Consider the following 177,103-nt stretch of genomic DNA (forward strand, 5'->3'; position numbering starts at 1 on the left):
ACTATACCAGAGCTGAGGCTCTTTTTCTGCACTTAAAAGGTGAAAACGTAAAATTCCCATCAAGCACTTGAATCATGTGTTTGATGGGGATTTTGGAGTTTCTGGTGAATAATTCAGGAGCAATTGAAAGTTCGTGAACGTCCAGGACAGATGGCTGTCACGCACGATGAGCTGCAGTGCAAATACGGAGACCACCGCACACGTGGTCCCAATGGCGACCTGAACGTGTTTTAAATTGTAAGGACGCCGGCTCGATTCAACCTTGGCCGTGACCCAAGTGAAAATCGACCAGTACAGGGTGATGATTCCCAGGGTAAAGAAAATACTGGTTATAATGGGCGGTACAAGCCACATAGTCCATGACATGGAATCAATCTCCTTGTTAAATGATTTAAGGTGCTAAGCCACCGGTTGGTCACCCAACTCACGTCTTAGTATACCGCATTAATTTACTCACAACACCTACTATAGAACATTTCATATAATAAAACCATAACAATTTATATAAATTAGTATATCATGGGCTGAACGATTCGCCACTTGGCTAGTTCTCCCCGCTGGCGTTTTTTTCGCGTTACCCCTACCGTAATTCGTCAAAATAAAGTATGATGGGAGCAGACACTTGGAAGGAGGAACGACTGATTATGTACCGTTATTTTCTACAGCCCCAACTCGACGTCTCCAACAATTCGCTAATTGGTTACGAAATGTTGATACGCCAACAGGTCGATGGCAAATGGGTCCTGCCCAAAGACTTTGAGTCGATTCCCATCGATATTCAAGCGGACCTGATCAAACGCACGGCCCAAAAATTGCGGCTGAAGATTGGGTCGGTCTCCTACAACGTGAACCAACGCCAGTTCGTTGACTGCACGATTGCGCAGGCCATCGTCACCGCCCAGACACAAATCTATCCCGTAAAGTTGATCTTGGAAGTCACCGAGGAACGCACCGACACTGACGTTTCCAATCAGCAAATTATCGATCAGGTTCACTTTTTTAACGACCACGGGATTCAACTTAGTTTAGACGATATTGGGACCGGTATCAATACTTTTGACCACATCAAACCGATTCTGTCCCACGCTAGCGAAATCAAATTTGCGATGCAAAATTTCCGGGCGGAAGGCCGTGCCCAAGAGATTCCCGACAACCTGGTCTTCTGGAAAAAGGTCGCCCAAGACTACAAGCTCCGTCTCATCTTGGAAGGGGTGGAAAACGCTGAGGAAGATGCCATGGCTAACGACCTGGAAATCGACCTCCGTCAAGGCTGGTACTACGGCAAGCCACACCTGTTCAAATTATAAATTATACAATAGATTTTATTAATAATATTATTTAATTTAAAGGCTACTCATTGGTTGTGCTAAGCCACAATCTCTGGTAGTCTTTTAATTATTCCAAGAATTCTAAAAATCAGCTAGACTTGCTAAAGATGAGTCTAACTAGGAGGTGTTTCCGCTGCATCTGCCCATCTTTCACTCGTATTGCCTAGTCTGTGGGACGCACCACCCAGCGCCGGCGTTATGTCCAACCTGTGGTACGCCACTGGGGGTTCGCGGCATTCTCACGGCGCTGTTGACGACGCAAGCTCAACTCAACCGATCCGGTTACTGGCGACTCTTCGGCACCGGTCTCATGCTCACCCTGGTGCTCCTCGGTGTCTTGATGAGTACCGTTCTGCAATACCCCGCCTTCCGTTGGCACCCGGCCTACCTGGACCTAGGCAAAACGCTGGTGCTCCTGGTGGCTGCCGGCGGCCTCTTTGGCACGACACTGGCGACCACCACGGCCACACTCCGGCGGCTCCACGACCGGCAATTGACCGGCCGGTTGCTGTGGTGGCTGGTGTGTCCCGTGATTGGTTGGGGCATCGTCGGGAGCCAACTCGTCTTACCCAGTCGTGGCCCCCGCCAGCCCGTCACGTTACGGTCCTCCTGGCGCCATCCGCGTCCCTGGACAGCCTTGTTCGGGGGCACGCTCCTCTACGCCATCGCCTGCAATTTCGTCGGCATCGCCGCGCTAAATGGCGCCACCCCAGCGACCAGTCCGGCGACTACGACCGCACCGGTGACATCCATGGCCACCAATCAACTCGTCTTGGGGCGCCACCACATTTCACTGACGACACAGCGGACGTATCGCGTGGCCTACCGGGATAGCCGCTGGGCCCACACGACGTTTGCCATTGACCGCATCACGGTCTACCACACCTATGGTCCCTACCGCATCCCCAGTAACGACGGACCGCTCACCATCAACGGCATCATCCAGGTGCACATGCGGATCCACGCCGGCGCCAACATCCAAACTTATCCCGCTGCCAAAACACTGACGACCAACGACGGTCAGCACCTGATTGCCGACCGGTCGAACAGCGACGTCTTCGCTGGTGACCTGAATCAAGGTACCCGGACGGCAGGAAATATTTACTACTTGATGCCTCGCCTGAATGAAGTCGCCGACGTGACCCGTATCAATCTGACCTGGGGCGCCGCCACCCGGGCGCAACCGCGGGTGGTCAAGGCGTTTCAGGCGGACATTGCCTTGGACCATAAAAAATAATGCTCTCCCGGTAAGTTCCGGAAGAACATTATTTTTAACAGACATTTTATGGTGTATTGGATAAGTACCAATGAATTACACCGGTGTAATCGCCCTGCATGGCACTGCCGTTGACCCGCAACAAGATGCCTTGATCCGGCTTCCAGTCGGCAGCAATGTTGGTCTGCTTATCCTCCCCATTATTAGCCGAACCAGAATCAATCAGCGTCGCGTTATCATCATTCAACACCTGCGTCTGGTTATTGCTATCAACGTAGATGAGATCCCCATCCAGTCGGGTATCCGCGGCCGTTTTCAACGTCATCCCCGTGGTCTTAGCGGATAGATACCAATCACCGCTTTTCCGTGAATCATCGATATAAAACGACCAGTCATTCGACCGTTCAATGGTCGTCGTGGCCCCGCTGAGCACGGTAGGCGTGAATACCAAATCCTCACTGATGTCGCCAAAGCCAAATGACCCCGCCGTAACGGTTGTTGAATCAATATTGGATCTCTCACCAGATTTGCTAGTGCTGTAAAGACTGACTTTATTTGGACCTTCCTTTAGCAAACTATTATCAACAGGGTAAATGAAGACCCACGGATCTTGACTAGGATTGAATAAAATAGTCGTTAAGGGCTTGCTCTCTCGAGTACCATTGACTTCCAAATGAATGGTGATGTCATCACTCGTCATCGCCGCAGCTCCCGCAGCAGTACCATAAGGAAATTTCGCCTGACCCACAATTTGTGCCGACTGACCGGATACATTGTAGTCAACGCCTAAGGTACTTTCTTCGGGCGCAATCGTCATCGTCAGACTAGAGGCCTTTACGTTAAAGGCAGGTAACTCCGCTTGGGCTGAAGCATTTGACCCGTTAAAGTAACTAACTGCCGCATCTTCACTAACATCGCTAGTGGCATCACCCAGGTAATCAATGGTTCCATAAAGCGTGATGTGGCCGGTGCTTTGATCTGCGATAGTGTACCCTTTGTCATCACTGCCTAAGGCAACCGGCAACGTTGTCCCATCGCGTTTAGAAATATCAACTTTACTTGTTTTATCATCTGGCGTTGTCAGAGTCCCAGAGGTTAACGTGATACTCTTAGGAATAGTCAACGACGCATTGATGTCTTTCCAAGGCTGTATTCCCCCCGAACGCGAGAAAGTATAATCCAGTTTAACCACAGTCCCACCAGGAATCGTTGGCGTAGAACTGGTATCAACCGCTGTAAAATCATCAGAATCCACATTCTGCGTGCTAAGCGTTGCTGTAGCATTATTTTCAACGTCACCAGGTACCTGATCAAAGACTACCAGGTTATTTTCCGTACTTTTCCCTGTAGAACCAGTAAATCCCCAACGAACTTTGTGGTCCCAGTTATCCTGTCCATCCTGCTTAAATTCATCTAATTTAAGTGGGACGGTTGCTTCGTTGGCTGGCTCCTTGGGCTGGCCAGTATCAGAATTCTTGTCATCGTAAACATACTTCATTTTTCCGATACTGCCACCGTTAGTCGGTGGTGTATAGGTTAAAGTGACGTGATGCCAGCGGTGATCAGTCATCTTGTCTGTGTTAGTAGCATTTTTCCCTTCATCCAGATACCCCAAATGAGTCATTTTGTAATAATAATATTGGGCTAAATAATTAGGTATAATCCGTTGAGGATAATACCATATAGAACCACCCAGCGCAGTCTTCCCCCAAATATTGGTTTTAATACCTGACCAGTTATCACTAGTATAAGTGGATGGCGAACCCGGATAATTCGACGCAATATGATTTTCACCACTAGGAATCGTTCCTCCAATATCTGTATTAGGATTTCCTGAGGAATCATCAAAGCTGTTATAATACTTTCCTAGGTCAAATGAAGAGGGTGCTCTGTCATTTAAGTCCCATTGACTACTGAAAGAGGCTGGATTGAAGTCATTCCCAAAGGTATCAAATTCTAACGCCCAGCTGTGATCAATTGCATTATCTGATAATTGTGTTTTATTCCAATCCTCAGGATCCATCCCCCAAACTCCCATGCTTTCCCCAACACCAGGTGTAACAACATCGTTTTTACTTTCATCCAAAGTTGTCGCTTTAGAAAAGGCATTAACACCATCTTTGGAGTTCTGCAAAACAAATGCCATGCCATCGCCTATACCCCAGTCTTTGAGATATTGCTGCTCGGTACTAGCATAAATCCACATGGAAGCGGTCTCCGGTTTAGTCAAATCAAAAACTGTTTTCTTCGACCAAATTGCGCCCCAACTATTTTGACGACTAGCTTTAGAAATTTGAATAGCAGAGTTCTTATCCCCAGATGGACTGCCAGCCTCAACCACTTTTGCCATATTACCACCTACTGTAGCCACCCCATTATCCCCATTCCAAAAATAGTCCTTGTAATCGTCAGAGCTTAAATCAACCCCCTGAGGTGCCCCCTTCAAGGCATCATCATAGTTATAATACACTGATTCAGCAGCATACCCTGGCACACTCGACCACAGCCCTAGTCCGGCCACAGCCAGCGTTGTTACCGCCGCCAATATCCCTTTTTTCATTCAAGTAACCCCCTGTCCAAAGGTAATGGACGTTGTCATCCTCAACTTTGTTATTGGTTTTGTGAGCTAGTAGTCAACTAGCTGCTTGATTGTAGTCCACTAAAGTCTCTCAATACCGGTCCGTATTCTCAGTGAACTTACTAGGAGGACCACAATCAATGTTTATGGAAATATTTAACTGTCCTAATAAATATAGTATACCATCAACCGTGCGGGATTGTAAGATTAAATATTACTAGATTTGTATACGGCCTGTTATTTTTTAGAAACGCCTTGCTGGCGGCGATTAGAAAAGATTTTCAAATTGTTAGTCTTCTCTAATGGCAAGCCCTAGCCAACGGCATTTACCACAGATTTGTTCACAAGAATCAGTTTCTGTAACACCTAAAATTTGTTTCACCGTTTGAGCTGTCCCCCACTGACGCACCCCCACTGCTATCCGCGGCAGCGCTATTCAGATACATATGCCACTACATACCCGTTAGCCCTTTGAATTGGTCTAGTCCATGAAATTTTGCCTGCAAACGCCTCACAGCATTTGCGCGTAACAAAAAAGTCCACAAACGTTGTTTTACCAACGTTTGTGGACCACCTATCACCCGCACGGGGCTCGAACCCGTAACTCCGCCTTGAGAGGGCGACGTCTTAAACCAGTTTGACCAGCGGGCAATACTATCAACTAGCAGTATCTAATTTACGCTATTCTCCCAAAATTGTCAATCCTTGAATGAATAAAATTACACAGAAATGGGAATTCATACAGGAAATCAGGTTTTTTCGCCAAAATCGGTTGACACTCCCAGCGGAACAAGTTACTATTAAATAGTTGTTTCGGCAACGTATCAATTTATTGGGTATTCGCCAAATTGGTAAGGCAGCGGACTCTGAATCCGTAATTTACTGGTTCGAGCCCAGTATACCCAATCACAGAATTGTAAAAAGCCATCATAGGAGCTGTTGAAGCCCGCTATGGTGGCTTTTTGTTTTGCCCATATTGTCGCTTCTCTGACTACCATTTCACCAAAACTGTCGTCAAACTGGTAGTCACTTTTGCCCACCCTTTTCAGAAGTCTAAATAGCGCGCCAATTTAGCCGTGGCCTCGTTTTTCTCCTTTGCCGTTACGGCGGTATAGAGGTCCAGCGTTGTTTGGTAACTGGCGTGGCCGAGCTGGTCTTGGACCGACTTGATGGACGCCCCCGCCTCAAACGCCAGCGTGGCATAGGTGTGGCGAAAGGCGTGCACGGTAATGTGTTTCAATCCGTATTTCTGCAACGTGTGCTCCAACCATTTGCGCGGCTTGGTCGGCTGGCACATCTCGTTATGCGTATTCGTGAAGACCAGTTGGCTCCGCGGATCGGTATTTCCGGCTAACCGGAGTCGTTGGTCCATCTGCCATTGCCGCAAAATTTGGCCCGTCTTGGCGTCCAGGTAGACGGTTCGATTGCTGTGAAACGTCTTCGGCGACTGAACCAGCAAGCGGGCGTGAGCGCCTCGAGATTGCGTCTTGGAGACGGTCACGGTGTTCCTTTCAAAATCAATGTCCGACCACAACAGACACAGCATTTCCGACTTGCGCATGCCGCTGAATGCCGCCAACCGGAAGAAGACGGTAGCCTGCGGGTCGTTGTCATCGGCGTTCAGGCAGGCAAAGAAGTGCTTGAGCTCGGCTCGGTCGAAATAGTTAGCCAAATTCTTCTGGGCGCGATTCTCCTGGTTTACGGGCACGATGACCCGTCTGGCCGGGTTGTCGGTGATCAGCCGGAGGTTAATGGCAAAGTCCAAAACGTTGGCGGCGTAATCAAGTAGCGTGTGGTATTTTGTCAGCCCCGCGGCAAACCAGGTGTTAATGGCCGTTTGGCAATCGCTGATGTCAATCTGCTTGATACGCGCATCCCCCAGCATCGGCAGGATATGCAGCCGAAATAGCCGCTGGGTAGTCGCCCACGTGCTCTCCTTGACCGTGTTTTGATAGAGCGGAAACCAGCGCAGGTAGACGTCTCGAAACGTCTTTGGCTTTCGCCTAGCCGCCTGTTGCTTGATCGTCGCTTTCTTCAAACGGTCGCCAACCAAGCGGGCCTCTTTAGCCGTTTTCATCCCCCGCCGAGTGGTACGTTGCGGCTTGCCAGTCCGCGGATCGATGCCCAAATAGACTTGAACCTTGTAGCGCGTGTGGCCGTACTTGTCGTGATATTTTTGGATGCTCGCCATGATTTACCTCCTAGACGTCTTTGTGTCCACCAAGAGCTACTCGCCTGAGCGTTTCGGTAGCTCACCAGGCTATTGTAAGCTCTAACGGCGTTTTCCTGAAGTCTAGCCACTCCCCGTCGAAATTTATTTTAAAGGCCTTAGACGCTCATTTACCGGCTCTGACGCCAAGTACTCATCGCCGCCGACCCGCCGCAGAAAATTTCCGCTTGCTTTATCGAACATTTGTTCGTATAATACTACTGAGGTGATAACCATGAAACAACTTGCCATCAATGGCACCATCGCTAGTTCCCCCAAGGTCCTCAAGTTAAAGCCCCTGCTCATCTTCGCCAAGGTCATCGACGACGCGGGTCAGACGCACAACTGCCTGATTCACCAGCACGGTCTCAATTTTCTCTACCAGGCCACAGCTGGGGCGCGCGTGGCTTTGTTTGGTCACGCCAATCAGCGCCACCAGATGGTGATCACCCAGTTCACAGTCATCGCCAGCTCGGCCGCTACGGCGTCTTAAAATTTAGCTAACAAAAACCACGAGCCACACCCGCCAATTCAGACCAGTGTTTGCTCGTGGTTTTCTGTTCAATGTGACTGACCGCGGCCAGGGAACTTTTGTGTGGAAAGACCGGCCGCCGTCAGCACGCAGTGAACCCAGCTAGTTAGCTGTTTTCAGCATTGCCACACCCGTGGGGATGCGGCAATGGGGATTACTTGATGCCGTAGTTGTCACCGTAATTGTGCCCCTGGGGGTTGGTTAGTTTGGCCAGCTTCTTACTAGTGTAGTAGTACGCAGTATTTTGGGGAAGGGATGCCAAATTAGTGTGATGCAAGACCTTGACCTTCTTACCATTGACCTTATCCGTCACAACCTTGTATTGTTCCCGGGCTCGCTTATAAGTCATGTCTTTCGGGAACTCCGGACTCCAGCCACCAAACCGCGTTTTAGCACCGGACTTGTAAGCAAAGATCCAGCTATCCTTGCCCTTTTGTAATTTCTTAGCCGGATTGTATTGGTGCAAATTAGACTTTGTCGTATGAACTTTACTAGTATCCCAGCCATTCCAGCTGTCGACAATCTTCTTGGCTGAAATCTTCAGCTTACTGTAGACCAATTTCCCTTTATCATTCTTCTCATAGTGGTACCAGGTCCGCCGCAAAGACTTGGGAAGGGTCTTCAACGACTTTTTGGCCTTGGCATCCGCCGTCATGCTCGGCGTTGCGACGGTCACCGCTGCACCCATGGTAGTTGCGACCATGACGGCACTAAAGATTTTCATTAGTTTCATGTTAGTTGTCTCCTCTAATTTTGTAAAAATTAACTAGCTCAAGTCGCCCACAGCGGTACTCAACGTTTGCGCAAACGTCTTCATGTTGGAATCGACTTGATCTAAATTATCCGCCGTAACTTGCATATTATCTAATTCTTTCGCCATTGCATCCATGTCAGAACGCTGAGAACCTGAGAAACGATTCTTAAATACGCCGTAGATTTTTACCAGTGCATTTTTATCTTTCATAGCGTCCTTCTGAGCATCACTACCGTACCATGCCTCTCCGTAATTACTTGAAATTGAATCGGCCATGCCCTCATACCCATCATCTCTATTAGGCTTATAGTATTGTTGATCAGCACTAGCCTGCATCAAAGCCTTCATATACGCAGAATAAGTACTGTACAACCGTTTTTGCTTATTAAACGGTGCCTTCCCAGCCGTCAAATACTTCTTGTAGATCCAACCGGCCTTCTTCCCGGACTTGATGTAAGCCAAGGTCGCCTTCTTACCATGATTCTTGATAACGGCCTTCTTCGTCGCCGTCCAAGTCGTGTAGCGGTACTTGCTCATCTTATATTTACGGTGTGTCAGCTTGGCACTGCTGTAGATGTTCCCGTGCTTGCCGTGATACGTCTTGTGAGCCACCTTACTGGTCGAAATGACCTTGACCTTGCTCTTGGCGCTGGCTGGGGTAGTCAGGCTGGGAGCGACTAACACAAAGCTCAATGCAGTAATGATACTTGCTTTGAAAAATTTCTTCATGATTTTTCAGTCCTATCTAGAACGTTTCGTTCTGTTGTATTTCCAACACTATTTTGCTAACTTAAACAATTTCGTTTGATACTTAACGTTCTCATGATTGGTCAAATGACTAATCTTCACCGTGTAAGTATGGTTAACCTTGATTTTGCTTGCGGCTGGCACATACGAAATGCTGGTCTTAAACCAACCATAGCCCGTTTCACTGTTGTAATTGGTGATATGAGAAACCTTTACTGCCTTATGTGTCGTCTCATCCTTGACCTTGACTGTTGGCTTCCGCGTGTTCTTGGTCTCACCAATTGAGTAGGTTAATGACCAAGTGGTATCTTGAACGGCACTGATTGGGAAAACCCCCGCTTTTGGAAAGGCCACTTCCTTAGCCGGTTCACCATAGGCCCGGCACTTAGCTCCACCTTCGAAGACTTTCAGATCGTTATAAATGCCAACTTGGCCGACCCCCACCTCAACGGTATTGCCCAAAATCCATTCGCGGTGTCCCGGAATATAATCTGGTTGGCCATAATCGTTTATATAAGCTGACACAATATCAAACGGTTTGACATCATTCTCACCCAGATTACTATAGTTTGTCGCCTCAACCCCACGTTTCCAAGCAGCTTTCGGCACTGCTTTAGGGCGCTTTAGTCCCACCAATCCATGAGCTAGCCCACCATCTGCAGCAGCCAACGTTGCGGCCCCGTACTGAGCATCTACGCTCCATTGTGGATTGGCAACCACCTTATTCAGGCCATAGATTCCGCGATAAAAATTAACCGACTTGACTACAGCATTCGTGTATTTTTTGCTCAGCTTGCCGGGGTTAAAGTTCTTCTTTAAGGATGGCTTAGTTGCGTACATCCCTTTAGTCGAATTCGGCAGGTGCTTAACCTGCTGTCGATAGTGCTTGATTGTTGCCCGTTCCTTAGCCGTAAAGGCTTGCTTTTCTGTCAGCGTTTTGGCTTTGGTCTTGGCCTCAGCTGGAGACAAGGTCAAGGTTCCACCAACCGTCAACGCTAAAAGACTGATGATCACATAGCGTATCTTTTTCATGACTATTCTGCCCCCTAACTACTTCGTCACCTTAAAACTCTTATTCGCCGACAACACGGTAAAGGCCTTCAACCCAGTCTTACCAGTGTACCCAGCCCGCAGCGTAACCTTCTTGACCTTCTTTTTGATCTTGAACGTCTTCTTGAACGTCAGCTTCTTGGTCAGCTTGGCGTACTTGATGCCGTTCTTGGTGGTGATTTTCACCTTTTTAGCTGGTGTGAACACACTTAGCGGAATGTTGGTAACGACCAGTTTGCCGGAGACCTTCAGCGTCTTGCCAGACTTACTGCGCTTAGCCTTCACGTTGGTCAGCTTGTAGGTCCAGCGATTTTCCTTAACGCCACTTTGCGGATATAGACCCAATTTTGAAGCTTGATTAGCCGGGTACGACTTACCGTTGTATACCACAATTATCTTGTCATGATCGTTAATCACTTGCGTCTTCATGAGCCTTTTCTTCTGCGCCTGTGCCACGGTCCCAGGACTCGCCACGACTATCCCGCCGAGTGTCACTGTTACCAGTAAACCGCTTACGATTTGCCTCAACTTCATATGTAAATTCCTCCTTTTACTGGACAACGGGCTCACCCACTGCCACCTGATTGCGGCTTTACCGGGCGGCGGCCACCGCCACTGACGGCTCGCTTCCCGATTTTCCCTCAACAATCTAAATCATACACTATGAGGGTGACACACTATGTCACTCGAAAAATATTTTTGGGCCCAAATCAGCCTTTTTCGCAAAAAAAATCGCCCGCCTAGCCAAATTACTTGGCTAAACAGACGATGTTGCGTTTAATTTTCAGATTGACGTCGCCAAAACCACGTCCACCCACCGGTCCCCGCCAAGATGACGAGTCCCAGGACAGTGAGCCAGCCACCGAGTCGCAAGCCCGGGGTGCGGTAGGTCAGCTTGATGCGATGCCGCCCTGGTGCTAAGCGGGCGCCGACAAAGCCGACGTTGACCTTCTTCAGTGGCGTGGCCTGACCATCGACGGTCAACTGCCAGCCCCGTGAATACGGAATCGACGTGGTCAAGATGCTGGCGCCAGATGATGCCGCGATGCCGCTCACGTGATTGTCGGTCACACGCAGCTGTTGCAAGCCCTGGCGTTTCAGCTGGGTCATGCGGCGAGTGTATGACTGGCCAAATGGCACGGCAATCAGCTTGGCCGATTTGAACGACAACTGCTTGACGCCCTTAAAGGTCAGGCGAATCGTGCGCCGTGGCTTGGTCGTGTACCCCAAGTTCAACAAGACTCGGTGCTTGGACTGGTAATCCGACAAGTTGCTTTGCCCCAGTTGACTGAAGCTGGTCACGTTTTGCTTACTACCAACGGTCATGGTGTAGGCACCGTCGCTGATGTTCCACAAGGCGTTACGCAACCGATTCAGCCGGGCAATCCCGGTGAAAGCCTGGTTCTTAAAGGTCTGCGTGGTCTGTGAACCGTGGTACTTATCGGCCACACTGAACCCCTGCGCCTGAATGCCGGTGAGTTCGAGATACAGCTCCGTCTTACGCGTTTGCTTGGGCGTCTTGACGTGCAGGTCAACGGCGATCGGGTGATTCTGATTGTCGCTGGTCAACCGCCGCAAGCCGTTCTGGTTTTGCGTCTGGTTGCGCCGTAGCGTTTGCCGGTTGGCCCGGGTCAATCGCCGCAACCGCGCATGATCGGTCCGAATGTTGACGGAGCGGTCCGGGTTGTGTTTCCGCAGGGACGGCCGTTGCGGCAAGGCCTCATCAGTCAGCAGTTGGTTACCCTGTTGCCGGAACGTGACCACCTTTTTCAGGCTGTCCAATACGGACCGGTCATCGGTCTTGGCTGTGTAGCCAATCTGCCGCGCACGACTCCGGTAGGTGGCTTGCGGCACGCCCGCCACGCGGCCGTCGATCAGTGCACCGGTCGTCAGGGCCTGTTCGCGGTCAACACCATTGAGGCGATTGAACTGGTTGGATGTCAACCGGTGAGTCTGCAGGTACGCCAACGGCAAGGCGTTCTTAGATTCAAGCACCGTCGTGGCGTAGTTATTGCCCAGCCCATGGACCGGTCGATCCCGGAACTTGACCACTTTGCCGTGACGCTTAGCCGGTCGGTAGCCCGCCGGTAAGGCCTGCAGTCCCTGCTGATTGCTCCGGGCAAAGATGGTCTTCACGCCCAGCAGGTTGTTCAGCGTCGTGCGGCTATCCGCTTGGTTGATGGGCTTGTTCATTTTAAACTGGGCGTTGTCCAGCGCCTGACTAAAGTCCCCGACCGCCGCATTTTGTACGGAGAAGTAGCTCATGATGTCGTGGACGCCCAGGTTCATCCCCAGATTGGTCTTGGCCTCATTGGTGTAATTGTAGTACTTACTGGTGGCCGAGCGACTAAATCCGCTGGAACGCGTGACGGCCACCTCGGCGCCATCCAAGACGTCGCGTTGATACCTGCTGGCCACGCCGCGCGGCAACAGTTGTTGACTGGCCCCGCCAGCGTTGGGATTGAAATACCCGTAGCCGTTGACCACCAGGTTGATGCTCAACAAGGGCAGCAGCACGCGCCCCCACTGCTGCAACGTCCAGTGACCCCAGGTACCCCACAAAACGGCGCCTAACGTCAGTAACAGCAGCCCGTAAATCGTAAAATCATGCGGGTGATTGCTGTAGACGAAGCCGTTGGCCGCCCAAACGACCACCAGCAGTCCGATCACGCTCACGACCAGCGTGCGCAGGTCACCCCGCGTCAGCGTCGTCAGGTGGTCAACAAAGTGCAAGCCGGCCAGGCCCACCGGCAACGCCGCCAACAGTAACCAGCGTTGCGATGGCGTGGTCCCGCCATTCATCAGCGCTGGAATCGCCGGCAACAACGTGCCCACGCCCAGCAGAATGAAGCTGACATTTAGCCACCAGTACCGCCGGAAATGCCGCAGCACGTAGACCACGCCTAGAAAGGACAGGCCAGCCATGCCGACGTTGACCCAAAACCGCATGGGGTTCCCAGTCGTCAGTAGCGCGTTGGGCAACCGCAAGTAGTAGCTCACGGGAAACAGCCCGTACCCGTTGGCAAATTGCCCACCGGCCCGTGTCGAGGACAGCACGCCCAGCAGCGACGGGATGAAGAGCACCCCGGCTAGCAAAAAGCCCACGAGTCCGGCACTAATCAACCGCCGCACCAGCCGGCCCAGCGGCACGGTCAGCCGTTGACGCAGACTGCCGTAACGCAGCAGCGCGTAAACCAGGCTGCCGATCGCGAGTATGTAAGCAAAGTAGAAGTTGCTGATCAACGCTAGCCCGGTCACCACCGCCAGTGGCAGCCAGGAGCGCCCCCGGTAGACGTGGTCAATGCCGTACGCCAGCAACGGGAATAAAATCATCGGCAACAGGAAAAACGGGTGACGAATGCTAACGTAGAGGCTGTAGCCAGTAAACGTGTACGCCAGCGTCGCTAACAGCTCGCTTAACGGCCGAAACGACCGCTGGTGGGCAAAGAACAAGAACGCCAACCCACTGGCGTAGAGCCGCAGTAAAATCAGCAGGTTGTACCCCATTTCCAACTGGTGTCGAGGAAACAGGCCAATCAAATAACTGAAAGGGTCGCCCAGCACGTAGTAGGAAAACGTGGTGAGTTTATCCGCCCCCAGGCCCAGATCCCACGACCACCCCGTCAGGCCGCCGTGGTGTAACCAGGTGTAAAATTTCACTAAGACCGGATAGTGTTGTGCCAAGCCGTCACCTTCCCAGATGAACGACTTACCCGTTAATAGAAAAATCCCATAAACGACTAATCCGAGCAAGAGAAAACAGCCCGTATAAGCCAGATAAATACCCCTCGTCCGTTTCAAAAAATCTCCCCTTACCTAATTAATGGCGGCGCGGCCCCTTACCCCGAGGGACCGGCCGCTTACTCCTTCACTATAACGAGACAGGTCGCCACCGACAAGGGGTGACGGCATTTTGTAACCTGACTTTACAGACTGTAACGTGACTGTAGCAAAACATTAACACTTGCAATCTATCACTGTTGCATAAGTGTGGCTAGACCAACCATTGTCGCCAATTATCGTTGCATGGTTGCAACATAAAACGCCCAACCAGGAGGTCCCAGTCAGGCGTTCAATCGGTTCAATTTAAGTTTAGAGCCGGGCGTTTAATTCCTTACCCAACTTTTCAAAACCAGGCTTGCCTAACAGGGCAAACATGTTGGTCTTGTAAGCTTCGACCCCTGGTTGGTTGAATGGGTTGATCCCGTTCAGGTAACCAGAAATGGCAACCGCTACTTCAAAGAAGTAGATCAGGTAGCCCAACGTGTACGGCGTTTGGTCAGGGATGTGGACACTCATGTTCGGCACGCCCCCATCGGTGTGGGCTAAGACGACCCCTTGGTAAGCCTTGGTGTTGACAAAGCTCATTTGCTTGCCTTCCAAGTACTTCAAGCCGTCCAAGTCATCGTCTTCGCTAGGCACGTCGACGTCGTTTTGTGGCTTATCGACCGTGATGACCGTTTCCATCAGGTTCCGGCGGCCTTCTTGGATGTATTGGCCCAAGGAGTGCAGGTCGGTACTGAAGTTAGCGGAAGATGGGTAGATGCCCTTTTGGTCCTTACCTTCGGATTCACCCATCAATTGCTTCCACCATTCTGCGAAGTATTGCAGGCGTGGTTCGTAGTTTTCCAGCAATTCGGTGGTGTAACCCTTGCGGTATAAGATGTTCCGCAAAGCAGCGTATTGGTAAGCTTCGTTTTGCGTTAAATCAGGGTTGGTGTAGGCGTCTTGGGCGTCAGCAGCCCCCTTCATTAATTCATCAATGTCCGCACCAGAAGCGGCAATTGGCAACAGGCCCACCGCCGTTAAGACGGAGTAGCGGCCACCCACGCCGTCGGGAATGACGAACGTTTCGTAACCAGCAGCGTCGGCTTCGGTCTTCAAAGCGCCCCGTTGCTTATCGGTCGTGGCGTAAATGCGACTCTTGGCGCCATCGACACCGTACTTCTTGATCAACTTATCCTTGAAGATCCGGAAGGCAATGGACGGTTCCGTCGTGGTCCCAGACTTCGAGATGACGTTGACGGAGAAGTCGCGGTCCCCAATCAGGTTGATTAAATCGTGAACGTAATCTGGACTGATGGAGTTCCCGGCAAAGAAGACTTGAGGCCCTTGCCGCTTTTCAGCTGGCAGGTAGTTAAAGAAGGTGTCGTGTAAGAAGTCCACGGCCATCTTGGCGCCCAAGTAAGACCCACCGATACCGATGACAACTAAGACCTCGGAGTCGGAACGAATCTGCTTAGCAGCGGCCTTAATCCGCGCAAATTCAGCCTTATCATAGTCATGTGGTAACGCTAACCAGTCGCGGAAGTCACTACCAGCCCCCGTACCCTGACGTAATTCAGCGTCAGCGGCCGTAACGAGCGCTTGCATTTCTCCCAGTTCATTGTCATGAATAAACGGATCAAGTTTGGAACGATCAAAGGCGATATGTGCCATATTCAGATAACCTCACTTTTATTGTTATTGACTAGTCCATTATAACGCATTCCCCCCAAATGTAAATGGTCTAGTCCACAATTTTAGAGAAAATAAAAAGGACGACCAACCCACGTTAGCCGTCCGTTATAACTATTTCATTAAACCAAGCGTAACCCCACCAACGATGACTAAAAGTGACCCGATGGTGATGTAGACCATTTCGCGACTGGTCTTCCGTTCACCCAGTAACCAGATGCTCCCGAAGGTGGAAATAACGATCCCACATTGCGCCAGGGAGTAGCTGATCGCCAGGCCGACCGTTGGAATAGACATGAACATGAAGAAGTTCCCAATGCCCCAGACCAAACCAGTCATGATGTTCTTGGCCGTAGCCTTGTGCCAGACCTTTTGCCGCGAGAACATCACGAAGATCAAGGCGCCTAACACCATTCCCAAGGATTGCGGGAATAAGATGGTCTTGGAATCCAACCCGGAGGCCGTAACGATAACCGTGTAGAGCACGTAACCAATCGTGGAAATCACGATGGCCACGGCCCCTTTACCGGCTTCAACCGGTTGGCTCGTGCCAGCAGCGGCCCGTTTGTCACGCAAGGAAGTCATGACGGCCCCGATGATCAAGACGATGACGGCGATAGTCCCCATCGTGACCATCTTGGTGGTCTTCCATTCGTGGAACAACAGGACTCCGGCCAACGCCGTCCCTACCAGTTGTAAACCGGTCGAAATTGGCACCGTCCGTGAGATTCCAATGAACTTCATGGATTGGAACTGTTCAAATTGCCCCACGGCCCAGCAAAGCCCAGATGCGACCCCGACCAACATTGACATGCCAGTCAAAGCACTGTGGAAGTAGACCAATGAGAAAATCCCGAACAAAACGGCCCCAGCGGTCATCCCCAACGTTTGTTGGTAAGACGTCCCACCTAAGCGGCCACTGATCAATCCAATACTACCCCAACACAACGCCGGGATTAAAGCTAATAATATACCCATAATGCAAACCTCAACTCTCGTTTCATTTCTGACAATCTCTCTGTAAGCGCTTTTTAAATGCAATTGTAAGTTTAATTGTTTCTTTGAGAAAAGTAAACCATTATTGCGCAAAAAAAGACCATTTGGTCAATGGTCTATCCTACCAAGTGGTCTTCCTTGCATCTGTTTTCAATCGTTTTCATTAATCAACCGACAAGAGTAAACCCTTTAACGCTTCACTCTGACGGTCTGCAACATTGGTCAGAAAATCATCCGGTGATAAGAAGTTATTGAAAGCTGTTACATGACCGGTATAATTTTCGACAGCAGCGTTAACTGTTTGCTGCAAGTGCTTTAGCGAATAACTTGGTGCCGTGGTCGTCACCAGAATTTTGGTCCCGGTTTTGGCCACCGCAAAGGCCTGTTCTAATAAGGCGGGCAAGTCTTGTTCCAGGGTGAAGGCGTGCTTCTTGCCCCGAATAAAGGCCGGCGGGTTGATGGCAATCGTGTCGAAGGTCAAGCCGTGCTTTTGGGCGTAGTCCAGGTAGTTGGGCACGTCCATGGTCCGCATTTCAACGGGGGCTTGTTCCAAGTTGTTGGCAGCCAGTTGGGCTTGCAGCGCCGTCGTGGCCCGATTGGTCGGGTCAACAGTGACGGCTTCGGTAGCGCCACCGACCATCGCGGCCGTGACGATCCCGGTTTCCGCACTGAACAGGTTCAAGACCTTCTTTTGCTTGCTGGTTTGCTTGACCCAGTCGCGAATCTGGCGGAACTCCAAGGCCAATTGGGGCCGGCCCACGGTCAGATCAACCGGGTAGGTCACGCCATTTTCTAAGACTGCCAGCGGATGATCGGGCAACGTGCCCGTGATTAGCTGCGTCTTTTCTTGGCCAGGCGTCACGGCAACCACCGTTTGGCCCTTACCCACGGCCCGTTCAAAGCCCGCGTAGATCAAACGCGCCTGTTGCTTCAACGCCGTGTTTTCCCAACGGAAGACGTAGATGCCGTTGAAGACGTCGATGGATAGACCACCCAGACCGTCAGCGGTCCCGTTGAACAGCCGGTAAGCTGCTTGGTTGGCAAAGGCCATCCGCCGGCCAACTGCGGCGCGGAACTTGGCCGCAAAGAAGCGTTCGTCGATGGCTTCGTTTTCCCGCAGGCTCAAGATGTAGCCGATGCCGCGGTGTTGCTTGGCGAAGTAAGCCGTGGCCGCAAAATGGCCGTGGTTTTCCAATTGGACCCAAGCGCCGTTTTCAAAATCATTGCGATTCTCTAAGTCAGTTAAAGACACGATGGGATAGCCGTCCTCGAATTTACGAACGGACTTCCCGATAATTTGTACTCGTTTCAAAAGTTTCCTCCTTAAGTGGTCCTCCCATTGTACCATGTTTGGGGACCAACTTCGCTGTAAACCTCATTCATTCACAATTTTATGATGGGGAGCTTGCTGCCCGCCTACCGTTCGCCAAATAGGCGTTTACCTGGCGCACGAGAATGACAGCCGTTAAATTTACTTAACACTCACCCAGTACCACCGCTGCCATAATCAATTGCCAATGGTCTACCGCCTATTGCTAATTGTGCCCACTACCGTAGCCGTGAGTTCGGCAAATATGGGCTCAGCCGTGGGAGTTCCCTTAGTGGTACGGTTCTTACCGCTTAGGGAACTGGCGTCTTTGAGACGCGGGCTCCGGCTCAAAGCGAGTTTCGAGACCGCTTTTCAGGCTCGAAACGGTCCGCCCACCGCGTTCCAGTCCCATATTTGCCGAACAGTAAGGCGGCAGGACCATCAGTCAGTCCCTATTCCGCCGGCTTAGCCCGTTGGGAATTGGTTTGGTGCTGGTCGGGGAAGATGACGGTGAACGTCGTGCCGACCCCTTCCTTACTGGTGACGCTGATTTTACCGTGATGGAGCTGAACCAGCTGGTGGACGATGGACAATCCCAACCCGGACTCACCGTACTTGGTATTCTTCCGCGACGGGTCAGCCTTGTAATAACGTTCCCAAATATTTTGCAGCTGCTCGTCGCTCATCCCCATCCCAGTATCGGCGACCTTGACGATGGTCTCCTCGTATCCTCGTTGTGCGGACAAGGTGATCTGCCCGTGCTGGGTAAATTGAATGGCATTTTGCGTAATGTTGAACATGATCTGAACAAAACGGTCGTAATCAGCGTACACGTCGATTCCCTTGGGTGCCTGCAATTCCAGCGTATCCCCGGAATCGTCCGCCTTTTGCTTCAGCTGTTCGACAATATTGTGTAGCGCGTCAACCGCGTTGAACTCGTGCAGATTCAAGGTGATTTGATTGGAGCGAATCTTCTCGTAGTCCAGGTTTTCGTTGACCAGACGAATCAGTCGACTGGTCTCACTGCGCATCAAGTCGATGCTTTCTTCCTTACTTTCTTCGGGAATGGCATCGTAGGCCAAGCCCTCCAGCAAGCCATTGATGGTCGTCAGTGGCGTGCGCATTTCGTGAGAAGCGTTGGCCATGAATTCGCGCCGCCGTTCTTCTTGACGTTGAATCTCTTCTTGTGATTCCTTTAGCGAATGGGCCATGCCGTTGAAATCATTGATCAGGTCATCGATCTCATCCCGGTCACGACTGGCCATTTGGACATCATAGTTGCCCTTGGCCACTTGATTGGTCGCCTTCCGCAGCCGATTGATCCGCGACGTGTAGTACCGCGCCAAAATGTAGCTGGCCACGACGGCCACCAGGAAGGACACCAATAGCGCCTTCATCAGGTTGTGATTGATCTGATTGACGTTGGTGTTGATGTCGGAGACGAAGGCCCCCATCACCACGACCGCCACCAATTTGTGATTGTAAAAGTAGGGCTTCATCACCTCAGTCATCGCGGGACTAACCCGGCCATTTTTGTTACGCACCCGCCGATCCACGACCTTGTGAATGATTTGGTTCTTAGCCAATTTCTTCCAGTCGGACTGGTTGATGGCTTGTTGATAGACGTTGGCCGGAAAAACGATTTTATTGGTGGCGCTGTAAATGGTGGTACTGATGGCTTGATTTTGCAGCAGTTGCTCGCTGCTCTCCAGCGAATTGGTATCAAACTGAACCGTATTAGGCTTCTGTGAACTAATGCGCAGCGACTGCTCAATCAGGCTATTTGAATACTTTTCCAGAGAATTCCAGGTGTTACTGTACACCATGTGGCGGGTCATCTGTGAATAGGATACCCCCATAATCACCAGAATAATCATAATCGCCGCAAAGAATCCTAACATCTGTTGATACATTAGTTTCATTGCTGATCTGCTCCACTATCATCAAATTTATAACCCACCCCCCAAACAGTCTGAATAATTTGCGGGCCAACCTTTTCAATCTTCTGCCGTAACTTCTTGATGTGCGCGTCCACGGTCCGTTCATCGCCGTAGTATTCGTAGTCCCACACCAGTTGGAGGAGTTGCTCGCGGGAGAAGACCTGCCGCGGCTTTTGGGCCAACGTCTTGAGTAAATCAAATTCCTTGGGCGTCAGGTCCTGAATCTGCCGGTCGTTCAGGTAGGCCTCGCGGGTCTTGGTGTTCAACTTGAAGTTCTCCGTGACCACGTCAAACGCCTCGGTGTCGTTCAGGGCATCCTGCTCGTTTGATTTGGAAATCGGTCCCAGTTCGGCGCGCCGGTGCAAGGCCTTGATCCGGGCAATCAGTGTAATGGGACTAAACGGCTTGGTGACATAATCGTCAGCCCCCATTTCCAATCCCAAGACCTGGTCGCTTTCGGAATCGCGCGCCGTCAGCATGATGATGGGCACGGTCGGCGACAGCTTGCGGATCTCCGCGCTGACCTGCATCCCATCCATCCCGGGGAGGTTCAAGTCCAGCGTGATCATGTCCCAATCATTGGGCGTCGCTGAGAACATCTCCATGGCTTCATTGCCATCGTAGGCGAAGTGTGCGTCCCACTTTTCCTTCTTAAAAAACATCGACATCATTTGCGATACAGAATGGTTGTCTTCAATCATTAATAACTTCATTGCTACCTCCACAGATTCACGTTTCGTTATTTTCGGAGCCGGCAAAAAGTTTGTGGGTCATAGTTGTCTTAAACCTACCAAGGGAAACGGAACTGGTGGTGACAGAACTATGAAGTTTCTGTAACTTTTCGTGCGGACTCCATTTTCTTGACAATCAGGTATTTTCAGGCAATCCCGTTGCGGTTACCTAGTACCGAACAACGGTCAGCAGACGGAACGTCAACCTTAATTTACCACTAACCTAACAAACTTGCCACGGGGGCGCCCCTCCCCCACGCCTGTCGAAGCCGTCTCACTGGTTATTATACTATACGACCGACCTGCATTTACCCTTAAATTCTCGGCGACTAGGCAAATATTTTGCAGAAAGCCTGAGATATGTTACACTATATCAGTAACAAATATGGGGCTGTTCTGGATTCGACTGGTATAGGTTGAAGCTTGACTGCGCGTCGTAGCGGCATCTACGTTAAAAGGTCCAGTTCATTATAACTGCAAAAAATAATAACAATTCTTACGCTTTAGCTGCTTAATAGGCGCTTAACGTAGATCCTCCTAGGCTTGCCCGCGGTCTAGATCTGGGTCCTAACTTTAACGGGCTTACGCTAACGGCTCCCACCTGAAGTACGTTAGAAGAGATGAATCAGGTTAGCTGAGTATGTGGGCCCTGACAGGCGGCAAGTTACTCAGTGAAGCTTTAAATAGTCTGCCTATGCGTGTAGACGTTGAGTTGGCAATATGCTAGGACGCGGGTTCGATCCCCGCCAGCTCCATTGCGCAACTGCGATGAGTTTAATAACCCCATGGAATGTCGGCTTGCCGGCATTTTTATTTTGCCTAAAATTCGGGGAAAATTCGAACGGCAACAACTTGGGTGACCCTGAATAGTGATCAAATAATTGCGTGTTTGTTTTTTCAAACAGAGGTAATCTGCTATACTGATGTTGCAAAAAGCTTTGGAACATGACGTCCACCAAAGCACCCGACCAGTGCGATAGTCGGGTGCTTTTTTATACGCCTATGTATTACTCTAAACGGCAGGCATACCAAGAGCGTTTGTTAACTATTGAACTATCTTCACCGGTTTAGTATTGCACCGCAATAATATTTCACCGGAAACACGTCCCATCAACACCACTCCGGGCCGTTTTAGTTCTTTACAATCACAGTTTAAATCGTTAATTAGTAGAACAAACCCAGCGCTCTGGCTACCACTCACCCTTGTTTTTGGGATAGGCTTAACGCGTAGATATTGTTAGCGTTGTCTTCAAAAGGGGGAGAGAGAGGCCTGGGGGGGCCGGGCCTTTCGTGTAAAATGAAAACTGAATTTCAGAACACCAAATATCTCGCACACGCAATGAAACGGATTGCTGAAAAGTATGGGTTTAAGCTGTTTTCCGTCGACCTGATTGCCGCATTTAACGAATCACCCTATCGGCAATGTCGGCCAAAGACGATAATCTTTTTCACGCCGAACACCGATCACCAACTGATTGCTTTTCTGAGCTTCTGGCAGGGTCACTGGCACCCACTCAGTAATCCACGCAAGTACAAGGTTTGTTTCAACGTCACGCAACCAGAATTCACCAAATCTATTGCCACTAAATTTGCCAACGAGTTGAACCATTTGACCGACAGAAACGTCGCGCCACTCAAGCCCCAGGACTTCATTTCTAACGAGGACTGGCTGGCTATGGCAAACGAGTAATCAAATCACTGGCAACGTTAACTGGACTACAATTGAAAATGACACCTCACCTGAGAGCCGGCGCTACTTGCTGGCTCTATTTTTTTGGTAAGCTTATCGTCCGCCCAAATAGCATAAAGACGCCCCTACCCAATCAGTTGTCTGATGGGCATGAGCGTCTTTTTAATCTTGCTTAAAGCTTGTGCTTAGAATTCAGCGTTACCTGGAGTCCGTGGGTAAGGGATCACGTCGCGGATGTTTTCCATCCCCGTGACGTACATCAGTAACCGTTCGAACCCGATACCGTAACCGGAGTGTGGCGTTTCGCCGTACTTCCGCAGGTCGAGGTACCATTGATATTCTTCTTGTGGCAGGTTGTAATCTTTGATCTTTTGGGCCAGTTCGGCTTGCCGTTCTTCCCGTTGACTCCCACCGATCAATTCACCGATCCGCGGAACTAACAGGTCCGCCGCAGCGACCGTCTTGCCATCCGCGTTGTCGCGCATGTAGAAGGCCTTGATTTCCTTAGGATAATCCGTCAGGAAGGTTGGGCGCTTGTAAATCTGTTCACACAAGTACCGTTCGTGTTCGGCTTGCAGATCCAAGCCCCAGTAAACGGGCACGTCGAAGTCGACCGGGGCCTTCTTCAATTCTTCAATGGCTTGCGTGTAGGTGATCTGGGCGAATTTCTCGTCGCAGGTCTGGTGCAGGCGGTTCAACAGATTGTTGTCCACGGCACCGTTCAAGAAGTCCAGTTCGTCTTTGGCGTGTTCCAACAGGTAAGCCACGACGTACTTCAAGAGGGCTTCTGATTCGTTAATGGTATCTTGCAGGTCGGCAAAGGCCATTTCTGGTTCAATCATCCAGAATTCTGAGGCGTGCCGCGCCGTGTGGGAGTTTTCAGCCCGGAAAGCGGGGCCAAACGTATAAACGTCCCGCAATGCCAATGCGAAGGCTTCAACTGGCAATTGACCACTAACAGTCAGGTTCGTTTCCTTCTTGAAGAAGTCCTCGTGGTCATCGACCTTACCATCATCAGTCTTTGGCAAGTGGTTCATGTCTAAGGTCGTGACCCGGAACATTTCCCCGGCCCCTTCACTATCACTACTGGTGATGATGGGCGTGTTGACGTAGGTGAAGCCGTGTTCTTGCAGGTATTGGTGAATGGCAAAGGCTGCCAATGACCGAATCCGGAAGACCGCGTAGAACGTGTTGGTCCGTGGCCGCAAGTGGGCCATCGTCCGTAGGTATTCGTAGGAATGCTTCTTCTTTTGCAACGGATAATCATTGTCGGAAGCCCCTTCTAAGACGATTTCCTTAGCGTGCACTTCCAGCGGCTGCTTGGCTTCTGGCGTGTAAACGACCGTCCCCACGACCTTGATGGTGGAGCTCAGTGGCAACTTCGTCAATTCAGCGTAGTTGTCAATGTCGCTCTTCATGACGATCTGGGCGTTCTTGATCGTCGAGCCGTCGCCTAATTCGATGAACCCGACACGCTTGGACCCCCGCACAGTCTTGACCCAGCCGTGCAAGACCACTTCTTCACTTTCGGCAAAATGCGTTTTACCGAATAAATCTTTCACTAAAACTTCTGTCATGTGTATTCTCCTTCTCTGAGTACTAAAAAAAGACCCAACATCCCTATCCAAGGGACGAAAGGTCTTTCCGCGGTACCACCCAAATTGTTTTTAATCATGCAAAACCAACTTTAATTAACGTACTAACATACGTTCCGCTGGATAACGTGGCGGGTCACGGCGCGACCTACTCTCGAGATTTCAGTCGGCAACGAAAACGGGGTTATCCTCAACTGGCGTGACACTAAGCTTTCACTATCCTTAGCTCGCTAAACCACGGTGCAGTCCAGGCGTTATCCGTTCTTATTGTTTTTAAAGTTATGCAACTGTTGACAGATTAGCACAAGTTGCCGCGAGTTACAACCGCTATTTGGTTCTGAGTCGGATGAAACTTGGCCGGCGACTGCTACGTGTCGTGCGAAATCAGCTTGGCAAAGAAGCCTGAAACGCAGTCACCAAGCACGAACTCCCGCCGATTACGCCGCCGCTCACTCGGCCAACCGGGCAATTTGTGCCGCCACAGCGCGATTGTCTGGCGCACAGGTGACGACGGTGGCCGTTGGCGCCAAGTGAGCCAGCTGCGGCTTGCTGGTGACCCAGACACTGTGTCGCGCCCCGGCCAACAGCGCCGGATCGGTTTGGTCGTTGCCAAAGGCAATATAGTCGGTGACACCCAGATGACGTAGTGCCGTGGCCTGATGACTGTGCTGAGCGGTGATGACCAGGTTGCCTTCGGCGGCGGAACTGACCGCCAACGTCTGGTGGGCCCGCAATCCGGCCGCTAGATCCGTGGTTTGGGTCGCTGTCAGCCCCAATAATGTGACCTTCACGGCGGTGGTAATTTCTGCCAGCGGGACACGGTGAGCCAACCGCTTGGGATCGAGCTGGTCAAGTAGCGGGTGGGCCGGCGCCATTTGGGCAGCGTAATTCCACTGTCCGTCCACCACGTAGTCCAGGTTGGCTTGGGCAATGATGCCCCGCAACCGGCGCAAGTCTGCCGGTACAATGGGCGCGAGCACCTCAATTTTGCCGGCCTTGACCACCAGCGCTCCGTTGGCGCCAATCAGTGGTGCATCGTGAAAGGTTGGCATGAGCGCTAACAGGTGACGCAGCGGGCGGGTCGACGTGAAAATGATCTGATGCCCCAATGCCAGCAACCGTTGCAGTGCCGCGACAATTTCTGCCGCCATGACTTGCCCATTAAAACTGAGCGTTCCCTCGACGTCGAAGACAATTCTTTTCATCCCCACTACCCCCAGAATCCGAAATTGTCCTTTAATTTTAGCATGACCATCCCCGTCTGCCCACCACATTCGTATCGACCCTCTCAGTAGCTTGAAGTGCCATTAGTCGTTGCATCGCACTGTTTAACGCACGACCGATTGGATCACTTGATTAGCGGCGTTTAAAATCATCATGTGCGCACATTTTTCACCAAAAGTCCACTCATTTGTGAATCAGTCATTGACCCCCGTCATCACTCGGCTGGCAAACCCCGGTAAATCAAGCAAAACACAATGTTCAACCAGTTAACGAACGAACCGTCTGACTAACTGTCTAGCCTATAAACATGTTAGTTTATAGGTGCTGAGAGAGAGAGAAATCTCGATAGGAGGTATGTATCATGAAGAAATTTTGGCGTTTAAGTTTACTGGCCGCCGCTAGTTTGGTTGGCTTCTTCTTATTCGCGCACCCGATCGTCGGTCAAGCCAAAGTCATCGACGTACACGGTGCGAACGCCAGCGACGCAACCATCGTGGACAAAAGCGGAAAAGTCTATTCACACGACGCCGTTTTGCCCCGCAATTTAAATTATTTCGTTAAGTACAAGTTGTCGATTGATAACTGGATCAAGATCGACAGTGGTGACATCATGTACTTCTATGTCCCACAAAACGTTCGTGTTCCAGCGGATGACTCATTCCCAATGTCGGCCATCTTAGGCGTTTCCTTCGGGCAAGCCACTATTAAGAAGGATTCTCACGTCGGTATCGTCACCTTTAACAGCACCTTCTCCAACACGACTATCATGCGGAAAGGCTTTATCCGTCTGTTCGTTGCCGGTGCTGGTGAAGACTTCGGTGAACCCGAAGCACCTGGTGTCGATGAACCTGACCCAGAGAACCCCGCTGATGGCGGCGATAGCGAAGAGCCTGGCACTGAAGAACCTGGCACCGAGGAACCTGGGACTGAAGAACCCGGGACTGAAGAACCTGGCGTTGAAGAACCTGGGACTGAAGAGCCTGGGACTGAAGAGCCTGGCACCGAAGAACCCGGCACGGAACAACCTGGGACTGAAGAACCTGGCACCGAAACGCCTGGCGTTGACGAACCCGGAACTGAACATCCTGGCACCGAAGCACCTGGGGTTGAAGAACCTGGGACTGAACAACCTGGGACTGAACAACCCGGCACGGAACATCCTGGTACCAACCCTGGCACAGAATATCCGCAAGCACCCGGTGTTGAACATCCAGAACATCCTAACGAGGACAACGAGGAAGAAGAAGTGCCTGGTGTCACCTATCCTGGCCATCCGGGCCAAGTTACCCCTGGCGTCACTGAACCCAACATTCCTGATGGGTCCAACAACCACGTAACGACACAAGAACCATCGACCAATGGTAATCACACCACAACTGGCAACAACACCACAACTGGCAACAGCACGACAACTGGCAGCAGTTACCCTGAACAAAATGGGACCGCTAATGACAATGGTTATCAACCAACTCAATCTGGTCAAGCCGCAACTGCCACGCAGCCTAGTGCAACGACGACCATGCATCACACGGCCGCTTCCACCACGGCACCTCGCCAAGCGCAAATGTACGCGGGTGCTAACCAAGCAACAGCTGGGCAAGCTAATGCGACCCCTGCTACTGGCACGACAAAGTCAGCCAAGACCTTGCCACAAACTAATGAACACTCTCAAAACGGGTTAGCCATTCTGGGACTGTGCCTGTTAGGCGCTAGTCTTAGCATTGGTTACCTGGATCTCCGTCAGCGGAAGGAACACTAACATTTGTTAGTCGCAAGGACCACCAGCCCGCAACTAGCGGCCCTTTCCTTTAGCCAATACATATCCCCCTTAGCGACTGAGGGTATCATCTTTTCGCTAATTTAAAAATTTGTCGCCGCTGACATCTGGCGTTACCGAACTGTCTTAATCTGTTAACGCAGTGATACAGCCCCGCAACCTTTTCCCGCTATACTCGAAGATGTTGTGACGGCCAACTGCTGTCCGCAATAAATACTTAGATGATGGAGTGACACTTATCAAAACGCAAACTCGCTTTTTAATCAGTACCTTAGCTGCCGGCGCCCTGTTCTTAGCCGGAACCAGCACGACCGCTTCTGCCCACATGGCGACGAGCCAACAACCGGCGCAAACGCAAACCACGCAGACGGCCGCAACGACCACCCCAACCACGACCAATACGAGTTACCAGACTAGCAGCAACACCAGCTACCAACACACCGCTACCACGACCACGACTGCGACGACCAGCACCGGTAGTCAAGTCGCTGGTGGTAACGGGGTCGCTACCGCGCTGGCCATTGCCAACAGCGGCACCCCTTACGTTTACGGTGGCAACACCACCGCAGGCTTTGACTGCTCCGGCTTAGTGCAATACGCTCTCGGCCTCAGCGCCCGGACCACCACGCAACAAGCCGCATTAGGCACACACCACTATGACGTCGCCAACGCACCCGCCGGCGCCATCTTATTCTGGGGCTCCGAAAGCAACCCTTATCACGATGGCCTGTCGCTCGGAGATGGCACTTACGTCGCCGCACAGAACCCCACTGATGGCATCGGTGTCTTCAGCCAAACCTACTTCACACCTAGCTTCTACGTGATTCCTTAAGCCTCACCAAACAGTGACTGAAGGTGTCATCACTTTCGGTAAAAAAGCCGCGACCGACTGGTTAATCCCGGTTGGCCGCGGCTTTTTGCGTATGGTGAGTAAAGAATGAAAATGAAAATCAGCTGGCGCTACTGTTAGCATGCGACTCATGGCATCAAAAATAGTTGGTTACAGCCACACGATGCGGACGGGTCGCCTACCGTTGGGTTGGAACGCTGGGGCGGACGGGACGAGCCAAGACCGCTCTTTGGCTTGGACCGGCGCCCTCAGCGTTCCAACCCATCTCTAGCGAACGGCAAGGCGGCCAGTGCGACCCATGTGTCGTTTGGCCACGCTATTTCCAGTAAGCATACCGGTATTGGGCGGCGGTGCTGAACGTGGTGTACTTGATCCCCCCAACCTTGTCGCTGACCAGGTTGACTTGCGCCTGCTGGTACAGTGGGTTGAAGACGCCCAGCTTGGACAGACGTTGACTGGCGGCTTTCAACAGGGCAAAGCGCTTCTTGGCGTTGGTCTCCGTTTGCGCGGCCAACATCAGCCGGTTATATTTCTGATCGACGTAATTTGAGAAGTTGATGGAATTGCCCTTCATGAACAGGTCGAGGTCGGTCGTCGGATCCGGTTCATCCCCGGTCCAGCCAAAGGTCGACACGTCGAAGTTGCCCTTGAACATCTTGTTGATCTGCTGGGTCAGCGGCATCGACGAGATGGTAACGGTCAGCCCCGGCATGGTCTTTTCCCACTGACTTTGGATGTACTCGGCGACGTTCTTGGACCCATCCGAATCGTTCGTCAGTAGCGTGATCTTGAAATTGCCGCCGCCCAACTCTGCGCGGGCCTTGCGCCACAACCGGCGGGCCTTCGCGGCGTCATAGCGGGTATAATTTCCGGTGCTGACGGCAAAGTCCTTGCCATTGTTGGGATCCTTAGCCACACCTTGGGCAACCATGTTCTTCAACGGCACCGAACCATCTTGGTTGACCTTGGTCGTTAACTCTTTACGGTTGATGGCCAGACTGGCAGCGGTCCGGAAATTCTGGTTGCCGCCCAATTTGGTCTTGGTGTTGAAGTACTGGATGGAAACGGCAGTGGTCAACGTCTTGCGCATCTGCTTTTTCAGTTGGGTGTTGTTGGCCGTCCCGGTAACGGTCGTGCCGCCGATCTTGGTCTCTTGGACCTTGCCCGCGGCGAATAATTTTTCAGCCGTCGAATCCGTCTTGACGACCTGGACGTTGACCCGCTTGATTTTCACTTGCTTAGCGTCGTAATAACGATTGTTCTTGACGTACTCCCAGGTATCCTTGGTCCCATTCCAGCGTTTCAACACGTACGGGCCGTTGGCAGCGACGCGACTGGAGTTGGTCCCGTATTTAGAACCGTATTTTTTCACCAAATGGCGGTTGACTGGCAAATATTCCGTGGCGGCTTCGTAATTAAACGACGGGTTCTGTCGACTCAGGGTCACCCGCAGCTTGTATTTGCCCAGTGCCTTGACCCCCAGTGCCGAGGGCTGTTTGGTCCCCTTTTGTACGGCCGCGTAGTTGGTGAAGGTGGCGAAGCGATTGGCGTACTGCGCCTTGGTCGTCGGATCGACCTGACGACGGAAGGACGTGACGAAATCTTGGGCGGTCACCTGGTCGCCATTGCTCCACTTGGCATCGTGGCGCAGCGTAAAGGTGTAGGTCTTCCCGTGATTGGTCGGGGTCACGACCTTGGTCGCAATGGCGGGGACCACCTTCCCGTTGTTGTTTTGCCGATAGAGGCCCTCGGTGGTCTGCTTCATCATGTAAAACGAATACGCATCTGTCGCCTTGTTCGGGTCCGCCGTCTGCAGCTCTGCCGGCATGGTCACGTTCAACGCCTTATTTTGATTGGTTGCCTGTTTGCCAGACTGGCACCCGGCCAACGTGCCCAGCACCAACAATCCCAATACACCAAATCCCAATTTCTTACCCATTCAAATCCCTCCAAACCTAAAAATTGTCAGCCAGTCCTTAAGTTTGGTGAAAAAAAGCGCCCTCAACAGAATTTACCTTCTGTTAAGGGCGCTAACTGCGCGGTACCACCTTATTTACGACCGAAAATCAGTCGTCGCTTCGCGGACTGCCGCAGCAATCCGTTTGCACGATAATGGGTGCCACCAACGCGGTTACGAGTTTCTTCACCGTTTTGCTCCGAAGTGATTTTCGATCAGGGGGCCTGTCTCCCCTCACACCAAACGGGAGTCGCTTGTCAGGCCGGTCCAAATCTACTCGTCTTCATCAACGCACTTTATGAACTTGTCCATAAGATTAGACTTTGATTAGAGAAATGTCAATAGTTTTTAATAAAAATTTCAGACTGGGAGATCCGTCCACTTTAGTGCATTACCCTTAGGTTGCCGAAACGTGCGCCAACAGGCAGCTGGTTCCGCTTAAGGCTGATAACCGCCTGTCGTCCCACTCTTGCTATTCCGGTCGGTCGACATTGGTCATGGCCAACGGGTCGACCCAGGCGTCAAATTGCGCTGCCGTGACCTGGCCGGAATTCAACGCCGCCTCCCGCAACGTCCAGCCGTGTTGGTCGGCGGCTTGGGCGATCAGCGCGCTGGCGTGGTAGCCAATGTGGGGAGACAGCGCGGTCACCGTCATCAGTGACTGGTCGACCAACGTCGCCATCCGGTCAGCATTGACGGTCAGACCGTGAATCATTTTGGTCGTGAATCCAGTCACCGTGCCGGTCAACAGGTCGGCTGATTCCAGGAAGGTCGCAATCAACACGGGCTTGTACACGTTCATTTCAAAATTGCCCTGCGATGCCGCCACACTGATGGTCACGTCATTGCCCAGCACCCGCGTCGCCGCCATGGTCAGCGCCTCGGCCTGGGTCGGATTGACCTTGCCCGGCATGATGGACGACCCCGGCTCGTTGGCGGGAATGTTGAGTTCACCGTAGCCGGCTCGCGGCCCACTTGCCAGGAAACGCACGTCGTTGGCAATCTTCAGTAGGTCACTGGCCAGCGTCTTCAGCGCACCGTGGACCACATTTAACCCGGAATGCGCCGCCAGACCGAAGAACTTATTGGTCTTGGCGGTAAATGGCTGGTCGTAAACGTCGGCCAACTGCGCCGCTACCTCGGCCGCAAATCCCGGTGCGGCGTTGAGGCCGGTCCCGACCGCCGTGCCGCCAATCGGCAGCTCCAGTAGCGTGGGAGCCAGTTCTTTCAGGTAGGCCAGGTCGTGCGTCAACGTGCTGACCCAGCCACTGATTTCCTGGCCAAACGTCAGGGGTGTGGCGTCTTGGAGATGCGTTCGACCAATCTTGACTACGTGCCAAAATTCCCGTTGCTTGGCCGTCAGCTCGTCGATCAGCTGTTGGACTGCCGTCATGAGCGGCTGCAGGGCCAACGTGGCGGTAATGGCCATGGCCGTGGGGAACGTGTCGTTAGAGCTTTGCCCATGATTGACGTCATCATTGGGCAAGACGCCACTGGTTGGATTTAATTTTTGCGTCTGATGGGCGATCACCTCGTTGACGTTCATGTTGGTCTGCGTTCCCGACCCGGTCTGATAAACGTGGAGCGGAAAATCCGCCTGCAATTGGTCATCCGGCAACGCCAACAAGGCCTCCGCCGCCCGGACGATCAACGTCGCCTTGGCTTCGGCCACCTCGCCCAGGTCCCGGTTAGCGATGGCGGCTGCTCGTTTCAACTGGAGCAACGCCCGAATCACGGGCAAGGGCATCAGTGGCCCCGTGGTAAAGTTGTGACGACTCCGTTCCGTTTGGGCACCCCACAACGCATCGGCAGGCACCTTGACCGTTCCTAACGAATCTGCTTCTTCTCGATAATTCATGGCACGCTTCCCCTCCAAATGCTTTCTCTAGTTAATTCTGAAACTGATTACTTTACGTTGAGTGGGCTGGCCGCCCATCGTTCCGCGAATAGGCGCTGGAACGCGGGGGGACGGACCGAGCCCAAGGGCGGCCTCGACCGCGTTTTGAGCCTAAGAACACGCCTATATCCGCCACATGGCCGAAACGTGCGCCAACAGGCAACTGGTTCCGCTTAACACTGCTAGGCAAATAATCCAGGCCCGGGATTATCCGCCTAGCACCAACCGCCTGTTGGCCCACTCTTTTTAGCGGCTGACCCCCTATTTGGCGAACACTCGGCTAAGATGTGCTTGCGCCTGTAACAGTCACCTTAACCCCAAATAGTAGTTGCATTGACGACTAGTCTTTAAACACAGTGTTGCTGATAGACGCTACCTTGCCGGAGGCAGCCAGGGTGGAGCCAGCTGTGTCGGCGGTGTTACCTGGCGTCGTTTGCCAGGTTACAGCGCGGGACGACTTGAGAGACTGGCCGCTTTTGCCAGGCTTTCAAGCGAGCCGGAAGACCGCTCCTCAGGCTGGAGGCGTTCCCCATAGCAGGCCCCACCCTAGCCTGACGCAGGCTTCCGTCTTCACTAGTTGCCGGTAGCACAACCCGTTCTCTGCCAGCATACCGATTGATGCGGGGAAGCGTCAACACCTTTTTCAATATTTCTACACCAACCAAAAAAGTCGTTCCCACAATGCGGGGAACGACCGGTTTGGCTTCTATTTCTGTGCTGGTGCAATTTGCTGATTAGCCTTCAGCGGAGGCGTCGAGTTGTTGTAAGTTGTTTTTCTTGGCCAGTTGCAGTTCCGCTTGCTTGCGCGCCGCAACAGCATCGTAAAAGTCGGTAAAGGTCTGGTTTAAAATGTAGCGACCGTGGTAAAATAGACGTGCTGCCCACTTACCAGAACGTTTGTCGAAGCTGACACCGATAACACCGGAAATGTTCCGTGAACTAATCTTTGTCAGCGCAGCAACGTTACTCCCATTCACTAATGGTAAGTTCATCGCGTTACCAATTTGTTTCTTCGTCCGGGGATCTTGGGTAAGCCGGGCCTTGCTGACATCTCGCCGATAGCAGCCGCAGCTGACCGTGATGCCATGCCGTAACCGGTAACTATCAACCGTTACCAGGTTGCCACAGTTACACTTGCACAGCCAAGTCGCATTCCCGTTCTTCGCAGTGCCGTCACGACGAATAACCGTCAGTCTGCCGAATTGTTGTCCACTTAAGTCTAGGAGTCTCATGGGTAATTCCTCCATTTCATTTTTCGCAAAAGCTATTGTGACGCCATTCTCCCCGTGAATGACTCAAGTTTCTTTGCTAAATTTAATCCTCACTAATTATTCTACACGCCAAACTAAAAATTAGCTTAAAGTTTGAAAGATTATTGGTCATAATCGATATATCAACATATCATTATCCATTCCCACTATACTAACCAATCATAAAGAAGGCAATTATAATGATTATAATTTTAACATTCTTAATTTATTTTGTCGCCATTGAGCACTTGGGCATCATGGCAATGGAGATATTTGGTAAGCCCGAGCAACAAGCCAAGACGTTTGGCATGCCGCTGAGTTTTGTCCACCAAGCCCCGGCCAAAGCCGCCCTGGGAAACATGGGGATTTATAACGGGATGCTGGCCGTGGTGATTCTCGCCAGCCAGTGGGTGTTAACCGGTCGGGCCCGTTTGATCACGACGGCCCTACTACTGGTTTACATTGTGATTGTTGCCATTTATGGTAGCCTGACCGTAAAAAAGTCAATTTTTTGGCTGCAAGGAATGCCGGCACTAGTGACATTTATCGTTTTACTAACACAATTAGTTTAAGTGAATCTTTAAATTTGTGGTTTACAGCAGCCCGCGGCAACGTTATAATGTAGTTACATATTCAGGTGAGAACCTGCCACGGGACTTCAATCGTTGGAGGAGTTAATTGACATTTAGCCATTATTAACACCGTTGAAGCCGTACACATACTTCTATTCTGCTGGTTGCGTCCAAACGTAACTAGCTTTTTTGTGTCTAAAAGGCGTTTTTGAAACGACTAGTCCCTAACCAATTAATTTTAGGGTTCGACCCGTCCATCCTAGCGTTCCAACCCCTATTTGGCGAACGGTAGACGGCTAGTTTTCGCTATGACGCGGTCAACGACTAATTCTAACGTCATGAGTTGACTGATCTCCTTCTTTCAACCTTCAGTCACTAACCAAAACGTGCGCCAGCAGGTGGCCGACGCTTAAGCCGGCTAACCACCTACTGACGCACGTTTTTACATACTGCTTGCGGTGATCCACAGTTGGATCATGTGGACGATGACCACCGCCATCAAACCAATAAACAACCAGCCTGCTAAGTAATAGATGTAATAAATCTTCGGATGCTTCATAATTTAGCCCCCTAACCCGCCATAGCGTATCACGGGCGGGCAGATAGTTGTCCAAAACCGCTTCGGTAGCCCCAGTTGACTAACTAACCGCTGGTGTTTGTGGGCGCCGAGCCGCCGCTAAAATCTCTTGTTGTTCCGCAATCGTTGCCGTAAACTGTTGCATCATCTGCTTCTCAACCACCTGGGCCCCGTGCTGTTTGGCGCGCCAAGTGATCATCTGAAACCGTTTGCGTTCATCTAAAACCTCTTCGTTTAACATTTGGCTCCCCCCAAACTTGTTCGCCAGTGTCAGTTATCACTTACTAATTGACTACATTATAAACATAATTAGTTATGTGGTCTACCCCTAACCGCCATTTATTACAAAACTTTTACATAAAACCGTTTACGCTGATTGGTTGAACTAGCAGTCTTTTCACAATCTCACAAGGTTCGAATATTCCGAATGGCAGACTATTTAATCTATAATTGGTATAGCCGATTTGTGCAAACGTTTGTCACTACGGCTGGCTTGTGATGGACGCAACTGTTTAATCAGTTGACCGTTATTGGTTTGGTTTTACCGGAAGCCCTTACATTTTAATTGTGTTTTTCCCGTAAACGGCGTAGTCTAAAAGTAAGTTTAACGAAAGAAGTTGATGTCTTTTGGCCATTGATCGCAGTAAGTTCCCACCCCGCTACCGGACCGTTGCCATTAATGATGACGGTTTGGAGAGCCATTCCTACGTTCCGGGCGGCCTAGATGCCCTAACCAGTAGTCCGGAAAATGACCGGCCCGGCGCCAATCCCGAACAATTTGTTGGGTTGGCTCTGAGCACCTGTTTGAACGCTACCCTGGAAGCCATTGAACAGCGGCGCGATTTGCCCCACACCTCGCAGGTCCACACCATTGTTGAGATGGCGCGTGACACCCGCGGTCTGCAATTTTACGTGACCGCGCAGGTGCGCATCCCTGGCGTCGACCAAGCAACCGCCGAATCCATGGTCGACCTGGCCGAACGCCGGTGCCCCGTGGCCAAGCTCTTGAGTGGCAGCGACAACGTCAAGGTCGAACTGGTCAAGGAATTCACGCCGGTGGAACCCATTCAAAATGATTAAAAAAATGACTCACATCCAGCCGATTAGTCGTCGGTTCGTGTGAGTCATTTTTATTTAGCGCCGGCCGAAATGCCGCGTCAACCGTTCCCACCAGGATCGTTTCGCCGGTTCCCCGTACACGTACGATCGTGATTGGCGTGGTGACCGCTTCTCATCGTGGCCATCATCCATGAAGACAATCTTGCGCCAGCGCTTTGCCTCTTCGTCACTCATGCGCTTTTTGCTCATTCTTCATTCTCCCTCTCCCCCCGCAAGTCTTTTTGGGGGTGACACTTCAGATTACTTTTTCATGCGCGTAATCTGGCTGAATTCTTGAATAAAATGCAAAATCTCGTGCGCCCGTTTATCACCATAAACGTCGACCCAGCCCTGAAAGCGACGGTTGATTCGTGCGCGAATCGCCTTTTCCGCCTTCGTGCCCGCCGGTGTCGCTAACAGATACAACCGACGGCGATCATTTTCATCGGGCTGCTGCTGGAGGTATCCTTGCTTCAACAGCACCTTGATCTGCCGAGAGATGGCGCTGCGCGTGACCTGCCGTTTACTGGCAATATCCATCAAGGTCACGTGATCGTTGCGTGTAATCTCCCGCAAAATCAAGTACTGCTCAAAAGACAAGTGATACGCTTTGGCTGGTTCGGAAACAAACTCATCCAAATACTTTAATGAACTCATATAGACATCAATAAACGCGTCCAACAGCGGCTCTTCTGCTTCAGCCATGATTATCCACCTACATTTCTCAAAATACGATTTTTATATTAGCATTTACGCTTGGCAAATACCAGTCTTTTTCCTGGGTGATTAAGCGCTGGTTGCCCTCGTCCTATGCTAGAATAGAGGCAAAGGCAGACTGGTATTCACCGCACGTCCATCGTCACCGCAGTGCCGCAAATTTTGGTGGCGAGTCACTGCGCACAAGGACCTGTTTCTATTGTACCGTCTGTTGTCGCCGGTGCGGTCAAATTTGACCGTTCGTCCCCCAATTTTTAGGGATTCTTTACTTCTGGGACCGACGACTTTCATCAAATGCTTAGGGGGAGTTTTTCATGTCACGCGTTAAATTACTTGCGGTGCTCGGCAGTCTCTTGTTGTTGGGCGGTTGTGGGGCAGCGCAAAAACAGCCGAGCAGCCAACAGGAGCCGGCACGGCACCACTCATCATCGGTGGCGGTTAGTCATGCGTCACAATCGCAGCACGCCAGCAGCCAGTCGGCGCCCACCGCGACTTTTCGCAATCAGACGTTCACGATTGATCAGACCACGTTTAAACTGACCGGCTCGGAAGTGACCGCCAGTGCCACGGCTAACCGCCAACTGTTCGTGTTGTACTACACCTTCACCAATCACCAAAACAAGGCCGTCGTCCCTGTGGACCTCTGGCAATCCGCGGTCAGTGCCACGCAAAGCGGCAAGAAGCTCACGACCGGCAACCTGTCCTTCACTACCAGCCAGACCAGCGACAACAACAAGTTAAACCGGACCGTGATGCCAGTCAAAGCGGGGCAAACGATTCATGGCTTGGCAACCTTCGAGCCCAAGTCCACGAAACCGGTGACCGTGATTTTCCAAGACACGCATAGCCACACGATTCACCAGAGCCATTATTCCTTGAGTTAAGGTACTTGCTACATCACGCGCACTGGCCGCCTACCGTTGCGCGAAATCTAGGTTGGAACGCTGGGGGAGGACGGCCTGAGCCAAAGGCCGGTCTCAGGCCTTGCTTTGAGCCGAAAAAGCGCGTCTCAAAGTCACCAATTTGCCAGTAAAAACCACTGGCAAATTCCCCGGCTGAACCTAGATTTCGCTCCACTCTCGGCTACGGGACACGTATTGGTGACAACTCGTTTAGTTCGGTGGTCAGCCATTGATTCAACGGTGGTGGCAATCAAGCGGGTGGCTTGGTATTATCCAGTCAGTCCAATCGTCGCTGACAGTGTCTACCGTAGCGGGTGGTGGATGAAGCCGTCGCATGTCAGGTCATGGCTAACAGTACCGTCAAAACCACCATCCGGGCGAAACCCACGGTTCTGGCAACCACTACCGTAGCCGAGAGTCCGCTAGAGATGAGTTCAACTGTGGGAGTTTCCTTAGCGGCGCGGGTTACGGCGCTTAGGAAACTGGCGTCTTTGAGACGGGTTCTTCGGCTCAAAGCGAGGTGTCGAGACCGCACTTTGGCTCGGCCCGTCCGCCCTCAGTGGGCCAACTCATCTCTAGCAGACGGTAAGGCGGCCAGCTCAGCCGCTGTCACCAAACCAACTTGCTACGTGTAAAGCCACGGCTAACAGTACCGTCAAAACCACCGTCCGGGCGAAACCCACGGTTCTGGCAACCGCCACCATAGCCGAGAGTCCGTCAAATATGGGCTCAGCCGTGGGAGTTCCCTTAGTGCCACGAACCACGGCGCTTAGGGAACTGGCGTCTTTGAGACGGGGTTCTCGGCTCAAAGCGAGTTTCGAGACCGTTTTTCAGGCTCGAAACGGTCCGCCCACCGCGTTCCAGTCCCATATTTGACGGACGGTAAGGCGACCAGCCCCATACTGTCGCCAAGAACTAGTGCTTTCCCCGCACCACCCAAATTTTACCGAAGAAAGGACCTGCTTATGCCGCGCTTAATTGACCGAATCCATCAAGTTGAGCTGGGCAACCTGACCCAGTTCACTCAGCTCTGCCAGGAGCTAGACCTCCCCTACTTTTTGATGGGAGGCTCCCTGCTCGGCGCCATTCGTCACCAGGGCTTCATCCCCTGGGATGACGACGTGGACGTGGGCTTGCTGCGCGCCGACTACGACCGGTTTATCGCCCAAGCCCCCGCAGCGCTGGCAAACACGCACTACTTCTTACAAACGCCGGCCAGCGACCAAAACTACGCGTTGAGCTACGCCAAGCTGCTCGACCGCAACACTTACATTGAGGAGAAAAATAACGTTAACAATGCGCGCAAAGGTATTTTCATTGACATCTTCCCGTTGGACCGCATCCCGCTCGAGACCGGCGCCCAGCGTGAGCAACTCGGCAAGTTTCAGCTGCTCAACACCCGCCTGCTGCTCCAGTTGCGTTACCACCTGGTCGACAACCCCTTGCGCAAGCTTCAAAGTCCCCTCACCGGTCAGCAAATCGCCGCGGCGACCGACCTGAAGAACCAACGCGAGGCCGTCATGACCCAGTATCAAGACGACGTCCAGTTGCCGCAGGTCAAAAACCTAGCTTCCCAATACGCTTACGATAAGGAAATTTATGACGTTAAGGAGTTAACTGACCTTATCCCCGTACCATTCGAGCAGTTAACTGTTCAAGTCCCCCGTAACTATGATAAAATTTTACAACGGCTTTATGGGGACTACCTCACCTTACCGCCGGAAAGTCAGCGCACGGAAAAGCACCTGGAACGCGTCATCATGGACAATCAGGTCTTCACTGACTGAGGGCGTTCATGACGGCGAAATCAAATTTCAACGGCTCGGCAACGAATTTTGACTTTCACCCCCTGGTCCAGACCAGTTCTGGTATCATGATTAATTAGCTGAACAAAATGAATTAACCGTGGCTAATCCGGAAAACAAGTTGACTAATCAGGTTGCTCGCAACACCCACCATTAACACACTTTTGACAACATGACTGACAACGCCTACAAACTAAATGATCGGTTATTGCCAAGCACAACCGTAGCCGAGAGCTCGCTAGATAGGCGTTCAGCTGTGGGAGTTCCCTTAGCGACGCGGGTTACGACGCTTAGGGAACTGGCGTCTTTGAGACGTGGGTTACGGCTCAAAGCGAGGCGGCGAGACCGCCCTTTGGCTCGCCCCGTCCGCCCTCAGCGTTCCAACGCCTATCTAGCGAGCGGTAAGGCGGCCAGCACCATCCAAGTAACCGCGAACAATCCAACCAGTTACATTAACTAATTTTAGTAGAAAGTAGATGAAGTTTATGGCTGATGACTATTTTGGCGCAATGCTCGTCAATGTTTCCAGCATCGAATTGTCGATCGTGAATCTGCGGACCGGCACCCAAGCTGAACGGGTAAAATCGACCGTCGCCATCGGGGAAAATATTTACAACCATGAAGAAATCAGTTTCGAAACTGTCGGCGATGCCGTCGAAGCTCTGCGCGGATTTCTGCAAATCTTAAAGGACTACGGCGTGACCCACTATAAACTTTGGGGCTCGCAAGCCCTTTCCACCGCGCCGAACGCGGAATTCATCCGTGACCAACTGTACGTGCGGACGGGCCTACACATCGAATGGCTCTCGCTAGGCGAAGAATCCTTTGTCCGCAACGAGGCCATCACGTTGAAGCTGGACCGCTATCGCCACTTGGTCAAGGACCACGCGGCCATCATCGGCTTGAATTCCGGGAGCACCACCCTGTCGTTCTTTGAACATGGCGAACTGGTGGCGTCGCACAACATGAAGCTGGGGCCGGTCCGCATCAAAGAGGTGCTCCAAAACCTCCGGGCAACGGCGCCCAACCCCGTCGACGTGCTCGACGACTACATCAACAGCAAGGTCGACGACTTTTACCGCTTCTTGCCTGATGAAATGCAAACGGTCCCTAACCAGGTCATGCTGGTTGGCGCAGCCCCGTTGAACGCCTATTTCATCCCCAAGGGTGACACCAGCTACAACCTGTCGATCAAGGAATTCAACCGTTTCTGTGACGACGTCAGTGGCGCCTCCAACCAATATTTGATGGAACGCCTGCACCTGACCGAAGAAAACGTGGAAATTGTCCTGCCCATCGTCTTGCTGATCAAGAAGCTGTTGACCGTCGTTCACGCCGAAAAGCTTCACTTGGTCAACCTAAACGTATTGGACGGATTGACGACCAACCAAGGTATCGTGGCCGGCTATCACAAACACCATTTTGAAAAGCAGATTTTAGCCGCCGCCGATGATCTGGCCCGGCGTTACCGGGTCGAACCCAACCATATGAATCTGGTTCGGCGTTTTGCCCTACACCTGTTCGATCAGCTCAAGCCGCTGCACCATTTGACGCCACGTGACCGGCTCTTGTTACAAGTCGCCGCCATCGTCCACGACATCGGGGGCTTCATCGACACGCACGAACACTACTTACACTCCGACTACGTCATCAAGCAATCGGAAATGTTGGGGTTATCCACCGAAGAAACGCAGATCATTGCCGCCGTGTCGCGGTACCATAGCACCCGGACGCCAGCCGAGGACCTGGCCCATTTCCGCCAACTCGACAGTGAAAAACGCCTGGTCGTTGCCAAGTTATCCGCCATTTTACGGATTGCGGACGCCCTAGACGATGCCCACCAGCAGACGATTCAACGGATTTCCGTTTCTGTGCGGACCAATAAAGTGATTATTACCGTCTTCAGCGATGACGAATTGTCCCTCATTCGCTGGGCCTTTAACTACAAGGCTGATTTCTTCGCGGACGTTTTCGGCTTACAACCGGTATTGAAACAGAGGAGGTTGCATAAATAATGACAGTAGATTTTACCAAGCCTAAGTACTACACCAACCGGGAGCTGAGCTGGCTAGACTTTAACGACCGGGTCTTAGAAGAAGCCCGTGACAAGGCCAACCCCTTACTGGAACGGGTGCGGTTTTTGGGTATTACCCAAAGTAACGTTGATGAATTCTTCATGGTGCGGGTCGCCTCGCTGTCCAAATTAGCGGCGGTCAACTACCCGAAACCGGATGCTTCCGGCATGACGGCCGAAGATCAACTTCTAGCGGTCAACGCCAAGGCCCACGACCAGGTCATCAAGCAGTATTCCACCCTAAATCGGATGTTGATTCCCGCGCTCAACAACCTGGATATCCACGTCCTCACGCCGGCGGAATTGACGCCGCAACAGACGCGGTTTATCGAAAAGTATTTTAATGACGAAATCTCACCGGCCCTAACGCCCATGGCGGTCGACAGCTCGCGGCCATTTCCGTTCATTGGTAACAACACCTTGAACATCGCCCTGCGGCTGTACAAGAACGGCGACAAGAAGGACAAGCGCTTCGCCACCGTGCAAGTGCCCGATATCTTCCCGCGGACAGTCCGCCTGCCCGGCGCCGACAACAGCTTCATCATGCTCGAAGACATCATCAAGACCTTTATCGGCAACCTCTTCATCGGCTACCAGGTCAAGGAGGCCGCGAACTATCGGGTCATCCGGGACATGGACTTGGATGTCGCCGAGGAAGATACGTCCGACCTCTTGAAGGAAGTCGAACAACAACTTAAGAAGCGGGAACACGGACGCGCTGTCCGGATGGAAGTTGAAGCCGGCATCAGTCAATCCTTACGACACCGGCTGACGACCTCCGTGGAAATCGCTGACTACGCGGTCTACGAAATCGGCGGTCCCATCGATTTGACCTACCTCAGCAAGTTCGTCAAGCAGATCAGCGGCCACGATGACGAAAGCTATCCGGCCTTCACCTCCGCGCGGACGCCAGGCCTGCAACACGATGACGACATTTTCCAAACGATTCGGCAACACGACGTCTTGGTCCACCACCCCTTCGACAGCTTTGCGGGGGTCACCGAACTGATTCGGCAGGCCGCCTGTGACGACGGGGTCTTGGCCATCAAGATGACGCTCTACCGGGTCTCCTCGAATTCACCGATCATCAAGTACCTGGGCAACGCCGCCCAAAACGGCAAGCAAGTCACGGTACTGGTCGAAGTCAAGGCGCGGTTTGACGAGGAAAACAACGTCCACTGGGCCCAACAATTGGAAAAGATGGGCTGCCACGTGATCTACGGCCTGATTGGTCTCAAGACCCACTGCAAGTTGACGCTGATCGTCCGGCGGGAACCCGACGGCATTCGGCGCTACATGCACATGGGAACTGGGAACTACAACGACGTCACCGCCCACTTCTACACCGACTTGGGGTTGATGACGACCAACACGGACATGGGCATCGACGCCTCCAACATTTTCAACATGTTGTCTGGCTACTCCGAACCGCCATATTTCCACCAGTTGCACATGTCACCCGATGGCATCCGCAACTTCATCGTGTCTAAAATCGACCAAGAAATTACCCACGCCCAAAACGGCCAGGATGCTTGGATCGAAATGAAGATGAACTCACTGTCCGACTCCGCCATGATTGCCAAGCTCTACGAAGCCTCCGCGGCGGGCGTCAAAATCAAGCTGATTGTCCGGGGCATCTGCTGCTTAAACGTTGGCATCCCGGGTGTCAGTGAAAATATCGAAGTCCACTCCATCGTGGGCCGTTTCCTGGAGCACAGCCGGATCTACGCATTTGCCAACGCCGGTGACCCGCAACTGTATCTGTCCAGCGCCGACCTGATGACGCGGAACTTAAACCGGCGGGTCGAACTGCTCTTCCCTATCCTGCAAGATGACCTGCGGCAACGGGTCTTTGACATTTTTGCCACGCTCTGGCATGATAACGTCAAGACACGGGTTCTGCTGGCCGACCGTACCTATGGGCGCGTCGACCGGCGGGGGCTGGAACCGCTGGACGCCCAAGAGACCTTCATGGCGCAAGCAACGGCCAAGATCAAGGCCAACGCCACGCACCAGCCTCACGACAGCAATGCCCCGCGGCAGTTCAAACCCATGCTGAGTCCGAAAAACCAGCCTGAATCCCCAATCGATCGGAGTTAAGAATAAATGGAAAATTTAGTTGTCATCGACTTGGGCTCCAACTCAGTCCGCATGACCGTCAGTGAAATCGACGAGGCCGGTAACCACAAGACCGTCGCCGAAGAGAAACGTTACGTCCGGCTGTCCGAAAATATGGGCACCGAACAGATTCTCCAACCGGCAGCCATCGAGCGCACCTTAGCGGCCCTGGCCGACTTCAAGGAAACCTATGACCAACTGACCGACCCCCACATCGTGGCCGTGGCCACAGCGGCGGTACGCCAAGCCACAAACCAAAAAGCCTTCTTAAAGCAGGTCAAAGAAAAGTTCGATCTGGACTTTGACGTCATCTCGGGCGCGACCGAAGCCCGTTACGATTACGTGGGCGTGGTCCACACCCTGCCCATCATCAACGGCTTGCTGGTCGATACCGGCGGTGGCTCGTCCGAATTGATTTTGGTCCAAAACCGGCAAATGAAACACGTGGTCTCCATTCCGTTGGGGTCTGTGACGCTCTCACAAGCCTATTTGGAAAGCGACAAGGTTCAAGCCGACTCCCTCTTTGCGGCCATGACGTTCGTCAACAATGTCTTCAACGACGTTTGGTGGCTACGAGAAGCGGCAAATCTGCCCGTGATTGGGCTAGGCGGTGCCAACCGGACGCTGGCCAAGATCAACCGGCGCAACAAGAACTTCTTGAATTCAGAAGACGTGCACGGCTACAAGCTGACCGCCACCGACGTGTACAACACGTTGACCCAATTGTTGGGCCTTAACCTGGCCGAACGCAAGAAGGTGCCGGGGTTGTCCAAAGATCGGGCCGACATCATCATCGGTGGACTGATTCCAGTCGCCCTACTGATGCGGCTGTTGGATTCGCAGCAGATCACCTTCTCCAACGCTGGCCTGCGCGACGGTGTCTTGTACGACCGCATCGAGCAAATCAAAGCGGCAATCGACTAAGTGGTCGCCTTACAATTGGTTACGGCCGCTTGGCTGGCCGCCTTACCGTTCGCTAGATAGGCGTTGGAACGCTGAGGGCGGACGGGGCGAGCCAAATTGCGGTCTCGCCGCCTCGCTTTGAGCCGGGACCCACGTCTCAAAGACGCCAGTTCCCTAAGCGGCGTGAATCATGCCGCTAAGGGAACTCCCACAGCTGAACGCCTATCTAGCGAACTCCCGGCTACGGTGGTGGTTGGTGGCGACGTTAGTTCGTTAGCCGTTGTGGATATTGTGCCTCCTGGTCGTTAGATTTGACGAGGGGCCGAGTCGAAAAGCGGTCTCGGATAGCTACTGGATTGAATCCGGTAGCCTGTGCCTTCAAGTCATAAGTTCCCTAAGCGGCGTGAATCGTGCCGCCAAGGGAACTCCCACAGCTGAACGCCTATCTAGCGAACTCCCGGCTACGGTGGTGGGTGAAGGCAACGTTAGTTCGTTTGTCGTTGCTAGTAGTGAGTCGCTTGCTTCCGGTCTTGATCAGCGTCGCCATGACTGCTGAATCACGTGATAATGCGTTCAACTCCACTGGCTACCAGCTTGCATCGCCATCATTGGCCATAAATTACCAACCACAAAACGCCTGACAACTCGCACCGAATCGGTGTGAATCGTCAGGCGTTTTTAATTTACCTATTCCAGATTGACTACTACCTGCAAGCCCAGTCGCCACCATGAACCTCACTCTCAGTGAATGCGGCCTAAACCAACCTGATGGCTATCCGCAATCTTCCGGAGACAGTTAGGGGTGGCGCCAGCGAGGTGCAAGCCCGCTTCTCAGGCGGAAACCGTTCCCCAGAGCAGGCGGAACCCCTAACTGACGCAGGCACCTGGTTTCGTCAATTTACGACAATCTACTTAATATCGTAGTCCACTGGATTGATTTTCTTAGAGGCTGGCTTCAGGTGGAACATGGCGCGCAAGAAGATGACGCCGATGACGACCACGCCGGCCGTGAAGATGAGATCTGGGACCGACCGGGCAATCGTTAAGCCCTGAATGATCGGTTCCTTGTAGAAGCTCATTTGCCGGGCATGCCAGTACCCGAAGTCCAGGGCGTCCTTTAATTGCAGGAAGCCCATTGGCATCAAGGTAATGAAGACCATGCCGGCCAGACCGATGTTAAATAACCAGCAAGCCCATTTGACCCATTTTTCGACCTTGGCCGTCCAGAATTCCGGCTTGGTCAGGTGCCGCATCGCAAAGAGCATGATGGCAATCGAGAAGAAGCCGTACACCCCAGCCATTGAGGCGTGGGCGTGAGCCGAGGTCCATTGCGTCCCGTGTTCGAAGAAGTTGATGGCTGGCGCGTTGATCAGGAACCCTAAGGCCCCGGCACCCAACGCGTTCCACAACCCGGTCGAGACCAGGAACATGAAGGTCCCCTTGTATGGGAATTCCAATTGACTGTCGCGGTAGACCTTGTAGTGCGTGTAAGCTTCCCAGACCAACAGACACAGCGGGATAACTTCCAGCGCGGAGAAGCACGATCCGAGAGCCAACCAAATGGAGTGGTCACCTTCCCAGAAGTAGTGGTGCCCCATGCCGACAACCCCGGTCCCCAGCAACAGGATCAACTGGAAGTACAGGGCGCGGATGGTTGATTTGATGGTCGTTAATTTCATATCGACCAGTAAGTACCCAATCAAGATCACGGCGAAGGATTCAAAGATCCCTTCGACCCAGAGATGGACGATCCACCACCGCCAGTAATCGGCGAAGGTCACGTGTGAATTTGGCAGGATAAACAGTGAGGCCAGGTAGAAGGCCGGAATCGCGATCGACCCGCTCAGCAACAGCTGTAACAGGCGCGAACGGTCCAGGTTCTTCTTGATCTTGATGGCCGGTAAGAACCCCCGACACAGGATGATGACCCACAGAACCATGCCCAAGATAAATAGAATCTGCCAAAACTTACCCATTTCCGCATATTCCCAGCCGTAGTGACCAAACAGCCACCACTTGCTGTTGATGATGCCTAACGTGGAGCCCCATTCACCCAGCATTGAGCCGGCTACCACGATGAGCAGTGCGTAAAATAACGTATCCACCAAGAAGCCTTGCCGTTTGGGTTCGCGGCCCAAGACCCGCGGCGTGATGTAGATCCCCGTCGCCAGCCAAGCCGTGGCCACCCAGAAGATGACCAGCTGCAAGTGCCAGGTCTTCGCCAGGTTAAACGGCCAAATATTTTGCAGTGGAATGCCGAAGAATCCGTTCTCCACGTAGTAGTGCGCCAGCAGCTCGCCCAAGAGGACCTGAATGAAGAACATCCCCATGACGATCAGGAAGTACTTGGCGGCCTTACGTTGTGACGGCGTGATCGGTTCATCCGTCTTGATGGCGCCAATTTTGTCGTAATCTAGCGTGTATTCCATGTCAAAGTGGTACTTCTTGTAAAAGTAGATGACCACACCGACGCCGGCGACCAGTAAGGCCACGGACAACGCCGTCCAGACCATCGCGTCACTGGTCATGATGTTGCCAGCCTCGAGGTCATACGGCCAATTATTGGTGTAGGAATACGTTTGCCCCGGTCGATTGGTCGACGATAACCAGGCGCCCCAGAAGAAGAAGAACGTCAGCTGGTCGATCTTGTCGCCCCGTTGCATGAAATCATCCGTGTTGTTGCGAATCATATTTTCTGGCATCCCAGCCTGCCGCGGGTTATTACGTAATTGATGCCGATAATAGCGAGTTAAATGGTTTAACCCCGCGGTCTGTGCGGTCGTCAGCGTTAATTCATCCGTCTTTGGATTGTAGCGATTGTGACGAATTTCCTCTTTGACCTTGCCCTTGATTCCGGATTGTTGCTCGGCATTCAAGGCTTTAAAGGACTTGCCATACTGCTTGTTGCCGTAGTATTGGTACATCCCCTGAATATAAACGTGTAAGGCCTGGGCCGTGTAGTCCGGGCCAAAATAAGTCCCATTTCCCAAATAGCTCCCGTAATCGGTAAGCCCATATTTTTCGTAGACTGCTTGTCCCGAAATTAACTGTTGCTTGGTCACTAACGTCGTCCCATTTTGGCTAACGATTTTCGTTGGCCGCGGCGCTTCATTCTTAAAAATCAGCAGGCCGCCCGCAATCAAAATCGAAAACGCAATCACCAAGACCCACAACAGGGTTTTGTTAAGCCGTCGATAGGTGCTCATTGACCTTCCCTCCATCACTAAAATTTGCGCGTAGCTCGCACGCCGGCATCCCCCAATTAGCTGGCCTAAACTGCGTACAGTGATAGGATAAAGCGCTTTCAATATTTTGTAAATATAATTTTATGCGCAAACGTATATAAAATAGTATATATTGAACGACTGATAAGCGGCTAAACGTTGGTCTTATCAACTTTTCCACCGACTGATTGACCCACTAAAAAATCGCAATTATTCACCAATCAGGTGATTAATTGCGACTTTTTATGTAATTTACTTGGCATTGGTGATTGGGCAACTGTGGTGCGTGCTGACCGCCTTACCGTCCGTGGTGGTGGTCGTCAGCAGCCGTCCAACCACACCGAAAATTACCAGATGCTGACCCATGAGCGACAATCCCGGTCGGTAGTTGTTTGTCGAATACCGATAGTCGGGGCCTCAACCTGTTGACGAGGTGAACGACCACAGTAGCCGAGAGTGGAGCGAAACTAGGCTCAGCCGGGGAATTTGCCAGTGGGGTTTGCTGGCAAATTGGTGTCTTTGAGACAGCGATTTTCTGGCTCAAAGCAAGCACCGAGACCGCCTCTCAGGCTCGGGGCGGTCCTCCCCCAGCGTTCCAGCCTAGCTTTCGCGCAACGGCAGGCGGACAGCACCTTCACCACCAGCGCACGGACGGTAAGGCGACCAGCACCACAGGTCACTGCGGAATCTGGACGATGTAGGGGCCGAGCTGGGGCACGTCGACGATCTCAATTGGCGTGGCGAAGACCTGTGCCAGCAACTGGGCGTCGCGCAACTGCGCTGGCGTGCCGCTGGCGACCAATTTTCCGTCCTGTAGCAGCCACAGCCAGTCACTCGCACGAAAGGCCTGATTGATGTCGTGGAGCACCTGAATCACCGTCATGCCCTGCGCCGCCAACTGCCGAAGCTGAGTCATCAACACCTGTTGAAAATGCACGTCCAGGTAGGTCGTCGGCTCGTCTAGCAACAGCACGCTGGGTGCTTGGGCCAGGGCCGCCGCCAACCAGACGCGTTGCTGTTGACCGCCGGACAGGTCTTGCATCAACGTCGTGGCCAACTCCGTCAAACCGTTGGCCGCTAAGTACGGGGTGACCTCTGCGTCCGGTACCGCCTGCAGCAGGCCGTGGTACGGCAAGCGCCCGGTCGCCACGACCTCACGCACCGTCAGCTCATCGTACAGCTGATGGCGTTGCGTGACCATGGCAACTTGTTGGGCCAAGGCCTTGGGTTTCAACTGCGCGATGGGCTGTTGGTCGAGTAAAATTTGCCCGGCTTGGACCGGTAGGCGTTGGGCCAACAGGTTCAGCAGTGTGGATTTGCCCGCGCCGTTGGGACCAATGATCGTAGTGACCTGCCCCGTCGGAAAGGTTCCCGTTAAATCGTGCAGGCCGTGCGTTTGGTGGGAATACTGATAACTAACGTGTTGACATTCCATGGAATCCTCGCCCCCGTTGTAGCAAAATAATGACAAATGGTCCGCCGATGACGGCCATCATGGTCGCCGCGGAAATTTCGCTGGGCACGATCACGGTCCGCCCCAGGGTGTCCGCGGCCAGCATCAACCACGCGCCGGCCAGCATGGTAAACGGCACCAGCGTTTGGTAGTCGTGACCGACCAATCTTCGAGCGACGTTGGGCACCACGATGCCAACAAACGGGATGGCCCCGACCACGGCGGTAACGCTCACGGCCAGGTACATCCCCAGCAATAACAGGCTCCAACGAATCACGTTCACGGGCATTCCGACGCTCTTTAAGGCGTCATCGGTCAGCTTTAAGTAATTGGCCCAAGGTGCCAACAACAGGGCCCCTATGAGCCCCAGAGCGCCCAGAATCAGGACTGTCGTCGCATCGGTCCAGGTCGTACCGTTAAAAGTACTGCGGCTGACCTGTGCGGCGCCACTGCTCACCAGCTGTTGCAGGCCCACGAAGGTCGCATCCAGCGCGACCCCGACGATGATCAACCGGTACGGGTCGGCGAGCGCGCGGCCACTGGTCAAGATGATCAGCGCTACCAACCCACCGACCACGGCCATCACCCAGTTACGCCCCGGTAACCAGGGCAACAAGAGCGCCCCACCGAGCTTGAAGAAGTCCGCGGCCGAACTGATCCCTAAGATGCTGGGATCGGCGATGGGGTTGCGAAAGACGGCCTGAAATAAGGCCCCAGCCACGGCGAGACTGCCCCCGCAGATCAGACTGCTTAAGACCCGTGGTAAACGCAAGGAGAAGACGGTCACAAAGGTCGTGCTCCCTGGATGACTAGCCGCGTAAATTACCTGTGGTAAGCCAATCCAGGTTGTGCCGGCCATCAAGGCGAGCACGCCCGTTGCCAGTAAGAGCACCAAGACACCGCCGTACCACCAGCCACTGGATTTACTCATGCGGTCGCCCCCTTCGGATACAGCCAACGACTCACTTGGTCCAAGGCCGTCACGACGCGCATATTGGCGGTCGCGTCAAAGATTGGTTCCTGCAGATCGTAGACACGGTGGTGCTTGACCGCCGACGTCTTGGCCCACATCGCATTACGCTTGAATTCTTGGTTAAATTGTTGCGTCACCATCTTGGGCATCGCGTGCTCCAAGCGCAAGATGACCTGCGGATTGGCCTTTTGAATGGCCTCATCGTTGGGTTGTTGATACTCCTGTGTGCGACTGGTAAACACGTTGTGGCCCCCAGCTAACCGCACCAGATCGCCCACGTAGGCGTGATTGGTGGCGACCATGTAACTGGCCCCGGGTAGGCCCATGAGGACCAAGACTCGCGGCTGAGTCCGTCCCTGGGCCCGCTTTTTGGCGTGGCGTTTGGCCCGGTCGATGTGGGCATTTTGTTTCGCCGCGGCCGCCCGGCGGTCATAGCGTTGCCCCAACTGTGTCAGGGTCGTTTGTAAATGGGCCACGCTGGTCAGGTCCAAAAAATGGGGCGTGACGTGTTGGGCCTTAAAGGCCTTACCAAATTGGTCGTTTAACGTCGTCACGGAATACACCGCCGTGGGTTTGAGCGCGGTGATCTTCTCCACGCTGGGATTCATGGGGCTGCCGACCTTGGTTAGGTGTTGATAGCGCTGTGGCAAGGTGTTGGCCGTCGTGGGGACCCCCACTAAGGGCAAATTAAGCTTGTCGGCGATTTGAACGATGGCGTAGGTCGTGGCCACGATGCGCGGCTGAGCAGCCCGCTGTTGATGCTGGTGCCAAGCGATACCGCCGCCTGCGAGGCCCACGACCAAAATGACGGCTAAGGTCACCAACCCAATGGTTCTTGGATTTTTCATGTGCGATTCCTCCTAATGCCGGCCAAAGTACCACCAGGAGCCGCCACCAACCAGAACGATGATGGCCACGGCTCCACCAATCAGGCCACCCCAGTGGGTCTTTTGTTGCGGCACCTGATCCGCTACCATCGTAGTTGATTGACTGCGACTGCTGCTGGTTGGCGTCGACTGACTGGTACGACTGGTCGAGCTGGCCGCACGACTGGCTTGGTGCCGATGATGTGTGGATGCTTTGCTGGGTGACGATGTGGCCGGTGTCTGACTGCTCGAAGCGGCCTTGGGCGTTGCAGAGGACTGACTGTGGCGCGCGGCCGGCTCGCTGGTTGTCGTTTTGGCCGCAGTCGTCGCCGTCTTGGCGGTCGTCAAGGCTGGCAAATGCGCCGTCTTGAACTTGAACGTAATCAAGTGCTTGGCCTTGTAGACGTCGGGCACGTCGATGGCCAATTTGGCATTGACCTTGCGTTTGAGATTCGTCGTGGTAAATGAATAGTACAGGTGGGAATTACCCGCGCCGTCCTTGGTCTTGCGGACATTTTCGGGCGCGTGCCCATCCACGGCTAAGACCGTGACCGGCCAACTCGTCAGCTTCTTGGCGGTCTTGATGTCCATGGTCACCACGTAGGCGTGATTTTTCACGGTCACCTGGGCCGGATGGACGAAATACCCGCTAGCCATCGAGGTCTGACTGGTCCCGTACTTCAGCGCCGTATAATCCAGCGACTGCGCCTGGGCCACCACGGGCAACAAGATCCCCAGCACACCCAGGGCCAGGCCTAAAATCAGGCGGTTAATGCTTTTTGACATAGAATCGACCTCCAATTGCTAAACTAGCGAGGCCCACCACGCCGAGCAGTGGGACCAGGCTGCGTTGCTCACCGGTCGCCGGCAATTCGGCCTTGCGCGTCGGTTGGGCGTGACTGCTGGTGGCCGCACTGCTACCACTCGTTGGCGTGGCCGCGGCCGTCGTGGTCTTCGGCAACGCACTCACATTCGCCGCATCCGCCTGATCCGCGGCACCACTGGAAGCAAAACGGAAACGCACGGGGAAGGTCTGACTGATGTTCATAGCCGGCACCGTCACGTGGATGCGGCCGGGAATCAATTTCTGCGTCAGTTGACCGGTCCTTTTGACCGTAAAGGCGTACTGCATGGTGTAATTCTTGCCCTGCTGGCCGTACGTCACGTCTTGGGGCTGTTGCCCGTCGATGGATTCGGGTACGACGGCCTTACTGCCCAACTTTAACGACTTGGCGTAAGCCACCTTTAACAGGACGCGATACCCCGTGCTTTGGGGCGTGACCGTGGCGACCTTGGTGTAGTACTGGTCGGCCTCGGACTTGGCCATCTTACTGCCCTGCAAGACCTGGTAGCGCCAGTATTCGGGCTTGGTCGTGGTCTTAGCGGCCTTGGACGTCTGCGTGCTGGTCGTGGTCCCAGTCGTCTTAGGCACCTTGATGCTGGCGCTACTGCTGGTGGCCGGGATCAATTTCACCGCCTGGGCAATCAGGTCGCTGGTCGCCAAACTACTGCTCAACGACTTGGCCTGAGCCCACCCCAGCGTCAAACGCGCCGTTTCCTTCATGGCGCCCAGCGGCGTGGTCAGGCTAAACGTGGTCGTCAACGGACTCTTCTGCTCGGTCAGATTAAACTGATAAATGGCCGCAGACTTGGTCGTCTTGACCTTGGTCACCGTTTGCCCGGCCACGGTCATGGACTTGATGTACTGCGCGCCGGTCGAAGTGATCAGCACCGTGTACTGGTCGTCGTTCACCCGCACGACCGCCGACTTGCCAAAGAATTGACTGGCAGTAGAGGTTGCCTGACTATCGGCTTTTAAAATTTTCAGCGGCACTTGGTAGCTACCGTTCGCTAAGGTGGCCGCGTGGCCGCTCAGCGGTTGGCCCCAGGCAAAGAGTGCCAGACCCACCACGAACCAGCCAACCAGCCGGAATAATTGCTGTATGTGTTTCATGAGTGCTCCCCCATTTCTTTTTTAGATTGGTTATGTTGTGCAAAATTGTCGCCTATACCAGTGGCCCAGTCGCGCAGTCTGCTGTGAGAACCACCTTCAACCCAAGATACTGGCGACTGGCCTGACAAAACCGGCTCCACACCGATGCCACTGGCTCCAACAAGACTGGCATCGACAATCGTCGCTGACATGCATCACCGCAGCCGAGAGTTCGCCAAATATGGGCTCAGCCGTGGGAGTTCCCTTAGCGACGTGGTTCATGTCGCTTAGGGAACTGGCGTCTTTGAGACGCGACTTTCGGCTCAAAACGAGGTGCCGAGACCGCCCTTTGGCTCGGTCCGTCCGCCCCAGCGTTCCAGCTCATATTTGGCGAACGGTAAGGCGGACAGCCCGCACCATTGTCGAAACGTGCACCAGCAGGCAACGGGTTCCGCTTAACAGCGCTAGGCCCCTAATCCAGAATCGGGATTAGCCGCCTATCATCGTTAATGCTCGCCCGTTAACCGCCTGCTGGCCCACTCTTGCTCGCATAACCAAAAAATCACCACCGCAACCGGTAGTGACTTTACGTGTTCACTTACTTAACAGTAACAGTCTTCGTCACGGTCTTGTAGCCCGCCTTAGTGGCAGTGACTTTCAGCTTCCAGCTCTTCTTAACGGCCTTCTTCAGCTTGACCGTGTAAGCCTTCTTCTTGGTCGTGACCTTGCCTAAGGTCTTCTTATTGTGCTTGACCGTGACCTTAGCACCCTTGGTCGTGGTCCCGCTTAATTTCTTAGCCTTGGCCTTGATCTTCTTGGTGCTCAGCGCCACCTTCTTAGCCTTGGCCTTGCTGGTGGCCTTCAGGCTGCTGGTGTTAAATTTCAACGTCGCTGATTCTTGCATCTTAACGGTTTGCCCGTTCATTGGGACGGCCAAACTAAAGCCGATGACTTGGTCCTTCTTCAAGTTAACGTTGCTGAAGGTGTATGTATTGCCGCTTGCGACCTTCTTGACTTTGGCGTCCTTGCCGCCCAACGTCAATGCTTGAATGAACTTGTTGCCTGCAGCGGTCCCGGTAATAGTGACCGTAGCCTTCTTATTCTTGACACTCACGCTGGCCTTGTTGCTCAGGTATTGGGCCGCTTCGGAAGCCGTCGTGGTCCCCGTCTTGTAGACGTTGAACTTGATGCTGTACTTACCATTAGCCAGTTTAGCCGCGTTCAAGGCCGCCGCTTGCGCCGTGGGTGTTGGTGAGGTGACCTGGTTCAAGGAAATGCCAGCCCCCGCACTAGTCAGCATTAACAACGCACTCATCACAGTTAAAGATTTTTTCATCAAATGTCCCTCCAAAACTAGAAATATGTGGTTTAATGAATCCGTTTTCATAGTAGCACGATTATTAGTTGAGTACCACAATTTTGTAGCCAACCAAACTAACAATTGGCTTATATACAGATAGATGACTGATCATAAAAAACGCGACAACCTAAGACCTCGTCCCGGTTGACGCGTTTGTAAGCCCCCTTGGTTGGGACCAGCAATGTCCCGTTACCCAATATGGTTTTCATGTAAAATGGCGGCAACTTCTTTTTCCATCTCCGGCGTGCGTTTCCACTCCTGAAACGTCGTGAAGTCTTCGTCGGGCATCGTGTAATTTTCATTAACGTAGTCCTCATACGCCTGAACGTGGGGCGTGTGGGCAATGTTTAATTGGAGGATGCGGACTTGCTTGATCAGCTTCCGTTCGACCGCGAGTTCCGCCCGACCGTTTTGGACCATGTCACTGATCTCCATGTACTTGGTCCCGTCGAGGCGCGTGATTTCTTCAATCAGCGTAAATGTTTCATGACTTTTCATCTCAATTTCACCTCCACACAGTAGGTCTATTATACCGTGATTTTGGGCAAAACAAAACCACTACCAGGGAATGGCAGTGGTCGGCATAAGAGAGAAAGAGAATTGATTAGAAGGTAATTATTAATACCTTACGAGATATAATATACCGGTTTTTGTAAGCGCTGTCAATGCTTTTCAGAAAATAGTTGGTAATTTTCACTATTTTTTTGTGATATGGCCATGGGGCTTGATGATTTGGGGTCCGTGATTGCCGGGACGGTGGCATTCATAAATGACCTTACCAACCAATCACGTAAAGAGGGCGCCAGCACCAGGCCAACTCCCTCTCATTTCATCTTGTTCATTTAACCACGATAACGGGCCACCACAATCAGCATCATTGGTCGCCGCAGTTCATCGCGCATCCCCGGTTGGTCCAACATGGCTTCGGGCGGCTGGGGTTCGACCACGTGCTCAAGCTGAAAGCCGCGTTGTAACAGTGTTTCCAGGTAGGTCGTCAACGTCCGATGGTATTTGCGAATCGGTGTGTCCAAGAAGGTCGTGGTCCGCGCACCCTCTTCAAAGTAGCGGTCGACCGGAAAATCTTGAATCTGCCCCTGAGCATCGCGGTGCCACTGTTCACTGCCCGCCGCCGTGAAGACCGGGTGCTCCACCGAAAAGATGAACTGGCCATGCGGCTTCAAATACCGCGCCACCTGGTCCACCACCGGAGCAAACCGGGGAACGTAGTGCAGGGCCAGCGAGCTAAACACCGTGTCAAAGTGTTGGGCCGGCAACTGTAATTGCGTCAAATCGCCCTGCTGATAGGTAATGACCGGATTAGTCGTTTTCTGCCGGGCCACGGCCAACATTTTCGCCGAAATATCTACGCCTAAGACCGACCGTGCGCCGTGTGCCGCCGCATAACGCGCGTGCCACCCGTAGCCGCAGCCGAGGTCCAAGACGACCTGATCCGTGAAGTCGGGCAACAAGGGCGCTAAGGTCGCCCACTCCCCGGCACCAGCCAGGCCTGCTTGACTCCGTGGCATCTGTTGGTAACGTTTAAAAAATTTTTCATTGTCATAAATGGCTGTCATGTTCTTTTCCTCCATGTGAATTGGCTAAACGCAACAAATCACATGGCCCAATACCCGCTTATGCGCAATCATGGGACCACCCCTAACTTATGGATTGGCCCCAGTATAGCAACTCCCAGCCATCCTGGCAATCAAAAAAAGAGGCTGGATTGCTCCAGCCCCGCCATTTAGTCTTCACCAAATGAGAGATAAACCTTTATTCAATTCATTGGGAAATTAAATAAAGGGGTAAATAAATGGTAACTTAAAGATACCACGATAAATGATAAAAATCTATCTATTTTCTTATCATGTTCTAATTTATTTAACGTTAGTCGTCTTATTTTGGTCGTGCAGCACCGTTTCTGGGTGCACGATATTACTTGGGTGCTCGAGGACCTCACCCAACGAGTGACCAGAAATATTGACCAGGCACGCTACAACAAAGACCACGGCCACGACGCTGGTCAACAGCCGGTTGCCCCAGCTCATCTTTTCACTGATGACGGAGCCGTAGAAGTCCTTTTTGACCTCGGCGGCCACGTTGCGATCCGTCGGGGCCGCCGCTTGACGTTCCTCGGTGACCTGCTTTTGGTAGGCGTCGATGTCAAATGACTTCTGGTTGGCCTTCATTTGCCGTTGGAAGTGCTTCTTTTCCTTCTTGGTCTGACCCTTGAACCACTTGGTGAATTCGCGGTAGTGCTTAACCACGTCCTTGGTGGCGCCAATTTCCTTTAGCGTTCCGTAATGGATCCAAGCGACCCGGTCACACAGAATTTCTACTTGCTTCAAGGAGTGACTGACGAAGACGATGGTCTTGCCCTCATCCTTGAATTCGGAAATCTTGTCCACACACTTTTGGTAGAAGGTGTCATCCCCAACGGACAGGGCTTCATCAATGATGAGGATGTCCGGGTTGACGTGCACGGCAATGGAGAATCCCAGCCGTGACTTCATCCCTGAGGAGTAGCTCTTAACGGGTTGGTATAAGAAATCACCAATGTCGGCGAACGACACGATGTCATCCATCAGCGCGTCGATTTCGGGATTGGTCAGCCCCTGCATCAAGGCCTTCAAGCGGATGTTTTCCAATCCGGTCAAGTTGCCCCGTAGCCCGGCCCCAATCGCAATGATCGAGGTATCGCCGCGAACGTCGACCGTCCCCGTCGTTTGGGGAATGATCCCGGAAATGATGTTGGACAACGTGGACTTACCCGACCCGTTGACCCCAATCAAGCCCAGCGTTTCACCGGGCTTCACTTCCAAAGAAATTCCCATCAATGACCAGAAATGAGGCACGGTCGAATTGCGTAGCGAAAAGAATGACCGGAGTTTTTCGGCTTGACTCTTGTATAGATCATATTCCTTCGTGACGTGTTGTACCTTAATTTTATAAGAATTATCCATGAATTAAACTTCCTAACTCAGTTTTTGCGTTACCTACGCGCCCGTCAACGTACCAGGCTCAGTCTGTAGTATTATACCAAATATTTCTCCCTTGTGGGTACTTTCTAGTGAGCTTTAGAGATTTGTTAAGGACCCTGCCCTGAAGGTTGAACATAAAATTGGCGAAACCAGGCGCCTGCGTCAGCCAGGGTTCCAATCCATATTTGGCGAATGGTAGGCGGCCAGTTTTCCTTGTGAGGCTGCAAAGGCGAATTTTCGTCCTGCAACCTTCAGACCCGTCGCTAAAAAACAAAAGCCCCAGCCATAACGGCTAGAACTTTCGGTGAACTTACTTAAGCTAATGCGCGTGAATCGACCCAGTAATTGGTCTTGTCCCCGCTGAACTTGAACCGGTACCAGGTCGTGCCGTAGGTCGTCTTCACGCCCTTGTAATTCACGGTGACCTTGGTGCCCTTCTTGACGCCACTCGGCCAGTCAAAAGTTTGCTGGTTGAAATGGGTCTTCTTCACATGATTGTAGAGGTGGTATTTCTTGTATTTGGTACTCAGCTTCTTGGTGCCGCTGGCGTTGGCGTAAGTCACGTAGTCATACTGCGGACTGGCCGCGGCCTCATTGGCAGCGATCCAGTACTTCTTATCGCCCACCTTGATGCGGTACCACGTGGTCTTGACGCCGTCTTGCGTCCGGATGGCCTGGTTATCGGCCGTGTAGGACTTAGCGGTCAGCGCCTTTAACTTGCCCATCGACTTGGCCAGGTACGGTGAATTGTAGACGTGGTTATAGTAGTAGCCACTCAAGGCGCTGTTGACCTTGACCTTCGCCGTGCCCTTGCTGTACTTCACCGTTGGCAGAGTCAATGCCTTGCCGTAGAGCCAGTACTTCTTGGCCGAGGCGCTGTTGCTGAAGCGAATGCGGTACCACGTGGTTTTGTTACCGGCGGTCGTGGTCTTCACGCCCCGCATGTCCAGGTAGACCTGCACGCCTTGGCCCGCCGGCACCTTCTTCCAAGCCGTCTTGGTGATGTTGGCCCGAGTCCCCTTCACGTGATTGTACAGCCGGTAACTGGTGTACTTGCTGTTCAACCGCGCCGTTTGCCCACTGGCACCACCGTAATACTTCGCCGTGGCGTAGGTTGGTTCGGGCTTGGCCGCAGGTTTGGACTCAGATGACGCACTGCTACTGGACGAGGCGCTACTTGTACTTCCATCCAACAGGGTGTTCAACCCGTACGTCTTAATGATCGAAATCAAGCTGGATCCGTAAGTTGGCGCCGTCGCATAGGTATTGGTCAGGGCGTTAGCCGCATCGCTATACGTAGCCGCATTTTCCCGCCAAGTGCCGCTGTACAGCGTAGGGTTGTAGCTAGTGCCGCCCCGCAGCAACGTCGCATTGTCGGTCATGGACGCCTTGGCACTGGGGTATTTACGGAAATTAGCATCCGTGTAATACAGCTGACCGTTACTGTCGTATTCGGCCGTCTGCATCGTCACGGATTGGCCGTTATAGCTGCCCTTGATGCCAAAATAATTATTGGCCGTCGTGGTCAGCGTACTGGTCCCCCAGGCACTTTCCAAAGCCGCCTGCGCCATCATGACGGACGGATACAGTTTATACTTGTTCGCCACTGAGGTGACGGGACTCTTCAAAGTTGAAATGAAAGATTGGGGATCGGTAGTCGCCGCATGACCCGTTCCCTTGCCAATGGTGAGGCCACCGAGACCCACGCCCACAATCAGCGTGGCCAGGAGCCATCTTTTTGTTCGTTTCATTTTACCGGTTTCCCCCTTAAAATCGTTTCCAGGTCAAGAATACCATATCTTGGCGGGGTGCAGAAAGGGAAATTTAAGAGAAAACGCGGTTGACACAAAGACTTAATCTAACTGACTCGCAGCAGCGTCATCCAAAATCACGGTCACGTTCGGATGAGTCTGCAAATAGCTGGCCGGAACGTCTGGCGTCACGGGCCCTTGAATCATGGCTGCGACGGCGGCCGCCTTGGCTTCCCCGTAAGCCACGATCAAGATCTGCTTAGCCTTCAAGATGGACCCGATGCCCATGGAATAGGCGTAACGGGGAACCTCGTCGGCGTTATCGAAGAACCGCGCGTTGGCTTCGATCGTGGATTCGGTCAAGGTCACCTTGTGGGTCGTGGATTCGGGATCTGTGCCAGGTTCGTTAAAGCCGATGTGGCCGTTCTTGCCCAGGCCTAGTAATTGCAGATCAATGGGATTAGCCGCGATGATTTGGTCGTATGCGCTGGTTGCGGCCGCGGCGTCCAAGTTGGCCCCATCCGGCACGTAGGAGTGTGCGAATGGCTTGGCATTGAATAAATGTTGTTGCATGAAGTAGTGGTAACTTTGGGGATGATCCGCACTCAGCCCCACGTATTCGTCCAGGTTGACCGACGTTAACTGACTGAAGTCCAAATCACTGGCCACGAGTTGTTCATAAATCGTGACCGGCGTGCTCCCAGTGGCCAAGCCCAGTACCTTTGCCCCATTTTGTAAGGCATCTTCAAAGACTTGGAACCCCGCTTTGCCGCCTGCCTGCTTGTCACTGACAATTTGTACATTCATGTTCGTTAATTGTTTCATATCATTCAGTCTCCCTCTCTTAATGGTATAGCCCAATTATAAATGCTCTAGACCAGTTTTTCAAGCTTTTTGCTCAGGAGTTTGGTAAATTTTCTGTAAACAAAAAGGGCGTTCGCCACTGGCTCCCGTCCTACTTCCGCCGAATACCGCGGCGATTGGCACTTAATTCGTTTTGCTGTTTACGGAATTTTTCAAAGGTCGCATCCCGTTGTTTTTGGTTCTTGTGACTGTCGACTCGTTTCGTGTATTTCATGGTCTGCACCTCCGTTCCTCGTTGAATGATTTGGAACTACTATACAACTAAACTTAAGTTTAGGCAAGAAAAACACTTGATCTGCACCGAACAAAGTCGTGCTTTGATTGTGCTGGCCGCCTTGCCGTTCGTCCCATCTGAGTTGGAACGCGGTGGGCGGACCGGTCCTGTTCACCACGTTTCAGCGCACTTTCGTGTAACAACTGGCAGCCACCCCACCACCAAGCATCAAGCCAAAAAAGGTGGTCACGCCGCAGACTAGGCTGCGAGGTGACCACCAAATTTTATTTTTAAATTAATGCTTATTCAACCGTGACACTCTTGGCCAGGTTCCGTGGCTTGTCGACGTCTAAGCCCTTGTTCAAGCTGGTGTAGTAAGCCAGCAATTGGGCTGGTACCACGCTCAGTAATGGCATCAACATTTCGTCAACGTCTGGCAAGATCAAATCGTCGCCGTCCACAGCTAAGCCTTCGCGCACGATGGTCAAGGTCTTGGCGCCCCGGGCCATCGTTTCTTGCAAGTTGCTGCGCGTCAAACCGGCCGTCTTTTTCTGAGTGATGAAGCCGATGACTGGCGTGCCCTTTTCGATCAAGGCAATCGTCCCGTGCTTCAATTCGCCGGAAGCAAAGCCTTCACATTGGATGTAAGAGATTTCCTTCAGCTTCAAAGCGGCTTCCAAGGAAACGGCGTGGTCGATGCCACGACCGATGTAAAAGGCCCGGTTGGTCTTCATCAAGTAGTCGTTGGAAATCTTTTCCAGCTTGTCCTTTTCGTCGACGATGGCTTGCATCCCCGTTGCCACCAAACCTAATTGTTGACGAACGTTAAAGTTTTGGGCAATGATTTGTCCCGTCACTTCACCCAACGCCTTGGCTAAAATGGCTTCCAGCGCGATTTGCGCGGTGTAGGCCTTGGTTGAGGCCACGGCGATTTCTGGACCGGCGTGCAGTAACAGCGTGTAAGTGGCTTCCCGTGATAACGTGGAGTTTTGCACGTTGGTGATGGTCAGACTTGGGTAACCCGCGTCGTTGACGTTGACCAGCACTTCACGACTGTCGGCCGTTTCCCCGGATTGCGTCAGGAAAATGAAGAATGGCTTTTCTGACAACATTGGTTGTTCGTAGGCAAATTCGGAGGACACGTGGACTTCCGTTGGGATGTGGGCCAGGTTTTCAAACAGGCGCTTGCCAATCAAACCGGCGTGGTAACTGGTCCCAGCACCCACGATGTAGAGCCGGTCAGCTGCTTGCATGGCCTTCAATAACTTGTCATCAATTTCGGGTTCGCCGTGTTCTGACAGGTAAGTTTGGGCCAATTTCCGCATCACGTTCGGTTGTTCGTCGACTTCCTTCAGCATGTAGAATGGGTAAGTCCCCTTGTCTGCTTCGTCAGGGTTCATGTCAACGTGGAAGGTCTTGCGTTCAACGGGTTGCCCGTTGGCGTCTTGAATGGCGACCTTGTCTGGCGTGATGGTCACCACTTCGCCGTCCATCAATTCCAAGAAGTCGTGCGTTTGCCGTAACATGGCCAAAGCATCGGAGCAGACCACGTTGAAGCCGTCGCCGACCCCAATCAACAGTGGGCTCTTGTTCTTGGCAACGAATAACGTATCAGGTTGTTCGCGGTCCATCATCAAGAAGGCGTAAGATGACCCCTTCAACAAGCTCAGCGTCTTCAAGAAGGCTTGCTTTGCATCCAAATTGTCTTCCACGGCAAACTTGTCAATCAATTGCACAACGACTTCCGTATCCGTTTGGCTTCTGAATGGCACATCACTCAGGTATTGCGCCTTTAATTCTTGGAAGTTGTCGATCACACCGTTGTGGACCAGGTAGAACCGGTTGTCGTTTGAAAAATGTGGGTGCGCATTGTCCACGCTCACAACCCCGTGAGTGGCCCAACGCGTGTGCCCAATCCCCGTGGAACCGTGCACGTCAGGCGTAATCTTCGCCCGCAATTGGGAGATCCGGCCCTTGGTCTTCACCAAGTAGTCCTGTCCCTTTTGGTCGTTAACGTAGATACCGGCTGAATCGTAACCCCGGTATTCCAATTTTTGTAAACCGTCAACTAAGATCTTAACGGCGTTGTCGTTCCCCGTAACACCAACAATTCCACACATAGTAATATCTTCCTTTGCTCGACACCAATTCCGGTAAACCGGCCGGGTCGGATAGTTTGATTAGCGAAATGAATCCCTTTTCTCAGAAATTGGTATAGACTGAAATCTTATGAAAACAATCTCTGAATGACTATACTTTACAGCCTTTATCCAAGGTTGTCAATCAGAAAATCTTAAACCGGTCTATCAAGTTATTCAATACAAAAATTGGGGTGAATTTCCCCCGCTTTTGCGCCTGAAAACCGGGCATCTCACCGCTTTTGAAATTAGTCGTTTGCCATCACATGGCATTAGCTGGCCGCCTACAGTCGCGCCCAAGATGAGTTGGCACGCTGGGACGGACGGGCCGCGCCAAAGGGCGGTCTCGACACCTCGCTTTGAGCCGAAAGTCGCGTCTCAAAGTGGCCTCATAGCCGAAACGTGCGCCAACAGGCAACTGGTTCCGCTTAACACTACTTGTCCAATAATCCAAAATCAGGATTATCTGCCCAGTACCGTTAATGCTCGCCAGTTAACCGCCTATTGGCTCACTCTGACAGCAAAACAGGATTGGCGGCTCACATTGCTGAGTCATCAATCCTGCTGGTTCTGCTTTATTCCACGCCAACTTCGGCCCGGACCACATCCGCGATGCGATCCACGTAACCGGCCACCGTTTCTTCGGTTGGGGCTTCCGCCATCACCCGTAACAGCGGTTCAGTCCCGGAAGGCCGTACCAAGACCCGGCCGTCGCCGTTCATTTCTTTTTCAACCGTCGCAATCATGGCTTGGACTTGGGGGTTCTCCAAGGCCGCTTGCTTGTCGGCCACTTTCACGTTGACCAACTTTTGCGGGTAGGTCTTGACGTCGGCTGCCAATTCAGACAGCTTCTTGCCCGTGACCTTCAAGATGTGCAGTAATTGTAAACTGGTCAACAGGCCGTCCCCGGTCGTGTTGAAGTCCAAGAACACAATGTGCCCGGATTGTTCGCCGCCCAGGTTGTAGCCGGACTTGCGCATTTCTTCAACCACGTACCGGTCACCGACCTTGGTCTTGACGGACTTCAAGTCGTGCGCCGCCATGGCCTTGTACATCCCCAGGTTACTCATGACGGTCGTCACGATGGTGTCCTTCTTCAGACGCCCATGTTCCGCCATGTACTTGCCGCAAATGTACATGATCTTGTCACCGTCGACGATGTTGCCATCCTCATCGACCGCAATGCACCGGTCGCCGTCGCCGTCAAAGGCCAGCCCGATCTGGGCACCCTTTTCGACCACAAACTTTTGTAATTGTTCCGGATGCGTCGAGCCCACTTGATCATTGATGTTCAGGCCGTTGGGCGTCGTGGCAATCGTGTCGAAGTCCAAGTTCAAATCCGCGTACAGCCGCGAAACCAGCCCACTGGTGGCCCCGTTAGCGGAATCGACCGCGATATGTAAGCCGTCCAGGTCGTCCGCAATCGTTTGTTCCAGGAATTGGATGTACTTTTGGCTACCTTCAGAGTAATCCTCCACGGTGCCTAAGCCATCCGTGGTTGGCCGTGGTAAATCATCACTCGGCGCATCCAACAGGGCTTCGATTTCTTCTTCCATTTCGTCGGATAACTTGTAGCCATCGTTCCCAAAGTACTTGATGCCGTTGTATTCAACGGGGTTGTGGGAGGCCGTGATCATGACCCCCGCGGCAGCACCCTGCGTCCGGACCAAATAGGCCACGGCAGGCGTGGTGATGACACCCAAGCGCAGGACTTCGATACCGACGGACAGTAATCCAGCCACCAAGGCGTTTTCCAGCAATTGCCCGGAGATTCGGGTATCGCGGGCCACTAAGACTTGGGGGTGAGCGTTATCGCTATCGGCGTGTTGGGTCAAGACGTAGCCGCCAAACCGGCCGACTTTAAACGCTAATTCGGGTGACAAATCTTGGTTCGCAACGCCCCGCACACCATCAGTTCCAAAATACTTCATGTCAAAATTCCTCATTTCTCAATCTGTTTGTTGGTTTATTTACTTGTTGCGTTGACCGTCACCTTAATGGTGGTGGGATCAATGGCTGTCACATTGTTTTCATCGGCGTCCAGGGTGATTGTCTTGGTCGTCTTTTTAGTGATGTCGCTCAAATCGACCGATGCCGTCACACTGCTGCCGAGCTTACTTAATTGACTCGAACTTCCGTAGGCCATCACCTGCTTGGGACTGGCCGTCATCGTGTACGACATGTCGCTACTGCCATTCTTGCCGGACAGGTTGACGTTGACCTTCTTGCCTTCCCCATCCGACGTGACGGGCAGGTTCACGGTCGTGGTCGACGGCGTCAAAATGACGTTGACCGTCTTGCCACTGCTGTCCAACGCTTCGATCACGGCTTGACTCTTGACCGTCTTCTTGGTGTTGGCCGGCACCGTCAGCTGGGCCACGACCTGCTTGACGCGCGCAATCTCGTTGGCAGCCCCGGTCGCCTTGACCGTGGTCGTATCCGAGGTGGCCTTGCCCGCACTATACCCGGACGCGATGTTTTGACTATTATACCGAACCTTGACCGGGAATGAAACCGTTCGCCGCGGTTCAATGTCCACCGAAATTTTCGCCGGCGAAATCGTCGAATCAATCTCGTGATTCAGGCCTTCCTGATGCAGGGTCACGGTGTGTTTGCCCACGCCCAGGTCACTCAGCGCGGCGTACACCTTAAAATTTTGCGTATTCGCCGTGGTGGTCACCAACGCCAAGGGGCCCTTGAGCTTCACCTTGACCTTGGAGGGATACCCCGTCACGAAATACTTGTTACTGTTCACATTTAATTGGAGCGGTACCGACACCGTCATCGTCTTGGTTGCCGTCAGCGACGTGTTGTTGCTGGTGCTGCTGGTCGACGACCCACTATTGGACGATTTGGTGCTGTTGACGTAAAAGAACAACAGAATCGCTAAAATGAGGGCGAGAATCCGATATAGCCACGTGGTGTAACGTTCATTTTTCATTAACGCCGCCCCCCTCTGAACCGTTGATCGAACCAGTCCAACGCCTTCAAGAAGACATTGTTCGTGTCCGTTGCCTCATCGTTGACCAGCTCGTTACGTAAGAACTTCAGGTAATCGGTCTGCGTTAAGCCGCGCAACAGCTCGTTGTTCTTGGTGATGGAGACCTCACCCGTTTCTTCAGAAATGACGATGGTCAAGGCATCCGTGACTTCAGAAATCCCCACGGCGGCCCGGTGACGCGTCCCCAATTCCTTGGGAATCAAATTGCTTTCCGATAGCGGCAGGTACGCTGCAGCCACGGCAATGCGGTTGTCGCGAATGATCACGGCCCCATCGTGTAACGGCGTGTTGGGAATAAAGATATTGATCAGTAATTCACCGGTCAATTCCGCGTCCAAATCGATCCCCGTTTCGATGTAGTCCTCTAGTCCGGTGTCGCGCTGAATCGTCATCAGCGCCCCAATCCGGCGTTTGGACATGTACTGAATCGCCTTATCGAGCCCCTCAATCATCTTGTTGGCCGCCTCATTTTCATGACGCACCCGCACAAACAAGGACCCGCGGCCGAGGTGCTCCAACCCCCGCCGGATTTCCGGTTGAAACACAATAATAATGGCAATAACGCCCCAGTTGATCACTTGGTCGACCAACCACGACACCGTGTTCAGCCCCATGTAGGCACTGACAAAGCGGACAATCAGAATTAAGATGACACCCCGGAAAAGCTGAATGGCTTTCGTTCCCCGCAGCATCACGATCAACTCGTAGATGACGAACCACACCACAAGAATGTCGAGAAGGTTAACCAGATTACCGATAGTTAGGAGATTTCCCCAATCTAGGTTCATGATTTGCTCCTTCCAAATTGAATTCAAATTTCATTATAGCACGGCACCGCTGACATTTCGCCCTGTTTACGCCCGATTCCGCGAAAGTCGTTACGTCAGTTGCAAAACTTACGGATTCCTTAAAGTGCGCGGTGGCGTTTATTTTTCTCTTAATAATCTGCTAAGATAGAAGTCATATTCTGTTCGTTTACCAGGCGAACGCTGTAAAATAAAGGTAGTAGTTTGTGAAAGGATTGGTGATGGTAATGAAACGGCGAGCCCGGTGGGAAATCCGCATCTTTTTTGTGGCGTGGTTAGTCTTCCTCTTTTTCCGCGCCAAGGATCCGTTTTCCTTCTTAGTCCTAAATACCTTTCTGGGGGCCATCCCCATCGAGTTGAGCTTTCACCTGGGCAATAAACGTCCGCGTGGCTGGCTATTTTGGCCACTAGTCGTCTTGTGGCTACTCTTTTACCCCAACGCGCCGTACTTGCTGACTGACCTCTTTCACCTGTCGCTGTTGCAGCCTTACGCCGTGAGCGGCCTGCTGCGGGTCACGCCGCATTTGTGGATCTACTTCACCTACATGATCATTAGTGCCATCAGCTGTTCGTTTCTGGGCTTCTGGAGCCTCAATCACGTCAGCCAGGCCATCACCCACCGGTTGGCCAAAGATAATGGCATTGCCCGGGTCTGCGTCGTCTTGGTCCTGACCTTCCTGACATCGGTCGGATTGTACATTGGCCGCTTCTTACGAATCCACACGGTGTACCTGTTTCTCAATCCCGAACAATTCATTCGTCCGCTGATGAACATGTGGACGCCCAACATGTGGGTCTTCGTGGGCTTGATGACGCTGATTCAGCTGTTCTGTTACTGGATCTTGTACCTCATCATGAGCAATCGCGAGGTCGCCGACGCCGCCTAAATAAAACCAATCCCAGTTGTGGTCCCATCTCCGATGGCCCACAACTTTTTTGATACCTGACAAGCCAAAATTCTGCCAAGCATTTACTCTGCAACCCATAGCGTTGGGATTAGTCGCTTACAGCTTCATAGTGACAACTGGCCGCCTACCGTCACCGTGTTACTGATTATCAACTCGTCGGATAAAAATCGTGATATAACCAGGCTACCTGGTGAACCGGCAACCTGTTTCCCGGGCTGGCGGTTTCCCTCCCAGTAACCGGAACATCTGACTGACGTAAGCTTCCGGTTTCACTAGTTTTATTGGCAAAAATGCTGCTATTCCGGGAATCAACGCATTAATTTCATGTCAACCTGAAGATAGTCAGTAAAAAAAGTGATCACTGCCCAATCTGAGTGGTGATCACTTTTTACTTCATGTTTAACTGATGGTTGAAAGCCACAAATTGGCTAAGATCATGGTTACCGTGCGACTTATGGCGTTAGGATTGACCACGTCATAGCGGCAATTGGCCGCCTACCACTCGCCGAATAAGAATTGAACGCTGGGGTGTCTCAAAGTGGCCTCATGGCTGAAACGTGCGCCAACTTGCCGGAGGCAGCCAAGGTGGAGCCAGCTGTGTCGACGGTGTTGGCTGAGGTTTTTTCTCAGCCTACACCGTGGGACGACTTGGAAGACTGGCGATTTGTGTCAGGCTTGCAAGCGAGCCGGAAGACCGTCCCTCAGGCTGCAGGCGTTCCCCAGAGCAGGCGGAATCTTGGCTGACGCAGGCTCCTGGTTTCACCAATTTTAGGTGTCAGAAAACCGTCAATCGGCCAGCTCACCCAACCGTCAGGGGCGCCAACTAGCCTTCTTCGCCGTTCAGCGACATGACCAGAACGTTTTCGGAATAGTTGACGTACTGGCGCAAATGCGAGGCCATGTTCCAGGTGATGTTGCCGGCCTCCAGTAGGTTTTGAATCCCCGTTCGTTCGGCCCCCAGTGCGCGGACCCGCAGCTTTTCGACCTGGTGTTGATACTGTTCCTCGTGGTCCGGCGCCGTTTCCGCCTTGGCCCGCTCGATACGGTTCCGATATTGGACCAGCAGGTGGTAAACAGCCTGGTTGTCAAATTGCGTTTCGTCCACGTCGGAACTGGCCAGATAATGCGACAGCGCCTTGATGGCCGCCTTGGACGTTTCACGCTCAATCAGATTGTTTTCCGCGTGCAGGCGGTCGGTGTCCTCGGAATGCAGCCAGTAGGCCGCGTTGCGGAACATGTGCTTGAAAAAGACGCGCCAGTAACGCAGGACGCTGGGCATGGTGTGACCCGTGACTTGGGTCAAGCGGCTTTCCATGTTTTCGATTCGCCGAATGGCCCCAACGTAACTGGTCTGGGTGATCTTCTCACCCTTCCGCAGTTCCTTTAACGACGCGCGTTCGCCATCTAGCGTGACCTCACGCAACTTGATTTCATCTTCCAAGACCTTCTGCATGGCCGTATCCGCCCGGTAATTCATTTCCAAGCGGCGAATGACGAACTGGTAGTCTAAAATTAGGTCGTAGGCGGCCCGCTGATTATTGGGCCGGCGCAACTCCTCGATTTTAGAGATGGCCAGGCGCATGATGTAGGCCCGTGCCTCGTCTTCGCTGATCTGCCGGACCTCTTCGTTGGGAATCTCTTCGCCGTCGACGTCCAAATCAACCTGGTTGGCATTTTCATCACTGGCACTGGCCCGCGTCTGCAAGGGTTGGCCTGACGTGGAAATCAGTGGCAAGGTCACCGTCGCGGCCACCAAACTGATGATGATGACCCCCGACGCCACGAACAACATCAATGACCGCGTCGGAAAGCTCGCGCCGGAGGCAATCGTCATGGGCACGGAAAGCACCCCGGCCATGGTGACGGCCCCCCGCACACCGGATAACCCGGACAAAATCGACATCCGCAGTCCCGGTTTATCCGCCTGTTCCTTGTGGTTGAGACGTTCAAACAGCACGTAGCCGTACGTCCACACGGTCCGAATGACCACGATGATCAGCCAGACCATAAAGGCGAAGAACAGCGCTTGCCAGGTGTTAAACTGCCCGCCCTTGATGACCTTAGACGTGGCGACCGGCAATTCGATGCCCAAAATGACGAAAACAATCCCGTTCAAGGAATAAATAATAATGTCCCAAACTTTTTCCGTCACCAATTTTAATTCGGGCGAGTCTTCCACGATACGGTTCTCCCGGGCGTGGTACAGCACACCGGCCGTCACCACGGCAATTACGCCGGAAGCGTGGGTGATCTCTTCGGTGACCAGATAAACCACAAACGGCGTGGCAATCTGCAGGACCGTGTTAAAGATCACGTCATCGATGCCTTGACGGCGTAAGATATCCATCAACAGCTGAATCGCCGTCATGAAGATCAACCCGGACAAAAAGCCAACAATACTGATGTAAAAGAAGTCGCCGACCGCGGTCCCCAGGGAGAAGGCCCCGGTTACCGTCGCTGCGATCGCGTATTTAAAGGCAATCAGGCCACTGGCATCGTTGATGAGGCTTTCCCCACTGACCAGGTGCAAGAGGCTATCCGGCAGCTTGGCTTGTTTGGAAATCGACTGCACCGCCACCGGGTCGGTCGGCGACAAAATGGCCGCCAGCGCCAGCGCCACGGTGAAGGGCATTTTTGGAATCAATTCATAAATCAGAAAGCCACCTAAAATCGTGGTCAAAAAGACCAGCCAGATGGCATTGGCAAAAATCGGCCCCCGCAATCGCCAGAGCTCGCGTCTGGGAAAGCGCCGCCCATCGTTGTACAGCAACGGGGCGATGAATAGGAGCAAGAACCAGTCCGTTTCAAGTGGCACTTCAAATTGCCAGACTAGGGCCACGATCAGCCCGAGTGCAATTTGAATCAAACTGACTGGAATAAACGTGAGGTAGTGACTGATAATATTAGAGAGCAACACTAACACGATCAACAGGATCACTGCTTCAACTATAGGCACATAAGGTTCCCCCTTTTAATTAAGACTTACTTTGAGTGTTCTGTAACGGGTGCTTCACCGATGATCCGCACTTCCGTTTCCAACTTGACTTGGTCCTTTTCCCAAATCACCGCTTGAATGTGGTGAATCAGTTCCAGGTAATCGGTGGCCGTCGCGTGGTCGATGTTGACGATGAACCCAGCGTGCTTGGTGGAAACTTGCGCGCCACCCCACTTGAGGCCTTGCAGACCAGCTTCTTGAATCAGTTGGCCGGTGTAGTGGCCGGTTGGGCGCTTGAAGACACTCCCACAAGAAGGCAGATCCAATGGCTGCTTGGCCGCCCGCCGTGCATTCAGGTCGTCCATTTGGGCTTGAATCGCTTGGCCATTCCCCGGCTTCAACGCAAAGGTCGCACTCAACACGATGTCGTTGTAGTCTTGAATCGAGCTGTGCCGGTAGCCGAAGTCAAATTCATCTTGGTTCAGCGTGCGAATCTCGCCGTCCGTGGTCAACACTTCCGCGGAGAAGGCCACTTCGCTGATCTCACCGCCGTAAGCGCCAGCGTTCATGAAGACCGCCCCACCAACACTGCCGGGAATTCCGGCCGCAAATTCCAACCCGGTCAGAGCGTGGGCCTGGGCGACCTGAGTCGTCTTGATCAGTGACGCCCCCGCTTCGGCCGTCACCGTTTGCCCGTCCGTAGTGATTTGGTTCATTTTCGTTAAAATCATGACCAGCCCCCGGATACCGCCATCGCGGACGATCAGGTTGCTGGCATTGCCCACCACCGTCACGGGCAAGTGGGATTCATTGGCATACGCCAACAGGGACTTGGTTTCTTGAATGTTTGTGGGAAAGGCCAAGTAGTCCGCTGGTCCCCCCGTTTTTGTATGGGTAAAGTGCGCTAACGGCTCGTGCCGTAAAATTTCAATTGCTGGAAAAGCCGTTGTGATATCTGCCATCATCATGTATCCTCTCGTTTCACCAAAAAATTTTCTCCGTGGCGGTCATGGATGCCGTGCACGGTTTGGGCTGGCGGGCCGTCTAACTACCGGTCTTCACCAACGAAATTGCGTATTTCTGACCTGGTTATTTTGCCAAAATGGGCGGCGCAGGCCCGTGCTGAACGCGCGTAGCCAGCCGGCTTTAGGTCAATAGTCCTATTTTACCATGAATCCGCCAACAACCGGGAATGAACGCATCAATCAAAGCAAAATCTAACATTTCTGGTATACTAAAACCAGTTAGTGGAGGTGCGAAAATTGAAATTTATTTCTTGGAACGTAAACGGGCTACGCGCAATTGTGAAAAAGAACTTTGGCGAGACCTTTCAGGACCTCGACGCCGACTTCTTCGGGGTCCAGGAAACCAAGCTGCAGGAAGGTCAAATTGATTTAGATCTACCAGGCTACTACCAATACTGGAACTACGCCGAGCGCAAGGGTTACTCCGGCACGGCGTTGTTTACCAAGCACAAGCCGCTGAACGTCATCTACGGCATTGATGCGCCCGACTTCGACCACGAAGGCCGGGCCATCACACTGGAATATCCCGACTTCTATGTGTTAACCTGTTACACACCGAATTCCGGGAGTGGCTTGAAGCGCTTGGACTTCCGGATGGGCTGGGAGAAAGCCTTTCTGGCCTTTATCCAAAAGTTAGACGCGCAGAAACCCATCATTTTCTGTGGTGACCTGAACGTGGCCCACACCGAAATTGATCTGCGTAATCCCAAGACCAATCACAAGAACGCTGGCTTTACCGATGACGAACGGGAAAAAATGACGCACCTCTTGGCGGCCGGCTTTACGGATACCTTCCGTTACTTCAATCCCGACGCCACCGACCGGTATTCCTGGTGGAGCTACCGGTTCCACGCCCGCGATAACAACGCCGGCTGGCGCATCGACTACTTCATCACCAGCAATCGGCTCCAACCACAACTGCAAAAGGCTGATATTTTAGACCAAATCATGGGGTCGGACCACTGTCCCGTTGAACTTGACGTAGACGGACTGACCGTCTAACCCCGCCATTAAGAGAGGAAGATGCTTCAGTGAACTTTGTTGCCATGGATTTTGAAACTGCGAGCGGCAAACGCTACAGTGCCTGCTCATTAGCTCTGACCATCGTCCGCGACAGCCAAGTCGTCGATGAGTTTTATTCGTTGATCAAACCGGACACGGACTTCTTATGGCGTAACGTCCAGATTCACGGCATCCACGAACGCGACGTGGCCAACGCGCCGACCTTTCCGGAAGTCTGGGAGCACGTCGCCCCCTTCTTCCAACGCGACCGGCTCGTGATTGCCCACAACGCCCCGTTTGACAACGGCGTCTTGCGCAGCAGTCTGGAGCACTACAACCTGCCGCCAGCCCGCTACCTGACGTTAGACACGGTCAAGACCAGCCAGAAGTTCTTCCCGGAATTTCCGAACCACAAGCTGGACACGGTCTGTAATGAATTAAACATCGACTTACACCACCATCACAACGCGTTGGACGACAGCCTGGCTTGCGCCAACATTCTGTTGTACGAAGCCAACCACTTCGGCACCCAACCGTTGAAGTCGTTCGTGAAGGTCACGGCTTAGCTTTAGACACATAAAACCCGTAGCTCAGCAGTAAGCAATCCTGCTGGGTTACGGGTTTTTCTGATGGTCTAAAATTGGTGGTTCTCTTAACACTGGTGCCGACTGGTCGCCTTACCGTTCACTAGAGATGAGTTGGAACGCTGAGGGCGGACGGGTCGAGCCAAAGGACGGTCTCGACACCTCGCTTTGAGCCGCAGACCACATCTCAAAGACGCCAGTTGCCTAAGCGGCATGAACCACGCCGCTAAGGCAACTCCCACGGCTGAACCCATATTTGGCGAACTCTCGGCTACGGTAGTGCTTACCAGAACCAGTCGGCTTAACCTCAGATAGTAGCTGCATTGACGACTATTCATTAATTAACACAGTGTTACTGATAGCCGTCAACTTGCTGGAGGCAACCAGGGATGGCCGCAGCTGGGGCGACGGTGTTAGCTGAGGTTTTGTCTCAGCCTACAGCGCGGGACGACTTGTGAAACTGGCGGGCTTTTCCAGGCTTTCAAGCGAACTGGAAGCCCGCTTCTCAGGCTGGAGGTGTTCCCCACCCTAGCCTGACGCAGACGCCTAGTTTCATCAATTTTAGGTGTCAGGACACCGTCATTCCTGACAACGTAGATAGAACCGGCCACTTACCGACCAACACGTATTGGTACTGAACGGACTCACGAATCGTCTTTTGCTGGCACTACCAACGACACAGCTAAACAACGTCAGGCGGAAAGTCGGGCTCACACAACGTCCCCGACAACCCACAACCTTGCCGGAGAATGCCAGGGGTGGAGCCAGCTGTGTCGACGGTGTTAGCTGGCGTTTTGGGCCAGGTTACACCGTGGGGCGACTTTGAAGACTGGCGGTTCTTGACAGGCTTCAAAGCGAGCCGGAAGACCGCTTCTCAGGCTGGAGGCGGCCCCCATAGCAGGCGGAACCCCTGGCAGGCGTAGGCGACTGGTTTAGCCAACTTGGTGGTCAGCGTGCCCACTCATCTCTAGCGAACGGTAAGGCGGACAGTAAGGCGGACAGCAAAAGCGTTAGTCCTTAGCCGACCAGTCGATGGGGGCTTGGGCGGCTAAAATGTCGTCGATGGTCTGCAGCTCGGCCGCGCTGAAGTCTAGATGCGCCAACGCCGCCACGTTGGCCACGACCTGTTCCGGCCGGCTGGCACCAATCAAGACGCTGGCGATGGCTGGCTGACGGAGGTTCCACGCCAACGCCATTTGCGCCAGGCTTTGGTTCCGGTTGGCCGCCACATCGTTGAGCCGCTTGATGGTCCCCAGCGTCTGTTCGACTTGCGCGGGATGCAGGAACGGAATGGTCGCCTTCATGGCCCGTGAATCGGCAGGAATCCCATGCAGGTATTTGTTGGTCAATAAGCCTTGGCACAGCGAACTGAAACTAACGGCCGCCTTCTTTTCCGCCGTCAGTTCGGGCAAAACGTCCGTTTCGATCTGTCGATTCAAGAGGTTGTAGCGCGGCTGGTCGATGATAAATGGTGTATGTAAGTCCCGGAAAATGCCCGCCATCACCTTGATCTGTGCACCACTGTAGTTGGACAATCCCACGTACAACGCCTTGCCGGAGCGCACCAGCTGGTCGAGCGCCAGGGCCGTCTCCTCAGGGTTGGTCTGCGGGTCGGCCCGATGACTGTAGAAAATGTCAAAATAGTCCAGCCCGGTTCGCCGTAAGCTCTGGTCAGCGCTGGCAATGATGCTCTTGCGCGACCCCCAATTGCCGTATGGCCCCGGCCACATCACGTAACCAGCCTTGCTGGCGATGACCAATTCATCCCGGTAAGGCTTCAGGTCCGTCGCCAACATTTTGCCAAAATTGGTTTCGGCACTGCCCGGTTCCGGTCCATAATTGTTCGCCAGGTCAAAATAAGTGATTCCTAAATCAAACGCCTGGTGGACGATGGCCTTTTGGGTGGCGTAGGCGTCGACGCTGCCAAAGTTGTTCCACAGTCCCAGACCAATAGCCGACAGCTTTAACCCACTGTCCCCCACGCGATTATAAAACATTTTTTGATAACGCTGTTCATTTGCTTGATACATACGGATCCTCCTCAAAAGCAAAAGTGCTTTAGGTCCAGGATACCGCTTTCATGGCCGTAAAAAAAGCCCGGTCATCACCGAGCTAGTGTTGTGCTGCAATGTGGTAGACCATTTCCACCGCCGTGACCTGTTCACCGTCATCATCGGTGACCAGCTTCGGCGGCGTGGCGGTCCGGGTAAAGCCGAGCTTTTGGTACAGTTTCATCGCCGCCACGTTGCGGGTCTGCACGATGAGACCGACCGCCTGAAGCGCACTGGCGGTTTTGGCCCAGTACAGCGCCTCGTCGACCAAGGCCGTGCCGATGCCCATGTGCCAATAGGCCTTCTCCACGGCAATGCCCAGTTCACCGACATTGCCCTGCGGCGTGGGCGTAATGGAGCACACGCCCAGTAGCTGTTTTCCCAAACTGGCCACCAGCAATAAATGCCGCGGACTTTGGGTGATTTGACTCAATTGGTCGGCCTCTTGTGCCGGCGTGATGGGGTCATCGGCGTCGGCCAGGGTAAACGTATCGCTTTCTTGTTGCAGCCGATCGAGCAGCGCTAGTAGCGGCTTGGCGTCGGCCGAATTTGGTAGGCGAATCGCGACTTCCTCACTCATTTTTGGCTATCCTCCAACTGCTGTACGATTTTTTCAAAACGGGCGCCGACTGGTTCAAACGTCAATTTGCGTTGATTCTCCCCGGCGGCGTCGTCACGTTTAAAGATGATTCGCAGGTACTGGGCGGGCAATTCATCGGCAATAAACTGTGACCATTCGATCACGTTCACGCCATCCCCGTTGAAGTACTCATCCAGCCCCAACTCATCGCCGCTCCCGTCTTCCAGGCGGTACACGTCCATGTGATACAGGGGGATGCGGCCACTCTGGTACTCCCGAATAATCGTAAAGGTCGGGCTCTTCACGTTGCGCTTAATGCCTAGGCCCAGGGCCAGCCCCTTGGTAAAGGTCGTCTTGCCGGCCCCCAGGTCCCCATCGAGTAAGATGACATCTCGTGGTTGCAGAGCGGGGGCCAATGCTTGGCCCAACGCCTTGGTTTGTTCCGGACTCGTTACGGTCGTTTCAAACATACTTGCTTTCCCCTTTAATTAGACTTTCAAACTTTTCTCAACAGACTAAATAATACCCGGACTGCTGATAAATAGCAATCCGGGTATCTTTTAATTTAACAAATCATTTGTGTCCAAGAAATGATCGTTAGAGTGATTGGGCTGCGGTAATGATAGCAACCTTGTAAACGTCCTCTTCGTTGCAGCCACGAGACAAGTCAGAAACGGGCTTGTTCAGGCCTTGCAGGATTGGGCCGATGGCTTCAAAGCCACCAAAGCGTTGGGCAATCTTGTAGCCAATGTTCCCGGATTGTAATTCTGGGAAGACAAAGACGTTGGCGTGACCGGCAACCTTGGAATCCGGTGCCTTTTGGGCCCCAACACTTGGGACGAAGGCAGCATCGAATTGTAATTCACCATCTAATGGCAAGTCAGGCGCCGTTTCGTGCGCAATCTTCGTGGCTTCTTGGACCTTGGTGACCATGTCACCCTTGGCAGAGCCCTTCGTTGAGAAGCTCAACAAAGCAACCTTCGGGTCAATGTCAAAGACTTTGGCCGTGTGGGCACTTTCAACGGCAACTTCGGCCATGCCAGCCGCGTCCAATTCGATGTTGATGGCGCAGTCGGCGAAGACGAAGCGTTGGTCACCCTTTTGCATGATGAAGGCCCCACTGATCCGGTGAACGCCTTCCTTGGTCTTAATAATTTGCAGGGCTGGCCGAACCGTGTCACCGGTGGCGTGAACGGCACCAGAAACCATGCCGTCTGCTTGGTCCATGTAGACCATCATGGTCCCGATGTAGTTCGGGTCCTTTAACATTTCAGCAGCTTGTTCTGGGGTATTCTTCCCCTTCCGCCGTGCAACCAGGGCATCTAACATCGCCTTGTGTTGGTCAGCTGGAATGGCTTCAGGGTCCAGTAAGGTCACTGGGCTCAGGTCAATGTTGTTATCCTTGGCAGTGGCTTCGATGTCGCTTTGCTTACCGAGCACCACGGATTTGATCAAGCCGTCAGCGGCTAACCGACTAGCGGCGCCTAAGACCCGAGCATCTTCTCCTTCAGGGAAAACGATGGTTTTGTGTTGTCCATTGATTTTTTGCTTAAGACTATCAAAAAGTTCCATAGATAATGACCTCCATAAAATATCCCACGAATCAATTCTCTTGCAACTTATGCTTGGTTAGATGCTGAGTGCGGCCCTTCGTCGACGGTGACGTGCTCTGGGAGCTGCCAGTCGATGGGCGTTTCACCTAATGATGTCAGTGCGATGTTGGTTTTGGAAAATGGTTTGGACCCAAAGAAGCCGCGGTAGGCGGATAACGGACTTGGATGGGGCGCCTGTAACACGATATTGGTTTGCGTATCGATCAGACTGATCTTGGACCGCGCGGCGCTACCCCACAGGATAAACACCACCGGTTCTGGCCGCGCCGATAATTTGGCAATGGCCACATCAGTCAGGCGTTCCCAGCCCTTTCCACGGTGGGAAAAGGCCTTGCCGTCCCGCACGGTCAACACGGAGTTCAACAGTAAGACGCCCTGCTTGGCCCAGCTTTCTAAATAACCGTGGTGGACGGGCTTGATGCCCAGGTCACTCTCTAGTTCCTTATAAATGTTCTGTAATGACGGCGGAATCGGCGTTCCCGGTAGAACCGAAAAGCTACAGCCGTGCGCCTGACCAGGATTGTGGTACGGGTCTTGCCCCAAGATAACCACCTTGACCTGACTAAATGGCGTCCACTCGAACGCGGTAAAAATGTGATACATGTCCGGGTAGATACGGTAGTGCTGATACTCTTCGACCAGAAATTTACGCAGCTCTTGATAGTAATCTTGCGCAAACTCGGGCTCGAGCACCGGCCACCAGTCATTATGAATAAACGGTTTCATTCCCAACACCTCGCCTTTTATTCTATCATAATGCTTGGCTAAATGATATTATCGAACGACTTCTTGTGAAACATGTTAGAATGGAACTAACGAAATGCTGGTTAGCCACGAAAAGGAGGGTCCCCATGCGTACACTGTATCTCAATCAGGCCGCGCTATCGGCCAAGGCCACGACCGTGATCCGCGATACGGACAATCAATCTCGCTATCTGTTAGTCGGCAAATGGGGACTGCGCGCCGACGTTTTATCCGTCTACACGATTGCCGGGGCCCTCGAGGCCGAGGTCAAGCAGGAATCCTTGGGGTTACTCCCCCGCTTTCGGCTGATTTACCACCGGCAAACGGTCGGCCGCGTCGCCAAGACCTTCGGCGTGATTCGCGAGGTCTTATTCGTCCGTGGGTTAAATTGGATCATCATGGGCAACTTAAACAGCGGTCATTTTAAAATTTATCATGGACGTGACTTAATTGCGACCATCGACCAGGTCAGCCAGTCCGGTGGCGGCACCATCGCTTTGGCCATCGACCAGCAGGACCACGAGGCGTTGGTGATTTGCCTAGCCGCAATTCTCGACCGTTGGGCCAAACATCAGTCCAAGGCCTTCAACCCGTTGCGCAACCACGCCTGGGCCCCCGCGGCCGGTAACATCGCCCAGTTCCACACCAACGACGACCGGCGGCGGTAACGCAACACGACTGGCGCTGGCCGCCTTACCGTTCGCTAGCTATGAGTCGGTACGCTGTGGGCGGACGGGCCGAGCCAAAGAGCGGTCTCGGCGCCTCGCTTTGAGCCGAAGAACGCGTCTCAAAGACGCCAGTTTCCTAACCGGCGTTGCCGCTAAGGAAACTCCCACGGCTGAACTCATAGCTAGCGAACTCTCGGCTACGGTAGTGAATATCCGCGACAACCAGTATAACGTCATCGGTCATCTGCCGAAAATGCTGACCGACGGCACGATTCGATCTCCTGATTGTCGGTGTCTTCAACCACTATCGCATCTATCATTCAAAAATCTCGCAAACAAATAACCATCCAACCAGACCTAACGTCTAGCTGGATGGTTATTTTTAAATGACATTTTTTACGGCACAATCACCAATTTCTTATTGGCGGAAACGTACTGGCCGTTGGTCAACTGGAAGCGGGTGGTCTTGTTGTGAGACACGATCTTCTTGACCTTGAGCACTTGGCCCTTACGGTAATGCTTGACCTTAGTCTTCAGTGACTTTTGCCGGTAGCCGTTGAGCCCGGATGCCAGTACCTTGATCTTGGCTTGCTTCTTCACGTAGTAAACCGGTGCGACATAGCTGGTCTTGGCCGTGATGTACCCGGTCTTCCCAGCCGTCTTTGAGTGGTGGTTCACATCACGGACCTTGTAGCGCAGATTGCCCTGCTTGGATTCGGCGATACCGGTCACCACAAACATTGGCCGCTTAGTCCGCTTTTGTTTGCTGTACCAATGCTTAACGGTCTTCTTACTAAAGTTCTTCCCGGAATACAGCCCAATCTTCTTGGTGGCATAGACCACGCTGGCCACTGGCGCAACGCCCGCCGCGCTACCACCGGACGATAAGTCGCGTTGGTAATGGAAGGTGATTGTTTGCGCCCAATCGGTAAACGTCCCGGTGGCCGCGCCTTCCGTCCGGCTCAGCCGGTAACCCGCAAAGGTCAACTGGTTGGCTTGATAGGTCTCACCCACGTTACCGGTTAAGACCTGGTCATCGGCTAGTTGTTGCCCCTGACCGTCCAGATAACGGACCGTCACCGGCTGGGCTTGACTGACGGTTGGCGGTGTAATTGGTGGCGTCGTGGGTTCGACGACCCGATTGACGGGTTGCCAGACATAGGTCTCAACCTCGGTAGGATTGTCTTTGCCATTGTACAAATCAGTAATGGCTTTACCCGTCTCAAACACTTGGCCTAACGGATTCTGGAGAGTTCCCGACCCGACCGCTTGCCATAAGCCGGTAAATTCACCTGGTGTTTCCGGAGCGTTGTTTAAATGCGGATTAGACACCCAGCGGCCATCCGGGCCTAGCGTAAGTTGTTGAATGTGATTCGTATCTGCAAAATTAAACATCGCGTATCCGGCAAAGCCAGCTGGTGGTGCAAATTTTTCTAAATTAAGTTTCACAACACCTGAATTTGCGAACATGAACCCCACATTGTTCACATTATTGAACGTCCCATTTTTAAAGTCAATTTCAGTTAAATTTGTTGTTCCCGAAAACATTGTGGAAGCACTATCAACATTATCTGTATTAAAATTAGACACGTCCAGATCTACCAATGATGACGCTCCACCAAACATCCCAAACATTTGCGTCACCTGACTCGTATCAAAGTTAGAGACATCCAGGCTGGTCACTGCACTATCCTGATAAAACATACTGTGCATATCCGTCGCCGCAGAAGTATCCAACTGATTCAAGTTTACAAATTCTTGGACATTCGGCATTTCACTGAAAAGGGCCCCAGCATTAGCCGCAGTTTTAACCGTTCCATCAAGAATAACCCGCTTGACTAACTTTCCAACTGCCATGGTCTCCGTCTCAGTAGGGTCGCTTATTCCTTGCTTCAACGCAATTTGGGTGTTGAACTGCCCAATATTATCCATATTCATTGCTGTATCCGGCAAAGTCCCTGCCCCTAAATGCAAGTCCCCCGCCGTCGTCAAATACCAGTGAACAGTGCCATAGTCGCCTTGATACTGAATCTCATCGGTCGCTGCGGCCTTAGCAGTGATGACGGCCGGTTGGTGCGGCGTGATCACTTGACTGACCGGTTGACCCATGCCAATCGTTAATCCTAAAAGTAGTGTTGCTGCTTGCCATTTCATGGTTAGCCCCCCTCAACGTGTAGCGATTTACCTTGCAGCGTCTCACCGTGACAGTAAGCGCTTTAAAAAAAGTGGATGTGCGCAGCGGTTGCCGCCTAGTCAATGTCTAACAACCGTCTTCTATTCTGCTGGTGCTAGTGTCAATTTCCTTATCGTCCTTAACAAATGTCAGTTGTCTCGGTTGATGAAAGTTAATCTGTATACTAGTTACCATATTCACCTGTCATATAATAGCACGATTCATTAACATTTCCAACTACTTTTACTCGCAATTTTTATCAAGTGATAATATTGAGGCTAACCAGCGGCCAAGACTCCCGTCACCAGTGGATTCACGGTTTTTTCGGTTAACTAAAAAAACACATCCGAGACGATTGTCTCAGACGTGTTCCTACCACAGATTCACTTAACTGCAGCAGTCACTCATACCACCGCTGTCGGCCTTTTTACACGTTCAACACCTTATTCAAGAATTCCCGTGTCCGCGGATTCTGCGGGTGGTCGAACACCTCACTGGGGGTCCCCGCCTCTTGGATGATGCCATCATCCATGAAGGCGACCCGGTCAGCCACGTTCTTGGCGAAGCCCATTTCGTGGGTCACGACCACCATCGTCATCCCGCCTTCGGCCAAATCCTGCATGACCTGCAAGACATCCCCGACCATTTCGGGGTCCAGTGCCGACGTGGGTTCGTCAAACAACATGATCTCGGGCTCCATGGCCAGCGCTCGGGCAATGGCGACCCGTTGCTGTTGCCCACCGGATAAGGAATGCGGCATTGCGTCGGCTTTGTCCGCCAACCCCACCTGCGCCAGCAACTTCTCGGCCCGCACTTTCGCGTCCGCCTTGCTCAAGCCCTTCAGTTGCACGGGACCCAGCGTGACGTTTTGCAAGACCGATAAGTGGGGAAACAGATTGAAATGTTGAAAGACCATGCCAATGTTCTCCCGAATCTGGTTCAAATCGACCTTGGGGTCACCAACCCGTTGGCCTTCCACCAGGACCGTGCCACTCGTGACCTTTTCCAGCCCGTTCAAGCAGCGTAAAAAGGTACTCTTCCCGGAACCCGATGGTCCAATCAAACACAGCACTTCTTGGGATTGCACGCTGAGATCAATGCCCTTCAAAACCTCGTTGTCACCAAACGCCTTGTGCAGGTCCGTTACTTGAATCTTTGGTGTTGTTGTCATCCTAATTAACCTCCCAAAATACCAATTCCTATTTTTATGTAAAAAGAGGGTAGCCGAACTAACCAAGTTCAACTATCCCCTCCGTTTTTGACTAGTAACGCTTCATGACCCGCGCAATTTGACGGTCTTGTTCCCGTCGTTTAATGGTCTCACGCTTGTCGTATTCTCGTTTCCCGTGGGCGACGCCAATCAACACTTTGGCAAACCCGTGCTTCAGGTACATCCGCAACGGAATCAGGGTGACCCCTTTGTCCATCGTAGCTTGTCCCAAACGCCGGATTTCCTTCTTGTGCAACAATAGCTTCCGGTTACGCAACGGATCGTGATTGAACCGATTGCCCTGCACATACTCACTGATGTGCACGTTCATCAACCAGGCCTCGTTGTTGCGCACTTGGGCGAAGCCGTCTTGCAGATTAACGCGCCGGGCGCGCAGTGACTTGATCTCGGTCCCGGTCAAGACGATCCCCGCCTCGATCGTATCCGTGACCGCATAGTCGTGTCGCGCCTTGCGGTTTTGAGCTAAAACGTTATCTGGTGTTTTCTTGGTCTTTTTCTTCGCCAAGTTCAGTCACCTCGCTTAGTGCCGATCACCTTGTGAATTGTTGCGGTGTTGGCCGCCACCGTGGTTGTTGCCGCGGTGCTGGTTGTTGCCGCGTGAATTCGTTGATCGTTGATTCCCGTTGCGGTGGTTGCCACCGTTCCGGTTACCCCCACCATGGTTGTTGTTCCCATGGTTATTGTTGTTCCGCCCGTGGAAATTACCGCCACGTGACCGGTGTTCGCGGTGTGGCAATAAGTCACTGGTTGGGGCACTTTCTGGATTCAATAAATCAAAGTCGATTTCACTTTGTTCCTTGTCGACGTGAACGACCTTGACCCGAATCTCTTGACCGATCCGGTACGTCCGCCGCGTATTGCGCCCGACTAAGGCCAGGTACTTTTCGACGTATTCGTAGTAATCGTCCTTCATTCGGCTGATGTGAATCAACCCTTCGATGGTGTTTGGCAATTCGACAAACATCCCGAACTTCATGACGGAACTAACGACGGCGTCAAATTCTTCGCCGACGTGGTCAGCCATGTATTCAGCCATCTTCATGTCGTTGGTATCCCGTTCAGCGTCGATCGAGCGCCGTTCCATTTCAGACGTGTGGACCCCGATTTCTTCCAGGATCGGCGCAAATTTTTCTTTGCTAGCCTGGCCGGTACCGTGGTCTTCGTAGTAATGGATCATCCGGTGCACCATGGTATCTGGGTACCGCCGAATTGGTGACGTAAAGTGGGTGTAGAATTCCGCACCCAACCCAAAGTGACCTAAGGATTGATCAGCGTAACGCGCCTGCTTGAGGCTCCGCAACATCATCACGGAAACCATGGCTTCTTCCGGCTTACCAGCAACTTGCTTTAAGATGCCTTGTAACATCTTTGGCCGCAAATGATTCGGATCGCCCTTAACGTTGATCCCGAAGGCCGTTAAGAATTCGAAGAAGCTGCGAACCCGGTCGCCATCTGGCGTTTCGTGGACCCGGTATAAGAATGGGACCTTGGCGCGGAAGTAGTGTTCCGCTACGGTTTCGTTGGCCGCCAACATGAAGGATTCAATCATCCGTTCTGCCACACCACGCGTCCGCAATTTCACGTCAATGGCGTGACCCTTGTCGTCGACGATGATTTCGGCTTCGCGGTCGTCAAAATCAATGGCCCCACGCCGCTTCCGGTGCTTGACCAAGATCTTGTGCAACTCGCCCATGGCTTCAAACATTGGTACGAGGGACTTGTAACGGTCCATCGTAACGGGGTCGTGGGCTTCCAAGATTTGGTTAACGGCAGTATAGGTCATCCGCGCCTTGGAACGCATGACAGATGGGTGGATCCGGTGCTTGACCACGTTCCCGGATTCATCGATTTCCATGTCACAGCTCATGCACAACCGCAATTCGCCCTCGTTTAAGGAACAAATGCCGTTGGACAGACGCCGTGGCAACATGGGAATCACCCGGTCGGTCAAGTAGACACTGGTCCCCCGTTTGTAGGCCTCCTTGTCCAGGATGGAATCTTCCTTGACGTAGTGGGAAACGTCGGCAATGTGGACCCCTAAGTGGTAGTTGCCATTCGGTAATTTCCACACCGTAACGGCGTCATCCAAGTCTTTAGATGACTCGCCATCAATGGTGACCAGGTCTTGGTCAGTGATGTCTTCACGACCGGCCATTTCTTCTGGCAAGACGTGATCCGGAATCTCATCGGCGGCCTGCATGACCTCTTCAGGGAATTCGGATGGGATGTTGTGTTGGTACACGATTTGTAAAATATCGATTCCGGGGTCATCCACACTCCCGATGACCTGCTTGGCGATCCCCACCATGGCGTCGGGATGTTCAGCGCTCGGGTATTCGGTGATTTCTGCGGTCACCACTTCACCCGGTGTGGGGTTCAACCCAACGGCAGTCACGTAGAACTTGTACTTCATGACCTTCTTGTCAGTCAAGCGTACTTGGCCTAGGTAGCCGTTGTCATCATCAGTCTTGAAAAATTCACCGACGACTTGTTCGTAGTGGTGTTCCACAATTTCGGTGACCTTACCTTCAGGCCCCTTGCCACTGCGCGGATCACCCGCCCGAATGATTTCAATCTTAACGGTATCGCCATTCAATGCCCGCAACGTGTTGTCGGGTGCAATATAAGCGTCCGGTTCGATCTTGTTTTCGTCATATGCCACGAAACCAAAGCCCTTGTCATTGCCGTGGAAAATCCCGGTCAAGACCCGTTGGCTAGGGTCCAATTGGAAATGCCCGTGGTCGGTCACTTGGACCAGCCCGTCACGTTCCAACTGCGCTAACTCCTGCACGATCAGCTTGAAAGCCGCTGAACCGTGGTAATGGAGTGCGTCAGAAATGTCTTCTACTGTGTAGCTTTGTTCCGAATGCGCCCGGAAGAAAGCTGTTAAGTCTGTTTTCAATGTATTATCTTGCACTATCGATTCCTCGTTATTTAAAAGATTGTTTGGAGATAAGCTAAAATGTCCGTTTCTAAGTCGTGGTGCGCCGAATTGACCGTCAAGACGTGCCCGGCACCGGCGTACTCATGAAAATCTGTTTGATTGGCCGGATAGGCGTCCGCTAACCACTGACCCGAACGGGGGTCGATCATGCGATCTTGGTCCCCTTGGGCAATGAAGACGCGTTGCTTGATCCGGTCTAAATGGGTCGCTGTCGTGTCCGTAAACGCTTGGATCGCCGTCAGTTGGGCATCCAAGTGGTCCTTTAACCAGGCCACCCGTTGCGCTTGGTCAGCGCCAGTAATGTTTTGCTCCCGGTAAGTTGCCTGCGCCATTTGAATGAACGACGCCGGTACGTTGGTCTGTCCCCGGAAGATGACGGGGGAGGCAATCGTCCCACCACCCAACAACTCTGGGTATTCCTGCAGGGCCCGGGTCGCAAAGAGCCCGCCGAGCGACAAACCAAAGATGGCGATCCGCTGATAGCCACTTTGCCGCAACTTGGCAATGGCGGCTTGCGTATCCTGCCACCACTGCTTGGGCGACCCTAACCGCAAAATGTCGGCGGGGTCCCCGGTCGCGTGGCCGGTAAAGATGGGCGCCAGCACGGTGTAATTTTCGCTCTGTAAGCGCCGCGCCAGGATGCGCATGTCATTGGAACTTCCGGAATAAGCGTGCAGTAAGATCACTGCGTTAGGCCCCTCTTCAAAGAAGAGCGGGGCTGGTTTTCGAATCATGTAAAACCACCACTTTCCGCAATATTAACATTATTCTGTAAAAAAGCCCCCTGTACCGAAAAACAGGAGGGCCTACATTTTACTCTAGTGTGAAGATAGATAAACTAAAGCCATTGCCAGCCCAAAGAACAGGGCGCCTAAAACAACTGTGACCTTTTGCATGAAAGCTTCAAACCCACGGGGCTTGGCCTTAGCAAATAAATCATCCGCACCACCAGATAAAGCGGATAATGCGTCGTTCGTTTTGGCTGGTTGCATCATGACTGCGATGATGATCAACACAGCGACAATTAAGATACAGGTCATTAAAAAGTTATACACGAATTTGCCTCCTACCTATCGAATAGGTCTAATAGGTCTAACTATACCTTACCAATTTATCATAGTCGGCCACTTTTTACCAGCCCCCCGCTCACCTAATCGGGCAATTGCCCCGAAGAATCGTTTAAGTGGGTAAGCTGTTGGCGGACGTAAGCACGATTATTTTGGTAGGTAAAAATCACCAACATGTCGCCGGCACGCAAGATGGTGTCGCCATGAGGAATCACGGCGCGCTCACCGCGGCGAACGCTCACCAGTAATGACCCGGTTGGCCACACAATGTCGCGCACCTGCTTGCCGACCAGGTCGGTGCCCTCGTTGACCGCAAATTCGATTCGGTCGGTCGGCCCCACGTCCTTGGCTTGGGCGGGCTTGACCATCTGTTCCAGCATGGCTTCATAGATTGGCGCACCGCCCAGCACGTCGACCGTGATGTAGGCTACGATGGCAACGACAGCCAGCGGCATCAGGTGATGCAAGGTCCCGACCATTTCCGTAATCAACAGGATCGCGGTAAATGGCGCCTTGGAAATCCCCGCAAAGTAGCCGGCCATGGCGTAGATGATCAGGTTCGCCACGTAAATTTGTGGCAACCAGCCCACGGCCACGAAGAGTCGTGCCCCAATGGCGCCCAGTAAGGCTCCCAACGCCAGGATCGGCAAGAAGATGCCCCCGGGAAGCCCGGAGCTATAGCTGATGGTCGAAAAGCAGAACCGTAAGATAAAGTAGCCAATCAACGGCAACAGCAGCGGTGTATGCTTGGCAAACAGCACGATCATGCCGTTCCCACCGCCCAAGGCGACGGGCCACAACAGGCCAATCGGGATGACCAACAGAAATGGGATGATGCCGTCCAGGTGTTTTGGCAACCAAGTAATTTTAGCGTACCAGCTGGCCCCGTTCAAGGTCGCCCATTGATAGACGTACCCCAGTAAACCTAGTCCGATACCTAGCAGCAATAACAACCCATAGTAGTGCAATGGCAGCGCGCTTTGATAAGTAATGTGCAGCACTGGGGTCAGGCCAAAGACTTCGTTAGAGACGAAATTAGCCACCACAGCGCTGGTCAATGACGTCAGCCAAACCAACGTCGAGAAATTATGATAAACCTCTTCTAGGATGAAAAGGGTCGAAGCGATGGGCGCGTTGAAGGCCGCTGACAGCCCGGCAGCCGCCCCACCGGCAATCAGTAAGCGGCGTTGGCTTCCCTTGAACCGGAAGCCTTCAGCGACCCCTTGAGCGACAGTCCCGCCCAATTGAATCGACGGTCCTTCCCGGCCTAAGAACAGCCCGGCGCCAATGCCCAGGATACCACTGACAAACTTCTTCCACAGGACTGGCCACCAGGCGTAATCCAGTTCACCAGCCAGCTGGCCTTCGACTTGGGGAATCCCCGAGCCCTTGATCATCGGTGTTTGCTTGGTCCAATGCCCAATTAAGACCGCGATGGCCACCAGCAACAAGGCCCAGGGAATCAGCCACAGTGGATTTTGGCCAAACCAGCCGTATAGGCTTTGCATCAATTTGAGTAAATGTTCGATAGCTAACCGAAACGTGCTCACGACGGCCCCGGCCAATAACCCCACGATACTTCCAAAGAAGATGGCGCTGAGTCGGGTAAAATCATGTTGGGTCCGTTGCTTTCGTTTCATTAGGCGATTCCTCCACAGTTTTTAAAGTCTAAATACCAGTGTAGCACAGTTTGGCACAGACCTACTGATGAATTCGCCGGTTACGCCAAATTCCGGTAAAACTGAGGAGCAGACTGCCGATAACAACGGCCGGCCAGTTGGAACGATCGTTGGTTTGGGGCAGACGCTTAGCAGCTGACGACGCCTTTGCTGGCGACTTGGTCGGAGCCGATGCCGCTGAGGGCTGATTAGCCGCATGGGCCGCCTGGTGATGATAGTCAGTCGCTGGGCTGGTATGCGGGTGAGCGGTCGCCTGAGACGGTGTAGTGGCCGTGTCGGCTGCGGTATCCGGCGCCGCCTCCCACAAGTCTACCGCCGAATGATGTGCCCATGGCCGTGGTTTGGTAACGGCTGGCAGGTTGGTGGTCAGCGACTGGTGCGTTGGGTTGCTTGGACTCGCTGACGGTGCCGGGTGTGAAATGACCGGTTGAGTGGGTAGCGTTGGCGTTGCCGGTTGAGGTGTTGGTGCAGTTGGCAATGGCGGCTTGCTTGGTTGTGGCTGATGTGTTGGTGCAGTTGGTAGCGCCGGCTTGCTTGGTTGTGGCTTTGGTGGATTCGGCGCTGGTTGTGGATTAGGAACTGCTGGTGTTGGATCTGTCGGCTGTGGTCGGTCGCCGCCAGGCGCTGGTTGTGGCTTGGTACTTGGTGCAGGAGTTGGCTTACCCGGTTGTGGTTGAGGCAAGTCTGGCTTCGATGGTAGTGCAGGATGACTCGGCTTCTGCACACTTGAATTTACCTCAGGCACAGGTTTGACTACGATTTGGCGACGTTCCTTAGGCATTAACACAATCTGATTCTGTTGTTTGGAGTCAACTAATTCGTATCCTTTTGGAGGTGTTAGGTCAGCAACACCACCCAAAGTCAATTTTCCACCTGCTTGTCTTGTACTAACTAAAACGCCCTCTAAATTTACAAAATGTAAATCAATAGTTGCCAATACACTTCTTCCGTCATAACTTACTTTCACTCCCACTGGTTTCTTAGCCGGATAATTTTGTCCATTGAATTTAAACGCAGAAAGTTCAGTTAATGCCAAAATCGGATCCCCTGGTCTAACTGATTGTTGTCTTCTAAACCAGTTAGTCTCTCTATATGATCCATCTTCATCAATTCCACGAATGACGTGTTGTACGCTAACATTAGTGGATGGTTGCGGGATATCATCTCCAGAGGCCAAAGCCGAAACCGACCCCATCCCCAAAGAAACGCCCGTCATCACCAATACAACTATGCGCATGTGCTTCAAAATTTTCATGGTCCATTCCCCCTCGTTTTCAATCAACTCCGTAGAAAATGGCCGAAAATTTTATTTTTCCGAAAAAAAGAAGCAAGCCCATCACTGGACCTGCTTCTCAGTATTCACATTTAATTACTTGTTAACGATGGCCAAACGTGCGTCTTCGTTCAAGTTGTAGAAGGAGTGAATCCCCTTGTATTCGGAAGTCTTACCTAATTGGTCTTCGATCCGCATTAATTGGTTGTACTTAGCGATCCGTTCGCCACGGCTCATTGAACCAGTCTTGATTTGGCCAGCGTTTAAGGCCACAACCAAGTCAGCGATCGTCGTGTCTTCAGTTTCACCAGAACGGTGAGAGATAACGGCCGTGTAACCAGCTTGCTTAGCCATTTCAACGGCTTCAACAGTTTCAGTCAAAGTCCCGATTTGGTTCAACTTGATTAAGATAGAGTTGGCAACGCCCATCTTGATCCCCTTAGCCAAGTAGTCCGTGTTCGTAACGAACAAGTCGTCACCAACGATTTGAACCTTCTTGCCCAAGCGTTCAGTAGCCATTTGCCAGTCTTCCCATTCGTTTTCATCCAGAGGATCTTCGATGGAAACAACTGGGTACTTGTCAACGATGCTTTCCAGCAAGCTAACAAATTCTTCAGCAGTGTATTCCTTGCCGTCACCCTTAAGTTCGTATTTCTTGGTGTCAGCGTTGTAGAATTCTGATGAGGCACAGTCAAAGGCGATAGCAACGTCCTTACCAGGTACGTAGCCGGCGTTCTTGATGGCTTCAACTAAGATTTCGAATGGTTCTTCGTTGTTCTTCAGGTCAGGTGCAAACCCACCTTCATCACCAACGGCAGTGGAGTAGCCCTTTTCGTTCAACAAGTTCTTCAAGTTGTGGAACGTTTCTGAACCCATCCGGATAGCTTCCTTGACGGTCTTGGCACCAACAGGCATGATCATGAATTCTTGGAAATCAACCTTGTTGTTGGCGTGCTTCCCACCGTTGATGACGTTCATCATTGGCGTAGGAAGGACGTGACCATTGAACCCGCCTAAGTAGTTGTACAAAGGTTGGCCCAATTCGTCAGCAGCGGCCCGGGCAGCAGCTAAGGAAACACCCAAGATGGCGTTAGCACCTAACTTACCCTTGTTTGGCGTACCGTCCAAGTCGATCATGGCTTGGTCAATGGCACGTTGGTCGGTAACATCGTAGCCAACGATTTCCTTGGCGATGATGTTGTTTACGTTGTCAACAGCCTTAGTAACACCCTTACCCATGAAACGACTCTTGTCGCCATCACGAAGTTCAACGGCTTCGTGTTCACCGGTTGAGGCACCAGAAGGAACGATTCCCCGGCCCATTGCCCCGGCTTCAGTGTAAAGTTCAACTTCGACAGTTGGGTTACCACGAGAATCTAAGACTTCGCGTGCGTAAATATCAGAAATAATAGACATTTTTTGTATTCTCTCCTTATGAGTGTTTGGCTTCACGGGAACAAACAACAATCCCATGTTTCATTCTATAAGTTTACCATTGAACTTTCAATTATATTTTGCCCGAATTACAAATTTTGATAGTTCGCCAGCTTAATGAAAGAGTTTTCATCTAAACTGGACCCGCCAGCGAGGACGCCGTCAACATTATCCTTGGCCATCAGGCCGACAATGTTGTCAGGTTTCACGCTGCCACCATACAAAATTCGCACGCCGTTAGCTAATTCATCCGAATAGATGTCAGCCAACGTCTGGCGGATCAGGTAACACCCTTCTTCGGCTTGGTCCGTCGAAGCAGAGGTCCCACTGCCAATCGCCCAGCTTGGTTCATAAGCAATGACGACCTTGGCAGCGTCAGCAGAACTGACACCCTTGAGGGCCGCTGTAACTTGGTTGACGACCCAGTGAATCTTCTCACCAGACTCGCGCCGCCCCATGGTTTCGTCACAACAAACGATGGGCGTCATGCCATTGCGAAAAGCCGCTTGGACTTTCCGGTTAATGACATCGTCGGTCTCGTTGAAGTAACGGCGCCGTTCGGAGTGGCCCACGATGGTGTAAGGGATCCCCATCGCGTGTAGGGCCTTGGGGCTGGTTTCTCCCGTATAGGCACCCTCGTCTTCGTAGTAACAAGCCTCAGCACCAATCCGCAGAATATTTTCCCGGTTGGCATCTAACATGGTCTGTAAAAATAACGCTGGTGCGGCAATCGCCGTTTCCACGACGTCCGCAGCCGGTAATTTCCCCTGCACAGCTTCCACGAAACTGCGCGCTTCCGTTACCGTTTTGTTCATTTTCCAGTTCCCAGCAATGAGTGGTATCCGCAACCTAATCCACCCTTTCTAAAAATAAATTGACTACGTTCATCATCTTACCGAATTCCCGCTAGATAAGCCAGCGAAAACCCTTACCGATCGATAAACTTGACCATAAAAAGCTGTGATGACAACCACCACAGCCCTTTACAAATTTACTTATCAGAAATTGCGGCAATTCCTGGTAAGGTCTTCCCTTCGAGGTATTCCAGAGAAGCGCCACCACCAGTAGAAATGTGGGACAACTTGTCAGCCACACCTAATTGTTGCACAGCGGCAGTTGAGTCACCACCACCGACAATCGTCTTGGCTTCGGTCAAAGTCCCTAAGAACTTACCGATTTCCAAGGTTCCTTCGGCGTAGTTGCTCATTTCAAAGACACCCATTGGGCCGTTCCAAACAACCGTCTTAGCAGACTTCAAAACGTCTTCAAATTCGGCAATGGACTTTGGTCCGATATCTAAGGCCATGTAGCCATCCGGCACGTCGCCTTCGACCGTCTTGTGAGGTGCATCGTTGTCAAACTTTTCAGCAACAACGGAGTCCACTGGCAAGACTAACTTGTCGCCGGCCTTGTCCAAGATTTCCTTAGCTAAGTCAATCTTATCTTTTTCAACCAGGGAGTTCCCAATCTTGATGCCCTTAGCAGCGTAGAACGTGTAAGTCATCCCACCACCGATAAGGATCTTGTCAGCCTTGGCTAACAGGTTGTCGATCACACCGATCTTGTCGGAAACCTTGGCACCACCCAAGATAGCAACGAATGGGTGTTCAGGGTTGTCAACGGCACCACCGATAAACTTGATTTCTTTTTCCATCAAGAAGCCAGCAGCCGTTTGGGCCATGTTAGCAGCGATCCCGGCGTTAGATGCGTGAGAACGGTGAGCCGTCCCAAAGGCATCGTTAACGAAGACGTCACCCAATGAAGCCCAGTACTTGCCCAATTCAGGGTCGTTACCGGATTCACGCTTAACGTATTCGCCGTCTTTGACATCTTCGTAACGGGTGTTTTCCATAACCAAAACATCGCCGTCATTCAAACCGTCAATGGCGTCTTCAAGCTGCTTGCCTTCCGTCGTTGGGACGAACGTAACTGGCTTGTTTAACAAGTTGGACAGACGTTCTGCGACTGGACGCATGGACAGGCCCGGCTTGTCGTCTTCCTTCTTGATCCGACCTAAGTGAGATAAGAGGATGGCCTTGCCACCATGTTCGATTACGTACTTGATCGTTGGTAATGCCGCAACGATACGGTTATCGTTACCAATCACACCGTCTTTGATTGGGACGTTAAAGTCGACCCGCATCAGGACTTTTTTGCCCTTTAAGTCTAAATCAGAAACTGTTAATTTAGCCAATTCTGAAATCCTCCTTGAGTAATATCTATTAAAAGATTACTTTCACAATATACAGCACTTACCTCTGAATTTCAAAGGACTTATGCAAATTTTTACAAAAAACGCAGCGAAGAAATTCCTCCCTCCGCCGCGTTCGTGAGTCTATTTAAAAGCTGTTACAACTGTCGGATTAGAGAGTTGCGAAGTGCAATAACGTCCGAACCATGTTGCAAGTGAAGCCCCATTCGTTGTCGTACCAAGCAACAGTCTTGACAAGTTGGGTGTCACCGTTAGTCGTAACTTCAGTTTGGGTTGGGTCAAAGACAGAACCGTGATCGTCATCGACGATGTCTGAAGAAACGATTTCATCGGCGTTGTAACCGAAGGCTTCGTTACCTTCAGTGTGCTTCTTCATAGCGTCGTTGATTTCGTCAGCAGTAACCTTCTTGTCCAGAACAGTGACTAATTCAGTCAAAGAACCGTCAGTCAAAGGTACACGTTGTGCATGGCCTTGTAACTTACCCTTTAAGTCAGGGATAACCAAACCGATAGCCTTAGCGGCACCAGTTGAGTGAGGAATCGTGTTAACACTGGCAGTACGGTTGTTCCGCATCTTCTTGCCGCGAGGGCCATCCAAGATTTGTTGGGTAGCAGTGAAGGCATGAATCGTGGTCATCGTACCAGCCTTGATACCGAATTCCTTGTTCATGAAGTAAGCCATTGGTGCCAAGCAGTTCGTGGTGCAAGAACCAGCAGAAACGATGACATCGTCCTTGCTTAAGACATCCAAGTTAACGCCAGGAACAACCGTCGTAACGGCACCGGCTGGAGCAGATACTAATACCCGCTTAACACCAGCATCGATGTGGGCGTGAGCCTTTTCTTCGGAAGTGTAGAAACCGGTACATTCGAGGACGAAGTCAACACCGTCGTTCTTAACCCAAGGAATGTCTTGAGCCTTTGGTTCAGCGTAAACAGGGTATTCCTTACCGTCAACCACGATGCCCTTGTCCGTAGCGGAAACTTCGCCAGGGAAACGGCCATGAGTTGAGTCATACTTCAACAGGTAAGCTAACATTGAAGGTGTCGTCAAATCGTTGATGGCAACAACTTCGATGTCACTTGAGTGGAGTTCGTGAATCCGCTTGAAAGCCAAACGGCCGATACGTCCGAAACCATTAATACCAATCTTTACAGTCATACTGTGATTTCCTCCTTCAGGAAGCAAACAAAGATAATTTTTTTAAAAAGCAATACATGTTCATTGTATCACTTTTTTAAAACAAAGTCAGCAGCACCTTCATCGGTAATTAACCAAGTCTGTGCTGGCGCTAAACGCATGTAAGCCGCAATCGCAGCCCCCTTCTCGGCACCGCCAGCAACGGCGATGACTAATTGTTTAGCGGCTAAGTCGCCAATTTCCAACCCAATACGGGGGAACTTGCTGACGACGTGGCCCTGGTCATCGTAGAAATAACCAAAGGCCTCACCCACGGCGTGTGCTGCCGATAAATCGGCAATCACGTGCGGATCCATGTGGCGCCGCTCGGCCATGACAAAGGCCTGACCGATACCGTGAATGACCACGTTGCTTTGCGCAATCAGTTGTAACACTTCGTGGATCGCTGGTTCCGCAAATAACGATTTGTAGGTGGCACTGTTCAGCTGCTCCGGCACGTACAACTGCCGAAACGCGCTGTTGGTGTGTTCGGCCATGGTGGCCGCCACCGTGTTGGCCTGAATGGCCGGCGACTCGCCGACCCCGCCACGCGCCGGAACGAATAACAGGTCCCGGTTTGCAGCCAAGGCAGGCGTCAAGGCGTCCGCCACCGTGGCCAGCGTGTGGCCGCCCATGACGGCGACCGTGCTGTGACCACCAGGCATCTGGTCCATCAAGACCTGTCCGGCCGCCTGGGCCAAGCCATCGAGCGAGCCGTTTGCTGCGGTACTGTCCCCCGGCACAATCGTACAGTGGGCAATGCCCAAGCGTTGTGCCAGTTCACGTTCCTGCTGCTGCCGGCCGGCCAAGTCATTCATGACTGGCGTTAGGCCGCGCAGGACCCGTTGACCAGCGGCCGTGATCTGCATCCCCCGGATAGACATTTGGATAAAGCCCAAGTCTGCCAAGGCATCCGTGGTCGTCCGCACCGTGCGCTCGGAACACGCCAGCTTTGTTGCTAGCGTCCGCCGACCCACGGGCTGGAGGCGGGCAACGCCCTGCAGAACACGGAAGCGGCTGGTCAGTTTTCCGACCATCTGGGGCATAATCGCATCTACCCACTGCCAATCTTCATGCATCCTGCTTACCTCCTAGTGGGACGATAATCGACCTATGGTGGCTGATAAACGCCCACCCTGGTCAAAAAATTTAAGGCCAACCAGAGCCAACCTTTTACGATTAATAGTATAAGCCCATGCTCGCCCTTTAGCAAGTAATTCAGACCGTTAATTTATGTAAGCCCTTACAATAGAAGAAACGCAAAAATTTTGACCGCTGGCCACACCGGATTGCGTGGCCACTGGGGAGCAATCCGGTGTGGCGCACGTTTCAGCTAGGGAAGTGACGCGAACAATCCGGGGGTTGTCCCAGGCGCAAAAAAATCGCCGTCACACGGTAACCCGTGGACGACGACTTTTTTGCTTTTATTTGATGCGCCCGGAGGGAATCGAACCCCCATTTCAAGAACCGGAATCTTACGTGCGATCCATTACACTACGGGCGCATAAAAATTGTTATGAACAACACCTTGACTACTATAACTGATTTTGAATAAAAATACAAGGTAGTTTGGCATTTTTCTCCCGGAATTCATGCTATAATGACGGCATTAACTTTTCCTGGAGGTTTTCGCAATGACGCGACACAAGACTTTTCGCCTGGTCGTTGACGCATTATTAATGGCGATTATTTTATTGCAAAATATCATTCCGTTTCTCGGCTACATCCCCCTCGGGCCTTTCAGCATGACCCTAATTGGTCTAACGGTCATCGTGGCTGGGACCGCCTTGGGCCCCAAGGATGGCATGGTGATTGGTGGCTTTTGGGGGCTGATCACCTTCGTTCGGGCCTTCACCTGGCCGTCTAGTCCGGTCGCCCCGCTGATCTTTACCAACCCGTTGATTTCCATCCTGCCACGCTTACTCATGGGGCTGGTAGCTGGTGGGCTATACACCTGGGGTCGTCACCGCCAGTGGTCCCAGCGCCGGGCCATGCAGGTCGCCGCGGGTTGTGCCGCGTTGGTCAACACCTTGTTAGTCCTCGGCTTGGTCTTTTTCTTCTACCAGACGCCAGCCGTGGCTACCGCGTTTGGCGCCAAGGGCAATCAAACGCTGGGCTACGTCTTGATGATTTCGCTGCTGACCAACGGGATTCCCGAACTGATCTTGGATGTGCTGGTGGCACCGCTGATTGCCCGTCCCCTGCGTAACCGCTGGGATCGGCTCAAGGCTTAGTTTTGCTTAACAACGGGTCGCCATACTATCTCAATAACAACCAGTTCAGCCTAGATGACGATCACTGTCTGGCCGGACCCGCTCACAATCTAATCACTAAACGCATGCGTTCCCGAACCTGGTGAACGCATTTTTTGGACGAAAAAAGCCGCAACCACGAACGGTTACGACCATCTGATGCGCCCGGAGGGAATCGAACCCCCATTTCAAGAACCGGAATCTTACGTGCGATCCATTACACTACGGGCGCCTATCAGCATCAGTATTTTTGAGCACCTAATTACTATACCTGATGCTGAATATAAATTCAAGGGGTCGTTGCAAATTTCTTCCGGATTAAACGTAAATCAGCGTGACCCCACCGAAGGACACGTTACCGTGAATCGAGACCCGGGGCGCCGTTGGGTCGGGCTTAGCGGTCCCCTTTTCTTCGATGGCACCAAAGCCAGTGTTAATGTTGTGATGCACGTTCCAATGCTTGGGAATAAACAGCTCCGTTCCACCGAAGGAATCATCGATCACGATGTCGGCCCCGTCCGGATTGACCGTAACGTTGTCAAAGTAGACCTTGGCATTGCCCATGTTGACTTTGATCACAGCGCGTTTGAAATCCAGCGACTGCAGGTAGCGAATGCTGCTACTCATGTTGACGTCGACCAAAATTTCGGACTCGTCTAAGTCTTGCACGTCCTCTTCTTCCCAGTCGTGGTCGTGCCACTTATGCTGATGCCAGTCCTGGCCGTTGACAATGACCCGTGGGCCGTGATGGTGCCAGCGCCACCGCGGCTTAATGATCAGCGACAGCCCCGCCGTCAGCAGGACCGCGGCCCCCAGAATCGTCCACGGTGCCAAAGCAGCGATTCCCAGCGGCTTAGCGAAGATAATCGCCAGAAAGGCCAGTGAGAAGACCATCCCGCCTGTGGCCAGGTGAATCAGACTTTCCACGAAGGCCGCCACCAAGAACATCGCCAACAACAACGTCCAAAAACCAATGTGGTAGGTGAAGATGCCCAGTTGGCTGGTAATTAAAATACCGGCCGCCAAAACCAGGAAGACACCCCAAAACCAATTTCGATACATAAGACTTACCCCTCTCGTTCTAGTGCCTCTTTCAGCGCCTTATAGTAGCGCCGCGACACGTAAAGTTGTTTGTGTGATTTCTGAAATTTGACCAAATTCCCCGTGACGGACTTGGTCAGCGATAGGATCTGGTCACGATTGAGGATGGCGGATTTGGAAGCCCGTTGGAAGGTAGTGGGCAACGCGTCGGCCAGCTCATACAAGGGTTGCCGCGTCACGTAAACGTCGTCGGCCGTGTGGACCATGACCTGATGATCCGCCGCCTCTAGAAATAAAATGTCACCGACCACCACCTGAAAGCTTTGCCCACGCTGGCGCAACGTTAAGCGTTTTGCCGCCGTGGTCGCCGCCTCTAGTGCCGCCACCAACTGGCTCACGTCCGTATTGGCTGCCGCACGAATGGTCACGTCCGGCTCGACCGCCGTTTCATCAATTACCACGTGGATTTTCAAATCACCACCCCCTTTCGTTGTTTTAAGTAAACCATACCCACCGCCAAAAATAAATATCGATGACGTGACTGGTCAGCTAACTGGCGTAAGCGGTCGATTAAGTTGGGTGAGCGTCCCTTCTGACCGGATGAAACGTATCCAATCACCGGATTGGCGTTGGCCGCCTGCCGTTCGCCCACTCGGGTCGTGACACGTGGTGAGCGGGCCACGCCCCTATTTTAAAAAACGCTTCCCCCTGCTCACAGCGTTCACTGACTTAGCACTCCCCCCAGTCGACTGACAGAATACGTGACGTTTGGCCAAACTCTGTTATGATGGTTTTAGTTAATCGGTTCTGGTCTAAATGGTAAGTCATATTGTTTGACCTACTTTGACCATAGCGGTACACTAACAACATGTTAGCGAAACGCTAGCCATTCAATAGTTAATAAGGGAGGCTATCTAGTCATGAATTTAGTACCAACAGTTATTGAACAATCATCCCGTGGCGAACGGGCCTATGATATCTATTCACGACTCTTAAAAGACCGGATCATTATGTTATCTGGCCCAATTGAAGATGACATGGCAAACGCCATCATTGCGCAACTGCTCTTCTTGGACGCTCAAGACTCCACTAAGGACATTTCGCTGTACATCAACTCACCAGGTGGTGTGGTTTCTTCCGGCTTGGCCATTTACGATACCATGAACTTCATCCAATCCGACGTACAAACGATTACGTTAGGGATGGCAGCTTCCATGGCCAGTGTCTTGGCTTCATCCGGGACTAAGGGCAAGCGTTTTGCATTGCCACACGCCCAAGTCATGATTCACCAACCATCCGGTGGTGCACAAGGGCAACAAACTGAAATTGAAATTGCCGCGCGTGAAATTTTGAAGACGCGTGAATTGATCAACAAGATTTTGGCTGAAAACTCAGGTCAACCCGTTGAACGTCTGAACCAAGACACTGAACGGGACAACTACTTGAGTGCGCAAGAAGCCGTTGATTATGGTTTGATCGACCACATCATGACCAACAGTAGCGAACAAAAGAAGTAAGCCTCGTATTAAAAATAGCACCAGCCCAGCTTGGGTTGGTGTTATTTTTTTGTTTAAAGCTGGGGGTAGCCATACTGCTGGTTCACCCGCACGCGCAATGAATCCCTATCTGGTCATCTCGCCTTAAAAAAACGGCGCCCAGCACCAATAGCTGAGCGTCGTTTTTGCTTTACGCCGTGGCTTCTTCACGAAGCTGTTTAGCGTAGTCATTGATTTTCCGTAAACGGTGATTGATACCGGACTTGGAAATGGGACCACCGGGAACCAGATCGCCCAATTCCTTTAGGCTCACTTCTTGGTGCGCCATCCGGGCTTCGGCGACCTCGCGCAACTTGGTTGGCAGTTGGCCTAAGCCGACCGTGGCCGCGATAAACTGAATGTTATCGATCTGCCGCGTTGAAGCGTTGGCAACCTTATCCAGGTTGGCGTTTTCACAGTTCACCAGCCGGTTGACTGAGTTACGCATGTCGCGCATGATGCGGACGTCTTCGAACCGCAACATGGCCGTGGTAGCGCCAATCAAGGACAAGAAGTCGGCAATCTTTTCTGCCCCCTTCAAGTACGTGATGTAGCCACTCCGGCGCACGATGGTCCGGGCGTTCAGGTCGTAGCGATTCATCATTTCCGCAATCATCTGGTTATGCTCCTCGTATAGGGAGTAAATTTCCAAGTGGTAGCGGCTGGTTTCGGGATTGTTGACGGACCCACCGGCCAAAAAGGCCCCCCGCAAATAGGAACGAACCCGCATGTCATCGTTTAAGATCTCAGCCGGGACAGATTCCAACAGCTGCATCCCGTCAAAGATACCTAGGTCGGATAAGACTTCCGTCACACCGGTCTTGACCCGCACGATGTACAGGTTGTTTTTCTTGAGTTTCATCTTGCGCCGCACCAACAATTCACTTTCCAAATCGTAGAATTGCTTGAGCAACTGGTACATCCGCCGGGCAATTGCCGGGTTTTCCGTCTGTACGTTCAAGACGAAGTGATGATTGGCCAACCCTAAGGCGCCGTTCATCCGAATCAAGGCAACCAATTCCGCCTTGGCATTATCCCGATGAACTTCCAGGGTGGTTAATTCTTTTTTGACTTCACTGGCATATGACACCGTTAAGGCCTCCGTTTCATCCGATAACGTGGCTGCCCAATCAGGTTCAAGAGTTCATGCACGACCTCTTGCCCGTTGTGGAACGCCCCGTTATCACGTAATTGTAAAAAGTCGGTCGAAATGACCCGGCACCCCTGATTTCGGAGTCCCTGAAAGTCATGTCGCACCGGTTGAGACATTTCGTCCCAGCGTTGGTAATCAATGTATTGGTCGGGCACTTTGCGTGTGTTGACCAAGACCGTATCAATAAAGTTCGTGTTTAAGTGCTGATTCAACACGCGCACGTGATCGGCGTCGGTGAAGTTCTCCGTTTCACCCTTTTGCGTCATGATGTTGCAGATGTACACGACCTCCGCCGTCGTTTCCTTGACTGCTTTGCCGACGCTTTCAATCATCAGATTGGGCAGAATGCTGGTAAATAAGCTCCCCGGTCCCAAGACGATTTGGTCGGCGTTCATAATGGCGTCGATCACCGGTTGAACGGCTTGTGGCTGCTGGTGATGGTCACTGGTTTCGACCCACACCCGTTTGATCAGTTTGTGGGCGGCCGTGATTTCCGACTCGCCACTCAGGGTACTGCCATCCGCAAATTGCGCGTGCAACTCCAACGGTTCATCGGCCGCCGGATAAATGTGGCCGTTGACCCGCATCAGTTGCGACAACTCCTGCACCGCATCAAAAATACCGCCCTTCATTTCCGACAAGGCGGCAATGATCAGATTGCCAATCGCGTGACCCGCAAAGAAATCATCCGTCGTTTCAAACCGGTATTGGAACAAGTCTTTATAAATGTCTGGGACTTCCGCCAGCGCCACCATGACGTTGCGAATATCACCAGGCGGCACCACGTTAACGTAGTGCCGAATGATGCCGGAAGACCCCCCGTCATCAGCAACCGTGACCACCGCCGTAATATCGACGTCTTGGTCGCGCAAGTTGCGTAAGATGACCGGGAGTCCGGTGCCACCGCCAATGACCACGATTTTCGGGCGGCGGCTATTATTTAGCTCTCTCATGATCGATTGGCAGACTCCTTTCGCTTGTTGATGTCACGATGGGTCACGTGGACCGGATAACTGTCCCCCAGGGCCTTGCCGAGGCGTTGCGTGAGCGCGACCGAACGGTGTTGACCGCCGGTACAGCCGATGGCAATCGTCAGACTCGACTTGCCCTCTTTTTTGTAGCCGGGCACGATGGTCTGTAGCAGGCCTAAAAATTGTTGGTAGAACTCTTCGGTCTGCGGTTGCTTCATCACGTAATCGTAGACGGGTTGGTCCAAACCGGTTTGTTCCCGCAACTCTGGCAAGTAGTACGGGTTCGGTAAGAACCGCACGTCCATCACGATGTCGGCATCGATGGGCAGACCGTACTTAAACCCAAAGGACATGACCTCGATATGAAAGGAATTTGTCGTTTCCGTTTCGTAGTTGTGGAAAATCTCTTCTCGCAACTTCCGCGGACTGAGATTGGTGGTATCGATCACCAATTGCGCCGCTTGACGAATCGGTGACAGCAATTTCCGTTCCCGTTGAATCCCTTCCATCACCCGACCGTTACGGGCCAGCGGATGGGAACGCCGCGTCTCTTTGTACCGTGACACCAATTCTTCGTCAGAGGCATCCAAGAACAGTACCTGGGCATTCATGGTACCGTGGACCGCCACGTCATTCAGCATCCGCACGATTTCATCGTAAAAGGCCCGCGAACGCAGGTCAATCACGAGGGCAATCTTGGTCAGCTTACCGGACTCGCGGACCAGGTCCCAAAATTTTGGTAGCAGCGAAGGCGGCATATTATCAATACAAAAGTAGCCTAAATCTTCAAAACTTTGCATGGCGACCGTCTTACCGGCACCACTCATCCCGGTAATGATCACCAGCCGAATATCTTCAGTCATGGCTCTCCTCTGCTCCTTTCGAAAACAATCTTTAAGCAGTATAACACACCGGGTGTTTCTTTTCCTAACAATTCTCTTAAATTTAGTCAATTTTGGTCGGTTTGACCGTTAAATTTGCTCACTGAGGCTTCTAGACCTTCGGCGTTACCGGATGGCAGTGGGGTTGACGGTGAACGGACACCGGCAATTTGTTAAGAAATCCTAAAGATTGCCGTCAAACGCTCACCAATGATCAGCGAATTTCGTTGGTACCTATGACAGGGCATTTCTCAACACCCCAGATTGCTGCTGGCCCCGGCGCACCCAATTTTTATGAGCGCCGATCCAAGTCAAAGAACAGCCTTGATCCGCAACTTCTGTTACTCTACCGCGCCATTAGATTGCCCTAGTCGTCCAACACCTCATCCGGACGGACCGTTTGGTACAGGGCAAAGCCGCCATCCAGGTTGACCACATCGAAGCCGTGTTGCTTCAAGATGCGTTCGGCCACGTAGCTCCGGTGCCCACTTTGACAGCTGACGATGTACGGTTGCTGGGGATCGAGTTCACTGAGCCGGTCGCGTAATTGGTCCAGCGGGATGTTGATGGCCATGGGAAACCGGCCAGCTGCTAATTCCGTGGGATTGCGCACGTCTAAGAGTTGCCGTCCCGCCACTTCAGCGGCTTTCAATTCGTGCCACTGGCGGTTGTCAGAGAGCCCATCCATGATGTTTTGCGCCATCTCCCCCACCAAATTCACGGGATCCTTGGCTGAACCAAATGGCGGCGCATAACTCAATTCCAATTCTGGCAAATCTGCGACGGTCAGGTGACCCTTGATGGCGGTCGCCAACACGTCGATGCGTTTGTCGACGCCGTGCCCCACCGCCTGGGCACCGTAAAGCTCCCCGGATTGCGGGTTAAACAGCAATTTTAGCAGCAAGGATTGCGCCCCTGGGAAGTAATCGGCGTGGTCACTGCCGCGGTAATGGACCGCCTTATAGGGCAGCTGTTGGGCCTGTAAGGCGGCCTCATTTAACCCCGTCATGGCAGCCGCCGTGTCAAAGACGCGCACAATGGCGGTCCCCACACTGCCACGGTTGTGATGCGGCAAGCCAATGAGATTATCGGCGACTTGTCGCCCTTGCCGATTGGCAGGTGAGGCTAGGGAAATCAGCGCTGGATGTCCACTGACCTGATTACGAACCACGATCGCATCCCCCACGGCATAGACGTCCGGCGCGCTGGTTTGATATGTCTCATCCACTTCAATGCCACCGCGCAAGCCCAAGTGAATACCGCTGGTTGCCAAAAAGTCTGTCGCTGGCCGGACACCCACGGCTAAGACGATTTGGTCCGTTTGAACTTGCGTCTCGTCGGCTAAGACTAACGTTCGACCATTATCGCGGACGCTAGCCACGGCCTGCCCTGTGATGACCCGCACTCCCTGTTGCGTCAAGGTGTGTTGGATGTCCGCCGCCATTTCTTCATCCAGTGGTGGTAAGACGTGGGTTGCCTGTTCCACGACCGTAACGGCCAACCCCCGCCGGCGCAAGGCCTCCGCCATTTCTAGGCTGATGAAGCCACCGCCGACCAGTGTCACGGTCCGGGCCCCCGTCGTACTTAATTTCGCCATCAAGCGGTCCAGATCCGGGATGTTGCGCAAGACGCTCACGTTGGGCGCCGTTGCCAGTCCAGGAAGATCCGGGACCACCGGCACGGCTCCGGGTGCTAAGATGAGCTTGTCGTAGCTCTCCGTAACCGTTTGCCCGGCGACCTGGACACTGAGTTGATGCTGGTCGGGCACCACCGCAGTGACCCGTTGATTGACCCGCACGTCGATATTGAACCGTTGCTTGAGTTTGGCCGGTGTCTGAACAATCAAATCAGCGCGGTCCTGAATTTCACCGCTCAAATAGTATGGTAACCCGCAGTTGGCAAACGACACATAGGGCCCTTGCTCCAACACGATGATCTCAGCCGTTTCGTCTAGCCGGCGTAACCGCGTGGCCGCAGACATGCCGCCCGCGACGCCCCCTACAATCACAACTTTCATGACTAAGCTCCTTCCATGATCCGCTTCTAGAACGTTATGCCATTCAGTATATACCGGTCCCAGTATGACGCAACTAATTTACCCGGCAAATTAACTTTCCGGGCAACACTTTCTGTGGTCAATGAAGCAGGCCTCGATCATCGCCTTGCTGTAGCTCACTTTTCTAATTACTCCCGTTCAAAAACTTCCCAAAAATGCGGATGGCCCATCTCAATATGTTCCTTACTAGGGCTAATATTAGCTGGCCAATCCTTGATAGATGAGCCTTTAGGTAAAAAGTCTATCGACCAGCAATTTACCCCTACATTCCCACTCAGTTCGAGCACATCACCCTGGATAAGATCATCACCCTCTTGAAATATAATCTTACCCGGTTTCTCAACAGTCTTTCCGGAAGTCTCGTCTTCGGTAAGTGTCGTCCGACCATTTCTGGCCGTACGAAGGGCAATTGACCCATCACGCAATGATGTCTTTGAAACAGTTAACTTTCTTCCCGATGGCTTAGACCACCGCGGCCCCTTGCCATCCGACGCATTAAACCCTTCCCCCACTTCTTTCCAGGAACCCATCAGCGAGGTGTAATCCCCCGCCTTGATTTGGTGAAGGTTCATCGTCTGCACGCCAGTGGCTGTTTTCGCAGATTTACCTACTACCGGCTTTCGTTGCCCCTCACCATGGGCCTTGGCCTGAGCTTGATTCTTTAGAAGCTGCTTATCGATCCGAACAATGAGCCGTTTTAAGGCCGGTGCGGTATAAACTACCCCCTGTTGGGAGACCAGTTCAGCCTTAAGGTCTTTGAGTGCGATATTTTTTCTGGCTAAATCAGTTGAGGTTTCTTGATTCAATTTGGCAGAGCTTTGGCGTTTTAGCCGCTGCAAATTCTCCGCTTGAATTAGCTGCTTGATGTCTTTCACCGTGTTTTGATAGACCAGCGTCACTTGCTGGGACTTTTGCTTACGCCGGTAGTAGTCGGCGGCCGCATGCTCAAGTTTCTTTAAGGCCGCGACTTGCTTGGGAACGGAATGCGCCTGTTTAATGGCCTTAGCCTGCCGGTTGATGGCAGCGACCTTGGCCTCATAAGACCTAGCTGGTCCAGCTACTTTCTGGTTTTCCGCCGTCGCCCCGCACCCCACCATCACAATCGTCAGGACCAGCAAAGATACGATCATCAGATACCTTCTCTTCATCATCTTTCTCCTCAGACACACGTTCATCGTGCTTATTTAACGAACTGACTAGTCGGCAAGCTTCCCCTTGATGTAACTGAAAAACGTTACATGCGTATTACCAGCATACTAAACCAAGGGATGATGGTCAATTGGTAAAACGTTAATATTATTTAATAAATTTTCAGCATAAGGAAATGACTATTTACTAAGATTTTTATCGCTAATAACCCTAGTTTACGCCCGACAGTTACAATTATTTATTTTCCAATTTCACGAAATAGAAAAGTATCAATATTCACCAGTCCTTCTAAAAGATGGTTCCAGAGAGGCGCCTACTATTTTCCCAACAAAAAACAGCCATGACGTGAGCCACAGCTGCTACAAATTTCTTAATTATGACCGACTGCGCGCAATCGCAATCCAAATGGCGTTGACGCCAAAAACGATAAAGAAGAACGCAATCAAGACGTTCAGGGATAGCGCGGCTGCCACCGGATGGATGAAGAGCATAATTCCGATGACCAAGCTGACGACGTCCAAGATGACGGACAGCCAGAACCACAGCCCACCAAAGTCGCGTAAATGACTGGCAACTAGCAGTCGCTCTATGGAATCAAAGATGAACCACAGCGCGAACAAATAGCCTAAAGTGACAATGGCACTGTTCATGTCAAAGAAGAACACGACGGCAATCAGGATATCTAAAATCCCAAAGACCAGTGCAAAGTTCGCTCGGATCCCCGTCGCATCATGCAATTTCTTATACCCGGCAATCGTGGTCAACCCACTCAAGAGGGCCATGAACGCAAAAATAATGGCTAACCCTGTCAGGCCGATTTTCGGGGAGCGCAGCAGTCCAACCGCGGCAACGATAAACAGGATGCCGAGAATGAACTCGCCCCAGTCAAATCCCCAACGGGCACGATTCATATTAAACATTGGCAAAATCTCCTCACAACACCAGCCATGTGCTGACTGGTTTTCAACCATTGTACTGGTTTTTCAGCCCCGCGACAAGTTCGGGGCCCAATTACAGGACCATTAAACCGTGTCCGGCCAACGCTACCACCGGTCTGGGTCATTTTTATGACTAGACTCTACCCAAATGCGTCGGTTCGCTGTGGGCTCCCTTGCTGACACCGGTAATTGGCTTAGCCACTTTTAATTACCAATTCGATTCGCCCACAAAAAAGCGGCGAACCTCACCCGCAGGTAGGCATTCGCCGCTAAATTTACAATTAGTTTACTTGGTTTGGGCTGGTTTGGCCTCAGTCGTAGCCTGGTCTTCCTTGGTCCGCGCGGTATCGCGGGCCAAGATTGGCTTCAGGTATTGGCCGGTGTAACTCTCGGCGACCTCCGCCAGTTCCTCTGGCGTACCCGTGGCGACCACGTTTCCGCCGGCTTCCCCACCTTCAGGACCTAAGTCGATCAGGTGGTCCGCCGTCTTGATGACGTCCAAGTTGTGTTCGATGACCAACACCGTGTTGCCCTTATCGACCAACCGGTGCAGCACCGTCAGCAGGCGCTTGATATCATCCGTATGCAACCCGGTCGTTGGTTCGTCCAGGATGTAGAAGTTCTTCCCGTTTTGTTGTTTGTGCAATTCGGAAGCCAACTTCATCCGTTGCGCTTCCCCACCGGACAAGGTCGTGGCGGGTTGCCCCAACTTGACGTAGCCCAAGCCGACGTCTTGAATCGTCTGGAGCTTGCGAGTGATCTTGGGAATGGCCTCGAAGAACTTCAGGGCCTCACTCACGGTCATGTTCAACACGTCCGAGATGTTCTTGCCCTTGTATTCCACTTCCAGCGTTTCGGAATTGTACCGCGTCCCGTGGCAAACTTCACATGGCACGTAGACGTCTGGCAAGAAGTTCATTTCGATCTTCAAGATCCCGTCACCGTGGCAGGCTTCACACCGGCCACCCTTGGTGTTGAAGCTGAACCGGCCCTTTTGGTAACCGCGCAGCTTCGCGTCGTTGGTCTGCGCAAACAAGGTCCGCACATCATCAAAGACACCGGTATAAGTCGCTGGGTTACTTCGTGGTGTCCGGCCAATCGGACTTTGATCGATGTCGACCAGTCGTTCGATGTTCTTGACGCCGGCGATGGACTTGTATTTCCCGGGTTTTTCCGAGTTGTGATTCAACTTCTGCGCCAACGCCCGTTTCAAAATCGTGTTGACCAGCGTGGACTTCCCGGAACCGGAGACCCCGGTGACCACGACGAATTCGCCTAGTGGGAAATCGACCGTGATGTCCTTTAAGTTGTTCTCGGCCGCACCGGTGATGCGAATGGCCTTTCCGTTGCCGGTCCGCCGTTCAAGCGGCACGGGAATGTACTTCTTTCCGGACAGGTACTGCCCGGTCAACGACTTACGGGATCGCATGACCTGCTTAGGTGTCCCGGCGGCCATCACATGACCCCCGTTTTCCCCGGCACCCGGGCCGATATCGACAATGTAGTCGGCGGCCCGCATGGTGTCCTCATCATGTTCCACGACAATCAGGGTGTTGCCCAAATCGCGCATTTGCTTCAAGGAGGCGATCAACCGGTCGTTGTCCCGCTGATGCAGCCCGATCGAGGGTTCATCCAAAATGTACAGCACACCGGACAGGTTGGAGCCAATTTGCGTGGCCAACCGAATCCGTTGTGCTTCCCCACCGGACAGGGTCCGCGCCGAACGACTCAGCGTCAGGTAATCCAACCCCACGTTGCGTAAGAACGTCAACCGGTCGCGAATTTCCTTTAAAATCGGTTGGGCAATGACGGCATCTTGTTCGCCAAAGCTCAGGTTTTGGAAGAAGGCCAATTCCTTTTCCACCGGCAAATCGGAGACTTCCCCAATGTGCTGGTGGTTGATCTTGACACTCAAGGCTTGGCGGTTCAACCGGAAACCGTGGCAGGTCTGACAAGTCAACTCGGTCATGTACTTACGCATGACGTCGCGCGTGAAGTCACTGTTGGTTTCGTGGTAACGGCGGTTGACGTTGGGGATGACGCCTTCAAATTCAACGTCCACGTCGCGTACGCCGCCAAAGTCATTTTCATAGTGGAAATGGAATTCCTTGCCCTGAGAGCCATAAAGGACCAGTGCTTGGTCGGACTTGGACAGCTGCTCAAACGGCGTGTCCATATCGACGTTAAAGGCGGCACAGGCCTGTTCCAGCAAGGCTGGGTAGTATTGCGAGCTGATTGGGTTCCAGGGCGCTAAGGCCCCCTCACGCAGCGTCTTAGTCTTATCAGGCACGACCAGATCCAAGTCGACTTCCAACTTCACCCCTAACCCGTCACAATCCGGGCAGGCACCAAAGGGCGCGTTAAAGGAGAACAGCCGTGGTTCCAATTCCCCCACCGTGAACCCACAGACAGGGCAAGCATAGTGTTCGGAGAAAATCATCGGTTCGCCGTCGATCAAGTCAGCAATGGCGTACCCGCCACTCAACCGCAAAGCGGCTTCAAAGGAGTCAAAGAGCCGAGAGCGAATCCCCTTCTTGACCACGACCCGATCGATCACAATAGCGATGTCGTGGTTTTGGTTCTTATTAAGTTCGGGAACTTCGCTGATGTCCATGATTTTGCCATCGACGCGGACCCGGACGAAGCCTTCGCGTTGGATCTTTTCAAAAATCTTCTTGTGTTGGCCCTTCTTGGCCCGCACGATGGGCGACAAGATCTGCATCTTGGTCCGTTCGGGCAGTGCCAACACCTGGTCGACCATCTGTTCCACGCTTTGACTGGTGATCTTCGTGCCATCATTGGGACAGATGGGGGTCCCCACCCGCGCCCACAAGAGTCGCAGGTAGTCGTTGATCTCCGTGACCGTCCCCACGGTCGACCGCGGGTTCTTGGAAGTGGTCTTCTGGTCAATGGAAATGGCCGGACTCAACCCATCGATGGAATCGACATCCGGTTTGTCCATTTGCCCCAGAAACTGGCGGGCGTATGACGACAGGCTTTCCACGTAACGGCGCTGGCCTTCCGCATACAGCGTGTCAAAGGCTAGCGAGCTCTTCCCTGAACCCGACAGGCCACTGATAACGACCAGTTTGTTCTTGGGAATCGTCACGTCAATATCTTTTAAGTTATGGGCGCGGGCCCCGTGAATCACGATTTTATCATTTGCCAAATTGAAATCTCCTTACTTCCCTAATCACCGATCTCGGTCTTCATATCCATAATCGTATCACGCAACGAAGCGGCCTGTTCAAAGTCTAGCTTCTTGGCTGCGGCACGCATTTCGTCTTCCAACCGCGCAATCAGCTTTTCTTGGTCTGGCTTGTCCATGTCCTCAAAGTCACTCGCCACGAAGTCATCCTTCTCATCGGTGTCATCGTTCTTCTTGGTGACGGCAATCAGGTCGCGAATTGGCTTGATGATGGTGGTTGGCGTAATGCCATGTTCCTTATTGTAGGCGATTTGGACCTTCCGCCGCCGGGCCGTTTCATCTATCGCCGCTTGCATGGATTCCGTCACAGTATCGGCGTACATGATAACGTGCCCATGTGAGTTCCGCGCCGCCCGGCCAATCGTTTGAATCAAGGACCGTTCGTTACGCAAGAACCCTTCCTTGTCGGCATCCAAAATAGCGATCAGCGACACTTCGGGAATATCGATGCCTTCCCGCAACAGGTTGATGCCGACCAAGACGTCGTACTTGCCTAACCGCAAGTCGCGCATGATCTCCGTTCGTTCCAGCGTCTTGATGTCCGAATGCAAGTAGGCGACCTTGATGCCCAAGTCCTTGAGGTAGTCCGTCAAGTCTTCGGCCATCTTCTTGGTCAAAGTCGTGACAAAGGTCCGCTCGTTCTTCTCGACGCGGGCGTTGATTTCACCGACCAGGTCATCCATTTGTCCCATGATGGGCCGCACTTCAATGGTGGGATCCAATAAGCCGGTCGGCCGAATGATCTGTTGGACGACGTGATCCGTCTGGGCCTCTTCGTAGGGTCCCGGCGTGGCCGACATGTAAACGACTTGGTTGATGTGTTTTTCAACTTCATCTAGCTTCAATGGCCGGTTGTCCAACGCGCTCGGCAGCCGGAAACCGTAGTCGATCAATTGTTGCTTACGCGCCCGGTCCCCGTTGTACATCCCCCGAACCTGAGGCATCGTCACATGAGACTCATCGACGACTAACAGGAAATCCTTGGGGAAGAAGTCCAGCAGCGTGTATGGCGGTTCGCCGGCTTTACGGCCATCCATCCACCGTGAGTAGTTTTCAATGCCGCTGGTGTAGCCCATTTCTCGCATCATTTCCAGATCATAAGTGGTCCGTTGCTTGAGGCGTTGGGCCTCCAATAACTTGCCGCTATTCTCTAATTCGGCGACCCGGTCCTTTAATTCGCCTTCGATGCCCGCCGTGGCCTTCGCCATGGTGTCCTCGTTGGTCATAAAGTGGGTCGCTGGGAAAATGGCCACGTGTTCGCGGTCACCCACGATTTCGCCGGTCAACGCATCGACTTCGCGAATCCGGTCGATCTCGTCGCCGAAGAACTCAATACGTAAGGCCCGTTCATCCCGAGAAGCTGGGAAGATCTCAACGACATCGCCGTGAACCCGGAACCGGCCCCGCTGGAAGTCGTAGTCGTTGCGTTCGAATTGGATGTTGACCAACTTGCGCAGTAAGGCGTCGCGCTCAATTTCTTGGCCCACCCGCAGTGAGACCACGTGGTTTTTGTATTCGGTAGGGTCCCCTAACCCAAAGATAGAGGACACGGAGGCCACGACGATGACGTCATTACGTTCCAGCAAGGAACTGGTCGCGGAGTGCCGCAGCTTATCGATCTCATCGTTAATGGATGAATCCTTTTCGATGTAGGTATCGCTCGAAGGCACGTAGGCTTCCGGCTGGTAATAATCATAGTAACTCACAAAGTATTCCACCGCGTTGTTGGGGAAGAACTGTTTGAACTCCCCGTAAAGTTGTCCCGCCAACGTCTTGTTGTGGGACAGGACCAACGTGGGTTTATTCACATTTTTAATCACGTTCGAAATGGTGAACGTCTTCCCAGTCCCGGTCGCCCCCAACAAGATCTGGGCCTTCTCGCCGCTTTCAATGCCATCGGTCAACTGCTTGATGGCTTGTGGCTGGTCGCCGGTCGGCTTGTATTTAGAAACCAGATCAAACTTGCGGTCCGTTTGTCGATCAATCATGCATGGTAACCTCCCTACCGTATCATTTATACACTTAAATTTTAGGACGCTGACACGCAATCAGCGTCAATCGCAAAAAGAGTCTGGACGTAAATCCAAACTCATCACGCTCAAATATTCTACCATACCGAACATACTTTCGCCAGTTTGACGACCTACTTAAAATTTATCTTGGTAAATCGTCACGTTGGCGACCCGTTCGCCGCGCACGACGGCCGTAGTCTGCATCGCCGTCAAGCCTTGGTCTTGCCAAAACTGTTGCATCTGGCGGTCACCCATGAAGACGCTCAGCTGCAGTTGCACGGCCTGGGCTTCCTTCAACGTAGCGACCAGGCTGGCATAAAAGGCGGCCGAATCAGCGGGGGCCAGCGTCTTGGCCGGCAACCACATGCCTAACCACACCAGGCTGGGCAACGGGTAGTCAATGATGAGATCCACCAGGACCACCAGTTGGTCATCGCGAAAGATGCCCAGGTAGGCCTTTTGCTCCGGCTGGGCGTTCAGCGGCACGTCCGTCACGTCTTGAATCGCTTCTTGGCGCGTCACCGGGTGGTCCTGAAAATGGGCAAAGTACTCGGGATGGTCCGCTTGAAATTGGTAAATCAGGTCATCATCCGCGTGCGTTAAGGGCCGCACCGTGGCTCCCGTCAACTGTTGGTTCCACACTTCTGCTAATTTCACTTTTGCTTATCCTCCAATAACTGATCGGTCAATTCGGCCAGTTTCTGCCGGTCACTAAAGTCCGCCGACAACATTTCCGGCAGAACGGCCGACAGGAAGTATTGCACGCAGGCCATTTGTTTGAATTTCAAAATCGTACTCAGACTTTCCCGGTAAATTTCGGTAAACACGGGTTCCGGATTGCCTTTTTGAATCTCACCAAAGGATTCGTACAACAAGTCGACCTTATCGGCAACAGATAAAATCTGCCCTTCCAAGGTGTCGTCCTTGCCCTCACCCAAACGCCGGGTGTAGGCGGCCTGGAACTGTTCCGGAATTTCATTTTTAATAAAGTTGGCCGTCAAAGACGTTTCCACGTCGGCCAACATCTGGCGGAGTTGCGGCGTCGCGTACTTGACCGGCGTCTTGATGTCACCGATGAAGCGCTCCGTGTAGTCATGATTCAATGCCTTTTCGTAAAGCAAACGCCAATTGACCTCATGGCCGGCCTGTTCCTCAACATCCCCCAAGAACTGCGCGACTTCCGCCACCTTAAACGAGTGAGCGGCAACGGAGTGTTGTTCGAATTTAAAGTAGCCGGGCGCCCGGTCAATCGTTTCCAAGTCACTCAAGCTTTGTAAAAATTGGTTCATTCCCATGGTTCACGTCAGCTCCTTTAGTTTCTGGATCGTGGTTAATTGATTGCTTTCAGCTTACCACTTTTCTACGGTCGAGTTCATCTATTCTACCTTGCATTCTTGCCTGGAGATAACGGAAACCAGTTGCCTGCGGCATACTTATCACTATCAGCAGCATGGCGTTGGAACGCGATTATCCCAGCCAGAATGGTGCGCCAATCTATCATTAGGACTAGTTGTACACGGCTCTTATCAATCTATCAGTGTCACATACATCCGTTGGAGATGATAGCGAACGGATGTCGCTGAATTCCCCGATTTAACGTCAAAGCAAGTATGAGCACAATCTACAACGTACAACTGTTAACGACAATCTCAATATTGTTACTGGTAACGCAATCTCTCCACCATTTGTACGCCCAACGCCATCTACGTGAGAACGACTAACCTGCCGGAGGAGGCCAGAGGTGGAGCCAGCTGTGTCGACGGTGTTGGCTGAGGTTTTGTCTCAGCCTACAGCGTGGGGCGACTTGGGAGACTGGTGGGTTGTGCCAGGCTTCCAAGCGAACCGAAAGCCCGTTCCTCAGGCTGGAGGTGTTCCCCATAGCAGGCGGAACCTCTGGCAGCCGCAGGCACTGGTTTACACAATCCGAGCGTAAAAAAATGGCAATCACCGGAAACCAGCAATTGCCATTCGTTCAAGTTCAGTTATTTTGCGGCCGCAGCCTTTAAGTCTTCGATGTAGTTGAAGGCTTGTTGACCCGCGATACCGCCGTCGCCGACCGCCGTCGTAATCTGCCGCAAATCCTTTTGCCGCACATCACCAATGGCAAAGATTCCAGCAACCGCCGTGCGCATGTGTTCGTCCGTCTTGATCCAGCCGGCATCGTCGGTGATGCCCAGATCCTTGAAAGCGTCCGTCATTGGCAGGTTCCCCACGTAAATGAAGACCCCACTCACGGCCTTTTCACCGGTCTCGCCGGTCTGGTTGTTCTTGATGGCCACGCCGGTGACCTTCATGTCGTCACCCAAGATTTCCGTCACGTTGGTGTTCCACACGAATTCGATCTTGTCGTTCGCAAATGCCCGGTCCTGTAAAATCTTTTGGGCCCGCAATTGATCGCGCCGCACAAAGACCGTGACCTTGGAAGCTAATCCCGCCAGGTAGAGACTTTCTTCAACCGCAGAGTCCCCGCCACCAACGACGGCGACTTCCCGGTTCTTGAAGAATGCACCGTCGCAGACCGCGCAGTAGGACACGCCCCGGCCACCAAATTTATCTTCGCCAGGAACGCCGAGCTTCTTGTACTCGGACCCGGTGCCGATGATGACAGCCTTCGCAGCGTAATCTCCGTCGTCGGTCTTCACAACCTTGTGATCACCGTGGTCTTCGATGGCTTCGACACTCCCATAGGCGAATTCAGCGCCAAATTGGGTCGCGCCTTCGTACATGTCCTTGGCCAAGTCTGGTCCGAGGACGGACTTAAAGCCTGGATAGTTTTCCACGGCAGCCGTGTTGTTCATTTGGCCCCCGTAGATTCCGCGGTCTAACATTAATACGGATAAGTTTGCCCGTGAGGCGTACAGTGCTCCCGTCATTCCGCCGGGGCCAGCACCAATCACGATGACATCATAATTTTTCAAGCGTAACGCTCCCTTCCACTCATGCCTTGATGATATCGTCCACTTTACTATTAAAAAGTAAGTTTGTCACCTATTTTGCTTGGGACGCCTTTTCATCGGCCTTGCTGAGTTTAGCGCCGAGTTCTTTAATATAGGCACGCAGTTGGTCTTTGGTTTCCGGATGGTTCAAACCATATTCGATGTTGGTCTGAATCCAGCCGAACTTATTGCCGACGTCAAACCGCTTACCGGTGTATTCGTGGGCAAAGACCCGTTGTGTCTTGTTCAAATTGTCAATGGCGTCAGTCAGCTGCAATTCGTTGCCCAGCCCAACCGGGGTGTTTTCCAAAGCCTCAAAGATCTCTGGGGTAAACAGGTAACGGCCGATGATGGCCAAATCACTAGGCGCCTCGTCTGGTTGTGGCTTTTCCACAAAGTTGGTAACGTTGTACAGGCCTGGTGCCGTCTCCTCGGAAGGATTGATGACCCCGTACTTGGCGGTGTCCTTGTGGGGAACCCGCATCACGGCCAACGTGGAAGCCCCCGTTTGTTCGTAACGGTCCATCAGTTGCTTGGTCAACGGCACCTTACTGTCGGTCATGTCATCGCCTAACATCACCACGAAGGGTTCGTCGCCGATGAAGGCCTTAGCCGTCAAGACCGCGTCGCCCAAGCCGCGGGGATACGGTTGCCGGATGAAGTAGAGGTTCATGCCCGTGGTCTCTTGGACCTGCCGCAAGAGTTCGTCCTTGTGTTTAGCTTCCAGGTTGGCTTCCAGTTCGGGGTTGGAATCAAAGTGGTCTTCGATGGAACGCTTGGATTTACCGTCCACGATCACGATGTCTTCGATACCCGATTTGCGCGCTTCTTCCACGATAAATTGAATCGTCGGTTTGTCCACAATGGGCAGCATTTCCTTGGCCAAAGCCTTGGTGGCTGGTAAGAAACGGGTACCCAAGCCCGCAGCTGGAATCACAGCTTTTCTAACTTTTCTCATAAGTAACCTATCCTTCCTCGTATCCCCAAAAAAATTTTAAAACTCGGAGCGACCTTCGCGTTGCATCAATTCAGAAATGGCGGTGCGAATGTCTTTGCCCTCATAAATCACTTGGTAAATAGCTTCCGTGATTGGCATGGAAACGCCGCGTTCACGGGAGAGCTCGTAGGCCGCCTTGGTCGTGGCCAAGCCTTCGATCACCATCCCCATGTGGTTGATCACGTCATCGAGCTTCTCGCCGCGGCCCAGTTCGTCACCGGCGCGCCAGTTCCGTGAATTGGCACTGGTTGCGGTTACGATGATGTCGCCGACCCCGGACAGCCCGATAAAGGTCATGGGATCCGCCCCAAACGAGGTCCCTAACCGTGAAATTTCTGCCAGGCCCCGGGTCATCAAGGCCGCCTTGGCATTGTCACCGTAGCCCAGACCATGTAAGGCCCCGGCCCCCAGCGCAATGATGTTCTTTAACGCGGCCCCAATTTCCACCCCAATGATGTCGGGGTTGGTGTAGACCCGGAAGTAAGACGTCATGAATATTTTTTGAGCGTATTTCGCCGCATCCGGACTCAGACTAGCGGCCGTGACCAAGGTGATATCCTTGCGGGCCACATCTTCGGCATGACTCGGTCCCGAAACGACCGTGACGGCCTTGCGATTTTCGGCCGGAATCTCTTCTTCCAAGACTTGCGATAAGCGCTTGTAGGTCTTTTGTTCGATTCCCTTGCTGGCATGGATCAATTCTGGCTGCAAGTTCTTTTCCTTTAAAATAGTCGCGACTTGCGCAGCCACGGAACGAATGGCCTTGGTTGGCACCACGAACAGAATCGCATCCACGTTGTCGAGGGCACTCGCCAAATCGGAGTAAGCCACTAACGACGGAGAAAACGTAAAGTCTTTGATGTAATGCGTGTTCGTGTGCTGCGTATTTAATTCCTCAACCTGCTTGGGATTGTAAGACCACAGACGGACGTCATGACCATTTTCGTCTAAAACGCTCGCTAAGATTGATCCCCATGAACCGGCACCGAGTACTGCAATTTTCTCTGACATAGTAATGGATTCTCCTTATTTAGAAAGATTAGTTTTTGCTTGGAACGGATTGCCATCTAAGTAGGCGATAGGTGGCGTAACGGACCGCCGCCGACTGATCCAAATGATCAACGCCCCGACAAACAAAATGACGGACAACAGCTGGGACACCCGAATGAAGCTAAACAGCATCAGGCTGTCCGTCCGCATCCCCTCGATGAAGAAGCGACCGAACGAATACCACATGACGTAGGCCAAGAAGACCTCGCCTTGCTTGAACAGCCCCGGGTAATGCCGCAAGCTCATCAACACCACGAAGCCCATCAGGCTCCAGGTCGACTCGAATAAGAAGGTCGGCTGGCGGTAAGCCCCGTTGATAAACATCTGGTCGATGACCCAGCGCGGCAAATGCAAGCCCTGCAAAAAGGCCAGGCTGGTAATGCGGCCAAAGGCTTCTTGGTTCATGAAATTGCCCCATCGGCCAATGGCCTGGCCCAAGATGACGGTCGGGGCGGCCACGTCGAGCATCAGCCAAACCGGAATGAACCGTGACCGACAAAAGAAGTAGACGACCAGCCCGGCCCCAATCAATGAGCCGTAGATGGCAATGCCGCCATCCCAAATGGCAATGATCTCGCCCGGATGATGCTGATAATACGACCACTGAAAGATGACGTAATAGGCGCGCGCCGCAATCAGAGCCGCGGGTAAGGCCCACAAGATCATATCGTAAATGTCATCGGATTCGATGCCGCGTCGATTACCCTCGCGCACGGCCAAGGTCACCGCAATGATGACCCCCGTGGCAATGATGACCCCGTACCAGTGGACCGCAATCGGGCCCAGGTGAATGGCGATGGGGTTGAGTGCCGCTACAATCGGTGAAAAAATAACGCCCATCTCCCTTATGATTTATTACCATTTTGCTTGATTAAGCGCTTTAAGTTTTCGTCAAAGACCTTGGTGGCATCATACCCCATCGAGCGAGCCCGGAAGTTCATGGCCGCGGCTTCGATGATGATGGCCAGGTTACGCCCAGTCTTAACGGGAATGCTGATCTTGGGCACGACCACGTCAAAGAACCGCTGTGTCTCGTCGTTGTTGCCCAGGCGATCAAAATGATTGTCGTCCTTCCACAATTCCAGGTGCACGATCAAGTCGATGTCCGTTTCGCTGCGGACCGCACCGGCCCCAAACAGGTTCATGACGTCGATGATTCCGATACCGCGAATCTCCAAGAGGTGACTCAAGATGGCTGGCGCCGCGCCGACCAGGGTTTGTTCGTCTTGTTGATAGACTTCGACCCGGTCGTCGGCAATCAGTCGATGCCCCCGCTTGACCAGTTCCAGGGCCGTTTCACTCTTGCCGACCCCGGAATCGCCGGTAATCATGACCCCGACCCCGTAGATGTCAACCAAGACACCATGAACGGACTGACGTTCCGCGAGCTTGCCTTCCAAGAAGTTGGTCATGTTACTGAGCACCCGCGAGGTCGTTAGCTTGGTTCCTAAGATGGGGATGCCGGCCTCGTCAGCGGATTGTTTCAATTCTTCTGGCGGATCGAGTTGCGTCGAAATTACAAATGCCGGGGTCTCCGGTTGACACATCTTCCGCATCACGTCGAGTAACTTTTTATGACTCATGCCCTTCGCAAAGGACGTTTCGGTAATTCCCAGCAGTTGAACCCGTTTTGCTGGATAATAGTTAAAATAACCGGTTAATTCCAAACCGGGTCGGGAAATATCACTGGTTGTGATCTGCCGATTCAGATTTTCTTCGCCGGAATACACATCTAAGCGGTTGGCTTTGACGAGCTCGGCCACCGTGACACTTTCTGTCATGGGCGCTCCTCCTTACTGCATAGTAAACTACTCTAATTTTAGCACTTTCCCGCGGGAACTCCCACCAAATTCAACCGGTTTTAGTCCCGGGCAAAGTGGTCGCTAATAATCGCGTTGCACAGCGACATGATAATGGCGATGAGCAAGGTCGTGCCAAACGAGCTGAAGGCAAAATTACTGCCGACAAACCACGAGGTCAGCTCCAGCATGATGGCGTTGAGCACCACGCTGAATAATCCCAACGTGAGAATCGTAATTGGCAACGACAACACAAACAAGATGGGCTTGACCACCGCATTTAGCAGTGCCAGCACGAAGCTGGCCAGCAAGGCGATCCAGACGCTGGAGACGTAGAAACTATTTTGAAACCCGCCCGCTAGCGAACTCTGGAAAAAGCCGGCTAACGCCAAAAAGATGAACGCATTGACAAAAATTCTTGGCCAAAACCGCATGTTACTCACCATCCTTATGGTTTTCATGGACATCTTGTTCGGTGACGTCATGAATCACCTTGCGCTCCGGTTCCTTGGGCGCCGCGGAGCCCCCGCGAAACAGATCGCGAAAGTTCGGCGTGGTCGGCCGTGAATCATCCAGTGGCATGAAGGTCATGACCACCACGTACACCAGTAAGCCCAAGACTCCGTGCGTCGGAATCGCTAACGAAACCAGCACGTAGATCAGCCGTAATAAGTTGGCGTTCCAATTAAAGTATTCAGCAATGCCGCCCAATACCCCACCGACTAAGCGGTTTGTACGGGAACGGACGAAACGTTTTTTCTCTGCCATAGGCGGACAACTCCTTTTTTAAGTTTTTAAGTGCTTCTATCATATCGGAAACCCCGGGGGTAAATCCAGTAATCACCCCGGTTTGAGCGATGAAATCTGGTAAATGGGGATGGGCTAGCGAAACCAGTTGCCTGCGGCTGTCAGGGGTTCCACCTGCTATGGGGGACACCTCCAGCCTGAGAAACGGGCTTCCGGTTCGCTTTGAAGCCTGGCTAAAATCGCCAGTCTCCAAAGTCGCCCCACGCTGTAGGCTGAGACAAAACCTCAGCCAACACCGTCGACACAGCTGGCTCCACCCCTGACCTCCTCCGGCAGGATTGCGTGTACCCACTCGTCAGCAGTGCGGTCATTGCCCATCGCGTCTTGTGGTGGTGGACCACCGCAATTACTCGGTAGATTGGCATTTCCAACATGGCTCATACCGGTCGCCTACCGCTACGGGGATAAATACCGCAGCGATTAGCTTAGCCCACCACGTCAGGCGGTACTGCACACGTCACATTAGTAGGATGTGCCATCCAATCTTCTCAATGGGCATTATGGTCGTCTCCATTCAGTAACTGCGCAACCACCAATCTAGCCACATCTTGGGCGAACGGCAAAGCGGCCAGTCCCCAAAGACACTCGCTAGGGCAAGAATACCCAAAGCGGCCACTGAAAGCAAGTCTTCAGTGGCCGTTCGGGTAAATCTTCAGTTTAGATTAAACTTCTGGTGCAATTTTGCCAGCGCTATTCGCTCGCTTCATCTTGGCTCGCCGTGTTCAACTCAATGATCTGCCCGGACTTCAGGTAGACGACCCATTCACACACGTTAGTCACGTAATCCCCGATGCGACTCAGGTCTTGCGCCACGTTCAGGTAGATCGATGCGCCCGTTTCAAAGGCGGGGTCTTCACGCATCTGTGCGTAACTGGCCGCTCGGACCTGGTGATTCAGGCGGTCCAGCTGGCGGTCAACGTCGGCCAATTGACGGGCTTGGTGCTCGTCTTTATTGACGTAAGCGGTCAACACGTCCTTGACCATTTGCGTGGTCATCTGTCCCATTTGATTCATGAGCTGCTCCAGCACGGGAATCTTTTGTTTCGTCCCGAACTTAATCGCGGCGTGCGCGATGTTACGTGCGTGGTCGCCGGCGCGTTCCAATTCGGAAACGGCCTTGAGAATCGTCACGATTTCTCGCAGATCCGTCGTCACGGGCTGGTACAACGCAATCATTTCAAACGTCTTTTTTTCCAGCGCAATTTCGCGCTCGTTGATGTCGTGGTCGTGATCGATCAGGTGTTGAGCAGCAACGGCATCGCGATTGGTAAACGCGTTGACCGCCTGCTCGATGGTCTCACTGACCAGCATCCCCATTTCCGTGAAGTCTGCGTCTAAATCCGCAAGCTCATCATCAAATAATCTGCGCATATCCTTCCTCCTTACCCAAAGCGACCGCTAATGTAATCTTCAGTTTGCTTGTTAGCTGGGTTCATAAAAATGTTCTTGGTTTGATCCACCTCGATCAGCTCCCCGTTCATAAAGAACGCGGTCCGGTCCGCAATCCGCGACGCCTGCTGGAGGTTGTGGGTCACAATAATAATCGTATAATCGTGGCGTAAATTCAAGAGGGTTGCTTCAATTTGGCTACTGGAAACGGGATCCAGGGCACTGGTTGGTTCGTCCAACAGAATAATTTCTGGTGAAACGGCCAGGACCCGCGCGATGCAGACCCGTTGCTGTTGCCCCCCGGACAGGGCCAAGGCGCTTTCGTGTAAGTGATCCTTCACTTCATCCCACACGGCTGCTTGCCGCAAGGATTTCTCCACGACGGCATCCAACTTTTCCTTGTCCTTTTCCCCGGCGATGCGCAGGCCGTAGATTACGTTGTCATAGATGGAAAACGGAAACGGATTCGGTTGTTGAAAGACCATGCCGATTTCCTTACGAATCTGCACGGTATCCGCATTAGGCGCGTACAGGTCATTGCCTTTGAACTTGATGGTCCCGGTGATGGTCACGTTAGGAATCAGGTCGTTCATGCGGTTCAACGTCCGCAAGTAAGTCGACTTCCCACAACCGGATGGGCCAATTAACGCGGTAATGCCTTTTTCATCGAAATTTAAATTGATGCCTTTCAGCGCTTCCTTGTCGCCGTAGTACAAATGCAAGTCCTGCGTCGTCAAAATTTCTTCTTTCATTATTCTTCCTCCTCTTAACCGAAGTTCCCCGAAACATAATCACTGGTCACCTGAACCGACGGATTGGTAAAGATATGGCTCGTGGTGTCATATTCCAACACCCGCCCCTGATTGAAAAACGCCGTATATTCACTGATCCGTGCGGCCTGTTGCATGTTGTGGGTGACAATGATAATGGTGTAATGCGCCTTGAGTGACAACAACGTGTCTTCCAGTTGGCCCGTCGACACGGGGTCAAGGGCACTGGCCGGCTCGTCTAACAACAAAATGTCGGGCTTGATGGCAATGGCTCTGGCAATGCACAGCCGTTGCGCCTGGCCACCAGACAACGCCAGCGCACTCTTGTTCAGGTCGTCTTTGACCTGATCCCAAAGTGCGGCTTGCTTCAACGACGTCTCCACGATTTCATCCAACTGATGTCGGTCCGTCACCCCGCGTAACCGCAGGGCAAAGGCAATGTTATCGTAGATGGATTTGGCAAAGGGATTGGGCCGTTGAAACACCATCCCCACCCGCCGACGCATCTCGTAGACGTCGATATCGGGCTGGTTGATGTCCACGCCACGATACATGATTTTCCCCGTCACCGTGGCGATGCGGTCGTTCATCCGGTTCAGCGAGCGCAAGTAGGTCGACTTACCGGACCCGGACGGCCCAATCAGCGCGGTAATCTGGTTACTGGCAAATTGCAGGTCCCCCTCAAACAGGGCTTCCTTCTTACCGTAATACACGTGGAGGCCTTCCGTTGACAAAATCACCGGATGCTCAGGATCGTTTAATTGGATGACGTGCCGTTCCTCTTTGGTGGTGGCATTCATCACATCGTTATTGACAAACATGGGCGAACCTCCTTTACGCCGACGTGAGGCGTTTGTACAAGCGCTTGCCCAAGTAACGGGCGGCAAAGTTAAACAACAAGATGGCAATCACTAGCACCGCGGACGACCCGGACGAAATGGCCTTGGCGTCGGGCATGATGCCTTCCGAATTAATCTTCCAAATGTGGACCGCCAATGTTTCGGCTGGCCGCATCGGGTTTAACGGACTGGAAATGTTAAACGGATTCCAATCGGCAAAGTTCAACGCCGGTGCGCTTTGGCCAGCCGTATAGATCAACGCGGCCGCTTCCCCAAAGACCCGTCCGGCACTGAGGATGACCCCGGTCAAGATGCTTGGCACCGCGGCGGGTAAAATCACCCGTGACACGGTCTCCCACCGTGATAACCCGAGGGCCAGGCCCCCTTCACGTTGCACGTCGCTGACGGTTCGCAGCGAATCTTCAATGCTCCGCGCCAGTAGGGGTAAGTTGAAGAACGTCAGGGCAAAGGCCCCGGACAGAATCGAGAAGCCCAGGTGTAGCTTGACCACGAAGAACAGGAAGCCGAAGAGCCCCACCACCACGGATGGCAGCGAACTCAAGATTTCAATGGCCGTGCGAATCGTGGTCGTCAACCAGTTGTCCTTGGCGTATTCATACAGATAAATCGCGGCACCCAGGGCAATCGGAAACGAAATCAGCATGGCTAAGATCAACAGGTAAAAGGAGTTGAACAGTTGCACCCCGACCCCGCCGCCCTTTAAGAAGGCCTTGCCGGGGGCGGTCAGAAAATGCCAGCTCAATTGCGGCACACCGCTCACTAAAATGAAGCCGAGCAGGGCCAGCAAGATGAGGACCACGAAACCGGCGATTCCGTATAGGCCACCGATGGCCACCTTGTTTTGCGTTTTTGAATTCATTATTGCAAACGCCCCTTTCGACCAATCAAACGGATAATTAAGTTAAAGACTAACGACATCAGTAACAGTACCAGGGCTAAGGACCAAAGCGCATTGTTTTGCAATGACCCCATGACCGTGTTACCGATCCCGGTAGTCAGTACTGACGTCAACGTGGATGACGGTGATACCAAGCTGTTTGGCATCAACGCGGCGTTCCCAATCACCATTTGTACGGCTAAGGCTTCACCGAAGGCTCGGGCCATCCCGAAGACCACCGCCGTCATCAAGCCCGGTGTGGCGGCCCGTAAGACGACCTTGTAGATGGTCTGCCATTGCGTGGCACCCAGGGCTAGTGAGGCCTCGCGGTAGTAGCGCGGAACGGCCCGCAAAGCATCGGCGCTCATGGACGTCACGGTCGGCAAGATCATGACGAACAGCACACAGGTCCCGGACAGGATCCCAAACCCACTACCGCCAAAGAGTGCCCGCGTGGTTGGGACCACGACGGATAACCCGATAAACCCGTAAACCACGGAGGGAATCCCCACCAGCAGTTCCGTCACCGGCTGTAAGATTTTGGCGCCCTTGTTCGGCGAGATTTCATTCATGAAGACGGCCGTCCCGATAGCAAATGGTGTCGCCACCAGCGCGGATAAAATCGTAATCAGAAAGGACCCGACGATCATCGGCAAAGCGCCGACTTCCGGCTTGCCGTGGGCATCGGTAATGCCCGGATTCCAGTTCTTACCGGACAGGAAGTCCCAGAGGTTCACGTGGTTGCTGGTGAAGGTCGCAATCCCCTTAGAGGCCACGAAACCGATGATGCCCACCACGACCGCCACAATCAACAGTAGCGCCGTGAGGCTAACCATGCGGCCCCAAATTTCTAGTTTGGCGGCCTTGGAGCGCCGCTTTAATTGTCGTTCTAATTGTTGGGTACTCTTCATCTTAGGCGCCTCCCGTCTTGGTAATGTGTCCCGCGGCATTGCGTTCAACCAACATTTGATCCGGGGATAAATATCCCAGTTGGCGTACCAATGTCTTTTGAATTGCGGGAGACTGGACGTAGGCGATAAAGGCCTTGGTTAAGCCCGTGGGCTGGCCCTTCGTGTACAGATGCTCGTAAGACCAAATCGGCCACTTGTTCGTGATCACATTGTCTTCCGTGGGCGCCACGTGATTTAAGGAAACATCCTGCACAGTCTTGTCCACGTAAGAAAATGCCACATAGCTGATGGCACCGGGGGTAGTCGCCACGATGGAGCGCACCATCCCAGACGAATCCTGTTCTTGGGCCGTCTTGGAGCGGTGCTTCATTAGGCCAAATTGCTCAAAGGTCGCCCGGGTCCCACTACCTTGCGCCCGGTTGATCAAAACAATCGGTAGATCAGCGCCACCAATCTGTTTCCAGTTAGTCACCTGACCCGTGAAGACTTGAATCAATTGGTGCGTTGACAAATTTTTGATGCCCACGCGCTTATTGATGATGGGCGTAATCCCCACGACGGCCACCCGATGATCGACTAACTCGGCGGCCCGGATGCCCTTTTGTTCGGCGGCGAATAGGTCGGAATCCCCAATCTGCACGGCCCCTTCTTGAATTTGGCTCAACCCAGTACCGGTCCCACCCCCTTGAACGTTGATGAACGTTCCCAGGTGTTCGCTCGTATACTGTTCACCCGCGGCTTCCACCAGGGGTTGTAGCGCCGTTGAACCAACTGCGGTAATGGATTCACCCGCGTGGCTGACTTGCCGTGTCTGGTAAGCAAAGACTCCCAATGCGACCAGTACCACCAAGACTAGGCCCTGCACCCAGCGTTTTTTCGACATACCGTACCCTCCTAAATCGGTTGCGCGTCTCTGGCCCAACCATTTCAAAATTTAGTATACCGAACTAATGTAAATGTCATGTAGACATATTGTAAAGGTTGTGTAAATATATCCCGTACTGGGTAAATTTTTGTTGAAATCATGCTGGGTGACCATGATTTTTAAGTGAATAGACTTTTACACGGTATTACTGATAGCAACCTTGCCGGAACCCCGGCTAACGTAGGCGCTTGGTTTTGCCAATTTCAGGTGTCAGAACACCGTCATTACGGTAATCAGCGCGTTAATTTCAGGTTCAACCCTCAGCTACCTTACTGGACCCAAAAGGACGCAACCATCCCCTGGCTGCGTCCTGATGAGTTTCTTAATTTTAGCCGCCGGGCCTAAGCCACCGGAAAAGTCATGGTGACCTGGGTGCCGACGTCGGGCGTGCTTTGCAGGTCGATCTTACCGTTCAACGACTGGACCAGTTCACGCACGATGGCTAGGCCCAGGCCGCTGCCACTGACCAGCTGGTTAGAATGCGACACGTCCGCACGGTAGAAGCGCTCGAACACCCGAAGTTGGTCCTGGGGCGCGATACCAATTCCCGTGTCCGCAATCGTGAGCGACCAGGCTTTAGGCGTCTCCTGGCTGGTCAACGTGACCGTGCCCTGAGGCCGATTGTATTTAATGGCGTTACTCAACACATTTTTCAAGATCTGGTCGAACTTGTGCTGGTCCGTCACGGCCACCAATTCGGCCGGTACCTGATTGATCAGCGTCACGGCATTGACCGCGGCTAATGGCGACAGTAAGGAGACCTGGCTGGCGACCATCTGGCCGACCGGCACCTCAGCCACCTCCACGGCGTTGCCCGACTCAATGTGCGAGATGGTCAACACGTCGTTGATCAATTCCACCAGGCGCTCACTTTGTTGGTCAATGATCTTCAAGAACTCCACTGATTTCTCCGGGTCATCCTTGGCTCCCGCTAATAACGTCTTGGCAAAGCCAGAAATGGCGGTGACCGGCGTCTTCAGCTCGTGCGATGCATTGGACACGAAGTCCATCTGCATCTGTTCCACGGCGTACACCTCCGTGACGTCGTAGAGCAGGACCAGCACCTGAAAATAGTCCTGCGACGTGGCGGTATAAATGGCGCGCGCATCGACCGTCCGCTCCTTGACCACCCCGGGCAACTTCAGCGTCTTGTGCTGCGTCTGGCGGTCATTGAGCGCCGCGTTGATCAGACTGGCCAGCTCGAACTGTTGCACGTCTTGGGTGAACGGGTGCCGCCGCGGAGAAATCTGGCGTTGTAAGAACTGCTCCATCGCCGGATTGGCCAGCTCGACTTTGCGGTAGCGGTCAATCACCATCACGCCAATCGGCAGGTAGTCCAGTAACGTCGCGAACTCCTGATTTTGACTGGCCATCTCGCGGCGGGCCTTGCGCTGTTGCGTCTGCAGGTAATTGATCTGCAGGGCCAATTGCTGAAACGGGTCGTGGGGCGACAACAGCACGTGGGCTGGCGTCTCTTCGTGGCGAATGCCTTCCACCTTCTTGGTCAAAATCGTGATTCGCTGTTCTAACCAGCGGTACACGTAGCTCAGCACCACCGTTTCCAGCAGGGCCACGGACCACGCGACCAGCGTCGCCAACGCCACGTGAGGCGCCCGCACCAGCCAGACCAGCAGCGTATTCACCATCCCCAGCCCAACAAAGGCCACCAGCAGTTGGCGCATCATGACTGGGCCTCAAAGGTGTAGCCAAAGCCCCGCACCGTCTTCAATAGCACGGGATGCTTGGGGTCCAACTCGATTTTTTCACGCAAATGCGACACGTGAATGTCGACCATGCGCGTTTGACCACTGTAGTCAAAGCCCCAGACGCCTTCCAGCAGCTGTTCACGACTCCACACCTTGCCGGGACGCTTAGCAAAAAACAACAGTAATTCAAATTCCTTGGGGGTCAACTCGATGGGCTGGTCACCGCGCTTGACCTGGAATTTGTCCTGGTCAATGGTCAGGTCCCCGACCTTCAAGCGGTGGTCGACCTTCTCCGGGGTCTGTCCTTGTGGTTGATCCTCGTGATAGCGCCGCATGACCGCCTTGATACGGGCGATCACTTCGCGCGGGCTAAACGGCTTGGTGATGTAATCATCCGCGCCGAGTTCCAGGCCAAAGACCTTGTCGAACTCGCCGGTCTTGGCCGTCACCATGATGATGGGCGTCTGAATCTTTTCTTGGCGAAGGCGTTTGGTGACCTCCACCCCATCCAATTTAGGCAACATTAAATCCAACAAAATAACATCAAACTTTTCGTGTAACGCTAAATTTAACGCCTGCTCACCGTCGATTGCGGTCACCACTTGAAAATCTGCTTGTTCCAAGTTGTACTGCAACAACGTCACAATTGCGGGCTCGTCATCGACGACTAGGACTCGACTCATAGGTTTACCCCTCCTGATCTCTGAATAAAACGATGCCGATTTCGTGCGGTGCCCCAGAATAAATCGCTGTTTCCGTCATCTTTAACTCGCCATTCATGTCCCGAACGCGTAAATGACAATACGCCGGATTGGCAAGGAGGGCCTCATAAAAACTCGTTTCACTGTTTACGGGACGATGGTTGCATTCCAAAATGATGTCGCCGGCCGCCAGATCCATTTTGACAGCGGGCGTTCGCGGGCGAATCGCTAATACGCGGACACCATCGTCGACCTGAGAATACCAGAATTGTTGCCGTTCGTCATAGCGTTTGGCTCGCCATAGGATAACCGCATAACCAACTAACAGAATGATTAATAGGTAAGGCGCATCGGTCGGGCGAAATGCCGTCCACCCACAAAAGACCGCCGCGACCACGGCTAACCAGACGAACTGCCGGGCTAGCTTGCGATAGACCACATGCGGGGCTTGACGAAAGACCGTCAGCCGTAACCCTAGAATCAGCGGGATCACCAAAATGGCAAAGCTCTTGCCTTGAATGTGAAAGACCGGCCAAAAGGCCCACTGACTGGTCAACCAGTCGCCGGGAACCAACGTCACCATGGGCAAGACCAAAAATTCGCGCCACGGGTACCCCGCGATGCGTTTGCCCCGTTGCTTGGCGTAGATCTTTGGGCTGGCAAAGCGGCCACCGTAATGGGCCACCCAATGCCCTAACAAAAGGAAGAAGACCACGGCCAACCACAAATAATTGGCCCCGGAAACTGACGACCAGTTGAGGCCCAACGCTGATAGGTCCGGCTTGGCCGTTATGTAAGTGCCCCCAAAGACGGTCAGCACCGTGGTGACCACGATCAACGTCAGCGGCAAGATCGTCGTGGGCAATAAGACCAACGTCAGGATGGCCAAGCCCTCGTAAATGATGATCCACAACAGCGGCAGGCTAAAGCCCACGGCCAGATTGACCACCGATAACCCCAACCCCAGCAAGACGCCCTGGGTCAACAGATGACGCAACTCGAAGTGGTCGCTAAAAACGGCACTTCCAAAATCATGACGCTCGGACTTGATCCGCGCGCGACTGGTCAGCCAAACGCGTAAAATCGCCAGCCAAACCAGCGGCTGCAGCAGGTAAGTGCTACAAGCAATAAATGTCCGCATGAAATCGACACCTTTCCTGAAAAGATAGCTGTCCCCAGTATATCATGAAACAAAAATGGGTAACACGACATTCGCGTTACCCATCTAATCATTATTTTAATCATCAATTGGCGGTTGAAGTTATTTCGACCTGCCTTAATCCGGATTCTTCTGGCTCAACTGCCACTGCAGATAAGCGTCGATGAACGGATCGAGGTCGCCGTCCATCACGGCTTGCCCGTTTCCCGTTTCGTAATTGGTCCGGTGATCCTTGACCATGGTGTACGGATGGAAAACGTAGGAGCGAATCTGCGACCCCCAGCCGATGTCCATCTGGTCGCCTTCAAGTTTGGCCTTTTCGGCGGCCTTCTTTTCTTCCTCGCGCTCGTACAGCTTGGCCCGTAACATACCCAGCGCCGTCTGGCGGTTTTGCAGCTGTGAACGTTGCGCCTGACTCTGCGTCACGATACCCGTGGGCAAGTGGGTGATCCGGACGGCCGATGACGTTTTGTTGACGTGTTGGCCCCCGGCTCCGGAAGCCCGGTAAACGTCGACCTTCAAGTCGGCCGGATTGATCTCCACGTCCACGGAATCGTCCAGCTCAGGCAACACGTCGACCGACGCGAAGGACGTGTGCCGGCGCCCGGCCGAATCAAACGGCGAGATCCGTACCAGCCGGTGAACGCCCTTTTCAGAACGCAAATACCCATAGGCATTGTGCCCGGCAATCAGGAGCGTGGCGCTACTCAACCCAGCCACATCCCCCGCTTGGTAATCCAGCACGGTCACCTTGAACTGATGTTGTTCCGCCCAACGCGTGTACATCCGCATCAGCATTTCGCCCCAGTCCTGGGATTCGGTTCCCCCGGCCCCAGGATGGATTTCCAAAATGGCGTTGTTGCGGTCGTATTTCTGGTTGAGCAACATGTTCAAGCTGTACTGTTGCAGGGCCTTCTTGGCCGCCGCAAAGTCCGTTTCAAACTCGGCTTGCATGTCGGCATCTGGTTCATCCTGCAACAATTCCAAGGCGACTTCCAGGTCATCCACTTGATCGGACAGCTTCTGGTATTCCTCCACCTTTTTCTTCATGTCATTGGTCTCATCGATCAGTTTCTGGGCGGCTTGCGCGTCGTCCCAAAAGCCCGGTTGGGCCATTTGGCCTTCATTGACACTGATGCTTTCGTTTAAGGCATCAAAGTCAAAGTGACCCCCTAAAGCCGGTGAGTTGTTCTTTCATGGCAGTAATTTCGCGTTTTGCATCGCTTAATTCCATGTTTGTTGGCTCCTTTTTAAGTGATTTGTTTGCTATTGGTTCAATTCAGCCAGCGGTTCTTCTTAACTAGTAACTTGATTCTCGTGGCCAGCCACACCTTATTATCGTCACGATGTCGGGTGACTGTCCAGCGAGACGAATCGCAATGGCCACTGTCTAGTCACTCAGGCGACATAGCCGAAACGTGCGACCCAAGGCAGTCGGTTCCGCTTGCCACATTCCAGTCGTACCCTTGATATACGCTCAGGTGGACTGGTCCTCGAACGCGTCGTCAACGCTAGTCACTCGGGCGACATAGCCGAAACGTGCGCCAACAGGCAACTGGTTCCGCTTAACAACGATAGGTAACTAATCCAAGCCCCGGATTAGCCGCTAGTCACTCGGGCGACATGGCCGAAACGTGCGACCCAAGGCAGCCGGTTCCGCTTAAAACTGCTAAGCAAATAATCCAAGACCGGGATTATCCGCTTAGCAGCTTTAATGCTCGCCGACTAACCGCCTTGGGTCCCACTCTTTTTACCAAAAACGAGGCGAAAGAATCTCTTTCGCCTCGTCCGTTCCCGTTTACCGGGTAATATTTTGTCGAATTTCAGACTTCATGAACAGGCGCGTGGCGTCGTAGTCAATGTCGGAGATCATTTCACCGAACATCCGGAACCCGTCTTGTTGGTATTCAACCAACGGGTTCAACTGACCGTAACCCCGTAACCCGATTGATTGCCGTAATTGGTCCATGGCATCAATGTGGTCGGTCCAATGAGAGTCCACGCAACGCAAGAGGACAACCTTTTCGAATTCAAGCATTTGTGCTGGATCGTAGAGTTGCTTTTGCTTTTCGGCGTAAACGTCTTCGGCTAAGCCCATGAAGAAGGCCTTGATCTCATCTGCGGTCTTGCCCTTCAGGTCATCCAAACTGATCTTGTCTGGGGAAACCATTGCGGAAATCCCGAAGTCCAGTAAGGTATCCAAATCCCAGTCGGATTGGTCGCCTTGTGTGTGTAAGTTAACCACGCGGTCGACGGTCCGTTTGATCATTGGCATTAAGACCCACTTCAGTGACTTGTCTTGGTTAATGACTTGGTTCCGTTCGCCATAAATGACGTCCCGTTGTTGCCGCATCACATCATCGTATTGCAAGACGTTCTTCCGGGAATCGTAGTTGTTCCCTTCAACCCGCTTTTGGGCGGATTCCACTTGCTTGGTGATCATGCGACTCCGGATAACGGCATCTTCGCCATCCACGTTCATCCGTTCCAAGAAGGCCTTGACCCGGTCGGAACCGAATCGCCGCATCAAATCATCTTCCAGGGACAGGTAGAATTGCGTCATACCAGGGTCCCCTTGACGACCGGAACGGCCACGAAGCTGGTTGTCGATCCGCCGTGATTCGTGACGTTCAGTCCCGATAACGGCCAACCCACCAATTTCAACCACGCCGGGTCCTAATTTAATATCAGTCCCCCGCCCGGCCATGTTGGTGGCGATGGTGACGGCACCCTTTTGACCGGCGTTTTGAATGATGTCGGCTTCCTTGGCATGGTTCTTGGCGTTCAAGACCACGTGTGGGATGTTTTCTTGGTCCAACCGTTGTGACAAGTATTCAGACGTTTCCACGGCCACGGTCCCAATCAACATTGGTTGACCTTTGGCGTGCAGCGTCTTGATCTCGTTGACCACGGCGTTGAACTTCGATTCCAAGGTTGGGTACAACAAGTCAGGTTGATCGACCCGCACGACCGGCTTGTTGGTCGGCACGGTGATGACTTCCATGTTGTAGATTTCCCGGAATTCTTCCGCTTCGGTCTTGGCCGTCCCGGTCATCCCGGCGAGCTTCTTGTACATCCGGAACAAGTTTTGGTAGGTAATGTTCGCCATGGTCTTGGTTTCTTCTTGAATCTCGACGCCTTCCTTGGCTTCAATGGCCTGGTGCAGCCCGTCGGAGTACCGACGACCGTCCATGACCCGCCCAGTAAAGGAATCAACGATTAAGACTTCGCCATCTTGGACCACGTAGTCCTTATCACGGAGCATGATAAAGTTGGCCCGCAGCGCTTGGTCCATGTGGTGGGTCAAGGCCGTGTTGTCCGTATCATACAGGTTCTTCAAGTTAAAGTACTTTTCCGCCTTTTCGATCCCGGTGTCGGTCAACGCCACCGTCTTGGATTCCAAGTCGATCTTAAAGTCTTCTTTTTCGTGCAAGGTCTTCGCAAACCGGTCCACCCGTTGATACAAAGCACTCGTCCCTTCGGATTGACCAGAAATGATCAAGGGGGTCCGGGCTTCATCAATTAAGATGGAGTCAACTTCATCGACGATTGCGTAGTTCAATGGCCGTTGCACCATGTCTTCTTTGTACACCACCATGTTATCCCGGAGGTAATCGAACCCGATTTCCCCGTTGGTTGAATAGGTGATGTCGGCATTGTAGGCTTCCCGCTTTTCTTCTGGGGACTTTTCAGCGGAGTTCAAGCCAACCGTTAAGCCCATCCAGGTGTACAGTTCACCCATTTCAGTTGCGTCCCGTGCAGACAGGTATTCGTTAACCGTAACCACGTGAACCCCTTTACCCGCTAAGGCATTCAGGTACACGGGCATCGTGGCGGTCAAGGTCTTCCCTTCACCGGTCTTCATTTCGGAAATGTTCCCTTCATGAAGCACAATTCCCCCCATGATCTGCACGTGGAAAGGATAGAGACCGAGGACCCGCTTGGCACCTTCACGGATAGCCGCGAAAGCCTCAGGCAGTAAATCGTCCAACGTTTCGCCGTCTTGATAACGCTTCTTAAATTCAGGCGTTTTCGCTTTCAAATCATCGTCTGAAAGTGCTGCGTACTCGTCAGCGTATGCGCCAACTTGGTCCGCTAATTTACTGAGGCGTCGTAAAGTCCGGCGATCACTTTCGACCCATCGTTTCAAAATATTTGCCATGTGAGAATTCCCTTCAGTACATTTAGTAAGTCTATTTAAAGTTACCCATTTATTTGCAATAAATCAACCTACATTTTACCACTATCCCGGCCAAGATGAAACAAATCTCCACAGCCGCCTCACAGTGAAGCGGTTTCTTTGGCGTTATAGCAACGACAAATGGGGTTAACAAAATTAGTTTAACGTTTAATCCATTTCGGCTTTTCACCCCAAAATCACGTCAAACGCTCCATTTATCTAGGATACCAAACGCAAATGGCGCCCGGATTGCGCCCAGATTAAATCTGAGTGTCACTTATCTGTAGCCTACCACAGGCCATAAAAAAAGCACCGCAGACACGCGGCGCTTCGTCAATTAAACTTACTTAATCTTGATCATCGGCCTCAATCAAGCCATACCGGCCGTCATTGCGACGGTAGACGATGCTGATCCCATTGGTTTCGGCATCTTCATAGATAAAGAAGTCATGGCCTAACATGTCCATTTGGAGAACGGCTTCTTCATTATCCATTGGCTTCAATGAAACGCGCTTGGTGCGGACAACTTCCAAATCGCTACTGTCAGCTGTATTGTCACTGTCAGTATCTGGTGAGAAGTCGAGATTCTTGTATCCCTTCTCCCGTGACTTACGGTTGACCTTGGTCTTGTACTTGCGAATTTGACGTTCCAGCTTGTCCGTAACCAAGTCAACACTTGCATATAAGTCCGGAGAGGTTTCCTCTGCCCGTAATGTCAAGTATGGGAGTGGGATTGTTACTTCAACCTTCGCTGTCTTGTTTTGGTAGACCTTCAGGTTGACATGCGCAATTGCCTCAACATTGTTGTCGAAATATTTCTCCAACTTGCTGATACGCTTTTCAACGTAATCCCGTATTGCGTCAGTAACTTCGATGTTTTCACCACGAATATTAAATGTGAGCATAAAACTTCTCTCCCTTCAGCCAAGAGATCCCTTGGCTTGCTCAGCATTAGAAGGACCACTCTTCTAATATGCTTTGCTTACATTTATTATAATAGAAAGCCCTACCAGAAACAATTAATCTAATTATTTTTTCGGAGCACTTAACGCGCTAACGTCAAGCTGGTAACCGCTTTCGCGCCGCCTAAATAAATTTGCGCAGCGGCATGGCGCAACGTTCGTCCCGTGGTATACACGTCATCTAACAGCAATACCCGCTGGCCCATCAAAATGTCAGCCGCATGCGGCGCCAGGATAAACGGCTGAGCCGTCCGTAATCGCGCCGCACGGTCCTTGGCCGACTGTGGCTGGTCTTTGTGGCTGGCACGCACTAGTAAGTCCTGCTGAAAGGGCTGGGTCTGCAGCCACCCGGTGACCTGGTTGAAACCGCGCTGCTGCCAGGTCGCCTGATCCACCGGAATTGGCACCAACACGTCGTAGGTCTCCCGGGCCAACGCCAAGCGCAGAGGTTCCTGCAACACCCGCCGCAGCGCAAAATCGCCCTGAAACTTGTACTGCTGCATATAGGCCTTCATGGCGGCATCGTAGACGTATAACGCGTGATTGACCAGCGGTGGCCCCGTCCAGCGCTGGCAGTCCCGACAAATTGTCTCGTCCGTTTGCTGGCGGCCACACTGCGGGCAATGCAGGATGGAAATGGGCGTCAACCGCGTTTGACACGCGGCACAAACGGCCGACTTGATCAGCGGCCCCCACCGCCAAAGCTGGCTGACCGTCACCACGCCACCCAGACGGCGACCGCACCAGACACAGGCGTTCATGGCCGCCCTCCCTGACGCCGCCCCTGCAAGTTCAAGCGGGCGATCATCCCCCGGGCCAACCGCACCCGCCGCGCATAGCTGTGGCAGTAACAGGTCACGTCACCCGTGGGAAATTGGGCACTCCGCCCGACCCGGCCAGCAATCTGGACCAACGCCGCTGTGGAAAATACCGGATCATCCCCACCCAAGATGACGACCGCCACGTTGGGAAAGGTCACGCCTCGCTCCAAAATCGTGGTCGTCACCAAGAAGGCCACCTTTTGGTCACGCATCGCCTGAACCTTTTCCTGACGCGCTTCGTCGGCTGCGTGGACCGTCACCCCGCCGGTAATTCCGGCCAGGTGTAGGGCCTGATCGACCACCGCCAGGTCCGCCACGTGGGGCACGAACAGGAGGAATCGTTGGCCAGCTCGTAAATAGCCGCGCAACTGATGAATCAACCGGGCAGGCAATTTGCGACGTCGCAACTGTTCGCGCCACCGCCAGGCAATTTGTAAGTCGATCTGCGGCAGTAAATGACCGTGGTAGCGCAATGGCACGTAGGTCACCGCCAATTCCTTGCGAGCCACGCGGCGTTGCAGGCGCTCTCCGGGAGTCGCCGTCAAGTATAAATGACATCCCGATGGCTTCTGGGCGTGGTCGATGGCCCGTTTGAGCATGGGGCTGGTGGCCAGCGGAAAGGCATCGACCTCGTCGACTACGATCAGATCAAAGGCCGCCTTGAACCGCAACAGTTGATGGGTCGTGCAGACCGTCAACGGACAGTAGCGATACGGTTGCGGCTGATCACCGTACAAAACGGTCTGGGGTACGTCCGCAAAGGCCGCCTGCAGCCGTGGCGCCAGTTCCAAACACACGTCGACGCGAGGCGAGGTCCAGGCGACCCGCCATCCCTGACTTAACGCCCAGGCCAACGCCGGATAGACGATCTCCGTTTTGCCGGCACCCGTGACCGCCCACAACAGGTGATTGGTCTGCGCTTGGACGTGGGCCAGTACCGACTGCGCGGCGACCCGTTGCTGGGCACTCAACTCTCCGGTCCAGGTCAGTCCTCCATTGGCCAACTTCGGCGACTGATTTGGTTCGGGAATAGTGTATAATTTATCTTGAGAAGTCAATCGTCCCAACTGTAGACATTGCCGGCAGTACCACGCCTGATTGGCCAACTGGTCGTCCGGCCCTAACCAGTGTCCGCAGCGTTGGCACTGAAGCCGCGACCCCAACGCTTTAAGCGCGGGCGTGCCCGTCAACTCAGGCGTTGGTGCCGTGCGCAAGGGCAACTGTCGACCAAAAAACGCTTCATTATTTGTCATCCAAAGTTCCTCCTCTAAGGGTGTCTATAGACTAACTCCGTAATCGCGGGCCGATATTTTTTTGGAAAGGTGTTTTTAAATGGAAACTGATTACTTAACCATCCGTGCCAGCGGCAATCATGAACTGGAAATTAAAAAGTCCCGCTTCATTGGGGACCTCGGCCGCGTAACGTCTGAAGACGAAGCCAAGGCCTTCATCGCTGCCGTCACCGCACGCGAACCCAAGGCGACCCACCATTGTTGGGCTTACTTGATTGGCGAACACGATGAGATCCAACGCGAAAGCGACAACGGCGAACCGTCCGGAACCGCCGGCGTCCCAATTTTGACGGTGCTTCAGCGCAACCATCTCCACAACGTCATCGCGGTGGTCACCCGGTATTTCGGGGGCATTAAGCTGGGCGCCGGCGGCTTGATCCGCGCTTACAGCAACAGTACCTCCACGGCCATCGAGGCGGTCGGCGTGGTCAAATTGGTCCGTCAACAAGCCATGACGTTGACCGTGGACTACCCCAACTTTGACCGACTCAACCACTACCTAACGGAAAACAACGTGGCCATCTTAGACACCAGCTATACCGATCAGGTCGCCGTCACAATTGCCGTTGACCTGGCCGACGTGACCGCCACTCAAACGGCGATTACCAATCTACTCAGTGACCGGCTGACCCTCAAGCTCGGCGACATCGCCTACAACGAGGTTCCAGTCGAAATCAACGCCAGCAGTCGCTCTGACGACTGAGCTGGTCTGCCCCTAGTCGAAAGTCGAGAGTGGGCCAAAAGGCGATTGGCTGGAACTACTGTTATCATGTGCCTCATGACGTCAAGAATAGTCGTTTACAGCCTCACGATGCATACTGGCCGCCTTCAAACAAATGACGACTAATTCCAACTACACGAACAACAAGGAATTCCTGACCATCCCCGGTGCCGTGCATACGGACCTGTACGACGGTGGCGTCAACCATGATCTGATTCCGTTCGACAAGCTGGACAGCTTCTTCAACCAATACTTGAACTAGCGGCTTCTTTGTCAAAACTGGCCGCCTCCAGTCCGGCCACGGTAGCGCCGATCAGCAGCACCTGGTCCACGTCACTTGCATGAGCCAGCACGATTACCACCCTAACCAAATTAAAAACGCCCGCCAGATTGCCTCAGCAACCTGACGAGCGTTTTTCGTGCGTCATCCCTGTGGACGCAGCCGTTAATCAGAATTTTTTGATGTCAATTTTTGGACAATATGATTGATCCAATGGAGTAACGGCTGTCGGTTAGATCCGACCAACCCGATGGCCTCAACGAATAGCTCCAGGCCAATCAAAATGGCAATCGTCAACAGGACCGAGCCCCAAATGGTTGACAGCGGGTACAGTAAGGAAATGAACGAGAAGATCAACGCAATCCCGTAGATGACCAAAACCGTTTGCCGGTGCGTCAATCCCAACTGCATTAAGCGGTGATGCAAATGGTGCTTGTCCGCGTGTGAGATGGGTTGGCGATTTAAGATCCGCCGAATCATGGCGTAGACCGTGTCCGTGATGGGCACCCCCAAGATGATGACCGGGATGATGACGGAAATGAAGGTAACGTTTTTCAGCCCATAAAGGGAGAAACAAGCAATCATAAACCCAATAAATTGGGCCCCAGTATCCCCTAAATAAATCCGGGCCGGGAAAAAGTTGTAGGGTAAGAAACCCACCATGGCAGCGACTAACGCGAAAATCATGATGGCGACCCAGGTGTTGGCCACGTTTAAGAAGAATAACCCGGTGATCCCGGTCGTGGTCAGCGCAATGATGGAGACCCCCGTCGCTAAGCCATCCAGTCCGTCGATCAGGTTGATGGCGTTGATGATGGCCACGATCCACAGCAGCGTGATGGGCAGCGACAACCAGCCGAAATGCCACATCCCCACGAAGGGCAACGTCAAGTAGCGCATCCGGACGCCAGCCACAAAGTACACTTCTAAGGCGGCCAGCAATTGCCCCAGCACCTTTTGGCGGGGTTTTAATTCAAAGACGTCATCGATCATGCCCTCAGCCACGATGATGCATTCACCACCGAATAGCCCCCACAGCTGTTGCGTCGGCATCTGGTCGCGCAACAAGAACATCGTCGAAAACGTAAACGCAATAAAAATCGCTAGGCCACCCAGCGTCGGCATGGGAACTTTATTGACCCGGCGCTGATTTGGTTTATCCACCGCACCAATTTGAAACGCAAAGCGGCGTACAAACGGGGTTAGGACCGCGGAGATAATCATGGTAGCAAATAAGCTAACAATAATCTCAAATTTCATTAAAGTGTCCTCTTTCTTTCATTCAGCTCTTTTGCTAATTATACAAATCTCTGAAATTAAACACAACCGCGATTTCCAGGTCGTAAGCGAAAAACAACCTTTGTGTAATCCGTACTGGCAATTCACAAGCGATCGGTGATCTTACTTGTGAATAAAAAAATAATTCATAAAGTTTGTGTAAGCGTTTCCTTTCTATCCATTTGGGTGATTTCGTGCACAAGTATACAGACAAAAGCCTAAAATTCACAGATTTATCTTGTGCAAATCGGTGAAAAGCCATATAATAGATTTGTGCCATTGAGAAAGGTTTCACATTTCATTTGTGTCCAAGCTATTTATCCTATTTCCTTGTGAAACCTTTCCAGTCGTCTGTCACTTTTGGTTTGTATTTCGAAAGGAGATTTTTCTATTGGCTGCTAATGATAAAGCAACAAAGACAGAAACGGCTAAAGAAGAACAAGCTTCACCCATCTTAATTCAAATGGGGATCTTCGCCGCAATCCTGTTTGTTTCCAGCCTAATTTCCCCGTTGTTCCCAGCAACATTCCCAGTTCCAACGCCCGTTATCGGTTTGGTAATCCTTTACATCCTATTGGCTACCCACATCGTTAAGTTACGCAACGTTGAAAAATTTGGGGACTTCATGATCAGCTTGATCGCGTTCTTGTTCGTGCCTTCAGGTATCCAATTGGCTGCTAGCCTGGACATCTTAAAGGCCCAAGGGGTTCAACTGGTTGTCGTTATCTTAATTGCAACGATTGTCCTGCTGGTTGTTGTGGCTTACACGACTGCTGGATTCATCTGGCTTCGGAAGAACGTCTTCCATCGTGACGTTAACGTCGAAGAATAATTTCGTCGACTGCTACTACTTTCACTAGAAAAGGATGAAAATTTATGATTACATTAACTGGAACCGCCCATATGGCAGTTTGGGGCAAATGGCTCGGTGATGCGTTAGGGACTAACGCCGCTGGTGCTTCTGCCGGTAACGCCTTATTTGGTATTTTTCTATCATTAGTTGTTTACTTATTCGGTCAATGGTTATTCAAGATCGGTAAAGGTTTCTTCTTATTCCAACCTCTGTTCGTTGGGATGGTCTTAGGGATCTTCATTCTGTTCCTGTTTGCTAAGGCATTCGGTACAGATACGGCTACTTTCTACAAGTCAGCCTACTTACCTGGTGGTAACATTATCTTCTGGTTCTTAAACCCAGCTACGATTGCCTTCGCTATTCCACTGTACCGTCGGAATGACGTTGTTAAGAAGTTCTGGTTGGAAATTGTACTTTCCCTGATCGTTGGGTTAATCATTTCCTTGTTCGTTATCTACTACGTTTCAAAGCTTATCGGCTTGGACAACGTTGGTATTGCTTCCATGATGCCACAAGCTGCCACGACTGCCATCGCGATGCCAATTGCGACTGCTATCGGTGGTAACTCAGCCGTTACTGCGATGGCCTGCATCCTCAACGCCGTTATCATTTACGCCTTGGGTGACTGGCTCGTTAAGTTCTTCCGTGTTAACAGCGACCCAATCGGTGCCGGTCTTGGTTTAGGTACTGCGGGACACACGGTTGGTTCAGCTAAGGCTTTACAACTTGGTTCTATCCAAGGGTCCATGGCTTCTATCGCCGTTGTTGTTATCTCAATCGTTGTTGATATCGTTGTACCACCATTTGCTTCTATGATGGGCTTGATCTAAAACTGATATTAACGAAAACACCGAATCCGTTCTGGGTTCGGTGTTTTTTTGTACAACCAAGTTCATCCGGATCATGAGACCGGTGGGTTACAGCCTCAGAGTAAGTCCTGCCCGCCTACCGTCCGCCAAATATGGGTTGGAACGCGGTGGGCGGACCGGACCAAGCCTGAAAGACGGTCTCGGCCTCGCTTTGAGCCGAGAGCCCGCGTCTCAAAGACGCCAGTTCCCTAAGCGCCGTGGACCCGTGCCGCTAAGGGAACTCCCACGGCTGAACCCATATTTGGCGAACTCCCGGCTACAAAAGTGTGTACCCGTACAACTGACTTAACCCTAGGTATCGATTCAATTAACTACCCTTAGCTGATACGACGTTACTAATCAACGACAGCCAAATGAACTCGGGTCTTTACACTCCCGAAATGTTGACGTTTAATTGCCAATCTGAAGGTATTCCAAGCCTGATGATTGATTGCACAGCTGTTCGTGACGTACAACTGACTGAACTGCTTTCCTAACGCTTGGTGTATTCTAAACCAAACGTTTTTTCCTTCCAGACCACTGGGCACTATCCCCAATTAATCCGGCAAGCAGACGCCAAGCAACAATGCCCAGCACCACCCCGTTATTTGCCCGTCTACACGTCACAGCGGCCACTTACCCACGGTCACAGGCAAGTACACCCGTGAGGCATAAACTGGCTGACAGGCGTTGAAATATGACGAATTTTATTGGCTCTGATGCTAACGGCTGATAGTGCTTCACCCGGGAAAATCTCTCTTCAAATTAATCGTAAAAAAGGCGGCTCTCCCCACAGGAAAGTCGCCTCAGTTCAGTTATTTCTTCAAGTGATAGTTATAAGTGGAAACAATAATGTTTTCCCGTGAATTCAAGACGGTCCGTAAGCGCAACGCTGTTTGGTTATGCAAGACGTTTTGCCAAGGGTGCCGGGGAACGAATTGTGGGACCAGGACGGTCGTTGTAAAGTTACGTTCCGCCGCGCGTTTGGCAATCACGTCACAGAACCGCAACGTTGGCGTGGCGATGGAGCGGTAAGACGAATGGATATCCACGAAACGGATGTCCGGGAACTCTTCCTTGAATTCCTGAGCCGTCTTGTGTTCCTTCTCCGGATTCTCATCGAAGGACACGTGCATCGCGATAACGTAATCGCCAATCGACCGGGCGTAGTTGATGGCTCCGGACGTCACCCGGGTGATGTTGCTGACCAACACGATGACGGTCGCCCCATCATACTCGTGAATGTCGGCCCGTTCTTTTTCCGCGACCCGCAGTTGCTTGGCAACGTTGTGGTAATGGCCATTGATGCGGTAGAACAGCAGCAAAATCAGCGGCATGATGATCAGGTAAGGCCAGACGTTGGCAAAGTGCAACAGCAGTAAGAAGACCACCAGCACCAGCGAAATCAAGGCCCCCAGTAAGTTGATCAACGATTTGCCGATCCACCAGCCTTCACGCGTCCGGAACCAGTGAATAATCATCCCGGATTGGGACAGCGTAAACGGCACGAACACCCCGACCGCATACAGCGGAATCAGTAAGGTCGTTTGCCCGTGGAAGATGAAGATCAACACGATGGCGCCGACCGCCAAGGAAATAATCCCGTTGGAGTACCCTAACCGGTCGCCCCGGTCCAGGTAAGCGTGTGGCAGGAATTTATCCTTGGCCAGGTTGTAAGCCAGGATGGGAAAGGCCGAAAACCCGGTGTTGGCAGCCACGGCCAAAATCAAAGCCGTTGACAATTGTAACAAGTAGTAGAACACCCCGTGACCAAATACACCGACCCCGATTTGTGACAGAACCGTTTGGTTACTCTGGGGCCGAATCCCCATGTAGTAACTCAGATAGGTAATCCCAGCGAAGAAGATCGCCAGGATACCGGCCATGATAGCCAAGGTCGCGGCCGCGTTGTGACGCTTGGGTTCTTTGAAGTTTGGCACCGCATTACTGATAGCTTCGACCCCAGTCAGTGAGGATGACCCGGACGAGAAGGCCCGGAAGAACAGCAACAGGGTCATGCCTTGAACCGGTGCGCCCAACGAAGCGGAGGCGTGATACGTAATGTTTCCGCTCATGATGTTGTACAGGCCCACGCCGATCATCACGATGATCATGACGATGAACAGGTAGACCGGCACCGTCAGAAATGCCGCCGATTCGCGCATCCCCCGTAAGTTTAGCAGCATAATGCCAATGACAATTAAAACTGACACCAACACGGAATACGGATACAGCGCCGGAATCGCCGAGGTAATCGCCTCGGTCCCGGAAGTCGTTGAAACCGCCACGGTCAGCATATAATCAACCAGCAGTGAGCCCCCAGCGACTAACCCGGCCGATTGGCCCCAGTTGGTGCTAGCAACCACATACGCCCCACCCCCGGAAGGATAGGCGTGAATGATTTGCTGGTATGAAAGCGTGATCGCAAATAACAGAACCAAGACCAAAGCCGCAACCCACAATTGATACATCAACGCGGCTGCTGATAAGGTAATCAGGACTGTCGTAATTTGCTCAGTACCATAAGCCACGGAGGATAACGCATCAGATGACAACAAGGCTAACGCTTTAAACTTGGTTAGCGACTGACCGCCCTCGTCCATGGTCTTGAGGGGTTTCCCAATTAAAACCCGCTTTAAATAACGCCACATGACTATTTACTCCTTATCTCCACAAATAATGAAAACGGGACCAGGCCCGTTAAATAATAGCTTGTTTCAGTCAAATCTGAATGTGCAGTAAGTCTACTACAACTAGCTCCACATTACCACAATTCTAGCAGTTCGCAACCGTAGAATTGTTTAGCGAACTTATCCATTATCCGGCAAAGTCTGGCAGAAATAAAGACTTTCTTTTTGCCAAATTTTGTTGCTACCCTGTTGGGTTGAGTTTCAGCCGGCCTTTGGTTGTTACGTAGGGGGTACTGGCCGCCTTACCGTTCACTAGAGATGAGTTGGAACGTCATCGTATAGATGCAGACCTATCCGAGGCGTTTCAGCTAGTGGTGCCTCCTAGCAACTGAAATTTCTGGAACCTTCCCCCTATTTCAGCGACAATGCTTGATTCTAACGCTAAGTCGCCCCACATTCAAGCTAAAGCTGAACTTTCTACCAACTAAAGGGTGAACGGCGAACATCAGCTAAAACGCTTGTTATCCTGCGACTCATGGCGTTAAAAATAGTCGCTTACAGCCGCACACTGCGAACTGGCCCGCCTACCGTTCGCCAAGTAGGGGTGGGGACACGAGGACGGTCTGAGGCCAAAGGGCGGTCTCAAAGTGGCCTCATAGCCGAAACGTGCGCCGACAGGCACCTGCTTCCACTTAACACTGATCGCCAGTTAATCGCCTGTTGGCACACTCTTTTCAGCCGCCAACAAAAAAGAAGCCTGAACCCGCAAGTTCAGACTTCTCGTCAATCATTTTTAATTAAATGCAGCTTACATCATGCCGCCCATACCTGGGTTAGCAGCTGGGGCTGCAGGTGCTGGGTTGTCTTCTGGCTTTTCAGCGACAACAGCTTCAGTCGTCAACAGCAAAGCAGAAACAGAAGCAGCGTTTTGAAGTGCAGAACGAGTAACCTTGGTTGGGTCAGTGATGCCGGCCTTAACCATGTCTTCGTACTTGTCGTCTGCGGCGTTGTAGCCAATACCTGGCTTTTCGCTCTTCAAGTGTTCAACGACAACTGAGCCTTCAACACCAGCGTTTTGTGCGATTTGGCGAACTGGTTCTTCCAAAGCACGCAGCACGATGTTCACACCGGTCTGTTCGTCGCCTTCAGCGTCAACCTTGGCTACGTCACCAATGACGTTGATCAAGGCAGTCCCACCACCAGCAACGAATCCTTCTTCAACGGCGGCACGGGTCGCGTTCAAGGCATCTTCAATCCGGTATTTACGTTCCTTCAATTCAGTTTCCGTAGCGGCACCGACACGAACGACGGCAACCCCACCGGATAACTTAGCCAAACGTTCCTTCAGCTTGTCGCGGTCAAAGTCAGAAGTCGTTTCTTCGATCTGACCCTTGATTTCAGCAACCCGAGCAGCGATTTGGTCCTTAGCACCAGCACCTTCAACGATGGTGGTGTCATCCTTAGTCACGTTGACCTTTTGGGCTTGACCTAATTGATCAATGGTCGTGTCCTTCAAGTTCAAGCCTAAGTCATCGGTAATCACAGTCCCACCCGTTAAGGTTGCGATATCAGCTAATTGGGCCTTACGACGATCACCAAAGCCAGGCGCCTTGACAGCAACCACGTTGAAGGTCCCACGCATCTTGTTCAAGACCAAGGTAGGTAAGGCTTCACCAGTGATGTCGTCCGCGATGATCAACAGTGAACGGCTTTGTTCAACAACGGATTGCAGCAATGGCAAGATGTCTTGGATGTTGCTGATCTTCTTGTCAGTGATCAAGATGTAAGGGTTGTCGAGGTTAGCTTCCATCTTATCGTTGTCGGTAACCATGTATTGAGACATGTACCCACGATCGAATTGCATCCCTTCAACAACGTCTAAGCTGGTATCAACCCCACGAGATTCTTCAATGGTGATGACCCCATCGTTACCAACCTTTTCCATGGCGTCAGCAATTAACTTACCCGTTTCCTTGCTAGCGGATGAAATGGAAGCGATTTGGGCGATATCGTCCTTAGTCTTAACGTCGATAGACATCTTGTGCAGCGCCTTAACAGCGGCGTCAGTTGCCTTTTCGATCCCGCGACGGATACCAACAGGGTTGGCACCGGCCGTCACGTTCTTCATACCTTCGTTAACGATGGCTTGGGTCAATACCGTAGCGGTCGTGGTCCCGTCACCAGCGATGTCGTTGGTCTTAGAAGCAACTTCGGAAACCAACTTGGCACCCATGTTTTCGAAATGGTCATCGAGTTCGATGGCCTTGGCAATCGTGACCCCATCGTTCGTGATGGTTGGGTTGCCGTAGCTTTGTTCCAAGACAACGTTACGACCCTTAGGCCCTAAGGTGGTCTTAACCGTGTCAGCTAACTTGTCGACACCGGCCAGCATTTTGCTGCGTGCATCTTCAGAGAATTTCAGTTCTTTAGCCATTTTCTACATTCACCTCATACTAAATTTTTTAAATAATCTCTCGTATTAGTGGGAAAGAAATTAATCAACGACAGCGACTAAATCCTTTTCGTGTAAAACAAGGTAAGTCTTGTCGTTGTACTTAACTTCCGTACCGGCGTACTTGTCGAACAATACCTTGTCGCCAACCTTAACAGCTGGGGCTACCTTATCGCCATTGTCTAACACACGGCCATCACTTACAGCAACAACGTTAGCCGTTGAAGGCTTTTCCTGCGCATTACTTGCTAAAACAATGCCGCCAACCGTCGTTTCTTCTTCTTGTGGTTGATCTAAAATGACGCGGTCTCCTAATGGTTTTAACACTTGAATCCCTCCAATAAACTTACTTTTTAGCACTGTTAGCACTTGACTAACATAAGTGCTAATCACAATATCTAATATATGGTTTTTCGTTCTAAAAATCAAGGAATTTGGCAAACAATTTGAAGAGTGCTAACGGCCCGGTTCGCCTAGCCCTTGCGGCTCTAAGCGAAATCCTTCATTCTATGATTTTTCTAATATCCGGCTGGACTGGCTGACGTGTTGGTAATCACCTGGGTTGAAGGTTGAAACTAAAATTAACGTGCTGATTGTCGTAATGACGGTGTTCCGATATCTAAAATTGGTCAAACAAGCCGCCTGCGTCAGCCAGGGCTCCGCCTGCTCTGGGGAACACCTCCAGCCTGAGGAGCGATCTTCCGGTTCGCTTGAAAGCCTGGCAAAACCCGCCAGTCTCTCAAGTCGTCCCGCGCAGTAGGCTGAGACAAAACCTCAGCCAACACCGCCGACACAGCTGGCTCCGCCCTGGCTGCCTCCGGCAAGGTTGACGGTTATCAGCAACACTGTGTTAATGAAAGACTAGTTGTCAATGTAGCTACTACCTGGGATTAAAGCAACTGTTACTAGCATGCACTACCGTAGCCGAGAGTGCGCCAACAGGCAACTGGTTCCGTTTAACACTGCTAGGCAAATAATCAAAATCCAGGATTATCCGCCTAGCACCGTTAATGCTCGCCAGTTAACCGCCTGTCGTCACACTCTTTTTAAACGGCAGGTAGCCAGTGATCCCTTACTCACCAACCCGTTTAGCCCGTTGTTTATAGCTGAACTTTCACAAGTCTGATTTGTGAAGGACATTTAGCGGTCCTCGGACTGACTTTTCTGGCGACGCTTTCACAAAAAGCACACAAAAAGTCGTAATCCCCCAAAAGATTACGACCCCGTTCTATTCTTTGCTGTTGTAGTGTTCCAAGAAGTAGATCAACGTTTGTAATTCGTTGGTCAAATCCACATTTTGGACCCGGACGTCCTTGGGTACCGTGACCCGCAATGGCGTGAAGTTCAAAATTCCCTTCACCCCACCGGCGACGGCATCATCCGTGACGGATTGGGCGACGTCGGACGGCACCGTTAAGATGGCGACCTGAATCTGTTGTTCTTCCAGCTGTGTCCGCAATTCCGTCATCGGGTAAATTGGCACACCGCTTTGAATCGTGTTGGCAATGTCGGCGTTCACGTCGAAAGCGGCGCTGATCCGGACGTTGCCATCCTGGTGGAAGTTAAAGTTCAACAGGGCATGGCCCAAATTCCCGACCCCGATCAAGGCCACGTTGGTCAGCCGATCTTGGTTCAGAATCTTCTTGAAGAATTTAATTAAACTTTCAACATCGTAGCCGTACCCCCGTTTACCCAGGGCACCGAAGTACGAAAAGTCTCGGCGAATGGTGGCAGAGTCAACTTTGACCGCCTCAGATAATTCAGTCGAGGAAACACGCGTCTTGTCCGCGTCCAACAGGATGTTCAAGTAGCGGTAGTAAATGGGGAGCCGCTTAGCTGTGGCGCGGGGAATCTTTTGTTCTGTCAAAAACGAGACCTCCTAATCAATCTTGCTGGTCACTGCCAGTCTGGCAATAACCATTTCTCTAAATGACAATCTGATTGTGAAATTTACTTTCTTACAAATTATAGCATAACCGCCCGCCTTGTGAAAGAAATTGCAATACTTTTTCACAATTCTTTAGGAATTTCGGTCTAATTGCAGAATATGCTAAAATAGACCTACTGAGGTTTTGACTGAAAGGCACCCAAACTGCCGCGTAAACCAAAGATTTTCAAGATATCTCAATTACCCTAAAAATAATGAATACCCCATCAAGGAGGTCATACCGTGATTCTTTTACAAGTCCAACAGGTTACCCGGCGTTTCGGGGCGACCGTCTTATTTGAAAATGTGACCATGGACGTCCCCGAGCATGGCCGCGTGGCGCTAGTTGGCCGCAACGGTGCTGGGAAGTCCACCCTACTGAAAATGATTGCCGGCGAAACCACCCCGGACGTCGGTCAGATTACGACCAAACGGGGGCTGACCATGGGCTACCAAGCCCAAAACGCCGGACTGGCCTCGTCCAAGACCGTCTGGAACGAAATGCTCGACGTCTTCGCCGAGGTCCGTGCCACCGAAAAACGCATCCACGAACTGGAACAGCAGATGAGTGATCCCGCCGTGATTGCGGATACCGAACAGTTCCAACAGATCAGTGCGACCTACGATCAGCTTCAACAAGACTTTAGCGACCACAACGGCTACGGCTACCAGGCCGAAATTCGCGGCGTGCTCCACGGCTTTGAATTTGGCGAAGAGTACTACGACAAGCCCATCAATGAACTTTCCGGTGGGCAACGCACCCAACTGGCCTTGGCCAAGCTGCTGCTGGAAAAGCCCGACCTGTTGATTCTCGATGAACCAACCAACCACTTGGACGTCGAAACGCTCACCTGGCTGGAAAGCTATCTACAGGGCTATTCTGGCGCCATTCTAGTCGTTTCCCATGACCGCTACTTCCTGGACCACGTGGTCAATGACGTTTACGACATGGCTCACGGCGGACTGGATCATTATCCTGGCAACTATTCGCACTACATTGACGCCAAGGCCGAACGGCTCAAGCGGGAATGGAAGGAATATGACAAGCAACAGACCGAGATCAGTAAGCTGGAAGACTTCGTGAACAAAAACATCGTCCGGGCCTCGACTACCAAACGGGCCCAGGCCCGACGGAAGCAGCTGGAAAAGATGGACCGCATCGCCAAACCTGAAGGCGATGAAAAGGTCGCCCGCTTCACCTTTAAGCCCCACCGGCAAAGCGGTAACGTCGTGCTCGACGTGGTCAACGGCGCGGTCGGGTATGACGACCAGGTCCTCTGCGCACCCGTCAATTTGGATATCAAGAAACACCAGGCCGTGGCCATTGTTGGCCCCAACGGGATTGGGAAGTCCACCCTGTTGAAAACGATTCTCGGCCGGATCCCCGCCATTCAGGGCCAAATCATCTTTGGGACCGGCGTCGACACGGGATACTACGACCAGGACCAAGCCACACTGCACGAGAAAAAGACCGTGCTTCACGAATTGTGGGACGACCACCCTACGACGCCTGAGGGCGATATTCGCTCGATTCTCGGTAGCTTTCTGTTTACCGGGGCCGACGTGGACAAGACCGTCCATAGCCTCAGTGGGGGCGAACGGGCCCGGTTACTGTTAACCAAGCTGGCCTTGCGCCACGACAATTTCTTAATGCTGGACGAACCCACGAACCACTTGGACATCGACAGTCGTGAGGTTCTGGAAAACGCGTTGAATGAATTTGACGGCACGATCCTGTTCGTTTCCCATGACCGGTACTTCATCAACCAAGTGGCCACCCAAGTCGTTGAGCTGGCCCCGACCGGAACGACCCGCTACCTCGGCAATTACGATTATTATGTCGAAAAGAAGGCCGAACAGGACGCCTACGCGGCTAAGGAAGCCGCCGAAGCCGAGGCCGCCCACCCGACCGTGGATACGCCCAAGCAAACGCAGGTCGACTACCAGCAACAAAAGGAACAGGCCAAGGCCAAACGGAAGCTGAGTCGCCAGGTCGACGCCCTAGAAACCAAGCTGGGCGAGCTGGAAACGCAGAAGACCACAGTCGAGACCGCCATGAGTTCCCCCGAGAACTTCAACGACGCCGACAAACTGGCCGACCTCCAAGAACAACTGACGGCCATCACCACCGAGTTGGACACGACTGAAGAGGAATGGACCGAAAAGAGTCTGGCACTGGAAGACTTTGATTAAACAAACGTGCAGTTAAGCATCACGAAACCAAAATTAAATCCCCCTGAGTTAACGGCTAGATTGCCGACTCAGGGGGATTTTGGGTTCAGCCGTGGGAGTTGCCTTAGCGGCGCGGTTCACGGCGCTTAGGCAACTGGCGTCTTTGAGACGTGTTCTTCGGCTCAAAGCGAGGCGTCGAGACCGACCTTTGGCTCGACCCGTCCGCCCCAGCGTTCCAACCCATATTTGGCGAACGGTAGGCGGCCAGCTCTTGCTGTGGGACGGTCAACAACCTTGCTTTCACCAATTTAAACTAGCTTAAAGTGCCGTGTACCCGCCGTCAACGTTGATCGTGGCACCGGTGACAAAGGAGGCTTCGTCGCTGGCCACAAACGCGATGACGTTGGCGATTTCTTCTGGCTGGGCTAACCGGCCAATCGGCATCTTGCTGACCATCGGCCCGGTCACTTCTGGCGGAAGCGTTTTCAAAAGTGGTGTTGCAACATAGCCGGGAGCGACCGCGTTAAAGCGAATGCCCTGAGCCGCGTAGGTCACGGCTTGGGATTTAGTATAGTTGGCCACGCCGGCCTTGGCTGCGGAATAGGCTTGGGACTTGGCCGCACCGACCACGCCCAGAATCGAGCTCATGTTGATGACGCTTCCACTACCCTGCTTGACCATCTGGGCAACGGCAACCTTGTTGGTCAACATAACCCCGGTCAAATCAATGGCGATAACTTTGTTCCAATTGGCCACGTCAATGTCCGCGACGCCGGCCTTCTTTTCGGTTACGCCGGCATTGGCAACTAAAATGTCCAAATGCCCGTATTGACTGACCACTTGGTCCACCATGCCTTGCAACGACTGTTCATCGGTCACATCAGTTTCAATGAAGGCCACGCTAGCATCACTTGGCGCACTGACATCGGCCGAAATGGCGACGGCTCCTTCAGCCACCATCTTTTGAATCGCGGCCAGGCCAATGCCGGAGGAACCACCCGTGACGACTGCAACTTTGTTTTCTAGTCTACCCATACTGCTCACTCCTTTTTGGTCAGTATACAGCAAAAGACCGGCGGCAAATAAGTCACTGCCGACCGGTCTTGATATACTGGTTCTTTTAACTGGAACCGATTGTTCGCTGTTACGGGAATCAGCGCGTTTATTCTACTTTCAACCTTTAGTACCTTGTCTCAATGACCGACAACGTCTATAATTCTAAATAGGTTCAGGGGAGAAACATTTGCATTTTAATTCAACGTGTATCCTCGAATTACGCCGAGAATACGCGTGACACGGGGAGATGTCTTTTAATGAAGCAGTTATTTAAGCACTATTATCAGGATGGTTTCGCGAAAACAAACGGCCTATTTAAGAATTATTCCAAGTGGTTTAGACGGTTATTCTTTGGCGCAGGGCCGATACTAGTGATTCCGCTCCAACTCATCTTAGCTTTTCTGCCCGAATCGCTACCCGTTCTTCTGCTTGAGGTCCTAGGTTTCGCCTACTTAATCCTCACACTTTCCCTATTTTTGGTGGAGTCCATCATCCACGGGGTGAGGTATCTGAGAAATAAGTAGCACGTTCGTTCAAAGCAAAAACTGCCAGTCCGAATAAATCGGCTGACAGTTTTCTTCTATCTACTGATATAAGCGCCATTCAATCGGCTAGTCATGAAATGTCGTCATCTGATCAATTGGTAATCGCGTAGACGTAATCCGGTTAACCGCTGCCTGCGCATCACGATACCCGAATCCAATCCCCATGATGAGCTTCTCGTCATTTTCCAGCTGAATATTGTGCCGAACTTCCTCTGGAAAACTGACAAATTGATAGGCGGGCATGGAATCGATCCCGGCATCCTTAGCCGCTAACATCAGTGCCAGACCAAATGCCCCCAAGTCGTATAGGGACCACTCTGAGTAGCCTTCAGGTAATGTCAGGTAAACGATAGCCTGGGCATTGTAGAGTTTACCCGCGGCATCCCCCATAATCTTCTGCCAATCGGGGCCAACCGACTGGGCAATGCCATCGGACCACGCCTGCATATTGGCCTGTGCTTGCGCGGACCAAGCCGACCGCGCCATTACGGGGAGATCGGCATGACCCTGTTCGCCGACATCCCCCAGGTGTTGGTGCTCCTGGCGAATACTTTGCAGCGTCTCACCCGTGACCACGTGGACCCGGTAAGGCTGTGAGTTTACCCAAGATGGGACCTCCTCTGCCGCAGAAATAATCTTCTCCAGCGTGGCCTTGGGAATTTGTTGATCCGTAAACCACCGTGTTGCGTGACGTTCATTTAAAGCTTGATAGACATCCATTCAACTAATCTCCTAACATTCAGTTTTAGGTTTACTGTACCACTGTGACTCTGGTTTCTGCTGGCCTGAACACTTATGATCTGGCCGTGTCCGGATCGAATTGGAATCCGCCACTGTACGGGGCTTCGTCGATGGCTTGCATCTCCGCCGACGTCAACGCAAAATCGAAATCATCCAAGTTCGCCTGCATATGCGCATCACTGGTCGATTTGGTCAAAGGGATAATGTTCTTTTGAATCAGCCACCGCAAAATCACTTGTGAGGGTTGCTTGCCATATTTTTGGGCGATCTCGTTAACCGTCGCGTCTTGTAAGACGTTGCTGTCTGGTCCACCGAAGGGACTCCAGGCTTCGACCTGAATGTCTTGGGACTGGGCGTACTCAGCCGCTGCCGTCTGGGCAAAGCCAGGGTGATATTCGATTTGATTCAGCATAGGCTTAATCTCACTATCCTCGACCAGTGCCTTCAGATGATGCGCCAAAAAGTTAGAAACGCCAATGGCTTTGATCTTACCAGCACGATACAGCTCTTCCAAGGCACGCCAAGTATCAGCGTTTAGTTCGCGCCAATCGTCATGCCATTTGGCATTGGCCGGCCAGTGAATGAGGTAAATATCCACATAGTCCAACCCTAACTTGTCCAACGACGCATTGAAGGCTTGTAACGTCTGTTGATAGCCCCGATGACTGTGCCAGGCTTTCGTACTAACCAAAATATCTTCTCGTTGGAGGTTGTTTTCGGCCATTGCCTCACGAATCCCCTGACCCACACTCACTTCATTGCCGTAGATTTCAGCCGTATCGATCAGCCGATACCCATTTTTAATCGCCTTTTTAACTGCCGTCACGGTCTCTTGGCCGTCCGGAATAATCGTACCGAAGCCGACTACTGGGACCTTGTATCCATTGTTTAATGTATAAGTTGAAGTCATATCCATAATAATTCGCTCCTATTCTACTGAAAATTGCTTTGACATGTCTAACATGGCTTGAAAGCCTTTGGCATCTTCCGGCATGTTGAACCCGTTGCCCGTATTCAATGTCGCGATTTTAGCCATTTCATCGTCGCGTAACTCGAAATCAAAGATAGCCAGATTTTCCTTCAGCCGGTTAACGTGGACGCTCTTGGGAATGGCAACGATGTCGCGTTGCATCAACCAGCGAAGAATCACTTGGGCCGTCGATTTACCATGAGCTTGCGCAATTTCCTTTAATTCTGGCAGCTCAAATACCTGATGATTCCCCGAAGAGAACGGTGCCCAGGCTTCCATTTGAACATCATAATCGATCATGGCTTGCTGGTCCGCCTCACGTTGGTTAAAGACGTTGGCTTCAATCATGTTCACGGCCGGCTTAACGTCCGTGAAATTAATGAGATCAACCAGTTTTTGTTGGGTGAAATTGTCGACCCCAATGGCCCGAACCTTGCCGGCACGATAGGCTTCACTCAGGTAGCGCCAAGCACCATAATAATCACTTACCGGTTGATGGATTAAATACAAATCTAAGTAATCCAATCCCAAATTCGTCAAAGACCGTTCGAGACCTCGTTGGGCCCCCTCATAAGAGTTGTCGGTCAGCCACAGCTTTGATGTCACGAAGAGTTCCGACCGGTCAACCCCACTACGCTTGATGGCACGCCCAACCGCTTGTTCATTACCATACGCGGCAGCCGTATCAATCAACCGGTAGCCCAACTTGATGGCTTGATAAACCGCCTCTTCGGCTTCGGCCAAATCCGTTACCCGAAAGACGCCCAAGCCTAACTTAGGCATTTTGATTCCATTATTTAAAGTAGTAAATTCCATTTTAATAATCTCCTTTAGTGATTTTCGGTCAGTTGAAATCTTAAATAGTCAATCCCAGCAATCTGTCGCTCGTAGTGGTGAATCGCGGCTAATCGTTCTTGCCGATGCTGCGTTAGCATCGCAATTAACTCGGCAGGCGGCCCCTGTTTCCGCAGATTAAGCGCCAAAAAATCTTCAATGTCATGTGATGAAAATCCAATTTGTTGCAGCCGAAGCATCAACCGCAACGCTTCAATATCAGTCGGCGTATAGGTCGGTGCTAACTGACCTGCAAACTGCTTCACTCGCCAGGATTCATAATCCGACAAAAGTTGACTGGGAAAATGATACTTGGCCTGAACATCATCTCGGTTCACTAATCTCACCGCTTTCTCCTGAACAGCTAATTGCTCAAAATTCTCTCGCTTAGCAAACTCATCAGTGGTGATGCCCTTGCTAATCGATGACTGTAGTGTATCGCGATTTTTTAGATATGTTAAATGCTTATTTTGTTCATTTAGAAATACATATTCTAAATATCTAAAAAGGGACCACCCAAGAAATTGCATCATTCTTGGATGGTCCCCTTTTTGAGCTGGGCTCTGAGTTCAGCAGCACTTACACGCCTGTCCCACTCTCCAGTAACCCTTAGTTTTTTTCTTGGCGGATAAACTCAATAAATGCTTTTGTCGCCGCCGAATGTGGCTGCTGACCTCGCCAGGCTAATACTGAATCTAATCTTAGCGCCGGCTCTAATGGCACAAAAGTTAAGTGGTCGAAGGTCTGATTGAGCTTTAAACAAATCACGACCCCGTGGTTTTGTTGCGCCAGCATCGCCGCACTATAAAGCAGATTGTAACGGGCCTTGTTCCGCATCTTGACTGCGTAATCTCCCGACCAGCTGACGAGTTCATTTTGAACCACCCGATCGGCAATCGTAATGACGCGAGTACCAACCAGATCGCCCGGGCGAATGGCATCATAGCTCGCAAATTTTGAGTCCTGATGCGCTAAGATTCCCCACTCCTCCTGGCTCTCCAGACGAACAAAGTCATATTTACCAATCTCAACCGGTTCGATGAGTAACCCCAAGTCTAAAACGCCCTGCTCAATCCAACCTTTAATGTCGTCATTATTACCGCTTCTCAAGTTAAATTTGACTTGGGGATGCTGCTCTTGAAACGCATCAATTAATTTCGCGACTTCCGCCATACTATGAAGTTCACTACAGCCAATGGCAATCGTCCCCGCAAGTTCCTGCTTTTCTTGTAGCTCGTCTCGCGCCCGTTCTAAAATATTCACCATATCCTGGGCCCGCCGGCGAAAGAGCAAGCCCTCTCGCGTTAGATAAATACTATGATTACTCCGGCGAAACAAGTCGACTTGCAGCTCAGCCTCCAACCCCTTTAACTGTCGCGACAAGGTCGGTTGGGTCATATGAAGTAAGGCCGCCGCCCGCGTCACATTTTCTTCACGCGCCGTAATTAAAAAGTAATTGAGCACCCGAATATCCATTAATCTTCACGTCCTTCATGGGTTATTTAGCCATATTTTAGCATAGATATACAAAATACGAATAACTAATCTAAGAAATTAAGCATTTTCAACTTAATGGTTTTTCGTTTAAACTAATGGCAATGCTTAACCACTACCCATGAACTTGGAGGAATCAAATCATGATCAAACACATTTTTATCGCCACGATTAAACCCGGTGTGTCAGCTGCCCGCGTCGAACAAGCCATTCAAGATATGCGCGCCATGAAAGACACGGTCCCAGAAATTCAATCCCTGACGGTTGGCCGCTCGTTGGGCTGGGCTGGTAGTGCCGACACCGTCAGCATGGTAATCGACGTCGCCGACCAGGCTAGTTTCGAGCGCTTGCTTGCCAGTGATGCGCACCAAAAGGTCAGTGCGGCCGCTGGCGAGGTTTTTAGAACCGACAATTTCGTCTTATCACAAATCAGTTATTAAATCGTTAATCTATCAACGCCGTATCGTTCAATCGGCTACACCACCTTGAATATGTTAGAACAGCAAACTCGCCAGCACATCACGTTGGTGGGTGACCCCTAAAATTAAAAAAAGATGAGCCTGGGACAAAACCATCCCAGGCTCATCTTTTACATAGCTGAAACGTGCGCCAAAAGGCAGCCGGTTCCGCTTAAACCTGATAACCAAACAATCCAAAACCAGGATTATTCGGTTATCAGCCTTAATGCTCACCGGCTAATCGCCTTTTGGCCCACTCTCATCTTTTTTTGGTCATTTAACCGGATCCGCCACCCAATCAAACTCTAAACTCGGGTCTGCGTTCAACGTCGCGTCCGCAAAGACACCGTGTTGGTAAGCCACGTAAGCAAAGGCGCCAATCATGGCGGCATTATCGCCACACAAATTCAGTGGTGCCTTGACCAGATGGGTAACGGGGTTGCTGGCCAGGTCGTGTTCCAAGCGTTCGCGCAGGCCATGGTTGGCGGCGACCCCACCGGCCAAGATCAACTGTTTGACTGGGTAGTCGGCCAATGCGCGCTGCGTCTTTTCGGCCAATACGTCGACCACGGCCTGTTGGAAACTGGCAGCGAGGTCCTGTTTATTCAACGTCTCGCCAATTTGGTCCGCATGGTGGGTCGTATTGATGAAGGCGCTCTTCAACCCGCTAAAGCTAAAGTCAAAGTTGTCATCTTTCTCCATGGCCCGCGGAAAATTGAACGTGTCGTGGCCTTGGTGGGCCCATTCGTCGACAGTCTTGCCGGCAGGATAGTTGACCCCCATGACCCGGCCGACCTTGTCGTAGGCTTCCCCAGCGGCATCGTCGCGGGTCTCGCCAATGATTTCAAATTCATTTTCGGCTGGCATGTACACCAGTTCCGTGTGCCCCCCGGACACCAGCAAAGCCATTGCCGGAAATTCAATGGGTTCCACGTAACGGGCCGCGTAAATGTGCCCCGCCATGTGGTTCACGGGAATCAGCGGCAGGTTGTGGGCAAAGGCCACCGTCTTAGCGGCCGTGACCCCAATCAACAATGCGCCGACCAGTCCTGGACCATAGGTGACCGCCACGGCATCCAAGTCGTCGTAGGTCACCTGCGCCTCATCCAAGGCATCCTTGATGCACAACGTCACTTCTTCGATATGGTGCCGACTGGCCACTTCGGGCACAACGCCGCCAAACCGCTGGTGACTCTTGATTTGGGTTGCGACAATGTTGGACAAGATCTTATGCCCGTCTTCAATGACCGCGACACTCGTCTCGTCACAACTTGACTCAAACGCTAAAATTAAATTTCGCTTTTCCGTTGGACTCACTCCCTTTAAAATTCTTGATCCTTGTTTTTGTTTTTCTCAATGATAATGTCCGTATTTGTCGCCTACCGTTGCGCGAAATTCCAGGCTGGAACGCTGGGGAAGGACGGGCCGAGCCAAAGACCGGTCTCGTCCCTTGCTTTGAGCCGAAAAACACGTCTCAAAGTCACCAATTTGTCAGCCAAAATCGCTGCCAAATTCCCCGGCTGAGCCTGGCTTTCGCTCCACTCTCGGCTAAGATTGGTGGTCTGCAAAACAACACGTTTACCCCAATCTAATATTTTCTTGTGACGCTCCCCCGCTTAACTTTCTGCATGCTTACACAGCACAATTCGTATTGACGGGCAGTGGGCCAAAAACACGCTTTGTTGCCAGTCGTCACCGCCTGAATCAGCACAACCGTAGCCGTGAGCGGCGCACCAGCAGCGTTCAGCCGTGGGATTCTCCTTAGTGGCGGGGCCACTTAGGGGAATGGCGCCTTTGAGACGCGAGCTTCGGCTCAAAGCGAGTGCCGAGACCGTCTTTCAGGCTCGGCGCGTCCGCCCACAGCGTACCGACGCATCTGGTGTGCCGCAGTAGGCGGACAGTTCCCAGCTCCATAGCAGGCATGATTGGCTGTCAGGTCACGAAAAAAACGAGTGGCGAAGCGCCTACTCGTCATCCGCAGCCGAATCTTCAGCCAAATACAGCGTCATGTCCGCAGCGTCTTCATGGTCACCGAAGTAGTACCCCCGCTTGATCCCCGTTTGTTCAAAGTCCAAGTCGCGGTAGAGCTTCTGGGCATTTTGATTGGAGACCCGCACCTCTAGACTAACTGACTTGTAATTCAACTTCCGGGCTTTTTTGATCATGGTTTCCAGCAGGAAGCGGCCCAGGCCACGGTTTTGGTACTCCGGCACGACCGCGATGTTGGTGATGTGCGCGTCGCGGGTCCGTTCGTCAAACGTACTGCCGATAAAGGCCAGGAGCTTGTCTTCCTTGCGAATAACCAGGTACAGCCGGTCCTTTTCGCGGCGCAATTCATTGGCAAAGGCCGTCGAATCCCACGGGGCCTTGCCGGCATAGACCGCCCGCTCAATCTCGATCATTTCCGGGATGTCGGTGAACAGGGCCTTGGCCACAAAGTACGTGACCTCCCGGATATCGACCCGGTGGTTTTTCACGTCCATCGCCTCTTCACGCACCAGTTCACGGCGGCTGCCAAAGATATTTTTATACCAGATTTTAAATTTTTTCAACATATGATTCGGTATCCTTCTTGTTTGGGTTCTTAGCCTGCCATTCGGCCTCGGCTTGGGTCAGACGTAAATAATTGGGGACGAACCGGTCCACGTCGGCCACGGGGTCCAACTGCTGGCCCAGCAGTCCAATCGTCGCCACTTGGGGCAGGTTCAACCAGGGGCTGATGCGCGGCGTGGCGGCTGAAACGGTGGTGTTGATCAGGTCCGCAAAATGATTGGCATTCCCCAAGAACCAGACCGGTTCAGCGTATTCCGTGACCGCCTTTAAAAAATCGGCGATGTTGGTGTGCGCGTCCGCAATCACGGGCGTGGGCACGCCACCGGAGATGCGGTACAACCCGGCGAACACGTTTTGGTTACGGGCATCAAATAGCGGTGCCACTAAGGCCCCCTCGACCGGAACGTTGGCCGCCAACGTTTCGAGACTGGAAACGGCGACCAGGTCGATATCTAAGGTCGCCGCCAAGGTCTTGGCCGTGGTGACGGCGATCCGAATGCCAGTGTATGAGCCAGGCCCCGCCGCGACCACGACCCGGTCCAAATCGGTGGGCTTCAGGTCGGCCATCGCCAATAGGCGCTCAATCTCGGGCAAGAGGTATTCCGCGTGCTTTTGGTGAACGGTGACCGTGATGGCCGCTAGGACCGTGTCGTCGTCCAAGACGGCCACGCTTAAGGGGCGATTCGATGTATCAATTGCTAAAATCTTCATATTTGCTTGCGTTCCCTTTCATTTTAGGTCGCCAGGTCGGACTCATCGTATTGGTGGTCCCGGTCGTGGTAGCCGTTTACTGTCTTTATCAGTTTAATATACTACCACAAAAGGCCACTGGCGACACCTTACCTGCTTAATCTATTGAAAACTACGTCCGGGCCTGCCACTGAATGGTCGCCTTGGCCGCCACCACGTCATCACGTTGGACCAGGTGTTGCGAGGTCAACGAGTCGGTGGCTTGTTCGTAGCTACTGGTGACCGGTTCGCCGTAGGTCACTTCATTTTCAAACCGGATGCGCACGTCGGCGGGCTGATGATCCCGCAAGAAGTCCGCGGGCAACACGTCGAGCATCCAGTCGAAGTAGTGGGCGTTGTTCACGTGACCGTTGCCGTCGATATCAAAGTAACGGACCGTGTACGGCTTGGTCGGCAGGTCGGCCGTCTCCGTCAGGCGGTCCGGCCGTGGCAGCCGCGGTAACCGTACGGACTGCGTGGATTGGTAAGGCGCCATGACCTCGGCAGGAATCGTCGCAATTTTTCGGGTGGCGTAGCTCATGGTGACCCAAATGCCCTCGCCATAAGCCAATTGCTTACCCGCTTCATCGAGCAACCAGTACTCGCGATAGGCGAAGTATTTGTTGTAAGACGTGGCCCGGGTCTTCAGTTGGACCTGATCGCCGGTCTTCGGCAACGCGCTGATCTGCAGGTGGTACTGGGTCACGACCCAGCCAACGCCATGAGATTGGACAAATTCAGTGGTCAACCCCAACGCCGCATTTTGATCTTCGGAGACCAAAACGAACAGGTTGATCAGCATGGCGAGCGTTAAATGGCCGGTGTCGTCCGCTTCGTAGTAGACGACCCGGTGTGGTTCGGAAAATTCATTAGCAGCCACCTGGGTCACTCCTTGTCTAAATGATGATAAGTGTTATAAATTACTTGTTTTTTGACGCCGCGCAAATTAGCGACTTCCTTGATGGCCGCGTTGGGTTTCTCCCCCGCCGCAATCAAGCGGTCGACCTGTACTTCAACGGGTTCGCTGAGGTCAACGGCCGTGGTCGCCGTCGTGGTCGGGGCGGGATTACCACCGACTAAGACCACGAATTCACCGCGGACGGTATCGGTGGCGGCCCAGTCGGCCAGCTCCGCTAACGTGCCGCGCAAGAATTCTTCGTAGCGTTTCGTCAGTTCCCGGCACAAAACGGCGGGCCGGTCATCGCCGAACCCAGTGGCCAGGTTTTGCAGCGTCTTTTTTAAACGGTGCGGGGCCTCGTAAAAGATCAAGGTCTCCGGCCGTTGGGCCAAGCCCTCGATTTCGGCACGCTGGTCCTTGGGTTTCCGGTCCAAGAAGCCGTAGAAATAAAACGGCTGCGGCGCCAATCCCGACGCAATCAACGCCGTCAATCCGGCATTGGCCCCAGGGAGCGGTGCCACCGGAATGTGGGCCGCGATGCAGGCGTTGACCAATTCGTGACCGGGATCCGAAATGGATGGCATCCCCGCGTCACTGACCTGGGCAATGTCGAGTCCCTGTTGGAGTTTGGCCACCAACTGGGGAATCCGTTCCCGAGTGTTGTGTTCATGAAAGCTGATCTGTTTGGTGGTAATATCAAAATGATTTAATAATTTCTGCGTGTTACGCGTATCCTCGGCAGCAATCAAATCCACGGCCTGAAGGGTCTTCACCGCCCGAAAAGTCATGTCATCCAAATTGCCGATGGGCGTGGGAACCAGGTATAGGTGCCCCTGCGCCTCGGTTTTAAAACTGCGTGTTCGTTCCATTAAGTTGCCTCCTACTGATCGCGATAAATAACTTCCAGGCAAAAGGCACACTCTTCGTCTTGCTTGCGGCGGGTGCCGTAAAATTCCCGACACACGTGAAAGCCTTCCTCGTAAAGTTTTTCCAGAATCTGCCGGGACTTCGAGAGGCCTTGGGGGGTCTCCGGGTCTTCCGGCAACGTCTTTTGTAATTCCCGGACCAACTCGCGCAGATGTTGATTCTCGATTTCCAATTCAGCGTTTTGTTCGAACACCTGCGTCATCTGCGTTTGTAGGTCGGAAAATTGGGCCAACATCTGTTGTAGCTGCCCCTCAAGACTCTTGAACTGATCGTAAACTTCTTCCTTATCCAAAGTTGCCACCCCTCCCATGCGAACTAGTCTTAGCGCATCTGCGCCAGAATCTGTAACGTTAAGGCTTCTAAGATTGCTTGAAAATTCAGGTTTCCCGCCAATTGCCCGCGGGTCGCCAAGGTTTCAGTCATAATCGTCACCAACCGGTCGATCGACAACTGGTGGGCGACGCGTTGACTGACTGGTGCCACTTGCGGGTAAGCCAAGTCGGTCGGGTCGACAGCATTGGCCTGTTGACGCAAGGCGTCGTGCCAGACCTGAACGACCATGTCCAAGACCACGCCTTGGCGGTCCCGATTGCTGCCCAACGGCACCAGTTCCGTTTGAACCCGGACAAAGGCCCGTTCGTCGCGGTCACAGCAGGCCGTAAACCATTGGCCAACCGCCGTTTGCGCGTTGGCTAGCCAGTCGTCGACCACTAATTCCTGCGCGGCACTGACACTCTCTGTCAACGTCGTCAATAAGTAGCGTTGGCTAGGCACGATGCCCGCTTTGGCCAACGCCGTAGTTAGAGCTTGCGGCGCCACCTTAATGAAATCAACGATCTGGGTCCGCGACAAGATGGTCGGCAAGATGAGATTCTTGTTGGCCGTCAGTAACAGCGCCACCGTGTTGCCCACGGGCTCCTCGATGAATTTCAACAGACTGTTGGCCGCACCGGTCGTCATCCGGTCGACTTGGTCTACGATAAAAATCTTCTGGTTGCCTTCGACCGCACTCTTGGTGAACTCCGCCTTGAGGTAACGGACCTGGTCGACCTTGATCCGTTGGCCATCGGGAACGACGCTGACCACGTCGGGATGGTCGCCCGCCATGATGCGCCGGCATTCCGGACACTGCCCACAGGGCAAGCCATCGTCGGTCACGTTTTGGCAAAATAAGCGCATGGCGACGGTCCGCGCGACTTCCTGCCGCCCGGTCCCATCCGCGCCATTAAACAGGTACGCGTGCGCCAAGTGGTTCGATTGAATTAACTGCATAAAGTGGCTCACGAGTTGCGGCTGCAGCCGTTGGGCCGTGGCCACCACGAATTCTTCGCTCATCTTGACCCCCTAAAACTGATGAAACTGCTCCACGGGCATCACGAACACCGTGGCGCCACCGACTTGCACCTCGACCGGGTAAGCCGACGTGCTGTCCAATTGGGCATCCAAATTAACGGGCGGCGTCATAAACTGCTGCCGGGTGTGGCTAGCTTCCTTGATCATGTTCAAGACCTCGTCGACCCGTTCGTCTTCGAGACCAATCATAAACGTGGTGTTCCCGGACTTTAAAAAGCCCCCGGTCGTCGACAAGCGGGTTGCGCGAATATCGTGGTCGATAAATTGATTACTCAAGCGATTCGCGTCTTTATCTTGAACAATGGCGATTAATAATTTCATACTGGGTTTCCTCCCTTTATGCCGGTGTTAAAAGTAAGCGGGTGCGGTCTGTTTGATCAACGCCAACGACTGCGCGACCACGGTGGCCGGGTCCTGGGTGGCGTCGATTAATTTGATGCGGTCGGGGTGTGCGGCCTGAAGTTTCAAATAAGCCGCCCGCACCCGGTCGTGAAAGGCCGTCTGTTCAACATCCAGCCGATCGACTTTGGTGGGGTCACGGTGCGCTTGAATCCGCCGCAAGCCGACCACTGCCGGCACGTCGAAATAAATCGTCAGTTCCGGCAACAGCCCGTCCGTCGCAAATTCATTCATTTTAGCGACCGCCGCTTCCCCGATTTCTCGGCCAGCACCTTGGTAGGCCACCGAGCTGTCGACATAGCGGTCACACAGGACCAATTTGTCCGCCGCTAAAGCGGGAAGAATCGTCTGGGCCAAGTGCTGCCGGCGCGCTGCCGCGTACAGGAGCGCTTCCGTACGGTAATCCATCGCCGTATTGGCGCGGTCCAAAATGATCGACCGGATACTCTCAGAAATCGGATTGCCGCCAGGTTCTCTGGTGATCGTCAACCGGTCGCCTAAAGCGGGCGCAATCTCCGCGGTAATGGCCTGCAACGCGCTGGTTTTCCCGGCGCCGTCGGGTCCTTCAAAACTAATAAACGTTCCTGACAACATACTCGACCCCATTTTTGTTTGATACTAAAGATTGAAAGCAAAATTAACGTATCACTTCCCGAAACGACAGTATTCTATCCGCTAAAGTTAGCGAAACCAGGAGCCTACGTCAGCCAGAGATTCCGCCTATCAGGAACACCGCGTTAACCACCAGTCAGGTGCCAAATTGGTTGCCATCAAAGGTTAACCCCATTATTACTGACCATCAGTCTTGTAGCCGAGAGTTCGTCAAATATGGGTTCAGCTGTGGGTTACCTGCTCAAAGCGAGGCCGAGACCGTTTCTCAGACTCGGTTCGGTCCAGTCCGCTCACCGCGTTCCAACTCGTATTTGGTGAACGGTAGGCGGACAGCTTCCGATTTGAAATTAGGGACCATCACTATCAACCACATCATTAGCTGATTTTTGCCTATCAATCTTTAGTTTGATAGTTATATTGTACTTGAATTCAGAATTGATGTCTATCGCCGCGCCGGTTTCCCGCCCGTTTTGTCAAGCAGGTCACCAAGTGCGTGACCACAAGCAAAAGGCGCACCAGAATCCACTTCCAGTCCGCCCCTCCTTGGTATTTAGCTAATCGCGGAACACCGCCGCGGAAATGTGCTTGCCCTTTACCTGGCGCCGCCGTGCTTCGCGGTACAAGAACAGGTAGGTCTGCCGAGCCAGCGCCGTATTGGCCGTCATTTGATTGTCGGCGTCCGCAATGGCTTCTTCCGTTTGCTTGGCGTGATCCCAGCGATCTTTGGCGTCGTCGATGGTCAACAAGAGCTGTTCATCGTAGGCCGCCTTTAAGCGAGGGAGTTGGCGTTTCTTTTTTCCAAACATACAAAGTCCCTCCTTACATTTCTGTCCGGCCTTCAACCGCCTTGAACAGGGTCATCTCATCGGCGTACTCAATGTCGCTGCCGACGGACAGGCCGTGAGCCAAGCGCGTCACCTTGATGCCCGCCGGCTTGATCAGCCGTGACAGGTACATGGCCGTGGCTTCCCCTTCCGGCGTGGCGTTGGTGGCAATGATGACTTCCTTAATCGCCGGATTGCTCTGGAGCCGGTTGATGAGGCTGGTGATGTTTAAGTCCTCGGGCCCCTTGCCTTCAATCGGCGACATGACCCCGTGCAAGACGTGGTACAGGCCGTGGTATTCCTTCATCTTTTCCATGACCATGATGTCCTTGGCCTGTTCGACCACCAACACGTGCGTTTGGTCACGCGTCTTATCGGTACAAATGGTGCACGGGTCACTCTCCGTGATGTTGCCACAGATCGAGCAAAAATGTAGGTCCTTTTTAGCTGAGACCAGCGCCTTGGAAAATGCCTTAACGTCATCTTCTTGCATATCAATCGTGAAGAAGGCCAGCCGCGTCGCTGACTTTTGCCCAATACCGGGCAGCTTCATGTAGCTGTCGATCAGCTGCGCAATGGGTTCTGGATACTGCATGGTCCCAACGTCCTTTCTAAATTACATCCCTGGAATGTTCATGCCTTGCGTGTACTTCCCTAAGGACTGCTTCGTTGCCGTTTCAACTTTGTCCAACGCATCGTTGACCGCGGCTAAAACCAAGTCGGCCAACATGTCAGGATCATCGGGGTCGATGGCTTCTGGCTTGATCGTCAGGTCGGTCATCTTCCGTTCCCCAGTAAACGTGGCTTGGACCATGCTGTCTGGTGAGACACCGGTGAAGGTTTGCGCGTTCAAGTTCGCTTGGTCCTCCGCCATCTTCTTTTGCATTTGCCGCATTTGTTTCATCATACTACCCATATTTCCCATGTTCCGCATTGTTCGTCATCCTTTCAAGGTTTAATCGTTTTTAACATCCACAACATCTTTGCCAAATAATTCTTCGGCCTTCGTCACGACCGGATTGGCCGCTGGTTTGGCGGGCTGTTCCGCATCCCCGGCATGATTATTCTGCAGCTCATCCTTGTGCGCCGTCAAATAATTCTTCCGGATCACGGGCCAGTCCTCCTTGGGCACAAACACGACGGGTAACGCCGTGCCAATCATCCGGTCCAGGCCGTTTTCAAGCGCATCCGTCAGCTCGTGATCGGACGTCGCGCGTTGATACAAGAAAGCGTAGTCAAACGCCACGATCACCCCGGAGTCGGCCGCGGCGACCGGTTGCGACACCTTCATGACCGCACGTTGCGTGATTGACAAGCTATCCAACACGTCGGGCCAGACTTCCTGGAGTTGGTTGAGCTTCTCGCGCGTCGCCGCACCCAAAACCGGATAGATTTTGGCCAAATTAACTTCCTTAGCCGGCGCCTTTTTCGTGACCCGCGGCTTTGCGGCTGGCTTGGCCGCCACTGGCGTTTGTTCCAACTGCTTGACCGTCGACTTGAGTTGATCGACCTCGTGTTGCAAGGCCGTCAACGCCGACGAGCTGGCCGCCGGCGCACTCGGGGTCGCGGCCGCGGCGTTCGGTGCCGCTGGTGCAGCCGTTGGCGTGGCGCCCTTTTGCCGGCCGATTTCAGCCAACTTGATGGTCAAGATTTCCAAATAAACGTCCGGGTGCGTGGTGAAACGCATCTGTTGCTGGATGGCGTTTAATTCGTTGATCATCGCGTACATCGTTTGGGCGGGCGTCTGCTTGGCCAACTGTTGAAAGTCGTCGCTGACACTGCCCATTTCGGCTTCTTCAACTAGCTGTGGTGCCTGTTGATAGAGCAACAGGTCACGCGCATAGCTGATCAGGTCTTCGGTAAACCGTTCGGCGTCCTTACCGGCTTCCAGCACGGATTGCAAAGTCGCTAGCGCCGCCTTGGTGTCGCCACCCAGCACCTGTTGCACGTAGGTGGCCAGCAGCTCATGTGTCACGCTCCCGGTCACCAGCAACGCGTTGTCGAGGGTAATTTCATTGTCGCCAAACGACAACGCCTGGTCGAGGATACTCAACGCATCCCGCATACCCCCTTCGGCCGCCTTGGCAATCACCTTGACGGCCTGCTCATCGTAGATCACACCCTTTTGATCCAAGATGTAGATCATCCGGTTGTAGCTGTCACTAGCCGCGATGCGTTTGAAATCAAACCGTTGCGTCCGCGAAATAATCGTGGCGGGAATCTTGTGCGGCTCCGTGGTCGCCAGAATAAAGATCACGTTGGCCGGGGGCTCTTCCAGCGTCTTCAGCAAGGCGTTGAACGCACCGGTTGACAGCATGTGCACTTCATCAATGATGTAGACCTTGTAATCGGCCACCGTGGGCGCGTACTTGACCTTGTCGCGGATGTCCCGAATCTCTTCGACCCCGTTGTTGGAAGCGGCATCGATTTCAATGACATCGTTCAAAGTCCCGGCCGTAATGGCTTTACAGGTCTCACATTCATTGCAGGGCTCACCGTCTGTTTGGTGATGACAATTGATGGCCTTGGCAAAAATCTTGGCTGCCGAGGTCTTCCCGGTTCCCCGGGGCCCCGCAAAAAGATAGGCGTGGCTGATCTGATTCGTCGTAATGGCGTTCTTCAAGGTCCGGGTAATGACTTCTTGCCCAATCATATCCTCAAACCGTTGGGGCCGCCAAACCCGGTAAAGTGCTTGATAAGCCATGCAATCCGTTCCTTTCGTTTACATTTTTGCGGCGCAGTTCGTGAAGCAATTCCTGCGCCCTCGTCTGTTCCTGAGTTAAATTCGCTGATTAATATTATAGCCTTTTTCAGTGGTCGCTGTCACGGATTGACTAGCAGATTTACGCAAAATTAATCCGGTGTGAATAAACCACCCGCCTCCCGTTGCGCGAAAGCTAGGCCGGAACGCTGGGGAAGGACCGCCCCGAGCCAAAGCCCGGTGCTTGCTTTGAGCCAGAAGTTCGCTGTCTCAAAGTCACCAATTTGCCAGCAAAGACCACTGGCAAATTCCCCGGCTGAGCCTAGTTTTGCTCCACTCCCGGCTAACACGTGACGGGAGACCATCACGCTTAGTTAAGGACAAATCTTGACGTCATCCATCACTTACTAATACTGGCCAAACCAGTTGCCTCCCCCTGTCAGCAACGACCGGACACCGATCAATCAGCCTCCAGTGGTTATATTTCCCAAGAAAAACATCATCGTTTCTTCCATATAAATAATCAAAACTGTCAATGGCCCACAGCGAATGACTAAACGCTGTCATAATTGTCACGTCGATCGATTACTTCTACGTTAGCTCATTTATGCCGCTAATAAAGTTAATCACGAAGTCTCTCATTCCCCAACGCCATTTATCTCGCCGGAGTCAGGCAGACATCTGTCTTAGCCACATCACCATAAAAACGAGCCTGGACAAAACCTCCCAAGCTCGTTCCTTCACCTTCACATAGCTGAAACGTACGCCAACAGGCAGCCGGTTCAGCTTAAACCTGATACCCAAACAATCCAAGCCCAGGATTATTCGGGTATCAGCCTTAATGCTCGCCGGCTAATCGCCTTTTGGCCCACTCTCAACAAAAAACTCCCAGTCCAACGACTAGGAGTTGTTAATATCTCATAAACTTGAAGCACAAAGCGAAACGAACTTAGTGCTGCTTCCTTCCGGACCTGACACGATTCGTAAGCCCACCCTTGCTTCAAGGCCTTAACGGCAAGTACTAGTGTATCATGCTTTTTTCTGGTTGTCTAGCGTCTTCTCAGTTTGTGCTTGCGCCGCGGCGCGTTTGGCCTTCTTACGGGCCTTTTGCCGCACGCGCGCCGCCTTGAAGAAGCGGACCATCCGTTCACCGGCGTCCTTGGCCAAGAGCCCCTCGTGGACCGTGACCGTGTGGTTCAACCGGCTGTCCGTCAACGTTTCGTAGAGGCTGTCGACCGCACCAGCCTTGGGGTCACGCGCCCCATAAAAGACTTCCGGGATCCGCGAATTGATGATGGCGCCGCTACACATCAGGCACGGCTCAATCGTCACGTACAGTTGACACTCTTCCAGCCGCCAGCTCTTCAGTGTCCCGCAGGCTTCTTCGATTGCCCGAATCTCCGCGTGCATGGTGGCATCGTTGCCGTGTTCCCGCAGGTTGTGCCCCCGCCCCACGATTTGGTTGTCGTGGACGATGACCGCGCCGATGGGAACCTCGCCAATCAGGGCCGCCTGGTCTGCTTCGAAGAGGGCCTCTTCCATATAGTGGCGTTGCCGCCCCGTATAGTGCTGATCTCGCATCCAGACCCCTTCCTTTCCTGTTCGTTAGGCGAGCGTACTCTCTAAAATGTAATAGCCCTTGTCCTTTTTAATGTTGGTACAGTTACCAAACGTGGCTTGCATGGTCTTTTCTGCGGACGGCGCCCCCTGCTTCTTTTGCAGGACCACTGTCAGCGTGCCACCCGGGAGCAAGTGCTCCTTAGCCCCCGTCAACATGGCCGTCACGACCTGTTTACCGGCCCGAACTGGTGGGTTCGTAACGATAGCCGCGTAACGCTCCGTGACGTTGGCATAGACGTCGGAAGTCTTGATGTCGACGTTGTCGATTTGATTGGCCACCGCATTTTGCCGCGCCAAACTCAGCGCCAATTCATTGACGTCGACCATCGTGACCTGCCGTTCAGGCCACTTCTTGGCTAGTGCCAAGCCGATTGGGCCATATCCGGTGCCCAGGTCCAACCACGGGCCCGCCGGGGTCTTATCCGCGTTAAATGCGTTGAGCAATGCGCGTGAGCCATAGTCCACCCTGTTTTTGGAAAAAACACCGTTGTCGGTGGTAAACAACAATTCGTTGCCTAAGAGGGTAAACGGCCAATGATGTTCCTCGTGTAAAACGTCTGGATTTTGTGTATAATAGTGATTAGTCAATTTCTCCGCCACCTTTATCTCTTATTTTACCGTAGATACCTCGTGGTGGCTAATAAAAAAAGATTATTCGCTGAGACACCATATTTGGTAGTTATTGTATGTATCAACTACCAAATATGGTGTCTTTTTCCATTGTAATTTTCGCTGACTGGTGTAAACTGTACTCATCGAGATTGAATTTGATGAGGAAGTGGCAACAATGAAAGTAACGGTTTATTCCAAGAACAATTGTATGCAATGCAAGATGACGAAGCGTTTTCTGAGTGAACACAACGTGGAATTTGAAGAACGCAATATTAACCAGAATCCCGAATATGTGACATACCTCAAGGAGCAAGGGTTCCAAGCCGTTCCCGTCGTTGAGGCTTCCGGTCACCCTGCCTTTTACGGCTTCCGGCCGGATCAATTAACGCAAATTGCGGGCTAAGCTCTTTTTGAGTTGGTTCCCATTCGTTTTTGGCGATGTCGTGGTTTACACGGTGGCGCCATTTTTATTTGACACTTGCGCATTCTAACCTAGAAAGAGTTGACTAGTATGAGTTTAAAAGACCTAACCGACGTCACGTATTATGATTTAAATAACGAGATCAACATCCCCGTGAACGGTCAGATTCCGTTGAACAAGGACCAGGAGGCTTTGCAGGCTTTCCTCAAGGAAAATGTCATCCCCAACACCAAGACCTTTGCGTCGTTACAGGAACGCTTTGACTACTTGATTGCCAACAACTACGTCGAAAAACATGTTATCGACGCCTACCCAATGGCCTTTATCGAGGACCTTTACGCCTACTTACGGGCCCAAAATTTTCATTTTAAATCCTTCATGGCAGCGTACAAATTTTATGCGCAATATGCCCTGAAGACCGACGACAACGACTACTATTTGGAAAACTTCATCGACCGGGTCGCCATGAACGCCCTAGATTTTGCGGACGGTGACCAACAACTGGCCCATGACCTGGCTGACGAAATTATCCACCAGCGTTACCAACCGGCGACGCCCAGCTTCCTTAATGCCGGCCGTTCGCGGCGGGGCGAACTGGTCTCTTGTTTTCTGATCCAGTCGACCGATGACATGAATACGATTGGCCGGACCATCAACTCTGCGCTCCAGCTCTCCCGCATCGGCGGCGGGGTCGGCATCAGCCTGTCCAATTTGCGGGGCGCCGGTGACCCCATCAAACACATCGAGGGCGCCGCTTCTGGGGTCGTCCCCGTCATGAAGTTGTTGGAAGACAGCTTTTCTTATTCCAATCAATTGGGTCAACGGCAAGGGGCCGGCGTGGTCTACCTCAGCGTCTTCCATCCCGACATCGTCGCCTTTTTGAGTGCCAAGAAGGAAAACGCCGACGAAAAGATTCGGCTGAAGACGCTGTCTCTTGGGGTCACGGTGCCCGACAAGTTCTACGAGCTGTGTGCCGCCGACGCGGACATGTACCTATTCAGTCCCTACGACGTGGAACGCATCTACGGCAAGCCATTTGCCTACGTCGACATCACGAAGGAATACGACAACATGGTCGCCAACCCGGACATCCGCAAGAAGAAACTCAAGGCCCGTGACCTGGAAACGGATATTGGCAAGCTCCAACAAGAATCCGGTTACCCTTACATCGTCAACATCGATACGGCTAACCGCGAAAACCCCATTGATGGGCGCATCGTCATGAGTAACCTGTGCTCCGAAATCATGCAGGTCCAAACGCCATCGACCGTGAACAACCAACAAGAATACATTCAAAAGGGAACTGATATTTCCTGCAACCTGGGGTCCACCAACATCGTCAACCTGATGGCAGCCCCCGACTTCGGCCACTCCGTTGAAACCATGGTCCGGGCACTGACCTTTGTGACCGACCACTCCGACATCGACGTGGTCCCATCGATTCAAAAAGGCAACCAGCTGGCCCACACGATTGGCCTGGGCGCCATGGGCTTACACAGCTATTTTGCCAAGAACCACATGATGTACGGTTCCAAGGACAGCATTGCCTTTACCAGCGTTTACTTCATGTTACTGAACTACTGGACGCTCAAGGCCTCCAATCAAATCGCCAAGGAACGCCACGAAACGTTCCACAACTTTGAGAAGAGCACCTATGCTTCCGGGACCTACTTCGACCGCTACACCGAAACCGACTGGCGGCCAACTAGCGAAAAGGTCCAGCGCCTCTTTGCCAACATCTGGCTACCTTCTCCGGAGGACTGGGCTGCCTTGAAGGCCGACGTCATGCGCGATGGCCTGTACCACCAAAACCGGATGGCCGTTGCGCCGAATGGGTCCATTTCCTACATCAACGACACCACAGCGAGCCTGCACCCCATCATCAACCGGATTGAGGAGCGCCAAGAAAAGACGATTGGGAAGATCTACTACCCTGCGCCTTACCTGGACAACGACACCATGCCGTATTACAAATCCGCTTATGATACCGACATGCGCCGGGTCATCGACGTTTACGCCGCGGCCCAAAAGCACGTCGACCAGGGGATGAGCCTGACGCTGTTCATGCGCTCGACGATTCCCGCTGGCCTGTACGAATGGAAAGATGGCCGGACCGATAAAATGACGACGCGGGACCTGAGCATCCTGCGCAACTACGCTTATCGCAAGGGCATCAAGTCACTGTACTACGTGCGGACCTTCACCGACGACAACAACGAAGTCGGCGCCAACCAGTGTGAAAGCTGCGTCATTTAGCGGTCACTAGTCAATAAAAAAGGAGCGGTTGTCATTGGCACGAACTGAAAATTATAACGCAATCAATTGGAATCAGGTCTCAGACGAGATCGACAAAGCGACCTGGGAAAAGCTGACCGAACAATTTTGGTTGGACACCCGGATTCCCGTCTCCAACGACTTGGATGACTGGCGGACGTTAGACACCGATCACCAGTGGGTCGTGGGCCACGTCTTTGGCGGGCTGACCTTACTGGACACCTTGCAGTCTCAAGACGGGATGGCAGCGTTACGCCGCGATGTCCGGACCCCGCACGAGACGGCGGTCCTAAACAACATTCAATTCATGGAATCCGTTCACGCCAAGAGTTACTCCACGATTTTCTCCACGTTAAATACGCCGGATGAAATCGACGAGATCTTCCAATGGAGTGATTCCGAAGAATTTCTGCAAAATAAGACCAAGCGCATCTACGACCTCTACCACGATGATGAGCATCCCCTGAAGAAGAAAATTTCCAGTGTTTTCTTGGAAACCTTCCTGTTCTACTCCGGCTTCTTTACGCCGCTGTATTATCTGGGGCACAACAAGCTCAACAACGTGGCCGAAATCATCAAGCTGATTTTACGGGACGAATCCGTCCACGGCACCTACATCGGCTACAAGTTCCAACTGGGCATGAAGGAACTGACCGACAACGAGCAGCAGGCCATGAAGGACTGGATGTATGATTTTCTTTATCAGTTGTACGACAACGAAGAAAAATACACCCACACCCTCTACGACCAAATTGGCTGGTCAGACAAGGTCTTGACGTTTATTCGTTACAACGCCAACAAGGCCCTGATGAACCTGGGGCAAGATCCCCTCTTCCCCGACACGGCCGAAGACGTCGACCCCGTGGTTATGAACGGGATCTCCACCTCAACGGCCAACCATGACTTCTTCTCGCAGGTCGGTAACGGCTACCTGCTGGGAAACGTCGAAGCTATGAGCAGCGACGACTACAACATCGGTGAACCCGCCGATCCGGACGACCCTAGCAAGTAACCGCGTCAGTCATTTTAAATGAATACGAAAGGACCTGGGAAGATTTTTGCTCCCAGGTCCTTTTGTATTCAGTGGACCACTAGAATCTGACTCGTGACGTTAGGATTAGTTGCTGACCGCGTCATAACGGAAACTGGCCGCCTACCGTTCGCCAAATATGGGTTGGAACGCTGGGGCGGACGGGTCGAGCCAAAGAACGGTCTCGACGCCTCGCTTTGAGCCGAAAACCACGTCTCAAAGACGCCAGTTTCCTAAGCGGCAAGAACCACGCCGCTAAGGAAACTCCCACGGCTGAACCCATATTTGGCGAACTCTCGGCTACGGTAGTGCTTGTCAGTAACAGTTGCCTTAACCCCAGATAGCAGCTGCGTTGACGACTAGTCTATCATTAACACAGTGTTACTGATAGCCGTCAACTTGCCGGAGTCAGCCAGGATGGCGCCAGTTGGGTCGGCGGTGTGGGCTGAGTTTTTGTCTCAGCCTACAGCGCGGGACAACTTGAGAGACTGGCGGATTTTTCCAGGCTTTCAAGCGAGCCGGAAGACCGCCCTTCAGGCTGGAGGTGTTCCCCAGAGCAGGCTCTACCCTAGCCAGACGCAGGCACCTGGTTTCACCAATCCTAGGTGTCAAAACACTGCTGTTCCGGCAATCAACACACCAATTAAATTTACGGCCACTGTTCACTTGAAATTCTCAAGTATTGGTGTAAGATTCAGGGTAATCGCCGTCGCTGGGGCTTACCCCGCCGTCAGAAACTTGGCTGTTGTAAAGGCCGGGGCCGGATACGTGTAGAAGCCCTGGCGATTTTCTTCGCCGAATTTATCATGGTCTAGGAGCTCGCGCTTGAGCTTGTGAGCCACATCGACCAGGTCGCCCTTTCCTGGCTCCCGGCCAGCCGCCAGCAACAGGTGATAGACCTGGCGCAGGCCAATCTCATCGAGCATGCCAAACGGGCCCATCGGTGACTGGGTGGCAATCATCCAGGCTCGGTCGATGGTTTGCGGGTCGGCAACGTCGTGGAGCCACAGCGTCAGCGCCGTGTTCACGAAGGGTAGGAGCAACGACGTCAGCACGTACCCCGGCGTTTCACGATGAATGGCGATTGGCACCAAACCAATCTGCCGCACGAAGTGACACGCGTGGCGAAAGACTGCCGCATCGGTGCCAGCATGGCCCATCACCTCAGCTAAGCCGTGGGTACACAGTTGGTCTGCGAAATGCATGGCGAGAAACTTCGCCGGGCGCCCCGTGATGGCCGCAAACCGGCTGGGTAGCATAGTCGCCGAATTAGTCGCGATGATGGCCTGTTCGGGGGCCACCTGGGCCAGTTCCGTATAAAAGATATTCTTGGTCGCTGCCACCTCGGGGAGCGCCTCGATAATCAAATCAGCGTCCTCCACCGCCGTTTCCAGGTCCGTCGCAAAATCAATGCGCGCGTTGGTGTCGAAGATGACCGCCGGCGTTGCGTTGAACTGATGGGCGTAGTCCAGATTCAACTGGGCCAGCCGCCGTTTAGTCGCCGCAATCGCCGTCGCATCAACGTCTTCAATGACGACCTGAAATCCACGATAAGCAATTTGATAAGCAATCTGACTTCCGCGCGAGCCACCCCCGGCCACGACGATTTTCTTAAACTTCATGCGTGTCATCCTCCCCGCTGTTAGCCTACTACATGCTCCCCAGCATACGCACCTCTCAGGTCGGTAACAATTAACCCTACCTAGTTAGGGGAACCAGCTAACTAAGGGGCCCAATCAAACCATGATTGATTCTTTTTCCCACGCAACCGATTTTAACTCACTTATTGGAGGTCTTTTTCTTGCCAACGATTAAAAATGTCTGTGTTTTCTGTGGTTCCAACCACGGGTACGATCCACAATTTCTCGCCCAAACCAATGCCTTGGGCCAATATCTAGCCGCTAACCACCATCCACTGGTCTATGGCGGCGGTAAAGAGGGGCTGATGGGTGCCGTGGCGACTGCCACCATGCAAGCCGGCGGCCAGGTCATTGGCATCATCCCCACCTTTTTGAGCGAGCTGGGTCTGGCCAAGACCGACATCACCACGCTTCTAGAGACCAGCACCATGGACGAACGTAAGGACGAAATGCTCCGCCAGGCCGACGCCTTTATCGTGTTGCCCGGTGGGTTTGGCACTTTCGAGGAGTTCACGACCATGCTATCCTGGAGTCAAATCAACGTCCACCAAAAGCCCATCGCCCTGTTCAACATCGACCACTACTACGACCCATTGGTCACCATGATGCAAAAGAGCTGTGACGCCGGCTTTGCGCCCCAAGAAAACATGAACCTCTTCATCGACGCCACCACGATTGACGAGATTTTCACCGGCTTCGCCAATTTTCACCACCAGCTGCCGTTCAAGTACACGAACTAAAAGAGTGGGCTAAAAGGCAGTTAGCCGGCGAGCATTAAGGCTGATAACCGAATAACCCTGATTTTGGATTGTTTGGTTATCAGGTTTAAGCGGAACCGGCTGCCTTTTAGCGCACGTTTCAGCTACGTAACGGCTCGCGGTCCGCCTACCGTTCGCCAGTAACAGTTGTCTTAACCCCAGGTAGTAGCGACATGGGCGGTAAGTCTATCATTAACACAATATTACTGATAGACGTCAACTTGTCGGAGTTAGCCAGGGTGGCGTCAGCGAACCAGAAGACCGCTTCTCAGGCTGGAGGTAGTTCCTGCCTGGTTTCTCCAATTCCAGTGGGCAAGGCACTGTCAGTTTGAAAATCAACGCCTTAATCTTACTTTTACCTTTTAGAAAAATAGCGCGTCGACTGGCAGAAGGCTGCTGATCGACGCGCTATTTTAATAACTCAGCTGGTGTCGGCCGCTATTTTCGCTACGGTGGAATTACTGGCTCCGATTTTAGATAGCCGAAACGTGCGCCAACAGGCAGTCGGTTACCCGCCTTAATGCTCGCCGATTAACCGCCTGCTGGCGCACTCTTGTAATTTACTCCCGATTTTGCCACTGCACTTCATCGGACATCCAGTGGCCGAACCACTTGGGGGCTAGCTTGCTGCCAACCGGTGACCAGCGGTTGATGACCGACATCAGCTGTAACATGCTGAAAATCAGTGACTGACGCCGACGGTAGGCCAAGTATTTGGGCTCCCAATCGGTGACGTATTTTTCCTTATACGCCCGCAGCCCCTGGAAGCTGTAGAAGTTCGAGCCGTACTCGTAGATCAAGTGGGCGACCCGTTCTTCAATGAAGCTAAACGTCGACACACCGACGTTGGCCAGCGGCGCCATCCCCAGGTTAAAACTCAGGTAGCCGGTCTCCCGGCAGGTCTCAAACAAATAAACGAACAAACCGTCCATAATGCCAGACGGGGCATCTCGACTAGCCCGCATCAAGTCAATCGACGTCATGCGGTGGTCTCCCGTCGGCATCAGGTTGGCAAAGGCAACGACCTTCCCCGTTGCGTCCTGCATGACGGCGATGGGGGCCTCGTTCAGGTAATCACGGTCAAAGAAGCCCATCGAGAACCCCTTTTCCGTTTCGTCATGGAGCCAGGAATCCGAAATGGCCTGCAGCTCTTGGAATTGCGCATCGCTCAGGGGTGGTTGGAGCAGGGCAAACTGATAGCCCTCGCGTTTAAACTTGTTGATCAACGCCCGTTCCCCGCGGTGCGCCTTGCCAACTAAGCTAAAGGTCGCCAGATCGACGTGCCCCTCTTCGCCCACCTTGATGAAGTCAAAGCCCATTTCGTGCAGCCGTAGCGTCAGCGATTCACTGATTTCATAAAACACGGGACGCAAGCCGGCCTGATTGGCATCGTGCATGAAGGCCTGGAGCGCCGGTGCCAGGTAGTCTTGATTGCCGATTGGTTCGCCCATGACCAGCAGCTTGTCGGCCTTTTGCCGGAACAACAAGAAGAGTTGGTCGGCCCCATCGGCCTGGTAAAAATACGCGCGCTTGTCCTGCAAGAACGCCAGATGACTGACCTCGTTGCCGCCAAATTTGGTAATAATGGCCCGCATCCGTGGCGCATCGTAAGGCGCGTGGAGCCAAGCCGGCTTCGACGCGGACAAGTATCGGTAAATGCCAATCAAAATCAATAGCGCGGCTAACAGGCTGCCCAGGCCGGTCAACCAGACCTGCGTCGATGGTAGTAGCCAGGCGCTCGGTAAGAATGGCCGGTGGTGCCCACTGGGGAAGCTAGAAAGGCCCAGGATGGTGTACAACACGAAGGTCCCCACGTAGATCAGGCCGTCGACCAGCAGGCCGCCCCACGAGTAATGGAAGCCTGTCCGGTAGAGTTCCGGTCGAGCAAAGAGCAGGCAGGCCAGTACCAGGCCCAATAAGATGGCCAGGCCAACCGGGAAATTTTCGCGCCACAGCGTCACGCCAATGGCCACGACTAGTACCACCAGCGTCGGCCAATACGCCCGTTTCACCCGGGCACCCACCCCACGAGCCAGCCCAATCAGTAGGAAGGCCATGACAATGTTGGTGATTTGGCTCAGGAAATAAAACATGTAAGGCACCAGCCGCAAATAAAAGCGGTTGGCCAAGACCACATCGGGAATCGTGGCAAAAAGCAGCATCATCACGCCGGAAAAGTACAGGAAGATGGTCACGAATAAATGCGCCGCTCGCCGCAGTGCCGCCACCGGGAGGCCATTTAAGAAACGATTCATCCGCCGACCAACGTCGTGGATGAAGAACCCCACCCCCACGCCAAACGGCAGGAGGTAGTAGAACAACCGGTACAGCAACAACCAGCCCGTGGCGTCGGCCCGACTGACCCCTAAGAAGCCCAGGCCGATGATCATGAAGACATCAAAGGAACCCAAGCCCCCGGGAATCATCGAAACGACCCCGGCAACGGAAGCGACCACAAACATCGGGAAGACCGCCGCCAACGGAATCGGCAAGCGCAACGCCCAGCCAATCAGGAGAAAGAACAGCGCACAGCTCCCCCACTCCAGGCTGGACCCCAAGATCAAAATCCCTTCCCGTCGCCACGTGAGGTCCTGGAAGAACTCACTGTCGCTAATCCGGGTAAAGATGAAGATGACGGGGAAATACAAACCGCCGCCTAATAGCCAAAACCAATATCCCCGGAACGGTGCGCCGATGTCGAAGCCAAATAGGAAGACCAACGCGACCCAGCACGATAGCGATAATCCGGCCAGTAAGAAGAGCGCAATCTTGGAGATGGCGTAGACCACTTGCTTTTTCGTCGCCGACTCGGCATAGAAGTTGGCGCGCAGACTGGCCCCCAACAGACCGCCCATTCCCGCCAGATTGGTGAAGGTGTTGGTGGTCCACCCACTGCGAATGACGTAGCCGCGCGAAAACTTGCCCGGCAAAAATTGCACAATAGAAAAATCGTAGATCAGCATCGGCAAGACGGCCACGAACCCACACACCAGCAATAACATAAATGTCGCAGTATCCAACGACGCCAGTTCCGCCTGGAGCTGTTCGCCACTGACCTCATGGGCAATGCGCCCAACCATTTGAATCACAAAAATCAAAATCGAAAAGATGAAAATCCCTTTAATTAACGTTAGGTGTTTCTGTATCCGCCCCCACAATCTTTTCCCCATAATGATTGACCCCTCCCCGTAGTTCTTCATTATCGCAAGCTGACTGCCAAAGGACAATCTTAACCCCGTTGAACACCCCGGTTAATTTGTCTACTTAACAGCTCAGGTTATTTCCAGCATACCAAAAAGGCGCAAGGCCGCCCACCACTTTCGGCGGCCTTACGCGAATTTTAAAGCTTCAATCTGAAAATTTAAAGCCAAAAAACAACTGGAACTATTGTTACCAGGCGACTCATGGCGTTAAAAATCGTTGTTTTCAGCCTCACAACACGACCTGGCCGCCTACCGTTCGCCAAATATGGGTTGGAACGCAAGACGGGTCGGTCTCAAAGTGGCCTCATGGCCGAAACGTGCGCCAACAGGCAACTGGCGAGCATTAACACTGCTAGGCAGTTAACCGCCTGTTGGCCCACTCTTTTTCAGCTTCAATAACAAATTAGTCAGCCAACCCACCATACGGGTGATCCTTGGTAATCTGCGCGTAGTGTCGCAGTTCATCAGCGGCTTCGGTCAGACGCTGGGCAAAGTGGTCACTGTTGGCCGCGTCGGGTACCAGGTCACCGTCAGCCGTAAAGTTCGGTTCGGCATTCCATAGCAAAACGGGCGTTGGCAAGACCAGCATCTTCAGCATTTGCAAGATGCCGACAAATGAGGCTGCCGCAAGCATGCCACCATCGCTGTACTTGGAATAGGTCACGATTTGGACCGGTTTAGCGGTGACCTCAGGGCCCACGAAGTCCAACGCGTTCTTGAGACTGCCAGGAATGGCATGGTCGTATTCGGGACTCAAGATGAGGTAGCCATCCTGAGCGGCCAGCACATCTAACCACCGTTTCTCCGGTGCCGCCAAGTGCTGAATGGGTTCCGACAAGGGCGTCTCAGCGTGGTCGTACAGTGGTAACGGATAATCTTGTAAGTCGATCCACGTATACGTCACCTCAGGCGTTACTAAATGCCGTTGTAAATACTGAAAAAGCCGGGCGCCCAGTGAGTTCGTCCGCGTCGTACCGAGAATTACGCCAATTTTTACTGTCATCTTCGTGACCTCCTAGATTTAGTGACAAGGTCAACTATAACACGCGGGTTAACTAATTACAATAGAAACTAATTAATCATTTGATAACTAAAAGTAAGTGAATCATCCATATAAAACGGTTCTATGATATTTGGTGTTGATGGAGAACTCCATCGACGCCATTTTTGTATAAAAAAGAGGCATATCACCTCTGTGCTACAATCAAGTCGTCGAAACCAATTGAAAGCGAGGA

General features: G+C 52.6%; 149 protein-coding genes, 4 tRNA genes, 2 other RNA genes and 1 other annotated feature. Of the genes, 31 read left to right on the forward strand and 124 right to left on the reverse strand.

The features are described 5' to 3' along the window. Window positions 1-72: 72 nt before the first annotated feature. Complete coding sequence (locus EGT51_RS03220) at window positions 73-366, reverse strand: diguanylate cyclase (RefSeq protein WP_135367370.1); 294 nt, start codon at window positions 364-366, stop codon at window positions 73-75. Between the two features lie 278 nt (window positions 367-644). Between EGT51_RS03220 and EGT51_RS03225 the strand changes: the two genes are divergently transcribed. Next, complete coding sequence (locus EGT51_RS03225; protein WP_135367371.1) at window positions 645-1,307, forward strand: EAL domain-containing protein; 663 nt, start codon at window positions 645-647, stop codon at window positions 1,305-1,307. Between the two features lie 145 nt (window positions 1,308-1,452). Beyond that, window positions 1,453-2,565, forward strand: a complete 1,113-nt coding sequence (locus EGT51_RS03230; protein ID WP_135367372.1) for a DUF805 domain-containing protein — start codon at window positions 1,453-1,455, stop codon at window positions 2,563-2,565. Between the two features lie 46 nt (window positions 2,566-2,611). Here EGT51_RS03230 and EGT51_RS03235 read toward each other — a convergent pair whose 3' ends face one another. Together EGT51_RS03235 and EGT51_RS03240 are read right to left on the reverse strand one after the other, a co-directional pair. Further along, entirely contained in the window at window positions 2,612-5,104 is a 2,493-nt protein-coding gene (locus tag EGT51_RS03235; RefSeq protein WP_135367373.1) for an L-type lectin family protein, read from the reverse strand. A gap of 595 nt (window positions 5,105-5,699) precedes the next feature. After that, a tRNA-Glu gene (locus tag EGT51_RS03240) sits at window positions 5,700-5,773 on the reverse strand. Window positions 5,774-5,955: 182 nt separating this feature from the next. Here EGT51_RS03240 and EGT51_RS03245 point away from each other — a divergent pair. Continuing rightward, window positions 5,956-6,028, forward strand: a tRNA-Gln gene (locus EGT51_RS03245). Between the two features lie 139 nt (window positions 6,029-6,167). Here the strand turns inward: EGT51_RS03245 and EGT51_RS03250 are convergent. Next, on the reverse strand, window positions 6,168-7,313 hold the full coding sequence (locus tag EGT51_RS03250; protein WP_135367374.1) for a tyrosine-type recombinase/integrase: 1,146 nt from the start codon (window positions 7,311-7,313) through the stop codon (window positions 6,168-6,170). A 253-nt stretch (window positions 7,314-7,566) separates the two neighbouring features. Between EGT51_RS03250 and EGT51_RS03255 the strand changes: the two genes are divergently transcribed. Then, entirely contained in the window at window positions 7,567-7,824 is a 258-nt protein-coding gene (locus tag EGT51_RS03255; RefSeq protein WP_135367375.1) for a hypothetical protein, read from the forward strand. Between the two features lie 193 nt (window positions 7,825-8,017). Here the strand turns inward: EGT51_RS03255 and EGT51_RS03260 are convergent, their stop codons facing one another. From EGT51_RS03260 to EGT51_RS03305, 10 genes are all read right to left on the reverse strand, one after another. Next, window positions 8,018-8,596, reverse strand: coding sequence for a hypothetical protein (locus EGT51_RS03260; protein ID WP_135367376.1), 579 nt, complete (start codon window positions 8,594-8,596; stop codon window positions 8,018-8,020). Between the two features lie 33 nt (window positions 8,597-8,629). Beyond that, window positions 8,630-9,346 (reverse strand): hypothetical protein, encoded by a 717-nt coding sequence (locus EGT51_RS03265; protein ID WP_135367377.1) that lies wholly within the window; start codon window positions 9,344-9,346, stop codon window positions 8,630-8,632. A 48-nt stretch (window positions 9,347-9,394) separates the two neighbouring features. Continuing rightward, a complete protein-coding gene (locus EGT51_RS03270; RefSeq protein ID WP_135367378.1) occupies window positions 9,395-10,396 on the reverse strand; it encodes a CAP domain-containing protein in 1,002 nt (333 codons plus the stop codon). Window positions 10,397-10,414: 18 nt separating this feature from the next. Further along, window positions 10,415-10,843: a hypothetical protein gene (locus EGT51_RS03275; RefSeq protein WP_135367379.1), complete on the reverse strand. Its 429-nt coding sequence runs from the start codon at window positions 10,841-10,843 to the stop codon at window positions 10,415-10,417. Window positions 10,844-11,191: 348 nt separating this feature from the next. Next, complete coding sequence (locus EGT51_RS03280; protein ID WP_135367380.1) at window positions 11,192-14,215, reverse strand: YfhO family protein; 3,024 nt, start codon at window positions 14,213-14,215, stop codon at window positions 11,192-11,194. A gap of 291 nt (window positions 14,216-14,506) precedes the next feature. Beyond that, the gene (locus EGT51_RS03285; protein WP_135367381.1) at window positions 14,507-15,853 is read right to left on the reverse strand and encodes a glucose-6-phosphate isomerase; all 1,347 of its coding nucleotides are present in this window, start codon (window positions 15,851-15,853) and stop codon (window positions 14,507-14,509) included. 132 nt (window positions 15,854-15,985) lie between these two features. After that, window positions 15,986-16,849 (reverse strand): GRP family sugar transporter, encoded by an 864-nt coding sequence (locus EGT51_RS03290; RefSeq protein ID WP_135367382.1) that lies wholly within the window; start codon window positions 16,847-16,849, stop codon window positions 15,986-15,988. Window positions 16,850-17,030: 181 nt separating this feature from the next. After that, window positions 17,031-18,179 (reverse strand): class I SAM-dependent methyltransferase, encoded by a 1,149-nt coding sequence (locus EGT51_RS03295; RefSeq protein WP_135367383.1) that lies wholly within the window; start codon window positions 18,177-18,179, stop codon window positions 17,031-17,033. Window positions 18,180-18,628: 449 nt separating this feature from the next. Continuing rightward, complete coding sequence (locus EGT51_RS03300; RefSeq protein ID WP_135367384.1) at window positions 18,629-20,098, reverse strand: sensor histidine kinase; 1,470 nt, start codon at window positions 20,096-20,098, stop codon at window positions 18,629-18,631. Continuing rightward, on the reverse strand, window positions 20,095-20,829 hold the full coding sequence (locus EGT51_RS03305; protein WP_125575405.1) for a response regulator transcription factor: 735 nt from the start codon (window positions 20,827-20,829) through the stop codon (window positions 20,095-20,097). Before EGT51_RS03305 ends, EGT51_RS03300 begins: the two co-directional genes overlap by 4 nt. Before the next feature lie 405 nt (window positions 20,830-21,234). On the opposite strand from EGT51_RS03305, the gene ssrA reads away from it, so the two are divergent. Together ssrA and EGT51_RS03315 are read left to right on the forward strand one after the other, a co-directional pair. After that, window positions 21,235-21,605, forward strand: a transfer-messenger RNA (tmRNA) gene (gene ssrA, locus EGT51_RS03310). 539 nt (window positions 21,606-22,144) lie between these two features. Then, window positions 22,145-22,537: a hypothetical protein gene (locus EGT51_RS03315; RefSeq protein WP_135367385.1), complete on the forward strand. Its 393-nt coding sequence runs from the start codon at window positions 22,145-22,147 to the stop codon at window positions 22,535-22,537. Between the two features lie 185 nt (window positions 22,538-22,722). On the opposite strand, the gene asnS is transcribed toward EGT51_RS03315, so the two are convergent. Both asnS and EGT51_RS03325 read right to left on the reverse strand, forming a co-directional pair. After that, window positions 22,723-24,114, reverse strand: a complete 1,392-nt coding sequence (gene asnS, locus EGT51_RS03320; protein WP_135367386.1) for an asparagine--tRNA ligase — start codon at window positions 24,112-24,114, stop codon at window positions 22,723-22,725. Window positions 24,115-24,581: 467 nt separating this feature from the next. Beyond that, window positions 24,582-25,337, reverse strand: a complete 756-nt coding sequence (locus tag EGT51_RS03325; RefSeq protein ID WP_167850131.1) for an HAD hydrolase family protein — start codon at window positions 25,335-25,337, stop codon at window positions 24,582-24,584. 380 nt (window positions 25,338-25,717) lie between these two features. Between EGT51_RS03325 and EGT51_RS13120 the strand changes: the two genes are divergently transcribed. Together EGT51_RS13120 and EGT51_RS03335 are read left to right on the forward strand one after the other, a co-directional pair. Beyond that, window positions 25,718-27,115, forward strand: coding sequence for an LPXTG cell wall anchor domain-containing protein (locus EGT51_RS13120; RefSeq protein ID WP_135367388.1), 1,398 nt, complete (start codon window positions 25,718-25,720; stop codon window positions 27,113-27,115). 247 nt (window positions 27,116-27,362) lie between these two features. Next, window positions 27,363-27,965, forward strand: a complete 603-nt coding sequence (locus EGT51_RS03335; protein ID WP_225428676.1) for an NlpC/P60 family protein — start codon at window positions 27,363-27,365, stop codon at window positions 27,963-27,965. Window positions 27,966-28,299: 334 nt separating this feature from the next. Here EGT51_RS03335 and EGT51_RS03340 read toward each other — a convergent pair whose 3' ends face one another. The 3 genes from EGT51_RS03340 to EGT51_RS03350 all read right to left on the reverse strand — a co-directional run bounded on the left by EGT51_RS03340 (window position 28,300) and on the right by EGT51_RS03350 (window position 33,069). Then, window positions 28,300-29,922, reverse strand: coding sequence for a peptide ABC transporter substrate-binding protein (locus tag EGT51_RS03340; protein ID WP_135367389.1), 1,623 nt, complete (start codon window positions 29,920-29,922; stop codon window positions 28,300-28,302). Window positions 29,923-30,003: 81 nt separating this feature from the next. Next, window positions 30,004-30,239 (reverse strand) — a binding site (T-box leader). Between the two features lie 173 nt (window positions 30,240-30,412). Next, a complete protein-coding gene (locus EGT51_RS03345) occupies window positions 30,413-31,798 on the reverse strand; it encodes a class II fumarate hydratase (RefSeq protein WP_135367390.1) in 1,386 nt (461 codons plus the stop codon). A gap of 773 nt (window positions 31,799-32,571) precedes the next feature. Then, on the reverse strand, window positions 32,572-33,069 hold the full coding sequence (locus EGT51_RS03350) for an alcohol dehydrogenase (RefSeq protein ID WP_135367391.1): 498 nt from the start codon (window positions 33,067-33,069) through the stop codon (window positions 32,572-32,574). 218 nt (window positions 33,070-33,287) lie between these two features. Between EGT51_RS03350 and EGT51_RS03355 the strand changes: the two genes are divergently transcribed. After that, entirely contained in the window at window positions 33,288-33,659 is a 372-nt protein-coding gene (locus tag EGT51_RS03355) for a DUF1304 domain-containing protein (RefSeq protein ID WP_135367392.1), read from the forward strand. Between the two features lie 638 nt (window positions 33,660-34,297). Here EGT51_RS03355 and EGT51_RS03360 read toward each other — a convergent pair. After that, complete coding sequence (locus EGT51_RS03360) at window positions 34,298-34,477, reverse strand: hypothetical protein (RefSeq protein ID WP_135367393.1); 180 nt, start codon at window positions 34,475-34,477, stop codon at window positions 34,298-34,300. Window positions 34,478-34,863: 386 nt separating this feature from the next. Between EGT51_RS03360 and EGT51_RS03365 the strand changes: the two genes are divergently transcribed. Then, on the forward strand, window positions 34,864-35,316 hold the full coding sequence (locus tag EGT51_RS03365) for an OsmC family protein (RefSeq protein ID WP_135367394.1): 453 nt from the start codon (window positions 34,864-34,866) through the stop codon (window positions 35,314-35,316). 54 nt (window positions 35,317-35,370) lie between these two features. On the opposite strand, the gene EGT51_RS12905 is transcribed toward EGT51_RS03365, so the two are convergent. After that, window positions 35,371-35,544 carry a hypothetical protein gene (locus EGT51_RS12905; protein WP_167850132.1) on the reverse strand — a complete coding sequence of 58 codons (174 nt, stop codon included), beginning with the start codon at window positions 35,542-35,544 and terminating at the stop codon, window positions 35,371-35,373. 51 nt (window positions 35,545-35,595) lie between these two features. Next, window positions 35,596-36,039 (reverse strand): MarR family winged helix-turn-helix transcriptional regulator, encoded by a 444-nt coding sequence (locus tag EGT51_RS03370; RefSeq protein WP_135367395.1) that lies wholly within the window; start codon window positions 36,037-36,039, stop codon window positions 35,596-35,598. A 326-nt stretch (window positions 36,040-36,365) separates the two neighbouring features. Between EGT51_RS03370 and EGT51_RS03375 the strand changes: the two genes are divergently transcribed. The 5 genes from EGT51_RS03375 (at window position 36,366) to ppx (ending at window position 43,874) form a co-directional block, all read left to right on the forward strand. Continuing rightward, window positions 36,366-36,935, forward strand: coding sequence for a DUF5067 domain-containing protein (locus tag EGT51_RS03375; protein ID WP_135367396.1), 570 nt, complete (start codon window positions 36,366-36,368; stop codon window positions 36,933-36,935). Window positions 36,936-37,918: 983 nt separating this feature from the next. Further along, a complete protein-coding gene (locus tag EGT51_RS03380; RefSeq protein WP_135367397.1) occupies window positions 37,919-38,740 on the forward strand; it encodes a LicD family protein in 822 nt (273 codons plus the stop codon). Between the two features lie 503 nt (window positions 38,741-39,243). After that, window positions 39,244-40,773, forward strand: a complete 1,530-nt coding sequence (locus EGT51_RS03385; RefSeq protein WP_167850133.1) for a Ppx/GppA phosphatase family protein — start codon at window positions 39,244-39,246, stop codon at window positions 40,771-40,773. Then, on the forward strand, window positions 40,773-42,932 hold the full coding sequence (locus EGT51_RS03390) for an RNA degradosome polyphosphate kinase (RefSeq protein ID WP_135367399.1): 2,160 nt from the start codon (window positions 40,773-40,775) through the stop codon (window positions 42,930-42,932). Before EGT51_RS03385 ends, EGT51_RS03390 begins: the two co-directional genes overlap by 1 nt. Before the next feature lie 6 nt (window positions 42,933-42,938). Further along, on the forward strand, window positions 42,939-43,874 hold the full coding sequence (gene ppx / locus EGT51_RS03395; RefSeq protein ID WP_135367400.1) for an exopolyphosphatase: 936 nt from the start codon (window positions 42,939-42,941) through the stop codon (window positions 43,872-43,874). Between the two features lie 887 nt (window positions 43,875-44,761). Here ppx and EGT51_RS03400 read toward each other — a convergent pair. The 17 genes from EGT51_RS03400 to cdaA form a co-directional block, all read right to left on the reverse strand. Beyond that, window positions 44,762-47,059 (reverse strand): nitric-oxide reductase large subunit, encoded by a 2,298-nt coding sequence (locus EGT51_RS03400; RefSeq protein ID WP_135367401.1) that lies wholly within the window; start codon window positions 47,057-47,059, stop codon window positions 44,762-44,764. A gap of 694 nt (window positions 47,060-47,753) precedes the next feature. Then, window positions 47,754-48,512: an ABC transporter ATP-binding protein gene (locus EGT51_RS03405; protein ID WP_135367402.1), complete on the reverse strand. Its 759-nt coding sequence runs from the start codon at window positions 48,510-48,512 to the stop codon at window positions 47,754-47,756. Beyond that, window positions 48,493-49,461, reverse strand: coding sequence for an iron ABC transporter permease (locus tag EGT51_RS03410; RefSeq protein ID WP_135367403.1), 969 nt, complete (start codon window positions 49,459-49,461; stop codon window positions 48,493-48,495). Before EGT51_RS03410 ends, EGT51_RS03405 begins: the two co-directional genes overlap by 20 nt. After that, the gene (isdE, locus tag EGT51_RS03415) at window positions 49,458-50,351 is read right to left on the reverse strand and encodes a heme ABC transporter substrate-binding protein IsdE (protein ID WP_135367404.1); all 894 of its coding nucleotides are present in this window, start codon (window positions 50,349-50,351) and stop codon (window positions 49,458-49,460) included. The genes EGT51_RS03410 and isdE overlap by 4 nt, the downstream gene beginning before the upstream one ends. 12 nt (window positions 50,352-50,363) lie before the next feature. Continuing rightward, entirely contained in the window at window positions 50,364-51,155 is a 792-nt protein-coding gene (locus EGT51_RS03420; RefSeq protein WP_135367405.1) for an NEAT domain-containing protein, read from the reverse strand. Next, window positions 51,139-52,323, reverse strand: a complete 1,185-nt coding sequence (locus EGT51_RS03425) for an NEAT domain-containing protein (protein ID WP_135367406.1) — start codon at window positions 52,321-52,323, stop codon at window positions 51,139-51,141. The genes EGT51_RS03420 and EGT51_RS03425 overlap by 17 nt, the downstream gene beginning before the upstream one ends. Window positions 52,324-52,900: 577 nt before the next feature. After that, on the reverse strand, window positions 52,901-53,638 hold the full coding sequence (locus EGT51_RS03430) for an NEAT domain-containing protein (protein ID WP_135367407.1): 738 nt from the start codon (window positions 53,636-53,638) through the stop codon (window positions 52,901-52,903). 213 nt (window positions 53,639-53,851) lie between these two features. After that, window positions 53,852-54,160, reverse strand: coding sequence for a hypothetical protein (locus EGT51_RS03435; RefSeq protein WP_135367408.1), 309 nt, complete (start codon window positions 54,158-54,160; stop codon window positions 53,852-53,854). A 344-nt stretch (window positions 54,161-54,504) separates the two neighbouring features. Beyond that, a complete protein-coding gene (locus tag EGT51_RS03440) occupies window positions 54,505-55,236 on the reverse strand; it encodes a class I SAM-dependent methyltransferase (RefSeq protein WP_135367409.1) in 732 nt (243 codons plus the stop codon). A 300-nt stretch (window positions 55,237-55,536) separates the two neighbouring features. Next, window positions 55,537-56,622 (reverse strand): ABC transporter ATP-binding protein, encoded by a 1,086-nt coding sequence (locus tag EGT51_RS03445; protein ID WP_135367410.1) that lies wholly within the window; start codon window positions 56,620-56,622, stop codon window positions 55,537-55,539. Window positions 56,623-56,954: 332 nt separating this feature from the next. Then, window positions 56,955-58,391, reverse strand: coding sequence for a glycoside hydrolase family 73 protein (locus tag EGT51_RS03450; RefSeq protein ID WP_135367411.1), 1,437 nt, complete (start codon window positions 58,389-58,391; stop codon window positions 56,955-56,957). 102 nt (window positions 58,392-58,493) lie between these two features. Then, entirely contained in the window at window positions 58,494-59,198 is a 705-nt protein-coding gene (locus EGT51_RS03455) for a glucosamine-6-phosphate deaminase (RefSeq protein ID WP_167850136.1), read from the reverse strand. Between the two features lie 148 nt (window positions 59,199-59,346). Continuing rightward, entirely contained in the window at window positions 59,347-59,469 is a 123-nt protein-coding gene (locus EGT51_RS13125; protein ID WP_125544371.1) for a hypothetical protein, read from the reverse strand. 302 nt (window positions 59,470-59,771) lie between these two features. Next, window positions 59,772-61,589 carry a glutamine--fructose-6-phosphate transaminase (isomerizing) gene (gene glmS, locus EGT51_RS03465; RefSeq protein WP_135367413.1) on the reverse strand — a complete coding sequence of 606 codons (1,818 nt, stop codon included), beginning with the start codon at window positions 61,587-61,589 and terminating at the stop codon, window positions 59,772-59,774. Between the two features lie 593 nt (window positions 61,590-62,182). Continuing rightward, window positions 62,183-63,538: a phosphoglucosamine mutase gene (gene glmM, locus EGT51_RS03470; RefSeq protein WP_135367414.1), complete on the reverse strand. Its 1,356-nt coding sequence runs from the start codon at window positions 63,536-63,538 to the stop codon at window positions 62,183-62,185. A 35-nt stretch (window positions 63,539-63,573) separates the two neighbouring features. After that, window positions 63,574-64,548, reverse strand: a complete 975-nt coding sequence (locus tag EGT51_RS03475) for a CdaR family protein (protein WP_135367415.1) — start codon at window positions 64,546-64,548, stop codon at window positions 63,574-63,576. Then, on the reverse strand, window positions 64,548-65,396 hold the full coding sequence (cdaA, locus tag EGT51_RS03480; RefSeq protein ID WP_135367416.1) for a diadenylate cyclase CdaA: 849 nt from the start codon (window positions 65,394-65,396) through the stop codon (window positions 64,548-64,550). Before cdaA ends, EGT51_RS03475 begins: the two co-directional genes overlap by 1 nt. A gap of 239 nt (window positions 65,397-65,635) precedes the next feature. Here cdaA and EGT51_RS03485 point away from each other — a divergent pair, with 239 nt between their 5' ends. After that, window positions 65,636-66,301, forward strand: a complete 666-nt coding sequence (locus EGT51_RS03485; RefSeq protein ID WP_135367417.1) for a DUF1361 domain-containing protein — start codon at window positions 65,636-65,638, stop codon at window positions 66,299-66,301. 844 nt (window positions 66,302-67,145) lie between these two features. Here the strand turns inward: EGT51_RS03485 and EGT51_RS03490 are convergent. Then, window positions 67,146-69,278: a cation:proton antiporter gene (locus EGT51_RS03490; protein ID WP_135367418.1), complete on the reverse strand. Its 2,133-nt coding sequence runs from the start codon at window positions 69,276-69,278 to the stop codon at window positions 67,146-67,148. Between the two features lie 26 nt (window positions 69,279-69,304). Beyond that, a complete protein-coding gene (gene murB / locus EGT51_RS03495; RefSeq protein ID WP_135367419.1) occupies window positions 69,305-70,225 on the reverse strand; it encodes a UDP-N-acetylmuramate dehydrogenase in 921 nt (306 codons plus the stop codon). 294 nt (window positions 70,226-70,519) lie between these two features. Between murB and EGT51_RS03500 the strand changes: the two genes are divergently transcribed. Continuing rightward, window positions 70,520-71,284 (forward strand): exodeoxyribonuclease III, encoded by a 765-nt coding sequence (locus EGT51_RS03500; RefSeq protein ID WP_135367420.1) that lies wholly within the window; start codon window positions 70,520-70,522, stop codon window positions 71,282-71,284. A 29-nt stretch (window positions 71,285-71,313) separates the two neighbouring features. Continuing rightward, window positions 71,314-71,850, forward strand: coding sequence for a 3'-5' exonuclease (locus EGT51_RS03505; RefSeq protein ID WP_135367421.1), 537 nt, complete (start codon window positions 71,314-71,316; stop codon window positions 71,848-71,850). 1,028 nt (window positions 71,851-72,878) lie between these two features. On the opposite strand, the gene EGT51_RS03510 is transcribed toward EGT51_RS03505, so the two are convergent. The 5 genes from EGT51_RS03510 to EGT51_RS03530 form a co-directional block, all read right to left on the reverse strand. Then, entirely contained in the window at window positions 72,879-73,898 is a 1,020-nt protein-coding gene (locus tag EGT51_RS03510) for an aldo/keto reductase (protein ID WP_135367422.1), read from the reverse strand. 82 nt (window positions 73,899-73,980) lie between these two features. Next, complete coding sequence (locus EGT51_RS03515; protein ID WP_135367423.1) at window positions 73,981-74,499, reverse strand: GNAT family N-acetyltransferase; 519 nt, start codon at window positions 74,497-74,499, stop codon at window positions 73,981-73,983. After that, a complete protein-coding gene (gene tsaE / locus EGT51_RS03520) occupies window positions 74,496-74,969 on the reverse strand; it encodes a tRNA (adenosine(37)-N6)-threonylcarbamoyltransferase complex ATPase subunit type 1 TsaE (RefSeq protein ID WP_135367424.1) in 474 nt (157 codons plus the stop codon). The genes EGT51_RS03515 and tsaE overlap by 4 nt, the downstream gene beginning before the upstream one ends. A gap of 127 nt (window positions 74,970-75,096) precedes the next feature. Continuing rightward, window positions 75,097-76,071, reverse strand: a complete 975-nt coding sequence (gene pta, locus EGT51_RS03525; protein WP_135367425.1) for a phosphate acetyltransferase — start codon at window positions 76,069-76,071, stop codon at window positions 75,097-75,099. 47 nt (window positions 76,072-76,118) lie between these two features. Then, window positions 76,119-76,838 (reverse strand): uracil-DNA glycosylase, encoded by a 720-nt coding sequence (locus EGT51_RS03530; protein ID WP_135367426.1) that lies wholly within the window; start codon window positions 76,836-76,838, stop codon window positions 76,119-76,121. A 125-nt stretch (window positions 76,839-76,963) separates the two neighbouring features. On the opposite strand from EGT51_RS03530, the gene EGT51_RS03535 reads away from it, so the two are divergent. Then, window positions 76,964-77,524: an LURP-one-related/scramblase family protein gene (locus tag EGT51_RS03535; protein WP_135367427.1), complete on the forward strand. Its 561-nt coding sequence runs from the start codon at window positions 76,964-76,966 to the stop codon at window positions 77,522-77,524. A 396-nt stretch (window positions 77,525-77,920) separates the two neighbouring features. Here EGT51_RS03535 and EGT51_RS03540 read toward each other — a convergent pair whose 3' ends face one another. From EGT51_RS03540 to EGT51_RS03605, 14 genes are all read right to left on the reverse strand, one after another. After that, window positions 77,921-79,678 carry a DUF5776 domain-containing protein gene (locus EGT51_RS03540; RefSeq protein WP_135367428.1) on the reverse strand — a complete coding sequence of 586 codons (1,758 nt, stop codon included), beginning with the start codon at window positions 79,676-79,678 and terminating at the stop codon, window positions 77,921-77,923. A gap of 446 nt (window positions 79,679-80,124) precedes the next feature. Continuing rightward, entirely contained in the window at window positions 80,125-80,868 is a 744-nt protein-coding gene (locus EGT51_RS03545) for an amino acid ABC transporter ATP-binding protein (protein WP_135367429.1), read from the reverse strand. Window positions 80,869-80,959: 91 nt separating this feature from the next. Then, window positions 80,960-81,433 carry an SsrA-binding protein SmpB gene (gene smpB / locus EGT51_RS03550; protein ID WP_125575699.1) on the reverse strand — a complete coding sequence of 158 codons (474 nt, stop codon included), beginning with the start codon at window positions 81,431-81,433 and terminating at the stop codon, window positions 80,960-80,962. 15 nt (window positions 81,434-81,448) lie between these two features. Next, a complete protein-coding gene (gene rnr / locus EGT51_RS03555) occupies window positions 81,449-83,845 on the reverse strand; it encodes a ribonuclease R (RefSeq protein WP_135367430.1) in 2,397 nt (798 codons plus the stop codon). 17 nt (window positions 83,846-83,862) lie between these two features. Continuing rightward, window positions 83,863-84,606, reverse strand: coding sequence for an alpha/beta hydrolase (locus EGT51_RS03560; RefSeq protein WP_135367431.1), 744 nt, complete (start codon window positions 84,604-84,606; stop codon window positions 83,863-83,865). An 84-nt stretch (window positions 84,607-84,690) separates the two neighbouring features. Then, complete coding sequence (secG, locus tag EGT51_RS03565) at window positions 84,691-84,927, reverse strand: preprotein translocase subunit SecG (protein ID WP_125575696.1); 237 nt, start codon at window positions 84,925-84,927, stop codon at window positions 84,691-84,693. 95 nt (window positions 84,928-85,022) lie between these two features. Next, window positions 85,023-86,579 carry a ClC family H(+)/Cl(-) exchange transporter gene (locus tag EGT51_RS03570; RefSeq protein ID WP_135367432.1) on the reverse strand — a complete coding sequence of 519 codons (1,557 nt, stop codon included), beginning with the start codon at window positions 86,577-86,579 and terminating at the stop codon, window positions 85,023-85,025. Between the two features lie 61 nt (window positions 86,580-86,640). Further along, window positions 86,641-87,873, reverse strand: coding sequence for an LPXTG cell wall anchor domain-containing protein (locus EGT51_RS03575; protein ID WP_135367433.1), 1,233 nt, complete (start codon window positions 87,871-87,873; stop codon window positions 86,641-86,643). Between the two features lie 114 nt (window positions 87,874-87,987). Further along, window positions 87,988-89,307 carry a phosphopyruvate hydratase gene (eno, locus tag EGT51_RS03580; RefSeq protein WP_125575693.1) on the reverse strand — a complete coding sequence of 440 codons (1,320 nt, stop codon included), beginning with the start codon at window positions 89,305-89,307 and terminating at the stop codon, window positions 87,988-87,990. 107 nt (window positions 89,308-89,414) lie between these two features. Beyond that, window positions 89,415-90,173, reverse strand: a complete 759-nt coding sequence (tpiA, locus tag EGT51_RS03585) for a triose-phosphate isomerase (RefSeq protein WP_135367434.1) — start codon at window positions 90,171-90,173, stop codon at window positions 89,415-89,417. Between the two features lie 143 nt (window positions 90,174-90,316). Then, window positions 90,317-91,519, reverse strand: coding sequence for a phosphoglycerate kinase (locus EGT51_RS03590; RefSeq protein WP_125575691.1), 1,203 nt, complete (start codon window positions 91,517-91,519; stop codon window positions 90,317-90,319). A 169-nt stretch (window positions 91,520-91,688) separates the two neighbouring features. Continuing rightward, the gene (gap, locus tag EGT51_RS03595; protein ID WP_135367435.1) at window positions 91,689-92,699 is read right to left on the reverse strand and encodes a type I glyceraldehyde-3-phosphate dehydrogenase; all 1,011 of its coding nucleotides are present in this window, start codon (window positions 92,697-92,699) and stop codon (window positions 91,689-91,691) included. 68 nt (window positions 92,700-92,767) lie between these two features. After that, window positions 92,768-93,796 (reverse strand): sugar-binding transcriptional regulator, encoded by a 1,029-nt coding sequence (locus tag EGT51_RS03600; protein WP_135367436.1) that lies wholly within the window; start codon window positions 93,794-93,796, stop codon window positions 92,768-92,770. 353 nt (window positions 93,797-94,149) lie between these two features. Then, a tRNA-Arg gene (locus EGT51_RS03605) sits at window positions 94,150-94,221 on the reverse strand. A 130-nt stretch (window positions 94,222-94,351) separates the two neighbouring features. Here EGT51_RS03605 and EGT51_RS03610 point away from each other — a divergent pair. Beyond that, window positions 94,352-94,951, forward strand: coding sequence for an ECF transporter S component (locus EGT51_RS03610; protein WP_135367437.1), 600 nt, complete (start codon window positions 94,352-94,354; stop codon window positions 94,949-94,951). Window positions 94,952-95,129: 178 nt separating this feature from the next. Here the strand turns inward: EGT51_RS03610 and EGT51_RS03615 are convergent. From EGT51_RS03615 to EGT51_RS03625, 3 genes are all read right to left on the reverse strand, one after another. After that, window positions 95,130-95,201: transfer RNA gene (locus EGT51_RS03615), tRNA-Arg, on the reverse strand. 86 nt (window positions 95,202-95,287) lie between these two features. Then, the gene (locus EGT51_RS03620) at window positions 95,288-96,031 is read right to left on the reverse strand and encodes a LiaF transmembrane domain-containing protein (RefSeq protein WP_135367438.1); all 744 of its coding nucleotides are present in this window, start codon (window positions 96,029-96,031) and stop codon (window positions 95,288-95,290) included. 5 nt (window positions 96,032-96,036) lie between these two features. Continuing rightward, complete coding sequence (locus EGT51_RS03625) at window positions 96,037-96,483, reverse strand: LytTR family DNA-binding domain-containing protein (RefSeq protein WP_135367439.1); 447 nt, start codon at window positions 96,481-96,483, stop codon at window positions 96,037-96,039. A 447-nt stretch (window positions 96,484-96,930) separates the two neighbouring features. On the opposite strand from EGT51_RS03625, the gene clpP reads away from it, so the two are divergent. Next, window positions 96,931-97,527, forward strand: coding sequence for an ATP-dependent Clp endopeptidase proteolytic subunit ClpP (gene clpP / locus EGT51_RS03630; protein WP_043022142.1), 597 nt, complete (start codon window positions 96,931-96,933; stop codon window positions 97,525-97,527). A 169-nt stretch (window positions 97,528-97,696) separates the two neighbouring features. Here clpP and whiA read toward each other — a convergent pair whose 3' ends face one another. From whiA to EGT51_RS03785, 31 genes are all read right to left on the reverse strand, one after another. Further along, window positions 97,697-98,635, reverse strand: coding sequence for a DNA-binding protein WhiA (gene whiA, locus EGT51_RS03635; protein WP_135367440.1), 939 nt, complete (start codon window positions 98,633-98,635; stop codon window positions 97,697-97,699). A 2-nt stretch (window positions 98,636-98,637) separates the two neighbouring features. Beyond that, window positions 98,638-99,651, reverse strand: coding sequence for a gluconeogenesis factor YvcK family protein (locus EGT51_RS03640; RefSeq protein ID WP_135367441.1), 1,014 nt, complete (start codon window positions 99,649-99,651; stop codon window positions 98,638-98,640). Next, window positions 99,648-100,532, reverse strand: coding sequence for an RNase adapter RapZ (rapZ, locus tag EGT51_RS03645; protein ID WP_135367442.1), 885 nt, complete (start codon window positions 100,530-100,532; stop codon window positions 99,648-99,650). The genes EGT51_RS03640 and rapZ overlap by 4 nt, the downstream gene beginning before the upstream one ends. Before the next feature lie 385 nt (window positions 100,533-100,917). Continuing rightward, window positions 100,918-102,567: an FAD-dependent oxidoreductase gene (locus EGT51_RS03650; RefSeq protein ID WP_135367443.1), complete on the reverse strand. Its 1,650-nt coding sequence runs from the start codon at window positions 102,565-102,567 to the stop codon at window positions 100,918-100,920. A 167-nt stretch (window positions 102,568-102,734) separates the two neighbouring features. After that, window positions 102,735-103,754 (reverse strand): DUF6287 domain-containing protein, encoded by a 1,020-nt coding sequence (locus EGT51_RS03655; protein WP_135367444.1) that lies wholly within the window; start codon window positions 103,752-103,754, stop codon window positions 102,735-102,737. Between the two features lie 375 nt (window positions 103,755-104,129). Further along, entirely contained in the window at window positions 104,130-104,675 is a 546-nt protein-coding gene (locus EGT51_RS03660; RefSeq protein ID WP_135367445.1) for an HdeD family acid-resistance protein, read from the reverse strand. A 304-nt stretch (window positions 104,676-104,979) separates the two neighbouring features. Then, entirely contained in the window at window positions 104,980-107,862 is a 2,883-nt protein-coding gene (gene uvrA, locus EGT51_RS03665) for an excinuclease ABC subunit UvrA (protein WP_135367446.1), read from the reverse strand. Between the two features lie 20 nt (window positions 107,863-107,882). Further along, window positions 107,883-109,889 carry an excinuclease ABC subunit UvrB gene (uvrB, locus tag EGT51_RS03670; RefSeq protein WP_135367447.1) on the reverse strand — a complete coding sequence of 669 codons (2,007 nt, stop codon included), beginning with the start codon at window positions 109,887-109,889 and terminating at the stop codon, window positions 107,883-107,885. A 159-nt stretch (window positions 109,890-110,048) separates the two neighbouring features. Further along, window positions 110,049-110,570, reverse strand: coding sequence for an acetyltransferase (locus tag EGT51_RS03675; RefSeq protein ID WP_135367448.1), 522 nt, complete (start codon window positions 110,568-110,570; stop codon window positions 110,049-110,051). Beyond that, a complete protein-coding gene (locus EGT51_RS03680; protein WP_135367449.1) occupies window positions 110,567-111,208 on the reverse strand; it encodes a YfbR-like 5'-deoxynucleotidase in 642 nt (213 codons plus the stop codon). The genes EGT51_RS03675 and EGT51_RS03680 overlap by 4 nt, the downstream gene beginning before the upstream one ends. A gap of 687 nt (window positions 111,209-111,895) precedes the next feature. Continuing rightward, window positions 111,896-112,831: a thioredoxin-disulfide reductase gene (trxB, locus tag EGT51_RS03685; RefSeq protein WP_135367450.1), complete on the reverse strand. Its 936-nt coding sequence runs from the start codon at window positions 112,829-112,831 to the stop codon at window positions 111,896-111,898. A 70-nt stretch (window positions 112,832-112,901) separates the two neighbouring features. Further along, window positions 112,902-113,807: a UTP--glucose-1-phosphate uridylyltransferase GalU gene (gene galU, locus EGT51_RS03690; protein ID WP_135367451.1), complete on the reverse strand. Its 906-nt coding sequence runs from the start codon at window positions 113,805-113,807 to the stop codon at window positions 112,902-112,904. A 36-nt stretch (window positions 113,808-113,843) separates the two neighbouring features. After that, complete coding sequence (locus EGT51_RS03695) at window positions 113,844-114,857, reverse strand: NAD(P)H-dependent glycerol-3-phosphate dehydrogenase (protein ID WP_135367452.1); 1,014 nt, start codon at window positions 114,855-114,857, stop codon at window positions 113,844-113,846. A gap of 15 nt (window positions 114,858-114,872) precedes the next feature. Continuing rightward, window positions 114,873-115,736 (reverse strand): prolipoprotein diacylglyceryl transferase, encoded by an 864-nt coding sequence (gene lgt, locus EGT51_RS03700; protein WP_135367453.1) that lies wholly within the window; start codon window positions 115,734-115,736, stop codon window positions 114,873-114,875. A 5-nt stretch (window positions 115,737-115,741) separates the two neighbouring features. Then, window positions 115,742-116,677 (reverse strand): HPr(Ser) kinase/phosphatase, encoded by a 936-nt coding sequence (gene hprK, locus EGT51_RS03705; protein WP_135367454.1) that lies wholly within the window; start codon window positions 116,675-116,677, stop codon window positions 115,742-115,744. A gap of 80 nt (window positions 116,678-116,757) precedes the next feature. Continuing rightward, window positions 116,758-117,129, reverse strand: a complete 372-nt coding sequence (locus tag EGT51_RS03710) for a phage holin family protein (protein WP_135367455.1) — start codon at window positions 117,127-117,129, stop codon at window positions 116,758-116,760. 1 nt (window position 117,130) lies between these two features. Further along, window positions 117,131-117,463 carry a PspC domain-containing protein gene (locus EGT51_RS03715; RefSeq protein WP_135367456.1) on the reverse strand — a complete coding sequence of 111 codons (333 nt, stop codon included), beginning with the start codon at window positions 117,461-117,463 and terminating at the stop codon, window positions 117,131-117,133. A gap of 729 nt (window positions 117,464-118,192) precedes the next feature. Then, the gene (phoU, locus tag EGT51_RS03720; protein WP_135367457.1) at window positions 118,193-118,873 is read right to left on the reverse strand and encodes a phosphate signaling complex protein PhoU; all 681 of its coding nucleotides are present in this window, start codon (window positions 118,871-118,873) and stop codon (window positions 118,193-118,195) included. A gap of 11 nt (window positions 118,874-118,884) precedes the next feature. Then, the gene (pstB, locus tag EGT51_RS03725) at window positions 118,885-119,643 is read right to left on the reverse strand and encodes a phosphate ABC transporter ATP-binding protein PstB (RefSeq protein WP_135367458.1); all 759 of its coding nucleotides are present in this window, start codon (window positions 119,641-119,643) and stop codon (window positions 118,885-118,887) included. A gap of 14 nt (window positions 119,644-119,657) precedes the next feature. Then, the gene (gene pstB, locus EGT51_RS03730) at window positions 119,658-120,461 is read right to left on the reverse strand and encodes a phosphate ABC transporter ATP-binding protein PstB (protein ID WP_179951126.1); all 804 of its coding nucleotides are present in this window, start codon (window positions 120,459-120,461) and stop codon (window positions 119,658-119,660) included. Window positions 120,462-120,495: 34 nt separating this feature from the next. Further along, window positions 120,496-121,380, reverse strand: coding sequence for a phosphate ABC transporter permease PstA (gene pstA / locus EGT51_RS03735; RefSeq protein WP_135367460.1), 885 nt, complete (start codon window positions 121,378-121,380; stop codon window positions 120,496-120,498). Continuing rightward, window positions 121,380-122,309, reverse strand: a complete 930-nt coding sequence (gene pstC, locus EGT51_RS03740) for a phosphate ABC transporter permease subunit PstC (RefSeq protein ID WP_135367461.1) — start codon at window positions 122,307-122,309, stop codon at window positions 121,380-121,382. The genes pstA and pstC overlap by 1 nt, the downstream gene beginning before the upstream one ends. A gap of 1 nt (window position 122,310) precedes the next feature. After that, complete coding sequence (locus tag EGT51_RS03745) at window positions 122,311-123,192, reverse strand: phosphate ABC transporter substrate-binding protein (protein WP_135367462.1); 882 nt, start codon at window positions 123,190-123,192, stop codon at window positions 122,311-122,313. A gap of 383 nt (window positions 123,193-123,575) precedes the next feature. Then, window positions 123,576-124,919: a sensor histidine kinase gene (locus tag EGT51_RS03750; protein ID WP_135367463.1), complete on the reverse strand. Its 1,344-nt coding sequence runs from the start codon at window positions 124,917-124,919 to the stop codon at window positions 123,576-123,578. Further along, window positions 124,916-125,623 (reverse strand): response regulator transcription factor, encoded by a 708-nt coding sequence (locus tag EGT51_RS03755; protein WP_135367464.1) that lies wholly within the window; start codon window positions 125,621-125,623, stop codon window positions 124,916-124,918. Before EGT51_RS03755 ends, EGT51_RS03750 begins: the two co-directional genes overlap by 4 nt. Window positions 125,624-125,627: 4 nt before the next feature. Further along, the gene (locus EGT51_RS03760; protein ID WP_135367465.1) at window positions 125,628-126,782 is read right to left on the reverse strand and encodes a PDZ domain-containing protein; all 1,155 of its coding nucleotides are present in this window, start codon (window positions 126,780-126,782) and stop codon (window positions 125,628-125,630) included. A gap of 135 nt (window positions 126,783-126,917) precedes the next feature. Further along, a protein-coding gene (gene prfB / locus EGT51_RS03765; RefSeq protein WP_135367466.1) for a peptide chain release factor 2 occupies window positions 126,918-128,034 on the reverse strand; the annotation gives its coding sequence in 2 pieces (ribosomal slippage) (window positions 126,918-127,961 and window positions 127,963-128,034; 1,116 coding nt in all). Between the two features lie 564 nt (window positions 128,035-128,598). Next, entirely contained in the window at window positions 128,599-130,962 is a 2,364-nt protein-coding gene (secA, locus tag EGT51_RS03770; RefSeq protein ID WP_135367467.1) for a preprotein translocase subunit SecA, read from the reverse strand. A 365-nt stretch (window positions 130,963-131,327) separates the two neighbouring features. Continuing rightward, window positions 131,328-131,885, reverse strand: a complete 558-nt coding sequence (hpf, locus tag EGT51_RS03775; protein ID WP_135367468.1) for a ribosome hibernation-promoting factor, HPF/YfiA family — start codon at window positions 131,883-131,885, stop codon at window positions 131,328-131,330. Window positions 131,886-132,025: 140 nt separating this feature from the next. Further along, the gene (locus EGT51_RS03780) at window positions 132,026-132,703 is read right to left on the reverse strand and encodes a ComF family protein (protein WP_135367469.1); all 678 of its coding nucleotides are present in this window, start codon (window positions 132,701-132,703) and stop codon (window positions 132,026-132,028) included. Further along, a complete protein-coding gene (locus EGT51_RS03785; RefSeq protein WP_135367470.1) occupies window positions 132,700-134,016 on the reverse strand; it encodes a DEAD/DEAH box helicase in 1,317 nt (438 codons plus the stop codon). Before EGT51_RS03785 ends, EGT51_RS03780 begins: the two co-directional genes overlap by 4 nt. 79 nt (window positions 134,017-134,095) lie before the next feature. On the opposite strand from EGT51_RS03785, the gene EGT51_RS03790 reads away from it, so the two are divergent. Further along, a complete protein-coding gene (locus tag EGT51_RS03790; protein WP_135367471.1) occupies window positions 134,096-134,758 on the forward strand; it encodes a YigZ family protein in 663 nt (220 codons plus the stop codon). Between the two features lie 133 nt (window positions 134,759-134,891). Then, window positions 134,892-135,038 carry a hypothetical protein gene (locus EGT51_RS03795; protein WP_179951124.1) on the forward strand — a complete coding sequence of 49 codons (147 nt, stop codon included), beginning with the start codon at window positions 134,892-134,894 and terminating at the stop codon, window positions 135,036-135,038. 183 nt (window positions 135,039-135,221) lie between these two features. Here the strand turns inward: EGT51_RS03795 and EGT51_RS03800 are convergent, their stop codons facing one another. Continuing rightward, the gene (locus tag EGT51_RS03800; protein WP_135367472.1) at window positions 135,222-136,316 is read right to left on the reverse strand and encodes a glycosyltransferase family 4 protein; all 1,095 of its coding nucleotides are present in this window, start codon (window positions 136,314-136,316) and stop codon (window positions 135,222-135,224) included. 409 nt (window positions 136,317-136,725) lie between these two features. On the opposite strand from EGT51_RS03800, the gene EGT51_RS03805 reads away from it, so the two are divergent. Continuing rightward, window positions 136,726-137,166, forward strand: coding sequence for a CidA/LrgA family protein (locus EGT51_RS03805; RefSeq protein ID WP_179951125.1), 441 nt, complete (start codon window positions 136,726-136,728; stop codon window positions 137,164-137,166). 44 nt (window positions 137,167-137,210) lie between these two features. Beyond that, window positions 137,211-138,017 (forward strand): antiholin-like protein LrgB, encoded by an 807-nt coding sequence (lrgB, locus tag EGT51_RS03810; protein ID WP_135367473.1) that lies wholly within the window; start codon window positions 137,211-137,213, stop codon window positions 138,015-138,017. Window positions 138,018-138,850: 833 nt separating this feature from the next. On the opposite strand, the gene EGT51_RS03815 is transcribed toward lrgB, so the two are convergent. The 4 genes from EGT51_RS03815 to EGT51_RS03830 form a co-directional block, all read right to left on the reverse strand. After that, a complete protein-coding gene (locus EGT51_RS03815) occupies window positions 138,851-140,686 on the reverse strand; it encodes an APC family permease (RefSeq protein WP_135367474.1) in 1,836 nt (611 codons plus the stop codon). Window positions 140,687-141,473: 787 nt separating this feature from the next. Then, the gene (groL, locus tag EGT51_RS03820; protein WP_135367475.1) at window positions 141,474-143,099 is read right to left on the reverse strand and encodes a chaperonin GroEL; all 1,626 of its coding nucleotides are present in this window, start codon (window positions 143,097-143,099) and stop codon (window positions 141,474-141,476) included. A 60-nt stretch (window positions 143,100-143,159) separates the two neighbouring features. Next, entirely contained in the window at window positions 143,160-143,444 is a 285-nt protein-coding gene (gene groES, locus EGT51_RS03825) for a co-chaperone GroES (RefSeq protein ID WP_135367476.1), read from the reverse strand. A gap of 901 nt (window positions 143,445-144,345) precedes the next feature. After that, window positions 144,346-144,984 carry a redox-sensing transcriptional repressor Rex gene (locus EGT51_RS03830; RefSeq protein ID WP_125575649.1) on the reverse strand — a complete coding sequence of 213 codons (639 nt, stop codon included), beginning with the start codon at window positions 144,982-144,984 and terminating at the stop codon, window positions 144,346-144,348. A gap of 303 nt (window positions 144,985-145,287) precedes the next feature. On the opposite strand from EGT51_RS03830, the gene EGT51_RS03835 reads away from it, so the two are divergent. Beyond that, window positions 145,288-147,237, forward strand: a complete 1,950-nt coding sequence (locus EGT51_RS03835) for an ABC-F family ATP-binding cassette domain-containing protein (RefSeq protein WP_135367477.1) — start codon at window positions 145,288-145,290, stop codon at window positions 147,235-147,237. Between the two features lie 297 nt (window positions 147,238-147,534). On the opposite strand, the gene EGT51_RS03840 is transcribed toward EGT51_RS03835, so the two are convergent. From EGT51_RS03840 to EGT51_RS03865, 6 genes are all read right to left on the reverse strand, one after another. Then, the gene (locus tag EGT51_RS03840) at window positions 147,535-148,251 is read right to left on the reverse strand and encodes an SDR family NAD(P)-dependent oxidoreductase (RefSeq protein WP_135367478.1); all 717 of its coding nucleotides are present in this window, start codon (window positions 148,249-148,251) and stop codon (window positions 147,535-147,537) included. 632 nt (window positions 148,252-148,883) lie between these two features. Beyond that, a complete protein-coding gene (locus EGT51_RS03845; protein WP_135367479.1) occupies window positions 148,884-149,537 on the reverse strand; it encodes a nitroreductase in 654 nt (217 codons plus the stop codon). A gap of 73 nt (window positions 149,538-149,610) precedes the next feature. After that, a complete protein-coding gene (locus tag EGT51_RS03850; RefSeq protein ID WP_225428677.1) occupies window positions 149,611-150,474 on the reverse strand; it encodes an aldo/keto reductase in 864 nt (287 codons plus the stop codon). Window positions 150,475-150,486: 12 nt separating this feature from the next. Then, window positions 150,487-151,344 carry an aldo/keto reductase gene (locus EGT51_RS03855; RefSeq protein ID WP_135367480.1) on the reverse strand — a complete coding sequence of 286 codons (858 nt, stop codon included), beginning with the start codon at window positions 151,342-151,344 and terminating at the stop codon, window positions 150,487-150,489. 14 nt (window positions 151,345-151,358) lie between these two features. Further along, window positions 151,359-151,895 (reverse strand): MerR family transcriptional regulator, encoded by a 537-nt coding sequence (locus EGT51_RS03860; protein WP_135367481.1) that lies wholly within the window; start codon window positions 151,893-151,895, stop codon window positions 151,359-151,361. Window positions 151,896-151,971: 76 nt separating this feature from the next. Further along, window positions 151,972-152,838, reverse strand: a complete 867-nt coding sequence (locus EGT51_RS03865; RefSeq protein WP_135367482.1) for a LysR family transcriptional regulator — start codon at window positions 152,836-152,838, stop codon at window positions 151,972-151,974. A 161-nt stretch (window positions 152,839-152,999) separates the two neighbouring features. Between EGT51_RS03865 and EGT51_RS03870 the strand changes: the two genes are divergently transcribed. Beyond that, entirely contained in the window at window positions 153,000-153,296 is a 297-nt protein-coding gene (locus EGT51_RS03870) for a Dabb family protein (RefSeq protein WP_135367483.1), read from the forward strand. 291 nt (window positions 153,297-153,587) lie between these two features. Here EGT51_RS03870 and tsaD read toward each other — a convergent pair whose 3' ends face one another. From tsaD to EGT51_RS03950, 16 genes are all read right to left on the reverse strand, one after another. Continuing rightward, window positions 153,588-154,631 carry a tRNA (adenosine(37)-N6)-threonylcarbamoyltransferase complex transferase subunit TsaD gene (gene tsaD / locus EGT51_RS03875; protein ID WP_135367484.1) on the reverse strand — a complete coding sequence of 348 codons (1,044 nt, stop codon included), beginning with the start codon at window positions 154,629-154,631 and terminating at the stop codon, window positions 153,588-153,590. A gap of 647 nt (window positions 154,632-155,278) precedes the next feature. Then, entirely contained in the window at window positions 155,279-155,869 is a 591-nt protein-coding gene (gene rimI, locus EGT51_RS03880; protein ID WP_135367485.1) for a ribosomal protein S18-alanine N-acetyltransferase, read from the reverse strand. Then, window positions 155,853-156,578 carry a tRNA (adenosine(37)-N6)-threonylcarbamoyltransferase complex dimerization subunit type 1 TsaB gene (gene tsaB / locus EGT51_RS03885; RefSeq protein WP_135367486.1) on the reverse strand — a complete coding sequence of 242 codons (726 nt, stop codon included), beginning with the start codon at window positions 156,576-156,578 and terminating at the stop codon, window positions 155,853-155,855. Before tsaB ends, rimI begins: the two co-directional genes overlap by 17 nt. Window positions 156,579-156,729: 151 nt before the next feature. Next, entirely contained in the window at window positions 156,730-157,476 is a 747-nt protein-coding gene (locus EGT51_RS03890) for an acyl-[acyl-carrier-protein] thioesterase (RefSeq protein ID WP_135367487.1), read from the reverse strand. Window positions 157,477-157,481: 5 nt separating this feature from the next. Beyond that, window positions 157,482-158,363 (reverse strand): 16S rRNA (cytidine(1402)-2'-O)-methyltransferase, encoded by an 882-nt coding sequence (gene rsmI / locus EGT51_RS03895; RefSeq protein WP_135367488.1) that lies wholly within the window; start codon window positions 158,361-158,363, stop codon window positions 157,482-157,484. Window positions 158,364-158,374: 11 nt separating this feature from the next. Continuing rightward, complete coding sequence (locus EGT51_RS03900) at window positions 158,375-158,713, reverse strand: DNA replication initiation control protein YabA (RefSeq protein ID WP_167850134.1); 339 nt, start codon at window positions 158,711-158,713, stop codon at window positions 158,375-158,377. 29 nt (window positions 158,714-158,742) lie between these two features. Continuing rightward, on the reverse strand, window positions 158,743-159,756 hold the full coding sequence (gene holB / locus EGT51_RS03905; protein ID WP_135367490.1) for a DNA polymerase III subunit delta': 1,014 nt from the start codon (window positions 159,754-159,756) through the stop codon (window positions 158,743-158,745). A gap of 9 nt (window positions 159,757-159,765) precedes the next feature. Continuing rightward, entirely contained in the window at window positions 159,766-160,095 is a 330-nt protein-coding gene (locus EGT51_RS03910; protein WP_135367491.1) for a cyclic-di-AMP receptor, read from the reverse strand. Between the two features lie 27 nt (window positions 160,096-160,122). Continuing rightward, window positions 160,123-160,767 carry a dTMP kinase gene (tmk, locus tag EGT51_RS03915; protein WP_135367492.1) on the reverse strand — a complete coding sequence of 215 codons (645 nt, stop codon included), beginning with the start codon at window positions 160,765-160,767 and terminating at the stop codon, window positions 160,123-160,125. Window positions 160,768-161,339: 572 nt separating this feature from the next. Next, a complete protein-coding gene (locus tag EGT51_RS03920; RefSeq protein ID WP_135367493.1) occupies window positions 161,340-161,591 on the reverse strand; it encodes a YaaL family protein in 252 nt (83 codons plus the stop codon). 13 nt (window positions 161,592-161,604) lie between these two features. Continuing rightward, window positions 161,605-162,204 carry a recombination mediator RecR gene (gene recR / locus EGT51_RS03925; protein ID WP_135367494.1) on the reverse strand — a complete coding sequence of 200 codons (600 nt, stop codon included), beginning with the start codon at window positions 162,202-162,204 and terminating at the stop codon, window positions 161,605-161,607. Between the two features lie 21 nt (window positions 162,205-162,225). Then, on the reverse strand, window positions 162,226-162,543 hold the full coding sequence (locus EGT51_RS03930) for a YbaB/EbfC family nucleoid-associated protein (protein WP_135367495.1): 318 nt from the start codon (window positions 162,541-162,543) through the stop codon (window positions 162,226-162,228). A gap of 21 nt (window positions 162,544-162,564) precedes the next feature. Beyond that, window positions 162,565-164,313: a DNA polymerase III subunit gamma/tau gene (gene dnaX, locus EGT51_RS03935; protein ID WP_135367496.1), complete on the reverse strand. Its 1,749-nt coding sequence runs from the start codon at window positions 164,311-164,313 to the stop codon at window positions 162,565-162,567. A gap of 917 nt (window positions 164,314-165,230) precedes the next feature. Further along, an RNA gene (ffs, locus tag EGT51_RS03940) (signal recognition particle sRNA small type) lies at window positions 165,231-165,317 on the reverse strand. 22 nt (window positions 165,318-165,339) lie between these two features. Beyond that, on the reverse strand, window positions 165,340-165,891 hold the full coding sequence (gene tadA, locus EGT51_RS03945; protein WP_135367497.1) for a tRNA adenosine(34) deaminase TadA: 552 nt from the start codon (window positions 165,889-165,891) through the stop codon (window positions 165,340-165,342). Between the two features lie 24 nt (window positions 165,892-165,915). Next, window positions 165,916-166,518: a class I SAM-dependent methyltransferase gene (locus EGT51_RS03950; RefSeq protein WP_135367498.1), complete on the reverse strand. Its 603-nt coding sequence runs from the start codon at window positions 166,516-166,518 to the stop codon at window positions 165,916-165,918. A 199-nt stretch (window positions 166,519-166,717) separates the two neighbouring features. Here EGT51_RS03950 and EGT51_RS03955 point away from each other — a divergent pair, with 199 nt between their 5' ends. The 3 genes from EGT51_RS03955 to nrdF all read left to right on the forward strand — a co-directional run bounded on the left by EGT51_RS03955 (window position 166,718) and on the right by nrdF (window position 170,249). Continuing rightward, window positions 166,718-166,945 carry a redoxin NrdH gene (locus tag EGT51_RS03955; protein WP_135367499.1) on the forward strand — a complete coding sequence of 76 codons (228 nt, stop codon included), beginning with the start codon at window positions 166,718-166,720 and terminating at the stop codon, window positions 166,943-166,945. 108 nt (window positions 166,946-167,053) lie between these two features. Then, a complete protein-coding gene (gene nrdE, locus EGT51_RS03960) occupies window positions 167,054-169,219 on the forward strand; it encodes a class 1b ribonucleoside-diphosphate reductase subunit alpha (RefSeq protein WP_135367500.1) in 2,166 nt (721 codons plus the stop codon). 34 nt (window positions 169,220-169,253) lie between these two features. Next, window positions 169,254-170,249 (forward strand): class 1b ribonucleoside-diphosphate reductase subunit beta, encoded by a 996-nt coding sequence (nrdF, locus tag EGT51_RS03965; RefSeq protein ID WP_135367501.1) that lies wholly within the window; start codon window positions 169,254-169,256, stop codon window positions 170,247-170,249. A 737-nt stretch (window positions 170,250-170,986) separates the two neighbouring features. On the opposite strand, the gene EGT51_RS03970 is transcribed toward nrdF, so the two are convergent. Beyond that, window positions 170,987-171,889: a 3-hydroxyacyl-CoA dehydrogenase gene (locus tag EGT51_RS03970; protein WP_135367502.1), complete on the reverse strand. Its 903-nt coding sequence runs from the start codon at window positions 171,887-171,889 to the stop codon at window positions 170,987-170,989. 179 nt (window positions 171,890-172,068) lie between these two features. Here EGT51_RS03970 and EGT51_RS03975 point away from each other — a divergent pair, with 179 nt between their 5' ends. After that, window positions 172,069-172,647 (forward strand): LOG family protein, encoded by a 579-nt coding sequence (locus EGT51_RS03975; RefSeq protein ID WP_135367503.1) that lies wholly within the window; start codon window positions 172,069-172,071, stop codon window positions 172,645-172,647. A gap of 578 nt (window positions 172,648-173,225) precedes the next feature. On the opposite strand, the gene mprF is transcribed toward EGT51_RS03975, so the two are convergent. Next, window positions 173,226-175,835, reverse strand: a complete 2,610-nt coding sequence (gene mprF / locus EGT51_RS03980; RefSeq protein ID WP_135367504.1) for a bifunctional lysylphosphatidylglycerol flippase/synthetase MprF — start codon at window positions 175,833-175,835, stop codon at window positions 173,226-173,228. A gap of 436 nt (window positions 175,836-176,271) precedes the next feature. Beyond that, window positions 176,272-176,871 carry an NADPH-dependent FMN reductase gene (locus EGT51_RS03985; RefSeq protein WP_135367505.1) on the reverse strand — a complete coding sequence of 200 codons (600 nt, stop codon included), beginning with the start codon at window positions 176,869-176,871 and terminating at the stop codon, window positions 176,272-176,274. Window positions 176,872-177,103 lie beyond the last annotated feature (232 nt).

This window comes from Levilactobacillus suantsaiihabitans, assembly GCF_004745505.1.
Lineage (GTDB): Bacteria > Bacillota > Bacilli > Lactobacillales > Lactobacillaceae > Levilactobacillus > Levilactobacillus suantsaiihabitans.

Coding starts and splice junctions, on each gene's coding strand:
- EGT51_RS03220 (WP_135367370.1), bottom strand. CDS start 366: ATGTCATGGACTATGTGGCTTGTACCGCCCATTATAACCAGTATTTTC.
- EGT51_RS03225 (WP_135367371.1), top strand. CDS start 645: ATGTACCGTTATTTTCTACAGCCCCAACTCGACGTCTCCAACAATTCG.
- EGT51_RS03235 (WP_135367373.1), bottom strand. CDS start 5,104: ATGAAAAAAGGGATATTGGCGGCGGTAACAACGCTGGCTGTGGCCGGA.
- EGT51_RS03250 (WP_135367374.1), bottom strand. CDS start 7,313: ATGGCGAGCATCCAAAAATATCACGACAAGTACGGCCACACGCGCTAC.
- EGT51_RS03255 (WP_135367375.1), top strand. CDS start 7,567: ATGAAACAACTTGCCATCAATGGCACCATCGCTAGTTCCCCCAAGGTC.
- EGT51_RS03260 (WP_135367376.1), bottom strand. CDS start 8,596: ATGAAACTAATGAAAATCTTTAGTGCCGTCATGGTCGCAACTACCATG.
- EGT51_RS03265 (WP_135367377.1), bottom strand. CDS start 9,346: ATGAAGAAATTTTTCAAAGCAAGTATCATTACTGCATTGAGCTTTGTG.
- EGT51_RS03270 (WP_135367378.1), bottom strand. CDS start 10,396: ATGAAAAAGATACGCTATGTGATCATCAGTCTTTTAGCGTTGACGGTT.
- EGT51_RS03275 (WP_135367379.1), bottom strand. CDS start 10,843: ATGAAGACGCAAGTGATTAACGATCATGACAAGATAATTGTGGTATAC.
- EGT51_RS03285 (WP_135367381.1), bottom strand. CDS start 15,853: ATGGCACATATCGCCTTTGATCGTTCCAAACTTGATCCGTTTATTCAT.
- EGT51_RS03290 (WP_135367382.1), bottom strand. CDS start 16,849: ATGGGTATATTATTAGCTTTAATCCCGGCGTTGTGTTGGGGTAGTATT.
- EGT51_RS03300 (WP_135367384.1), bottom strand. CDS start 20,098: ATGAAACTAATGTATCAACAGATGTTAGGATTCTTTGCGGCGATTATG.
- EGT51_RS03305 (WP_125575405.1), bottom strand. CDS start 20,829: ATGAAGTTATTAATGATTGAAGACAACCATTCTGTATCGCAAATGATG.
- EGT51_RS03315 (WP_135367385.1), top strand. CDS start 22,145: ATGAAAACTGAATTTCAGAACACCAAATATCTCGCACACGCAATGAAA.
- asnS (WP_135367386.1), bottom strand. CDS start 24,114: ATGACAGAAGTTTTAGTGAAAGATTTATTCGGTAAAACGCATTTTGCC.
- EGT51_RS03325 (WP_167850131.1), bottom strand. CDS start 25,337: ATGAAAAGAATTGTCTTCGACGTCGAGGGAACGCTCAGTTTTAATGGG.
- EGT51_RS13120 (WP_135367388.1), top strand. CDS start 25,718: ATGAAGAAATTTTGGCGTTTAAGTTTACTGGCCGCCGCTAGTTTGGTT.
- EGT51_RS03340 (WP_135367389.1), bottom strand. CDS start 29,922: ATGGGTAAGAAATTGGGATTTGGTGTATTGGGATTGTTGGTGCTGGGC.
- EGT51_RS03345 (WP_135367390.1), bottom strand. CDS start 31,798: ATGAATTATCGAGAAGAAGCAGATTCGTTAGGAACGGTCAAGGTGCCT.
- EGT51_RS03350 (WP_135367391.1), bottom strand. CDS start 33,069: ATGAGACTCCTAGACTTAAGTGGACAACAATTCGGCAGACTGACGGTT.
- EGT51_RS03355 (WP_135367392.1), top strand. CDS start 33,288: ATGATTATAATTTTAACATTCTTAATTTATTTTGTCGCCATTGAGCAC.
- EGT51_RS03360 (WP_135367393.1), bottom strand. CDS start 34,477: ATGTTAAACGAAGAGGTTTTAGATGAACGCAAACGGTTTCAGATGATC.
- EGT51_RS12905 (WP_167850132.1), bottom strand. CDS start 35,544: ATGAGCAAAAAGCGCATGAGTGACGAAGAGGCAAAGCGCTGGCGCAAG.
- EGT51_RS03370 (WP_135367395.1), bottom strand. CDS start 36,039: ATGGCTGAAGCAGAAGAGCCGCTGTTGGACGCGTTTATTGATGTCTAT.
- EGT51_RS03375 (WP_135367396.1), top strand. CDS start 36,366: ATGTCACGCGTTAAATTACTTGCGGTGCTCGGCAGTCTCTTGTTGTTG.
- EGT51_RS03380 (WP_135367397.1), top strand. CDS start 37,919: ATGCCGCGCTTAATTGACCGAATCCATCAAGTTGAGCTGGGCAACCTG.
- EGT51_RS03385 (WP_167850133.1), top strand. CDS start 39,244: ATGGCTGATGACTATTTTGGCGCAATGCTCGTCAATGTTTCCAGCATC.
- EGT51_RS03390 (WP_135367399.1), top strand. CDS start 40,773: ATGACAGTAGATTTTACCAAGCCTAAGTACTACACCAACCGGGAGCTG.
- ppx (WP_135367400.1), top strand. CDS start 42,939: ATGGAAAATTTAGTTGTCATCGACTTGGGCTCCAACTCAGTCCGCATG.
- EGT51_RS03400 (WP_135367401.1), bottom strand. CDS start 47,059: ATGAGCACCTATCGACGGCTTAACAAAACCCTGTTGTGGGTCTTGGTG.
- EGT51_RS03405 (WP_135367402.1), bottom strand. CDS start 48,512: ATGGAATGTCAACACGTTAGTTATCAGTATTCCCACCAAACGCACGGC.
- EGT51_RS03410 (WP_135367403.1), bottom strand. CDS start 49,461: ATGAGTAAATCCAGTGGCTGGTGGTACGGCGGTGTCTTGGTGCTCTTA.
- isdE (WP_135367404.1), bottom strand. CDS start 50,351: ATGAAAAATCCAAGAACCATTGGGTTGGTGACCTTAGCCGTCATTTTG.
- EGT51_RS03420 (WP_135367405.1), bottom strand. CDS start 51,155: ATGTCAAAAAGCATTAACCGCCTGATTTTAGGCCTGGCCCTGGGTGTG.
- EGT51_RS03425 (WP_135367406.1), bottom strand. CDS start 52,323: ATGAAACACATACAGCAATTATTCCGGCTGGTTGGCTGGTTCGTGGTG.
- EGT51_RS03430 (WP_135367407.1), bottom strand. CDS start 53,638: ATGAAAAAATCTTTAACTGTGATGAGTGCGTTGTTAATGCTGACTAGT.
- EGT51_RS03435 (WP_135367408.1), bottom strand. CDS start 54,160: ATGAAAAGTCATGAAACATTTACGCTGATTGAAGAAATCACGCGCCTC.
- EGT51_RS03440 (WP_135367409.1), bottom strand. CDS start 55,236: ATGACAGCCATTTATGACAATGAAAAATTTTTTAAACGTTACCAACAG.
- EGT51_RS03445 (WP_135367410.1), bottom strand. CDS start 56,622: ATGGATAATTCTTATAAAATTAAGGTACAACACGTCACGAAGGAATAT.
- EGT51_RS03450 (WP_135367411.1), bottom strand. CDS start 58,391: ATGAAACGAACAAAAAGATGGCTCCTGGCCACGCTGATTGTGGGCGTG.
- EGT51_RS03455 (WP_167850136.1), bottom strand. CDS start 59,198: ATGAATGTACAAATTGTCAGTGACAAGCAGGCAGGCGGCAAAGCGGGG.
- EGT51_RS13125 (WP_125544371.1), bottom strand. CDS start 59,469: ATGAAATACACGAAACGAGTCGACAGTCACAAGAACCAAAAACAACGG.
- glmS (WP_135367413.1), bottom strand. CDS start 61,589: ATGTGTGGAATTGTTGGTGTTACGGGGAACGACAACGCCGTTAAGATC.
- glmM (WP_135367414.1), bottom strand. CDS start 63,538: ATGAAGTATTTTGGAACTGATGGTGTGCGGGGCGTTGCGAACCAAGAT.
- EGT51_RS03475 (WP_135367415.1), bottom strand. CDS start 64,548: ATGAAAAATGAACGTTACACCACGTGGCTATATCGGATTCTCGCCCTC.
- cdaA (WP_135367416.1), bottom strand. CDS start 65,396: ATGAACCTAGATTGGGGAAATCTCCTAACTATCGGTAATCTGGTTAAC.
- EGT51_RS03485 (WP_135367417.1), top strand. CDS start 65,636: ATGGTAATGAAACGGCGAGCCCGGTGGGAAATCCGCATCTTTTTTGTG.
- murB (WP_135367419.1), bottom strand. CDS start 70,225: ATGATGATGGCAGATATCACAACGGCTTTTCCAGCAATTGAAATTTTA.
- EGT51_RS03510 (WP_135367422.1), bottom strand. CDS start 73,898: ATGTATCAAGCAAATGAACAGCGTTATCAAAAAATGTTTTATAATCGC.
- EGT51_RS03515 (WP_135367423.1), bottom strand. CDS start 74,499: ATGAGTGAGGAAGTCGCGATTCGCCTACCAAATTCGGCCGACGCCAAG.
- tsaE (WP_135367424.1), bottom strand. CDS start 74,969: ATGTTTGAAACGACCGTAACGAGTCCGGAACAAACCAAGGCGTTGGGC.
- pta (WP_135367425.1), bottom strand. CDS start 76,071: ATGGAACTTTTTGATAGTCTTAAGCAAAAAATCAATGGACAACACAAA.
- EGT51_RS03530 (WP_135367426.1), bottom strand. CDS start 76,838: ATGAAACCGTTTATTCATAATGACTGGTGGCCGGTGCTCGAGCCCGAG.
- EGT51_RS03535 (WP_135367427.1), top strand. CDS start 76,964: ATGCGTACACTGTATCTCAATCAGGCCGCGCTATCGGCCAAGGCCACG.
- EGT51_RS03540 (WP_135367428.1), bottom strand. CDS start 79,678: ATGAAATGGCAAGCAGCAACACTACTTTTAGGATTAACGATTGGCATG.
- EGT51_RS03545 (WP_135367429.1), bottom strand. CDS start 80,868: ATGACAACAACACCAAAGATTCAAGTAACGGACCTGCACAAGGCGTTT.
- EGT51_RS03560 (WP_135367431.1), bottom strand. CDS start 84,606: ATGATTCGAAAACCAGCCCCGCTCTTCTTTGAAGAGGGGCCTAACGCA.
- EGT51_RS03570 (WP_135367432.1), bottom strand. CDS start 86,579: ATGAAACGAAAGCAACGGACCCAACATGATTTTACCCGACTCAGCGCC.
- EGT51_RS03575 (WP_135367433.1), bottom strand. CDS start 87,873: ATGAAAATTTTGAAGCACATGCGCATAGTTGTATTGGTGATGACGGGC.
- eno (WP_125575693.1), bottom strand. CDS start 89,307: ATGTCTATTATTTCTGATATTTACGCACGCGAAGTCTTAGATTCTCGT.
- gap (WP_135367435.1), bottom strand. CDS start 92,699: ATGACTGTAAAGATTGGTATTAATGGTTTCGGACGTATCGGCCGTTTG.
- EGT51_RS03600 (WP_135367436.1), bottom strand. CDS start 93,796: ATGCATGAAGATTGGCAGTGGGTAGATGCGATTATGCCCCAGATGGTC.
- EGT51_RS03610 (WP_135367437.1), top strand. CDS start 94,352: ATGACGCGACACAAGACTTTTCGCCTGGTCGTTGACGCATTATTAATG.
- EGT51_RS03620 (WP_135367438.1), bottom strand. CDS start 96,031: ATGTATCGAAATTGGTTTTGGGGTGTCTTCCTGGTTTTGGCGGCCGGT.
- clpP (WP_043022142.1), top strand. CDS start 96,931: ATGAATTTAGTACCAACAGTTATTGAACAATCATCCCGTGGCGAACGG.
- EGT51_RS03640 (WP_135367441.1), bottom strand. CDS start 99,651: ATGAGAGAGCTAAATAATAGCCGCCGCCCGAAAATCGTGGTCATTGGC.
- rapZ (WP_135367442.1), bottom strand. CDS start 100,532: ATGACTGAAGATATTCGGCTGGTGATCATTACCGGGATGAGTGGTGCC.
- EGT51_RS03650 (WP_135367443.1), bottom strand. CDS start 102,567: ATGAAAGTTGTGATTGTAGGGGGCGTCGCGGGCGGCATGTCTGCGGCC.
- EGT51_RS03655 (WP_135367444.1), bottom strand. CDS start 103,754: ATGAAGAGAAGGTATCTGATGATCGTATCTTTGCTGGTCCTGACGATT.
- EGT51_RS03660 (WP_135367445.1), bottom strand. CDS start 104,675: ATGTTTAATATGAATCGTGCCCGTTGGGGATTTGACTGGGGCGAGTTC.
- uvrB (WP_135367447.1), bottom strand. CDS start 109,889: ATGATTGATCGACAAACGGACCGCAAGTTTGATCTGGTTTCTAAATAC.
- EGT51_RS03680 (WP_135367449.1), bottom strand. CDS start 111,208: ATGGGAATGAACCAATTTTTACAAAGCTTGAGTGACTTGGAAACGATT.
- galU (WP_135367451.1), bottom strand. CDS start 113,807: ATGAGAAAAGTTAGAAAAGCTGTGATTCCAGCTGCGGGCTTGGGTACC.
- EGT51_RS03695 (WP_135367452.1), bottom strand. CDS start 114,857: ATGTCAGAGAAAATTGCAGTACTCGGTGCCGGTTCATGGGGATCAATC.
- lgt (WP_135367453.1), bottom strand. CDS start 115,736: ATGGGCGTTATTTTTTCACCGATTGTAGCGGCACTCAACCCCATCGCC.
- hprK (WP_135367454.1), bottom strand. CDS start 116,677: ATGACAGAAAGTGTCACGGTGGCCGAGCTCGTCAAAGCCAACCGCTTA.
- EGT51_RS03710 (WP_135367455.1), bottom strand. CDS start 117,129: ATGCGGTTTTGGCCAAGAATTTTTGTCAATGCGTTCATCTTTTTGGCG.
- EGT51_RS03715 (WP_135367456.1), bottom strand. CDS start 117,463: ATGGCAGAGAAAAAACGTTTCGTCCGTTCCCGTACAAACCGCTTAGTC.
- phoU (WP_135367457.1), bottom strand. CDS start 118,873: ATGCGCAGATTATTTGATGATGAGCTTGCGGATTTAGACGCAGACTTC.
- pstB (WP_135367458.1), bottom strand. CDS start 119,643: ATGAAAGAAGAAATTTTGACGACGCAGGACTTGCATTTGTACTACGGC.
- pstB (WP_179951126.1), bottom strand. CDS start 120,461: ATGAATGCCACCACCAAAGAGGAACGGCACGTCATCCAATTAAACGAT.
- pstA (WP_135367460.1), bottom strand. CDS start 121,380: ATGAATTCAAAAACGCAAAACAAGGTGGCCATCGGTGGCCTATACGGA.
- pstC (WP_135367461.1), bottom strand. CDS start 122,309: ATGAAGAGTACCCAACAATTAGAACGACAATTAAAGCGGCGCTCCAAG.
- EGT51_RS03745 (WP_135367462.1), bottom strand. CDS start 123,192: ATGTCGAAAAAACGCTGGGTGCAGGGCCTAGTCTTGGTGGTACTGGTC.
- EGT51_RS03750 (WP_135367463.1), bottom strand. CDS start 124,919: ATGATGCGCCAACTGCTGGTGGCCTTTGTTGGGCTGGGGATGGTGAAT.
- EGT51_RS03755 (WP_135367464.1), bottom strand. CDS start 125,623: ATGAGTCGAGTCCTAGTCGTCGATGACGAGCCCGCAATTGTGACGTTG.
- EGT51_RS03760 (WP_135367465.1), bottom strand. CDS start 126,782: ATGCGGACATTTATTGCTTGTAGCACTTACCTGCTGCAGCCGCTGGTT.
- secA (WP_135367467.1), bottom strand. CDS start 130,962: ATGGCAAATATTTTGAAACGATGGGTCGAAAGTGATCGCCGGACTTTA.
- hpf (WP_135367468.1), bottom strand. CDS start 131,885: ATGCTCACATTTAATATTCGTGGTGAAAACATCGAAGTTACTGACGCA.
- EGT51_RS03780 (WP_135367469.1), bottom strand. CDS start 132,703: ATGAACGCCTGTGTCTGGTGCGGTCGCCGTCTGGGTGGCGTGGTGACG.
- EGT51_RS03785 (WP_135367470.1), bottom strand. CDS start 134,016: ATGACAAATAATGAAGCGTTTTTTGGTCGACAGTTGCCCTTGCGCACG.
- EGT51_RS03790 (WP_135367471.1), top strand. CDS start 134,096: ATGGAAACTGATTACTTAACCATCCGTGCCAGCGGCAATCATGAACTG.
- EGT51_RS03795 (WP_179951124.1), top strand. CDS start 134,892: ATGACGACTAATTCCAACTACACGAACAACAAGGAATTCCTGACCATC.
- EGT51_RS03800 (WP_135367472.1), bottom strand. CDS start 136,316: ATGAAATTTGAGATTATTGTTAGCTTATTTGCTACCATGATTATCTCC.
- lrgB (WP_135367473.1), top strand. CDS start 137,211: ATGATTACATTAACTGGAACCGCCCATATGGCAGTTTGGGGCAAATGG.
- EGT51_RS03815 (WP_135367474.1), bottom strand. CDS start 140,686: ATGTGGCGTTATTTAAAGCGGGTTTTAATTGGGAAACCCCTCAAGACC.
- groL (WP_135367475.1), bottom strand. CDS start 143,099: ATGGCTAAAGAACTGAAATTCTCTGAAGATGCACGCAGCAAAATGCTG.
- EGT51_RS03840 (WP_135367478.1), bottom strand. CDS start 148,251: ATGGGTAGACTAGAAAACAAAGTTGCAGTCGTCACGGGTGGTTCCTCC.
- EGT51_RS03845 (WP_135367479.1), bottom strand. CDS start 149,537: ATGGATGTCTATCAAGCTTTAAATGAACGTCACGCAACACGGTGGTTT.
- EGT51_RS03850 (WP_225428677.1), bottom strand. CDS start 150,474: ATGGATATGACTTCAACTTATACATTAAACAATGGATACAAGGTCCCA.
- EGT51_RS03855 (WP_135367480.1), bottom strand. CDS start 151,344: ATGGAATTTACTACTTTAAATAATGGAATCAAAATGCCTAAGTTAGGC.
- EGT51_RS03860 (WP_135367481.1), bottom strand. CDS start 151,895: ATGATGCAATTTCTTGGGTGGTCCCTTTTTAGATATTTAGAATATGTA.
- EGT51_RS03865 (WP_135367482.1), bottom strand. CDS start 152,838: ATGGATATTCGGGTGCTCAATTACTTTTTAATTACGGCGCGTGAAGAA.
- EGT51_RS03870 (WP_135367483.1), top strand. CDS start 153,000: ATGATCAAACACATTTTTATCGCCACGATTAAACCCGGTGTGTCAGCT.
- rimI (WP_135367485.1), bottom strand. CDS start 155,869: ATGTTGAAAAAATTTAAAATCTGGTATAAAAATATCTTTGGCAGCCGC.
- tsaB (WP_135367486.1), bottom strand. CDS start 156,578: ATGAAGATTTTAGCAATTGATACATCGAATCGCCCCTTAAGCGTGGCC.
- rsmI (WP_135367488.1), bottom strand. CDS start 158,363: ATGGAACGAACACGCAGTTTTAAAACCGAGGCGCAGGGGCACCTATAC.
- holB (WP_135367490.1), bottom strand. CDS start 159,756: ATGAGCGAAGAATTCGTGGTGGCCACGGCCCAACGGCTGCAGCCGCAA.
- EGT51_RS03910 (WP_135367491.1), bottom strand. CDS start 160,095: ATGAAATTATTAATCGCCATTGTTCAAGATAAAGACGCGAATCGCTTG.
- tmk (WP_135367492.1), bottom strand. CDS start 160,767: ATGTTGTCAGGAACGTTTATTAGTTTTGAAGGACCCGACGGCGCCGGG.
- EGT51_RS03920 (WP_135367493.1), bottom strand. CDS start 161,591: ATGTTTGGAAAAAAGAAACGCCAACTCCCTCGCTTAAAGGCGGCCTAC.
- recR (WP_135367494.1), bottom strand. CDS start 162,204: ATGCAGTATCCAGAACCCATTGCGCAGCTGATCGACAGCTACATGAAG.
- EGT51_RS03930 (WP_135367495.1), bottom strand. CDS start 162,543: ATGCGGAACATGGGAAATATGGGTAGTATGATGAAACAAATGCGGCAA.
- dnaX (WP_135367496.1), bottom strand. CDS start 164,313: ATGGCTTATCAAGCACTTTACCGGGTTTGGCGGCCCCAACGGTTTGAG.
- tadA (WP_135367497.1), bottom strand. CDS start 165,891: ATGCGAGATCAGCACTATACGGGGCGGCAACGCCACTATATGGAAGAG.
- EGT51_RS03955 (WP_135367499.1), top strand. CDS start 166,718: ATGAAAGTAACGGTTTATTCCAAGAACAATTGTATGCAATGCAAGATG.
- nrdE (WP_135367500.1), top strand. CDS start 167,054: ATGAGTTTAAAAGACCTAACCGACGTCACGTATTATGATTTAAATAAC.
- EGT51_RS03970 (WP_135367502.1), bottom strand. CDS start 171,889: ATGAAGTTTAAGAAAATCGTCGTGGCCGGGGGTGGCTCGCGCGGAAGT.
- mprF (WP_135367504.1), bottom strand. CDS start 175,835: ATGGGGAAAAGATTGTGGGGGCGGATACAGAAACACCTAACGTTAATT.
- EGT51_RS03985 (WP_135367505.1), bottom strand. CDS start 176,871: ATGACAGTAAAAATTGGCGTAATTCTCGGTACGACGCGGACGAACTCA.